167 protein-coding genes, 2 tRNA genes, 1 rRNA gene, 1 pseudogene and 1 riboswitch are annotated in these 179,131 nt (G+C 51.8%); of the genes and pseudogenes, 122 read left to right on the top strand and 49 right to left on the bottom strand.

Features of this window, described 5'->3' with window-relative positions:
• From rrf to ACO0LK_RS18965, 3 genes are all read left to right on the top strand, one after another.
• Positions 1-102, top strand: a 5S ribosomal RNA gene (gene rrf, locus ACO0LK_RS18975); the annotation flags it as partial.
• 200 nt (positions 103-302) lie between these two features.
• A tRNA-Val gene (locus tag ACO0LK_RS18970) sits at positions 303-378 on the top strand.
• A gap of 32 nt (positions 379-410) precedes the next feature.
• Positions 411-487, top strand: a tRNA-Asp gene (locus tag ACO0LK_RS18965).
• A 611-nt stretch (positions 488-1,098) separates the two neighbouring features.
• Here the strand turns inward: ACO0LK_RS18965 and ACO0LK_RS18960 are convergent.
• Entirely contained in the window at positions 1,099-2,007 is a 909-nt protein-coding gene (locus ACO0LK_RS18960) for a recombination-associated protein RdgC (RefSeq protein ID WP_422977769.1), read from the bottom strand.
• Between ACO0LK_RS18960 and ACO0LK_RS18955 the strand changes: the two genes are divergently transcribed.
• The 8 genes from ACO0LK_RS18955 (at position 1,955) to ACO0LK_RS18920 (ending at position 11,229) form a co-directional block, all read left to right on the top strand.
• A complete protein-coding gene (locus tag ACO0LK_RS18955; protein WP_422977767.1) occupies positions 1,955-2,734 on the top strand; it encodes a DUF6622 family protein in 780 nt (259 codons plus the stop codon). The two genes, ACO0LK_RS18960 and ACO0LK_RS18955, sit on opposite strands and share 53 nt — an antisense overlap.
• A gap of 153 nt (positions 2,735-2,887) precedes the next feature.
• A complete protein-coding gene (gene argS, locus ACO0LK_RS18950) occupies positions 2,888-4,600 on the top strand; it encodes an arginine--tRNA ligase (RefSeq protein WP_422977765.1) in 1,713 nt (570 codons plus the stop codon).
• A gap of 168 nt (positions 4,601-4,768) precedes the next feature.
• On the top strand, positions 4,769-5,395 hold the full coding sequence (locus ACO0LK_RS18945) for an SPOR domain-containing protein (RefSeq protein WP_422977763.1): 627 nt from the start codon (positions 4,769-4,771) through the stop codon (positions 5,393-5,395).
• Between the two features lie 18 nt (positions 5,396-5,413).
• Entirely contained in the window at positions 5,414-6,169 is a 756-nt protein-coding gene (locus ACO0LK_RS18940) for a thiol:disulfide interchange protein DsbA/DsbL (RefSeq protein WP_422977761.1), read from the top strand.
• A gap of 43 nt (positions 6,170-6,212) precedes the next feature.
• On the top strand, positions 6,213-6,992 hold the full coding sequence (locus tag ACO0LK_RS18935) for an SDR family oxidoreductase (RefSeq protein ID WP_422977759.1): 780 nt from the start codon (positions 6,213-6,215) through the stop codon (positions 6,990-6,992).
• A 58-nt stretch (positions 6,993-7,050) separates the two neighbouring features.
• Positions 7,051-7,803, top strand: a complete 753-nt coding sequence (locus ACO0LK_RS18930) for a helical backbone metal receptor (RefSeq protein WP_422977775.1) — start codon at positions 7,051-7,053, stop codon at positions 7,801-7,803.
• Between the two features lie 180 nt (positions 7,804-7,983).
• Positions 7,984-10,419 (top strand): TonB-dependent receptor plug domain-containing protein, encoded by a 2,436-nt coding sequence (locus ACO0LK_RS18925; protein ID WP_422977757.1) that lies wholly within the window; start codon positions 7,984-7,986, stop codon positions 10,417-10,419.
• A gap of 270 nt (positions 10,420-10,689) precedes the next feature.
• Positions 10,690-11,229 (top strand): carboxymuconolactone decarboxylase family protein, encoded by a 540-nt coding sequence (locus tag ACO0LK_RS18920; protein WP_422977755.1) that lies wholly within the window; start codon positions 10,690-10,692, stop codon positions 11,227-11,229.
• Position 11,230: 1 nt separating this feature from the next.
• On the opposite strand, the gene ACO0LK_RS18915 is transcribed toward ACO0LK_RS18920, so the two are convergent.
• Positions 11,231-12,124, bottom strand: coding sequence for a DMT family transporter (locus ACO0LK_RS18915; RefSeq protein WP_422977753.1), 894 nt, complete (start codon positions 12,122-12,124; stop codon positions 11,231-11,233).
• Positions 12,125-12,190: 66 nt separating this feature from the next.
• The gene (locus tag ACO0LK_RS18910) at positions 12,191-14,071 is read right to left on the bottom strand and encodes a glycoside hydrolase family 13 protein (RefSeq protein ID WP_422977751.1); all 1,881 of its coding nucleotides are present in this window, start codon (positions 14,069-14,071) and stop codon (positions 12,191-12,193) included.
• Between the two features lie 307 nt (positions 14,072-14,378).
• Here ACO0LK_RS18910 and ACO0LK_RS18905 point away from each other — a divergent pair, with 307 nt between their 5' ends.
• Positions 14,379-15,332, top strand: a complete 954-nt coding sequence (locus ACO0LK_RS18905) for a hypothetical protein (RefSeq protein ID WP_422977749.1) — start codon at positions 14,379-14,381, stop codon at positions 15,330-15,332.
• Between the two features lie 397 nt (positions 15,333-15,729).
• Here the strand turns inward: ACO0LK_RS18905 and ACO0LK_RS18900 are convergent, their stop codons facing one another.
• Positions 15,730-15,936, bottom strand: coding sequence for a DUF2188 domain-containing protein (locus ACO0LK_RS18900; RefSeq protein WP_422977747.1), 207 nt, complete (start codon positions 15,934-15,936; stop codon positions 15,730-15,732).
• Between the two features lie 320 nt (positions 15,937-16,256).
• Here ACO0LK_RS18900 and ACO0LK_RS18895 point away from each other — a divergent pair, with 320 nt between their 5' ends.
• The 8 genes from ACO0LK_RS18895 (at position 16,257) to ACO0LK_RS18860 (ending at position 21,547) form a co-directional block, all read left to right on the top strand.
• Positions 16,257-16,637 carry a hypothetical protein gene (locus ACO0LK_RS18895; RefSeq protein WP_186949445.1) on the top strand — a complete coding sequence of 127 codons (381 nt, stop codon included), beginning with the start codon at positions 16,257-16,259 and terminating at the stop codon, positions 16,635-16,637.
• A 46-nt stretch (positions 16,638-16,683) separates the two neighbouring features.
• Positions 16,684-17,199 (top strand): RNA polymerase sigma factor, encoded by a 516-nt coding sequence (locus ACO0LK_RS18890; protein WP_422977745.1) that lies wholly within the window; start codon positions 16,684-16,686, stop codon positions 17,197-17,199.
• A gap of 13 nt (positions 17,200-17,212) precedes the next feature.
• Positions 17,213-18,043 (top strand): anti-sigma factor family protein, encoded by an 831-nt coding sequence (locus tag ACO0LK_RS18885; protein ID WP_422977743.1) that lies wholly within the window; start codon positions 17,213-17,215, stop codon positions 18,041-18,043.
• Between the two features lie 172 nt (positions 18,044-18,215).
• The gene (locus ACO0LK_RS18880) at positions 18,216-19,049 is read left to right on the top strand and encodes a glutaminyl-peptide cyclotransferase (protein ID WP_422977741.1); all 834 of its coding nucleotides are present in this window, start codon (positions 18,216-18,218) and stop codon (positions 19,047-19,049) included.
• A gap of 30 nt (positions 19,050-19,079) precedes the next feature.
• On the top strand, positions 19,080-19,622 hold the full coding sequence (locus ACO0LK_RS18875; RefSeq protein ID WP_422977739.1) for a 2OG-Fe(II) oxygenase: 543 nt from the start codon (positions 19,080-19,082) through the stop codon (positions 19,620-19,622).
• A 602-nt stretch (positions 19,623-20,224) separates the two neighbouring features.
• Complete coding sequence (locus ACO0LK_RS18870; RefSeq protein ID WP_422977737.1) at positions 20,225-20,656, top strand: VOC family protein; 432 nt, start codon at positions 20,225-20,227, stop codon at positions 20,654-20,656.
• A 59-nt stretch (positions 20,657-20,715) separates the two neighbouring features.
• A complete protein-coding gene (locus tag ACO0LK_RS18865) occupies positions 20,716-21,060 on the top strand; it encodes a GFA family protein (RefSeq protein WP_422977735.1) in 345 nt (114 codons plus the stop codon).
• Positions 21,061-21,073: 13 nt separating this feature from the next.
• The gene (locus tag ACO0LK_RS18860; RefSeq protein WP_422977733.1) at positions 21,074-21,547 is read left to right on the top strand and encodes a nuclear transport factor 2 family protein; all 474 of its coding nucleotides are present in this window, start codon (positions 21,074-21,076) and stop codon (positions 21,545-21,547) included.
• Positions 21,548-21,587: 40 nt separating this feature from the next.
• Here the strand turns inward: ACO0LK_RS18860 and ACO0LK_RS18855 are convergent, their stop codons facing one another.
• Complete coding sequence (locus ACO0LK_RS18855; RefSeq protein WP_422977731.1) at positions 21,588-22,661, bottom strand: MBL fold metallo-hydrolase; 1,074 nt, start codon at positions 22,659-22,661, stop codon at positions 21,588-21,590.
• Between the two features lie 195 nt (positions 22,662-22,856).
• Here ACO0LK_RS18855 and ACO0LK_RS18850 point away from each other — a divergent pair, with 195 nt between their 5' ends.
• The 30 genes from ACO0LK_RS18850 to ACO0LK_RS18705 all read left to right on the top strand — a co-directional run bounded on the left by ACO0LK_RS18850 (position 22,857) and on the right by ACO0LK_RS18705 (position 54,689).
• Entirely contained in the window at positions 22,857-23,252 is a 396-nt protein-coding gene (locus ACO0LK_RS18850; RefSeq protein ID WP_186949461.1) for a MerR family transcriptional regulator, read from the top strand.
• 71 nt (positions 23,253-23,323) lie between these two features.
• Positions 23,324-23,650: a hypothetical protein gene (locus ACO0LK_RS18845; protein WP_422977729.1), complete on the top strand. Its 327-nt coding sequence runs from the start codon at positions 23,324-23,326 to the stop codon at positions 23,648-23,650.
• 120 nt (positions 23,651-23,770) lie between these two features.
• A complete protein-coding gene (locus tag ACO0LK_RS18840; protein WP_422977727.1) occupies positions 23,771-24,241 on the top strand; it encodes a PaaI family thioesterase in 471 nt (156 codons plus the stop codon).
• A 110-nt stretch (positions 24,242-24,351) separates the two neighbouring features.
• Positions 24,352-25,536, top strand: a complete 1,185-nt coding sequence (locus tag ACO0LK_RS18835; protein WP_422977725.1) for an isovaleryl-CoA dehydrogenase — start codon at positions 24,352-24,354, stop codon at positions 25,534-25,536.
• Between the two features lie 26 nt (positions 25,537-25,562).
• Entirely contained in the window at positions 25,563-26,498 is a 936-nt protein-coding gene (locus ACO0LK_RS18830; protein ID WP_422977723.1) for a pyridoxal-phosphate dependent enzyme, read from the top strand.
• Positions 26,499-26,512: 14 nt separating this feature from the next.
• A complete protein-coding gene (gene aceK / locus ACO0LK_RS18825; protein WP_186949471.1) occupies positions 26,513-28,294 on the top strand; it encodes a bifunctional isocitrate dehydrogenase kinase/phosphatase in 1,782 nt (593 codons plus the stop codon).
• 81 nt (positions 28,295-28,375) lie between these two features.
• On the top strand, positions 28,376-29,557 hold the full coding sequence (locus tag ACO0LK_RS18820; protein WP_422977721.1) for an acetyl-CoA C-acetyltransferase: 1,182 nt from the start codon (positions 28,376-28,378) through the stop codon (positions 29,555-29,557).
• 127 nt (positions 29,558-29,684) lie between these two features.
• Positions 29,685-30,353: an SDR family oxidoreductase gene (locus tag ACO0LK_RS18815; RefSeq protein ID WP_422977719.1), complete on the top strand. Its 669-nt coding sequence runs from the start codon at positions 29,685-29,687 to the stop codon at positions 30,351-30,353.
• 73 nt (positions 30,354-30,426) lie between these two features.
• Positions 30,427-31,560, top strand: coding sequence for an acyl-CoA dehydrogenase family protein (locus ACO0LK_RS18810; protein WP_422977717.1), 1,134 nt, complete (start codon positions 30,427-30,429; stop codon positions 31,558-31,560).
• 32 nt (positions 31,561-31,592) lie between these two features.
• Complete coding sequence (locus ACO0LK_RS18805; RefSeq protein ID WP_422977715.1) at positions 31,593-31,988, top strand: rhodanese-like domain-containing protein; 396 nt, start codon at positions 31,593-31,595, stop codon at positions 31,986-31,988.
• 2 nt (positions 31,989-31,990) lie between these two features.
• The gene (locus ACO0LK_RS18800; RefSeq protein WP_422977713.1) at positions 31,991-32,374 is read left to right on the top strand and encodes a YchJ family protein; all 384 of its coding nucleotides are present in this window, start codon (positions 31,991-31,993) and stop codon (positions 32,372-32,374) included.
• A gap of 8 nt (positions 32,375-32,382) precedes the next feature.
• Positions 32,383-34,005 (top strand): carboxyl transferase domain-containing protein, encoded by a 1,623-nt coding sequence (locus tag ACO0LK_RS18795; protein WP_422977711.1) that lies wholly within the window; start codon positions 32,383-32,385, stop codon positions 34,003-34,005.
• Positions 34,006-34,027: 22 nt separating this feature from the next.
• Positions 34,028-34,501 (top strand): hypothetical protein, encoded by a 474-nt coding sequence (locus ACO0LK_RS18790; protein WP_422977709.1) that lies wholly within the window; start codon positions 34,028-34,030, stop codon positions 34,499-34,501.
• Positions 34,502-34,529: 28 nt separating this feature from the next.
• The gene (locus ACO0LK_RS18785; protein ID WP_422977707.1) at positions 34,530-35,465 is read left to right on the top strand and encodes an alpha/beta hydrolase family protein; all 936 of its coding nucleotides are present in this window, start codon (positions 34,530-34,532) and stop codon (positions 35,463-35,465) included.
• Between the two features lie 40 nt (positions 35,466-35,505).
• Positions 35,506-36,012 carry a hypothetical protein gene (locus ACO0LK_RS18780; protein WP_422977705.1) on the top strand — a complete coding sequence of 169 codons (507 nt, stop codon included), beginning with the start codon at positions 35,506-35,508 and terminating at the stop codon, positions 36,010-36,012.
• A 35-nt stretch (positions 36,013-36,047) separates the two neighbouring features.
• Positions 36,048-36,827 carry an enoyl-CoA hydratase/isomerase family protein gene (locus ACO0LK_RS18775; RefSeq protein ID WP_422977703.1) on the top strand — a complete coding sequence of 260 codons (780 nt, stop codon included), beginning with the start codon at positions 36,048-36,050 and terminating at the stop codon, positions 36,825-36,827.
• Between the two features lie 39 nt (positions 36,828-36,866).
• Positions 36,867-37,394 (top strand): DUF1569 domain-containing protein, encoded by a 528-nt coding sequence (locus ACO0LK_RS18770; protein ID WP_422977701.1) that lies wholly within the window; start codon positions 36,867-36,869, stop codon positions 37,392-37,394.
• A gap of 141 nt (positions 37,395-37,535) precedes the next feature.
• A complete protein-coding gene (gene bioA / locus ACO0LK_RS18765) occupies positions 37,536-38,873 on the top strand; it encodes an adenosylmethionine--8-amino-7-oxononanoate transaminase (protein WP_422977773.1) in 1,338 nt (445 codons plus the stop codon).
• Positions 38,870-40,156 carry an 8-amino-7-oxononanoate synthase gene (bioF, locus tag ACO0LK_RS18760; RefSeq protein WP_422977699.1) on the top strand — a complete coding sequence of 429 codons (1,287 nt, stop codon included), beginning with the start codon at positions 38,870-38,872 and terminating at the stop codon, positions 40,154-40,156. The genes bioA and bioF overlap by 4 nt, the downstream gene beginning before the upstream one ends.
• Entirely contained in the window at positions 40,156-40,887 is a 732-nt protein-coding gene (gene bioD, locus ACO0LK_RS18755; protein WP_422977697.1) for a dethiobiotin synthase, read from the top strand. The genes bioF and bioD overlap by 1 nt, the downstream gene beginning before the upstream one ends.
• Before the next feature lie 12 nt (positions 40,888-40,899).
• A complete protein-coding gene (gene bioB / locus ACO0LK_RS18750) occupies positions 40,900-41,928 on the top strand; it encodes a biotin synthase BioB (RefSeq protein ID WP_422977695.1) in 1,029 nt (342 codons plus the stop codon).
• Positions 41,929-42,092: 164 nt separating this feature from the next.
• A complete protein-coding gene (locus ACO0LK_RS18745; RefSeq protein WP_422977693.1) occupies positions 42,093-44,096 on the top strand; it encodes an acetyl/propionyl/methylcrotonyl-CoA carboxylase subunit alpha in 2,004 nt (667 codons plus the stop codon).
• Between the two features lie 374 nt (positions 44,097-44,470).
• Positions 44,471-45,199 (top strand): pyridoxine 5'-phosphate synthase, encoded by a 729-nt coding sequence (locus tag ACO0LK_RS18740; protein WP_422977691.1) that lies wholly within the window; start codon positions 44,471-44,473, stop codon positions 45,197-45,199.
• Between the two features lie 455 nt (positions 45,200-45,654).
• Positions 45,655-45,739: riboswitch (cyclic di-GMP riboswitch) on the top strand.
• A 39-nt stretch (positions 45,740-45,778) separates the two neighbouring features.
• Positions 45,779-46,675, top strand: a complete 897-nt coding sequence (locus tag ACO0LK_RS18735; RefSeq protein ID WP_422977689.1) for a response regulator — start codon at positions 45,779-45,781, stop codon at positions 46,673-46,675.
• 86 nt (positions 46,676-46,761) lie between these two features.
• Positions 46,762-47,121 (top strand): response regulator, encoded by a 360-nt coding sequence (locus ACO0LK_RS18730; protein WP_422977687.1) that lies wholly within the window; start codon positions 46,762-46,764, stop codon positions 47,119-47,121.
• Between the two features lie 20 nt (positions 47,122-47,141).
• Positions 47,142-47,687, top strand: coding sequence for a chemotaxis protein CheW (locus ACO0LK_RS18725; protein WP_186949506.1), 546 nt, complete (start codon positions 47,142-47,144; stop codon positions 47,685-47,687).
• Positions 47,688-47,777: 90 nt separating this feature from the next.
• Positions 47,778-49,583: a methyl-accepting chemotaxis protein gene (locus tag ACO0LK_RS18720; protein WP_422977684.1), complete on the top strand. Its 1,806-nt coding sequence runs from the start codon at positions 47,778-47,780 to the stop codon at positions 49,581-49,583.
• Positions 49,584-49,732: 149 nt separating this feature from the next.
• Positions 49,733-53,764, top strand: a complete 4,032-nt coding sequence (locus tag ACO0LK_RS18715; protein ID WP_422977682.1) for a hybrid sensor histidine kinase/response regulator — start codon at positions 49,733-49,735, stop codon at positions 53,762-53,764.
• A 23-nt stretch (positions 53,765-53,787) separates the two neighbouring features.
• Positions 53,788-54,249 carry a chemotaxis protein CheW gene (locus ACO0LK_RS18710; protein WP_422977680.1) on the top strand — a complete coding sequence of 154 codons (462 nt, stop codon included), beginning with the start codon at positions 53,788-53,790 and terminating at the stop codon, positions 54,247-54,249.
• Positions 54,250-54,251: 2 nt separating this feature from the next.
• Positions 54,252-54,689, top strand: a complete 438-nt coding sequence (locus ACO0LK_RS18705) for a chemotaxis protein CheW (RefSeq protein ID WP_422977678.1) — start codon at positions 54,252-54,254, stop codon at positions 54,687-54,689.
• A 6-nt stretch (positions 54,690-54,695) separates the two neighbouring features.
• Here the strand turns inward: ACO0LK_RS18705 and ACO0LK_RS18700 are convergent, their stop codons facing one another.
• Positions 54,696-56,039, bottom strand: a complete 1,344-nt coding sequence (locus ACO0LK_RS18700; protein ID WP_422977676.1) for a sigma-54-dependent transcriptional regulator — start codon at positions 56,037-56,039, stop codon at positions 54,696-54,698.
• A complete protein-coding gene (locus ACO0LK_RS18695; protein WP_422977674.1) occupies positions 56,036-57,925 on the bottom strand; it encodes an ATP-binding protein in 1,890 nt (629 codons plus the stop codon). Before ACO0LK_RS18695 ends, ACO0LK_RS18700 begins: the two co-directional genes overlap by 4 nt.
• Positions 57,926-58,150: 225 nt before the next feature.
• On the opposite strand from ACO0LK_RS18695, the gene ACO0LK_RS18690 reads away from it, so the two are divergent.
• The 3 genes from ACO0LK_RS18690 to ACO0LK_RS18680 all read left to right on the top strand — a co-directional run bounded on the left by ACO0LK_RS18690 (position 58,151) and on the right by ACO0LK_RS18680 (position 60,680).
• Positions 58,151-58,690 carry a hypothetical protein gene (locus tag ACO0LK_RS18690; protein ID WP_422977672.1) on the top strand — a complete coding sequence of 180 codons (540 nt, stop codon included), beginning with the start codon at positions 58,151-58,153 and terminating at the stop codon, positions 58,688-58,690.
• Positions 58,691-58,704: 14 nt separating this feature from the next.
• Positions 58,705-59,625, top strand: a complete 921-nt coding sequence (locus ACO0LK_RS18685; protein WP_422977670.1) for a fatty acid desaturase family protein — start codon at positions 58,705-58,707, stop codon at positions 59,623-59,625.
• Positions 59,626-59,765: 140 nt separating this feature from the next.
• Positions 59,766-60,680, top strand: coding sequence for a hydroxymethylglutaryl-CoA lyase (locus tag ACO0LK_RS18680; protein ID WP_422977668.1), 915 nt, complete (start codon positions 59,766-59,768; stop codon positions 60,678-60,680).
• A 99-nt stretch (positions 60,681-60,779) separates the two neighbouring features.
• Here the strand turns inward: ACO0LK_RS18680 and ACO0LK_RS18675 are convergent, their stop codons facing one another.
• Genes ACO0LK_RS18675 through egtD form a run of 3 tightly spaced genes read right to left on the bottom strand, consistent with a single transcriptional unit; the run spans position 60,780 to position 63,278 of the window.
• Positions 60,780-61,070, bottom strand: coding sequence for a DUF427 domain-containing protein (locus ACO0LK_RS18675; protein ID WP_422977666.1), 291 nt, complete (start codon positions 61,068-61,070; stop codon positions 60,780-60,782).
• A gap of 5 nt (positions 61,071-61,075) precedes the next feature.
• Positions 61,076-62,287: an ergothioneine biosynthesis protein EgtB gene (gene egtB, locus ACO0LK_RS18670; RefSeq protein WP_422977664.1), complete on the bottom strand. Its 1,212-nt coding sequence runs from the start codon at positions 62,285-62,287 to the stop codon at positions 61,076-61,078.
• 22 nt (positions 62,288-62,309) lie between these two features.
• Positions 62,310-63,278: an L-histidine N(alpha)-methyltransferase gene (egtD, locus tag ACO0LK_RS18665; RefSeq protein WP_422977662.1), complete on the bottom strand. Its 969-nt coding sequence runs from the start codon at positions 63,276-63,278 to the stop codon at positions 62,310-62,312.
• A 766-nt stretch (positions 63,279-64,044) separates the two neighbouring features.
• On the opposite strand from egtD, the gene ACO0LK_RS18660 reads away from it, so the two are divergent.
• Both ACO0LK_RS18660 and ACO0LK_RS18655 read left to right on the top strand, forming a co-directional pair.
• The gene (locus ACO0LK_RS18660) at positions 64,045-64,341 is read left to right on the top strand and encodes a hypothetical protein (protein WP_422977660.1); all 297 of its coding nucleotides are present in this window, start codon (positions 64,045-64,047) and stop codon (positions 64,339-64,341) included.
• A 134-nt stretch (positions 64,342-64,475) separates the two neighbouring features.
• On the top strand, positions 64,476-66,665 hold the full coding sequence (locus tag ACO0LK_RS18655; protein WP_422977658.1) for a TonB-dependent receptor plug domain-containing protein: 2,190 nt from the start codon (positions 64,476-64,478) through the stop codon (positions 66,663-66,665).
• Positions 66,666-66,829: 164 nt separating this feature from the next.
• Here the strand turns inward: ACO0LK_RS18655 and gstA are convergent, their stop codons facing one another.
• Positions 66,830-67,435, bottom strand: a complete 606-nt coding sequence (gene gstA / locus ACO0LK_RS18650; protein ID WP_422977656.1) for a glutathione transferase GstA — start codon at positions 67,433-67,435, stop codon at positions 66,830-66,832.
• Positions 67,436-67,562: 127 nt separating this feature from the next.
• Here gstA and ACO0LK_RS18645 point away from each other — a divergent pair, with 127 nt between their 5' ends.
• Positions 67,563-68,477, top strand: a complete 915-nt coding sequence (locus tag ACO0LK_RS18645; RefSeq protein ID WP_422977654.1) for a LysR family transcriptional regulator — start codon at positions 67,563-67,565, stop codon at positions 68,475-68,477.
• Here the strand turns inward: ACO0LK_RS18645 and ACO0LK_RS18640 are convergent.
• Together ACO0LK_RS18640 and ACO0LK_RS18635 are read right to left on the bottom strand one after the other, a co-directional pair.
• Positions 68,455-69,228 carry an alpha/beta fold hydrolase gene (locus ACO0LK_RS18640; RefSeq protein WP_422977652.1) on the bottom strand — a complete coding sequence of 258 codons (774 nt, stop codon included), beginning with the start codon at positions 69,226-69,228 and terminating at the stop codon, positions 68,455-68,457. The two genes, ACO0LK_RS18645 and ACO0LK_RS18640, sit on opposite strands and share 23 nt — an antisense overlap.
• Positions 69,225-70,235 carry a M14 family zinc carboxypeptidase gene (locus ACO0LK_RS18635; protein ID WP_422977650.1) on the bottom strand — a complete coding sequence of 337 codons (1,011 nt, stop codon included), beginning with the start codon at positions 70,233-70,235 and terminating at the stop codon, positions 69,225-69,227. The genes ACO0LK_RS18640 and ACO0LK_RS18635 overlap by 4 nt, the downstream gene beginning before the upstream one ends.
• 233 nt (positions 70,236-70,468) lie before the next feature.
• On the opposite strand from ACO0LK_RS18635, the gene ACO0LK_RS18630 reads away from it, so the two are divergent.
• The 8 genes from ACO0LK_RS18630 to ACO0LK_RS18595 all read left to right on the top strand — a co-directional run bounded on the left by ACO0LK_RS18630 (position 70,469) and on the right by ACO0LK_RS18595 (position 77,633).
• The gene (locus ACO0LK_RS18630; protein ID WP_422977648.1) at positions 70,469-71,644 is read left to right on the top strand and encodes an aminotransferase class V-fold PLP-dependent enzyme; all 1,176 of its coding nucleotides are present in this window, start codon (positions 70,469-70,471) and stop codon (positions 71,642-71,644) included.
• Positions 71,645-71,724: 80 nt separating this feature from the next.
• On the top strand, positions 71,725-72,282 hold the full coding sequence (locus ACO0LK_RS18625) for a helix-turn-helix domain-containing protein (RefSeq protein WP_422977646.1): 558 nt from the start codon (positions 71,725-71,727) through the stop codon (positions 72,280-72,282).
• Positions 72,283-72,316: 34 nt separating this feature from the next.
• Entirely contained in the window at positions 72,317-72,844 is a 528-nt protein-coding gene (locus tag ACO0LK_RS18620; RefSeq protein WP_422977644.1) for a GNAT family N-acetyltransferase, read from the top strand.
• 67 nt (positions 72,845-72,911) lie between these two features.
• A complete protein-coding gene (locus ACO0LK_RS18615; protein WP_422977642.1) occupies positions 72,912-73,661 on the top strand; it encodes a metallophosphoesterase family protein in 750 nt (249 codons plus the stop codon).
• Positions 73,662-73,692: 31 nt separating this feature from the next.
• Positions 73,693-74,241, top strand: coding sequence for a cysteine hydrolase family protein (locus tag ACO0LK_RS18610; RefSeq protein ID WP_422977640.1), 549 nt, complete (start codon positions 73,693-73,695; stop codon positions 74,239-74,241).
• A gap of 511 nt (positions 74,242-74,752) precedes the next feature.
• The gene (locus tag ACO0LK_RS18605; protein ID WP_186949550.1) at positions 74,753-75,544 is read left to right on the top strand and encodes a TIGR00266 family protein; all 792 of its coding nucleotides are present in this window, start codon (positions 74,753-74,755) and stop codon (positions 75,542-75,544) included.
• Between the two features lie 477 nt (positions 75,545-76,021).
• Positions 76,022-76,204 (top strand): CsbD family protein, encoded by a 183-nt coding sequence (locus tag ACO0LK_RS18600; RefSeq protein ID WP_422977638.1) that lies wholly within the window; start codon positions 76,022-76,024, stop codon positions 76,202-76,204.
• A gap of 226 nt (positions 76,205-76,430) precedes the next feature.
• Positions 76,431-77,633, top strand: a complete 1,203-nt coding sequence (locus tag ACO0LK_RS18595) for an AI-2E family transporter (RefSeq protein ID WP_422977636.1) — start codon at positions 76,431-76,433, stop codon at positions 77,631-77,633.
• 121 nt (positions 77,634-77,754) lie between these two features.
• On the opposite strand, the gene ACO0LK_RS18590 is transcribed toward ACO0LK_RS18595, so the two are convergent.
• Positions 77,755-78,216, bottom strand: coding sequence for a glycine zipper 2TM domain-containing protein (locus tag ACO0LK_RS18590; RefSeq protein ID WP_422977634.1), 462 nt, complete (start codon positions 78,214-78,216; stop codon positions 77,755-77,757).
• 307 nt (positions 78,217-78,523) lie between these two features.
• On the opposite strand from ACO0LK_RS18590, the gene ACO0LK_RS18585 reads away from it, so the two are divergent.
• Positions 78,524-79,351 (top strand): Crp/Fnr family transcriptional regulator, encoded by an 828-nt coding sequence (locus ACO0LK_RS18585; RefSeq protein ID WP_422977632.1) that lies wholly within the window; start codon positions 78,524-78,526, stop codon positions 79,349-79,351.
• 63 nt (positions 79,352-79,414) lie between these two features.
• Here ACO0LK_RS18585 and ACO0LK_RS18580 read toward each other — a convergent pair whose 3' ends face one another.
• A complete protein-coding gene (locus ACO0LK_RS18580) occupies positions 79,415-80,782 on the bottom strand; it encodes a CHASE3 domain-containing protein (RefSeq protein ID WP_422977630.1) in 1,368 nt (455 codons plus the stop codon).
• A gap of 355 nt (positions 80,783-81,137) precedes the next feature.
• Between ACO0LK_RS18580 and ACO0LK_RS18575 the strand changes: the two genes are divergently transcribed.
• The gene (locus tag ACO0LK_RS18575) at positions 81,138-81,518 is read left to right on the top strand and encodes a response regulator (RefSeq protein ID WP_422977628.1); all 381 of its coding nucleotides are present in this window, start codon (positions 81,138-81,140) and stop codon (positions 81,516-81,518) included.
• A 42-nt stretch (positions 81,519-81,560) separates the two neighbouring features.
• On the opposite strand, the gene ACO0LK_RS18570 is transcribed toward ACO0LK_RS18575, so the two are convergent.
• The 3 genes from ACO0LK_RS18570 to ACO0LK_RS18560 all read right to left on the bottom strand — a co-directional run bounded on the left by ACO0LK_RS18570 (position 81,561) and on the right by ACO0LK_RS18560 (position 83,174).
• The gene (locus ACO0LK_RS18570) at positions 81,561-82,193 is read right to left on the bottom strand and encodes a response regulator (RefSeq protein WP_422977626.1); all 633 of its coding nucleotides are present in this window, start codon (positions 82,191-82,193) and stop codon (positions 81,561-81,563) included.
• Between the two features lie 410 nt (positions 82,194-82,603).
• A complete protein-coding gene (locus ACO0LK_RS18565) occupies positions 82,604-82,807 on the bottom strand; it encodes a hypothetical protein (protein ID WP_422977624.1) in 204 nt (67 codons plus the stop codon).
• Between the two features lie 67 nt (positions 82,808-82,874).
• Positions 82,875-83,174, bottom strand: coding sequence for a hypothetical protein (locus ACO0LK_RS18560; RefSeq protein WP_422977623.1), 300 nt, complete (start codon positions 83,172-83,174; stop codon positions 82,875-82,877).
• Between the two features lie 299 nt (positions 83,175-83,473).
• On the opposite strand from ACO0LK_RS18560, the gene ACO0LK_RS18555 reads away from it, so the two are divergent.
• Positions 83,474-83,698, top strand: coding sequence for a hypothetical protein (locus tag ACO0LK_RS18555; protein WP_422977621.1), 225 nt, complete (start codon positions 83,474-83,476; stop codon positions 83,696-83,698).
• An 83-nt stretch (positions 83,699-83,781) separates the two neighbouring features.
• On the opposite strand, the gene gshA (ACO0LK_RS18550) is transcribed toward ACO0LK_RS18555, so the two are convergent.
• The gene (gene gshA / locus ACO0LK_RS18550; protein WP_422977619.1) at positions 83,782-85,428 is read right to left on the bottom strand and encodes a glutamate--cysteine ligase; all 1,647 of its coding nucleotides are present in this window, start codon (positions 85,426-85,428) and stop codon (positions 83,782-83,784) included.
• Positions 85,429-85,684: 256 nt separating this feature from the next.
• Between gshA (ACO0LK_RS18550) and ACO0LK_RS18545 the strand changes: the two genes are divergently transcribed.
• Together ACO0LK_RS18545 and ACO0LK_RS18540 are read left to right on the top strand one after the other, a co-directional pair.
• Complete coding sequence (locus ACO0LK_RS18545) at positions 85,685-87,841, top strand: S9 family peptidase (protein ID WP_422977617.1); 2,157 nt, start codon at positions 85,685-85,687, stop codon at positions 87,839-87,841.
• 54 nt (positions 87,842-87,895) lie between these two features.
• The gene (locus tag ACO0LK_RS18540) at positions 87,896-88,288 is read left to right on the top strand and encodes a VOC family protein (protein WP_422977615.1); all 393 of its coding nucleotides are present in this window, start codon (positions 87,896-87,898) and stop codon (positions 88,286-88,288) included.
• A gap of 51 nt (positions 88,289-88,339) precedes the next feature.
• On the opposite strand, the gene ACO0LK_RS18535 is transcribed toward ACO0LK_RS18540, so the two are convergent.
• Positions 88,340-89,092, bottom strand: a complete 753-nt coding sequence (locus tag ACO0LK_RS18535; protein ID WP_422977613.1) for a substrate-binding periplasmic protein — start codon at positions 89,090-89,092, stop codon at positions 88,340-88,342.
• Between the two features lie 360 nt (positions 89,093-89,452).
• Here ACO0LK_RS18535 and ACO0LK_RS18530 point away from each other — a divergent pair, with 360 nt between their 5' ends.
• The 7 genes from ACO0LK_RS18530 to ACO0LK_RS18500 all read left to right on the top strand — a co-directional run bounded on the left by ACO0LK_RS18530 (position 89,453) and on the right by ACO0LK_RS18500 (position 96,079).
• The gene (locus tag ACO0LK_RS18530; RefSeq protein WP_230412363.1) at positions 89,453-89,965 is read left to right on the top strand and encodes a DUF1269 domain-containing protein; all 513 of its coding nucleotides are present in this window, start codon (positions 89,453-89,455) and stop codon (positions 89,963-89,965) included.
• A 128-nt stretch (positions 89,966-90,093) separates the two neighbouring features.
• Entirely contained in the window at positions 90,094-90,828 is a 735-nt protein-coding gene (locus ACO0LK_RS18525; RefSeq protein ID WP_186949575.1) for an ABC transporter ATP-binding protein, read from the top strand.
• A complete protein-coding gene (locus ACO0LK_RS18520; protein WP_422977611.1) occupies positions 90,828-92,381 on the top strand; it encodes a putative ABC transporter permease subunit in 1,554 nt (517 codons plus the stop codon). The genes ACO0LK_RS18525 and ACO0LK_RS18520 overlap by 1 nt, the downstream gene beginning before the upstream one ends.
• Positions 92,382-92,425: 44 nt before the next feature.
• Positions 92,426-93,673, top strand: coding sequence for an efflux RND transporter periplasmic adaptor subunit (locus tag ACO0LK_RS18515; protein WP_422977609.1), 1,248 nt, complete (start codon positions 92,426-92,428; stop codon positions 93,671-93,673).
• Entirely contained in the window at positions 93,673-94,428 is a 756-nt protein-coding gene (locus tag ACO0LK_RS18510; RefSeq protein ID WP_186949580.1) for an ABC transporter ATP-binding protein, read from the top strand. Before ACO0LK_RS18515 ends, ACO0LK_RS18510 begins: the two co-directional genes overlap by 1 nt.
• Positions 94,425-95,648 (top strand): ABC transporter permease, encoded by a 1,224-nt coding sequence (locus tag ACO0LK_RS18505; RefSeq protein WP_422977607.1) that lies wholly within the window; start codon positions 94,425-94,427, stop codon positions 95,646-95,648. The genes ACO0LK_RS18510 and ACO0LK_RS18505 overlap by 4 nt, the downstream gene beginning before the upstream one ends.
• A 35-nt stretch (positions 95,649-95,683) precedes the next feature.
• Positions 95,684-96,079: a YccF domain-containing protein gene (locus ACO0LK_RS18500; RefSeq protein WP_422977605.1), complete on the top strand. Its 396-nt coding sequence runs from the start codon at positions 95,684-95,686 to the stop codon at positions 96,077-96,079.
• A 111-nt stretch (positions 96,080-96,190) separates the two neighbouring features.
• Here ACO0LK_RS18500 and ACO0LK_RS18495 read toward each other — a convergent pair whose 3' ends face one another.
• Positions 96,191-96,847 carry a thiol:disulfide interchange protein DsbA/DsbL gene (locus ACO0LK_RS18495; RefSeq protein ID WP_422977603.1) on the bottom strand — a complete coding sequence of 219 codons (657 nt, stop codon included), beginning with the start codon at positions 96,845-96,847 and terminating at the stop codon, positions 96,191-96,193.
• A 323-nt stretch (positions 96,848-97,170) separates the two neighbouring features.
• Between ACO0LK_RS18495 and ACO0LK_RS18490 the strand changes: the two genes are divergently transcribed.
• The 6 genes from ACO0LK_RS18490 (at position 97,171) to ACO0LK_RS18465 (ending at position 103,915) form a co-directional block, all read left to right on the top strand.
• Positions 97,171-97,674, top strand: coding sequence for a hypothetical protein (locus ACO0LK_RS18490; protein ID WP_422977601.1), 504 nt, complete (start codon positions 97,171-97,173; stop codon positions 97,672-97,674).
• A gap of 222 nt (positions 97,675-97,896) precedes the next feature.
• Positions 97,897-99,027 carry an SMP-30/gluconolactonase/LRE family protein gene (locus ACO0LK_RS18485; protein ID WP_422977599.1) on the top strand — a complete coding sequence of 377 codons (1,131 nt, stop codon included), beginning with the start codon at positions 97,897-97,899 and terminating at the stop codon, positions 99,025-99,027.
• Between the two features lie 14 nt (positions 99,028-99,041).
• Complete coding sequence (glpD, locus tag ACO0LK_RS18480) at positions 99,042-100,625, top strand: glycerol-3-phosphate dehydrogenase (protein WP_422977597.1); 1,584 nt, start codon at positions 99,042-99,044, stop codon at positions 100,623-100,625.
• Between the two features lie 215 nt (positions 100,626-100,840).
• Positions 100,841-101,659: a DUF1700 domain-containing protein gene (locus ACO0LK_RS18475; protein WP_422977595.1), complete on the top strand. Its 819-nt coding sequence runs from the start codon at positions 100,841-100,843 to the stop codon at positions 101,657-101,659.
• Positions 101,660-101,713: 54 nt separating this feature from the next.
• Positions 101,714-102,523 carry a head GIN domain-containing protein gene (locus tag ACO0LK_RS18470; RefSeq protein WP_422977594.1) on the top strand — a complete coding sequence of 270 codons (810 nt, stop codon included), beginning with the start codon at positions 101,714-101,716 and terminating at the stop codon, positions 102,521-102,523.
• A gap of 366 nt (positions 102,524-102,889) precedes the next feature.
• A complete protein-coding gene (locus tag ACO0LK_RS18465; RefSeq protein WP_422977592.1) occupies positions 102,890-103,915 on the top strand; it encodes a substrate-binding domain-containing protein in 1,026 nt (341 codons plus the stop codon).
• A 139-nt stretch (positions 103,916-104,054) separates the two neighbouring features.
• Here the strand turns inward: ACO0LK_RS18465 and ACO0LK_RS18460 are convergent, their stop codons facing one another.
• Positions 104,055-105,311, bottom strand: coding sequence for a diguanylate cyclase domain-containing protein (locus ACO0LK_RS18460; protein WP_422977590.1), 1,257 nt, complete (start codon positions 105,309-105,311; stop codon positions 104,055-104,057).
• A 66-nt stretch (positions 105,312-105,377) separates the two neighbouring features.
• Between ACO0LK_RS18460 and ACO0LK_RS18455 the strand changes: the two genes are divergently transcribed.
• From ACO0LK_RS18455 to ACO0LK_RS18420, 8 genes are all read left to right on the top strand, one after another.
• Positions 105,378-106,634: a TIGR03862 family flavoprotein gene (locus ACO0LK_RS18455; protein WP_422977588.1), complete on the top strand. Its 1,257-nt coding sequence runs from the start codon at positions 105,378-105,380 to the stop codon at positions 106,632-106,634.
• A 112-nt stretch (positions 106,635-106,746) separates the two neighbouring features.
• Positions 106,747-107,073, top strand: coding sequence for a hypothetical protein (locus tag ACO0LK_RS18450; protein ID WP_422977586.1), 327 nt, complete (start codon positions 106,747-106,749; stop codon positions 107,071-107,073).
• A gap of 154 nt (positions 107,074-107,227) precedes the next feature.
• Positions 107,228-107,719: a YbaK/EbsC family protein gene (locus ACO0LK_RS18445; RefSeq protein ID WP_422977584.1), complete on the top strand. Its 492-nt coding sequence runs from the start codon at positions 107,228-107,230 to the stop codon at positions 107,717-107,719.
• Positions 107,716-107,931 carry a DUF1289 domain-containing protein gene (locus ACO0LK_RS18440; protein WP_230412366.1) on the top strand — a complete coding sequence of 72 codons (216 nt, stop codon included), beginning with the start codon at positions 107,716-107,718 and terminating at the stop codon, positions 107,929-107,931. The genes ACO0LK_RS18445 and ACO0LK_RS18440 overlap by 4 nt, the downstream gene beginning before the upstream one ends.
• A 48-nt stretch (positions 107,932-107,979) precedes the next feature.
• Positions 107,980-108,618, top strand: a complete 639-nt coding sequence (locus ACO0LK_RS18435; protein ID WP_422977582.1) for a 2-hydroxychromene-2-carboxylate isomerase — start codon at positions 107,980-107,982, stop codon at positions 108,616-108,618.
• Positions 108,615-109,523, top strand: a complete 909-nt coding sequence (locus tag ACO0LK_RS18430) for an MBL fold metallo-hydrolase (protein WP_422977580.1) — start codon at positions 108,615-108,617, stop codon at positions 109,521-109,523. The genes ACO0LK_RS18435 and ACO0LK_RS18430 overlap by 4 nt, the downstream gene beginning before the upstream one ends.
• 91 nt (positions 109,524-109,614) lie before the next feature.
• Complete coding sequence (locus tag ACO0LK_RS18425; protein ID WP_422977578.1) at positions 109,615-109,992, top strand: VOC family protein; 378 nt, start codon at positions 109,615-109,617, stop codon at positions 109,990-109,992.
• Positions 109,993-110,001: 9 nt separating this feature from the next.
• Positions 110,002-110,523 carry a GNAT family N-acetyltransferase gene (locus tag ACO0LK_RS18420; protein WP_422977576.1) on the top strand — a complete coding sequence of 174 codons (522 nt, stop codon included), beginning with the start codon at positions 110,002-110,004 and terminating at the stop codon, positions 110,521-110,523.
• Positions 110,524-110,576: 53 nt separating this feature from the next.
• On the opposite strand, the gene ACO0LK_RS18415 is transcribed toward ACO0LK_RS18420, so the two are convergent.
• On the bottom strand, positions 110,577-111,239 hold the full coding sequence (locus tag ACO0LK_RS18415; RefSeq protein ID WP_422977574.1) for a hypothetical protein: 663 nt from the start codon (positions 111,237-111,239) through the stop codon (positions 110,577-110,579).
• Positions 111,240-111,264: 25 nt separating this feature from the next.
• The gene (locus tag ACO0LK_RS18410; protein WP_422977572.1) at positions 111,265-112,119 is read right to left on the bottom strand and encodes an enoyl-CoA hydratase-related protein; all 855 of its coding nucleotides are present in this window, start codon (positions 112,117-112,119) and stop codon (positions 111,265-111,267) included.
• Positions 112,120-112,213: 94 nt separating this feature from the next.
• On the opposite strand from ACO0LK_RS18410, the gene ACO0LK_RS18405 reads away from it, so the two are divergent.
• The 3 genes from ACO0LK_RS18405 (at position 112,214) to ACO0LK_RS18395 (ending at position 114,823) form a co-directional block, all read left to right on the top strand.
• Positions 112,214-113,236: an NAD(P)H-dependent flavin oxidoreductase gene (locus tag ACO0LK_RS18405; RefSeq protein WP_422977570.1), complete on the top strand. Its 1,023-nt coding sequence runs from the start codon at positions 112,214-112,216 to the stop codon at positions 113,234-113,236.
• 31 nt (positions 113,237-113,267) lie between these two features.
• Entirely contained in the window at positions 113,268-113,570 is a 303-nt protein-coding gene (locus tag ACO0LK_RS18400; RefSeq protein WP_422977569.1) for a DUF1330 domain-containing protein, read from the top strand.
• 122 nt (positions 113,571-113,692) lie between these two features.
• Positions 113,693-114,823, top strand: coding sequence for a carbonic anhydrase (locus ACO0LK_RS18395; RefSeq protein ID WP_422977567.1), 1,131 nt, complete (start codon positions 113,693-113,695; stop codon positions 114,821-114,823).
• A 75-nt stretch (positions 114,824-114,898) separates the two neighbouring features.
• Here the strand turns inward: ACO0LK_RS18395 and ACO0LK_RS18390 are convergent, their stop codons facing one another.
• From ACO0LK_RS18390 to ACO0LK_RS18380, 3 genes are all read right to left on the bottom strand, one after another.
• Positions 114,899-115,333, bottom strand: a complete 435-nt coding sequence (locus ACO0LK_RS18390; RefSeq protein WP_422977565.1) for a DUF3052 domain-containing protein — start codon at positions 115,331-115,333, stop codon at positions 114,899-114,901.
• 62 nt (positions 115,334-115,395) lie between these two features.
• A complete protein-coding gene (locus ACO0LK_RS18385) occupies positions 115,396-117,648 on the bottom strand; it encodes a molybdopterin cofactor-binding domain-containing protein (protein ID WP_422977563.1) in 2,253 nt (750 codons plus the stop codon).
• A gap of 14 nt (positions 117,649-117,662) precedes the next feature.
• Positions 117,663-118,121 carry a (2Fe-2S)-binding protein gene (locus ACO0LK_RS18380; RefSeq protein WP_422977561.1) on the bottom strand — a complete coding sequence of 153 codons (459 nt, stop codon included), beginning with the start codon at positions 118,119-118,121 and terminating at the stop codon, positions 117,663-117,665.
• A 242-nt stretch (positions 118,122-118,363) separates the two neighbouring features.
• Here ACO0LK_RS18380 and ACO0LK_RS18375 point away from each other — a divergent pair, with 242 nt between their 5' ends.
• Positions 118,364-119,767, top strand: coding sequence for an MBOAT family O-acyltransferase (locus ACO0LK_RS18375; protein ID WP_422977559.1), 1,404 nt, complete (start codon positions 118,364-118,366; stop codon positions 119,765-119,767).
• 7 nt (positions 119,768-119,774) lie between these two features.
• Positions 119,775-120,827 carry a hypothetical protein gene (locus ACO0LK_RS18370; protein ID WP_422977557.1) on the top strand — a complete coding sequence of 351 codons (1,053 nt, stop codon included), beginning with the start codon at positions 119,775-119,777 and terminating at the stop codon, positions 120,825-120,827.
• 18 nt (positions 120,828-120,845) lie between these two features.
• Here the strand turns inward: ACO0LK_RS18370 and ACO0LK_RS18365 are convergent, their stop codons facing one another.
• From ACO0LK_RS18365 to ACO0LK_RS18335, 7 genes are all read right to left on the bottom strand, one after another.
• Positions 120,846-122,093: a phenylacetate--CoA ligase family protein gene (locus tag ACO0LK_RS18365; protein WP_422977555.1), complete on the bottom strand. Its 1,248-nt coding sequence runs from the start codon at positions 122,091-122,093 to the stop codon at positions 120,846-120,848.
• Between the two features lie 193 nt (positions 122,094-122,286).
• On the bottom strand, positions 122,287-123,138 hold the full coding sequence (locus ACO0LK_RS18360; RefSeq protein WP_422977553.1) for an ABC transporter ATP-binding protein: 852 nt from the start codon (positions 123,136-123,138) through the stop codon (positions 122,287-122,289).
• An 86-nt stretch (positions 123,139-123,224) separates the two neighbouring features.
• Positions 123,225-124,526, bottom strand: coding sequence for an ABC transporter substrate-binding protein (locus ACO0LK_RS18355; RefSeq protein WP_422977551.1), 1,302 nt, complete (start codon positions 124,524-124,526; stop codon positions 123,225-123,227).
• A gap of 138 nt (positions 124,527-124,664) precedes the next feature.
• Positions 124,665-125,723: a branched-chain amino acid ABC transporter permease gene (locus ACO0LK_RS18350; protein ID WP_422977549.1), complete on the bottom strand. Its 1,059-nt coding sequence runs from the start codon at positions 125,721-125,723 to the stop codon at positions 124,665-124,667.
• A gap of 48 nt (positions 125,724-125,771) precedes the next feature.
• Positions 125,772-126,668: a branched-chain amino acid ABC transporter permease gene (locus ACO0LK_RS18345; RefSeq protein WP_186949727.1), complete on the bottom strand. Its 897-nt coding sequence runs from the start codon at positions 126,666-126,668 to the stop codon at positions 125,772-125,774.
• Positions 126,669-126,832: 164 nt separating this feature from the next.
• On the bottom strand, positions 126,833-127,621 hold the full coding sequence (locus tag ACO0LK_RS18340) for an ABC transporter ATP-binding protein (RefSeq protein ID WP_422977547.1): 789 nt from the start codon (positions 127,619-127,621) through the stop codon (positions 126,833-126,835).
• Positions 127,622-127,630: 9 nt separating this feature from the next.
• Positions 127,631-129,583, bottom strand: a complete 1,953-nt coding sequence (locus ACO0LK_RS18335; protein WP_422977545.1) for an AMP-dependent synthetase/ligase — start codon at positions 129,581-129,583, stop codon at positions 127,631-127,633.
• 378 nt (positions 129,584-129,961) lie between these two features.
• Here ACO0LK_RS18335 and ACO0LK_RS18330 point away from each other — a divergent pair, with 378 nt between their 5' ends.
• Both ACO0LK_RS18330 and ACO0LK_RS18325 read left to right on the top strand, forming a co-directional pair.
• Complete coding sequence (locus ACO0LK_RS18330) at positions 129,962-130,684, top strand: Crp/Fnr family transcriptional regulator (protein ID WP_422977543.1); 723 nt, start codon at positions 129,962-129,964, stop codon at positions 130,682-130,684.
• Positions 130,681-131,511: a Rossmann-like and DUF2520 domain-containing protein gene (locus tag ACO0LK_RS18325; RefSeq protein WP_422977541.1), complete on the top strand. Its 831-nt coding sequence runs from the start codon at positions 130,681-130,683 to the stop codon at positions 131,509-131,511. The genes ACO0LK_RS18330 and ACO0LK_RS18325 overlap by 4 nt, the downstream gene beginning before the upstream one ends.
• On the opposite strand, the gene ACO0LK_RS18320 is transcribed toward ACO0LK_RS18325, so the two are convergent.
• Both ACO0LK_RS18320 and ACO0LK_RS18315 read right to left on the bottom strand, forming a co-directional pair.
• Positions 131,496-132,965 carry a sensor domain-containing diguanylate cyclase gene (locus ACO0LK_RS18320; RefSeq protein ID WP_422977539.1) on the bottom strand — a complete coding sequence of 490 codons (1,470 nt, stop codon included), beginning with the start codon at positions 132,963-132,965 and terminating at the stop codon, positions 131,496-131,498. The two genes, ACO0LK_RS18325 and ACO0LK_RS18320, sit on opposite strands and share 16 nt — an antisense overlap.
• Before the next feature lie 306 nt (positions 132,966-133,271).
• A complete protein-coding gene (locus ACO0LK_RS18315) occupies positions 133,272-133,823 on the bottom strand; it encodes a glycine zipper 2TM domain-containing protein (protein ID WP_422977537.1) in 552 nt (183 codons plus the stop codon).
• A gap of 269 nt (positions 133,824-134,092) precedes the next feature.
• Between ACO0LK_RS18315 and ACO0LK_RS18310 the strand changes: the two genes are divergently transcribed.
• The 4 genes from ACO0LK_RS18310 (at position 134,093) to gshA (ACO0LK_RS18295) (ending at position 137,353) form a co-directional block, all read left to right on the top strand.
• Positions 134,093-134,482: an MAPEG family protein gene (locus ACO0LK_RS18310; RefSeq protein ID WP_422977535.1), complete on the top strand. Its 390-nt coding sequence runs from the start codon at positions 134,093-134,095 to the stop codon at positions 134,480-134,482.
• Positions 134,479-135,507: an AI-2E family transporter gene (locus ACO0LK_RS18305; protein ID WP_422977533.1), complete on the top strand. Its 1,029-nt coding sequence runs from the start codon at positions 134,479-134,481 to the stop codon at positions 135,505-135,507. Before ACO0LK_RS18310 ends, ACO0LK_RS18305 begins: the two co-directional genes overlap by 4 nt.
• Before the next feature lie 43 nt (positions 135,508-135,550).
• Entirely contained in the window at positions 135,551-135,853 is a 303-nt protein-coding gene (locus ACO0LK_RS18300; protein WP_422977531.1) for an antibiotic biosynthesis monooxygenase family protein, read from the top strand.
• 201 nt (positions 135,854-136,054) lie between these two features.
• The gene (gene gshA, locus ACO0LK_RS18295; protein WP_422977529.1) at positions 136,055-137,353 is read left to right on the top strand and encodes a glutamate--cysteine ligase; all 1,299 of its coding nucleotides are present in this window, start codon (positions 136,055-136,057) and stop codon (positions 137,351-137,353) included.
• Here the strand turns inward: gshA (ACO0LK_RS18295) and ACO0LK_RS18290 are convergent.
• Entirely contained in the window at positions 137,334-137,576 is a 243-nt protein-coding gene (locus tag ACO0LK_RS18290; RefSeq protein ID WP_422977527.1) for a hypothetical protein, read from the bottom strand. The two genes, gshA (ACO0LK_RS18295) and ACO0LK_RS18290, sit on opposite strands and share 20 nt — an antisense overlap.
• A gap of 110 nt (positions 137,577-137,686) precedes the next feature.
• Between ACO0LK_RS18290 and gshB the strand changes: the two genes are divergently transcribed.
• From gshB to ACO0LK_RS18240, 10 genes are all read left to right on the top strand, one after another.
• Positions 137,687-138,634: a glutathione synthase gene (gene gshB / locus ACO0LK_RS18285; protein ID WP_422977525.1), complete on the top strand. Its 948-nt coding sequence runs from the start codon at positions 137,687-137,689 to the stop codon at positions 138,632-138,634.
• Between the two features lie 110 nt (positions 138,635-138,744).
• Complete coding sequence (locus ACO0LK_RS18280; RefSeq protein WP_422977523.1) at positions 138,745-139,152, top strand: PTS sugar transporter subunit IIA; 408 nt, start codon at positions 138,745-138,747, stop codon at positions 139,150-139,152.
• Between the two features lie 17 nt (positions 139,153-139,169).
• The gene (locus ACO0LK_RS18275) at positions 139,170-139,439 is read left to right on the top strand and encodes an HPr family phosphocarrier protein (RefSeq protein ID WP_422977521.1); all 270 of its coding nucleotides are present in this window, start codon (positions 139,170-139,172) and stop codon (positions 139,437-139,439) included.
• A 319-nt stretch (positions 139,440-139,758) separates the two neighbouring features.
• Positions 139,759-141,534 (top strand): phosphoenolpyruvate--protein phosphotransferase, encoded by a 1,776-nt coding sequence (ptsP, locus tag ACO0LK_RS18270; RefSeq protein ID WP_422977519.1) that lies wholly within the window; start codon positions 139,759-139,761, stop codon positions 141,532-141,534.
• 8 nt (positions 141,535-141,542) lie between these two features.
• Positions 141,543-141,755: a hypothetical protein gene (locus tag ACO0LK_RS18265; RefSeq protein WP_422977517.1), complete on the top strand. Its 213-nt coding sequence runs from the start codon at positions 141,543-141,545 to the stop codon at positions 141,753-141,755.
• Between the two features lie 26 nt (positions 141,756-141,781).
• Positions 141,782-142,933: a homoserine O-succinyltransferase MetX gene (gene metX, locus ACO0LK_RS18260; RefSeq protein WP_422977515.1), complete on the top strand. Its 1,152-nt coding sequence runs from the start codon at positions 141,782-141,784 to the stop codon at positions 142,931-142,933.
• On the top strand, positions 142,930-143,532 hold the full coding sequence (gene metW / locus ACO0LK_RS18255; protein WP_422977513.1) for a methionine biosynthesis protein MetW: 603 nt from the start codon (positions 142,930-142,932) through the stop codon (positions 143,530-143,532). Before metX ends, metW begins: the two co-directional genes overlap by 4 nt.
• Positions 143,533-143,651: 119 nt before the next feature.
• Positions 143,652-144,554 (top strand): M48 family metallopeptidase, encoded by a 903-nt coding sequence (locus ACO0LK_RS18250; protein ID WP_422977511.1) that lies wholly within the window; start codon positions 143,652-143,654, stop codon positions 144,552-144,554.
• 612 nt (positions 144,555-145,166) lie between these two features.
• A complete protein-coding gene (locus ACO0LK_RS18245) occupies positions 145,167-147,491 on the top strand; it encodes a TonB-dependent receptor (RefSeq protein ID WP_422977509.1) in 2,325 nt (774 codons plus the stop codon).
• A gap of 111 nt (positions 147,492-147,602) precedes the next feature.
• Entirely contained in the window at positions 147,603-149,306 is a 1,704-nt protein-coding gene (locus tag ACO0LK_RS18240; protein WP_422977507.1) for a bifunctional metallophosphatase/5'-nucleotidase, read from the top strand.
• A gap of 65 nt (positions 149,307-149,371) precedes the next feature.
• On the opposite strand, the gene ACO0LK_RS18235 is transcribed toward ACO0LK_RS18240, so the two are convergent.
• Together ACO0LK_RS18235 and ACO0LK_RS18230 are read right to left on the bottom strand one after the other, a co-directional pair.
• Positions 149,372-150,550 carry a hypothetical protein gene (locus ACO0LK_RS18235; RefSeq protein WP_422977505.1) on the bottom strand — a complete coding sequence of 393 codons (1,179 nt, stop codon included), beginning with the start codon at positions 150,548-150,550 and terminating at the stop codon, positions 149,372-149,374.
• Between the two features lie 223 nt (positions 150,551-150,773).
• The gene (locus ACO0LK_RS18230; RefSeq protein ID WP_422977503.1) at positions 150,774-151,547 is read right to left on the bottom strand and encodes an exodeoxyribonuclease III; all 774 of its coding nucleotides are present in this window, start codon (positions 151,545-151,547) and stop codon (positions 150,774-150,776) included.
• Between the two features lie 141 nt (positions 151,548-151,688).
• Here ACO0LK_RS18230 and ACO0LK_RS18225 point away from each other — a divergent pair, with 141 nt between their 5' ends.
• The 7 genes from ACO0LK_RS18225 to ACO0LK_RS18195 all read left to right on the top strand — a co-directional run bounded on the left by ACO0LK_RS18225 (position 151,689) and on the right by ACO0LK_RS18195 (position 160,356).
• A complete protein-coding gene (locus tag ACO0LK_RS18225) occupies positions 151,689-152,072 on the top strand; it encodes a hypothetical protein (RefSeq protein ID WP_422977501.1) in 384 nt (127 codons plus the stop codon).
• 12 nt (positions 152,073-152,084) lie between these two features.
• Positions 152,085-155,096, top strand: coding sequence for a glycosyltransferase (locus ACO0LK_RS18220; protein WP_422977499.1), 3,012 nt, complete (start codon positions 152,085-152,087; stop codon positions 155,094-155,096).
• 71 nt (positions 155,097-155,167) lie between these two features.
• Entirely contained in the window at positions 155,168-155,836 is a 669-nt protein-coding gene (gene pyrE, locus ACO0LK_RS18215; protein ID WP_422977497.1) for an orotate phosphoribosyltransferase, read from the top strand.
• A gap of 253 nt (positions 155,837-156,089) precedes the next feature.
• Positions 156,090-157,127 carry a GDP-mannose 4,6-dehydratase gene (gene gmd / locus ACO0LK_RS18210; protein ID WP_422977495.1) on the top strand — a complete coding sequence of 346 codons (1,038 nt, stop codon included), beginning with the start codon at positions 156,090-156,092 and terminating at the stop codon, positions 157,125-157,127.
• A gap of 8 nt (positions 157,128-157,135) precedes the next feature.
• Positions 157,136-158,032 carry a GDP-mannose 4,6-dehydratase gene (locus tag ACO0LK_RS18205; protein WP_422977771.1) on the top strand — a complete coding sequence of 299 codons (897 nt, stop codon included), beginning with the start codon at positions 157,136-157,138 and terminating at the stop codon, positions 158,030-158,032.
• On the top strand, positions 158,029-159,219 hold the full coding sequence (locus ACO0LK_RS18200) for a glycosyltransferase family 4 protein (protein WP_422977493.1): 1,191 nt from the start codon (positions 158,029-158,031) through the stop codon (positions 159,217-159,219). The genes ACO0LK_RS18205 and ACO0LK_RS18200 overlap by 4 nt, the downstream gene beginning before the upstream one ends.
• 12 nt (positions 159,220-159,231) lie before the next feature.
• Positions 159,232-160,356, top strand: coding sequence for a glycosyltransferase family 4 protein (locus ACO0LK_RS18195; RefSeq protein ID WP_422977491.1), 1,125 nt, complete (start codon positions 159,232-159,234; stop codon positions 160,354-160,356).
• Between the two features lie 34 nt (positions 160,357-160,390).
• On the opposite strand, the gene ACO0LK_RS18190 is transcribed toward ACO0LK_RS18195, so the two are convergent.
• From ACO0LK_RS18190 to ACO0LK_RS18180, 3 genes are read right to left on the bottom strand one after another with little or no spacing between them, the layout of a single operon-like run.
• The gene (locus ACO0LK_RS18190; RefSeq protein WP_422977489.1) at positions 160,391-161,635 is read right to left on the bottom strand and encodes an ABC transporter ATP-binding protein; all 1,245 of its coding nucleotides are present in this window, start codon (positions 161,633-161,635) and stop codon (positions 160,391-160,393) included.
• Positions 161,632-162,426, bottom strand: a complete 795-nt coding sequence (locus ACO0LK_RS18185) for an ABC transporter permease (protein ID WP_422977487.1) — start codon at positions 162,424-162,426, stop codon at positions 161,632-161,634. Before ACO0LK_RS18185 ends, ACO0LK_RS18190 begins: the two co-directional genes overlap by 4 nt.
• 23 nt (positions 162,427-162,449) lie before the next feature.
• Positions 162,450-163,904, bottom strand: a complete 1,455-nt coding sequence (locus ACO0LK_RS18180) for a mannose-1-phosphate guanylyltransferase/mannose-6-phosphate isomerase (RefSeq protein ID WP_422977485.1) — start codon at positions 163,902-163,904, stop codon at positions 162,450-162,452.
• 319 nt (positions 163,905-164,223) lie between these two features.
• On the opposite strand from ACO0LK_RS18180, the gene ACO0LK_RS18175 reads away from it, so the two are divergent.
• On the top strand, positions 164,224-165,666 hold the full coding sequence (locus ACO0LK_RS18175; RefSeq protein ID WP_422977483.1) for a class I SAM-dependent methyltransferase: 1,443 nt from the start codon (positions 164,224-164,226) through the stop codon (positions 165,664-165,666).
• 1 nt (position 165,667) lies between these two features.
• The gene (locus ACO0LK_RS18170) at positions 165,668-169,027 is read left to right on the top strand and encodes a glycosyltransferase (RefSeq protein WP_422977481.1); all 3,360 of its coding nucleotides are present in this window, start codon (positions 165,668-165,670) and stop codon (positions 169,025-169,027) included.
• A gap of 30 nt (positions 169,028-169,057) precedes the next feature.
• Here the strand turns inward: ACO0LK_RS18170 and ACO0LK_RS18165 are convergent, their stop codons facing one another.
• The 7 genes from ACO0LK_RS18165 to ACO0LK_RS18135 form a co-directional block, all read right to left on the bottom strand.
• Positions 169,058-170,032: a hypothetical protein gene (locus ACO0LK_RS18165; RefSeq protein WP_422977479.1), complete on the bottom strand. Its 975-nt coding sequence runs from the start codon at positions 170,030-170,032 to the stop codon at positions 169,058-169,060.
• A 12-nt stretch (positions 170,033-170,044) separates the two neighbouring features.
• Complete coding sequence (locus ACO0LK_RS18160) at positions 170,045-171,568, bottom strand: MBOAT family O-acyltransferase (RefSeq protein ID WP_422977477.1); 1,524 nt, start codon at positions 171,566-171,568, stop codon at positions 170,045-170,047.
• 48 nt (positions 171,569-171,616) lie between these two features.
• The gene (locus tag ACO0LK_RS18155; RefSeq protein ID WP_422977475.1) at positions 171,617-172,426 is read right to left on the bottom strand and encodes a Crp/Fnr family transcriptional regulator; all 810 of its coding nucleotides are present in this window, start codon (positions 172,424-172,426) and stop codon (positions 171,617-171,619) included.
• Positions 172,407-172,577 carry a hypothetical protein gene (locus ACO0LK_RS18150; RefSeq protein WP_422977473.1) on the bottom strand — a complete coding sequence of 57 codons (171 nt, stop codon included), beginning with the start codon at positions 172,575-172,577 and terminating at the stop codon, positions 172,407-172,409. The genes ACO0LK_RS18155 and ACO0LK_RS18150 overlap by 20 nt, the downstream gene beginning before the upstream one ends.
• A 257-nt stretch (positions 172,578-172,834) precedes the next feature.
• Entirely contained in the window at positions 172,835-173,194 is a 360-nt protein-coding gene (locus ACO0LK_RS18145; protein ID WP_422977471.1) for a VanZ family protein, read from the bottom strand.
• A 16-nt stretch (positions 173,195-173,210) separates the two neighbouring features.
• A complete protein-coding gene (locus ACO0LK_RS18140) occupies positions 173,211-174,449 on the bottom strand; it encodes a tetratricopeptide repeat protein (RefSeq protein WP_422977469.1) in 1,239 nt (412 codons plus the stop codon).
• Complete coding sequence (locus tag ACO0LK_RS18135) at positions 174,446-176,335, bottom strand: CHASE2 domain-containing protein (protein ID WP_422977467.1); 1,890 nt, start codon at positions 176,333-176,335, stop codon at positions 174,446-174,448. The genes ACO0LK_RS18140 and ACO0LK_RS18135 overlap by 4 nt, the downstream gene beginning before the upstream one ends.
• A 438-nt stretch (positions 176,336-176,773) precedes the next feature.
• On the opposite strand from ACO0LK_RS18135, the gene ACO0LK_RS18130 reads away from it, so the two are divergent.
• Positions 176,774-178,201, top strand: coding sequence for a FecR family protein (locus ACO0LK_RS18130; protein ID WP_422977466.1), 1,428 nt, complete (start codon positions 176,774-176,776; stop codon positions 178,199-178,201).
• A gap of 713 nt (positions 178,202-178,914) precedes the next feature.
• Positions 178,915-179,131, top strand: a pseudogene (locus tag ACO0LK_RS18125) (hypothetical protein); the annotation flags it as partial.

Raw genomic sequence — 179,131 nt, 5'->3', positions numbered from 1 at the left:
TAGCTAATCGGTACCACCCCTTCCCATCCCGAACAGGACCGTGAAACGATTACGCGCCAATGATAGTGCTGCAACCAGTGTGAAAGTAGGTTATCGTCAGGCTTTTATTCCGCAGACCCCCGCTCAGTTAATGAGTGGGGGTTTTGCTTTTAAGTGAGAATAGTCGATTTTATAGGTGGTTTCGCAGATTTTAGTGAAATGGCCAGGAAAAAGACTAGACAAGAAGCCAGATTGTGCAGTATAATTTTGCTTCTGTTGATGTGGTGACACACATTAATGTTTGTCTGACTAAGCAAGAATATGGGTGCTTAGCTCAGTTGGTAGAGCGGCGCCCTTACAAGGCGTAGGTCGGGAGTTCGAGCCTCTCAGCACCCACCACAGATAAACAGCAGCAACGGTTAAGTAGTTTCGGAGTGGTAGTTCAGTTGGTTAGAATACCGGCCTGTCACGCCGGGGGTCGCGGGTTCGAGCCCCGTCCGCTCCGCCAGTTATAAAGAAAAAAGACAAGCGATGCTTGTCTTTTTTTTCGTCCGCATTTTCCTGCAACCCAGGCAAACATTTACGCGGATCCACGAATGTTGCTGGAGTGCCAGCCCGGTAGTCTGCTGCCTGCCCAAACGCGACGATATTGGTTTTCACGGTGAATACGGCATACCAATACAAGGGCTTGAACTGCTCCAACACTTCATCGACAGCACTGAGAATGCCAGTAGCCAGCCATCGAGCTTATAAAAGAAATAGCCGAAGCCCCGTCGCTCCAGCGCAGGCTGGAGCCTTGAGTCGTTGCTTGATGCGCTGTGCGACGTGATTAAGAGAGCGATTGAGCGATAGGACAGCGGTGCGCGCAGCACACCCTACTATGGCGAGGAAGCGCTGCGACCTGGAAATAAGATAAGAAACCCAAGCAACAGAGTAAGAGCAGAGGGCGCATATCGTTCTATTTCAGTTCGCCGGCGTAACGAAGTCTGCTTGCAAGCCGCCTTTCCTGCCTCGGTACCTCTGTGTTGATAGGTCTTCGGTTTATCGTAAATGTTCCGCATAAAACAAAAAACCCGCCCAATTACTTGAGCGGGGATCGGGATAAAACGCCTCAGTTCATCACGCAGCCTGTGCGCTGTCCATCTCGCCATCCAGTGCAAACACCACGTCATCCAGCAAGCGGGCCAGTTCTGCAGTCATCAGCACAAAGTCGGCATCAAAGCGTTCTTCTTCATTGCTGCCCTTGTCTTTGCTTTCATCCAGTACATCCAGCGGTTTGATGCGCTTGATTGTCAATGTATCGGTCAGGACGAAACTGATCTTGTCATCCCAGGTCAATGCCAGTTTGGTGCATTGCTTGCCGGCGCTGATGTGTTTCTGGATATCGTCCGGTTCCAGCGTGTAGCGCACGTAGCGTACGGTGGCCTTGTCTTCGGTGGATGACTTCAGTTCGGTATCCTGGTCTATGGTGAAACCTTTGGGGGCTTCATTGCCGGCCAGCCAGCCTGTCATGGCTGCTTGCGGCGAGGCTTTGGTGCGCAAGCCTTCCAAGGGCAGCTTGTCACAGCATTTCAACAAGAGTTTGATGACTTCATCGGCCTTGGATGGGCTGGAGGCATCAATCACCAGCCAGCGGTTCACCGGATCTATCCATACATTGGTATTGCGCTTGACGCCAAAGGCGCGTGGCAATAATTCTTCAGTAATGCGCTCTTTCAGGTCTTTCATGGCTTTGCGGCCAGGCGCGAAACCCTGTTCTTCCTCGATTTCCAGCGCACGTGCCTTGGTAACCTGATTGATAACGCTGGAAGGCAGCAATTTCTTTTCAGTTGCCAGCGAAATCAGGAATTGCTGATTGACGCAGTGCACCAGCTGATCATTATTGCGTGGCGACGCCCAGCCCTGGCTCTGCATCTCGTTCGATGGACATTGCGAAAAGGCAATACGTGACAATTGGGTATGTAACTCCTCGGCAGTGATCTTCCAGGGAGCAGTAAGACGAAAAACTTGCAAATTCTTGAACCACATAGCGTATCCAGACGAAGAAAACCTAGCATTCTACACGCCTGAGACCACACGCTCACGACCAAAAACACCCCTTTTGCGGCAAGAACCAGCGCTTCGTCGCTTTCTTGCATACAGGCTGGATCAGCTTTGCAATACTTCTTCCATCGCAGCAAAACAAATACCCGAAACGATACTGACCGCACTAAAGGAGATCATCATGTTGAACCAAATCATCAGCAACACACCAATTTATGTATGGGCAATTCTGGGCTTCCTGGCTTATCGCGGCATCAAGTCCAGCGTGGACAGGGAATTGAAAGTCAGGACTATCGTCATCATCCCTGTTGTCATGCTGGCATTGTCGATACAGGGTATCTTGTCCGGTTTCGGTGCTGATCCAGTGGTACTGGCAGCGTGGTTGGCAACGATGGTGCTTGGTTCTGCAATCTCCTGGAGTCTGGTCAATGACAAGAATGTACGCGTCCTGGCAGACAAGGGTACGGTGTTTTATCGCGGTAGCTGGGCGCCGCTGATCATGATGATGGCCATTTTTGTAATGAAATACATAGTCAACGTGGCTTTGCATGTGAATCCGGCTTTGCACACGAATATGCTGTTCGCTGTCATCAGCACTGCTTTGTTTGGCCTGTTCAACGGTCTGTTCCTCGGCAAAATGCTGCGTGTCCTGATCATGTACAAACAAGCAATGTCTACCAATTCCATATTTGCAAGCTCTGCTACAGTATAAAAATCAATCTGGCAGCTGGCGGAGTAGTAGTAATTCGTAACAAGAAGATGCAAGATTCGCTTGCCGCATCTCAGACAGGGGACAGGGGGAGACAGTATAATGTCCCCTGTCCTTATTTTATTTATTGTCAAAATACAATAAAACTTCTGTGCCATGCTAGCTGAACAAAAACAAGAATTACTGAAATTATTCCAGAATGCGGTTGAACCCCTGTTGGTGGGGTCCGAGCTCAAGCCGACGATAGCGCTGGAGCGTCCGCGCGATCCTTCCCACGGTGATGCAGCCTGCAATATCGCCATGCAAATTGCGAAGCCTTTGCGCAAGAACCCGCGTGAACTGGCACAGGCGATTGTTGCAGCAGTAGAAGCACAAAATAGCCCGCTGGTTGCCGGCGTGGAAATCGCCGGTCCTGGCTTTATCAATATCCGTCTTGCAGCAGCAGCCAAACAGGCTGTGGCCGCGACCGTTTTGCAAAAGGGCGCGGAATTTGGCAAAAGCCAGCGCGGTGCCGGTGAAAAAGTCATCGTGGAATTTGTGTCTGCCAATCCTACGGGGCCATTGCATGTAGGTCATGGCCGTCAGGGGGCGCTGGGCGATGCTTTGTCTGCCTTGCTGGATGCCCAGGGTTATGCCGTCAGCCGCGAGTTTTACTATAACGATGCAGGTGTACAGATAGCTAATCTGGCCCTGTCGGTGCAAGCGCGCGCCAAAGGCTTTGCGCCTGGTGACGCTGGCTGGCCAGAGTCTGCCTATAACGGTGACTATATTGCCGATATCGCAAAAGACTTCCTGGCAAAGAACACCGTTTCTGCCGGTGACTGCGCGCCAGTCACGGCCAGTGGTGATGTGGATGATATGGAGTCCATACGTCACTTCAGCGTCACTTACCTGCGTCGTGAGCAGGATGCAGATTTGCTGGCCTTTGGCGTCAAGTTCGATAATTACTATCTTGAAACTTCGCTCTACAAGGAAAACAAGGTCGAGACGACAGTGGCTGCCCTGACGGCGGCTGGCAAGACCTATGAGCAGGATGGGGCACTGTGGTTGCGTACGACGGAATATGGTGACGACAAAGACCGCGTCATGAAAAAGTCGGATGGGACTTATACCTATTTCGTACCGGACGTGGCTTACCATGTTACAAAGTGGGAACGGGGTTACCGCAAGGCCATCAATATCATGGGCAGTGACCATCACGGCACTACTGCCCGCGTGCGTGGCGGCTTGCAGGCTTTGAATGTCGGCATACCGCAAGGCTACCCTGACTACATCCTGCACAAGATGGTGACCGTCATGAAGGATGGTGCCGAGGTCAAGATTTCCAAACGGGCTGGTTCTTATGTCACAGTGCGTGACCTGATTGAATGGTCGGGTGGCGGTGATGAGCAGCGTGGCCGTGATGCCGTGCGTTTCTTCCTGATCTCGCGCAAGGCTGATACTGAATTTGTGTTTGATGTCGACGTTGCCCTGGCCCGTTCGGATGAAAACCCGGTGTATTACGTCCAGTATGCGCATGCGCGTATCTGCTCCGTACTGGCGCAATATGCGACAGAAGAAGCGGCTTTTGCGCCGCTGGCCAATGTTGACCTGTCACCATTGACTGCACCGCGCGAAGCCAGCCTGCTGGCCAAGCTGGCAGAATATCCGGAAGCGCTGGAAAAGGCGCTGGATGAACTTGGCCCGCACCAGGTCGCGTTTTATCTGCGTGATCTGGCAGGTGAGTTGCATAGCTATTACAATGCTGAGCGGGTTCTGGTGGATGACGAAGCGACCAAACTTGCCAGGTTGGCGTTGATGCTGGCAACACGCCAGGTATTGCGCAACGGCCTTGCCCTGATTGGCGTTTCAGCACCAAACAAGATGTAATCACCCAGCTATACTAAGAGGTTGTTGCAAAATTAAGATGGCTCGGCGCCCCCGGCGAGGCGCGTTGCCGCAGACAGTACTTTAGTACAAAGTTATACGCTGGGGCAACGCAACAACACCAGATTAATTTTGAAATAGGCTCTAAGCTAACAAACACGTCGGAGACGCATGAAAGCATATCGTAACGCCTCAGTTCTGAAGCATGGCCAGCGCGGTAATACCCTGACTGGCATCATCGTAGGATTGGTCATCGGCCTGGCTATTGCCGTCGGTGTGGCAATGGTGATTACCAAGTCATCCACGCCGTTTACCAACAAAGGTGGCAAATCCGACAAGGCGGACCTGCCTCTGGCACAGTTGCAGGATCCGAACAAGCCTTTGTATGGCAACAAGGATGCCGTGAAAGAAGCCGCCAAGGATGTCGTCAAAGACCCGAACGCACCGGCCAAGCCTGCCGAAACACCGGTGCCACCACCAGTCAAGCCTGCTGAACCCAAGCCAGAAGTAAAAACAGCGGCTGAAAAAGCGGCAGACAAGGCCGCTGATGCTGCCGATGAAAAATATATTTACTTTTTGCAGGTTGGCGCGTTTAAGGAACAGACGGCTGCTGAAAACAGCCGGGCCAAACTGGCTTTGATCGGCTTTGAAGCACGCATAGTAGAAAAGACATCGGATAGCGGCACCATGTATCACGTACGCATAGGACCATTTTCTCAGCAAGAAACAATGAACCGTATGCGCGCCCGCCTGTCTGAGAATAGTGTGGATGTTGCCGTGGTGCGTACGGTCAAATAAACCTGTAAAGGAACTGAGATGTCATTGTTGAACCGAATTTTTCGTTGTGTGTTGCTGCTTGCCGGTATGAGCCTGATGGCAACTGCGGGTGCTTCGCCTACCATGCCGCAGGCCGGGGTGGAATATCAGGTACTTAAACGTCCGCAGCCTGCTGATGGTGGCAAGAAAATCGAAGTGATTGAATTTTTCGGTTATTTTTGCCCGCACTGCAATGCACTGGAACCCCTGATCGCCGAATGGGTGAAAAAACAGGGTGACAATATTGTCTTCAAGCGTGTGCATGTGAATTTTCACGGCCTGGTGCCGCAACAAAAATTGTATTTCACCATGGAAGCCATGGGTAAGGCGGACGAATACCATATGAAGGCTTTCAATGCTTTTCATATAGACCGTAACCGCCTGCAAAGTGATGCCGAAGTCATGGAGTTCGTGAACAAATCCGGTCTCGACAAGCAAAAATTTTCCGATATCTATAACTCGTTTTCCATCCAGAGCAAGCTGAACCGTGCAGCGCAACTGTCGGACGCTTATCAGGTCGATGGCGTACCCTTCATTGCGGTTGATGGTCGCTTTACGACGTCGCCAGTGATGTCGGTGACCACGATAGCGCGGGTAACGGAAGAGGAACAAAATCGTTCTGTTTTGCAGGTATTGGATTTTCTGATTACGAAAATTCAGAAAGAAAGAAATGCGCCGGCAGCTCCGGCTGCTGCGTCATCAGCTGCCCCGGCATCAGCAGCAGCTCCGGCAAAAGCCCCGGTCAAGAAAAAATAAATAATAGAATCCGCCGTGCTGGCGGATTTTTTCATTGGACGCCATGAAAACTGTCTTCATTACCGGTGCTTCATCCGGCATAGGTGCCGCCCTGGCCCATGCGTATGCGCAACAAGGGGCAACCCTGGCCCTGGTCGCCAGGCGCAGTGATGTGCTGGAAGAGTTGCGCCAGAGTCTGCCTGACCCGGGCCGGCACCATATCTATGCTGTCGACGTGACTGATCATGCCGCACTGGCACAAGCTGCGAACAGCTTCATGCAGGCGGTGGGGCAGGTGAATGTGGTGATTGCCAATGCGGGCATATCGGTAGGTACGCTCAGTGAATTTGCTGAAGACACACAGGTATTCGACCGCGTCTTGCAAACCAATCTGATGGCGACAGTGGCGACCTTCTCCCCCTTCATCGGTGCCATGAAAAGCTATGCCAGGCAGACTGACTGTCGCCTGGTCGGCATAGGCAGTGTTGCCGGCATACGCGGCTTGCCTGGAGCGGGTGCTTACTGCGCTTCCAAGGCCGCTGTTATAAGTTATTGCGAATCCTTGCGGGTGGAGTTGCGTGACAGCGGCATACGTGTGGTCACCATTGCACCTGGTTATATTGATACGCCTATGACACGCGACAATCCCTATCCCATGCCTTTCCTGATGCCGGTGCAGGCATTTTCGAATGCTGCAGTAGCGGCAATCGACAGCGGCGATTCTTACCGCATCATCCCCTGGCAGATGGGGGTTGTTGCCAAGCTGATGCGCATCCTGCCCAACTGGCTGTATGACGCTGTTTTTGCCAGGGCACGCCGCAAACCGCGTGCAGCCGGTGACTGACAGCGTGCAACAGCCTGCTTTGCTGGTGGATGCCATAGGCACCATCCATACTCCTTGTATGACGCCGCCACGCATCGTCAGCCTGGTGCCATCGATTACCGAATTACTGTGTGACCTGGGCTTGTCATCCAGTCTGGTTGGACGCACCGGTTTTTGTATTCATCCTAAAGAAGTGGTTGCCTCCATACCCAAGGTCGGCGGTACCAAGGATGTGAATATCGATAAGATACGCAAACTGGCGCCCACGCACCTGATCGTCAATATCGATGAAAACGAAAAGCCGGCCGTGGATGCCCTGGCGGAATTCATTCCGCATATCGTCGTCACCCATCCGCTGGTTCCACGTGACAATCTGGCGTTATATCAGTTGCTGGGCAATATTTTTGGCGCGCAGGCAAAGGCCTTGCAGCTATGCCAGCGCTTTGAAGAGGCTTATGCGTTGCTGCCTGCATTACCTGAACTGTCCGACCAGACTGTCAGACGCAAGCTGGTGTATTGCATCTGGCAAGACCCGTGGATGACAGTCAGTTCTGCTACCTATATCTCAGCCATGCTGGCCCTGATAGGCTGGCAAACCTGGTCGCCACCAGACAGTACAGCGCGTTACCCGGTTTTCCGCTGGAATGATGAAATGTTGCGCGAGATTGATGGTGTACTCTTGTCCAGTGAACCCTATCGTTTTACCGAAACCCATGTAGATGCGCTGGAAAAACAGCTGGGCCTGCCAGTGCAACTGGTGGATGGTGAAATGCTGTCCTGGTACGGTAGCCGTGCAATAGCCGGTCTGCATTATCTGAAGCAACTGGTCTGAGGCGCTGATACAACAAGGTAATGCAATTCAGCGCATTAGCACCTTTTCCGCAATAGATACATATCATTTAAGCAAAAATGCCACACTGATCAGCGCTTTGATTGACACTCCATTGTCGTGACAACCATACTTCTGGACATACCAGTTAAGGTTTTTTGACAATTCTTGGAGAAGTTCGTTATGAGTAAGATGCTTAAGATGCATAAGGCAGTGTTGCTTGCCCTGTATGGTGCAAGTGCCGCAGCGGTTTTTATACCGGGCATGGCAACAGCACAAACCACGACTGCTCCCGCAGCGACGCCCGCAACATCAGTAACACCAGTAACTGAGCCTGGCATGCAGACGGCAACCATCATCGGTTCGCGTCGTGTCAATTCCAGTGCTACCGAAACGCCTTTGCCTATCGATTTTATTTCCATTTCCAAATCAGCCGAGCAGGGCGGGCAATTTGACCTGGCGCAGACACTGGCAAATATTTCCCCTTCCTTCAATTCCACGCGCCAGACCGGTGCCGATGGTGCCGACCTGGTTGATTCTGCCGCCCTGCGTGGCCTGGGTTCTGACCAGACGCTGGTGCTGGTGAATGGCAAGCGCCGTCATACGGTCGCGCTGGTGAATCTGTTTGGTGCCCGCAATCGCGGCAATACCGGCACGGACCTGAATGCCATCCCGGTGATGGCGATCAGCAATGTCCAGGTCTTGCGTGACGGTGCTGCTGCTCAATATGGTTCCGACGCGATTGCCGGTGTCATGGATATCACCCTCAAGAAGAGCCTTGGTTGTGAAGCCAGTTTTGGTTACAGCCAGTATTCTGCCGGTGACGGTAAAAACTATCTGCCATCCGCATATTGCGGCATCGCCCTGGGTGAAAAAGGGGTGTTGGGCATTACGGTTGAATATACCGACCGTGGCCGTTCCAACCGGGCTGATCCGGGTAATCCGCGCACCATTGGTGACACCAAGATGACCGGTCCTACCGTCTATCTGAACGGTGAAGTGCCTAACGGCGGCAGTGACAAACTGTATTTCACCCTGGGTACGCAACAGCGCAAGGCGTCTTCTGCCGCCTTTGCTCGCGGTGGCATAGGTTCTGACGACATCCCTTCGCGCAATTCTGCCGCCATGTATCCAAATGGTTTTGTGCCTTACATCAATGGTGACATCAATGATATCTACGGCACCATAGGTTATAAGTGGGATATCGGCGAATGGCGGGCTGACCTGTCGCAGACCTATGGTTTCAATGAACTCAAGTACACCACCAGCAATACCCTGAATGCTTCCATTGCCAACAAGGATCTGCTGGCCGGCGGCAAGGGTATCAGCCCGAATCGTTTTGATGCCGGTGGTTTCTCGTTTTCACAAGCGACCACCAACCTCGATTTCAGCCGTTTCTTTGATGGTTTCATGAATGGTGTCAACGTCGCCTTTGGTGCCGAATACCGCCGTGAAAATTACAAGATTTTTGCCGGTGAACCAGGCTCATACAATGACGTCGATGGCGTAGGGTTTGGCGGCAATGCCGGTAGCCAGGGCTTCCCCGGCTTCCAGCCTGGTGACCGTACCGACAAGAACAGGAACAGCGTTGCTGCCTATGTCGATGTAGAAACCGATGTGACCAAGCGCTTTAAAGTGCAGACCGCCATGCGTGGTGAGCGTTATAGCGATTTCGGTTCCACCCTGACCGGCAAACTGGCGGCCAGTTACAAGGTATCTGACGAAATGCTGGTGCGCGGTTCCGTAAGTACCGGTTTCCGTGCCCCGTCCTTGCAGCAAGTGTATTTCTCATCCACCTTCACCGACTTTATTAGCGGCAAGCCCATGGACGTAGTACTGGCACCAAACGGTGGTGCCATCGCCAATGCTGCCGGCATACCTAAACTGAAGGATGAAACCTCCAAGAACTACACCTTTGGTCTGACCTACAAGCCAACCAATGCCTTCTCGATGACAGCGGATCTGTATCGTATCGATATCGCCGACCGTATCGTGTTGTCAGGCCGTTTTGATGCCGATAACTATCCGGCACTGGGGGCAGCGTTGTCCGCTCTGGGCGTGGGCCAGGCGCAGTTCTTCGTGAATTCTGTCAATACCAAGACGCAGGGCCTGGATCTGACGGCATCGCATAAAACCAGTCTGGGCAGCGGTAAACTGTCTACCTATCTGGGCTTTAATTACAGCAAGACAGAAGTCACCAAGGTACAGGCGCCGCCATCCCTGCGTGGCTATGAAGATGTCCTGCTGTCCGAACGTGAACGTCTGTTCATCGAACAGGGTGGCCCAAGGATGAAAGCCACACTGGCCTTCAATTATGACCAGGGTCCATGGGCAAGCGAATTCAAGATCATCCATTATGGTTCACAAACCCTGGGCACTTTCTCGGGCACGGCTGCGGGTGTACCAAATGCCTACTACGAACCCAAAACCTCGGCAGACGTGGCTTTGACCTATGCCTTCAATGACACCACCAAACTGACAGTCGGTGGCAATAATGTGTTCAACGTCAAACCTACACGCCAGGATCCGAACGAAACCGACAATGGTTTTTACTATGACAGCGTGCAGTTTGGCCTGGGTGGTGCGTCATACTTCATCAAGCTGTGGAAGAAGTTCTAATCTGTAAAACCTGTTCTGTAAAAAATCATCTGTACCGCAAGAGCCCTGGCTCCTGCATTCTGAGAATCGGCCTGGATGTGCATCAGGCCGATTTTTTCTATTGATAATTCCTAAAAACGGAATAATTAATTTACAAATACGGATATTCTTTTGTTTTGTGGAATAAGGCAAAGTTACGTCATTCGCGGTGCTGACAGATGCCGACAGATGCCGACAGATGCTGAAAGGAAGCGCGCGAATCCCTTAAACCCGATTTGAATGGAATCTCACATGTCCCGTCTTGCCATCCCTGCCGTAGAACAATCCCCTGCCGCTTCCCAGCCTTTACTCGCTGCCGTCAACCAGCAACTAGGCATGGTACCTAACCTGATGAAGCTGGTGGGCAATAGCCCGGCTGCCCTTGAAGGCTATCTGTCACTCAGTGGTGCACTGGCCAAAGGCAGCCTGAGCGCACAACTGCGTGAACGTATCGCCCTGACTATTGCTGAATACAATGGCTGCGATTATTGCCTGGCAGCCCACGCTTATCTGGGTAAAAATCTGGCGAAACTCAGTGATGCAGAGATTGACGCGGCACGCGATGCGCATGCGACAGATGCTAAAACCCATGCAGCCCTGCAATTTGCGCTTCAAGTCGCCCAACAGCGTGGCCGTGTCAGTGACGCAGAGCTGAGCAATTTGCGTGCTGCCGGGTTTGATGACGCGGCGGTCATAGAAATCGTCTTGAATGTGGCCGTGAATGTATTGACCAACTACGTCAATAACGTGGCCCATACGGACGTGGATTTTCCGAAAGTGAATCCGCGTTAATTCAGGTCTTGTTGGTCAATGTCACCCCGGCGATGACCAGCAAGCCACCTATGATCATGGATGTCAGTATGGGCTCACCCAGTATCAGTGCGCCCAGGCTGATGCCAAATACCGGCACCAGGTTATTGAAGACAGCAGTACGGGCCGGCCCTATGCTTTTGACGCCTTCGTAATACCAGACAAAGCCGATGACAGTACCAAAGGCTCCCAGATAGACCAGCGCGGCGATGACCTGCAGGCTCATGTGAGCCGGTTCAAAACGAGGTATTTCCAACGCTGCACCTATACCCAGCAAGAGCAGGCCCCAGAGTGAAGCATAGGTCGTGGCGGCAATCGGCGACAAACCTTTCAGCGCATGTCTGCCTATGATGGTGTAGGCCGCCCAGCCACAAATCGCAGCCAGCATGAAGAGCTCGCCCTTGCCGACCGATTGCGATAAATCGTGTACGGCCCCCAGCAAATCACCACGGGTGATGACGACCGCCGCACCGGCAAAGGCAATCAGGATGCCCAGCCAGCGTAGCTTGCTCAGTCGTTCTCCAAACAGCATGGCCAGCGCCAGCGCGGTGACGATAGGGTTCAAGGCCACAAACAGCGCCGTACGGCCGGCGGGCATGCGCTCCAGTGCGGCAAAAAAACACAGGTTATATAAAAAGATACCGGTTGCCCCAAGCGAAAACGTCGCGTGCATCTGTTGTCGCGTCAGTTTCGGCAAGCCACCTTCCAGTCGCCATGCCAGCAGCAATAAAAGAATGCTGGCCACAGAAAAGCGGATAAACGCCGCAATCATATGCGGGATTTCCTTGGCGACCAGACGCCCGGCAATGAAAGTGCCACCCCAGAACAGAGCGACACAGACAAGTTTCAGGTAAGTGATGACAGGAGTTTTGTTCACGGTGGTGTAGGCAATGCAAAAGCTTGTTAGCCTACACCAAAACCATGAATCAAGTCTTTCGCAACGCTAGTGAATCTCCAATAGCAAAACACTACGCGCAGGCACGTTCAATGTTGGCGCAAGTGCAAATTCCTGCCCTGTGAACACGTCTTTTCCGGTGGCCCTGGCGGGCAGGATTTCGTCAAAGCGCTGCGTTTTAAGTTCTGTAGCAACAGTATTCTTGTTCATCACCACCATGAACTTGTGTTTCTGGTCGTAGCGGAAATACACATAAATACCATCCTGCGGCGCGAAATGCATGAGTTTGCCGCTGTGGATGGCGGTCTGGGTCTTGCGCCAGTTCAGCAGTTTTTTGATAAAGGCCTGTGCTTCCAGTTGTCTGGGGTTAAGCCCTGCACCGGTGAAGGCATTCACCGTATCGCCTGCCCAGCCACCGGGAAAGTCTTTTCTGAAAGCGCCGTCATCCCTGTGTTTGGTACTGGTCATCAGGATTTCCGTGCCATAGTAAAACTGTGGTGTGCGCGGCATCGTAGCGACGTAGGTGACGGCCATCCGGAATAAATCCAGGTCTTCATCCAGGGCGCTGTACAGGCGGCTGACATCATGATTGCCTTCAAACAGCACCATTGCCGATGGTTGTGGATAAAGCTGGTCATTGACCAGGCTTTCATACAATGTGGCAAAGCCGGAATGCAGGTTTTCTGGTGCGACCAGGGCTTTGCGCAGGGTATCGTGCAAAGGGTAATCCATCATGCTGGGCATGTGGGATACATAGCCATTCGCATTCTTGTGCCCGCGCAGCCAGTGGGCGACCAGATTCGGATTGTCTGACCATTCTTCACCGACCAGTGTCAGGTGCGGATATTCCTGCATGACACGGCGCGACCATTGCGTCAGAAATGCGGGGTCGGAATAGCCGTAAGTGTCAGCGCGTATCCCTGCCAGCCCGGCATACTCTATCCACCAGATAGTGTTTTGTATTTGGTAGTTGGTTACCAGGGGATTGTTCTGGTTCATGTCTGGCATGTGTACTTCAAACCAGCCCTGGGTGTAATTCTTTTTATCGATGGCGGAGGCATACGGGTCACTGACTGTGGTGCGCGCATGGTAGGTGGGTACAAATTCACTGCCATAGCTGAGCCAGTCTTTGCTGGGCAAGTCTTTCATCCACCAGTGACCATCGCCGATATGGTTGAGCACGATATCCTGTATCACGCCTATACCCTGCTTTTTGGCCTCGGCCACCAGTTGCCGGTATTCTTCGTTATTGCCTAGGCGCGCATCGACCTTGTAATAATCGCTTGTCGCATAGCCATGGTAAGAATAGCTTTGCTGATTGTTTTCCATGACCGGCGTCGGCCACAGCATGGTGTAGCCCATGCCGGCAATGTAATTCAGATGGTCACGTATGCCTTTCAGGTCGCCCCCATGCCGACTGGCACTGGCATCCGCACGGTCGAGCTTGTCGGTAAAGCCTGGCAGGCTGTCATTGCTGGTATCGCCATTGGCAAAACGGTCTGGCATGAGATTGAGGATGACATCTGCCGGACCAAAGCCAGGTCTTTGCGCCGAGTTTTTTTCGCGCGCTTTCAATTCATAGGGGATGACAATTTCTTTATTACCCTGACGCAGGATGATGTTGAATTTGCCTGCCCTGGCAACGGGCGAAATCCGCAGATTGAGAAACAGGTAATTCGGATTGCTGACTTTGCTGGTGCCATCAAGTTTGACACCTGGATAATTGATGGATGGCGCATAGGTCGCAATCTGCGGGCCATGCAGCATCAGTTGCAACTGCGGGTTTTTCATGCCTGCCCACCAGAAGCTGGGTTCCACATGGTCCAGGCTATTGGGTTGTGCTAATGCGGGTGTCGTGATCAGTCCGGCCAGCATTGGTATCAGCACCATTTTCGCCATCAACCGGATAGGCAGGTCAGGGAATTGCATAGGGTCTCCTTCTTTTTATATTATGTAATTAAACTACATTTGTAATTAATTATAGGATTTAAATCATTATTTAAGGGTATTTTTAATATTTTATGTGTATCAAAGATACATGATCGAAGATGTTGTTTATGCCAGTCGCTACATTAGTCTTGATGCCAACCGTGTTTTAAAGCTGGAAATGAGGGGAAGATCTGCCTCTTTTATACGCATCCTGTGGCAGTTTTCTTTGTTATTTTTAGACTCGTGGCAATTGGAAGAGAAAAGCAGCGAAACCGCTGCGCTCAGACTGGAATCCCAAGGGGGGTATATGAATGATATTACGAGTTTAAAAGCGTTTTTCGGTGATGTACAGGAACTGCAAAGCAAGCTGAAAACCAGGATGACCGATGTAGAAAGCACTGCCGACAAATTCAAGGCGGCTTTTCAGGCTGCTGCCAAACCGGGTACCAAAGACACGATCGTAGCGGCACTGAAAGATGCAGTGTCTGGCGATAGTAGTAATAACAGCACCAATAGCACCAGCAGCACCAGCAGCACCAGCAGCGCTGCTTCCGACCTGGCAGGCCAGATACAGGCAACACTGGCGGCCTTGCAGCAGCAATTGCAAAACAAGATCACCCCGGCACCAACGCCAGCCGCTTCGGCGACCAGTGATGCGGTCAGCAGTGTGGCTGCCAGCACGGTCACCGCTGCCACGGCTGCCACCGCCACTACCGCCGCTGCTGCGACCACTACAAGCACTACAAACACGACCAACGCTGCAAACGCTACTACGGCGGCAACTGCGGTAGCTGCTGCGACCAGTGCGGCATCTGAGTCTACCACTGCAACGGCAGCAACGCCGCCCGCGCCGGCACCAGCCATCGCCGCCGTCAATGCCACGCATACGCCATACCGTGTCTACGATCCGACTAATCCTTCCGCTTTTGTGGAGCCAACCAACCCAGGTGGCGGCCCCAACCTGCTGGCATCTGACCTGGTATTCAATCCGGACCCGCGACCTAATTCACCCCTGTCGGTCGCCTTGCCTACCGCAGCCTATGGTTCGGCAGAATGGAAAGATCAGATCCAGACCTATAAGGCTACCTATGAAAAACTGGGTGCCGACAATGCTGCCTGGAACCAGAAAAATATGGAATTGCGCAAGCAGACCTTGCTTGCTTCGCCTTACGCAGCCTTCGCCGGCCACCAGGGGCAGAACGCCGCTGCTGCGGCTGATCCATACACTCTGGCGTCTGCTGCCAGCAGAGCTGCCATCTGATTTCATGGTATCGGGTTTGCCTGCGCTGATGCCAGCCTGGGCATTACTTCAACATGGACAGTCTGAGAATGTTTTAGTACCGTCTAATGGATGTGTTTTTAAAAAACCTCTCCCAGTACTGGACCTCACGCATCGGAAAAATGACACTTGCGGTGATCGTAGTAAATCTTTTAGCGGTTGCTGATATTATTTTAACGATCGAATGATCGTCGCACGATGTTGCTAAGAGCAATTAATTGGTAAGTCAATATGTTATTTCGAATGGCGGTAAGTAAAGCTTAGGCAGATTTTGTCTGAGTTCACAAGCACTATCTAAGTGCATGGAAGTCAGGGCCATCAATTTAATGACATGGACGTCAGCTCAATGCTGCTGGACCCTGATCTACTGCGACTCCATTTAAGGTTTTCTCCATTGATCAGGCCTCCCCTTTGATGTATGGCGCACGCGCTCAACGTGTGGTGCAACTCCATTGTTCAGTTCTAGAGCACGTTGGATAGCCTCAGCTTGAGTTGGCTTTACAGCACTTGCCCTTTCGGCGTTTGGTCGCCTGACGGCGAAGTCACCTTGTGGGCGCTGTTCTACATAAATTCTTTTATCAGTCATACCATTTCCTTTCAAATAGATTGATACTGCATGTAGTGCTAACTGCACCATTTACTACTATAGGTGGATTTTTCTGAATCACAAGGAGTTTTTAGCACTCTCCTCATGAGAGTGCTAAAAGACCAAGCATGTCATTTTTGAGGTAGTGCCCGCTATGAGGATTTGAAATCATTTCATTTATTTTCAGCGGTATGGAATAAAACGGCGCTGCCTGACGTTTATCCCTTTGTAAGATCGTGAACAGGTTCTAAGCCGCATGAGTCTGTATGGCTTGTTCAAGGTCTTGCATCGACTATATCTATACAACCAGGAGTTCCTTGATGAAAATTCGCCAAATTTGCCTTAGCCTGTCTTGTGCCGCCATGTTGCTGGGTGGTTATTCCGTGGCCCAGGCCCAATCCATGCCCAAAGCCGCCGATGGTGTGCTGGTCAGCGCCAGTGGCATGACACTGTATAGTTTTGACAAAGATGTTGCAGGCAGCGGCAAAAGTGCCTGCAATGGCCCTTGCGCAACCAACTGGCCGCCGGTTCCGGCACCAGCCCAGCTGCCAGCCGGCAAGTATTCTGTAGTGACGCGTGACGATGGTAGCAGCCAGCTGGCGTATGACGGCAAGCCTTTGTATCTGTATGCGGCTGACAAGCAGGCTGGTGAGCGCAATGGCGATAATTTCAAAAATGTCTGGCACATCGTCAAACCATAATTGATGCCCATGTTGATGACAGTCACGAACCGCAGCGCCCCTGCCTATGCTGGATAAACAGTCCAGCCATACGCAATTGCTGGCCTGTATCCCTCGCCTGCGTCGCTATGCGCGTGCGCTGGTCGGGGACAGGGCGGGTGCCGACGACCTGGTGCAGGACACCATGGAGCGCGGCTGGAGCCGCTTGGCCGGATTTTTACCCGGCAGCGATATGCGGGCCTGGCTGTTCAGCATCATGCACAATTTACGGATTGACCATTTGCGCAGACCGGTGCTGCCTACCGAAGCCTTCGAAGACGAAGCGCAGTTGCCGCCGGTACCGGCAGAACAGAGCCAGGGCCTGGAATTGCGTGATTTGCAGGCGGCACTGATGCAATTGCCCCTGGAGCAGCGCGAAGTCTTGCTGCTGGTGGCGCTGGAAGAAATGCCCTATGAAGCCGTAGCGCAGGCCCTGAATATACCCGTGGGGACGGTAATGTCGCGCCTGTCACGCGGGCGTGAGAAGTTGCGTGCCATCATGGAAGGCCGGTCACAGCCAACTGTGCTGAAGGTCGTCAAATGAAGAAAGTACCAGCATGAAACAGGCCCCCATCAGCGAAGCAGATCTGCATGCCTATGTCGATGCGCAGTTGTCGCCTGCGCGCCAGGCAGAGGTGGAAGCCCATTTGCAGGCATATCCGGATGACGCCCGGAAGGTAGAGGCCTGGCGCCAGCAAAATGCCAGCCTGCATCTGTTGTTTGACTCTGTCATGCAAGAAGCCTTGCCCGACAGACTGGTGCAGGTGCCAGTGGACCGTTTGCCGGTGCGCCGGACAGGGTGGGGCTGGCAGCCTCTGGCTGCCGGGGTGGCCATTGCTTTTGTCAGTGCTGGCATGGGCTGGTTTGCAAATGACTTGCATGGCAAATCGGGTGAGGCGGGTTTGCTGGCTTTAGGGCCGGGTCAGGTACCAAGGGTGGGCGTGCAAAATGCTGCAGCCTTTGCCCACCAGGCTGCCGTTGCGCATCTGGTGTACAGCCCGGATGCCCGGCGTCCGGTAGAAATCGGTGCCGAACAGGAAACCCAACTGGTCGCGTGGCTGTCAAAGCGCATAGGCAGCCCCATGCATGCGCCCAAGCTGGGCAAGCTGTCGTATGAACTGGTGGGCGGCCGATTATTGCCAGGCGGCAGTGGTCCAGTGGCCCAGTTCATGTATCAGGACGCCAGTGGCCAGCGCCTGACCCTGTATGTAAGTACAGACCAGGTGCATAACAAGGACACAGGTTTCAAATTCATGCAGGAAGACAAGGTCAATGTGTTTTACTGGATAGACGGCAAATTTGGCTATGCCTTGTCTGGCAATATCAGCAAAACTGAGTTGGCGCGTATTGCCAGTGCCGTCTACGAGCAACTTGATAAACCGTCCTAGTCTGGCACATGAAGTACGGCTCGGAGCTGCAACGCAGCTGGGGCGGTTCTGTGTAAGTCCTATTTATTTGTCACGTTAAGTAAAACTGGGTGACAGTTGCCCGGAAAATATCTATTCTTTCCCGTCTGATGCCGGACAATATGATTCCCGGCCTTACATCCAGGATAGACGCATGACAGATAGGAAGGAAATCGCCAGCTTGCCCCGCCGCACATTCAGCAGCCTGCTGGCCGGGTTGATGGTGTGCTGCCTGGCAGCCAGCCAGCCAGCCAGTGCAGCCACAGCGGTGTCGACTACCACATCCGCCTTGCCCACCTATGGTTATCAGGTGGTGAACAGTTATCCGCATGATGCAAATGCCTTCACCCAGGGGCTATTTTACAAGGATGGTTTTTTGTATGAGAGCACTGGCTTGCAGGGACATTCATCGGTACGCAAGGTGAAACTGGAAACCGGTGAAGTGATACAAAAGATCGACTTGCCCAGGCAAATTTTTGGTGAAGGCATTACTTACTGGGATAACCGCCTGATAGGCATTACCTGGACATCGCAGGCAGGGTATGTGCTGGATCTGAACAGCTTTGCCTTCCAGAAAGAATTTGCCTACAAGGGCGAAGGCTGGGGTCTGGCGCGCAACGACAGTGAAATCATCATGAGCGACGGCACCGCAGAATTACGTTTCCTGAATCCGGAAACACTGGCCGAAGTACGCCGGATCAAGGTAACAGCACGTGGCAAACCGGTAGATCAGTTGAATGAGCTGGAATGGGTCAAGGGTGAAGTGTTCGCCAATATCTGGCAAACCGACAAAATTGCCCGCATTGATCCCAAATCCGGCAATGTAACTGCCTGGATAGACCTCAGCGGCTTGCTGCCGATACGTGAACGCATGATGAGCAATCCTGATGTGCTCAATGGCATTGCCTATGATGCCGCACACGACCGCTTGTTCGTGACTGGTAAATTATGGCCGCGGATTTATGAAATCCGCCTGGTCAAGCGCTAATCAGGTGTCAGTGATTTCGACATGGCAGGCATGAATATCGTCAGACATAACGACAGAGTTTTTTCTGTTGATCAATTTCTTGCAGCAGACGAATGCGCACAACTGATTGCGCTTGCTGAAAAACAAGGTTTTGTTGCCGCAGGCGTCCGTACCAGTGAAGGACAAAAATCCATGCCCATGATCAGGAACAATGAACGCGTTATGGTGAGATCTCCCGAATGGGTCGCGCTGCTGTGGCAACGCTTGGCAAACATTAACTTACCAATACTGGATGGACAGCAAGCTTGTGGCTTGCCCAGGGATTTGCGCTTTTATAAATATGTTGTTGGTCAGCGTTTTAAAATGCATAAGGACGGACCGTGGACAGAAGACGGGTTAAGCAGCAAGCTGACCATGCTGGTTTACCTGAATCAGGAATTCAGCGGTGGCAGCACAGATTTTCGTGATGTCTGCATACAGCCAAAAACCGGGTCTGCCTTATTCTTTATTCACGATACCTGGCATGAAGGCCGGGCGATTGAGGATGCTTGTAAATATGTACTTCGTTCAGATATTCTCTATGATGATATTTAAGAAACCTTGGGTGCGACTGGCTTATTTGCTTGCACCGTCTTTAATCGCGATGCCGTCAATGGTTTTTGCTGCCAGCGATGCTAGCCTTGAAGCCGGTCTGGTGCAGGCGCTGAGTATCAAAAAAAATGGACCGGACAGGCTGGCCAAATCCAGCCCCGTGATTACCGCCTACAAGCAGGCTGGCATCTTGGCCCGACAGGCGGACGCGCGCGCTGATTATGTTGATTTCTATCTTTTGCGCAAACCAGCCAGTTTCATGGGGCATAAACTGGTGTTGCTGGAAGAAGAATACATGGATACTTATGTCGGCTGTTGTGTCAGCCCAGGCATGGGTCTGGTGGTGCAGGTGAGTGGCAGTACAAAAAGCATGCAGGATTTTGCGGAAAAAAATGCCTGCACTTTTAAACCGAATGCGGATGTATTTGATACCTTGAAAACTTACGGTATCAAAAATAAGTTACCCAAAGTTGATTATGCCTCACTCAGCTGCCGCGAGAGGGATGCGCAGAAGTAAGATGAACTTGCATAAGCCTGCTTTGTTGTATATAAAGTAAGTCCTTGTACTTATCAGCGTCCAGGCAAGTCTTCTTCAGGAGCTAAGCATGTCCCAGTCTTATCGCACGCCGTCCGATATCCATCCCAGCCTGATCTATGATGACGCACCCGCGGCAGTAGACTGGCTGGTACGTGCCTTTGGCTTTACCTGCCGTTTTGTCGTACCCGGGGAAGGCAATCGCATAGAGCATTCTGAACTGAGCCTGGGTACAGGTGTGGTCATGGTCAGTTCGCCCAAGGCAGAAACCCACCATGTCAGTCCCAGATCTTTGACCGGGATTTCACAGGCGCTGAGTGTCTACGTGGCTGACCCGGATGCGCATCATGCGGTGGCCATCGCTGCTGGTGCCAAACTGGTACGTCCCTTGCAAACGGAAGAGTACGGCGCACGCGGTTATATGGTGCTCGACCCCGAAGGCCATCTCTGGTATTTCGGCAATTATCGTCCTGGTGAATACTGGCAGGATGCAGCGTCTTAAGCCGGCGCACTGTCGGTCAGACTGACATCACCTTTTTCATTTTCAGGAGCTTGAATACCATGCATAAAGGCAGTTGTCATTGCGGCAAAATCGCATTTGAAGTAGAAGGTGAGATAGGAACTGCACTCGCCTGTAATTGTTCCATCTGTCAGCGCAAGGGCTCACTGCTGTGGTTTGTGCCGCGTGATCACTTTCACTTGACGACACCTGAAGATGCAGCCAGTACTTATGACTTCAATAAGCATGTGATACATCATAAATTTTGCCCTGCTTGCGGTATCCATCCTTATGCTGAAGGTGTAGATCCAAAAGGCAATCGTGTAGCAGCAGTCAATATCCGCTGCCTGGAAGACATAGACCTGGACGCCATACCCGTGCATCACTATGATGGCCGTGCGCTGTAGAAGTATGGCTGACATGCTGAACAAGTGCCTGGGTAAGTTTTGGATATTGCTGACTTTGGTAAGTCTGTGTTCACTGTCTGTGCATGCGGCTGATTTTCCAGATCAAAAGCGCGCAGCAGCGGTAGCCGAACTGAAGCGCCTGTCCGATGCCTGGGACCAGGCAATAATACGCAAGGACAGGGCCGCAATTGAATCCAATATGACAGAAGATTTCCGTCAGATAGATGGCAGCGGTGATATCGAAACCAAGACCAGTTTCGTCGATGGATTAGTATCAGACAAACTGGTGCTTGATCCCTACACAGTGGAAGATTTTGAAGTGCGTCTGTATGACAATATCGCCCTGCTCAGTGGCCGTACCCAGATGACAGGGCGTTACGATGGCAAGCCTTTCAAATCACATTACCGCTATATCGACATCTATATCAAGCGCAATGGCAGATGGAAAATAGTTAGCGTGCAGATCAGCAAAATACCTCAGCAATAAGCATACTGGTCCCTGTGACAGGGACTGTATGCATCAAAAATTATTTCTCCACAAAACGCATGATGCCGTCACTGCCCAGTTCCCTGCGCAGAATGTTGTCAAACCACAGCTTGTGCAAATGTGCCAGGGCTTCACCGATGGCAAATGTCAGTTGATGTGCATCCAGCGGGCGGCGGAACATGATGGGGACGATGTCTGCCGCTGACTGCGGTGTGCTGCAGGCTTCTTTGACTTCTGCCAGGCGCTCTGCATGATGGTCCTGCAATTGCTGAACGCGGGTATGCAGGCCCTTGAAGGGTTTGCCATGTGACGGCAGGATCAGCACGTCTTCTGGCAGTGGCAGGTATTTTTGCAGCGAATCCAGATATTGCTGTACCGGATTGGCTTCAGGCTCTATCGCAAATACCGATACATTGGTGGAAATGCGCGGCAGCAGCATGTCGCCCGAGATCAGGATATTCAGTCCGGCGCAATACAGCGACGCATGCTCGGGGGAATGACCAAAGCCGCAGATGACTTGCCAGTGGCGCTGATTGATGACGACATCTATGCCTTCTTGCAGGCGACGATAGGCAGTCGGCACGGTTGGCACCAGGCGGGTGTAATGGTTCTTTCTTTCCTGTATCTGGTCTTGCATGGCGGTATCTACCAGGCCATGTTTGCGGAAATGCGGGAACATGGCCGTGCCATCCGCGCCGGGCAGGCTGGCCGACATCATGCGGGCAAACGCATATTCGCCTGCTGTCATCCACAGTTGACAATTCCAGCGGCTGCACAGCCAGTCGGCCAGGCCTATGTGGTCAGGATGGCAGTGGGTAGCAATGACGCGGATGATGGGCAGGCCGCGCAGATGATTGTTGAGGTCCCCAAACAGAATTTCCCAGGCGTCGCGCGTGGCATCGCTGGCAATGCCGCAATCGATAGCGGTCCAGCCGTGTACCTGCCCCTGTTCGGTTTCAATCTCATCTTCCAGCAGCCACAGATTGATATGGTTCAGTGCGAATGGCAGACCCATGCGTATCCACAGCACACCCGGGGCAATTTCCATGGTTTTGGCGGTGTCCGGCAGGGTTTCGCCAAAAGGGTAGTGCAGTTGTTGTTCCAGTAAGTTCATGGCCTGACCTGTCTCTGTTGTTATTGTGAAGGCGCAGGCATCTCTGTGCCTGCTCTTTTTCGCATTATGGTTGATTCCATAAGCGCTGGAATAGCCTACAATGCGATTTAAAACTATTTGACGTTAACGTAAACTGCAATTAACGCAAATTGTAATCAGAAAATCGTTTCTGTGTTTTTTCAACAGACTTTGACCATGGCCACTTACACCATTACCGACCTTGCCCGTGAATTTGACATTACGCCGCGTGCGATACGATTTTATGAAGACCAGGGTTTGCTTAGCCCCAGCCGCGAAGGACCAGGCGGACGTAACCGCATCTACACAGCGCGCGAGCGTACGCATTTAAAACTGACCCTGCGTGGCAAACGCTTGGGCCTGAGCCTGTCGGATATCAAGAGTCTGGTCGACATGTACCGGTCTCCTAAAGATACCGAGGTGCAGTTGCAGAGTTTTCTGGTGGTGTTGGCCAGGCACAGGGCAGCGCTGGAACAGCAGCGCGAAGACATAGAAATCATGCTGGCCGAAATCAGCGCGCATGAAGAAAAAAGCCGCAGCCTGTTGGCACAGGCAAGTACCAAGCCGGAATAAACAAGCTGGGATAATCAGGTCGTAATAATCAGGTTGGAAATCGGCGTTCAGTTTTTAAAAAGGAGACAAAGATGCTTAGTTTATTACCTAAGTTATTGCTCAATCTGCAATTTTTCTCGGTCGGTTTTGTCTTTTATGCAGCACGCTATCCTGAAAAAATCACCGTTAAAAATGCCATACGGTTGATATTGACGGGTGTCTGCCTGCTATTGCTGACCTTGTGTTTCGGCGTTTTTATGTCAGACAAGACCATCGCTGCCACTTTGTTCGGTATCAACAGCGGTGATGACCATCACATGGGCGTTATTTACGGCGTCAGTGTGCTTTACCTGGCTTTTTTATGTGGCGTATGGAATGTATCCCGCTATTTTTTCCGTCCTCAGGTCAAGGCCAAATAATTGGCGGGGCAGGGATAGTCAAACTGAAAAGCGTCAAATTGTTGAATTGACGTTTACGTAAACGTCAATTAGTCGTATTATTTTTGCCTGAGCTGGTTTTTCCGTTGTTATGGAGGTTTCATGAGTAATCAGGCAACACATCAGACAGCCGCCGCACTGGATCATAAACTGGCCCTGAGCTTGCTGGAAAGCTTCAACGCACAGGGCGCATTGATGGCCTGGAATGCCCGGCTGACCAGCATCACCCCCGGTGCCTGCGAAATCAGCCTGCCTTTCAGTGATGTAGTCAGCCAGCAGCATGGTTATTTTCATGGCGGCGTGATAGGCACGATCGCCGATGCAGCGGGTGGCTATGCCGCTAATACGCAATTGATGCCGGTGAGTGAGTGCTTAACTGCCGAATACAAGATCAATATCGTCGCACCAGGCAAGGGCGATACCCTGATTGCCCGTAGCAAGGTATTGAAGGCAGGTAAAACCCTGGTGGTATCCAGCGCCGAAGTGTTCGTGGTGCATGAAGGCAAGGAAAAACTCTGCGCCATCATGCAGCAGACATTGTTCGTGATACCCAAGGCAGATGCAAAAATCTAAATCAGTCGCTGGTTCTGGCCAGTAGCTGAAAGCAGTACTATGGCTGGCATGCTTGAATATAAGCTCGCATACGCCAGCGAATTTTAATTTTATAAAAGTGTGAGGACGACATGCTCCATTTACCAGGTTTAACTTTTGATCATGGCGAAGATATCGCCGCTTTGCGCGAAGCCGTGCAGCAATTTGCCCAGGCAGAAATTGCCCCGCGTGCTGTCGAGATAGACCGTAGCGACCAGTTCCCCATGGATCTGTGGCGCAAGATGGGTGACCTGGGCATTCTGGGTGTGACCGTCAGTGAAGAATACGGTGGCGCCAATATGGGCTATCTGGCACATATTATCGCCATGGAAGAAATTTCCCGCGCCTCTGCCTCTGTCGGCCTGTCGTATGGCGCCCACTCCAACCTGTGCGTGAACCAGATCAAGCGCAATGGCACAGAAGAACAAAAAGCCAAATACCTGCCTAAGCTGATCAGCGGCGAACACATAGGCGCGCTCGCCATGTCCGAACCAAATGCCGGTTCCGACGTCGTCAGCATGAAGTTACGTGCCGACTGGAAGGGTGACCGCTGGGTCTTGAACGGCACCAAGATGTGGATCACCAATGGCCCGGACGCCGATACCCTCGTCGTATACGCCAAGAATGACCTGGAAGCTGGCCCGCGTGGCATGACGGCCTTCCTCATAGAAAAAGGCTTTAAAGGTTTCAGCATCGCGCAAAAGCTCGACAAACTCGGTATGCGCGGCTCCCACACAGGTGAGCTGGTGTTCCAGGATTGCGAAGTCCCGGCAGAAAACGTACTCGGTGGTTTGGGCAAGGGCGTCAATGTTTTGATGTCTGGCCTGGATTTTGAACGCACTGTCCTGTCCGGCGGCCCGCTGGGCATCATGCAGGCCTGTATGGATGCAGTGGTTCCCTATGTGCATGACCGCAAGCAATTTGGCCAGCCTATCGGTGAATTCCAGTTGATGCAGGGCAAGCTGGCGGATATGTATTCCACCATGATGGCGTGCAAGGCATATGTTTATGCGGTTGGCCAGGCCTGTGACCGCGCCAAAACGCCAGAGGCAGTACGCGCCCTGCGCAAGGATGCGGCCGGGGCGATTTTGTATTCCGCAGAAAAAGCCACCTGGATGGCGGGCGAAGCCATCCAGACCCTCGGTGGCAATGGCTATATCAATGAATACCCGGTTGGCCGTCTGTGGCGCGATGCCAAGCTGTATGAAATCGGCGCCGGTACCAGCGAGATACGCCGCATGTTGATAGGCCGTGAATTGTTTGCAGAAACCAAATAAGCCATTTGCGCTACACTGGTCAATTTATGACGCAATTACATATCGCTACACCCTTGCTGGAGCATAGGCGTCTGTCCGCCAGCCTGGCTAGGTCAGTCTGGCTGAAGATGGAAAACACCCAGCCTTCAGGCTCGTTCAAGTTACGTGGCATAGGCGTAATGTGTCAGCGTGCTGCTGCCAACGGGGCGAAACATTTTGTTTGTCCCTCTGGTGGCAATGCCGGTTTTGCGGCTGCCGTGGCAGGCGTGGCCCTGGGTGTACAAACCACTATCCTGGTGCCACAAACCACGCATGAAAGCGTGCGTGCAGCGATACGGGCCATCGGTGCCACTGTCATCGTTGAAGGTGGCGTCTGGGATGAAACCAATCAGGCTGCCCTGCGCCTGTGTGAGCAGCCTGGTGCAGTTTATATTCCTCCATTTGATCATGCCGATATCTGGGACGGCAATGCGACCCTGATCGATGAAGTGGCTGGCAAGCTCGATTTCGATGTCGTCATCTGTTCGGTCGGTGGTGGTGGCTTGCTGAGTGGTATTGCCTTGGGGCTGGAACGCAATGGCCTTGCTCACATCCCCATTATTGCCTCGGAAACGGAAGGCGCAGCATCCCTGCATGCAGCCGTGCAGGCGGGGGAACTGGTGACCTTACCTGCAATAACGTCTATTGCCAGCACGCTGGGTGCACGCAAGGTGGCACAGCAGGCATTTGACTGGACGCGCAAGCGTACTATTCATACCGTTACCGTCAGCGATGCCCAGGCTGTGCAGGCTTGCCTCGACTTTGCTGATGATATGCTGGCCCTGGTAGAACCTGCTTGCGGCGCCGCACTGGCAGTTGCTTACCAGAACCTGCCAGTACTGACTGAGTTTAAAAAACCACTGATTGTGGTTTGTGGTGGTATTGCCGTGGATTTGGGTAAACTACAGGCTTGGAAAAACCAGTTCCAGCCGACAGTTGACTGATGTGAGCGCCGACCATGCCCAATACCCATTTCCCCAAGTTGTTATCTTCACAAATTGCCTTTGATATCGCCAGGACGATACTCGATGGCTTTGACAAGCATTACCACTTGTTCAGGGCCAGTAGCCAAAGAGCAAAGCAGCAATTTGAAACGGGGGACTGGAAAGCGGCGCAAATCGCCGCCCGCGAACGTATAGGCTATTACGATACCCGCGTGCGTGAATGCGTGCAGGCACTGGAAGATGAATATGCAGAAGAAGACCTCAGCGACGAAGTCTGGCGCGAAGTCAAACTGCATTACATGGGCATGCTGATCGATCATCTGCGCCCTGAACTGGCAGAGACTTTTTTTAATACGGTCTGTACCAAACTGCTGCACAGAAACTATTATCACAATGATTTTATCTTTGTGCGCCCGGCTACCTCGACCGAATATCTGGAAAGTGAAGATACGCCACCGAGTTATCGCGTGTATTACCCGGCGACGGATGGCCTGAACTTCACCATCAAGCGCATCGTCACCAATTTCCAGTTGAACGCCAGGTTTGAAGATCTGGACCGCGATGTGGCGCTGGTGGAAGCGCGCCTGCGTGAAAACTTTGGCCCCGCCAAGCTGGAACCGAATCATCAGATACAGGTATTGGCCAGTCTGTTCTACCGCAACAAATCTGCCTACATTATAGGCAAAGGCATTAACGGCAATCGTGAATACCCGTTTGTGGTGCCCGTCATGCACAAACGCAAGGGCGAACTGGTGCTCGATACGGTGATCTTTGACACCATGCTGATTACCGTCCTGTTTTCTTTCACGCGTGCCTATTTCATGGTGGACATGGAAGTGCCATCGGCCTATGTACAATTCATACGCAGCATCCTGCCGAAGAAGCCGCGTAGTGAAATCTACACCATGATAGGTCTGCAAAAACATGGCAAGAATCTGTTTTACCGTGATTTTTTGCATCACCTCAAATATTCATCTGACCGCATAGAAGCTGCACCCGGTATACGTGGTCTGGTGATGCTGGTGTTTGCACTGCCGTCTTTTCCGTATGTATTCAAACTGATCAAGGACAGCTTCCCGCCACCCAAGGAAACCACCAAGGCCTTGATCAAGGAAAAATACCTGCTGGTGAAGAACCACGACCGCGTAGGCCGCATGGCGGATACGCTGGAATATTCAGATGTGGCTTTTCCACGTGCGCGCTTTTCAGAAGAACTGCTGGCAGAGATCAGGCAATATGCACCGTCGCTGCTGGAAGTTAATGATGATGAAGTCGTCATCAAGCATCTGTACATAGAACGCCGCATGACACCTTTGAATATCTGGCTGACTGAAGCCGAACAAAGTGGTGACATGGCAGCCATGGAACATGGTTTGAAAGAATATGGCAGTGCCATCAAGGACCTGGTGGCAGCGAATATCTTCCCCGGTGACATGTTGTACAAGAATTTTGGCGTCACCCGTCATGGCCGTGTCGTCTTTTATGACTATGATGAAATCGAATACATCACTGACTGCAATTTCCGCACCATACCTTTGCCGCGCAATGAAGAAGATGAAATGTCTGCCGAGCCCTGGTATCCGATTGCCAGAAATGATGTTTTCCCTGAGCAATTTGGTACTTTCCTGCTGGGGAACAAAAACGTCAAACAATATTTTATGAAGCATCACGCTGATTTGCTGACCGCCGAATACTGGCAGGCACGCAAGAAGCGTATTGTCGATGGCAAGGTGGATGACGTGTTTCCATATCCGCAGGAAATCCGCTTTTGCAATCAGATCAGCAGTACAACTTAGAAGCTTTGTGCTTGCCCGTTTTATGACGGACAAGCCATCATCAGTCAGGCAGTCAATCTGCTTTTATTTTTGGAGAACAAGATGAATGATCCTATCGTAATCGTTGGCGCAGCCCGTACCCCCATGGGTGCTTTTCAGGGTGATTTTTCTTCACTGACAGCCAGTCAGTTGGGCGCTGTCGCCATCAGGGCTGCGGTTGAACGCGCCGGTGTCAAACCAGAACTGGTAGAAGAAGTCTTGTTCGGCAACTGCCTGATGGCAGGCCAGGGCCAGGCTCCTGCACGTCAGGCTTTGCTGGCTGCGGGTTTGCCGGTTTCTACTGGTGCCGTTACCCTGTCAAAGATGTGCGGCTCAGCCATGAAGGCGACCATGATGGCCTTTGACTCCATCAATGCAGGCAGCAATGAAGTCATCGTTTCTGGCGGTATGGAATCCATGACCAATGCTCCTTACCTGATTCCCAAGGCGCGTGGTGGCTACCGTATCGGTCATGGCATGATGTATGACCACATGATGCTTGATGGTCTGGAAGATGCGTATGACAAGGGCCGCTCCATGGGTACTTTTGCTGAAGACTGTTCAGCCAAATATAACTTCAGCCGTGAAGACCAGGACGCATTTGCGATTGCATCTGTCAAACGTGCGCAGGCGGCAACCGCCGATGGCTCCTTCGCATGGGAAATCGCGCCAGTGACCGTATCTGGCCGCAGCGGCGATGTCGTCATCGACAAGGATGAAGGCCCCTTGAAAGCCAAGCTGGATAAAATCCCTGCGCTGAAACCAGCCTTTAAAAAAGATGGCACGATTACCGCTGCTTCCTCTTCATCCATCAATGATGGTGCTGCTGCTCTGGTCTTGATGCGTGAATCGAAAGCCAAAGAACTGGGCCTGACGCCACTGGCAAAAATCCTCGGCCATGCCAGCAATGCGCAGGAACCAGGCTGGTTCACTACCGCGCCGGTTGGTGCGATCCAGAAGCTGTATAAAAAACTGGGCTGGACAACGACGGATGTTGATCTGTTTGAAATCAATGAAGCTTTTGCGACTGTGCCTATGGCAGCCATGAAGGAGCTGGATATTCCGCATGACAAGGTCAATGTGCATGGTGGTGCATGTGCTTTGGGCCATCCTATTGGTGCTTCTGGTGCGCGCATCATCATCACGCTGATGGGCGCCCTGAAGAAGCAGGGTAAGAAGCGTGGTGTGGCTGCGCTTTGTATTGGTGGTGGTGAAGGAACAGCTTTGGCGATTGAATTACTGTAATTCTTGAATACGTCATTCCCGCGCAGGCGGGAATCCAGTGGCGTTCAGAGTCGCTGGATCCCTGCCTGCGCAGGGATGACGGTCATTTTCCCCTTCTGCATTAGCAAATATTTGTAACAGGAAAACCATGCCAGTCGCTTTAATCATCGGTGCATCACGCGGTATCGGCCAGGAGCTGGCCATGCAATACAAGGCTGCAGGCTGGCGTGTTATCGCTACTGCGCGCAAGGAAGAAGATCTGGCTGCTTTGCAGTCGGCGGGGTGCGAAGCCTTGCCGCTGGATGTGACGAACCTGAATGACTGCGCCGGTCTGGGCTGGCGTCTGGACGATGAAAAACTGGATGTGGCAATCCTGAATGCCGGCATGTTTGGCCCAAGAACGTCGGGTTTGACCACACCGGATCAGCAGCAGTTTGATGCCGTCATGCATACGAATGTATTGGCTGCGATGCGCATATTGCCGATAGTACTGCCGCTGGTAGAACATGCCCGGGGCAGGCTGGCTGTGCTTTCTTCCGGCATGGCATCGATAGGTGAACGCAGCAATCCCGCTGGCTGGTTATACCGCGCCAGCAAGACGGCATTGAATTCTGTGCTCAAGGATGTATCGCTGAGTACAGAAAAAGCGATCTGTGTCGCCATGGACCCGGGCTGGGTACAAACCGATATGGGCGGCAGCGGCGCAGAAATTACTGTGGATGTCAGCGTGGCTGGCATACGCCAGACTCTGGCGGCACTCAAACCAGCCGACAATGGCAAATATTTGCAATATACGGGTGCTGAACACGGCTGGTAAAGCAGTCATAGGTACTGAATCAATCGCACTGCATCAATAGCACCACATCAATAAAATAGAAGACAGAACCACTATGCTACTCACACCAGAACACGAAATGATACGCGACGCCGTGCGCAGCTTTGCCCAGGAACGTCTGGTGCCCAATGCGGCGCGCTGGGACAGGGAACATCACTTCCCCGCAGAAGAATTGAAAGAACTGGCACAAATGGGGGCCTATGGTGTGGCCGTGCCGGAAGAACTTGGTGGTGCAGGCATGGATTATCTGTCGCTGGCCCTGGTGCTGGAAGAAATCGCTGCCGGTGATGGCGGTACCTCTACCGTGGTATCCGTCAATAATTGCCCGGTTTGCAGCATTGCCATGATGTATGCGAATGACGCGCAAAAAAAACAATGGCTGACGCCATTGGCACAGGGCGAGATGCTAGGTGCTTTTTGTCTGACTGAACCACACGCAGGCAGTGATGCGTCGGAATTACGCACGACTGCAAAACGCGACGGCGACCAGTATGTCATCAATGGCGTCAAGCAATTCATCACCAGCGGCAAGTATGCTGATGTCGCCATCGTCATGGCTGTCACGGATAAAGAAGCAGGCAAGAAAGGCATCAGCGCCTTCTGGGTGCCCACCAGCACTCCTGGCTATATCGTCGCCAGCCTGGAGCAGAAAATGGGCCAGCATTCTTCCGACACGGCACAAATCCTGTTCGAGAATTGCCGCATTCCTGCTGAAAACCTGATCGGTGAAGAAGGCATGGGTTACAAGATTGCCCTGTCTGGCCTGGAAGGTGGACGCATAGGCATCGCCTCGCAATCAGTAGGTATGGCCCGCGCAGCCTTTGAAGCAGCACTCGCCTATGCCAAGGACAGGACCAGTTTTGGCAAACCGATTTTTGAGCACCAGTCCGTGCAATTCAAACTGGCAGACATGGCGACACAGCTGGAAGCCGCACGTCAGTTGATATGGCATGCTGCCAGCATGAAAGATGCAGGCAAGCCGTGTTTGAAAGAAGCAGCAATGGCAAAATTGTTTGCTTCAGAAATGGCAGAAAAAGTTTGCTCGGATGCGATACAAATCCACGGCGGTTATGGCTACGTCAGCGACTTCCCGGTAGAGCGGATTTACCGTGATGTACGAGTTTGCCAGATATATGAAGGTACTTCGGATATACAAAAGATTTTGATTGGGCGAGCATTGGCTGGTTGAGTGGTTTCAGTTTTAAAAATAACGGAGACAGCATGAAAAAAGGTTACAAGCAACTGGTCGACGAAGCCAATGCCGAAATCAAAACCTATAGCGTGGCTGAAGCCCTGGCCAAACTGACAGATGCCAATGTGCAGTTTGTTGATGTACGTGATATCCGCGAACTGGAACGTGAGGGCGTCATCCCCGGTGCCTATCATGCGCCACGTGGCATGATAGAGTTTTGGGTTGACCCGGATTCACCGTATTTCAAACCTGTATTCGGCGAGAAAAAAGAATTCGTTCTGTTTTGCGCCGCTGGCTGGCGCAGTGCCTTGACCACAAAGACCGTGCAAGACATGGGCCTGGAAAATGTCGCCCATATTGATGGTGGCTTTACCGCATGGAAGGCAGCAGGCGCGCCAGTCGCCATCAAGGAAAGTAAAAAGTAATAATGAGCAGTAAAGCATGCCCCTGTGGCTCGAATAAAAATTTTGAACAATGTTGCGGCCCTTACATCAGTGGTGCAGCGGTGGCACCAACGGCAGAAGCGCTGATGCGTTCGCGTTATAGCGCCTATACCTTGAATGACGAGGCCTATTTGCGTAGCACCTGGGATGAAAGAACCTGCCCCAAAGAACGTATCACGCATGACGACCCGACCAGATGGCTGGGCCTGGAAGTAAAGAAATTCAAGCCTGATGGTGATGCGGCGACAGTTGAATTTGTTGCCCGTTACAAGATAGGCGGCAAGGCGCACAGGCTGCATGAAGTCAGTCGCTTTGTGCGGTATGACGGCAAATGGTATTACGTGGATGGCAGTTTTCCAGAAAAGTGAAAAAGATAATGACAACTTTAGATTCCAAACTCAATCCCCGCTCTGAAGAATTCAAGGCCAATGCAGCAGCCATGCAGGCCGTGGTGGATGACCTGAAAGAAAAAATCGCCAAAATCGCTCTGGGTGGTGGCGACGAAGCACGCAAGAAACATCTGGCGCGTGGCAAACTGCTGCCGCGTGACCGCGTGCAGATGCTGCTTGATGCAGGCACGCCTTTCCTGGAGTTTTCACAGCTTGCCGCCTTCGACATGTATAAAGAAAAGAACGATGTCGATGCCGCTCCATCTGCCGGTGTGATCACCGGCATCGGTCGCGTGGCCGGGCAGGAATGCATCATCGTCTGTAACGACGCCACCGTTAAAGGCGGTACCTATTACCCCCTGACGGTCAAGAAGCATCTGCGTGCGCAAGAGATTGCTGAACAGAATAACCTGCCCTGTATTTACCTGGTCGATAGCGGCGGCGCGAATCTGCCGAATCAGGATGATGTCTTCCCTGACCGCGATCATTTTGGCCGCATTTTCTTCAATCAGGCCAATATGTCCGCCAAGGGCATACCGCAAATTGCGGTTGTCATGGGGTCGTGTACTGCCGGTGGTGCCTATGTGCCAGCGATGAGTGATGAATCCATCATCGTCAAGAACCAGGGCACGATTTTCCTTGGCGGCCCACCACTGGTGAAAGCCGCTACCGGTGAAGTCGTCAGTGCCGAAGACCTCGGTGGTGGTGACGTGCATACGCGCTTGTCTGGTGTGGTGGATCATCTGGCGCAAAATGATACACATGCGCTGTCGCTGGCGCGCACTATCGTCTCGCATCTGAATCGCCAGAAGCCACAAACCGTGGTCATGAAAGAAGTCGAAGAACCGAAGTTCCCGGCGGCTGAACTGTATGGCGTGATACCGGTCGATACCCGCAAGCCTTTTGACGTGCGTGAAGTGATTGCCCGCATTGTCGATGGCAGCCATTTCGATGAATTCAAGGCGCGCTATGGCACCACCCTGGTCTGCGGTTTTGCGCATATCCACGGCATGCCGGTTGGCATCATCGCCAACAACGGCATCCTGTTTTCTGAATCGGCCTTGAAGGGGGCGCATTTCATTGAGCTGTGCTGCCAGCGCAAGATACCTCTGGTCTTCCTGCAAAACATCACCGGTTTCATGGTGGGGCGCAAATATGAAAACGAAGGCATTGCCCGCAACGGCGCCAAGATGGTGACCGCAGTAGCGACGGCGAATGTACCCAAGTTCACCGTCATCATCGGTGGCAGTTTTGGTGCAGGCAACTATGGCATGTGTGGCCGCGCTTATTCGCCACGCTTCATGTGGATGTGGCCTAATGCCCGTATCAGTGTCATGGGTGGTGAACAGGCTGCCAGTGTGCTCGCCACAGTCAAGCGTGACGGCATAGAAAGCAAGGGCGGTACATGGTCAGCCGAAGAAGAAGCAGCCTTCAAGCAACCTATCAAAGACCAGTATGAACACCAGGGCCATCCTTATTATGCGTCAGCACGCCTGTGGGATGATGGTGTCATCGATCCGGCAGATACGCGCATGGTGCTGGGCCTGGGCTTGTCGGCAGCTTTGAACGCGCCGATACCGGATGTTAAGTTTGGCGTGTTCCGCATGTAGCATGTAAATGGCGATAGCATTTATGAATAAAAATACTCTTACGTCCCTGTCTGTTTTGGCCATCACCTTGATCCTGGGTGCTTGTACCACGCCGCCCTATGTAGAACCGCAAAGTGGAAACACTGCTGAAATGGTGGTGAGAATCCAGCCTGCACGTGGAACCCTGTTTTACCTGAATACCTACGACAATGCTGAATCATGTTCAGGTGAGAAGACCATCGTCAGTGATACGAACCGGATTAGCGTATCCAAGTTTAAATTTGCAACTGAGAAACTGACTACCCTGCAATATATGGAAATGCTGGGTGGTGCAAATTGCCTTATGAAGTTCAGTTTTTTTGGGAAGGCTAATCACGTCTATGTTCTTGATAGCCAGACCACGCCAGGTAAATGCAGCATTAAATTGCGGGATGCAACGGATATGAAAACCCTGGTGCCTGTTCCCACGATCGACCGCTACAACGGCGATAATGTTTGCCCTAACTTCAAGGGCTAAATGCACGAATTTACATGTGAGCCAAGCCATGTCCATCATCTTTAAAAAATCCGTTTTTTATACCGTTTGTTTGCTGTGCCTGGCAGGTGTGGATACCATGGCATTTGCCATGCCGCAAGAAGAGGCAGAACCAGCGAAAGCTGCGATCAAATGGGCAACGGATATCAATGAAACGGTCAGCACCTTGCCGGTTGCGGTGAAGGATATGTATGGACGTGATATTTCCGGCGAAGTGGTGATTACGGCATTCAAACCGGCGGGACCTGGCCCTTTTCCTGTAGTGATCCTGAACCATGGTCGTAGCGCGACAAATCGTGCTGAGCCGCCACGTTTTCGCTATACCCAGCAGGCCAGATATTTCGTCCGGCGTGGTTTTGCTGTGTTTGAGCCTACCCGTATAGGTTATGGCGAAAAGGGAACCACGCCCGATCCGGAAGACAGCGGAACCTGCAATAACAAAAGCTATGCCCCCATGGCAGAAGCAGCCAGTACCGAAATACTGGCCGTACTTGAGTATGCAAAAAAGCAAAGCCATGTTGATGCCAGCAGAGTGCTGATCGTCGGCCAATCGGTTGGTGGCTATAGCACAGTGGCGACAGCGGCGAAAAATCCGGCAGGCTTGGTGGCTGCCATCAATTTTGCTGGTGGTTCGGGTGGTAATCCGGCGGAGCGTCCAGGCGAGCCCTGTCAGCCAAACAGGCTGGAAAAAATGTATGAAACTTTTGGTGCCAGTGCCAAGGCACCCATGCTATGGATTTATACCGAAAATGATCAATATTTCGGCCCCAGGTATAGTCAGGCCTGGCATGCCACCTTTGTGAAGGCCGGCGGCAAAGCTGAGTATGCCTTGCTGCCAGCCTTTGCCAAGGATGGCCATACCCTGTTTGCATCCGGGATGAAGATATGGGAACCTGTGGTCAGCCGTTTTCTGGATGAAAACGGGTTTCCCGCTGCTGGCAGATAAGCTGTTGGCAATGAAATTTAAAAATAAACAATAATTCAATATGATCAATCTTTCCCGTTTTGCCAGCTTTCAGAAGTCTCAGATAAAAAACATCCTCTCGTTATTGGCAGTGACTTTGTTGTCTGCTGCCTGTGTAACAACGGGACCTTATGTAGCGCCGCAAAGTGGTGCAGTAGCTGATCTGGCGGTCAGGATTACTGCCGCCAAAGGAAGCAGTTTTATTTTAAATATTTATGATGACGCAGAGTCTTGTTCCGGTGCAAAGTCGTTGGTGGATGATGCCGGGAAGGTGAGTATTACTGCCACCAAGTTGGCCGCAAATAAATGGACGACGTTTGCTTACTATGAAGTTCAAGGCAATTCCTCATGTAAAGTCAATTTCAGTTTTTTCCCAAGGGCTGATCACACCTATGTGCTGGATAGTGAAACGGGCAGGAGTAGTTGCCATTTACGTATGGTTGATGCAACGGATTTGAAAAGAATGATGGTTGTCCCTATGACCAACCGTACAGTGAATGGTGCTGCGTGCGTACCTTTAAAGAAATAAGCAAGCCGCCAGCTTTTACTGAAAAACAGGCAAAAATGGAAACTTTACATATCGAAATTGCAAATCGGGTGGCAACGGTGACACTGAACCGCCCTGACGTACGCAATGCTTTTAATGAAACTACCATTGCAGAAATCACCCGGGTTTTTCGCGATTTGGATAAGGACGACAGCATTCGTGCTATTGTGCTGGCCGCGAATGGTCCTGCTTTTTGTGCGGGGGCAGACCTGAACTGGATGAAAAAGATGGCCGATTACACCCATGAGGAAAACCTCGCGGATGCCGGTCAACTGGCAGACATGTTGCACACCATTTATCGCTGTAGCAAGCCGGTTGTTGCCAAAGTGCAAGGTGATTGTTATGCCGGTGGCATGGGTCTGGTGGCTGCCTGCGATGTGGCTGTCAGTGTGGATACGGCCCATTTTTGCCTTAGTGAAGTCAAGTTGGGCCTTATACCGGCGACGATTTCGCCGTATGTCATCAAGGCCATGGGTGAAAGTGCGGCGCGCCGGTATTTCATCACTGCCGAGCGGTTTACGGCGACAGAAGCGCATCGCACCGGTTTTGTACATGAACTGGCGACGGCAGAGTCGCTGGATGCCAAAGTGGCCGAGATCGTCAAGGCCCTGGTCAGCAATAGCCCGAATGCGGTCAGACAGGCCAAACGCCTGGTGCAGGATGTTGCCAGTCGGGAATTGACACCGGTACTGATTGCGGCAACGGTAGAAGGTATCGCGCAGATACGGGCTTCAGATGAAGGCCGTGAAGGTGTACGCTCCTTCTTGGAGAAGCGTAAGCCGGACTGGCTGATATAGTTTTTGAAACGTGGGCAGGAAAGTGGAGACAAAGCAAACATGAAAAAAAGAAGAGTCTTGTTGACCGGTCTTGCCACGTCCCTGCTTGCTGTTGCCGGTGTGGCCAGTTATCGCAAATCGACTGTGGTGATTACCACTGTGGCTAAGATGCAGGCGCGTTTGACTGCCTTGAAATCGGGCACGCTGGTCAGCGTCAGCGGCTGGTCGCCACATAAGGTGTTTGTGCATCTGGCTCAAAGCATAGAGTATTCGATGACCGGTTACCCGGAAATGAAATCGCCAACTTTCCAGCACACCGCCGGTGCGGTGGCGTTCTATGCTTTTTCAGTCGCTGGTGCGATGACGCATAATTTGAGTGAACCCATACCAGGTGCACCAGCCATCGCCGAGAGTGGCGATACCAATGCAGCCATCGACATGGTGATCACTGCATTACAAAAATTTGAACAGTATGCAGGCGAAATCAAGCCGCATTTTGCTTATGGTAGTTTGAGCAAGACAGAATTTGCCAAAGCCCATGTCATGCATATAGAAAATCATTTGAAACTTATACAGTCCCAGGCTTGAGACCGTATGTAGTAGTTGGTAGTCAGTAGTCAGTAGTCAGTAGTCAGTAGTCAGTAGTCAGTAGTCAGTAGTCAGTAGTCATTAGTCATTAGTCCGTAGTCATTAGTCAGTAGTTTGCTTAGTAGAATAAATGTGTCGGGAATAAATTTGAATCAACAAAATGACTGGGTAGCACGCAGCCTGCAACATGTATGGCATCCGTGCACCCAGATGCAGCATCATGAAACCGTGCCGCTGATACCCGTCAGCCATGGTCGTGGTGCATGGCTGTTTGATATGGAAGGCAAGCGTTACCTGGATGCCATCAGCTCCTGGTGGGTGAATCTGTTTGGTCATGCCAATCCGCGTATCAATGCCGAACTGAAAGACCAGCTCGACAAGCTCGAACATGCAATGCTGGCCGGGTTCACCCATGCGCCTGTCATTGAGCTATCAGAAAAGCTGGCCGCGCTGAGCAATCATGCGCTCGGCCATTGTTTTTATGCGTCTGACGGTGCATCGGCAGTCGAGATTGCACTGAAGATGAGCTTCCATGCATGGCGCAATGGCGGCCAGACAGACAAGCAGGAATTCATTTGCATACAGGGCAGCTATCATGGTGAAACCGTGGGCGCGCTGGCGGTGACGGATGTCAGTCTGTTCCGCGAAGCTTATGGCCCCATGTTGCAGCGTGCCCATGTGGTGGCATCGCCCGATGCGCGCCTGGCCGAAGCGGGTGAAACCGCGGCTGATGTCGCCTTGCGCGCTGCCGCCGCACTGGAAGCAAAATTGCAGGAAAGAGCAGGCAAAATTGCTGCCGTCATCATCGAACCGCTGGTGCAATGCGCCACCGGCATGGCCATGCATGACCCGGTGTACCTGAAGCGTTTGCGCGAGCTGTGTGACCAGTATCAGGTACATCTGATCGCGGATGAAATAGCGGTAGGCTGTGGCCGTACCGGCACCTTCTTCGCCTGTGAATCGGCACAGATATGGCCAGACTTTTTGTGCCTGTCCAAAGGCATCAGCGGTGGTTATCTACCCTTGTCGCTGGTAATGACGACGGATACTGTGTACCAGGCTTTTTATGATGCCGATGTGCGGCGCGGCTTTTTGCATTCGCACTCTTACACCGGTAATCCGCTGGCATGTCGTGCGGCGCTGGCGACCCTGGCGATTTTTGAAGATGACAAGGTTTTGCAAAAGAACCGTGCCAAGGCTGAATTTCTGAATGCGGCTTTTGCTGATATAAAAAATGATGCCCGTGTGCGTCACTTCCGCCAGCAAGGCATGATCATTGCCTTTGATGCGGTAGTGGATGATGCAGAACGCGCAGCGACATTTTCACGCCGGTTTTTTACGACGGCATTGAAACATGAATTATTAATGCGACCCATAGGTCGCACGGTCTATATGATGCCGCCCTACATCCTTGAACAGGATGAAATGAGTTTGCTGGCACGCAAGACCAGACAAGTATTTGAAGAGGTAATGGCATGACAGATGTCATCAAGAATGGAACTACAGTTGGTAATGCTTCCAACAATATACGTATCGCCAGTCAGCGCCGGTCGCTGGTGCAGGGCCTCCAGCAAGAACTCGACGTACTGGATCAAAAGCATTTATTGCGTCAGCGTCGTACGGTAGAAACACCGTCCGCCCCCAGCCTGCGTGCTGATGGTCGTGATTTGCTGGCGTTTTGCAGCAATGATTACCTGGGCCTGGCCGCCCATCCCAAGCTGGCAGAGGCCTTGCAGGAAGGTGCATCCCTGTATGGCGTGGGTAGTGGTGCCTCGCACCTGATCAGCGGCCATAGCCGTGCCCATGCCGTGCTGGAAGAACGCCTGGCAGAATTTGTGTCACCGTATATTGAGAACGCACGCGCCCTGTATTTCTGTACCGGCTATATGGCCAACCTGGCTGTCATCACGGCGCTGGCCATCAACAAGGATACGACGGTATTTTCTGAAGCACTGAATCATGCATCCCTGATCGATGGTGCGCGTTTATCACGTGCTGCGGTGCAGGTATTCCCGCATCGTGATTACACCGCGCTGGAACGCATGCTGCAACAATGCAAGACCAAGCACAGGGTGGTGGTTACCGACAGTGTTTTCAGCATGGATGGCAATATTGCTGAACTGGCACCGCTGCTGGCAATCTGCGAACAGTATGATGCCTGGCTTATCGTTGATGATGCACATGGCTTTGGGGTATTGGGTGAACATGGTCGTGGCGTGCTCGAACATTTGCAGATCAGCTCACCCAATCTGGTGTACATGGGTACGCTGGGCAAGGCTGCCGGTGTGGGGGGGGCTTTTGTTGCCGCACACTCCACCGTCATTGAATGGCTGGTGCAGCGGGCCCGTGCCTATATCTATACCACGGCGGCGGCGCCGGCTCTGGCGCATGCGCTGCTGACCAGCATCGACATCATTTCGGGTGAAGAAGGCCAGCAGAGACGTGCCCATTTACAAAAACTGATAGCCCTGTTCCGCAACGGCCTGCACCTGCAAGTCTGGCAGGGCATGCCTTCTGATACCGCGATACAGCCGGTCGTCATTGGTGACAATGCCGACATGTTAAGGGTTGCCGGCAATCTGATGGACCAGGGCCTGTGGGTAGGCGCAATACGCCCGCCTACCGTACCGGTAGGAACAGCGCGTTTGCGTGTGACCCTGTCGGCCGCGCATACGGAAGTACAGGTATTGCAACTGGTGCAGGCGATCAATCGCCTTGATCAGATGAGTTATGTTGCCCAATGCTTTGCAGAGGTCGCCTGATGTCTGGCCAACTGCATCATCATCATGTGCCTCAGCCTCAGCCTCAGCATCGTTGTCTGTTCGTGACCGGCACAGATACAGAAATCGGCAAGACCCTGGTCAGCGCTGCCCTGTTGCATGCGATGCAGGCACAGGGTTTGCGCGCCGTCGGTATGAAGCCGGTTGCTGCCGGTGCCAGCTTGCAGGATGGTGTGTGGCATAACGAAGATGTAGATAGCCTGATGGTGGCAAGCAATGTCCTTGCGCCGCAGGAACTGGTTTGCCCTTACCTGATGCAGGCACCTGCTGCGCCGCATATCGTGGCTGAACTGGAAAAAGTGGATATTACCCTGCCACATATACTGGATTGCTATCAGCAATTGTGTGCGCAGGCAGATGCTGTTGTGGTCGAAGGAGTAGGTGGTTTTTGTGTGCCGCTGAATGATGACGTAACGACCGCCGACCTGGCACAGGCGCTGGATCTGCCTGTCATCATGGTGGTTGGCATGCGCCTGGGCTGTATCAACCATGCCCTGCTTACCGCAGAGGCCATCAGGGCACGCGGCCTGACGCTATGCGGCTGGGTTGCCAATACCGTTGATCCATCCATGCTGTACCTCGATGAAAATATTCATGCCCTGCGTACGCGCCTTAATGCGCCTTTGCTTGGGCAGATTCCCCGTTTGAACGTTCCGGACCACGAGAAAGCGCAAAGCGCCGCCTCATATCTGGATTTGAGTGTATTGAAGTAAAAGGAAACAAAGATGCAAGCTACTGATACGACTTTGCAAGCCGTGCAATTCCAGCCTCCGGTCAAGAAAATCGAAGCTGAAACCTGGCCCGTGGATGAAGTGCTGGCCCTGTTTGATTTGCCCTTCAATGACCTGATGTTCAAGGCACAGACTGCACACCGCGCCAACTTCCCGGATGGCGATGTGGAGCTGGCGACATTGTTGTCCATCAAGACTGGTGGCTGCGAAGAAGATTGCAGTTATTGCCCGCAGGCGGCACGCTATGACACCGGTGTCGAAGCCAAAAAAATGCTGGATGTGCGTGAAGTGCTGGACGCTGCCAAAGCCGCCCGTGAAAACGGCGCAACCCGTTTCTGTATGGGTGCTGCCTGGCGTTCACCCAAAGACCGCGACATGGAAAAAGTCGAAACCATGGTGCGTGAAGTCAAGGCCATGGGCCTGGAAACCTGTGCGACACTGGGCATGCTGAAAGAAGAGCAGGCACAGCGTTTGAAAGATGCCGGTCTCGATTATTACAACCACAATCTTGACACAGCGCCCGAGTTTTACAGCAACGTCATTTCTACCCGCGATTATCAGGACAGGCTCGATACCCTGGGCCATGTACGCAGCGCCGGTTTGAAAGTCTGTTGTGGCGGCATCGTTGGCATGGGTGAATCACGTCGCCAGCGCGCTGGCCTGATCGCACAACTGGCGAACCTGAATCCCTATCCTGAATCGGTACCGGTCAATCATCTGGTCCAGGTGGAAGGCACACCTTTACACGGACTTGATCCACTTGACCCGCTGGAATTTGTGCGCACCATCGCCGTCGCCCGCATCACCATGCCAAAGGCACGGGTACGTTTGTCTGCCGGTCGTCGTCAGATGGGTGAAGCCGTGCAGGCCATGTGCTTCCTGGCGGGTGCGAATTCGATTTTTTACGGTGATAAATTGCTGACTACGGCCAACCCGGAAGCGCAGGATGACCGTGTCTTGCTGGATAAACTGGGCTTGAAAACGCGCGGCAAGGTCGAGGCGAAGGCTGGTAGTTGTTCTTGAGGAAGACCTTACTTCTTCAGCACAGAGCTTATTTGAGCACAAAGAGAAAAATGAGACACAGAGGAAGGCAAGTACTTGTTTAATTCTTTTACTTGCATTTCTTTAATGGCTACATATCGTAAAAAATTATCGTAACCAATACATCCGCCCAAAAGGTTAGAGACATGTTTACTAAAATTCTTATCGCCAACCGTGGTGAAATTGCTTGCCGTGTTGCTGCTACCGCACGCCGCATGGGCATTAAAACTGTCGCTGTGTATTCCGAGGCTGACGCCAATGCCAAGCATGTGGCTGTCTGCGATGAAGCCGTGCTGATCGGCCCTGCCGCTGCCAAGGAAAGTTATCTGCGTGCTGACAAGATCATCGCAGTTGCCCTGGCGACTGGTGCACAGGCTATACATCCTGGCTATGGCTTCCTGTCGGAAAACAGTGAATTTGCCGAAGCCTGCGCCAAAAATGGCATAGCTTTTATTGGCCCGCCCGCATCAGCCATCGAAGCCATGGGCAGCAAATCGGCAGCCAAATCATTGATGGAAAAAGCCAATGTACCACTGGTGCCTGGCTACCATGGTGATAATCAGGATGCTGATTTTTTACATACCGAAGCTGATCGTATCGGTTATCCGGTGCTGCTGAAAGCCAGTGCCGGCGGCGGTGGCAAGGGTATGCGCGTGATTGAAAAATCAGCTGATTTCAAGGACGCCCTGGCATCCTGCAAGCGCGAAGCCATCAATTCTTTCGGTGACGATAAAGTGCTGGCAGAAAAATATCTGCAAAGACCGCGCCATATAGAAATCCAGGTGTTTGCGGATACCCATGGCAATTGCGTGTATCTGTTTGAACGCGATTGTTCGGTACAGCGCCGCCACCAAAAAGTGCTGGAAGAAGCACCAGCACCCGGCATGACAGCAGAACGCCGCGCTGCCATGGGCGATGCTGCCGTGGCTGCCGCAAAAGCGGTGGGTTATGTGGGTGCCGGTACAGTGGAATTCATCGCCAACCAGGACGGGTCTTTCTATTTCATGGAAATGAATACCCGCCTGCAAGTTGAACATCCTGTGACAGAAATGATCACCGGTACTGATTTGGTGGAATGGCAATTGCGTGTTGCTGCCGGCGAAAAACTGCCTCTGCAACAAAGCGAATTAAAGATCCATGGTCACGCCATAGAAGCGCGCGTGTATGCAGAAAATCCGGAAAAAGGTTTCCTGCCATCGATAGGGACATTGCGTCATGCACGCACCCCTGTTGCGGTAAATTTTGAACTCGGTGGTGCGACTGATCCTGCGGCTTTCCGTATCGATAGCGGTGTGCGTGAAGGCGACACGATTTCGCCTTTCTATGACCCCATGATCGCCAAGATGATCGTCTGGGGCAAGGACAGGAAAGAAGCACTGGCACGCATGGCGCAGGCGCTGGCGCAATACCAGATCGTCGGCCTGAACAGTAATATCGCCTTCCTGTCACGTCTGGTCACCAGCACGGCTTTTTCTGGCGCTGACCTCGATACGGGTTTGATAGAACGCAATCAGGCAGAACTGTTTCCTGCACCGGTAGCAGCGAGTCTGACGACACTGGCGCTGGCGGCCGTGTCCCTGCTGAATTCAGAAAAATCCTCAAGTAACAACAGCAATGACCCTTGGCAATCCAGCCATGGCTGGCGCATGAATAGCCTGCTGCAACGTAGTCTGCAATTCACCGAAGAAGAACAGGCGCATCAGGTGCAGGTGACGTATCTGGCTGATGGCTGGCAAGTGCAGCTTGGTGATGCCGTCGCACATGTTAGCCTGGCACTGGCCGATGAGAATGATATTGTCATCAAGATTGCAGACCAGACTGTCGCTGCCACCGTGGTGCGTGACGGCGAACACTTCCATGTGTTCAGCCAGGGCAGACATACAGACCTGCATTACATTGATGCACTGGCACATGCAGGCGAAGCCGAGGCCGAAACTGGTCGCCTGACTGCTCCCATGCCGGGCAAAATCGTTGCCGTACTGGTCAACAAGGCGCAGGAAGTGAAGAAGGGCGATGCCCTGCTGATCATGGAAGCCATGAAAATGGAACACACCATTTCTGCACCGCATGACGGTGTGATTGATGAAGTCTTGTATGCGATTGGTGATCAGGTAACGGAAGGGGCGCAGTTGCTGGCGTTTCAGCAGTAAGCTTGCCTGAAGCTTGAACCGTAAAGCCAGCACTGTTGTGCTGGCTTTATTCTTTAAATATACGGTTTTTGCCTTACCCTTCAAGGGGAAGGCAGGGATGGGGGATGGATTTCAGTCGCTAATCCAATAAGTGTTTGATTGTCGGAAACCCATCCCCACCCCAACCCTCCCCTTGAAGGGGAGGGAGCAAAAAAAACGATATTTTTGCGAATAAAACAGATGTAGCAAGAAATGGGCGGGCTGTGTTACTTGTGTAAAGTGATTGGCGAGACATAATGTCTGGTCCAGGATGCATATGTAAATGAATTAGCGCAAGGGAGTAAAATCTGTCCTCAGGATCTTCCTCAAATTTTGACTAACCAGTTGACCTCAACATGACCGCACTCTCCATCAACATCAACAAAATCGCCCTGCTGCGCAATTCGCGTGGTCGTAATTATCCGGACGTACAGGCTTTTGCCGCCCGTTGCCTGGATCTGGGGGCGCAGGGCATTACCCTGCACCCGCGCCAGGACCAGAGACATGCGCGCTATTCGGATGTGGAAACTCTGGGTGCGCTGTGTCAGGCGCGAGGTGTGGAATTGAATGTCGAGGGCTATCCTGCACCGGAATTTCTGGATGTCGTCAAACGCTACCGTCCTGCACAATGCACGCTGGTACCGGATGCGCCAGATCAGCTGACCTCAGACCATGGCTGGGATTTGCGCAAGGATGCAGATTTTTTGCGCCCGGTGCTGGCCGAGCTCAAGGCCCTGGGCATACGCAGCAGCCTGTTTGTTGATTATGACAACATGGACCTGAACCTGGCCAAAGAACTGGGTGCGGATCGTGTCGAGTTATATACCGAACCGTATGCAGAACATTTTGGCACGGCACATGGTGAAGCAATTTTCCAGGGCTTTGTGGCTGCCGCCAAACGCGCGCAGGATGCTGGCCTGGGCGTGAATGCCGGGCATGACCTGAACCTTGATAACCTGGCCAGATTCCTGTACATACCAGGCATACTGGAAGTATCTATAGGCCATGCGGTCATCGTCGAATGCATAGAATCAGGTATGCAAGAGGTATTGAGTCGTTACGCAAAAATCTGTCGCCCGTACTAGAACTCATTTCATAAATAGGGGTGAGATGCGTTTGCCTCATAACGTGGGCTGGCAAGGCGGACGAGGCAGTCAATAGTAGGCCTATTGACAACGAGTCCAACGCAGTCCAGCACGCGTTATGAGGTAAACCCTTCGGGAACTGACGATTTGGGCGTATTGCAGCGTTGTGCCGCTTGCTAAGGCACCAGCCTTAGCTGCGCGTCACGCCTTGCACTACATCCCAAATCGTCTTGTTCGCACTCGCTCCTATTTATGAAATGAGTTCTAATTATTATGTATTTTGCATGGAAGAATGAAAAGCAAAAAAATGTGAAATTTTTCCTTGAATGCTGCAAATAATTGATCTACATTGAAATCGCAGCGGCCACAACGTGGCTGTTGGTGATGTGTCCCTTGATGCTTTTGTTGTTGGCAACATAGACCATCTTGCAGTAAAAACCGTACAAACAGCAATGTTTGTACAAAGGCAAACCATTCGAAAGGATGGGACGCAAAACTAGAGGGCCCTCGCAAAATACCGCAGGGCAGCCAGATGCCGTAATCCGCACATGCGGTTTTTCGTTAAGAGGCAGGTCGCTCATGAACAGTCATTCTATGGCGCTTTCCGGCGCTTCCAAAAAAGTCCTTATTGGTGTTTTTGGATTGTCAGATTACGAACTGCGTCTGGTTCGTAGTGTACTCAGTTTAACCATGGCAAGCGGCCGCAGGCATTCATATGCCCTGTTTGATGCGACGCATACTGCTGATCCGGATATCGTCATTCTTGATCCTGACAATATGCAGGCCAGAGCTGCTTTGCAGACCTTGATAGAGTCTCGCAATATCCCTGAACCTGCTACCGTATTTATCTCTAATGCCGGGCAGACCACGCCTGGCAAACACCATTTGCTGCATCCACTGGTTCCGACCAAAATGCTGGCACTGCTGGATCAGGTCGCTGATGAGCTGGACCGCGTCATGCCAGGCGCAGCGGCAGTAGCGACCGATGCAGCTAACACTTCCTCTTCTGTGGTACAGACACTGGTGCAAAAAACTGCACCGGCTTCAGTATTACAGACCGGTCACCGGGCTTTGATCATCGATGACAGCCCGACAGCCAGAATCAAAATTGATCTCGAACTGCGTGCCATGAAGATCGCTTCTGATTGCGCAGAGACGGGTGAACAGGCTTTGCAGATGCTGGAGAAAAAGGCTTACGACATCATTTTCCTGGATATCGTCATGCCGGGTGCAGATGGCTATGAAATCTGCAAAATCATCCGTCGTCATCCTCAAACCAAACGTACGCCGGTCGTCATGCTGACCAGCAAATCTTCTCCTTTTGACCGCATACGCGGTTCATTGTCGGGTTGCAGCAGCTACCTGACCAAGCCTGTGGAACACCTGAAGTTTCGCGCCGTGGTGGAGAAGAGTTTAACTGCTGGCGACCTTCCCTTTGCGATGGAAAAAGCCTCTGGCCTGGCCATGGGTACCTGAAGCAATTCCTGTTCAAGAATTTTGTTTAAAAGTACCGTTCATCCGAACGGTACTGGCAATGTGACCACCTATCTCAGGAGCAAATCATGAAAAAAGCCCTAGTCGTCGACGATTCCATGGCTGAACTGGCCAATATCAAAACCATACTGTCCGATGCCGGTTATCTGGTCGTGACCGCATCCAGCGGCAAGGAAACGCTGGAAAAAGCCAAGGCAGAAAAACCATCCATTATTTTCCTCGACATCGTCATGCCGGAAATGGATGGCTACGAAGCCTGTCGCAGCCTGAGCCAGGACCCGTCCACCAAAGACATACCGATTGTTTTTGTCAGCAGCAAATCGCAAAAAGCTGACCGCATCTGGGGCCAGTTGCAAGGCGCAAAAGGCTATGTTGCCAAACCCTATACCGCTGACCAGATCATCGATCAGCTCAAGATCGCTGCCTGAACTTTTTGAAGAGACGCATCATGAGCGCACTTTCCACCAGCAGCAACGGACCAGTCAAAGAATGGCTGCCACCCAGTATGGCCTTACAGCGTTTTGCCCCACCGGGTGACTTGCTGTGGAACGATGCTGCACCGGTGGTGGAAAGAAAGCGCTACGGCTATCGTCTGGCATCCCTGAACCTGCTGGTCAGGGCCGAGGTTGGCAGTGAAGTGATACGGGCGCAGGCCCTGGCTCCCTTGCCTGGTGCAGCGACCTATTTGCTGGGCCTGATCAATCTTCGTGGCAATCTGGTGCCTGTCTTTGATCTGGGTCTGGTATTGGGCGGCCGCAGGTCAGACATTACGCCGAATAAATTGTTCCTCATACTGGACAAAGGTGACAACGCCGTCGGTATGGTGATCGATAGCTATCCGCAGCCTTTGGTGGGCTTGCGCAGCATCGCGCAGTTGCCGCAACTGCCAGCCACGCTGGAGGCACATGTGCCTGCAGCCTACATGCTGGATGAGCGGGTCTGGCTGGATTTTAATCACGAAAGTTTTTTCGACAAACTCAGCCGCAGCAAGTAAGAACAAGTAAGAACAAGTAAGCACAGATCAGAACAGCAATACAGGCAAGCCCGCCTGTTCTTTGTTGATGTATTTTTCGTGGAGAGCAAAATGAAATTACGTACTCCGAATATCGGTATCCGGCTTGGTCTGGGTTTTACTGCCGTGTTGTTATTGCTGGCAGTCACCGCCTGGCTGGCGACATCCAATCTGAAAACCATCAATGACGGTACCCACCGCATTGTGGACGGCAGCTACCCGAAAGTGGTGCTGGCTTATAAGATGCTGGGCAATGTCAATGCCAATGCGCGTTCCATGCGTAATATGCTGTTACTGAATGATCAGGCAATGGTCGAGAAAGAACAGCAACTGATTTTGTCACGCAGGCAGAATCAGGAAGCAAATATCGCAGGCTTTGAAAAACTGATCGCCAGCGAAGAAGAAAAAGGCATCTTCCAGACCGCGACCGATGCACGTAACAAGTATGGTGCTTCACAAAAAGAATTTTTGCGCCTGGCGACGGAAGGCAAGAAGGCCGAAGCCACTTCCTGGCTGTTGGGCAATCTGCAAGCTGATCAGGAAAAATGGTTTTCTTCCATGGATAACCTGATCGATTACCAAACCAAATTGGTGAATTCCGATGGTGCGGCGGCGGATACCACTTACCTGAACGCCAAGAACGTATTGTTCATGGTTGCCGCCCTGTCCATCTTGTTGGCTGCTGGCGTGGCGTACTGGATGACGCGCAGTATTACCCGCCCGGTATCACATCTGGTAGCGGTTATGCAGAAATTGACACAGGGTGATGCCACCGTCAGGGCCCGCAGTAATCATCCGGATGAAATCGGCAAGCTCTCACGCCAGTTCGACAAGATGGTGGATGAACGCGAAGCCAGCCGCAAGACAATTGAAGAAGAAAATGAAAAACTCAATGAATCCGTTCTGGTGCTGTTGCAGGCGGTGGCGCAACTGGCTAGTAAAGATCTGACTGTAAAAGTGCCGGTATCTGCCGATGTGACAGGCGCGGTATCTGACGCCCTGAACATGCTGACCAGTGAAACCGCGAAAGTGCTGCGCGACGTAAGTAATATTTCTGCCGACGTGACGGAAGCGACGATGAAAGTGAAGGCTCAGTCCGATAACGTGATGGCGGCGGCGGCAGAAGAAAGGCTGGAAGTGGAACACACTACTCTGTCCCTGTCGACCGCTTCTGAAGAAATGCGCAATATTGCTGATCTGGCACAGACCTGCAACCGTGCAGCGGACAATGCGATACGCTCCACCCAATTGGCGATGGATACGGTAACCAGCACCGTGGGTGGTATTAACAGCACACGTGAAATCATACGCGAAACAGAAAAACGGATTAAACGCCTGGGTGAACGTTCGCAAGAAATTTCCGGTGTGGTCGGCCTGATCAATGCGATTGCAGAACGTACCCACATCCTGGCCCTGAATGCGAGTATGCATGCGGCGTCTGCAGGTGAAGCAGGTCGCGGTTTTGCGGTGGTTGCGGATGAAGTGCAAAGGCTGGCAGAAAATGCGCGTCAGGCAACGCTACAGATTTCTGGCCTGGTCAACAATATTCAGCTGGAAACATCCGACACGGTCAACACCATGAACTCTGCCATTGCCCAGGTGGTGGAAGGTAGCCGTCTGGCAGAACAGGCCGGTCTGCAAATGCAGGCAACCCAAAACGCCACTACCGAACTGGTGCAGTCGGTACAGCAGATTGCGGTCAAATCTCATGGCCAGGCCAAGGCCAGCCAGGATTTGCTTGATCGTGCGATACAGATCAAGAAAACCAATCAGGAAACCAGTCTGCAACTCGATGAACAGTCAGCCCAAACCACCAATCTTGTGGAATACGCAAGGATGCTGTTGTCTACGGTGCGCGTGTTCAAACTGGCTGCCTGATATAGCGTTGCAAAGGGTACAAAGGGTAAAAAGGGTACAAAGGGTACAAAGAGGGTCGGCTTGCCGGCGGCATGGTTTGCTGCCGGATTTTTTCTTCCCTTCCTCTTCTTCTATTTTCGTCATTTCCACCATTACTCGTCTGAGGCATCATGGAACAGCTAGAAACCCATTCGGCAGATTTCAGTCATGTCGTCCTCGGTGCGCTGGACGAGGTATTCAAGCTTATGGAGACTGATGCTACCCATTCGGTTAACGTGGCCGATGTCAGCAATGTGCTGGCTTGCTATATCGAACAGTTACGGCGCATACGTGCCGCAGCCAGTGCTGCCGATATGCCGGGCCTGCATTGGGTCTGCGCGCTGATAGAACGTAATCTGATCAATCTGCATAACCAGAACCGCCTGCTCAGTGATGAAGAATATTTTTTGCTGAGTGAATGGCCAGACCTGCTGGCCAGCCATGCATTGAATCATGGCGACCGCAATATAGAAACCCTGATCGCCCATCTGTCCACTGCCAGCTGGCCCCTGCCATTGAATCAGGTTGATTCCTGCGAATTGCGCCAGTTGCTTTGCACGGATCCGCTCACCTCTGATGAGGAAATTGATGAACCTCCACCTCTGTTCCTGGTTGCTACAGGCGACCTGCTGATGGATTCCACCCTCGATGGTGCCTCTTATACGAGCGCCAGCTATAGCATGTCGTTGCCTGTGCCACTGTCTGTTCCCCACAATGAGCAGGATTTCAGTCTGGCGGAAGCCGTACTGCAATCACTGCAGGGCGAGCCATTAGCTGATCCGCTCCCAATCTCCAGCCTGCATGATGCGCTGGATGCACTCATCATGAGCCTGACAGCCGATGAACAATTTGCCCAGGGCGGCGAGCATGATGCCCTTACCCTGCAAGCCTATGCAGCACAGTTGCTGGTATTTTCCAGTTGCGCATCCGCTCCGGCGATGGAAGCGATTGCCGACGCCTGTCATGCATTTGCCGCCGTAGTGACACAAAGATCAGCAGTAGCACGTCCCGTGAATGAATCCGAACTGGGATTGCTGAACCGCTTTCCGCTATTGCTGATGGATGGCATTACCGACCCGGCCAATCCTGATCTGACCGCGAACATGCTGGATGTTATCTATGATGCGGCATGGATGGGCGAGCATGAATCAGTCGCAGGGTCTGACACTGACGCATCCCGGGTAGCAGCGGAAATACAGGTGCAGGCAGACGTAACAATGTCTTCGGACGCACCCGCGCCTGTTTCTATACTTGTTTCTGCTGCTGAACAGGAAATCAGTAGCGACATGCTGACATTGTTTGCCAAAGAATTCAGCCTCATGGCCGACATGCTGACGGAAGACCTGAATGCCGTGCAGGCATTGGATGCCTCCAGCGCAGAAACAATGCAAGCCCTGCAAAATTACGGCGATGCCCTGTCGCGCATAGGTGCCACTGCAGAATCCGTGGGTCTGATCGCGTTACAACAGGTATTGAATATCCTGGCACAGCAATTGTCTGCACTGAATGCAAAACCCGATGAACACCAGCATGTGCTGCTGACGACTTTGCCAGCAAGGCTGCTCGCTTACCTCGAAAATCCGCTAGCAGAAGTGCCCGCACTGGAATTGATGGAACTGGTCATGGACCCATCCTGGCCAGCGGATGCCGTGCAATGGGATGACAGCCTGTTTGCCCGCCTCATCGATGTCAGGGTGCTGGAAGCGAGTCAGCAGGAAGACAGTGCGCCAAGCATCATCAGTGCGGCTGATGTATCCGTACAATTGCCGAATGATCTGAACACGGAACTATTCGACGGCCTCTTGCAGGAACTGCCTGTCCAGGTTGCCAGTTTCACCTCGGCCATTGAGAAACTGGCCAGTGGCACAGGCAAAATGCAGGACGTGGAACAGGCCAAGCGGGCTGCCCACACACTGAAAGGTGCGGCCAATACGGTAGGCATTGCCGGTATCGCCAATCTGACTCATCATCTGGAAGATTTGCTGATCGTACTGAGCAATCAGCAAAGCTTGCCTGACAGGGCCTTGTCCGAAGTACTGACCGAAGCGGGCGATTGCCTGGAAGCCATGGGCGAAGCAGTTATGGATGCAGGCCCGGCACCGGCCCAGGCACAGGAAGTCTTGCAGCAAGTCTGTGATTGTGTGCGCATGATGCAGAGTGGTGAGCATATTGTCCAGCGTGTTGCAGAACATACCATGCCGGAAGAAAGCCAGGACATATCTGCTGTTGTATCGGTTGCGCAATCCGAAGGCGTGGTGCTGGATCTGGTTGAGCCTGGCTCGCATGCTTCCGAACCGATGTTGCGTGTACCGGCCAAAGTCGTCGATGAATTATTGCGCCTGGCTGGTGAAAACGTGATTTCGAATGCGCAAATCCAGGAACAGCTGAAACAGACACAGAAACAATCAAAAGCCATACAGAAGCAGGACATCCTGTTCCAGAAACTGATCGCCGATCTGGAAAACCTGGTCGACGTGCGCGGCATGAGCAGCCCGCAGAAAATCGCCAGCTCCAACACCAGCATGACAGATGGTGACTTTGATCCGCTGGAGTTCGAACGCTATAGCGAATTGCACACCATCACTGCCCAGCTGGTAGAGGCGCGCACCGATGCCTTCGAAATGTCGAATCACATCGATGAACAATTGCATTCACTGGCCGAATTGCTGGAAGTGCAGCGTCGCCTGCAAATGGAAAACCAGCATGCCGTGATACGTACGCGCCTGGTGCCGGTGACGACCGTGGTGTCACGCCTGCAACGCAGCGTGCGTCAGACCTGCCGTCTGCTGGACAAACAGGTCAACCTGACGATACTCGGCGCGAATACCAATATCGACAGCAATATGCTGAATGACCTGACTGATCCGCTCATGCACATCTTGCGCAATGCGGTGGATCACGGCATGGAAGCAATTTCTGCCAGGCTGGAGCAAAAGAAAGCGGTCGCCGGACTGATAGAACTGAGCTTTGCCCGTGAAGGTAATTCCATCGTCGTGCGCTGCCGTGACGATGGTGCCGGACTGGATTATGCCGCCATACGTCGTACTGCCCTGAAGAGAAAACTCATCAGTGCTGACCGTGTCCTTTCGGATGAAGAACTGGCAAGGCTGATCCTGATGCCCGGTTTTTCTACCAGGGATGCCAGCACGCAAACATCTGGTCGTGGCATAGGCATGGACATGGTGCATTCCCGCATACTGGAAATGAAAGGCTCCCTGAACCTGCGTTCCGTCGCCGGTCAGGGTCTGGTGGTGGAATTGCGTCTGCCAGCCAGTCTGTTGTCGGAACATACCCTGATGGCCAGGGTGGGTGGCAACATGATGGCAATTTCCAGCCGCCGCATCCTCGACATCCATTACATCACTGACGCGCAAATCGACATGATTGCAGATCAACCCGTGTATCGGGTTGATGACACCGTGCATCAATTGCTGAAGCTCGACAAGTTGCTGGGCATGCAGGGCAAGAGCCGTGATGTGCAGGCGCATGGCTATCCGGTTTTGCTGATTAGTACCGATACCGGTGCCACCTGTGCCATACAGGTACAGGAACTGGTTGATGGCCGTGAAGTCGTGGTCAAAAAATTTGGTCGCTATGTACCTAAAATTCAGGGCACTATCGGTGCCGTTATTCTGGGTGACGGCAGTGTCGCACCAGTGATTGATTTGCCTGAATTGCTGCGTGCCACCATGCAGCAAGACATGCGCACAGACGATGAACGGACAGATTTGCCGGTACATGGCGAAGCACAGGCCATGCATGTTAGGACTGCACTGGTGGTCGATGATTCCCTTTCCGCCCGTCGTGCCAGCGCACAGATCATGCGTGATGCCGGTTATGAAGTGCGTACCGCGATTGATGGCCTGGAAGCCGTTGCCCTGATCGATGAAGCCTTGCCTGATGTGATACTGGTGGACATGGAAATGCCACGCATGAATGGGCTGGAACTGACCAGCCATGTGCGTGCCCGCAAATTGAAAAAACATATCCCCATCATCATGATCACTTCACGTTCCACCCAAAAACACCGCCAGCAGGGCGATGCCGCCGGTGTCGATGCCTATCTGGTCAAACCCTTCAGCGAAGATGCACTGCTCCAGCATATTAATCGCTTGACCAATCGTCTGACCAACCGTCTGACTGATCCTTCGACAGGGGTATGAACATGGGCGCGATGATGCCAGGCATGAGACAGGAAACCAGAAACCGTATCCTGCTGCGTATTGAAGGTTTGAAACTGATGCTGCCGCAAGGTGATATCTGCTCAGTGGAATCCGTGGTTGACATGGATATGCAGGACCCGCCAGCCCATGCACTGGGTCGCATTGCCTACCTTGGACAGCGCTGGCCGGTAGTTTGTATTGATGGCGAATTCCGCGTGCTGGACACACTACCGCCGGCACGTCGTGCCTGTGTCATGCTGGCCACCGGCAGTGGCTTTTTGGGGCTACTGTGTGATGACGTGCGGGTTTTGAACCAGCTTGATATCGCGGATTATTCCCTGCCCATGGCGATGCGCTGCAATGACACGCCGGTACAGGCATTGATGCCATTTGAATCAGGTCTGGCCTGTGTTACCGATGCCGGACGTTTATTGCAGTTCGGTGCGCTGGCTTTGGCACTGGCTCAACAGAAGCAGGAGAGGTAATCATGTCAATCGCTACTGCCTGGCTGCTGGATGTGGGGGATGGCAAACGCGTCGCCATCGGTCAGCGTGAGTTGATACAGATTATTGATGCCCCTGACAGTTTTGAAGTACCGCTAGCGCCCAGCCATATGCGCGAGGTAATCTTCTGGAAAAAACGGGTGGTGCCGGTCATGCAACTGCCGTTGCGCCTGGGTGGCCAGGCTTGCACAGGTAACATCCTGGCGCTGGTTGCTTATCATGATCAGCTCAGCAATAGCGCCGGTCTGGGGGCGATCCACCTGTCGGCACCGCCGGTGCGTGTACTGGTTGATGACAGTCAGGCCAGTGATCTCGAAGACGAACATCCAGCCTGGCAGGAAATGGCGATTTCCTGCTTTGACCAGCAGGGCAGCCGCATACCGGTATTACACCTGAGCCGTATATTTGCAGGAACGGCCTAGATTTATTCAGCGCAAGCCATGCCTGCGCATTTTATTCAGCAAGCCTACGCGTGAGATACCCAGTTGCCTGGCGGCATGCGTGTGATTGTGTTTATTGTCTTCCAGCGCAGTTACGATCAGGCGTTTCTCCAGACTGGCCACTTGCTCTTCCAGCAAACCTGCGACTTCATTTTGTGCTGGTGGCGACACTTCACCGCAGGCCAGTGCCAGATCATCTACGGCAATATCCGGTTGTTCACCTGCCAATGCGGCTGCCGTTTGCAGGCAGTGCTGTAATTCCCTGACATTACCTGGCCACGGACGCGAGCTTAACCATTCCAGTGCCGTGGCGGTAAGGCGTTTCGGCGGTGAATACCTTGCACTGATGGCTTGCGCGATGAGGGCAATGTCCTCTGCCCGGTCAGTCAATGCCGTGGTGCGCATTTGTATGCCTTTGAGACGGTAGTACAGATCATCACGGAAGCTTTTTTCTTCCACCATACTGGCAAGATCACGGTTAGTCGCTGCGACGATGCGTACATCGACATGCTGCTCTTCGCGTGCACCAACGGCAAAGAAACTGCCGGACTGCAAAAAGCGTAATAGTTTGACTTGCATGGCAAGCGGCATTTCGCCTACTTCATCCAGGAACAGGGTGCCGCCATCGGCAGCGGCAATCAGGCCTATGCGGTCGCGGTCTGCGCCGGTAAAGCTGCCCTTGCGATGGCCAAATAATTCACTCTCAAATAATTCGGCAGGTATGGCACCGCAGTGCACGGCGATAAATGATTTCGCCGCCCGTTTACCATGTGCATGCAGGGCACGTGCCACCAGTTCCTTGCCGGTACCGCTGGGGCCTGTCACCATGACGGGCACATCAGTAGGTGCAATCCGTCGTACCAGTGAACGCAATTCGTCCAGTTCCTTACTGATGCCTATGAGACCCATGGTATTGTCATCTGGTAAGGCTTTGCCGCGCCACTCTGCCAGCTCACGTTCCAGCCGGCGTTTGGTCATGGCTCTTTCCACCACTACACGCAGGATGTCGGGGTCGAGCGGCTTGGGCAAGAAATCCCAGGCCCCCAGACTGATGGCGCGCAAGGCCAGTTCCCGGTCGGCATGACCTGTCATCACCACCACCGGCACCGGGGTCAGCAGCGGCAACAGGCCCAAGCCTTCATCAGGTGTGAATGTCGGTGGCAGTGCCAGATCCAGCAAGACCAGATCAAAGCTGTTGCAGGCCAGCAGTGCGTGTACCTGTTCTGCCGTGGCGGCAAGTTTGACGGTGTAGCCCAGCCCCGCCAGCCAGTTGCCGCACAGACGTTGAAAGGCTGGTTCATCATCCACCAGCAAGATACTTTGTGTGCTCATGATGCAAGAGGTAAGTAAAGTTCAAAACAGCAGTTCCAGCCGGGGTAAGCGACCAGGCTTACTGTGCCGCCATGGGCTTCGGTCAGGCGGCGTACTATCGCCAGCCCCAGGCCGGTACCACCTGGCCTGCGTGTCTTGAAGGGTTGAAATAAATCGGCCACCAGGTCGGGCGCTACGCCTGGCCCGTTATCACATACCCGCAGCCTTGCCATGCCGATCGCAGGAATGGCTTCTGCTTCTATGCGTATGCATGGATCTGGCCGTCCACGCAACATGGCCAGGGCATTGTTCAGCAGGTTCCCCAGGATTTGTTCAGCGCGGTTGCGGTCTATGCAGACCAGCAGGCTGGTATCTACCGCCTGTTCTATCTGCACGCCAGCAGCCATGGCGGTTTTTGACTGGTTGCTCACCAGGCTGTTGAGTAATTCGGCCATGCTCACATCCTGACAATTCAGCCGGACCTCGCCAGAATAACTGAGCAGATCCTGAATCAGGTGATCGGCCCTTTCTATTTGCGTGCGAATTTCTGCGCGTGCGTCTGATGGGCTGGATACGGCTGCCATGCTGATGATATTCAGGGGATTGCGTAACTCGTGTGCTACCGTCGCTGCCAGTCCGCCCAGTTCCAGCAGATGTGCTTGTTGCAGGCGCTGTTTTTCCTGTTCTGCATAGCGCAGCAACTGATCCAGCCGTCCTGCTGCTGCCACCAGCAGTTCGGCAAAAACGGCACCGACTTTTTGCACGCTGGGGGTGGCACCTTCCCAGCCGGGTAAAGCATAATTCCAGGTCGCTTGTCCTGTCTTACGTTCAGAGATACGGTAACAATGCACACAGGGCTGTCCTGGCAAGGCGCTTGCCATCTGATCGCCGGGTGCGATCAGAACCGGCATGGGTTGCTGTAAATGGGTTTCCAGCAGCCTGGTGGCGATGCTGGCGAGTTGCTCCCAACTGGCAGCGGCTTCCAGTTGCTGACGCCATTGTGCGAGTACCTCGGCTTCCAGGTGTGCACCGGGGAAGATCAGTTTTTCCATGATGCGGCGAGTCGGTCTTTCCATTGTCACCATACTTAACAGCATGACGGTACCCAGCAGCCACAATTGCCACAACGGAATCGCTGCCAGTGCCGTAATACCGGTACGGGCCACCAGACTCAGCAACAGGCTGACGATGGCAACTGTGATGACACCCAGAGCCAACCAGGCGAGCAGACGATTGGCCCACAGATTGACTGCCATCAAGTCGTAACGCAGTATGCCGAACACCAGCAATACGGCATAAAACGGCAGCAAGATCACACTGTAAGGAAAAATCGGAATATTGAATGAGGCATTCAAAAACATCAACGTCGATGCCGATCCCCATACGCCAGACAGGCACAGTGCCAGGATTTGCCGGCGTTTTTTAAGTGCTGCCGCTGGCCAGGCCAACAACAGCACGATATATGCCCATATGCTCAGGCCACTGACGAACAGGCCAGGTATCCAGCCCCAGACTGGAAATACGTAATAGCGTTTGAATTCCAGCCAGGGCAACAACTGTCCCATATCAAATATCGCCAGACCAATTACGATCGCGGCTGCGATGGCATACCAGATCAGTAACTGCCGCGTCCGCAGGTAGCCCAGAAAGCTGTACACGAAATGCAGAAAGAAGACTGCATTCAGCGGGCCGGTATTGACCAGCATTTTTCCAAACTGGCCCAGATCATGATCACCAAGATTGATCGCCAGTTGTCCACAAGCCCAAATGCCTATCCAGAGACAAAATAGGGCAAGGGCCTTCATGCCGGGTTGCCGTCCTGCTTTTACCCATAGCCAGATAGCCAGCAAGGGGCTGACACAGCCTTGTAGCGCGAGCGAGAAAAAATAAAGTCTATAGGCATCCATGGCTGATAGTTGTCAACAATCTTGATAGTAATTTGGGGCCAACTATATAGCAAACTTACAGCTGGTGTTGGGTCTTTACATTAATTTCTTTAAGAAACAATGACTTAGAAAAAATCTTCAGATGGCATGTCGCTTGCGAATACGGTATCAGGCAGCTTCTGCATTTCACATACCAGGTCTGCCGCACAAATGAACCGTTTTTACTTATTGCGCCAGAAAGCCATCATGAATATTCCTACTAATTCCATCGTTCATTTTCCCATCCTGTCGCGTGCCAATCTGATCAAGCTGAACCGTCTGCTGGCGTGGACCATGCTGGTGACACCACTTATACAATTTTTTGTTCACGCACCTATCGCCAATTGTCTGTTGCTGGATGTTGGCTTGCTGATTGCACATGCAATATTGTCGCTGTATCTGTTTGGTGTCCCCAAAGTCAAAGGCGAAAAATTTAATTTTGCCATGCATGTAATGGGTTTTCGTATGTCAGGTTTGAGTCCGCGCAATGTGTTCTTGTTGACTGGTTATCGGATTGTCCTGGGTATTGCCGCATTGTTGTCATTTTTTGTGCCAGGTGGCTGGGTCATAGCGTTGTTGCTTGTTTATCCTCTGGTCCGGATGTCGATTTCGGTTATGCAACATCTGTATGCTGCAATTGTGTATGCATTTCAACGTTGGGGGATCAGAAAAGCGGGGACGGAATGGACGTTCATCATCATTATCTTTTACGTCTATTTATTCATATTTAATTTGTTGCGTGCTTAAGCGGGAGAGCACGTATGACTACCATTCAATTATTGCATCCGGCCGTTTCTATTAACACCCGCGCTGCCGCTTCACCTATATTTATCCCGATAGCACAACCAGCACATGGGAATGGGCACGGCCATCTTAATCGTCGTGAAGCTGGCTTACCCAGCCTGAGCAAACTGGGTGGTGATTTGCTGGTGGCAAGCAGAATGCAGCGAGTGATATGGCCCTTATTACCCTTGTTGACACTCGCAGGGTTTGTGGTGATCTACATCAGACATCTGTATCTGCTGTTGCCGCTGATCTTTCTGGTTCATTTCCTGATATCGGTCACCTTCACCCATGATGTACTGCATGGTGCCGCCGGATTCAAACCACGTACCACTGAGTGGGTATTGTTTGGCATGAGCCTGTTATTGCTGGAAAGCGGTCATGCTTTCCGCCAGGCGCATTTGCACCACCATAGCCACTGTCTGGAAGAGAACGATTTTGAAGGTAGTCCTGCACGCATGCGTTTTTTGCAGGCCCTGGCAATCGGCCCACTATATCTCGTAAAACACTGGCGGCATGCGTATGGACTGGCCAAAAGCCAGCAGCAAAAACGCTGGATGCTGGTCGAGCTGTTTATTCCTGTCCTGTTCCTGATCATGGCCATCATGCTGTCCTCAATAACCATGGCACCGCTGATTTATTTTATTTTTATGTGGCTAGGCAGTTGCCTGTACCCTATCACAACGGCCTGGCTGCCTCATTTCAGGCCCAGCAATGCCTTATTGGGGCAAGCCAGAAGCTTGCGTGGCAAGATTATTCCTGCCCTGTTATGCAACCTGTCTTATCACCTTGAACACCATCTGTACCCTCAGGTGCCCAGCTATAATTTACCGCGGCTGGCAGAAAAGCTTGATCCTTATTTTGAGAAGTTGGGCGTGTCGTTGTTGCATGTCGTGTAATTATTTCCACCTTGCGGGGCAAATCACTGGTCTGCGGGTAAAATGTAGTTATAGAACTTATTTCAGCTCATTTGAGCAAGGTGAGTGAGAGGCGCAAACTTGTCAGCCGGAATCGTTGCTGGCATATAAAGGAAAAACAGATGAACACCTCATTGCCGCAGCAAGTCAAAATCGTTGAAGTCGGACCACGTGATGGTTTGCAAAATGAAAAAGAAAGCATTCCTGCCGACGTCAAGATCGAACTGGTCAATCGTCTGACCGCAGCCGGTTTTGTGAATATAGAAGCAGCCTCTTTTGTATCGCCAAAATGGGTCCCACAAATGGCGACTTCAGCAGAAGTCATGGCTGGTATTACACGCAAGCCTGGCATTATTTATTCTGTGCTGACACCGAATATGAAGGGCTTTGAAGCGGCGCTGGCAGCCGGTGCCGATGAAGTGGTGATTTTCAGTTCGGCTTCTGAAGCCTTTGCGCAAAAAAATATCAATTGCTCGATTGCCGAATCGATAGAACGTTTTCGTGATGTGGCGCAGGCAGCAAAACAGCACAAGCTGCGCCTGCGTGGCAGCATTAGTTGTTCTTTCGGTTGCCCATATCAGGGAGAAGTTGCCGTGGACAGCGTGTCTGATGTGGTCAAACGCATGCGCGATCTGGGTTGCGATGAAATCGATATTGCCGATACCATCGGTGTGGGCACGGCCTGGCAGGTTCAGACTGTCATGCAGCGCGTGGCCGAAGATTTTCCTATTGCAGCCTTGTCCGGCCATTTCCATGATACCTATGGCCAGGCACTGGCAAATATCTATGCCAGCCTGGAAGTCGGTATCTCGATTTTCCATTCATCTGTCGCTGGCCTGGGTGGTTGCCCTTATGCCAAAGGGGCGACCGGCAATGTGTCCACCGAAGATGTCCTGTTCCTGATGCAGGGTCTGGGTATACATACCGGCATAGACCTGGATGCCGTGGTTGATGCCGGGCAATTTATTTCCGCGCATCTGGGTCGCAAAGCGGTCAGCCGCGCCGGCAATGCACTGGCGGCAAAACGTCTGGGCTGACAAGTGCTAAGCAATACATGGCAAGTTCGAGGCGAGATGCACTGAGCTTCTCGCCCGATTTTTTGATGGCACAAACAAGACCTGAAGCCATACGCGTGTTCAGGATGACACTTCTACCCCACGCCAGAAGGCGATGAAACCGGCTATTTCTTTGGCCGCATCCTTGGGGGTGGGATATGTCCAGGCGGCGTCGGTGTTGACCTGTTCATTGACGACGATGTCGTAGTAACTGGCGGTACCTTTCCAGCCGCAAACCGTGTGTTTTTCGCTTTCACGCAAATATTCCTGATGCACGCTTCTCATCGGGAAATAGATATTGCCTTCCACCTTGACGATTTCAGCATCCGTGGCCTGGGCGATGACGGTATTTTTCCATTTTGCTGTGGGCATAAAAATTACTCCTCAGGGTCTTGCTGTGAACGGGCCAGGCGCAGGCCAGTGAGTTGCCAGCGCGCCGTCGCCGGGAAGAAATTGCGATAACTGTTGCGGCTATGTCCTGCCGGAGTGAAGGCAGACGCGCCGCGCAAGACATATTGATTGACCATGAATTTGCCATTGTATTCGCCGACGGCACCGGTGGCTGGCACAAAGCCGGGGTAGGGGCTGTAACTGCTGCTGGTCCATTGCCAGCAAGAATCAAATAGCTGACTCAGCTGGCCTTCTGTTTCGTGCTGGCTGGCAGCGTATTCCCATTCGGCTTCGGTCGGCAAGCGCGCATCGGCCCAGACTGCATAGGCACTGGCTTCAAAATAAGACAGATGGCTGACAGGATGTTGCAATTTCAGGGCTTGCAGGCCATACAGGGTAAATTCCTGCCAGCCTTGCGGATCAGTATGCCAGTACAGCGGATGTTGCAAGTCATGCTGGCGCACCCAATCCCAGCCTTCGGCCAGCCACAATGCGGGCTTGCGGTAACCGCCATCATTCACGAAGGCCAGGTATTCAGCATTGCTGATAAGACGTGTGGCAAGCTGGAAGGGCTCCAGAAACTGGCGGTGGCGCGGGCTTTCATTATCAAAGCTAAAGCCTGTGCCTTGATGACCTATTTCACAAAGACAGGCATCATAATTTTGCCAGGCCAGCGTCGTACATGTTGCCACTGATGGCAGCAGGTCGGCGGGGCTTGCATACAGTGCCGGGTTAAGCGGATTGCAGGACAGCAGGTGCTTGACATCTGTTAACATCAGTTCCTGGTGCTGCTGTTCATGTTGCAGACCCAGTTCCAATAATTGGAAAAAATATGGGTCATGGATGCTGTCACAACATCGCAGTATGCGTACATCGACCTGTTGCCGGTAAGCCAGCACCATGTCTAAAGGAGGACGGGTTAGCAGGCCGCGCTGCGGGCGTGGATGTTTTTCGCCTATGCCGTTGTAATACGAATTGAAAAGAACACGAAAGTCATGGTGAAATGGCTGGAAATGCTCTTCAAACTGTTCCAGGATGAAGGTTTCAAAAAACCAGGTAGTATGTGCCAGATGCCATTTGATGGGGCTGGCATCGGGCATGGATTGGGCCATGCAATCTTCTGCTGACAGGGGGGCTGCAATCGCAAGCGAGCGTTGACGTACCTGCTGCCAGCGATCAATGATGTCTGCGTGCTGCATGCGATGGTTCTCCTGGTGTGGCTCAGGCTGCTTTGGCATAAATTACGGCAAACCATGCGTTGGCATCGGTCCAGTGGCTGACATGTGAAAAGCCTGCTTCTGTCAGCAAGTTCACAAAACTGTCTATGCTGTATTTATAACTGTTTTCGGTATGGATGTGTTCATCCCTGATGAAATTCCGGTACCCGCCTGGCCAACTGACGCGGATATTTTCCCTGGCGCGTAAATGCATTTCTATGCGTGATTTGGCGGTATTGAAATACGCCTCATGCTGCCATTGGCGCACATCAAAGTCGCTGTGTAATAAGTGATTGATGTGTCGCAGCAAATTGAGGTTGAATGCTGCCGTCACACCCAGGGTATCGGCATAGGCATCATCCAGCAGTGCCTTGTCCTTGATCAGGTCGACCCCGATCAAAATGCCACCATTAGCATCACAGGCCGCGCGCAAATGCCGCAGGAAAGTCAGCGCCTGATGCGGTTCAAAATTACCGATGGAAGAACCGGGATAAAAAAACAGGCGCTTTTCATTGCGTACTTCGGCGGGCAGTTGCCAGTCTTGCGACAAATCCAGCCCTAGCGCCGTCATTTCTATGTGCGGGAAACGCTGTTGCAGACGCCGTACGGCATCCTGCAAATGATGGACAGAAATATCGATGGGTACATACTGATCAGGATGCAGGACTGGGAACAGGCGCGCTGCCTTGGCGCAATTGCCAGCGCCAAGATCAATCAGGCTGCCGCCAGAACCGATGACATGCGCCATGTCGGCCATGTGACGGGTGAAAATTTCTGCTTCGGTGCGGGTTGGATAATATTCTGGCAGTACGCAAATGGCTTCAAACAATACTGAACCGACCGCATCATAAAAATACTTGGGCGATGTGTGGGCAGCATCGGCCAGCAGGCCGGTTTCCAGTTCATGGATGATGTGTGCCGGTGTCGTGCGTTCTGCGGTGGTGGCGCTGTTCAAACGGTTTGATTCGGGCATGGTCGTCAGGTCAAGAAATTCAATCGGCAAACCGCATGGGCCTGTTTTTGATACTTGGTAATGCCTTTCCAATTCAGCGCCGTCTGTGCGGGGCTTGCGGTGAAGTATTGTTACTGAATCAAGGTGGGGCTTAGTGTACAACTTATCGGATAAAAAATCCTGAGGGGGCTTATTTGGCTCAATATACGTAAATTTACAGCATTGATCATGACGTCATTCCAGCGTGTTTTTGGCTGGAATCCAGTGGCGTTTGTTGCAGGTTGCAAACTGCTTCCAATCAGATTTGCATAGGTCCGGTTTTTTCAGTGCAAAAATTGGAAATGTCTACAACTGGCTCTCCATGCAGTGTGCGAATTTTTGCCTCCCATTCAGGTCAGACCAGGTTGAACGCAGGCGTCCTATCAGGAGTCCTTGCAGGTTAATGGCGGCTAAAAGTACTGTTATTTAAGCCCGAAGGTACTGGAATTTGCGTAATAAAACATTGCAAAAAATAATTCTTTAAACATATTTTTTGATGCAAAAAATGCTTTATATTCGGGTTTAGTCCATTGAAGCTAGTTCAATAGATAACTTTCTGTCGCAAATCAGTTCTTCTGTTTGTGTTTTGTCTGGCCCGCATTGGAATCTATGAACGGAGGAAACACTGATTGTTGGTTAGTACCTGCGCGGGATATTGCAAGTGATAGTCGGCTCAACCAGGAAAGTCATCTCGTGATGAGATTACTTTTTTGAATTTCCCATAAAAATACCAAGAGAAATTTCAAACGTGAAAATTAAAAAAATTCAATTATTGATTCTGGCTTGCGCTTTGATCCTGTCTACATCTGCCTGGACACAAATGAGGGCATCTACCCGTAGTGACTGTAAAAATAAATGTAATTCTACTTTACTAAAATTCCCAAAATTTAGTGGTGAACTCACCAAAATACGGGAAGCCATTGCAAAAGAAACAGACCCTGAGAAACTTCAAGAATTGCGTCAAAAAGAAAAAGAAGAATTTGAACGGGCAACACAAAAAGTAGAAGACGCCTGCGAGGAGATTTGTCAGCATAACCCAGAGTGAAAGTACTTCACCTCGTCTTGTATCGTTTTAGACAATACATAATTTTTTCTGCTACACCTTTAACATTTCAATGTGGAGATGAAATGGTCGGGTTCTTTGTGGGGCCCCGACCATATTTTTTTATGAATAAAAAAATGAATGCAGCATGTAGCCTGCTACTGATCAGCGGATCGGTTTGGGCAGCAGATAACAAGCAACCACCAGCACCACCAGCACCACCAGCACAGCAAGCACAACAGGTTATAGTCAGTGGTGCGCAAACCGACATCGAAGCTGCACGTGATTTTGTCGCAGGCAAGCTGATTATCGGCCGCAAACAGATCGAACAGAGTGGCTTACAAAATGTCTCAGAAATCCTCAAGCGCGAACCTGCCATTACGGTAGGCAAGGATGGTCGCCTCAGTTTGCTGGGCTTGCCTGGTTATACCCAGATTTTGCTCGACGGACTCCCTCCTGCTGGTAAGTCACCTTTAGAGCTGGATTTGATACAGGTCGATAAAATCGAGATTATCAAATCGGCGACGGCAGAGACCGGCCCTTTCGGGATCGCAGGGACGATTAATGTGATCAGCCGCAAGATCGAACGTAAAAGCGTGCAGCAAGTTCGTCTTGGTGTGACTGGGGTGGCTGGTGAGTACGGCGGCAATGCATCGTGGATGATGAACCAGTTCAGTCCAGATAGCCCCTGGAGTCTGAATCTGAGTGTCAGCGCCAGGAACAGTCGCAGCCCGCGTTCAGGTAGCGATCAACAAATACTGATCAGCCAGGCAGGTTTTCAGCCGCAATTTAATGCCCAGCGCAACTCGATAAGAACGGATGAATTTTTAACTCTGACAAGTGAACTCGCGTATACATTCGGTACCGGAAATAATCTCAGCTTCAAGCCGGATTACGGCCAGATAAAACAGGACCAAACCAGAGCAGAACAAAGAAACTGGAGCGACGGACGATTACAGCAGACCAATCAACGCGGAACCAGCAGCCTGAACGGATATGCATTGCCATTTAGCTGGACCTACGATGCAGGAGATGCAGGTCAACTGGATGCCAGTTTGCGTTACAACCAGATGCAACTCAGCGGTGACACCTTGCGTATCGATCAGGGTACTGCGATAGCTTATGCCGTTCGTCGTCAGTTGCAAATTGATGATCAAACCAGTTATATCCTGTTATTGAATTACCGTAACAGTTTTAGTGGCGGGCATACTGTCAAATCTGGCTTGCAATGGATACATGGCAGCCACGACATCAATCGCGCTTATTGGCTCAATGACCAGCCGGATACCAGTCTTTCTGCATTGAGCAAGCAAAGTCTGGCCCGGGACGATAAATTGCGCATCTTTGTCCAGGATGACTGGCGCTTGAATAAAACACTTGCACTCAACGGTGGGGTTTCAGTCGAAGACCAGGTATTGAAATTTAATGAAGGGGGCATCCGGAGTCAGTCGAATTTCCGGGTCTGGTCACCGTCTTTTCATTTGGCAAAAAAACTGGAGGGCGATCAGAAGCGTCAGTTCCGCCTCTCGGTAGCACGCAGCTTCAAGGCACCCAGCTACGACCAATTGCTATTGCAGCCGGTCATAGATCCTTTCGCGCCTTGTATTACTCCGGCGGGCTGTGGCAGCAACACGATCGATACTGCCGATAGCATGGGGAATCCGAATTTGCAGCCAGAAAGGGCACTGGCTTTCAATCTGAGTTATGAACATGGTCTGAGTAGTGATAGCCAAATCAGTATTGAGGCCTACTCACGCCAGATTGAAAAGAAAATTGGCAACGAAATATTGTTGACCACGGTGCCTTGGGCGACCGTGCCACGCTATGTGCAAAGACCGGCGAATCTTGGTAGTGCATCTATTTACGGCATAAGTTTCGACTGGCGTGTCGCCTTGACCGATATTGCGAAAGCCGCGCCCAAAGTGGATCTGCGCGGCAGCTTTGGATTCGCGCATTCGGTGTTGAGCGATGTACCGGGGCCAGATAATCATCTGGATGGTCAGTTGCCGTGGCGAGCCAAAATAGGCATGTCGTACAAGCTTGAAAACCTGCCGGTCAAAGTTGATGTCGATGCGAACTGGCTGCCCGCAGATTGGACACGGAATAATCTGACGCAGAGAACCTATGAATCACGACAAAGAACGCTGACAGCGAACGCAGCCTGGACAGTGAACCCTGATCTGCGGGTGATTATGAATCTCGACAATATGTTTGCACCACAGTCAGAGACGATACGCGAATACATACTGCCTGGTGCCACTGTACAGACGCGTTCACAGAACTCATCATTTACACGTGTCGGTCTGCGTTTGGAATTAAAACTTTAAGCTTGCAGGCAAAGGCATGTCAGCTATTCGTCTGAGGCAAGGCAATTCGCAAGCGTCTGAGAATAATGATGTCGTGGCGCGCAATTCTTATTTTTATCCATTGAATGTAACAACGAAAGCCGGCTGTTGGTAGCCGGCTTTTTGTTGCCGACGAGCTGTCGGTATCAGACCGGCAAGCCTTCAGCTCTTAATGCTGCCTGCACATGGGGTCTGGCTTTGACATTGGCGATGAAGCCTTGCAAATGTGCAAAGTCGCTGATATCCAGGTTCACGTGCCTGGCCCAGCCGCTTACCGTGAACAGGTAGGCATCGGCTACGGTAAAGGTGTCGCCGGTCAGGTAGCTACGGCCTTCCAGGCGGCTGTTGACCCAGGCGAATTTCTTGCGCAGCAAGCCTGCGATCAGGGTTTTACCTTCGGCGTTCATGGCCGGGTCAAACAGCGGGGCGAAGGATTTGTGCAATTCTGATGTGATGTAGTTCTGCCATTCAAGTACACGGTACCGTGCCATGCCAGAGGCTGGCAGTAAATCACGGTTTTCTGCACGTTCGACGACGTATTGGGCAATGATGGAACCTTCTGTCAGTATCTGGCCATCGTCCAGTTCCATGGTTGGTACCTGGCCTTTGGGATTGATGCTGTAAAAATCCACGCCATCCGCAGTTTTATGGGTAGAGGTATCGATTTTTTGCAGGCTGAAATCGAGGCCGGCTTCACGCAGGATGATGTGTGGGGACAGGGAGCAGGCACCGGGAGAGAAATAGAGTTTCATGGTTTTGGTCTTTCGGTAAGTGGGTAAGGACTGCGCTGTCATGGTGACAGGGCATGGCTGCATACTATGCCAAACCAAATAGTTGATAAACTAGGTAAAAGTTACTTTATAAATTACATGGTGTAATGTGAATCGACATTTTGCGGATGTATTGCTGGGCAGCATAGAATTGTTTTGCCTGGCGGCCGAGCTGGAAAGCTTCAAGGATGCGGCCAATGCGGCAGGGCTGACCCCGGCAGCGGTCAGCCGTTCCATAGCCAGGCTGGAAGAGCGCATAGGCGTGCGCCTGTTTGTCCGCACCACACGGCAATTGCGCCTGACCGAAGCCGGGCGCGCCTATTTTGTGCAGTGCCGTCAGGCCTTGAATCAACTGGTGGAAGCCGAGCGTGAAGTCTCTGGCCAACAAATGCAGCCTGCCGGTCTGGTGCGTATCAGCATGCCTACGCCGTATGGGCATTATCGGGTATTGCCCTTGCTGGCAAAGTTTCGTCAGATTTACCCATTGGTCAAACTGGATTTGCAACTGAGCAACCGCAATGTTGACTTTACTGCGGATGGTTTTGATCTGGTGATACGTGGCCGTATCCCGCCAGATTCAGGCATGATTGCACGTCGCCTGGAAGACACGAAGGTCGTGGTCTGTGCCACGCCAGAATATTTACAGCGTGCCGGTGTACCAACAAAGCTTGAAGACCTGGACCAGCATGAATGTCTGCAATTTGTCTTGCCCAGTGCGGGGCAAAACATTGTCTGGATATTCAAACGTGATGGTGAGGATATAGACTGGCCAACCAAGGGTGGCCTCACCTGTTCGGAAGACTTGCTGGGCATCATTACCCTGGCAAAGCATGGTGCGGGCTTGTTGCAGGCATCGCGCTTCATGGTGGAAGACGATTTACGCGCCGGGCGGCTGGTGGAGGTGTTGCAGGAATTTAGCGGGCGAACACGGCCGTTTTCACTCCTGTACCCGCGTGACCGTCATCTACCTTTGCGGGTCAGGGTATTCATTGATTTTCTGATTACAGAACTGGCGGGGAACTAAAATCGGCCTGCCACGCCAGCACCTGCTGTATCACCCACGTCGCATCATCCAGCGGTAAATCATGACCGGCTGTGGGGTGCAGATGCAGGGAGCAGTGCCACTGCCGGGCCAGCCTGCGTGAACAAGTGACATTGACCAGCCTGTCATGTTCACCCGCGAGTAACAGTAGCGGAACTTTGCCCGAGTAGGGTGGCGCACGAAAACGCATAGCAGCCAGCAACTGCCGCAGGATATTGCCAACGCTGATAGGGTTTTTCTGCGCATAAGCAGTCCAGCGTGCCACGATGTCTTTACTCTGTTCTTCCGTATGCAGATTGCTTGTGATACGCAAGATCAATTGTTCACGCTGACTGCGTGATCCAAATAACATGGTGGCAATCAGGGCTGGGTAATTGGCTGGCCTCAGCCTGTGGTAAAAGGGATTATGCGGTGCCACGCTGGTATTGATCAGCACCATACGTTGCAAGTCTTCTGGATATCTGTTTGCCCAGGCCAGGGCCACCATAGCCCCTAGTGAAACTGCCAGTATTTGTACAGGTTCTGACACCCCTTGTGCCTGTAATTGCTGGTGGCAGTAATCAGCCATCGCATCTACGCTGCTGAGACTATGCTCTGCATGCAATTGCCCATTGCCAGGAAAATCCAGGCATAACACGCGTCCGGCACCTGCTGCCTGCTGAAAGCGCGCAGGAAAATCGCCCCAATGCCTGCTCTCGCGCATCAGCCCACGCAATAACACCCAGGTCGTCATGGCCTGTACCAGCGCGCCACAGCACGCTCTTGCAGGCGCAGACGGGTTGGCCCCTTGGCCAGCCATTGCGCGTGGCCGCAAGTTGCCCGCATCAGGAAATCCAGCCAGGAATTATGCCGGCGCAAGACGCGGCTTAATCTGTGCTGTGCCACCGGGTTGAACATGCCATGCCGCGAAAATAACTGACGCGGATTTTTCTTCACCCATAACCATGATCCCATTTCCAGCGTCAGCGGCAAAAAGGTCTTGCTGCTGTCCTGTTGCGCCTGCAAATATAAATAATCCCAGACATCACCATGGGTGCGGTATTGTAGGCTCTGTGGCTCGAACAGGTAAGAATGATTGGGGTGGGTTTGCTCGAATAATTCTTCCAGTGCCAGGATGTCTGCCAGATGGTCAATAGGATGAACGCTGTGCGCATGCGGGAACCAGACACGGTCACGCAAGCCAAAGCCAGAATGGCAATCTATCGCCATGCTGAAAGGGCGTGACAGCAATTCTTGCTGCACGGTGCGGCATAGCGCCAGGTTTTCTGCTTCCATGTCCGCACCAGCAGCACCGCGATACCAGGGCAGGTGCGGGCTATAGCGATGGCCACCCAGCAGGAAGGGTACCTTGTCCAGAGCTTCCACCGGCGCATTGCGCATCAGGTCAACGCCACTGGGATTGCAGCGGGTAGATTGCCACATGCCACCGGGATTGATCAGCGGCATGAACACCAAGCGCACATCCTGCAACATATGTTGCAGACTTTTATCCCACGACAGGCGTGTCAGCAGACCGCGCAAAAAAGACAGCAAGACTTGCGTGCCTATACGTTCCAGCCCGTGTATGCCACCAAAAAAACCAATGGCTGGAGCGCTGGCATCGGGATTGCCAAGCGCCAGTTTATACACGGGGAATTGCTTGTGCCTGACCGCTACCTCACACAAGACCTCCACCTCCAGCTGTCCGCGGCCAAGGGCGATAATGCGTTCCAGTTCATTCAGTTCAGGCAGGGCAGACATGTGCAAGTGCTTAAAAGTTAACCACGCCATGCTAGAGGAGCTATACGCAGAATGCAAGGAGGAAGCGGCCTTGACGTCAAACTGGGCAATTATGACCAACACATTACGGTATTCGGGTGTATAGGGAACTTTTCGTCCACCCGGCTCTCTGCATATAGAATGACTGTTGAAGTCAGGTTTTTACTGACACTGAAGACTTATACAAATGACGTACACAAATTAAGGAGTTGCTTTTGTCCAGTCAATTGAAGAACATCGCTGCCGACGATGAGGCCTATTGGTCCGACATTCGTTCGCAGTACACCGTATCCTCTGATTTCATCAATCTGGAAAACGGCTATTTCGGCGTGCAGGCGCGGCCGGTGTTTGAAGCTTTCCAGCGCTATCAGGCGCAGGTGAATGCCGAGACGTCGTATTTCTTGCGGGTACGTTACGCGCCCCTGTTCGTGCAAGTCATGCAGGCGCTGAAGGATTTTTGCGGGGTGGATGACGGTGAACTGGTGCTGACCCGCAATCTGATCGAGGGCATGAATATCCTGCTACAGGGTTACCCTTTGCAGGCTGGTGATGAAGTCATACTCGCCACGCATGATTACGATCTTGTCATTGATACTCTGCTGATGCTGGAAAAGCGCAAGCAGATACATCTGCGGCATTTGCAGTTGCCGTTTGACCCTGCCAGTGATGAAGCGATTGTCGCCCAATATGAGCAGGCGATTACGCCCAGGACCAAACTCATCCTAGTTACCCATATGGTACACAGGACAGGGCAGATCATGCCGGTGGCCAAGATTACTGCGATGGCCAGACGGCATGGGGTGGATGTCATGGTCGATGCAGCGCATTCTTTTGCGCATCTGAATTACCGCATGACTGAGCTGGGCGCTGACTTTGTTGCGGTGAATCTGCATAAATGGCTGGGCGTGCCGCTGGGTGTGGGCATGCTGTATATACGCAAGCACAGGGTGGCAGACATTGCGCCGCTGTTCGGCAATGCCAAATTTGCCGATGATGAAATTTTCAAATTCACACAAGTGGGCACGGTGCCGCCAGCAAATATTTTGACGGTGGTCGACGCGCTGAAATTTCATGACTCCATCGGTTCAGCCAATAAGGAAGAGCGCCTGCGTTACCTGACGCAATACTGGGTGAGCCAGGTGCGTGGCCTGCCTGATGTGCGCATCATGACGCCGACCGATCCACAACGATCCTGCGCCATTGCCGGTTTTGGTATCGCCGGTAATTCCGGCCATGCCATCGTTGATTATCTGATGCGCGAGCACAAGATATTCACCGTCACGCGTGACCTGGATGGGCATGACATCGTCAGGGTGACGCCGCATCTGTACACCAGCCTGGAAGATCTCGACAAGCTGGTGGCAGCGATCAGGCAACTGACGCAAGCCTGATCTGGGTGCTTGATGTAGAGATCGGGCAATAGAAATAATTTCCATTTTACAGGATTTATTTATCCTATATAATGGAAATTATGGATATCAACACGATTATTGCCCGCAGGGTGCGCGACTTGCGCGATCAACAAAAGCTGTCGCTCGATGCGCTGGCGAAGCGCAGCGGCGTCAGCCGTTCGAATATCTCCCTCATAGAGAGAGGCGAGAGCAGCCCCACTGCTGCTGCGCTCGACAAGCTGGCCGTGGGCCTGGGGGTGACGCTGGCTTCTCTGTTTGAAGACAGCGCGCCTGCTGCTGCGACTGCACCAGTCTCGCGTCTGGCCGAACAGGTATGCTGGACTGATCCTGCCTCTGGCTATATGCGCCGCAATCTTTCCCCTGGCCTGCCTTCGCCCCTGCAACTGGTTGAGGTTGAATTTCCGGCAGGACAAACCGTGCGCTATGACAGTTTCCATCGCGATGTCGATATACAGCAGCAAGTCTGGATAATAGCGGGCCAGATGCGCCTCTCCGTTGGGGAGCAAACCTGGGATTTGCAGACTGGCGATTGTCTTTCCATGGCGCTGGATAAGCCGATTACTTTCCATAATCCTGGAAAAATCGCGGCACGCTATCTGGTGGCGCTGTGCAAGTAGCGAGTTTTTCAGTTTTCAAACCATGGAGTAAATCATGTCTGAGCAAGTCCACATCCAGATTCTTGATGCCGCAGCAGCGCAAGCCAGTGTAGCTGCATTGGCCGAGGTATTGACGGACTGCGTTGCCGGAGGTGCATCCGTCAGCTTTATGTGGCTTTTGCCGCGCGAACGTGCGCTGCAATTCTGGCAGGGCGTGGCTGACGGCGTAGCGCGCAAGGAGCGCATCTTGCTGGTTGCCAGGGATGACAGCGGCGATATCACAGGCACGGTACAATTGATCACGGCCATGCCAGACAACCAGCCGCACCGCGCCGATGTGGCCAAGATGCTGGTACACAGAAAGGCGCGTCGCAAAGGCGTCGCTCAAGCCCTCATGGCTGCGGTTGAACAAGCTGCCAAAACCGAAGGCAAGACTGTGCTGGTACTGGATACCGTCACCGGTGGAGATGCCGAACGTTTATATGAACGTGCAGGCTGGCAAAAAGTGGGCGTGGTACCCAATTATGCCCTGATGCCGGATGGCGAATTTTGCGGGACGACTTTCTTTCATAAGCAGATTTAGCAAATTCAGCAAATTCAGCAAATTCAGCAAATTCAGCAAATTCAGCATATAGAGCGGAGTAAACCAAATGCGTATCGCGGTGATTTCAGATATACACGGTAATCTGGCTGCACTGGAAGCAGTAACTGCCGATCTGCGCTTGCGTGCTGTTGATCAGGTTGTCAATCTGGGCGACAGCCTGTCTGGCCCCTTGCTGCCGAAAGAGACGGCAGATTTCTTGATGGCGCAAGCTGGCTGGATACATCTGGCAGGCAATCATGAACGCCAGATACTGGAGTTGAATGAGCGCTCAGGCCATGGCGATACGTATGCACATCAGCAAACCACGGCAGAGCAAAAAGCATGGATGGCGGGTTTGAAACCAGTGCTGCAACTGAATGCCGAGGTCTTGCTCTGTCATGGCACGCCAGCCAGTGACACCACGACTTTGCTGCAAGTGGCAGACCGGAATGCCACCGCACAGGAAATTAATGACAGGCTTGGACAACAAACTGCCGCCGTCATCGCCTGTGGCCACAGTCACGTAGCCCGCAGTGTGCGTACAGCAGCAGGGCAACTCATCGTCAATCCTGGCAGCGTTGGTCACCCGGCCTACGAATATGATTACCCTTACCCGCACAAGATAGAGTCAGGTTCACCCGATGCGCGTTATGCCATCCTGGAAAAGATGCAACATGGCTGGACAGCCAGCCTGGTCAATGTCCCGTATGCCTGGCAACACATGGCAGAACTTGCGGCCTTGCGCGGGCGTGAAGAATGGGTCAGTGCCTTGCAAAGTGGTTACGTGAATCAAGCCAGTCACGACGTCAGTCACTAAGTTAGACACTAAGTTAGACACTAAAATACTTATGAAAAATCAAAACACGGCACTCATCATTATCGACATGCAGCGTGGCATGGCTACACCTGAAGCTGGCCGTAGAAATAACCCCGGCGCTGAAGAAAATATACGCCAGTTGCTGCTAGCCTGGCGTGCGGCTGGCAGGCCAGTGATATTTGTCAGGCACATGTCGCGCTCGCCAGCTTCCTTGTTCTGGCCAGGCCAGCCAGGCAATGAATTTCAAGAAAATTTGCTGCCACTGACCAGTGAACATGTGGTCGAAAAAAATGTGACGGATGCCTTCGTCAATACCGGTCTGGAACGCTGGCTGCATGTACGTTCCATCAAAGACCTGGTGATCGTCGGCGTCAGCACCAATAATTCAGTCGAGGCAACAGCCCGCAGTGCTGGTAACCTGGGTTTTAACACCTCGGTCGTGGACGATGCCTGCTTCAGTTTTGACAGGTTGGATTTGCATGGCAAGCCGCAGACAGCAGAAGAAGTGCACATCAATGCACTCACCAATCTGCAAGGTGAATATGCCACCGTGCTTGATACTGCTGCGTTGCTGCACTAAAAACGCAACAAACCGTACAGCGCAACAATCCTGAAAGAGCAAGAAATAATCTTGCTATCTTTAGAACTCATTTCATAAATAGGGGTGAGACGCGTTTGCCTCATAACGTGGGCTGGCAATGGTAAAACTATGGACGAGGCAGTCAATAGCGGGTCTATTGACAACGAGTCGAATTGTTCACACCTTGCAGTCCAGCACGCGTTATGAGGCAAACCCTCCGGGAGCGGGCCGCATTGACACTTCGCGGGCGCATTGCTGTGCAAGGTTGTTACATTGCGCTTGCCAAGGCACCAGCCTTGGCTACAAGTGTCACCCTTGAAGCCTTGCACTGCATCCCGAATCGCCTTGCTCGCACTCATCCCTATTTATGAAATGAGTTCTAGTATTTGCAGCGGTAATTTCCATTAAAGATTACCGCCGCCAGCATCTACCCCTGTAAGCAAAAATTTCATAAAATGCCCAGCATTGCCGCATGGGTTTGCGGATTACTTTTACTGTATGGGAAATCATCATGGCCATGGATGTCATAGACTACGAAATTTTTGGCGACGATATGCAATTCGTCGAAGTCGAACTTGACCCCGGTGAAGCAGCCATAGGTGAAGCCGGTACCATGTTTTACATGGAAGATGACATACAGATGGAAACCATCTTTGGCGATGGTTCCGCAGGCCAGACCGGCATCTTCGGCAAATTGCTGGGCGCCGGCAAGCGTCTGGTGACCGGCGAATCCCTGTTCACTACGGTGTTCATGAATGCTGGTGCAGGCAAAAGAAAAGTTGCCTTTGGCGCTGCCTATCCCGGCAAAATCATTCCCATGCACCTGGATCAACTGGGCGGCACCTTGTTGTGCCAGAAAGACGCTTTCCTGTGCGCTGCCAAGGGCGTATCGCTGGGCATTGCCTTTCAAAAGCGGCTGGGCGCTGGCTTCTTTGGTGGCGAAGGCTTCATCCTGCAAAAACTTGAAGGTGATGGCCTGGCCTTTATCCATGCTGGCGGCGCCATTATAGAAAAGACCTTGCATCCCGGTCAGACCTTGCGCGTGGATACCGGCTGTGTAGTAGCTTTTACCCAGGAAGTGGATTTTGACATCAAATTTGTTGGCGGCGTCAAAACCGCACTGTTCGGTGGTGAAGGCATATTCTTTGCGCATTTGCGTGGCCCCGGCAAGGTCTGGCTGCAATCGCTGCCTTTGGCGCGTCTGGCAAACCGCATAGTGGGCGCATCGCAAATCGGCGGAGGCAAGGGTGGCGAACAAGGTTCGGTACTTGGTGGCCTGGGTAATCTTTTTGAAGATAAATAAATTGGTGTGCTTACTGGCGTAACTACCTTCCAGTTTCGCTATCAAGTTACGGGAAGTGTTGGCAGCGCTGTTTTGTCAACGCTTCAGCCGGCACTTTCCTCTATTTCTTCGCCAATATTCCATCACATCTGGGGATGCGGTTTTCCCCTGTCAATGTTGAATCGCCAGATAGTGCGATTCCCATCTTTTTTTTCGAAAATCCGTATCAGGACTTACGCAAAATTGTCCTGACAATGGATCTACTTACGTTGCCTTCTCTGATCAATACGATACAGTGGAGCGAGACTCCAGTTCATTCTGAGGATGGGCTTGTATGCAGATGCCTATGTTAGTCAGCGTACAGAAGAATTTCCATCCCCTGTATAAATTACTCTTACTTTAATCAATTGATCTATATCGTTTGCAACAGCATCGATGTCCACATTGAAAGAAGTGCAGAAATCTTTTCGACAGAAACAATTAAACAGGAGTTTCATGATGAATTCAGATCAGATCAAAGGCGCAGCAAAAAAAGTGGTCGGTAAAGTCCAGCAGGAAGGCGGCAAACTTGTTGGCAGCAAGGAACAGCAAGTCAAGGGCGCAGCCAAACAGGTAGAGGGCAGCATGCAAGAGGCGCTGGGCAACATCAAGGAAGTGTTCAAGAGTGACCAGAAGCATTAAGAGCCATTAGAACTCATCCCTATTTATGAAATGAGTTCTATTAACTTATAAAGCCTCGCGCTTACCGGGCTTGTGCAACAGCGATGATGCAAAAGCCCTACAGTTTTCTGGCGGTATTACCCAAGTCGCTTATTCAAGTCACTTATTCAGCAAATACTACCCAAGTCGCTTATTCAGCATATTCACAATAACTCAAAAAAGGTGGACCAGAGCGATGGACATGCCTATGCCAGATACTCCCTCTGAAACGGACGGCAACGCCAACAGGCAAGCTGCCGATGCCGTGATTTCAGATATAAATACAGCAACTCCTGCTGACGTGCAGTCACAATTACTCCCCGGCATTCATGTCAATGCCCGTGGCCTTGCCTTGACCATACTGGCAACCGTGGCCTTCTTTTTCGCGCTGAGTGCCGCGCAGCGATTTTTCATTCCCCTTGTCTTTGGTATTCTGGTGGCCTATACCTTGTCTCCGCTGGTCGATACCCTGCAACGGTTTCGTATGCCACGTGTGATTGCTACCACGGTGGTTATGATTAGCATGTTGACTATCCTCGTTACGCAGATCAGCTCATTGCACACTGAATTTGACGCCATTCTTGACCAGTTGCCCGTCGCGACGCGAAAATTTTCCGGTGAAATGAGCAAGTTGCAAATCGGCCAGGGCGGTCTGATGCAAAAAATGCAGACGGCAGCTACTGAAATAGAAAAGGCAACCAACCAGGCGACAACAGGTGGTCAGCCCAACGTAAAGAAAACGGTAGTCAGTGAAACGCCTGTACTGAAATTGCGTGAACTGTTGCTGGCCGGATCATTGGGTATTATGGACTTGCTGGGGCAGGCTATCATGACCCTGTTTCTGATTTTTTTCCTGCTGTTGTCCGGTGACAAGTTCAAGCGCAAGCTGGTCAAGATTACCGGCCCCTCGCTGACACAGAAGCGTATCACCGTACAAATACTGAGCAAGATCAATACCTCAGTGCAGCAATATATGTTCATGTTATTGATTACCAACGGCTTGCTGGCACTGCTGAGCTGGATCGCCTTTCATTTCATGGGGCTGGAAAATGCAGGCGCCTGGGCGGTGACCAGTGGTTTGCTGCATATCATTCCCTATTTTGGGTCGCTATTGATGGCCCTGGCAGTCTGCCTGGTTGCCTATGTACAGTTTGGTACCATCTCCATGGCCTTGCTGGTGGCGGGTATTTCTATCGCAATTGCGGCACTGGTGGGCACGGTGGTCACTACCTGGATGACAGGACGCATCACCCGTATGAATACTGCCGCCGTCTTTATCTCACTTTTGTTCTGGGGCTGGTTGTGGGGTGCCTGGGGCCTGTTGCTGGGTGTGCCGATTATTGTTATCGTGAAAGTCATATCCGAGCATATCGATGGCATGCAAACCGTTGCCGAGTTATTGAGCGAATAGGTGGGTGAAGTTCGCAAAAAAAAGTCATTCCCCTCAGGGAATGACTATCTGGTTTCGGGGGTATGCATTAAATCACGGGCATTACATTACAGGCATTACTTCGCGGGCATTACGTCATGGCTCAGTTGCGGTAGACATAATTGTTTTTCACATACACACGATTGCCGACACGCAGGTCGACAATATTGTCTTGAACCACTGTTTGATAGACACCGTTATCCAGACGCACGCTGATTTGATAGGCTTCGCGCACTTGCTGGTTACGGTTGTTCTTTTCTATATTATTGCCGACGACGGCACCACCAACAACGCCGGCGGCAGTAGCAAGCGTATTACCTGTACCACCACCAACCTGATTGCCCAGAATACCGCCCACAATTCCGCCTACTATGGCACCGGCACCCGGTCCCTTATTCTCGTCCGACACCTGCACGACCTGTATCGATTCAATCACACCGTAGTTGCTGTAACTTCCCTGTGAGGCCGGGTACGCTGTTGCCGTCGATGGGGAACTACTGCAAGCGCCCAGCATGACGGACGCAGCAATGCTTACTGCGATGGTAGTTTGTCTACAGATATTCATGATCATTCTCCACTGTTGTTAACGTGAAAAAATATAGCTTTTGCCGGTGTGCTTATCGGTGCGATAGCGCACGTTTGCATTCATGAAGGATATTTTTATATAGGGAACTACAGGGAACTTCGCTCTGTTGTAGGACTACTCTCACATGGTACGGCGCTGTCAGCGTACAAGCGCTTGCCGGACTGTCTGATGCCTGTTCCAGGGATAAAAAACTATAGTGTAATCAAGCTGATGCACATCGGAAATGAGCTGATGTCAATGTCAGGAAAATAATGCTGTGTAAATGTCTTTGAAAACAGGAGCAATAATGAATACTACGCAAACACGGGTTTCAATGGTCGCACATCCAGCGCTGACTTCTGGTACTACGCTGCATCGCAGATATTCAGTAGACTATACACCGGCAGCGAGGACAGACCTTGGTTTGCTGGATGACGGCATACAAAACGATATCCTGGCCGCTTTGCCTGAAGATGAACTGGCATTCCTCATGCCGCATCTGGAATTGGTTCAGTTACCTTTTGATAAAGAACTCTATGAGTACGGTGAAAAATTATCCCACGTGTATTTTCCGGTTACAGCCGTGGTTGCCTTGCTGTATGTACTGGCAGATGGGGATGTCACTGAAATTGGCGTGACCGGACATGAAGGCTTGCTCGGAATCTCTGCGGTGATGGGTGAACGTGCCCTGGGTACAGCGATGGTGCAATGTGCTGGCAGTGCCTACAAACTGAAGGCTTCGGTATTGAAGGAAGCCTATGCAAGGGGCGGGAAACTGCAGCAAATTCTGATGCGCTATACCCAGGCCCTGTTTGCCCAGATGGCACAAAACTCGGTATGTGGGCGTCACTATTCGATAGACCAGCAATTGTCGCGCTGGTTGCTTGACAGGCTGGATCGTCTGCATGGCAACGAATTAAAAGTCACGCAGGAAATGATCGCCAACATGCTGGGGGTACGTCGTGAAAGCGTGACGGAAGCCGCCGGGAAGTTACAGCTTGAAGGCTTGATTCAATACAAGCGCGGCAATATCACCGTGCTCGATCGCGAAGGTCTGGAAATGCATGCCGGTGAATGTTATCGCGTGTCCAAACAGGAATTTGATCAGATACTGTCTACCGGCATGCTGCGTTAATCATGCAGCTTGGCTAGTCCATGCAAGGCAAAACCCCACTGGCGAAGTGGGGGTTTTTATGCTTTATTGTTCTTTAAAAGGGATGAAGGTTTCCGTTACCGTACCGCGATTGTTGGGGCCGGACTTGACCGAAAAACTACCACCTAACAGCAGGGCACGTTCACGCATGCCCAATATGCCATGGGTTTTGGGTTTACTGATGGCATCAGTTGGTATGCCTATACCATTATCAAGCACTTGCAGCCGCAGGCCCTGTTCTGTGCGTTTCAGGCTGATTCTGACTTCGGTAGCTTGCGCATATTTGATGACATTATTCAGCGATTCCTGGGTAATACGAAACAGGGCAATCGACCAGGCAGGGTCGATGGTATCGAAATCTTCCGTAATGTCAGCGACATAAGATATACCGGCAATCGCCGTGACCTCTTCGCAATAATGTTGTATCGAGGCAGACAGGCCAAGATTATCCAGCATGCTGGGACGCAGATCTTCGATAATACGGCGCTTCAGATCGACGGTGTCCAGCAGGGCGCGCTTGGTTCTTTGCAACTGTTTCGCCAGCTCAGGTTCCTTGTCCTTGAGTTTTTCAGTAACGACTGAAATATCCATGCTGATTGCCGTCAGGTTCGACCCCATTTCATCATGCAGTTCGCGCGCCAGTTTGGCTTTCTCTTTTTCCGAGACATTTAACAGGTGGTGCGACAGAACTGATAATTGCTCGGTGCGTTTCAATACCGTGGATTCCAGATTGTCGTTGGCGATCTTCAGCGCATCTTCTATTCCACGTTGTTTGTAGAAACTGCGATAGATCAGGCGGTAGAATAAAATCAGGACCAGAAGTGCAATGGCATTGGTTGCCGTACCAAAGAAGATCGCATCCTTGTATTCGGTATAGAACACCTGTCGTCTGGCGGCCAGCACCTCATTTTCTTCTTTTTCCATGATGATATCGAGCAGCCGGATTTCATCCATGACCTCGCGGCCTTCGCCAGCCTTGGCCAGTTCTATGATGCCTGTCAGGCCAAATTCTTTGTACGTTGCAATGCCATGTTCAAACACTCTGGCTTTGCTGGCATAGAGCCGGCGCAATTCCGCCAGGTTTTTGACTTGCGAAGGATTGTCCTGCAAGAGTTTATCAAGTTCCTTGAAATCACTTTCCAGTTTGCTCCTGGCGATTTCCCAGGGCCGTGTATAGACTTCATTGCCGGACATAAAATAACCGCGCAGGCTGCTTTCAGAATCCATGATCAGCAGATTGATGTTCTTGAGCTTGTCCTTGACGCTCCAGTTATGTTCCACCCAGTCATTATTAGCCTTGAGTTTTTCCAGATTCTGGTAAGACGTGTAAGCATTACCAATCAAAATGAAGAGGCAGATCATGAACAGAAATGTGATGTACAGCGGTATCGATGTGGAGGTGCTTTTTTTCAAGAGAATTTCCTCAGGGAGCGGTTGATATCTACATTCAGATCGTCATCCAATGGCGACTTAAAATTAAAATCAGCCGTGCAGGTTTCCGTACGTTTTTTTGTTCCAGACCGGCAAATTGCACCGGTTTTTCAACTATGAAAAACAATACCTCAATTGATAAATAATGTGTCGTAAATTCTAAGAGTTTTTTCCTGCCCCTGAAAAATTATGACGTAGGTTTTTTCCTACAAACTATTCCGCGAAAGCTTATTGCCAATCAACTTCAGTATCCTTAAAATGAATTGTATCAACGCCTCATGACCGATGCGTGTGGTTTTATTACTTTGTGTTTCAGTTCCCAATAGTTTGGAACAAAATGGACGAGAAGAAAAAATTGAAGGTATTTTTAATCGAAGATGCGCAAAGAATTCGTTCAGTGCTGATTGAGGTTTTGCAGCAGGCTGAAAATGTGGAAGTCATCGGTTTTGCAGAAAGCGAAGCAGAGGCTTTGAGCCAGTTGCGCTCTATCGAATGGGATGTCGCCATCGTGGACATAGGCTTGCGTGAAGGCAGTGGCCTGGCTGTATTGTCTGGACTGAAAAATGATGGTCGTCCCTACGGATCACGCCTGGTGTTCACCAGCAACCCCAGCAATGCCTTGAAAACCCGTACCATGTCTTTGGGCGCGGAGGGCTTTTTTGACAAATCCCGCGAAATGGACAACCTGGTCGACCATATCCAGGCCCTGTCTCACTGAATTCCGCGGCAATAGCTCCTCCGGTAACATGTTTCGGATTGCTTATTCAAGCAAATTATTCTTCATTGCGTAATACGTCAGATCACTGTTGGATTGCAGGTTCATTTTTTCCATCACGCGGGTACGATAGGTGCTGATGGTCTTCACGCTAAGCGACAGGGTCACGGCAATGTCGGACACACATTCACCCTTGGCCAGTCTCAGGAATACCTGGAATTCGCGATCAGACAGTTCTGTATGCATCGCAGTGTCCGCATTGCGGTCAAAACCCTGCGCCAGTATTTCCCCTACATCTGCACTGACATAACGACGGCCGGTTGAAACCGTACGCACAGCCTTGATCAGCTCATCTGCATCACATTCCTTGTTCAGATAACCATTTGCTCCCATACGCAAGAGATTCACGGCATACTGCTGCGCAGGGTATCCACTCATTATCAGGATAGGTAACTCTGGCTGCCCCTGTTTGATGGTCCGCAAGGTATCAATACCGCTTTGATCAGGCATGCTGATATCCAGCAGCATGACGTCACAGGCTTCTTTCCTGGCGATTTCAAGGGCTTCACGCCCGGTCGAGGCTTCTGCAACCACTTCGAAATCACTGACTTCTGAAAATATCTGCCTGAATCCGGCCCGCACAATTTGATGGTCGTCACAGACTGCGATACGTATCATTTTTTTCCTAGAAAGGTAAGAGTGCACAAAATTATGCCCGCCTGTCGGCTCTAAGGGCTAAAACAGAAGCGAAAGACGATTTCCCGCCTGCCAGGGCAAGCTACGTGTAAGGCACGCTGTTTTTAACTGTAACATGCTATTAGTTTCAATAAGGCATCAGAACTGTGCTACACGTCATGGGTTTATGTTGACAGCATAGCACCTGAACAAAATATATGGGGGGAAGTGAGCATATCAAGGCCATGTTGCTCATGGAAACTGGCAGGATAGGTGAAGTGCCTGGGGTATGCATTCGTGGCATCCGTGGCCTCCGTGCGCTGTAGCCTCTGTTAATACCTAAGGATACAGCGGCGTGCTGGAGACGGGTGCAGAGTGATTGAGCAGAGTAAGCTGGCAAGCGTTACGCAAGGCTATGCAGCACCTGCATCTTTATTCTCAGCCTTAGTGCTGGTTTTTGGCGGCAGATTGCCACCCTCGCCTTCCCAGGTGCTTAACTCGGTTTTGTGTAATTTCTTGGCGACATGTTTTTCGCGATGCAATGTCTTGCTGACAGCAGTCAGCAGCGCCAGACTGGCAAGACCGGCCGCAAGGAAAAGGTGTTTGGTAGCGATCATGTTTTTCTCCAAAAAGAAGTGGTAGGTTAAGAGGTACGTTAAAAAGTACGTTCAAAATGATCCGGAATCAGGACCCTGAGACCGAAGTAAGATTATTTTGCTGGCGTTTGATGCACTGCCTGATCACCTTTTGTACATCACTGATGACGAGCTGGCATCTGGCATTGGTCAGCATCTGGTAGCCGCTGGCGCGAAGTTGTTGTTTGCCAAGCAGATTGCCCATACCCAGGCGCAATGCGCCATGCATAAAAAATATTCCACTTTTAAATAGACATGTATTCATTGCGATTTCTCCAGAAGATCGGTGAATCCTGATATGCGCGGTAAGCCCGCCGTAAGTTGCCAGTAAGTCTCTATCTGCCAGCATGCAGCTGTATCTGTTTTCGACTTGGAATCCATACTAGCATCGGCCCTGGGCGCTCCCATATAGGACGCGGGCGTCCGCATTTGTAGGATTAGATGAAGTTATGCAGACCCGGCCCATGGTAAAGAGTGGGCTATGCAGCGTGCTGCATAGATATATTCTGGTTCAAGGATCTGCTATCCACGGTTGTTGATGGGTATGAATATTGGAACTAAATTCGCTTAACATGGGTCTATCTTGCTTGGTATGCTTTTTTACTACTCGCAATTTCGCAATTGATCACTATTTTTCGAATGAATTACATGTTAAGAAAATCCCTCTTGCCAACTCTGATACTCTGTAGCCAGTTGGGCTTGAGTGGCTGTGCTTTCGTCTATGACGTACAACAAGATGCCGCCCAGCGCCAATGTGAAAAACTCATGGACTGGAATGAGCGCAAGACTTGTCTGCAACAAAACAAGACGACTTACGAGCAATATGAAAAACAGCGCGAAGACTTGCGGACCAAGGGGACGGAAAAGAAATAGCCACCGGGAGCGGTGGCTAATGGATCGTGGATAGTGGATAAGGTGTAAAGCGGCCGACCTTCAGCTCGCTCTCTGCACAGGCATCAGCTTGCCGAAGCGATCTGTACTTTCACGCTTTGCGTCAGTGCTGCTGCATTAAAGGTATCACAGCAAATTTCGCTCGACGTGCGTGAGCGGTAATCGTGGATGAACTGATCAAAACTGCCGGTTTGTGAACTCTCCATGGCAGCCTGTTCTGCCAGTGATTGTTCAGCCATTTTGGTGTACAGGGCCAGTTGATCGGCAGCAGGAGGATGGGCGCGGAATCCATCGGCCAGCACCTTGCTTTGTTGCAAGGCAAACTGAGTGAAGGAATTATTCGCTGCACGTATGGCGGCCAGCACTTTGGCAGATGGTGTCAGTTCAGGGTTGAGCAATTTTTCACGCTGGACCTGCAGGGTTTGGGCGTGGCTGTCATCACCACGCTGGGCATCCAGCAGGGCGGCTACCGGTGTAATTTTCTCCAGCAATTCCCTGCTCCAGTCTTGCAGCGAGATAGCCTGACCCCGACGTGACAACATCAGGCCAGGACGACGCCCCTGTTTCACGGTGAGTGCAAAATTGTCGACATTTTCATCGCCTTCGGTCTGATTTGTGAGTGGACTGTCATCCAGGGCACAGAACAGCAGGAAGGCATCGAGGAAACGTGAAGTTTCCAGGCTAATGCCCAGCGGGTCGAAGGGATTCACGTCCATGCAGCGTACTTCTATGTACTGCACGCCACGTGCACACAGGGCTTCGATCGGGCGTTCGCCAGTTTTGATGACGCGTTTTGGCCGTATGGTGGCGTAAAACTCGTTTTCAATTTGCAGCACATTGGTGTTGATCTGTACCCATTCCCCGTTTTGCTGCGTCCCTATTTTTTCATAATCGGGGTAAGGCTGGCGTACCGCCAGCGAAAGGCTGCGCATGTATTCCAGCAAGGTGTTATAGGGCGGCACCAGGCCAGCCTGGGCGTTATTCTGGTAGCCCAGGTCACTCATGCGCAGACTGGTGGCATAGGGCAGGTACAGTGTATCGTCTGACAAGGTGTCCAACTGGTGTGGGCGGCCACGCAGGAAAGGCGTGGACAGTGCTGGCGATGCACCAAACAGATACATCAGCAGCCAGCTATAGCGATGGAAATTGCGTATCAGGGCGATATAGTTTTCCGACTGCACGTAGGTGGACGTGCCAGGCGTCTGTTCGGCCTGCTGCAAGACCTTCCACAAATCTTCCGACAGCGAATAGTTGTAATGGATACCGGCGATGCACTGCATGCTTTTTCCATAGCGTAATGCCAGCCCGCGCCGGTACACATGCTTGATCATGCCTATGTGTGAATTGCCATACCAGGCAATCGGGATGTCTTTTTCTTCCGGCAGGGCGCAGGGCATGGACTGGTGCCACAGCATCTCATTGCCCATGACGGTGTAGGCAAAGCGGTGGATATTGTCCAGCTCTTCCAGCGCCGTGGCGATGTCAGGCTCTGCCGGGGTAATGAATTCCAGCAGGGATTCCGAATAATCGGTTGTAATTTGCGGATTGGTCAGCGCGGAACCCAGTGCCGGCGGATGCGGCGTCAGCGCCAGTTTGCCATCGGCATGCACACGCAGGGTTTCCCGCTCTATACCGCGTAATCCCCGGGCAAGCAGAGGACGATTTGCTTCACTGTCAAGTAGTGCCAGACGTTGGTTTAGCAGAGTGCTCACGGTGTGTTCCTTCAAGATTCAGTTGTCTTTGCAATCACATTTGCAAAAAATATCGAGCAAGCATATCCGAAAAATGAAAATGACATACGAGGCTGCTCAAATTTCAGATGGAAACTTTCTGAATAGTAAAACAGTCATATGAAGGCATGATTTCATACACGGGAAATCCCGCGTTGCAGCAATATGCAAAAAGATTTCTTGTTTTGTTTGCATCGCATTTAGAATGTCTTATTCAGTCATCCCTACAGGAGTTGATGTGCCCTTCAAAAAAATCTCTGTACTCATGTCTGCCAGCGTACTCGGTCTGGCGACTTCCGGGCTGGTGCTGGCTGCCGATGCGGTTTCCAGTGCGCTGCTGGTTCCACCCGTTCCACCCATTGCCAAAAAAGTGCCATGGCAGGAAACCCGTCATGGCGAAGTGGTTACGGATGACTACCGCTGGCTACAGAAAAAAGAAAATCCTGATGTGATTTCTTACCTGAATGCCGAGAATGCCTATACCGAGGCCATGAGCGCGGATGTCAAGCCACTTGCAGAAAAGCTGTATGGCGAAATCAAGGGACGCATGAAGGAGGCCGACCTGTCCGTACCTGTCCGTCGCGGCAATTATTATTACTATTCGCGCACTGAGGCAGGCAAGCAATATCCACTGTCTTGCCGCCGTCATGCAGATGCCGCCATGGCCTATGATGACAAGGCCGCCGAAGAAATCCTGCTGGATCAGAACGAGATGGCCAAGGGATTGAAGTTCTTTGCCGTCGGCGGCAGCCTGGTCAGCCCCGACGAACAATTGATGGCCTACGTGACAGATACCGTTGGCTATCGTCAATACCAGTTGCGTATCAAGGATCTGAAAACCGGCCAGTTGCTGGCTGATACGGTAGAACGTGTGACCTCGCTGGCCTGGGCTGCCGATAACAAGACTCTGTTTTTCGTGCAGGAAGACCCGGTCACCAAACGGTCTGACCGCCTGTTCCGCATGGAACTGGGCAAGGCACCGGTAGAAATCATGCATGAAGCGGTGGAGCAGTTTTCCCTGATGGTGGGGACCACACGTGACCGGCAATTCATTGTGCTGACCAGCCAGGCAACTGATAGTGCCGAAGTCAGTCTGCTGCCAGCCGGCACACCGGGTGGCACGTTCCGTTCTGTGCTGGGGCGTGAAAAAGGCCATCGCTACAGCGTGGAACACCGCAATGGCGAGCTGTACATCACCACCAACAAGAACGCCAAGAATTTCCGCGTAGTGCGCGCACCGCTGGCAACGCCGGACAGCACGCACTGGCAGGAAGTGGTGAAGCATGATCCCGATGTACTGGTGTTTGCCGCTGATCTCTTTAAGGATTTCATGGTCGTCACTGAAAAGACCCAGGCCCTGAATCGTGCCCGCATCTATGATTTCAACAGCAAGCAGTGGAAAACCGTGAAGTTTGATGATCCCGTATATCTGGCAACAGGTGCAGGGACGCCGGAATTTTCTTCCACCCGCTTCCGCATGTCTTACCAGTCGCCGGTGACGCCGCCGACTGTGCTGGATGTGGACATGGCGACGGGTCAGCGTTATGTACTCAAGCAGCAGGAAATTGTCGGTGGTTACGATGCCAGCAAATATGAAAGTCGCCGGTTGTGGATGACAGCCAGGGATGGTGTCAAGGTACCGCTGTGGGTTGTATATAAAAAAGGTGTGAAACTGGATGGCAGTGCGCCTTTGCTGTTGTATTCGTATGGCAGTTATGGCTATTCTACCGAAGCGACCTTTGCCATCAGCCGCCTGAGCCTGCTGGACCGTGGCGTCATCTATGTGCAGGCGCATATCCGTGGTGGCCGTGACATGGGCGAGCACTGGCATGAAGACGGCATGCTGATGAAAAAGAAAAATACCTTTTATGATTTCATCGATAGCGCCGATTACCTCGTCAAACAAAAATGGACCAGTCCGGACAGGCTCATCATCCAGGGTGGCAGTGCTGGTGGCTTGCTGATGGGGGCAGTGGTGAACATGCGTCCTGACCTGTTCCACGCCGTACATGCGGCCGTGCCCTTTGTCGATGTGATGAACACCATGATGGATGCCAGCCTGCCTTTGACCACGGGTGAATACCTGGAATGGGGTAATCCAAATGAAAAGCCGGCCTATGACTATATGCGCAGCTATTCGCCGTATGACAATATCGCCCGCAAGGCTTACCCTGCCATGCTGGTCACCACCAGCCTGAACGACAGCCAGGTCATGTACTGGGAACCAGCCAAGTACGTCGCCAAGCTGCGTGACTACAAGACCGATAAAAATCCTCTGCTGCTGAAAATTAATATGGCAGCAGGCCATGGCGGTGCTTCTGGCCGTTATGATGCGATACGTGAAGGCGCTTTCAATTCAGCCTGGATGTTGTCGCAATGGGGTATCAAAGAGTAAAGACACTCCCAGGCTGAGTGCCTGGGAGATTTTTGAAAATCAGGAATCGATTATATGAACTTTGCTTACACCATTATCTATGTGCCCGATGTGGCAGCATCACTGGCTTTTTTTGAAAAAGCCTTTGGCTTTGCCACCCGTTTTTTGCATGAATCCGGCATGTATGGCGAATTGGATACGGGTGCCACGACGCTGGCTTTTGCCGCCCATGCCATGGGCGAAATGAATTATGCCAGCGGTCATGTGGAAGCCCACAGTTCTGCCCAGCCGCTGGGGATGGAAGTCGCCTTTACCACGGCTGATGTGGCGCAGGCCCATGCACAGGCAATCGCTGCCGGAGCCACCGAACTTGCTGCACCTGCGCAAAAACCCTGGGGACAGGTGGTGTCTTACCTGCGTTGCCCGGACGGCAGCCTGGTCGAGCTGTGTACGCCTATGGGGGGATAATGCGCGGGGCCTGTTTTCGGCTATAGACAGAAACGAGCAACGGGCCCGCATTTAATCCCATGAAAAATACTTGTTTTTCAGCTTCATGACCGTGCCATCCTTTTGCAGGGTTTCGTAGGCAATTTTCCAGGCTTTTTCTTCTTTCTCATGCAGGCCCAGTGAGCTTGCCAGGTACAGGTCGGCCGAACCAAGGTTGATGCCGGTCTGGAAATCGTCCAGACGGAATCCATATTCTTCTATTGCCGAGGTCAGCATTGGGTAGCCCGCATAAATCGCATCGATGCCGCCCAGCGACAGCATTTTCAACAAATCCTGATAATTTTTTTCGTACACAATATGTCGGAAGTTTTTCGCCTGTAGATTCCTCTCCAGCGATGAACCGCGCATGATGCCGATACGCATGCCGCGCAATTGTTCGACACTGGCTTTTTCTATACTGATTTTCCCGGTACGGTGGCCAAAGAAAGTGTAGTTGACCTTGCTCAGTGGTACCAGCCATTTGAAACTGGTTTCGCGTTCCGGGGTTCTGGCCAGTGGAAACAGGCCATAGGATTTGCCTTCCCTGCCCATCTTGATTACCCGTGACCAGGGGTAGAACGTCAGATCTGGCTGCCGGCCCATCTGGCTGGACATGGCGGCGATCAGTTCATAGGCATAACCCTGTGGTACATCTTTTTGCAACCAGATGAAGGGAGGGAATTCAGCCGTGACCCATCTTATCGGTTCAACGACGACTGTTTGAGCCTGGCCAGTAGGACTGAACAGGGCAAGGCACGTCGCGAACAGGCATATTATTTTTTTCATTGCAGTCTCATAAAAGAGAAGATCATGCTCAAAGGTCTTTATGTATCTACCAAAGCCAGCATGCCTGTAGCCCATGCCTGTATAGCGAAACACAGTATTGAGCCGGACGACAGACAGGTCAAGTGAATTTTTTTGTTAATCTGACCAGAACTGGAATGCGTAAAAATGTTTATCCATACTGCCTGATTTGCCATTTGAATTTTGTCTGGAATTGACTATAAAGATAGATAAGGCAGTTGCGCATCCTGTCGTTTTTCCCGCTACGGAATGACGATGCTTGCTGTCTTATCCCCTGGCCAATTCTGGTCACCGTGTAGCCACCGCAACTGCCTCTTTGGATATTTACTTCAGGAGGTTCTTATGAGACGCAGACTGTACTTCATGTTACCCGACGCAGGCAGTGCCAGGGCGATGCTGGATGAACTGTTGCTGGCCCGTGTGGATGAGCGACACATGCATTTTCATGCTAGAGAAGGCATGCTGCCCGCCGATATGCCAGAAGCGAATTCCTTCCAGAAGACGGATTTGATACATGGCGCGGAAGTCGGCATGCTGATAGGTGGTATAGCGGGTTTGCTGGCAGGCGGCTTGTGGCTGATCTTTCCACCTGAAGGCATGGAAATGCGTATTCTTGCTGTGGTGATTTCGGCGCTGGGTGGTGCCATGTTCGGGTCATGGGTATCCGGCAGGGCAGCAACGGCCATCCCCAGCTCGCGCCTGAAACCTTTTCAGGCCGAGATAGAAAATGGTCGTGTCTTGCTGATGGTGGATGTACCTTTCAAACGGGTGGCAGAAATCAAGGAACTGGTCAGCAAGCGACATCCTGAAATCCGTTTTGGTGGCGTTGATCCGCATGTGCCGGTTTTCAGTTGATTTCATAAGCTGACCCAGGATAGAAGTCTTTTTATGCACAACATGCCTGCGTGTTGTTTGCGTGCACGGTGCTAATTTTTGTTGATTTAGGAATACAATGGCTAAATTTTTAGACAACATTTCCCAAAATGACAGATATAGCCTTGGAGTTGCGTGACCTGAGCAAGAACTTTGGTCGTCCTGCCGTAGAAAATCTGAATCTGCAGGTACGTCGGGGTGAACTGTATGCCTTGTTGGGCCCTAACGGTGCCGGCAAGACCACCACCCTGCGTATGGTGGCTGGCCTGATACTGCCGGACAGTGGCAGCATCCATATCCTGGGTAATGATCTGGCAAGCAATGCGGCGCTGGCCAAGAGCAAGCTGGCTTACCTGCCGGATGACCCCATGTTGTATAACAAGCTCAAGCCATTCGAATATCTGGCGTTTGTGGCAGGCTTGTGGGGCGTGTCTGCCGATGTCGCCGAAACCCGGGCGCGTGAATTGCTGGAATGGCTGGATCTGTTACAGCATACCGATGAGCTCACCGAAGGTTTTTCGCGTGGCATGAAGCAAAAACTGGCACTGGCGGGTGCCCTCATCCACCAGCCGGAACTGATCATCCTCGACGAACCGCTGACCGGTCTGGATGCGGCCGCAGCGCGCCAGGTCAAGGATGTCCTGCTGGCGCACGTGAAGCAGGGTGGCACCGTGATACTGACCACGCATATCCTGGATGTGGCTGAACGGCTGGCCGAACGCATAGGCATCATTCAGAACGGCAAACTGATCGCCGAAGGCACACTGGACGAATTGCGCACCCGGACCAGCCATAGTGCTGGCACACTTGAAGAAGTTTTCCTGCAATTGACGGAGCCGGCATAATGGCTCGCGGCTTGAATTTCCAGCCAGGCAGTGCTGTCTGGCTGCTCTGGCATGAAATCCGTCTGGCGTTTTATGACATGGGGCAAAGCCGCCCTGGCCGCAGCGCCGCCCGTGGCATGTCGGTGTTTGGCATCTGTCTGATCGCCTTCCTGGCTGTGATGGCGCATGTCGGGGTCTGGTTTTTGATGCGCAAAATACCGCCATTTGGCAAGGATATTCCGCCGCTCATCCTGATTGCGACCGGCTTGCTGATGATGGTGATCTTCAGCATGATGCTGTCAATGGGGCTGACGCGCAGCGTCAGGGCTTTGTTTGAACGCGGTGACCTGGACCTGTTGCTGTCTTCACCTTTATCGTCGCGCACCATTTTCAGCGTCAGGCTGGCAGGCGTCACATTTGGCGTGGTGGTCTGGTTTCTGGTGCTGCTGGCCCCGGTGGCCAATATAGGTGCGGTGACCGGTCAATGGGCCTGGCTGGGAATTTATCCCGGCATTGTTGGCATGGCCATGATTGCTGCCTCGCTATCCATGTTGCTGACCCTGGGGCTGGTGAAAACCATAGGCGTGCGCCGTACCCGCACCGTTGGCCAGATACTGGGTGCGCTGACTGGTGCTTCAATTTTCATCCTGTCACAACTGTTCGGTAATCTGGGCAAAGAAGTCCGCCAGAACGTACAGGATTTCCTGACGCCCCTATTTACTCCCGGTGGCTTGCTGGATGCGCAAAGCCCGGTATGGACACCGGCGCGCGCCATGCTGGGGTCGCCACCTGCGATTCTGGTGTTCAGCCTGGTCAGCCTGGCCTGTTTTTGGTTGACTGCCCGGTTTACCCACCAGTTCTTTGTGCGTGGCGTACAGCAATCCGTGGGTAACCAGCGTAAGCCGCTGAAAGCCAGTACCGGCGGTAAAGCAGGGCAGGCCGGGTTTGGACGTAGTCTGCGCGTGACCATTATCCAGAAAGAATGGCGTTTGATCGCCCGTGATCCGCAACTGATTTCCCAGGTATTGCTGCAATTGTTGTACATGGCACCACTGTTTTTTGTGGTGTTCAGGAGCAAGTCGATTTTGCCCGGTGTCGCCGCCGGCATGGTGTTCCTGGGGGCTTCGCTGGCGGGTTCACTGATCTGGATCATCGTGTCTGGCGAAGATGCGCCAGACCTGTTACGCGCCGCCCCGGTTAAACCGCTGACCATAGTCATCAGCAAGTTGATTGCGGCTATGTTACCCGTCATGGTATTGATGACACCAGCCCTGATCTGGCTCAGTGCGCAACAAGTGTTGCTGGGCCTGGCGGTGACTTTGTGTGCTTTGCTGGCCATGCTTGGTTCTGCCCTGATCAATCTGTGGCAATCCAAGCCTGCACCACGGGCGCAGTTTAACCGGCGTGGCCATGCCCAATGGATAGCCGGTTTGCTCGAAGCCCTGAGCTCTTTTGGTTGGGCTGGCTGCATTTATGCAGGCATACAATTTCCCAACTGGTTGTGGATACCGGCCGCTGCTGCATTGCTGGCACCGGTGCTGGCCTGGTTTTTCCGTATTGAACGAAATCTTTGATAGCTGGTCTATTGCTTACCTGATAACCTGGGGTTGATCTTACTATGCCTGTTTTCACAAAAAAACGCGTTTTTTTGGCCGTTGCCCTGTTGCTTGTCGGTGGTGCTGCTGCCATGTATTACCAAAAGGAAAAAGGCAAGCCTAAGGAAGAAGAACCCAAATACAGGACGGCGGTCGTTGACAAAGGCAATATCACCCAGACCGTGACTGCCAGCGGCACACTCAATCCGGTGGCCCTGATCAATGTTGGTTCCCAGGTATCTGGTACCGTAGTTGAACTGAAGGCAGATTTTAATGACAGAGTGAAGCAGGGCCAGGTCCTGCTGAAGCTGGACCCGACCATTTTCAATGCCCAGATCAAGCAGAGCGAAGCCAGTCTGGCATCGGCCGAAGCGTCGAAACGTCTGGCCCAGGCGACGCTGGAACGCAACCAGAAACTGGTCACGCAAAACTATATTTCAGCTACTGCCATGGATCAGGCCAAGCGTGAAGTCGAAGTGGCGGATGCCAATATCAAACTAGCCAGGGCGCAGCTGGACCGTGTCAAGGCTGACCTGAACAATAGTGTCATTCGTTCACCCATTGATGGCGTCATCATCAAGCGCACCATCGACATGGGGCAGACCGTGGCTGCGTCTTTCCAGACACCTAACCTGTTCCAGATTGCACGTGACCTGACCAAGATGCAGATTGATACCAGCGTCTCGGAAGCTGACGTAGGCTCTTTGAAAGATGGCTTGCCTGCGCGTTTCGTTGTTGATGCCTACCCGGATCGTGAATTCGAAGCCAAGCTGCGCCAGTTCCGCCTGGCAGCAAACGTGCAGCAAAACGTGGTCACGTATAACGTGGTGCTGGACGTGGATAACAAGGATGAATTGCTGAAACCCGGTATGACAGCGCAAGTACGTCTGGTAGTTGGCAGCCGTGAAAATGTGATACGTATCCCGACCGCCGCCCTGCGCTATAAGCCGACAGAAGAAGAGCAGGCCAAAGAAGCCAAGGCGCTCAAGGACAAGGAAAAAAATAATAATGGATCAGCTTCAAGCTCGGCCTCAACCTCTGCCGGTAGTAATCTGCCGGCACCTGACGTCGATGATGACGTGGCTTTCCGTACCAAAAAAGACCTGACCCGCACTTTTAAACTATACAAACTCGATGATAAAAACCAGGCGAAGACCGTGGATGTCAAAATTGGTTTGTCCAACTTCAAATATACTGAAGTCATTTCCGGTGATCTGAAGCCCGGTGAAAAAGTCATTACCCGTGCGCTGGACAAGGCCGGAGCACGCTGATGAGCGATACCCTGATAGCCATACGCCAGGTTACCAAGAGTTATTTCTCTGGTGGCGTGGAGACCAAGGTCTTGCATGGCATTGATGTACAGGTGCCACGTGGCGACTTCCTGGCCGTGATGGGGCAGTCCGGTTCCGGCAAATCCACGTTGATGAATATTCTTGGTTGCCTGGACCAGGCCACCAGCGGCTCTTATCTGCTGAACGGTGTTGATACCCTAAGCCTGTCGCGTGCCGAACTGGCAACCATACGCAACCGCACTATCGGTTTTGTATTCCAGAGCTTTAACCTGATCAAACGCATGAGCGTGGCTGAAAACGTCGCTCTGCCTTTGATTTATGCCGGCGTCGGGCGTGACAAGGCGCACAAAAAGGCAGTGGTGGAACTGGAAAGGGTGGGGCTGAAAGACTATGCTAAACGCCTGCCCAATCAACTCTCAGGCGGACAGCAGCAGCGCGTTGCCATCGCCCGCGCCCTGGTCGCTGATCCGCCACTGATTTTGGCGGATGAACCTACCGGCAACCTGGATACACAAACCAGTGAAGACATCATGCGGTCGTTACAGCAATTGAATGCCGAGCGTGGCATCACCATCCTGCTGGTCACGCATGAACCGGATATTGCGGCCTATAGCAAGCGCCTGGTGCGTCTCAAGGATGGACATGTCCTGTACGATGGCCCGGCGGCAGAAGGCTTGCGTCAATTGGCGGCTTCGCATGCCGAATATTCAGACGCACAGGGGGATGCAAAATGAATTTCCTCCAGGTTTTTATAGAAGCATTCCGTTCCATGAATGCCAACCGTCTGCGCACGGCACTGACCATGCTGGGCATTATCATCGGCATTACCTCGGTAGTGATGATGCTGGCCGTTGGTGAAAGCGCCAAGAAATTTATCGCCAAAGAGCTGGAAGTACTGGGTAGTAATCTGATGATCATTTCGCCCGGTGCCAATCGCACTCAGGGTGTGCGCGCACGTACCGGCACGGCACCTTCACTGTCTGTAGAAGACGCAGTGGCACTCAATGAACTGCCTACCCTGAATGGCGCTGCTCCGGCCTTGCAGGGCTTCTTCCAGCTCACGGTGGGAAATGACAATTCGAATAATGCCGTGCTCGGCGTTACGCCGGAAATGTTCAAGGTACGTAACTGGAAAGTGGATCAGGGAAATGAATTCAGTGATTCCGATATCCGTGGTGCAGCACGCATGGTCATCATAGGCAAGAAACTGGCGGACCAGTTCTTTTACAAGGACAACCCGATAGGCCAGTTTGTTCGCATAGACAATGTACCCTTCCAGGTGGTCGGTGTCTTGCAGGGCGAGGGCCGCATGTTTGATGGCGGTGATCTGGGTGAGATGGTCCTGATCCCGATCACGTCGGCACGCGCCACCTTGATGCGCAGCCCTTTCCCGCGCAATGTGCATTACGTCGTGGTGCAGGGCAAAACTGAAAAGCAGTTGAAGGATGCGGAAGAAGACATCAAGGACATGCTGCGTGACCGGCATCATATCAAGGCTGGGCAGGAAGATGATTTTCGTATCGATAACCTGGCCTCGATTGCCGAGACCGGAGCCAAGATCAGTGCCGGCCTGGCAGCCATGCTGGGTGCGATTGGTGCCATCTCTCTGATCGTGGGTGGCATAGGCATCATGAATATCATGCTGGTATCGGTGACTGAGCGCACCCGCGAGATAGGCATACGCATGGCGATTGGTGCCAAGCCACGCGACGTGCTGTTGCAGTTTCTGACCGAGGCCGTGGTGATCTGCCTGGTCGGCGGCATCATAGGCATCATGCTGGCCATGGCTGGCGCTGCGGCGATTACGTCTACCGGCAAGCTGGAAGTCGTCATTGGCCTACAGGCGATGGTGGTGGCCTGCGGGTTCGCCAGCTTTGTGGGTATCTTCTTTGGCTTTTATCCGGCCCGCCGCGCCTCGCGTTTATTGCCGGTGGATTGTCTGCGCTATGAATAATCATGAATAATCATGAATAAACCGGAAGGCAAGCGATGAGTCTGATTGGAAATATTCTGTGGTTGGTATTCGGTGGTTTTATCACCGGTTTGGCATGGTGGCTGGTGGGCGCTTTGGCCTTTATCAGCATCATAGGCATACCCTGGGGCCGAGCCTGCTTCGTGATCGGGCAACTGACTTTCATGCCATTTGGCAAGGAAGTGGTCAACCGGCAGGCGGTGACGGGTCAGGAGGATATAGGTACCGGTGTGCTGGGAACAATAGGCAATATCATCTGGTTCATTTTCGCCGGTGTCTGGCTGGCGATAGCACACTTGTTTTCAGCTTTGTTCTGTTTTGTCACCATCATCGGTATTCCATTCGGCATCCAGCATCTGAAACTGGCTGCAATTGCGTTGGCACCGATAGGTAAAACCGTGGTGGACAAGTAACAGACGAGCAGACTGCTGCTTGCTGGCGGGGATGTAGTAGGGGGAAAGTGGGGAAATAAGCGGAGAAATAAGGCAGGCTACACTCGATGGTAACCTGCCTCAATCAATGACTTATTTCTTTGATTTTGCTATCAGCGCTTCCAGCACCTGCATGGTGGCCTGATACAGCTGCTCGCGTGGAATATTGCTGTTGGCACCGGCGATCATGGACGGATTGGTCAGGTAACGGCCATCCACAACAAAGGTCGGTGTACTGTCCACTTTATACGTAGCGACCAGCTTCGACAGGTTGGTCAATTTGGTGATGACAGCGAAAGAGTTGTAGAAACTCAGGAATTTGGCTTTATCGATGCCATTCTTGACAGCCCAGTCTATATTTTCTGCATCACTGGTCAGGCGGCTGCGTTCGACATGCCAGGTAGCCAGGACCTTGGCATGCAGTGCCGTTTCCAGATTCATCGCTTCCAGCGTCAGAAACAGATGTGCTTCAGGATCTTTTTCACCCGTCAGCGGCAAATGCATGCGGCGGAACAGGATATTGTCGCCCTGCTTTTTGACCCATTCATTCAGGCTGGGTTCGAGCGCATTACAGGCCGGGCAGTGGTACATGAAAAATTCGATGACTTCGACTTTCTTCCCGCTGGATAGCACCGGCTGTGGTGCCGGCAGGGTGATAAATTCTGCCCCATTTTTGGGCGCGGCAGGCGTTGCCTGGGCCGCGCTGGCAATAAAACCGAGGGTAATAAGCAAAACGCGTAAGAGGCGCATGGATTTCCTTTAACATGAAGCGAAACAAGCTGCTGAGCTTACCAGTATTTGCGTAATTTGGCATGCGCCTTCCAATCAGGGCAGTGTTGGCCAGCATGACTGTCCGCAATTAGCCGCTGATTCGTCAAACATCTTTAAAAATCCCCGGATTTCTCAGCAAAGTCTTGCACCCTGTATTGATTCGTAGAAAAATAAACTCAAGGTAGCGCAAAAGCCAGATCGTTCCTGTATCCACGCGAGCCCTGGCAGCCTCCGATGTTGCATGTGTCCTGTTTTGCAAGTAAGAACCTGCATCAACTTTCCCAGACTGTGGAGCACCTGCAATGATAACCGTGCCTATCGTGATTGATTTTGAAGCGTCCGGCTTCGGTAAAGGCAGCTACCCTATCGAGGTTGGCTTTTCGCGTCGTCATGGCGAAGGCTGGTGTAGCCTCATTCGTCCCGAATCAGACTGGGACCACTGGGATGTGCATGCGGCATGTGTACACCGCATTCCGCGTGAATTGCTGGTCGCAAGAGGCAAATCCCCCAGTCAGGTGACAGAACAACTGAATCTGAAACTGACAGGACAAACTGTCTATACCGATGGCTGGGCCCAGGATTACATATGGATGGCACGCCTGTATGATGCCGCTGACCGGGTACCCAGTTTTCGTCTGGCGGATTTGCGTGAAATCATCTCCCCCCAGCAGGAAGGCTTGTGGCATGCCACCAAAAATCAGGTACAGGAAGACCTGAATATTTCCCGCCACCGCGCCAGCAATGATGCCCGCATCCTGCAAATGACCTGGTTGCGTACCTACGACGCCGCCCGCTGCCTGAACTGACGTGGGTAGTCAGATAAGGTAGATAGGGCCGATAGCCCTTTGTTTTACCTCACTATTCCCGATTCTCTCGCTGATTACGCCCACATTTGCAAAAATAAATGTCAAATGCATATTCAGACAGTGCAAAATACGTGCTGTGTTCATGTAGTGCTGGCCGTGCCTGTGTGTTTGCTGTCTGTGTTTCGGTGTTTCTTGCAGCGCTGCATCTATGAGGAGATAAAGTTGAAGAAGTGGATAATCCGTCTCGTCCTGACTCTGTTGGCCTTGCTGGCTGCTGTGCTGGCCTATCTGCTGCTGGCCCCCGTGCCTATCAATCCGGTTGCCTGGCAAGCCACGCCATTTACTGGGTATTCGCCGCCACATGCACGCAATGAAAAACTGGCAGCCCTGAAAACCATAGCCATCGGTGATGAAACCGGGCCGGAACATATCGCCATGGGGCCGGACGGGCGTCTGTATGCCGCCGTCACCTCTGGCGCGATTTTGCGCATGCAGCCCGATGGCAGCCAGCGTGAAGTCTGGGTAAATACCGGTGGCCGGGTGTTGGGATTCATGTTTGATGCGGCCGGTAACATGATTGCTGCAGATGCCTTCCGTGGTCTGTTGTCGATTGCGCCTGACCGGCAGATAACGGTGCTGGCTGACAAGGTCGGCGACAGCCCTATCCTGTATGCGGATGCCGTGGTGGTCGCCAAATCCGGCAAGATGTATTTTACCGATGCCTCACAACGTTTTGGTGCGCGTGAATCGGGTGGCACCTTTCACGCCAGCGTGCTTGATATTCTCGAGCATTCCTCTACCGGACGCGTGCTGGAATATGACCCCGCCAGCAAACAGACACGCGTCGTGGCGGAAGGAATGTGTTTTGCCAATGGCCTGGTGCTGAGTGAAGATGAACAGCAGCTTATCGTTGCCGAAACCGGTGAATACCGCATCTGGAAAATATCCATCCAGGCCAGCCAGTTGAACCTGAAACGCAAGCCGGATAAAAAACTGGCAAGCATTTTGTTACGTGACTTGCCCGGTTATCCCGATAATCTCATGCGCGGGCGTGATGGCCGTATCTGGTTGGGTCTGGCCAAGCCGCGTGGTGCGGCGATAGACAGCATGGCTGAAAAACCCTGGCTACGCAGCATTACCCTGCGACTGCCGCGCGCCTTGTGGCCGGTGCCGCCTGCCTATGGCCATGTACTGGCCTTCAATGAAGGCGGCAAGATCCTGGTGGATTTGCAAGACCCGTCCGGCCAGTATCCTGAAACCACAGGCGTCACCGAAACCGCAGACCGGCTCTACATACAAAGCCTGCATGCAAATGGCATAGGCTGGTTGCCAAATCAACTGGTCAGGAAATGAATGGCATACCGTAGATGACAGTGCAGACGACAGAGAAGTTGACAGTGCAGATGACAGTGCCGATGGCCGAAGTGGATGTGCTGGTGATAGGTGGCGGTATCAATGGCACCGGCATTGCCCGCGATGCAGCCGGACGAAAACTGAGCGTACTCTTGTGTGAAAAAGATGACCTGGCTGCCCATACCTCGTCAGCCTCCACCAAGCTGATACACGGCGGCCTGCGCTATCTTGAATACTATGAATTTGGCCTGGTGCGCAAGGCCCTGCTGGAACGCGAAGTGTTGATGCGGTCTGCGCCGCATATCATCAGCCCCCTGCGTTTTGTCATGCCGCATGCGCGTGGCCAAAGACCAGCCTGGATGATACGGGCTGGCCTGTTTTTATATGATCACCTGGCCAGGCGAGAATTATTACCCGGGGCTGAAAGCCTGAATTTGCGTACGCATATTACCGGCAAGCCCCTGCAGGCAGACTTCAGACGCGGGTTTGCCTATTCCGATGCCTGGGTGAATGATGCACGACTGGTAGTCTTGAATGCCATGGATGCGGCAGAAAAAGGTGCGCGCATCATGACCCGTACCACTTGTCTATCAGCAAAAAGAGAAGACCAGCATTGGCTGGTGCAATTGCAGAAAGCCGATGGTAGCCAGTTGACTGTCAAAAGCCGTAGTCTGGTGAATGCCAGCGGACCATGGGCGGTGAATGTACTGCATAAATTGCTGCATCAGGGGACAACAAAAACCCTGAGGCTGATCAAGGGCAGCCATATCGTGGTGCGTCGCCTGTTCCATCATCCGTATGCCTATATCTTCCAGCATCCGGATGGTCGCATCGTGTTTGCGATTCCTTATGAACAAAACTTTACCCTGATAGGGACGACCGACCTCGATTACACCGGTTCCCTGGATCAGGTTGCCATTACCGAACAGGAAATCGCATATCTGTGCGAGCTGGCCGGGCAGTATTTCACCCAACTGATTACGCCTGCCGACGTGGTGTGGTCGTATTCCGGCGTGCGGCCGCTGGTGGAAGAGCCACATATCGGTGGCAAGGAAAAAGCAGCGGCACTGACCCGTGATTACCGGCTGGAACTGGATACCGATGGACCACCGCTATTGAATGTCTACGGTGGCAAAATCACCACCTACCGCAAGCTGGCAGAAGAAGCGCTGGAGCAACTGGTGCCCTTGCTCAACAATGCCAATGCAGACTGGACGGAACATGCCTGTTTGCCTGGCGGCGACATTCTGGGTGCCTTGCCGCAAAATCAGGCGGTGCTTGAGTTTCCTGTTTTTATTCAGCATTGCCAGCAGCAATATGCGTGGCTGCCCCCGCATCTGACAGAAAGATTTGCGCATGCCTACGGCACCCGTATCCATGTCCTGCTCAAGAACCGGCAATCCTTGTCAGACATGGGTGACATGTTGCTGCCTGGACTGTATGTTGCCGAAGTGGAATATCTGATACGCCATGAATGGGCGCGCACGACCGAAGATATCTTATGGCGTCGCAGTCGTCTGGGCTTGCATATGCTGGGTGAAAATACCGAAAGGCTGACAAGATGGCTGAGCCATCATCTTGCAAAACACATAGACTGACGAAACAAACAAGTCTTGCTGAAAATATAAAACCCGCCCCATTCATGGGGTGTTTCAGTCCAACATACTGTATAAAGCGCACGACAGCCGCTGCGGCCTGTCCCTGACTTTTGCATTTCATCCCCCCGAATGCACGCACTGTCGCATGGCGATGGTTTTGCTCTCTGGCATTGCTTATTCTTACCCTACGCAATCAAAAAAACAGGGAGAAATCCATGAACAAGACTGAATACCTACAGGTCCTGCGCCAGGCACTCGATGGTTTGCCAGCAACATTGATACAGGAAACCATCCGGGAAACTGAAGCCAGCTTGGCCGATGCCATCGCATCCGGCAAGTCGGAAGAAGAAGCCGTTGCCAGCCTGCCCAAACCGGAACTGGTTGCCGCCCGCAAAAAAGCCAGTAACCACTACCAGGCACTGAAACATAATTTCACTATCGGCAATATCGCCAGCTGGCTGGTGGCCTTGATCGGTCTGATGGTGTTCAATCTTTTCATGTTCATACCGGCGGTCGCGTATTTCAGCCTGTTGTGTTCCAGCTATGTCGTCGCCCTGAGCCTGTATGTGGCTGGCATAGGCGTGACTGCTGCCAGCCTGTCCGGTGTTGATCACTTCAGCATTGATGTGCCTTACCAAAGCCATCATGCGATCAGGCACGGTCATCACAAAGTCATGAGTAATCTGCAACATGAGAACGTGCGCGTGGATATTACTGAATCAGGCATTTTGATTGATGGAGAAAAAGCCAGTCCTGACACCGAAGTTGCCGAAGCCGCCGGTTTCATCAAGGTCGATAGCAACACTGCTGCTGGCAGTCTGCCCGCTAGCGCGGTGGAAGCTGGCAAAAAAGAATTGCATATTGAAGTGGGTAATCATTTTCATGTCAGCAAGGCCCTGATGGGAATCGGCATGATCATAGGTTCTGTACTGTTATTGATGTTGAGCATGTTCATGACCAAATACACCTTCATCGGTGTCCGGAATTACCTGCGCTGGAATCTGTTGCAACTGCATTTGGTCCGTCCGGCCTGAGTGTCTATCAAGAATTATTATCAATAAATATCGCTTCAACATCAGGAGAACAAGATGAAAAACATTATTCGTACCGGTGCAGGCATGCTGGCCTTGTCCGTCATATTGACAGGCGCATCGGTTGTATTCATCAAAGCCCATGCTGCCAATGTGGCCATGGCCAGTGGTGGATCAGCCGCCAGTGAAGTGCGCCCTGTGAATGCCGCAGTGGTAAACGTCGTCTTGCATGGTCCAGTAGATTTGATACTGAAACAGGCCAACACACCAGAGATGCTGATCAGGGGCGATGCCAAGCTGGTATCCCGCATTACCACCACCATCGAAGGCAATACCTTGCACATCGGTACCCGTGGCATTTATATTTCCATAGGCAAGACCGAACAGACCAAGGTGGAACTGAGTTTGCCCAATCTGGAAAAACTACAACTATCGGGCAGTGGCGATGCCAGTATTAAAGGCTTTCGTGGCAATAAAATGGAAATCTCCTTGAATGGTTCTGGCGATGTCAACTTTGATGGCGATTTCCAGCAAGTCAATGCCGGCCTGCACGGCAGTGGCAACCTGAATTTAAACCTGGGCAATAGCGACACGATTGACCTCAGCATTAATGGCTCGGGTGACAGTGTCATCAAGGGGCAGTCCAGATTACTGAATGCCAGACTAAACGGTTCAGGCGATTTGAATGCTGTTGCACTGAAAAGCACTCAGGTATTTGTCAATGCCGTGGGATCGTCCAGCGCCAAGGTATTTGCCAGCCAGGAAGCCCGCTTGAAGTTGACGGGCAGCGGTGACGTGCACGTTTTTGGCAATCCTGGCAAGCGTAATGTTGATCGTATGGGCTCCGGCGAGGTGCGTTGGGACTGAAAAAGTGAGGTATTAGTGTTGTTTATTGGCGTAGGGCAAATATCATTGCTTGATGGAATGATATTTTCTTTTGGAAATATTTTTAATTGGAAAATTATATTTTGAAAATAAATAATTAATGTAATAAAAATTCGTCGCTGGTAGGTTGGTACCGAAACTCTATTTACTTGATGCATTTTTCTGCAATAATCATCGCAGATATGTAAGAATTTGTTTCAAAACCAAAAATAAGTTCTGTATTTGTACATACAGGCCCATTTCTAACCTGACCAGCCGAGAATCATGACTGCTACTCAAAGTAAGTGCTTGACCGCGTTGTTTGTTATGTTCAGCTTTATTTCTGGTGCTTTTGCCCAGGATAATCCCATGCAATTTCTTAGCAAGGCAAATGCCAAAGTGGCACGCGCTGCTTCCCTGAAGAATCATTGGGAAGGTCCGACCGACGGGCCCCGACTACAAAAGAAAAAGAAGATTATTTTCATTGCCGCCGATCTTAGCGATCCGGGTACGGCTGCCGTATTTGCCAGTGTGCGTGAAGCCAGTGCCAGCGGTGGCTGGGAAACCCTGCCTATCGACTGCCGTGGCCGTTGCAACCAGGGTTCAGCCATCGTTGCCCAGGCACTGGACATGAAGGCTGATGGTATCATCATGGCAGGCGTGGACGTCAGTACTCAGGCCAAGGGCATGGCGGCTGCGGCCAAGGCCAAGATACCAGTGGTCGGCTGGCACGCTTCCACCAAGAGTGGTCCGACGGATGGTCTGTTCACGAATATCGCTACCAATCCAAAAGAGGTAGCACAGGTTGCTGCACTGTATACCGTGGTTGATTCCAACAACAAGGCTGGCATCGTGGTGTTCACCGATTCCAGCAATCCTTACCTGCATGCCAAGTCTGCTGCCATTGTGGAAACCATCAAGCAATGTGAAGGTTGCAAATTGCTGAGTGTGGAAGATGTGCCGCTGATTGATGCCCATATCAAAATGAAAGGCGTGGTTGAAAACCTCGTCAAACGCCATGGCAGCAAGTGGACGCACGCGATTGGTGCCATCGATTTCTATTTTGACCTGCTTGAAGTGCCGGCTACGGCAGCATTGATCGCCAGTAACAAACTGGTCGGTGTAGCCGCCGGTGACGGTTCACCTACTGCTTACAAACGCATTCGTGCCAACAGTTTGCAGACCGCTACCGTACCTGAGCCATTGTCCATGCATGCCTGGCAGTTAGTGGATGAACTCAACCGTGCGTTTTCTGGTGCGGAACCAAGTGGCTTCGTCAGCTCATCCGTCCATCTGGTGACGGCACAGAATATTTCCTATGACGGTGGACAGAAAAATACCTTTGAACCGGGTAATGATTTTCGCAATCATTACCTGCGCTACTGGTCAAAATAAGTGACCAAAATAAGTGGCTCAAAATGAGCTGGTTTGAAAGTTGCTGCACATAGACAGGAAGAGCAGGCCGGAATTATTCTGGCCTGTTTTTTTATGCCTTCGGTGACAGGCCGAATCACAAGCCGAATCACAAAACGAATCACAAGCCTGCTCTTTGCGTGACTGCCGCCAGGACATTGTCTGGTACTGACTTGTCCAGATACATGCGCTGATCTGCGGCTTGCATCAGCCGGTCGGCAGTACGCCCATCCGTTGGAAACATGGCCGAACCCAGCGCTGCTTCAATATTTATCGTATGGCCTTGTATGGTGCAGGGGCCGACCAGCATTTTTTTCAGGCGCAGCAAAGTGCGGTCCAGCTGGGATTCCTGGTTTATGCCAAAAGTGATGGCTACAAATTCATCACCACCAATGCGGCCAACAAAGTCGGCATGGCGGCAGAAACTTTTGAGCCGTTTTGCTACTTCCTTCAACAACAGATCCCCGGCTTGATGGCCATAACGGTCGTTGACTGCCTTGAAGTGGTTCAGGTCGATCAGAATAAAACCAAAGCCTTGCTGGTTGCGGGCGCTCATGGCGATGGCACGTTCAAGTATTTCATCCACGTGCCTGCGGTTGGGCAGACCAGTAAGCACATCTTCGCGTGCCATTTGCAGTATGCTGTTTTGCGCCCGCAAATTACAGCAGACACTGACGCCATAGGTCCAGCTCAGCACACACAAAACCAGCATCAGGTACACCACATTCAGCAGTGGCTGGCTGGCAAGTTGTGCATTGTCGGTAGCACTAAATGCCAGAGTCCAGCGCAGCATGAAGGCTGCCGCCATGCCAGACATGGATAATGCGCCTATGCCTGCTGCGAGCAATTCGAGATCGCGGGTTTTTCTGATGAGTATGTAGGCATTGGCCAGCATTAATGTCGCTGCAATTGCATCATGAAACAGGTAACGGCGTATCATGTCGTCCCGGTTGATGAAAGCCAGCAGGACGAAGAGCGGTATCAGTATCAGACCCAGACGCCAGCGTCGGGGCGATGTATAGCCGCGAAAGCGCAAGGTGCCTTCCAGCATCAGCAGGACGGTAGTGAGTGCCAGGGAATTATTAACGGCAATAATCAGCGCTTTGGGAACATCCGTCACACCTATGAGCCGCATTACCAGAAAGGCGGGCGCAGTGATCGATGCTGCAAGTGCCCATACCCCCGTGCCGGGTATGCCGCGATTGATGCGCCAGACAGCCAGCATGACCAGCATGGAAATCACACTGATGCAGACAACGACCAAATCAAGCGTAGTACGATCCAGATTAACCATAGACAGGTATGGGTGCATGGGTGGCACGGCAGTCATATCAGACAGGTACTTCAGGAACTGGCGATCAATGCGACAATTCCGCATTCACGTCATTCGGCCATGAACAAAAATTGGCACAAATGACATGAAATCATATTATGAACCAAACTTATGCAAAAGCACTTAAATAATTCACAAAATGACAACGCGGATGAAGTGGTCGTCATTGGTGGCGGGCCTGCTGGCCTGATGGCTGCCGAGACCCTGGCCAGCCAGGGATTGGCCGTCAGTCTGTACGATGCCATGCCCTCGGTAGGGCGCAAGTTTTTGATGGCCGGCAAGGGTGGAATGAACCTGACCCATTCGGAGGATTCTGTCTCTTTCATGACACGGTATGCCGGGCGCGAAGCCGTCCTCTCGCCCATCATCAGCCAGTTTGACGCCAGTGCCTTGCGTAACTGGGCTGCCGGTTTGGGCATAGAGACTTATGTAGGTAGCTCGGGCCGGGTCTTCCCTGTTGACATGAAGGCCGCGCCGCTATTACGTGCATGGCTGCATCGCCTGCGTACGCAGGGTGTGCGGTTTCATATGCGTCATCGCTGGCTGGGATGGCGTGATGCACAGACTCTGGTGTTCGCCACGCCGGAAGGCGAAACCCAGCGGTCTGCGCGTGCCGTTGTGCTGGCCCTCGGTGGTGGTAGCTGGGCCCGTCTCGGTTCGGACGGTGCCTGGGTTGAAACCCTGCGTCAGCGCGGTATTGCCGTTGCTGATTTGCTGGCGGCGAATTGTGGTTTCGATGTGGGCTGGACCACATTTTTCCAGGAGCGCTTTGCCGGCCATCCCTTACTGACGGTTGCCGCCAGGGTAAAGGACAGTGGCTTGCCCATGCGCAAAGGCCAGTTCGTGATGACTGCCACTGGCGTCGAAGGTAGCCTGGTGTATGCCCTGTCTGCGGCGTTGCGTGATCAGTTGCATGCCAACGGGCAGGCCGTGCTGGAACTGGATTTGTTGCCGGATACGCCTTTACAAAAAGTTATCAGCGAGATACAGCACCCGCGTGGTTCACGTTCTTTATCCAGCCATTTAAAAAGCAGACTCAGGCTGGATGCATTAAAAATGAGCCTGTTGCATGAATGCCTGCAAAAGTTCGATTTTGAACAGCCGCAGCTACTGGCACAGGCGATCAAATGCCTGCCGCTTAAACTGACCGCCGTGCGCCCCATTGATGAAGTCATCAGCAGCGCTGGCGGTGTCTGTTTTGAAGGACTGTCTGCCAGCCTGATGGCACAACAACATCCTGGCCTGTTTTTTGCTGGCGAAATGCTGGATTGGGAGGCACCGACCGGTGGCTATTTGCTAACAGCATGCATGGCCAGCGGCAAGCAGGCGGGGCAGGGCGTCATTGACTGGCTGGCGAGCAATAAATAGTTTTGTGGCGTCGTGTTGCAAGTCGGCAAAGCCCGGCAGAAGTCGGTACAATGGACGTTTCTTGATATCAATTTTTGGACTACATGTCTTTGCACTTCTTTTTCGTTTTTGTATGAGTGAATCCCGTACCAATCCGCGCTCCAATGTGACCTGGCGCGGTGCCATCCAGGTGGTCCCCGGTAAAATCGTACCGGCCAAAATTGTCAATTTTTCCGTCAGTGGCATACAGATGCAGTGCAGCGCACTGTTGAAGGAGAAACAAATATACCAGATGATGATGGAAGTCCCCAGCCCACGTGATGCTTCCCAGCGTACCCAGGTGGTCTGTAAGGCTACCTGCATCTACTCCATACTCAGTGGTAGCGAATACCGCGCCGGAATGAAATATTTTGACGTGCCGCTCGAATACATAGACCTGCTGTCTGCATGGTATGTCTGAGCCGACAGGCAACCTGACCTGGGTCTATCTTGGCCCGCTCTAAGTATTCTCTAAGCATCCTCCATAAGCCTGACCCTGGCTTTGTCACCAGACTGACAGCATGGGTTCAAGGCTTGTGATATAAACAGTTTTTAGCTTCTTTTTTTTTTGCATCATGTCCAAGCATCCCGAATTGCCTGAAACCGCCCTGCGTGTTGCCCGTCTGCTGGAAAGCCTGGGCCATGACCAGGCCATCGTCATGTTGCCGGAAACCGGCAAGACCTCGGCTGAAGCCGCCGCCGGTCTGGGTTGCGAAGTTGCCGAGATTGCCAAATCCATCGTCTTCCGCCGTCTACAGGATAATGCTGCCGTCATGGTCGTGGCCAGCGGCATCAATCGCGTGGATGAAAACAAGGTCGCTGCTCTGGTAGGCCCGCTGGGCAAAGCCGATGCCCGTTTTGTCAAAGAAAAAATCGGTTATGCCATCGGCGGTGTCTGCCCGATCGGCCACCTGGAAAAAACTGTGATGCTGATCGATCAGGACCTGCTGCAATATTCCCATGTCTGGGCGGCGGCTGGACATCCGCATGCCGTGTTCAGGCTCACGCCCGAACAATTGAAAAACATGACAGGCGCCCCTGTTGTTGACGTGGCCTTGCGCGCATGACTATTTTGCATGAATTTGACCCGGCCCAGTTTGTCATGGCACCCGGCGCGACCGTTCCTTCACCTTGCGTGAATATCTGCCGCATGGATGAAAAAACTGCGCTATGCAGTGGCTGTTATCGCAGCATTGACGAAATCATTTGCTGGAGCAAGGCGGATAATCATAAGAAGCTGGAAATCTGGGATTTGATACAGCAAAGAATGTTGCCCTGATTAGCGCTTTCAGTATCGTGGGCTGAATCAGCAGGCAGAGGAGACATCATGAAACAGCTGGACTGGTATTTTGATTTTATTTCTCCCTTCGCCTACCTGCAGCATGAACTGCTGATGCGCGCGCAGATGACAGACAGGCTGCATTACCATCCTGTCCTGTTTGCCAGCCTGCTCAATCACTGGGATAACAAGGGCCCGGCAGAAATCCCGCCCAAACGACAATGGACTTTTGAACATTGCGTCTGGCTGGCCCGCAAGCATGGCATCAGCCTGCGCATGTTGCCCGAGCACCCATTCAACCCCCTGCCTGTATTGCGCCTTTGTCTGGTGCTGGGGTCTACAGCGCCGGTGGTACGTCGCCTGTTCAGCTTCGTCTGGCAAGAGGGCCATCTGCCTACCCAGACCGGGCACTGGCAAGCCCTGCTGGATGAATTGCAGGTGATGCCAGCGATGCTGGACACGCCCGACATCAAACAGATGCTCAGGATCAACGGTGAAAAAGCAATTGCTGCTGATGTATTTGGCGTGCCAACGACAGTCGTGGATGGACGCTGTTTCTGGGGCCTGGATAGCACCGACATGTTGCAGGCCTACCTGAATGGCGATGACTTCTTTAATTCACCCGACATGCTGGCAGCCCGCAAGATGCCGTATGGCTTGCAGCGCAAGATAACGGAGAAAACATGATAGCTCTGCCCACCGGCATGCAAGTCTTTGAACGTGGCTGGTTATCCTCGAACAACATCCTGTTCATGGATGAACAGCAAACTGCACTGGTGGACAGTGGCTACCTGATCCACGCGCCGCAGACACTGGCGCTGGTGCAGCAAGCCCTGGGTGAACGCAAGCTGGATTTGTTGGTGAATACCCATCTGCATTCCGACCATTGCGGCGGCAATGCCCTGTTACAGCGCCATTATGGCTGTCGCACCCTGATACCCATCGCCGAGACAGCCGCAGTCGCCACATGGGATGAAGATGCCCTCAGCTATGCCGCCACCGGCCAGCAATGCGAGCGCTTCGGTTTCGATGCCGCCATACAGCATGGCGACCGCCTGCAACTGGGCGGCATGGACTGGCAGGTACTGGCCGCGCCCGGGCATGATCCGCATTCCATGATCCTGTATTGCCCGCAGGAAGGCATACTGATTTCTGCCGACGCCTTGTGGGAAAACGGCTTTGGCGTGATCTTCCCTGAACTGGAGGGTGAATCAGGTTTTGCCGAACAGGCTGCCATACTGCAAGTCATACGTGAATTGCATCCGCGTATCGTCATTCCCGGTCACGGTGCCGCCTTTGGTGATGTGGATGCCGCGCTGCAAAGGGCAGAATCAAGGCTGGATTATCTACGTGCAGATCCCCGGCGCAATGCCCGCAACGCAGCCAAAGTCATGCTGGCTTTCATCTTGCTGGAAGCCCGTCAAATCAGCATCGCTGGCGCATTAGCGCAATTGGGCAGCACACGGCTGATTACTTCTTCTGCCAGGTTGCTGGAGCAGGAAGCAAGCAGCCTGATACCGCAATTAGCCAATGAACTGGTGAGTGCCGGTGCAGCAAGGATGGATGGGGACATGCTGATCAGCACCCGCTGATAGTAAAAAACAGCAACAAGCAGCAACAAACAGCAACAAGTCGCAATCAGTATTTTTCCCGTATTTTCACTCATCATTCAGGGCTTTCAGCATGTTGCATCATATTTCTCTTGGCGTACGCGACCTCGCGTTGGCTGGCGCATTTTACGATGCCGCTCTTGGTGCGCTGGCCTACCGCCGCGTGTTTGAAGACGACACCGCCATAGGCTATGGTGTGAACGACGATGAAGATATTTTGTGTCTGAAACTCAGGTCGGATGCCAGTCCACCTGGCTCCGGTTTCCACCTGGCTTTTACCGCAACATCACGCGTTGCAGTCGATCAGTTTCATGCTGCTGCGCTGGCTATAGGTGGCAGTGATAACGGCGCCCCGGGTTTGCGGCCGGACTATGGCGACAATTATTACGCCGCATTTCTAATTGATCCTGATGGTCATCACATCGAGGCTGTCACCAAGACTGCTGCATAAAATTTGCCCATGAATACAGATATTCAATTTCGGCCTGCCACGCAAGATGATGCGCTGTGCCTGAGTGTGTTGGCGATGCAGGTTTTTTTAGATACCTATGCGACGACAGGCATACGGCCAGCTATCGCAAAAGAAGTGCTGCATGCATTTTCTGTATCTGCTTTTACAGATTTGCTGGCCCGGGATGGTACCTTCACTCATGTCGCTGAACGTGACGGGAATTTATTGGCTTTTTCTCAAATCGGTCTGGAGACCAGGCAGGAATTGGTCGGTGCCACGCATCCTGCCGAACTCGACAGACTGTATGTGCAAGAACCTTTTACTCACATGGGGTTGGGTAGCCAGCTTTTGCGGGTTGCAGAAGCTACAGCTGTGCAACATGGTGCGGATGTGATGTGGTTGACGCCGTGGGTGCATAACGTCAGAGCTTTGCAGTTTTATGCCAGGTTGGGGTATGTGGATGTTGGTGGTACCAGTTTTTTCATGGAGGGGGAAGCGCATGAAAATCGGGTATTGTGCAAGCGCTTGTAATCATTTTTTGGGGGCGGTGAGAATGATTGGGCTTATGGACTTCGTTTACGAGCTTATTCGAACTTATGGTACTTTGATACACGAATAATCTTCTTGACGTCATTCCACCGGGCTGGCGCTCCAGCATGCTTTGGGCTGGAATCCAGTGGCGTCCGTAGCATGTCGTCAAGTGATTTACTCATTGTTAATTTCAATACCAGCATACGTCGATTGACGATTGCAGGCCAGTGGTTTTGGGGACGGTGAGAATGATTGGGCTTATGGATTTCGTTTTCGAGCTTAATCGAGCTTAGGATACTTTGATATACGAATAATTTTCTTGACGTCATTCCAGCATGCTTTTGGCTGGAATCTAGTGGCGTTTTTGGTAAATTATTGTGTGAGTTAATTTCAGATTGTTGGTGTTTTGAATAATTCGATTTTCGACACCAACATACGTCGATTGACGATTGCTGGCCGGTGGTAGACCGGCGGCTACATCCCTTTTTGCTTCGCCAAAAAGGGATGCCAAAAAGGCGACCCAGGCGTCGCCGCCCCTGCGGGGTTCCCGTTTGTGCAGTACAAAAAATGGGAAGATCCGAAACTCGCCTGCGGCTCAAACATCGGCTCTTCTTTTTCCATTTTCTGTACTGCACAAACGGCGTCGACACATGGGAACTGCAAAAGTCAAAAGCAACCGCAACTTCAAAAGCAACGTCAATACGACCTATAGTCATATTGCCTGCGTTGTATTTGATACACCTACTTCAAACTATACGCAGCCTCAGAAAACGAACTGACTGGTGCCAGGTCCGCATACTCAGTCGGTCTGCCCTGCTGTTTCGCCATAAAGGCTTCCATCAGGTTGCTGTTTTGCCAGATGCCGGATTGTAGCCAGCCCATTTGTTGCAGGGCGTCGTGGGTGCTGTGGTCGCGGGCGTAGTGGATGGCCTGTTTGCTGCCCCAGATAGCGACTGGGGGTTTTTCGGCGATTTCTGTGGCCATTTGCAGGGCGGCTTCCAGCATGGTGTCCTGGGTATCAAATACTTCGTTGAGCAGGCCAACGGCAAGGGCGCGCTGGGCGGGCAGGCGGCGGCCGGTGTAGGCCATTTCGTGGACTATGCCTTCGGGGATCAGCTTGGGCAGGCGTTGCAGGGTGCCGAGGTCGGCGGTCATGCCTATGTTGATTTCCTGTATGCAGAAAAAGGCATCGCTGCTGGCCAGGCGGATGTCGCTGGCACAGATCATGTCCACCCCACCGCCTATGCAGCCACCGTGGATGGCGGTGATGACTGGCATGCGTAGCGATTCGATCAGGTTGAAGACGTGATGCATGTCCTTCAGCGCCAGGACGATATTGGCACGGCCAACGGCACTGGCGTCATCCAGCGTGACACCGCCACCAGCGAATACATCCAGTGCCATGCCGGCAGTGAAATGCTTGCCGGTGGAAGAAATGATGAGCACGCGGGCAGTTGCCTGGTTGTGCAGGTTCTGCAAGATTTCTGTCAGTTCACGAAAAAATACCGGGTGCATGGTATTCAGTGTGGCTGGCCGGTTCAGGCGCAGATGCGCGATTTTATTGCTGATACTGAAGTCAAAACATTGATAAGTCATGGTGTCTCCACAGGATTTTTATTAGCACGGTAAAATCATACTGGATATATGCAAGAAATCTGTTGTCTGTGCTTCAGCTTAGAGGATATCAACTATGACTCAAGATTCACCTGTACTGCATTCAGTATCACAATCTGTCTCAAAATCTGCCTCACGTCTGCCATCCGCTTTGCAACATCTGACCCTGCCCGTCATCGGTTCACCGCTGTTTATTGCCAGCGGCCCCAAACTGGTGGCGGCGCAATGCAAGGCGGGCATAGTCGGTTCTTTCCCGGCGCTGAACGCCAGGCCGGCGGAAATGCTGGATGTGTGGCTGACAGAATTGCAGGCCGATCTGGCGGCCCATCAGGAAGCCCATCCGGATGCGCTGATTGGGCCTATCGCCGTCAATCAGATTGTCCATCAATCGAATGACAGGCTGGCGCATGATGTTGAAGTCTGCGTCAAACATCAAATCCCCATCATCATTTCTTCGCTGCGTGCCCCGCCACCTGAAATGCTGGATGCGATACACAGTTATGGCGGCATCGTCCTGCATGATGTCATTTCGATACGTCATGCGCAAAAAGCGCTGGAAGCCGGGGTCGATGGCCTGATCCTGGTGGCTGCTGGTGCCGGCGGCCATGCGGGTGGCCTGTCACCCTTTGCCCTGGTCGGCGAAGTGCGGCGCTTCTTTGATGGCCCCATCGCCCTGTCCGGTTCGATCGCAACGGGTGATGCGGTGCTGGCGGCGCAGGCAATGGGGGCCGATTTTGCCTATATAGGATCGCGCTGGCTGGCCACGGTTGAATCGAATGTGGATGAAGCCTATCGTCAAGCCATCCTTGATTCAGCAGCGGCAGACATTGTTTATACCAATTTGTTTACCGGCGTGCATGGCAATTACCTCAAGAAATCCATCATTGCTGCGGGACTGGACCCGGATAATTTACCGGTAGCCGACAAGAGTCAGATGAATTTTGGTTCCGGTGGTGGCAGCAAGGCCAAGGCCTGGCGCGATATCTGGGGCGCTGGCCAGGGTGTGGGCCTGATGGATGATGTTCTGACCGTGGCAGAAGTTGTGGCACGTCTGAAATCTGAATACCTGGCAGCAAAAGCCCGCATCCAGACGCTCTAATAATTTCTTAACCACATTTATCAGGATTAATATGAGTAAAGCTTATGTCGTTGCCGAAATTCAGGTGACTAACCCGGAACCCTATGCAGAGTATCGCGTACTGTCTACCGCCAGCGTAGACCAGTACGGCGGCAAGTTTCTGGTACGTGGCGGAACACGTCTGCAAAAAGAAGGCGGGGATGATCAGCATCATGAAGGCTGGCGCACCGTGATTGTCGAATTTCCATCGCTGGGCGAGGCCCAGATCTGGTATGACTCGGTTGAGTATGACAAGGCCAGGGCAATTCGACAGGCCAATTCTATCGGTCGTCTGTTTATCATGGAAGGCGTGTAAGTGGGGGGTAAGTGGAGATAGTGGCAGTCTGAGGGGGTGAAAACCACAAATTGCCAGCAGGAATTCAAGTTTGCAAAGAGACTTGCCGTAACTAAGGTATCTGCCAGTTACTTATTCTAATTATGCGCCGCTATCTTGCTCTGCTTGTTACCATGCTGATGGCTGCGGCCGTTCACGCGAACGACCCGCCGCCATCCAAGCCTATCAAACCGGCATCGGCAAAAGAAGAGGCGTCTGGTTCAGCTTCCGCCTCTGCGTCGGCATCCGCATCTGCCAAGGAAGAACGCAAACCTAGTGCCAAGGAAAGCAAGGAATCTGCCAAAGAAGCCGCTGCCCGTGCCAAGGAAGCCCTGGCGGCTGACGAACTGGCGGCGCGCATTGCTGACCGCCTGAGCGTCATCCGCAAGGAAAAGGATGATTCTGCGTCCCGCACCGCACCCAGAGCCGCTGTACGCTCCCCCTATGCGCCGCCGATACGCAGACCGGAACCAGCAAAACCAAAAATTGACCATGGTACGAATGGTGGCAGCGGCACCAATTCTGCGGCTGCAGCTGGCGGCATGGCTGCCAGCCATGCAGATATACACTGGAGCTACCAGGGCGAAGGCGGCCCACTTAACTGGGGTAAGCTGAACGCTGCCAATGCCAAATGTGATGTGGGTGAAAGACAGTCCCCCATTGATATCCGTGATGGTATCAAGGTCAATCTCGACCCGATTGCCTTTGATTACAAGCCCAGCCGTTTTTCGGTGCTGGATAATGGCCACACCATACAGGTGAATGTGGGAGCAGGTAACTACATCAATGTGCTGGGCCACAATTATGAGCTGGTGCAATTCCATTTTCACAAGCCTTCCGAAGAACGCGTGAATGGCAAGAGCTTTGAAATGGTTGCCCATCTGGTACATAAGGATGCCGATGGCAAACTGGCAGTCGTCGCGGTATTGATAGAACGTGGCAAGGCGCATAGCCTGGTACAACAGGTGTGGAATAATCTGCCGCTGGAAAAGAATGATCCGGTGCAGGCTTTGACTACCATGGACCTGAACGACATCCTGCCAGTCAAGCGTGATTACTTTACCTACATGGGTTCATTGACGACACCGCCTTGCAGCGAAGGTGTACTGTGGCTGGTCATGAAAGAGCCGGTAGAAATCTCACCCGACCAGTTGCTGATATTCAGCCGTCTGTATCCCATGAATGCACGACCCATACAGAAAAATTCCGGACGCCTGATCAAGGAATCGAATTGAGCTGACGTGATGGAAATTTGATGGAATGCGATGGAATACGATGAGAAACGCATAAGGCCTGCAAATTTGCAGGCCTTATGCATTTGGCCATGCGGCCCGCAGTTCTTTACGCACCACGATCTTCAATCCTGACCATATGTCGCTGACGGCGCAGACCTTGATGTCGACGTAACCAAGCGGCAGGGCAACTTCCCTGATGCTGTCTTCGGTAATGTCGGTGGGTACTTTGGATGATTTTTTCGGCCAGGATACCCAGATGGCGGCATCACTGCGCAACTTTGATTTATAGGCATTCAACTCTTTGGTCAACACTGCTTTCTGGTCAGTAAACAGGTGAACGATATTAGTTGTTGCGCTCAATTTTTTCTCAAAGACGACATCGGCTGGCAAGTCTGCCAGCAAGTCCAGATAATTGTCAGGCGCGTGTCTGACGTAGACCTGGCTACCCTTCTGGATACCCAGTTTCTTTGCCAATGGTGTGCCGGAATAACCGCTGGTTATTGAAGTCATCGCAGGATGGAGAAATAAAAAAAGCGGTATCTATAAATTAGATACCGCTTTTCATTGGAGGATTAAGCTGTCTTGAACGGCAATTCACGCCAGCGCTTGCCGCCCGCTCTGGCGATGGCATTGGCAAATGCCGGTGCCAAAGCTGGTAGCCCAGGTTCACCCATACCGGTAGGTGCATCTGCATTTGGCACGATGTGTACAGCGACTTGTGGCATGTCGGTAATGCGTGGCACCACAAAATCACTGAAATTGCTTTGCTCAACCACACCATCCTTGAGTGTGATGGCTGCGCCCGGCAGACACATCGACAAGCCCATCAGGGCGGCACCCTGCACCTGTGCTTCCACGGTTTTGGGATTGACAGCCAGGTTGCAATGCACGCCAGCCGTCACCTTGTGCAGTTTGGGCTGACCATTTTTCATGGATGCTTCCACTACATAGGCGACGATGGAAGAGAAGGATTCATGCACGGCGACCCCATAGGCACGGCCTGCGGGCAGTTTTTTCTTGCCATAGCCGGATTTTTCCACCGCCAGTTGCAAGGCTGCTTTGTGTCGCGGATGCTTGTCACCCATCAGCTTCAGGCGATAGGCCACCGGGTCTTGCTTGGTGGTTGCGGCAATTTCATCGAGCAGGGTTTCCATGACGAAGGCGGTATGGGTAGAGCCCACACTGCGCCACCACAAGACCGGCACGTTGATTTTCGGGTGATGGACAGACAGGCGCATTGGTATTTCATACGGCTCTTTCATACCCTCCACTGCGGTCGCATCAACGCCATTTTTGACCATCATGCCTTCGAATGGTGTGCCGCTGACGATGGACTGGCCGACGATGACATGATCCCAGCCCAGGATATTGCCCTGCGCATCAAAACCGATATCTGCCCTGTGTACATGCATGGGACGATAGTAACCACCCTTGACGTCGTCTTCCCGGCTCCACAAGGTACGCACTGGTGCATCCAGGCCAACTGCTACCGCTGCCTTGGCAACGACACAGGCTTCCACCACATAATCGCTGGTAGGAATGGCACGACGACCAAAGCCGCCACCCGCCATCTGGGTATGGACGGCGATATTTTCAGGTTTCAGACCAAGTGCGGCTGATGCGGCGAAACCGTCGAGGCCAGGCATTTGCGTGCCCATCCACAATTCTGCCTTGTCCCCTTTAATGGCTACCGTGCAGTTCAATGGTTCCATCGGCGTATGCGCCAGGTAAGGGAAACTGAATTCTGCATTCAGTTTGTGTGGCGCCGTTGCGATTTTTGATACATCGTCGTTATATTTCAATGCGCCTTGCTGTTTGGCCATTTCTTTATAACTGGCCAGCTGTTTCACGCTATCGACTTTTTCAACGCTAGCCAGATCCCATTCCAGCTTCAGGGCATCACGCCCTTGCTTGGCTGGCCAATAGCCGGTGGCAATAATGGCAACACCTTCACCACCGCGATCAACCGGCACGCGTATCACGGCCTTGACGCCCTTGATGGCTTTGGCTGCCGTGTCATCCAAAGACTTGAGTTTGGCACCAAATACCGGTGGCCGGGCAACCACGGCCGTCAGCATGCCGGGCAGGTGGGTATCAATACCAAAATCCTGGGTACCGGTCGATTTGGCTTTGGCATCCAGGCGACCTGTGGGTTTGCCTATCAGGCGAAAGCTTTTTGGATCTTTCAGGACGACTTTTTCTGGTACCGGCAATTTCATGGCCGCTTCAGCCAGGTCACCATAGCCCAGTTTTTTGCCACCAGGCCCAATGACGAAGCCGTTTTCTGTACGCAGAGATGCCGCATCAACATTCCATTGCGTGGCTGCTGCCTGTACCAGCATGGCACGGGTGCGTGCGCCCAGCTCACGGTACTGGGTGTAGGAATGGGCGATGGAATTCGAGCCACCCGTCAAATGCATGCCAAATGCCGGATCGACATAGGCAGGGTGATTATTGCCATTGGCGTATTTGACTTTCGACCAGTCGGCATCCAGTTCTTCTGCCAGTATCAGGGGCAGCGAAGTTTGCACACCCTGACCAAATTCCAGGCGATTGATGGTGACGGTGACTGTGCCATCTTTGGCAATCTGTACGAAAGCGCCTGGCTGTTCTGTCGGTTTCAAACCCGCGGGGGCCTTGGCTGCACTGTCCTGGCCTATCGCCAGCATGGGGTAGCAACCAAGGGCAAAGCCGCTGGCGGTCGCCATCTTCAGGAAACTGCGGCGACTGAGGCTACTTGCCTCAGGTTTGTCTTCTGCCGACGCCTGTTGCATCAGGGATTGCAAATGCTTTGGCATCTCAGCCAAACGGGAATCAAAATGCATGGTGTTCTCCTGATTTAAGCCAAGGTGGATGCGGCATCATGAATTGCAGCGCGTATCCGCACATAGGTACCGCAGCGACAGATATTGCCTGCCATGGCGTTGTCTATGTCGCTGTCGCTGGGCTTCTTGTTGGTTTTTAGCAAGGCGGTCGCGCTCATGATCTGACCACTTTGACAGTAGCCGCACTGCGCCACGTCGTGTTTGACCCAGGCCGCCTGTACGGCTTTGCCGACCTTGTCCTGGCTCATTGCTTCTATGGTGGTGATTTTTTGGCCGGAAACAGCAGATATGGGGGTAACGCAGGAACGTATGGCCTGGCCGTTCAAATGCACGGTACAGGCACCACAAAGGGCTGCGCCACAGCCGAACTTGGTGCCAGTCAGACCAAGGGAATCGCGCAGGGCCCATAATACAGGGGTGGAAGGGTCAGCATCGAGCTGATGATCTTTGCTGTTGATGTTCAACGAAGTCATTGTGCAGGTCTCCATCAGGTAGGGGGTAATCAGGGATGTAGGAAACAAGGCCTGATCATGCTTGTTTACCTAACTACTATAGAATAAATTTGCATATTGCGTGCGGGCAGCTGTCAGTTGCGTAAATTTTATGCAGTTTTCACCTACGCCGTGTGACTGCCGCTAAAGTATTCGTCAGTACTTGCGCAGCAGTAATTTATACTGTCCAGCTTCTGGATAAACCATGATCGCTCTGGCCGCTGATGCTGTTTAACTCATTTACCTTCCTGTTGTTTTTTATTCCGGTATATGGCCTGTTCTGGCTATTGCCCGGATGGGCAGCCAGGAAGAGCATGTTGCTGGTGGCAAGTTATGTGTTTTATGCCGCATGGAACCCGCCGTATGTCATCCTGCTGATGTTGTCCACGCTGGTGGACTGGCTGCTGGCAAACCGCATTGCGGCATCGGCCTCGCTGGTGCGTCGTCGGCTGTTCTTGCTGATCAGCCTGGTCTGCAACCTGGGTATGCTCAGTTATTTTAAGTACGGCAATTTTTTGCTGGATACCTATGCCGATCTGTGTGCCGCCCTGGGCTGGCAATTTGTGCATGCCGACCATTCCATCATCCTGCCCATAGGGATATCGTTTTATACCTTTGCTTCATTGTCGTATACCGTCGATGTGTATCGCGGAGTGCTGACTTCGCGCTATAGCCTCAAGGACTATGCCCTGTTCGTCAGTTTTTTCCCGCATCTGGTGGCTGGCCCCATCGTCAAGGCAAACATCCTCATGCCGCAACTGGAAAAGCCGGTAATGCCAGACCAGCATCAGGCCGGTTGGGGCTTTTGCCTGTTCTTGCTGGGTCTGTTCTGCAAGCTGGTGCTGGCGGACACCCTGTTTGCACCGCTGGTGAATGAAGTCTATGCGCACCCTGAACAATATGGCGTGCTGGAAACCTGGTGTGCCATCTTCAGTTTTTCAGGGCAGATTTATTTCGATTTCTGCGGCTATTCGCTGTGCGCCATCGGCCTGGCGAAAAGCATGGGGTTTTATTTCCCCGAAAATTTCAATTATCCCTACACCGCTACCAGTTTTTCCGATTTCTGGCGGCGCTGGCATATTTCCCTGTCCAGCTGGTTGCGGGATTATCTGTATATTCCACTCGGCGGCAACCGCCATGGCTGGGGCCGGACTTATCTGGCCCTGTTCGCCACCATGCTGATCGGTGGCCTGTGGCATGGTGCCTCCTGGATGTTTGTGCTGTGGGGTGCCCTGCATGGCAGTTTCCTCATCATCGAACGTGCCTGCACAGGCCGTGCGATTGCTGCTTACCTTACCCCGTCCGTGCGCCGGGGCCTGGTCTTTGTGCTGGTGACACTGGCATGGATACCTTTCCGGGCAGGTTCGCTGGGGCAAGCACAAGCCATAGGTGCAGGTTTGCTGGGGCAGCACCATGCCGGTGAATACCTGGACTGGTCACATGCCCTGGCACTGGCCGTGATGGCAATGGTGGTGGTTGGCGTCACTTATTTGCGGGATATGAGCCTGGATAAACTATTTGCAAGGTTGGCTATGCCCTTGCAGATTACCGTGCTGTGTCTATGCCTGCTGTCCCTGTTTGTGTTTTCCGGGACAGGGCAAAACGCCTTTCTCTATTTTCAATTCTAGCGATCTCATGCCTGCCTATCCCTGGAAGCGTATTTTTGCATTCATCCTGCTGCTGACACTGGCGGCTATCATCGCCATGGAACTAAGTCTGCGCAGCCTGGGTTACCTGCCCACCGCACTGGATTCCAAAGAACGCTGGAGCCATGAACGTGCGCGTGCCAGTCAATTGGGGCCACAGGCACTGACCCTGATAGGGACATCCCGTTTTCAACTTGGCATGGACCTGGATACCTTGCGCCAGGGAACAGGCCTGGAAGCTATACAACTGGCCATCGATGGCAGCTCGTTTGTGCCGGTATTGAAAAACCTGGCCGATGACCCGCGTGTCACCGGCACCATACTAATCGATTACACCTCCGGTGCGCTGGCCAATGCGCGGCAGGGCAGTTTTGGTTCGGCCAGCGTATTTGTCGATGAATATGAAAAACAGCAGTTGCGCTCCCAGAATTTTTCGGCAGATACGCTGGAGAAAAAACTGACGACTGCCATCCATGAAAACCTGAGCATCTTTTCTGATGGCAGCAATCCCTGGTTTGCCTTGCGTTACCGTATTCTGCCGTGGAAGCGTTCTTCCCAATACATCACCACCCGGCCCGACCGTTCCCGACTCGCTGATTACAGCCGTTTGCCGTGGCCCGATGTGTATTATTCGCGCGTCGCCAAACAGCTGGGTATGGAATGGAATCCGCGTGCAGGGAAGGGCAGGGCAGAGACGCGCTTCCGTGACAAAATCAAATCCATGCCCATCGCCAGCGAGGAAGAGTTTCAGTATGGCGGCCAGTTGATACGCGGCTATATCGACACCATACAAAAGCGCGGTGGCAAGGTCCTGTTTGTCAAGATGCCGACCACCGGTCTGGTGAAGGAGGCAGATGACCAGTTGTATCCTGAAGACCGTTTCCTGGAAGTCTTCTTTGCCAACAGCCACCTGCCCATCCTGTATGACAAGAACCATCCGGCCATCAAGGATTTCAAATGCCCCGATGGTTCACATCTTGATCAGAAGGACAGGGCCAGTTTCAGCGCCATCGTTGCCAAATTTGTAGCTGGCAAGGGCTGAGTTTTACATTTCTGAACTTTACTCGTATTTGCGGGCGTCGTCGATCACCTTGCCATCATTCGGCAAGCTGGCTTCCGCAACAAATAAGGCATCCGCGCGCAACTTGGTGATGTCGCGCAGGCTGTCGATAATCGCCGCCTTCAATGCAGGGCTGTGGTCGCGGCTTTCGCAGTGCAGGGTCATGACGTCATTGGCCATTTCGCCCGTGACTACCAAGCGCGCCTTGCTGATTTCCGGATGTCGTTTGACCACCTCTGCCACTTGCGAAGGGTGCACGAACATGCCCTTGACCTTTGTCGTCTGGTCTGCACGCCCCAGCCAGCCCCTGATTCGCTGATTGCTGCGACCACAGGGTGAAATGCCCGGCAAGATTGCCGACATGTCGCCAGTGCCAAAGCGTATCAGCGGGTAATCCGGGTTGAATGAAGTAATGACGATTTCACCGACTTCGCCTTCGGCCACCGGATCACCAGTACCTGGTCGCACGATTTCCAGTATCAGGTCTTCATCCAGTATCATGCCCGGATTGACCTGGCCTCCGGTCATGCTTTCGTAGGCGATATTGCCGATGTCTGCGGTGGCATAGATTTGCAGTACCTGCGCTACACCATGGTCTTGCAGCCATTTGCGCAGCGAAGGCGGCAAGGCTTCAGCACCGACGATGGCACGCTGTACGCTGGAAATATCTGCACCCATGTCCAGGGCTTTTTCGATAATGATTTTCAGGAAGCTGGGTGTTCCGATATACGCATCGGGGCGCAGTTCTGCCATTGCCTGTACCTGCATTTCAGTCTGGCCTATGCCAGCGGGAATGACAGTGCAACCCAGACGGGCAGCGGCGCTTTCCACCATGAAAGCTGCTGGTGTGAAATGGTAAGAAAAACAGTTTTGCAGCACATGGCCGCTGCGCAAGCCCACCGCATGCAAGGGGCGGGCAAAGCGCCACCAGTCAGGGCCGCGTCCTTCCGGATCAAATATCGGGCCAGGCGACATGAAGATACGCCCCAGTTGTCGTGACGGCGTCGTGTTCAGCCCGCCGAAGGGCAATGCCTTTCTCTGTAAATCCTTGAGATCTGATTTGCGCGTAACCGGCAATTGCGCCAGACTGCTGCGGCTGTGGATATCGGCGGCATCAATACCAGCCAGTATGCTTGCCCACCCGCCAGCCGTTTGCGCATGCGCAATCAGTTGCGGCAACCTGTTCATCAGTGCTTGTTCCCGGCTTTGCGGATTACGGGTTTCCAGTGCGTCCAGATAATCACTCATGAGCGTGCTCTATAGTGGTTGATTTGTCTTGTTTTGCTTTGTTCTTAAGCTGTTTATGATCTGTAGCGAGCGGGCGTCAGCGGGGTCAGGGTAAGCAAGCGCAGCGCAAAAAGCGGAATGTACTCTAAGTACATGAGCATTTTGAGCAGCGCATGAGTCCCGCGTCGAATCCGATTGTGCCCGCGCAGTAAGATCATGCCAGCCAGCGCTTGCGCCTGCGATAAAACTTCATGTCCTTGAAACTCTTGCGACCGGCACCCGATACCCCAAGATAAAATTCCTTGACGTCTTCATTTGTACTGAGGTCTTTGGCGTCGCCTTCCATAACGACACGGCCGTTTTCCAGGATGTAGCCAAAATCGGCATAGCGCAGTGCGATATTGGTGTTTTGTTCGGCCAGCAGGAAAGATACGTTTTCCTGGCTGTTCAGGCTCTTGACGATTTCAAAAATCTCTTCCACCAGTTGCGGGGCAATACCCATAGAAGGTTCATCCAGCAAAATCATCGAGGGTTTGGCCATCAGTGCGCGACCGATGGCACACATCTGTTGCTCACCGCCGGAAGTGTAGCCAGCCTGGGAATTACGACGTTCGCGCAGGCGTGGAAAATAGTGATACACCTTGTCCAGCGCTTCTTTCAGTTCGGCGCGTGACAGACTGCGGGTGTAGGCCCCGGTAAGCAGATTTTCTTCCACCGTCAGATGGCCAAAGCAGTGACGTCCTTCCATGACCTGCGACAGGCCACGTTTCACCAGTTCATTGGGTGTCAGGTGATCGACGCGCTGCCCGCGAAAGCTGATATCGCCCTTGGTGATGTCGCCGCGCTCATTTTTTAACAGGGTCGATATGGCTTTCAGGGTAGTCGATTTACCCGCCCCATTGGCACCCAGCAGGGCCACGATCTTGCCTTGTGGTACCTGTAAGGAAATACCCTTCAACACCAGAATCACATGATCGTAAATGACTTCAATATTATTGACGCTGAGATAGGCCACATCGGCTATCGCCGCATCTGCCCTGGCACTCTGAATACTCTGGATACTCATGATCTGAATTGGCTATGAGGTTGGTATGATCAAACGGATGTTGTCAAAATGGTGGAGGCAAAAGGCGGCCTCCACCAGTTCTTTGCTTATTTCAAACAGGCAGGCGTGATTTTTTTCTCTGCCGCATATTTGTTGGACGACTCTTCCAGCATGGCCCGTGTCAAGGCCTTGTCACCGGTAACCCAGTTGGGTGTGATGGCTTTCCATTTGTCGCCTGTCCATTGCTGTACTTTGACGGCGCCGGAACCTTCATGGTCTTCGCAAGAAGTTTTGACCGGTGGGAACATGCTCATGGCACCCAAAGCTTTTTGACGGGCTTCATCCACGTTCAGGTTTTCAAAACCCCAGCGTATCTGCTCAGATGTCATGAGCTTGCCCTTGCCGAATTTCTCCTGCGCTTTCAGGATGGCTTCTGTCCACAGGATAGCGGCCGTCACACCACGCATGTGATACACAGTACCGATGCGGGATTTGTCACCCAGATTGCCTTTGCCGGCGGCATATACCTTGCTGCGGATTTCATCCAGTACCGGATAATTGCCTGGTGTATTGAAAGTCATCGCGGTATAGCCTTTTGCAGCATCACCAGCCGGGATAGCATCTTCTTCTGAACCTGCCCACCAGACACCCAGCATTTTTTCGCGTGAATAGCCATTGCGCTGCGCTGTTTTGATCGCCACTGCATTCATGACCCCCCAGCCCCACAGGATCACATAATCAGGATTGGCCTGACGGATTTGCAGCCATTGTGATTGTTGTTCATTGCCTGGATGGGCGACCGGGATCTTGATCAGTTCAAAACCATATTGCTTGGCCTGGGCTTCCAGTACCGGGATAGGCTCCTTGCCGAAAGCCGAATCATGGTACAGATGCACAATCTTCTTGCCCTTGAGTTTATCCATGCCACCGGATTTGTCACCCAGGTATTTGGTCATGGCTGCTGCCTGATTCCAGTAACTGGTAATCAGTGGGAAGACATACGGGAATACCTTGCCGTTGGCAGCATCAGAACGGCCATAGCCCAGCGTGGTCAATGGAATCTTGTCTTCCGCAACGCGATCAAGTATGCCATAGGCGATACCCGTAGACAGCGGTTCTACCAGTGACGCACCGCCCTGGCTTTTTTTCAGACGTTCATAGCACTCGATACCGCGTGATGCATTGTATTCAGTTTCACATTCTTCCCATGAAATCTTGACGCCATTCAAGCCGCCTTTGGCATTCACCAGATTGAAATAATCGATGGCCCCACCGTAAAAACCGGAGCCACCAGCCGCATACGGGCCGACACGATAAGACAGGATGGGAATGAATTGATCATTCGCCTGGGCTGCGCTGACTGCACCGAATATTGCCGATGCCAGTAGCAGGGATTGAAGCAGTTTCATGGTGTCTCCTTGTGGTTGGATGGGTATTGCCTGACGCTTGTCTACCCTTACTTGGATGCCGCGCCTTTTTTAATGAACTCTGTTTTTACTGTTCTTTACTGTTTTTTTCTGCTTATCTATGTCGTATGCTGCTCATCATTAATGCGGGAAAGGCCAGAGTCGCAATTTCTCTTTGGTGATTTGCCACAGCCTTGCCAGACCATGCGGTTCAACGATCAGGAAGAAAATGATTAGGGCACCAAACACCATCAACTCCAGATTTGATGCCACATTGGTCGGTAACGACAGGCCATGGGCCAGCAGGTTTAATACGATGGGCAGCAGGATAATGAAGGCCGACCCAAGGAAGGAACCAAGAATGGAACCGACACCACCGATGATGATCATGAACAGGATGCGGAAAGACAGATCCAGGTTATACGCTTCCGGCTCTACCGTGCCCAGGTAGGCATAGGCATACAGGGCGCCGGCAATACCACAATAGAATGAGGACACGGCAAAGGCTAGCAACTTGGTACGCATCAGGCGAAAGCCTATCACCTCTGCCGCCACATCCATGTCCCGTACTGCCATCCATGAGCGGCCAACGTTGGATCGCACCATGTTTTTCGCCAGCAGGGCCAGTACAGAAACGACTGTCAGCGTCAGCAGGTATTTTTTGACCGGGGTATTGAAGCTCATGCCCATGATCACCATTTCTTGCGCGGTAATGACACCGGAAGAACTGTAGTTGGTGAACCACTGTATCTTGGTCAGGCACCAGACTACAAAGAACTGGGTCGCCAGGGTCGCCGCTGCCAGATAAAAACCGCGTATGCGCAGTGATGGCAAACCAAAGGCAATGCCCACCATGGCAGCCGACAGGCCGCCCAGCACAAAGGCCAGCAGCACCGGGATGCCCGGTATCCTGAGTACGAAATTATATGAAGCAAAAGCGCCCACCGCCATGAAGGCAGCAGAACCCAGCGACAACTGTCCCGCATAGCCCGTCAGGATATTCAGTCCCAGTGCCGCCAGCGAAAAAATCAGAAAAGGAATGAAGATGGCAGAAAAAGCATAATCGGATGCCAGCCAGGGCACGCCGAAAAATGCCGCCGCCAGGATAATCACAATGGCGATGCGGTCCTGTCTTATCGGGAAGATCTGATTATCCGCCTGATAACTTGTTTTAAACTGACCTGCTTCACGGTAGAACATGCTTGACCTCTGATCTTGAAATGCGTTTTGGTATTGGCCGCTATTTTTTTAAATCCTGCGTATTATTTTTTCGCCAAACAAGCCTTCTGGCCGTACCAGCAAAAACAGCAGCGCCAGTACATACGGGAACCAGCCCTCTATGCCGCCACCTACCAGTGGACCGATGTATACTTCCGCCAGTTTTTCTGATGCGCCGATGATCAGGCCACCGACAATCGCTCCCGGTACCGATGTAAATCCACCCAGTATCAAGACCGGCAAAGCTTTCAGCGCTACAAAGGTCAGCGCAAACTGCACGCCATTACGGGCACCCCACAGCAAGCCGGCTACCAGTGCCACAAAACCAGCCACCGCCCAGACTATGCCCCAGATTTGTTGCAGGGGAATGCCGACTGCCAGTGCCGCCTGATGGTCATCCGCCACGGCGCGCAGGGCCCGGCCTATCTTGGTTTTGGAAAACAGCAGGGCCAGGCCGGTTACCAGCATGGCGCAGATCAGGGCAGCGATGACATCAAATTGTGATACCAGGATATTGAATTTCTCCATCAGGAATTCGATGGGTACGTCTTCAATCGGCAAGGTCAGTTTGTGCGGTTGCGAACCCCACAACAATTGCGCCAGGCCCTCGATAAAAAAGGTCAGGCCTATGGTAGCCATGAACAGAGTAATTTCAGGCTGATTGACCAAGGGCCGCAAGACGATGCGTTCTATCGCCAGGCCCAGTGCCACCATCACCAGCATGGTCAGCGGTATCGCCAGCCACAGTGGCAGTTCAAATTTTTCGGTCAGGCCAACACAGGTCAGGGCCGCAAAAAACACCATGGCCCCCTGGGCAAAATTGAATACGCCAGACGCCTTGTAGATCAACACAAAACCCAGCGCAACCAGTGCATACATCACACCGGACAACAGGCCGCCAATAAACACTTCAAAGAAAAAACTGATATTCATTTCTAGCTTTCAGCTTACGTTAAGCAAACATGAATTTTTAACCAAGACCCATCACCACAGAGGCACAGAGACACAGAGTACAAACATGAGAAAATCTTTAGTCTTTCTTCTGCCTTTCTCTGTGCCTCTGTGGTTAATGCTCTTAAGTTTTTCCATATTTAATGCGCCACACCCAGATAGGCATTGATCACTTCCTGATTCGCCAGCACTTCGGCAGGGGTGCCATCGCCGATTTTTTTGCCGTAATCAAGCACCACCACACGGTCAGAAATGTCCATCACCACGCCCATGTCATGTTCTATCAGCACAATGGTGGTGCCGAGCTGATCATTGACGTCCAGGATAAAGCGGCTCATGTCCTGTTTTTCTTCCACGTTCATGCCGGCCATGGGTTCATCCAGCAATAAAATTTCCGGCTCGGCTGCCAGCGCCCGTCCCAGTTCCACCCGTTTTTGCAAACCGTAGGAAAGGCGGCCTACCGGTATCTTGCGTATGTGCTGTATTTCCAGGAAGTCGATGATTTCCTCGACCTTCTGGCGGTGGGCAATTTCTTCCTTGCGCGCCGGTCCCAGGTACAAAGCCTGCATGAGGAAATTGCATTTCATCTTCAGGTTGCGCCCGGTCATGATGTTGTCGAGCACACTCATGCCTTTGAACAGCGCGATGTTCTGGAAGGTACGGGCGATACCACTCTTGGCTGCCGCATAAGTATTCATGTCCTTGCGATGCTTGCCGCGATAGGTGATGTCACCCTGCTGTGGCCGGTAGACGCCATTGATGACGTTCAGCATCGAGCTTTTGCCAGCACCATTGGGGCCGATGATGGCGCGTATTTCATGTTCCTTCACATTGAAGGAGATATTGGTCAATGCCTTGACGCCGCCAAAAGACAGCGAGATGCCTTGCATGTCCAGAATCACGTCGCCGATTTTCCTGTTATCTGCCATTGCTTTTCCTTACGCCGCCAGCTTTTGGGCAGAAAATGTTTTGACATCGCTGATATGCAAATCGGCACTCACCTTGCCCTGGCGGCCATCTTCAAATTTGACCAGGGTTTCTATGAACTGTGAACGCTTCCCGGAATACAGGGCATCAATCAGCACGGCATATTTTTGTGAAATGAAACTACGCCTGACTTTGCGGGTACGCGTCAATTCATCATCATCCGGGTCGAGTTCCTTGTGCAGTACCAGGAAACGGTGGATTTGTGTACCGGCCATCAAGTCTTCGCTGGCCAGGTCGGCATTCACTTTTTCCACGCAAGACATGATCAACTGATAGGTCTCGGCCTTGGCCGCCAGGTCGGTATAGCCCGAATAGGCGATGCCGCGTCGTTCTGACCAGTTGCCAACGGCTTCCATATCAATGTTGATGAAAGCGCATACCATGTCACGCTCATTGCCAAAGGCGACAGCTTCCTTGATGAAGGGAAAAAACTTGAGTTTGTTTTCGATATAGTTGGGGGCGAAGATGTCACCCTGAAGAAGCTTGCCGACATCGGCTGCGCGATCTATGATTTTCAGGTGACCGTCCTGGTCAAAAATGCCGGCATCACCGGTATGAAAATAACCTTCTGCATCCATCACTTCTGCGGTGGCATCTGGTCGTTTGTAATAGCCGCTCAGCATGGCGTCTGACTTCACCAGTACTTCTCCATTTGCGGCCAGCTTGACTTCGACACCGGGGGCTGCCGAACCGACGCTGTCAAACTTGATTTTTCCATCGGGTTGCAGACAGACATAGGCGCAGGTTTCGGTGGAGCCATACAGCTGTTTTAAATTGACGCCGATAGAACGGTAGAAACGAAACAGATCAGGGCCGATGGCGGCACCAGCAGTATAGGCAACCCTGACGCGGGATAAACCCAATACATTTTTAAGTGGCCCGTACACCAATAATTTGCCCAGGCCATAACGGATTTTATCGATGAGAGCGACCGGTTTTTTATCCAGGATATCAGCACCGACACGACGTGCCACTTCCATGAAGTGGGCAAACAGATGACGCTTGATGGTGCCGGCATCTTCCATGCGTATCATGACCGTGGTCAGCATGTTTTCAAACACGCGCGGTGGCGCAAAATAATACGTGGGACCGACTTCGCGCAAATCTGTCAATACGGTTTCGCTGGATTCCGGGCAGTTCACAGTGAAACCTGCAGCCATGGCCTGTGCGAATGAAAACAGGTGATCACCAACCCATGCCATAGGCAGGTAGGAAAGAATATCTTCGTTTTCCGTCAACTGGTCAAACTGCATGCCGCCAACGGCAGCGGTCATGAAAGAACGGTGCGACTGGCATACACCTTTCGGTTTGCCGGTGGTGCCTGATGTATACAGCATGACGGCGGTGTCATCGGGTTGCCCCATTTCCACTTGCTGCATGAAGAAATCAGGATGTGCCTGATCATAAGCGCGTCCCAGCTCTTGCAGCGCGGCATAGGAAGTCAATTCAGGCTGATGATAGTGGCGCATGCCACGGTCATCATCAAAGGCAATGTGCTGTATGCCTGCATAATGCTGTTTGATTTCCAGCAGCTTGTCGACCTGTTCCTGGTCTTCGACTACGGCGAAGACAATTTCTGCATTTTCCAGCACATAGGCCATGTCAGCAGCGGGGGCATCCTGATACAGCGGTACCGGTATGCCGCCCAGGCATTGGGCGGCTGCCATGGCCCAGTACAGGCGTGGGCGATTGTCACCGATGATGGCCAGGTTCATGCCACGTTTGAAACCCTGCGCAGCCAGGCCACAGGCAAGCGCGCGTACTTCGGCATTCACCTGTTGCCAGCTCCAGGTCTGCCAGATACCCAGATCCTTTTCGCGGAAAGCCGGATGGGCTGGCCGTGTTTTCCCGTGCTGTAACAACAGTCGCGGGAAGGTTGAATTTGCTGCTTCTTTTTGAATCATGTCTCCACCACTAGCCTTCATTCATATTTGGGGCTTACATAAAACGGAACCGTTTTGTGCAAGTCCTATTTGCTTGATTTTTATGGGCTTGTTGTCCTGTGAGTTTCCTCACCTCCCCTTACGACATACTTACGCATCCGCTTTACGCATCAACGATAGTTTGTCTGGAGAAATTATTACGGAGCGCCTGTTGTGGCGAGATTGAATGATTTGGACGTGAACCTTCCCACAGTGTTAGCTGTAGGAGGAAAACCTCGCTTACAATGACTCCGTATTTCTTTTTGTTGATGGGATAGTAGTCTCTTCACGAATGCAGGGTTGTCATTCGACGGACAATCTCGAAGAATGAACCAATTATCGGTGGTGCGTTGCACAAATATGACTAAACAGATCGGCGACCCAAAAGAGCGTTTTAGCAAAACCATGTGGGCCAGCATGCTGGCACCAGAGCATATGCAAAAGGTGGAAGACGAAGTGGTGGAACGCTTCATTCCTGCCGGTGGTTATGTCTGCCGCAAAGGGGATGCGGTGGAATACTGGATGGGCGTCGTAGAAGGCTTCCTGAAAATGAGCAGCATCTCGCCGGATGGCAAGACCGTCACCTTCAGTTGCATGCTTGCCGGCGGCTGGTTTGGCGAAGGCTCGTTACTGAAGACCGAGCCGCGCCGCTATGATGTCGTGGCCTTGCGCGATACCCGTGTGGTCTATATGCCGCGTTCCACTTTCACGTATCTGCTGGATAACAGCATTCCCTTTAATCGCTTTCTCTTGCATCAGTTGAATGAAAGACTGGGGATGTTTATTTCCCTGGTTGAATACGACCGCATGCTTGATCCGGATACCCGCGTGGCGCGTTGTCTGGCGGCGATGTTTAATTCTTACCTGAACCCTGGCAGCAGCATGCAGGTACAGATTTCTCAGGAAGAGATAGGCTACATCTCCAGCGTGTCGCGCCAGCGCGCCAATCAGGCACTGCAATTGCTGGAAAAGAAAAAATTATTGAGTGTCGATTATGGCGGCATCACCATACTTGATCTGGATGGCCTGCGCCGCTTTCCGGAAGAGTCTGCGGATGTGCCTGCGAAAGCGCCGTCAGTATGAAGACCCTGAATGTGATCGGTGCCGGCAAGGTCGGTACCGTACTGGCAAAAATTTTTATTGAGCGGCAGGTTTTCAGTGTTCAGCAAGTCATGAACCGCTCCCTGCACAGCAGCCAGGCGGCAGTGGACTGGCTGGGTGCAGGGGCTGCTGTGGATGATCTGCATCGCATGCAGCCTGCCGATGTCACCATGCTGACGGTGACGGATGACCAGATCGTCCTGCTGTGTGCCGCAATGGCAGAGGCCGGCCTGCTACATGCCGGCAGTATTGTGTTTCATTGCAGCGGTGCCAAGGCATCGACTGAATTGCAGGCTGCCATGGCAGCCGGGGCGGCTGTTGCCAGTGTGCATCCGGTGCGCAGTTTTGCCGATGGCAAAGCCATTGCCTCGCAGTTTGCCGGCACCATCTGTAGTGTGGAAGGTGATGCCCGCGCCTTGACTGTGCTGTTGCCTGCCTTGCGGGCGATAGGTGCGCAAACGGTAGAGATCAGCGCTGACAGCAAATTGCTGTATCACGCCGGTTCGGTGTTCGCCAGCAATTATCTGGTTACTCTGATGGAAACTGCCTTGCGCAGCTATCAGGCGGCTGGCATACCCGCTGCTGTGGCACAGCAGATGGCTGCACCGCTGGCGAGGCAAACACTGGACAATGTATTTGCCATGGGAACCGCGAAGGCGCTGACCGGGCCGATTGCCCGTGGTGACATGCAGACCGTAGCACTGCAACAAAAAATGGTGGCTGCCTGGGACCAGGCAGCGGGAGATTTATATCAGGCTTTCACACCACTGACTCAGGCGGTGGCGGCCCGCCGTCATTCAGAAAAATAAACGCTGTTGCGGCCATTTTCCTTGGCCTGGTACAGGGCCTGATCAGCGCGTTCAAACACGCTGTCTTCGGTATCCTTGTCGCGGCATTCTGCCACCCCCATGCTGACCGTGATGGACAGGCGGGTGCGGGTCAGGTCGGTGGTGCGCGAAAAATCATTGTTGGCGATGGTATTGCGCAGGTTTTCGGCGATCGACGTGGCTTTTTCCAGCGTACAGTTTTTCAACAGAATCAGGAATTCTTCACCACCCCAGCGGCAGATGATGTCGCTTTCACGCAGCGAGCGCTTGGCGATCAGTGAAATTTCCTTGAGTACATGGTCGCCCACCAGATGTCCCTGCTTGTCATTGATTTTTTTGAAAAAATCGATATCCAGCAAGACCACGCACATCGGCTGGCGTGAGCGTTCACCATCCAGCAGAGCCTGCTGAAAGACGAAGTCAAAAGCCTGGCGGTTCAACAGATTGGTCAGGGTATCGGTAGAGGCTGATTTTTCCAGACGTTTTTGATAGCGTCTTACCGTCACCAGCAAAATGATCAGCACCAGGATCGTGATCCCTGCACTGACGCCGATGTTGATGAGGAAGACATTTTGCAGCGGTTTGATTTCATTGCTGGTTTCCTGCTCTACCAGCAAATGCCAGCCCAGTTCCGGAATGAAGCGGGAATTAACCAGAATGGTTTCATTGTCCGTCTTGTATTCCAGGTGCTGGGATTCGCTTTTGCGGTTGCCCAGTATCTGTTGCGCCAGGCCACTGATGCCGGGCATGTTGCTCAGATTGCTGCGTATCTTTTTCATGTTGTTGCCAGCCAGGGCGATATTGCCTTTCTGGTCGACGAAAAAGATATTCCTGCGAAAACGGGCCTGATAACTGTCGATCAGGGTCTTCATGGTATCCAGCGTCATGCCTATGCCGGTGGCACCAATGAACTTGCCGGAATAATCGACGATCCTGTAATTGATGAATATGGTCATGGTGTCACGATTGGCCATGTCGGCATCGACATTGGTTTCGTAGTCTGCTTTTTGATTACGAATGCGAAAAAACCATTGATCGCGCGGCTCGGTTTCGCTGACAGCTTTCAGCACCCCATCTGCGGTGTAGTACTGGTGACTTTGTTCGGATACCAAAAAGCTGGAAATGGCGTGATTCTTGAGTTTGATTTCTTTCAGGTATTTGGCGATCAGGTCTTTGTCCTCTTCGCCATTGATGATCCAGTCACGCAAAAAAGTGTCATGCGCCATTTGTGATGAAACAAATACGGGACGCAAGATATCTTTTTGAATTTCGGAATAGACATTGTCACCGGTGATAGGCAAGGTCTGTTCGGATATACCCTGCTGTATGGCATCACGGGATACGATAAACGACGCCACGGTGGTGGAGACAAACCCTGCAATCAGGATCAGGGATAGCCATACCAGCAGACCGTATTTTTTTAACATTGTTTGCATGAATGATAGACGGAGCGTAAGCGCGAGGTTTGCCGCAAGATAATACTATAAACCCATGCATTTTCAGGGGTATTTGCTCATCCATCATTGCCTTAAATCATCACTTTGATGTCAGATCCAAGCAAATTTAAGCTGATTGTGGTGGTTTTTTCCGATTTTTGGTGTTGGTGGCCATTCGCATGCTTTTTCTTGCGGGTGAAATTTCTGTTTATTAAGAAGCAATTGTGAAAGACGAAAAAAATGCCGCAGATCGCGGCATTTTCTCGTTCAAACCTGGCAAACTCATGGGGAAGTGCAGGGATAAGCTTAAGGGCGTGGTGTCAGTGAAACGTGCAGACGCAGACGTGAACCGGGGTCATACGGCATGACAGATGTGTAGGTACGGTTTTGGTATTCATAGGTGACGGCATAACCATTGGTGCGTGATTCCCAGTGGTCTATGTTGCGGCATTGACGTACCGGACGGCTTTCATACACCGGCTGGCTATTGTTGTAATTATTGTTATTGTCATTATTGTCAACGCGATCGCCAACAATTGCACCCGTCAATGCACCGGCCGCAGCTGCGGCGATACGGCCATTGCCGCCGCCGACCTGGCTACCCAGCAAGCCACCGGCGATACCGCCGATGATGGCACCACCATTGCTGCGTTCAGCCTGTCTTTGTGGAACCTGGCGTTGGCTTGTTTCGTATTCGGTACGGCATTCCTGACGCGGTACATTGACTTGTTCAATTTGCGGCGTGACGCTGACGACACGCGCAAAATCATCAAAGTCAGCAGCATGGGCAACAGGAAGTGCAATGCCCAATGCTACTACGGAAGCCATTTTGGACAGAGTATTGAAGGATATAGTCATGTTTTACCTCTTTTGACGTGGATTGTACGCAAAATCGCTGTATTTTGCCCTGGTTCAGGCTGATCACATGGGCAGCCGGGGCCGATCAACAGTCATGGCGATTTTGCTTTGGTCCTGTGATAGTCTCTATTTAACGTCTGAACTCAAAAAAAGAAGACATAAAAGTGTAAGTGTGTGTTTCAAGGGCTTCTTGTACTTTAATTAATTGTCCTCATATTCAGCGCTCGTGCCTCGTATGCTCATCGGTATTATTCCACATTGGAGATTGTATGCAATTGCTTTGGACTTCCTGGCTGACTGTCGCAGTACTGGGGTTTTATATCTGGATTATCTACAAGGTCGGCAAGGCCCGTGCCCAGTTTCAAGTCAAGGCACCTGCCGTCGATGGCCCGCCAGAATTTTTGCGTGTTTTGCGCGTGCATGCCAATACCGTTGAACAAATGGTCCTGTTCTTTCCGGCGCTATGGTTATGCGCGCTCTGGACGGGCGATAAACTGGCGGCAGCCCTGGGTCTGGTCTGGCTGGTGGGCCGTTTCATGTATGCCGTTGCGTATTACAGCGATGCCAGCAAACGGTCCATGGGCTTCATGATTTCCCTTTTGGCGGCCCTGGGCCTGTTGCTGGCGGCGATGACTGGAATGAGCGGGGTGCTGAAATGAAAGCCAAGTCTTTGCTGGAATCCAGCCAGTTATCTGCCTCGGTATGGGCATCTTATATGTTGGCGGCCATTGCTTTGTTGCTGATATTGAAAGCAGGCCTGGTGGTGGCGCTGTTTTCCGGCTTGCTGGTTTTTTCTCTGATACATGTCATGGCACCTGCCATAGAACGGCGCTTCAAACACCGTCAGCCGCGCATGATCGCCGTGGCCCTATTATCATTTGTCATGATTATGGCCGTCATTGTGGTGATCTGGGCGGTGCATGTCTTTTTGCGCAGTGACGCCGGAAATTTGCATAATTTACTACAAAAGCTTGCCGACATCATCGAGGCCTCGCGCAGTCAGTTGCCAGAGTGGGTAAGTACCAACTTGCCGGAAGATGTCGACGATTTAAGAAGCATCATGACAGACTGGTTGCGCGAACATGCCGGTGAAGCCAAGCAATTGGTGCCGGAAGCAGGTCACCTGATCGTGCACTTGTTGCTGGGCATGATCATAGGCAGCATGGTTGCCCTGCGTGATGCCAGTGGTGACCGCAATAACAAGCCTTTTGCTGCTGCCATGCTGCAAAGAGTCAGCAATCTGGGCCAGATTTTCCATAAAATCGTGTTTGCTCAGGTGCAGATATCCCTGATTAATACGGTAATGACGGCAATCTACCTGCTCGCAATCTTGCCGATGGCAGGTATACATCTGCCGCTGACCAAAACCATGATCGCCATCACCTTTGTGGCTGGACTGATACCGGTGGCTGGTAACATCATTTCAAATACCGTGATCGTGATTGTCGCCTTGTCACATTCTTTGAATGTGGCTATTGCCTCCCTGGTATTCATGATCGTAATACATAAAGCCGAATACTTCTTGAACGCACGTATTATCGGTGCCCAGGTAAATGCCCGGGCCTGGGAATTACTGACAGCTATTCTGGTCATGGAAACCCTGTTTGGTGTGCCAGGCGTGGTGGCGGCCCCCGTGTTTTATGCCTACATCAAGAAAGAACTCAGTGATCGCGGACTGGTTTGATGTTGGCAGAATTTTATTAATTTTAATGACTAAAAGGTAAATGATGATCTTGGAAATCGCCGATATTCGTATCCACCCCGGACAACAGGCTGAGTTTGATGCCGCCATACAGCGTGGTCTGACAGAAGTGATACAGCATGCAAAGGGTTTTCTTGGTTTTAAAGTCAATAAAAGCATAGAGTCACCGGAACGTTATGTCCTGATGATCCATTGGGCAACACTGGAAAACCATACGATAGATTTTCGTGGTTCTGAAGCCTTCCAGCAATGGCGTGCCATAGTCGGCCCGTACTTTGCTGCGGCACCTGTAGTCGAGCATTTTGATCTGCTGGCAGAGTCAAGCTGAATCTGAGAGTTTTTTCTAGTAGTATGTGACGAGCCTGACTTGATTCTGGGCATTTCATCCCAAGCTTAGGCAACGATACCGTGCGGCGTTAGCCTGGCGCGGTGTCGTAGGCTTTTGTTGTCATCTGTGCGTGTTGTGCGGGATACATGACCATGGAAGCAAGTCAATTTGGCAAAAAACCTGCATTACAAAAAGGTCATTATGGTTCCGCATCTCGTCACCGCTCTCAACGGCCCCCTGCTCGATCTCGAAAAAAAGATACTCGAAGCTACCCCCGCGATTGAACGCTGGTTTCGCCTTGAATGGCAGGAACATACACCGCCTTTCTATTGTTCCGTCGATTTGCGCAATGCCGGTTTCAAACTGGCACCGGTAGACACGAATTTATTCCCTGGTGGTTTTAATAACCTGGCATCAGAAATGTTGCCGCTGGCGGTACAGGCTGCCATGGCAGCGATAGAAAAATATTGTCCTGACGCCAAGAATCTCTTGCTGATTCCCGAAAGCCATACCCGCAACGTGTTCTATTTGCAAAACATCGCGCGCATGATGCAGATTTTCCGCCAGACTGGTCTGAACGTACGCCTGGGTTCCCTGTCGGCAGATATTACCGAACCAACGCCGATTGATTTGCCAGACGGCAGCCAACTGGTGCTGGAACCGCTGGAGCGTTCTGCCAATGGCCGTCGCCTGGGTCTGAAAAATTTTGACCCCTGTACGATCTTGCTCAACAATGATCTGTCGGCAGGCATACCGGCAATTCTGGAAGATCTCAACGAACAAACCTTGCTGCCGCCTCTGCATGCAGGCTGGGCTTTGCGTCGCAAGAGCAATCATTTCCATGCCTACGACGAAGTGGTCAAGAAATTCGCCAAGATGGTGGATATCGACCCGTGGATGCTGAACCCCTATTTTGCCAAGTGCAAGGATGTGAATTTCCAGGAACGCACCGGTGAAGATGCGCTGGTGGCGACGGTGGATACCATCCTGGCCAAGATACGCAAGAAATACAAGGAATACGGCATCAAGGAAAAACCGTTCGTCATCGTCAAGGCTGATGCCGGCACCTATGGCATGGGCATCATGACGGTGCATGATTCCAGCGAAGTGCGTGATCTCAATCGCAAACAGCGTAACAAGATGTCGGTCGTCAAGGACGGTATGGAAGTCCGTGATGTCATTGTGCAGGAAGGTGTCTACACCTTTGAACAGATCAATGAATCGGTAGCCGAACCGGTGGTCTATATGATAGACCGTTACGTGGTCGGTGGCTTTTACCGCGTGCATGAAGACCGTGGTGTAGATGAAAACCTGAATGCGCCAGGCATGCACTTTGTGCCGCTGGCTTTCGCCCAGCAACATGCTGTGCCGGACATGAAGGCCAAGCCGGGCACGGCAGCACCAAATCGTTTTTACATGTATGGTGTCGTTGCGCGCCTGGCATTGCTGGCTGCGTCACTGGAGTTGGAAAAGACTGATCCTAATCCAGAAGTGTATTGATCTTTGTATCCATGAAAAGCACCAGACGACCGGAGATAGATAAGGATGTACTGGCCAGGTTGATCTGGGGAGTTTTGATTGGCGCTATTTTGGGTGTGTTTGTGTCAGTTAGCCTTACTTTTTCTCCGCTTTTCTTGTCTTTCTTTGGATCTGAATTGCCACCGTTTAGCTTGTTTTTCGCTGGAATTGTCATGTCTGCGCTCGTTTGCGGGATTTTTGGCATGATATACGGTGACAAGTTCTGGCGAAGTGTGACGGAACTATGGGATTAGATATAGAAAAGTTGTCGCGCAAAACTGAAGATCAATAAAGATTGATAATGGACAAAATGAAATGAAAATCGCTTTCCTGACTGATCCGCTGTCGCAGTTCAAGACGTATAAAGATTCCACTTACGCCATGATGGTAGAGGCGGGCAAGCGCGGCTATGCAGTGTATGCATTTGGCCCGGATGATATGGCGCTGGAGAGTGGCAATGTGGTGGCGAATATAAGCCGCGTTATCCTGACTGGTGACAGCGATGACTGGTACCGTCTGGAAGCGGCAGAATCCTTGCCGCTGAGTGCCTTCGATGCGATCCTGCAACGCAAGGATCCGCCTTTCGACATGGAATACATCTACGCGACGTATTTGCTGGAAATGGCCGAGCAGCAGGGTGCCAGGGTTTTCAACAAGCCGGCAGCGATACGCAATCATAATGAAAAACTCAGCATCGCCCAGTTCAGTCAGTTCACTGCACCAACGCTGGTAACACGCGACGAGCAAAGAATCCGGGCCTTTCATCGTGAACATCTGGACATCATCCTGAAACCGCTGGATGGCATGGGTGGCACAGGTATTTTCCGTATCCGTGAAGATGGCATGAATCTGGGTTCTGTCATCGAGACGCTGACCGTAAACGGCAGCCGTACCATCATGGTGCAGCGGTATATTCCGGAAATTGTTCATGGTGACAAAAGGATATTGCTGATCGGTGGCAAAGTGGTACCGTTTTCACTTGCACGTATTCCGCAAAATGGCGAGGTGCGTGGCAATCTGGCCGCTGGTGGCCTGGGTGTGGCGCAGGAGTTGTCAGCACGTGACCTTGAGATTGCACAGACTTTGGCACCCGAACTTTATCAAAGAGGCTTGTTGCTGGTAGGATTAGATGTAATTGGCAGTAATCTGACCGAAGTCAACGTAACCAGTCCGACCTGTTTCCAGGAAATCACCCAGCAAAAAGGATTCAATGTTGCTGCAATGTTCATCGATGCGCTGGAAGCAGCCGTTGGCGACTATTAGTGACCAACCGTGACCATTAGTGGCAGGTGATGCCGCTTTGCTGAATACCGTCTGAGTAGACAAGGTTTCCCGATAAACGTGATCGCAACCCCCGTAAGAACTGAATAGATATGGTTGGCATACTTTTGATGACACATGCACCGCTGGGCACTGCTTTTATGCAGGCCGCAGCCCATGTTTTTCGCGGCATGCCCGAGCGCTTTGAAGCGATTGATGTGATAGCCGACCAGAATATTGATGAAGTCAACCGCCTGGCGCGTGAAGCCGTGCAGCGTCTGGATGATGGTTCAGGTGTGCTGGTGATTACGGATGTCATGGGGGGAACTCCGTCGAATTGTTGTCGTCAACTGGGTGACCCTGACCGGGTCGCCATCATTGCCGGCATCAGCCTGCCCATGTTGCTGCGGGCGATTACTTACCGTAGTGATGCGCTGGACGTAGTAGTGGAGATGGCACTGGCCGGTGGTCAGAATGGTGCTATCCGTCTGGATAACCGCGTTCGCCTTTCACCGAATTAATTGAAAGAAAGTAAAGCATGATTCAACAGGAAATTGAAATTGTGAACAAACTGGGCCTGCATGCGCGTGCTTCAGCCAAGTTCACACAAACTGCCAGCAAGTTCAAAGCCGAAGTCTGGCTGACCCGTAATAATCGTCGGGTTAACGGCAAATCCATCATGGGTGTGATGATGCTGGCGGCAGGCAAGGGTAGCAAAGTATTGCTGGAAACCGATGGGGCCGATGAGCAGGCATGTTTCGATGCCATAGTCAGCCTGGTGAATGACAAGTTTGGTGAAGGTGAATAAAGCGGTGATACCGCAGATGTTCTGCCAGATTTGAAACAAAGCATGTCAGCATCAAGCTGCAATTTTGATTTGTAGTTGGTGCTCATACGGGCACCTGGCTTTTGCAGCAATCAGGCCTGGCTGAACGATGAAAAAAACTGCTGTAAATGAAACAAATGGCAACATATTCTGCATTGTTGCTTTGGCTATATTCTGTTAAGTTGTTCTTTCTTGAATAGACCTATAAGTGGATGCCTCATCCTTTGAGGCACACAAGAAATGACAACAGGGTTGCGTGATGTAAGGCACCCTGGACTATTGCAATTTTGGGGGACAAGGCATGGCATCTTTTACATTGCAAGGCATCCCCGTTTCACGCGGTATTGCTATCGGGCGCGCGCATTTACTGCGGCCAGCTGCCCTTGATGTACAACATTATCTGGTCGGACAAGAGCAGGTCGAAGCCGAAGTGCAGAGACTGCAGGCAGCCATTGTCCAGGTTCACAAGGAATTACAGGCCATCTGGTCAGATTTGCCACTAGATGCGCCTACTGAGCTCGGTGCCTTTATCGACGTTCATGTGTTGATCCTGTCTGATCCCATGATTTCCGAAGCACCGCTGGATATTATCCGTACCCGTCATTACAACGCCGAATGGGCACTGGTAAGCCAGATCGACGAACTGTCAGCGCAGTTTGATGAAATCGAAGACGACTATCTGCGTGAACGCAAGGCCGATATCCAGCAGGTAGCAGAACGGGTACTCAAGGTATTGACTGGCACGGCCGGCAGTGCCACACGTTCTGATGGTATTGATGAACGCAGTGCCAACATGATCGTGGTCGCCAGGGATATCTCACCGGCAGACATGATGCAATTCCGTGATGTGGCGTTCACCGGTTTTGTTACCGACGAAGGTGGACAGAACTCGCACACAGCCATCGTCTCGCGCAGCCTGGGGATACCGGCAGTGGTGGGTATGGGCAATGCGTCACACCTGATCGAACAGGATGACTGGCTGATTATCGACAGCGATGCCGGCGTGGTCATCGTCGCTCCCAGTACCCTGGTGCTGGAACAATACCGTGAGCGTCAGACCGTATTGATGAAAGCCCGGAAAAAACTGGGCAAGCTGAAAAAGACGCCAGCCATTACACAGGACGGTGTAGAAATTACCCTGCTGGCGAATATCGAATTACCGCAGGATGCAGCACCAGCGCTGGAAGCCGGGGCCAGCGGTGTTGGCCTGTTCCGTTCAGAATTCCTGTTCATGGAAAGCAGTGGCCAGGAACATAAACTGCCGACCGAAGAAGAACAGTTCGAAGCCTATCGCACGGCAGTCACAGCCATGAAAGGCCGCCCCGTGACTATCCGTACGCTGGATGTCGGGGCCGACAAACCGCTCGATACTACCGAACACAATATTCTCAACCCGGCACTGGGTTTGCGTGCCATACGTTATTGTCTGGCAGAGCCGCAGTTATTTCTGACGCAATTGCGGGCGATCTTGCGTGCTTCTGCCTTTGGATCGGTCAAGATACTGATACCGATGATGGCGCATGGTTTTGAAATTGACCAGTCACTGGCCATGATAGAACAGGCAAAAACTGAGCTGCGCAAGGAAGGTAAGGACTTTGATGCCAATATTGCCGTCGGTGCCATGATAGAAATTCCGGCGGCGGCCTTGTCGCTGCCGATGTTTGTAAAGAAACTGGATTTCCTGTCGGTGGGAACGAATGACCTGATTCAATACACACTGGCGATAGACCGGGCTGACCATGAAGTTGCCCACTTGTATGACGACCTGCATCCGGCCATTCTGCAATTGTTGCAGATGATTATCACGGCTGGTGAACGTGCCGGCATCCCGGTATCCATTTGCGGTGGTATGGCGGGGGATATACGGCTGACGCGTTTGCTGACCGGCATGGGATTCCGCGAATTATCCATGCCAGCCGCCTTGTTGCCAGAAATTAAGCAAGAGATTCTGAATACCCGGCTGGATGCCTTGCAAGGGCATGTGAAGAAGATATTGCGTAGCTATGATTCTGCCACTATCCGTGAAACCCTGGCAGTAATGGGCAGCATTACTGCAAGCTTGCCAACCTTGCATTAAGCTTTGCCATGACTGTAGACAAGTCCGGTGCTGAAGGTTTGACGTCAGCGCCGGACTTGGTTATCCTTGATGTATTGCGCCGATTTGAAAATCAGCTTGCGGGCGCGTTTCGGGAAGTTTCCCGAATGATAAATACGGCTAAAGCGAGCTTGAATGCAGCTCTCCCCTTCTCTCATTCAGCCCTTCTTTTAGCCTTCCTGAGTTTTTTGATAACGTCATAACGAGTTGATTCTCGATGGAAGAGTGTATGTCATCCTCACCCGGATCCGTTGGAATTGTGACGCCACAAGCGTTCCAGTTCGACGAGCCTTTAGCCTTACAAAACGGTACCTCGATTGCCGGCTACACCCTGATGGTGGAAACCTATGGCAGCCTGAATGCCGACAAGTCAAATGCCGTCCTGATTTGCCATGCCTTGAATGCCTCACACCATGTGGCCGGCGTGTATGCCGACCAGCCCAAGAATATAGGCTGGTGGGACAATATGGTGGGGCCCGGCAAGCCGGTCGATACCAACCGGTTTTTTGTCATCGGCGTCAATAACCTGGGTTCATGTTTTGGTTCTACTGGCCCCATGCATGCCAACCCGGCGACTGGCAAACCGTATGGTGCAGATTTTCCGGTGGTGACGGTGGAAGACTGGGTGCAGGCGCAGGCCAGACTGGCAGATCGTATGGGCATACAACAATTCGCGGCTGTTATGGGCGGTTCGCTGGGCGGCATGCAGGCGCTGGCCTGGAGCATCCTGTTTCCGGATCGTTTGCGCCATTGTGTGGTGATTGCATCCACACCCAAATTGTCAGCACAGAATATCGCCTTTAATGATGTTGCCCGCCAGGCCATACTGACCGACCCGGATTTTCACGGCGGTGATTTTTATGCCCACGGTGTGGTCCCCCGACGCGGTCTGCGCGTGGCCCGCATGATAGGACATATCACCTATTTGTCCGACGATGACATGGCAGAGAAATTTGGTCGTGATCTGAAGGGCGGTGATTACCAGTTCGGTTACGGCGTGGATTTTGAAATTGAATCTTACCTGCGCTATCAGGGGGATAAGTTCTCCGATTATTTCGATGCGAATACCTATTTGCTGATCACCAAGGCGCTCGATTATTTTGATCCTGCCCGGCATACCGGCGGTGATCTGGGCAAGGCGCTGGCTAATACCAAGGCCAAGTTTCTGCTCGCTTCTTTCACGACGGACTGGCGTTTTTCACCCGAGCGCAGCCGCGAAATCGTCAAAGCCCTGGTCAGTAACAAAAGAACCGTCAGCTATGCAGAAATTGATGCGCCGCATGGCCATGATGCCTTCTTGCTGGATGACCCGCGTTACCTGAATCTGGTGGCTGCCTATTACCAACGGATTGATGCAGAATTGCAGGGAGTGGCAGCATGAATTTTTCCGAACTGAGTCAGTTGCGTCCCGACCTGGCCTTTATTGCTCACTGGATCAACAAACAGGCACAAGTGCTGGATGTTGGTTGTGGCGATGGCGTCATGCTTGATTATCTGCAAACCGACAAGCAATGCACAGGCTATGGCATAGAAATCGCCGATGACAAGGTACTCGCCTGTGCCACGCGTGGCGTGAATGTAATCCAGCAGGATATGGAAAACGGTCTCGACATGTTTGGCGACAATGCTTTTGATACCGTGTTGTGCCTGTCTTCGCTGCAAATGATGAAGCATGTGGAACCATTGCTCAGGGATATTGCCAGGGTAGGGCGTGAAGCAATCGTTTCTTTCCCCAATTTTGGTTACTGGCCACATCGCACCGCGCTGTTGCAGGGCAAGATGCCAGTGTCGAAATCCTTGCCATACCAGTGGTATGACACGCCCAATGTGCGCTGTGCAACGATTTATGACTTTTATGACCTGGCCAATGAAGTCGGACTGGAAGTGCTGGAATGTGTTGCCCTGCACGAAGGCAAGCTAGTGACATGGTTACCCAACTGGCGTGGCAGCCTGGCAGTCTTCCGCTTGCGTAAAAAGTGACAGCAAAAGTGTCGGGGATGTGATGAAAGAATCTTTTTTCAAACTTTACCCCTTTAAATGGATGCAACTGCTACCATTTCGGCCATGAGATTGTGTACCTTCAACGACTGCCTGCTGCCATGAAACTGACTTGCCTTGCCCTTGTATTTTCCAGCCTGTTCGGGTTTGCCAGCCTTGGGTATGCGCAAAACAATGCCAATCAGGATGGTGTCAAGGTGGGCGACATGTCCATCATGCGCAAGTTTGCGCCGACCGGTGCGCTGGAAAGCCAGGCCGCTGCACAGTATGCGCAGACCATGCAACAGGCACAAAAGCAGCGTGCCCTTGGACCGGATGACAATCCCCAGGTGATGCGCCTGCGCGCCATTGCCAAGAAATTGATCCCTTATGCGCTGAAATGGAATGAACGTTCCCAGCAATGGAAATGGGAAGTCAATCTGATCGGCTCAAAGCAAATCAACGCATATTGCATGCCGGGCGGGAAGATTGCGTTTTACACAGGCATCCTCGATACCCTGAAACTCACCGATGATGAAGTTGCCATCGTCATGGGGCATGAAATCGCCCATGCACTGCGTGAACATGGTGCCGAAAGAGCTGGTAAGGCCAATGTGGCCAATGTTGGCGTACGCCTGTTTGAAATGTGGGCCGGTGCCAAAGGCTACGACCCCAACCTTGCGGGTGGGGTTGCCGGTGGGGTTGCCAAGTTTAGCATGCTGGCATTTTCGCGCGCGGATGAAACCGAGGCGGACGTCGTCGGGCTCGATATTGCGGCACGCGCCGGCTATGACCCGCGCGCTGGAGTCGCCTTATGGCAAAAAATGGGTATGGTCAGTAAAGGTGCACCGCCGCCATGGCTATCCACTCATCCAGCTGGCAAAGACAGGATAGCTGAAATCCAGCGTCATTTCCCCGAAGTCATGCCCTTGTATGCGCATGCCAAAGGCGTCAGCATCAGTTCGCTGCCACCGTATCAAACCAATGTGAAGGGCATCGCGCCCGTTCTATATTCGGCAAAATAAGCGCAAAATGAGTAAATAGTATTGCCTTAAAGATAATTTGTGGCGCAATTGTGACAGTTTATTGTCGCTAAAATCACTTTGTCATCATCCTTTCATAATTGGATGTGACACTCTCCAAGTTCAAATTTTTATGTGATAGACTATTTTCACATATCAAAATTATCTGACTAACCGAACATTTGCCAAGGCATTTGCTTAAGTTTAAAAGATGTCATTAGGAGATAGGCGCACTGTAATAAGTCCGTCTGTTTTTTGTTTGGAAATAGCAATCGTTTGCGCCGTTCAGAATTTTTATTTTTTCAGAATAGCAATCGTTTGCGCGCTCAAATGCAGCGGTACGATATTTCTAATGTGACATGTAATGGCAGATGTTTGTTGTGGAATTACAACCAGTTACAAAAAAAAGCCAAAAATTTGGCATAAAAACGAGCTGTGTAGGGGATGTCATCAGGCAGTTGTGATGGCTTGAGATGATGAACGGGGTTTTGCACTAATTTTAATTTCCATTTGTAAAATGATTCGGGAGCTTCAATGAAACAATCTAACAAATCGTCCGCATTCCCATCGCGCTTGTCGGTGGTAGCGATCGCATGCCAATTGGCAATGCTTGGGATGTCCTCCGCCTACGCACAAACTGAAGAAGTCAAACAAACTGCTGAAACGACAGAAAGTGCTGACGCCAAGCGCGTTACTATTACTGGCCGTAAGGTCGGTACCGGTTTGATGGTGGACGAAGATGCACCAAAAGCACGCAGTACTGTTACCCGTGAGGAACTGATCAAACAGCGTCCTACCGGCAATGCTTATCAGGCACTGGATCTGTTGCCTGCTGTAAACTCATATAACTATGATGGTACAGGCCTGTTTGGTGGTGGTTTGACATTGCGTGGCTTTAACAGTGACCAGATCGGTTTCACTGTTAACGGCGTACCGGTCAATGACTCTGGTAGCTTCTCTGTTTTCCCACAAGAATTCGTGGATCAGGAAAACACCTGTACCAACTTCGTTACCCAGGGTTCTACCGACGTTGACTCTCCTCACGTAGGCGCGACAGGCGGTAACATTGGTATTACTACTTGCGAACCAGAAAAAGAGCGCCGCATCCGCGCCATGCAAACATTTGGCTCCCTGAAAATGTACAAATCTTTCCTGCGTTACGACACAGGCCTGATTGGCGATAGTAAAACCCGTTTCTTCATCTCTGCATCCCACGCCCGTTCCGACAAATGGAAAGGCGAAGGCCAGGCGCAACGTAATCACGTTGATCTGGGCGGCCGTATAGATTTTGACCGTTTCAATTACATCAACGGTAACATCCTGGTCAATAGCGCTGTTAACAACAACATCAATTCCATCAGCCTGGCGCAGATGAACCAGTTCGGTTACAACTACGACTTCAGCTCTTCCTTCACACCTGGCCACGTTACGCCAGTAAAAGGTACAGCCCAGGTTGAAGTTGGTCCAAGCCCACAATATTACAAACTGGCTGCCAATCCGTTCCAGAACGTGATTGCATCTGTAACTGGTCAGTTCCGTCTGGCTGAAAATACAGACCTGAAAGTATTGCCTTATTTCTGGTACGGCTACGGTACAGGTGGTGTACAGCAAAAAGTCGTCGCTGAAAATGGTTTCCTGAGCGGTGGTAAATTGACTGGTACTGTCGATCTGAATGGTGACGGCGATACACTGGACCGCATCATCATGGCCGGCAGCAGCGTCACACGTACACAGCGTCCTGGTATCACTGCATCCATCAGCCACACAATGAACAACCACACACTGTTGGGTGGTTTCTGGTATGAACAGGCAACACATCGTCAAACTGGTCCTATCGTACCGGTTGATGCTTCCGGCAATTCTGCGGATGTCTGGCTGCGTGATGGCATTATCTTCCGTCCAGATGGCACACCATACGAGTCTCGCGACTGGAAAACCATCAGTACAGCATGGCAGTTCTTCCTGCAAGACACGATCAGCCTGATGGACAATAAACTGTCTATCAATATCGGTGTCCGTTCACCACACGTCAAACGTGACTTCACTAACTATGCGAATGAAGGCGGCACACTGGCCACCTACACGACAACATACAATGTGCAGCAGACTTACAGCGATTTGTTGCCGCAACTGGGTATCAAATACCAGATCGACAATACCAATCAGTTGTATGCAAGTTTGGCTAAAAACATGAAGGCTCCTCCTAACTTTGCGTTTGCGCCTACCAGCAATAACGTACAGTTTGTGAATGGCGTTGCAACGATTACCGGCAATCTTAAAGAAGAAACTGCATGGAATCTGGACGTTGGTTACCGTCATCAAAGCGATAAATTGACAGCACAAGTTGATATTTTCAACGTGGACTTCAAAAATCGTCAGGGTAATGCTTACGATCCTATCGCCGACAAGAGTATCTATACCAACGTAGGTGCAGTTTCCATGCGCGGTATGGAAATCGAAATGGGTAACAAGCCTATCAATGGTTTGTCTTTCTACGGTTCGGTCAGCTACACACAAAGTAAAGTCAAAGACAATATCGTTTTCAGCAAGACAGCTTTCTTGCCGACATCCGGTAATGAATTCTCTCTGACACCAAACTGGAAATACGGTTTGAGCGCGCAATATGAAACAGGCGCATTTTATGGCCGCTTCAAGTTCAAGCACACTAGCGCACAGTACGCAAGTTTGATGAATGATGAACTGGTACCTTCCTACCATGTGCTGGACTTTGATGCTGGTTATCAATTCCCAAATTGGGGCATGATGAAGAAACCTACCGTTCGCTTGAACGTAAGTAACATCCTGAACGAGCAATATCGCAATCCAAGTTCCGCTACTATCCTGAACACCAAGGCAGTCAACGGTGTTAATGCCAGTACAGCGTTCTACTACCTGGGTGCACCGCGCTTTACATCCATCACACTGTCCGCCGATTTCTAATCGATGGGCATGACGCCGTGAACCTGCAATCTCACGGCAGCTAGATGGTTCCGGGCCTGTAACAACCTAGTTGTTACAGGCCTTTTTCTTTGGTTTTAGAGATAAGTATGTATGCAAAAAAGTAAAATTATCGCCTCCTTGCTGACGGTATCACTTCTCGCAGCCTGCGCCAGCAACCAGGTCGCCGACAAACCTGCGACTACCGATATCACTATCTTCAGCATCAATGATTTTCACGGTAATCTGCAGGCCAGCCAGCCGGTGCCGTATATGGCGACGAAGACGGACCCGGCACGCCCCGGTGAAAAAATTTCCGTACCGGCGGGTGGTTATGCCTATCTCGCCAGCAAGCTGAGTGAGCGACGCAAGGCCGTTGCCAACAGCATCCTGGTTGGCGGCGGTGATCTGATCGGTGCATCGCCCATGGGGTCAGCACTGATGAAGGATGAACCAGTGATCGAGGCCATGAACCGGCTGGATTTGTCCGCCACTGCCGTAGGTAATCATGAATTTGATAATGGCACTGCCGACCTGATGCGCAGGATCAGTGGTAACTGCCCAACTGCAGGCTGTGCTTACCAGGGATTCAGCGGTGCCCGCTTCACCTATCTGGGCGCGAATGTGTATGAGCAGGGTAGCAGCAAGCCCTGGCTGACACCGTATGTGATCCGTCAGGTAGGCGATGTCAAAGTCGGTTTCATCGGTGCCGTGACTTCAGATGTGCCTAACCTGGTGGCAGGTGACGCCGTAAAGCACCTGCGCTTTGAAGATGAAGCCACTGCCATTAACCGCTACGTGCCCGAACTGCAAAAACAGGGCGTCGCCGCGATTGTGGTACTGATACATGAAGGTGCCACTTATAAAGGGGCCGAAAATGATCCGACCTATCGTTGCGAGGGTTTGCAAGGTCCTATCATAGACATCAGCAAAAAACTGGACAGGGCCATCAGTCTGGTCGTGTCTGGGCATTCGCATCAGGGCTATACCTGCAAGATCGACGGGCGACTCGTGGTACAGGGGCGCAGTTATGGATCGTTTTTGACAGAATCGACGCTGACCATCGATCGCAACAGCAATACGGTGATCAAGGCTGTGGCGGTGAATCATCTTATTGATCAGCAAGTCCTGAAACCGGATCCGGCAGCACAGGTGCTGGTGGATCTGGTAGCAAACCAGACTGCCGGCCTGCGCCAGCGCCCGATCGTCAACCTGAATGCACCTTTGCTGCGTGCTGCTGAAGGCGGCGCATTTGACAGCAGCCTGGGTAACATCATCGCTGATGCCCAGTTACACCATGCACAACACATGGGGGGAGGCGATATCGCATTCATGAATGCCGGCGGCATACGCAGTGACCTGCCATCCGGCAAACCGCAAGGTGCGGTCGCCATCAATTACGGCGATCTGTACGCTGCCCAGCCATTTGGGAATAATCTGGTACGCATGCGTCTCAGTGGCTCCCAGGTGCTGGGTTTGTTGCAGCAGCAGTGGGAAGGCCGCAGCATTGATGACCCCAAAAAACTGTTTGTATCCCATACCATCACCTATAGCTGGGATCCGCAGACGACCGCAGAAAAGCGTGTCAGCAGTGTGTTGATCAAGGGCAAGCCACTGGATATGAATCAGCAATACCTAGTCGTCGTCAACAGTTTCCTTGCAGATGGTGGTGATGGATTCAGCATACTGAAGCAGGGCAAGGATCGCCAAATCGTTGGCCGCGACCTGGAAGCTTTTGAATCGTATGTGCGCGAGCAGGGGAGCAAGCTGGGTGAAGTCAGGCGTGATCGTGTCAAGCGCGTGGTAACACCTCAGTAAATTTATCTGGCAGGGCTTCCCATCATCAATACTTGGTCGTATTGATGATGGGAATGAAAAGCGACTTATCTGACAGTCACTTTATCTTGCTTAATATAAGAACCACCTATCCACCTGGTTCTGAATTCCAGTGTATGTCCCGCAGGGCTTACAAACGGGACGCTGAAATCGTTATAGGTGAACGCCGCTGTGAATTCGCCGCGTCGCACTTGTCTGCTGGCCAATACTGTGCCAGTAGTTGCATCGTTGACTTCGAGTACGATCAGCGCATTATTGTCTGCACTGACATTGTCTGCCATGACAGTGAAGGTGGCACTATGATTCCCCGCGCTGACTGCAGTGGTGTACGGGCCATAATTCAGGTACTGTCCCGCTGCATCACTGGCCACATTGACGCTCCAGCCATCGCCATCCTGGCGCCCGATCTGATGATAAGTAGATTCTTCAGTTTGGAACGTCAACGCAGGCAATATGGATGGATCTGTTTTTGTCACTTGAATATAGCCGGTGACATTGGCTTGATAACCAATATTCACTCCCCCGAATGAGAATTCCACATTCCGGGTATCAGGGTGGTTGACGAAAAACAGATTCATAGGCTTGGTAGTACCAGTCAACGTCACACGTATTGTGTAATCAGGAGAAATGATTTCTCCCCAAACCTGGCCTCCGCCTGCATTTGCTACATAAACTGGCTTGTTGGTACCTGGAACATAGTAGGCAAATGGAATATCAGTGTATTTATACAACGGGGAGCCAGCGAAGCGGTAATACTGGAACACGTCCTTCTGGGCATCCATGGGCATGCTTACAGTGGCAAAGTTGTAAGCTGATGGGCCAATTTCTCCACCAAACAACAGCTTGCTTGGGTCAAGACCATCCTGAACAAATTGCAGCTTGAACGGAAGGTTTGGTGTTTGTGCCTGAGTGAACGGGAACATGATCCCGCCATTATTATGGTTGCAGGTGGTGATATTGTTGAAATTGTCTTCGCCGGTTGCACTTCCTATGAAGCCCAAACCGCAGCCCGTAAGCAGCGCTTTGCCGTCTGCGTAGATCTGGCTTACACCATAGTTGGTTTCGGTAATAAACTGAACAGTGATGGCAGCTGCGTGACCACTCTCTATCACCAATAACGAGGCGATGAAAATTCTGGATAGTTGCTTTAGCATAATGACCTTAGAAAATAGATGAAAAGTGTCGGCCCATGATTCAAAAGGTGGCAATTTGAAGAGAAGAAGCATCTCATGTTCATATTGTTCCTTTAAAACAATGGACGCAACGTCAATTATTATTTAATAATGTCAATGAGTCAATTTTTCTTTTTGGAAATATATTTAATATTGAGGGTGCTCACTGCAAGCGCAAAGTAAGTTCATGCTTTGCGCCAGGCTAAGAGGCAGAGGTAGGTGAGGCAGTGACTGAATTTGCTTGACCCGTTCAGGTCACTGATGCTCGTGGGCAGTTTTATTTATATTCAATAATCAAAGGTGCATGATCCGAGAAACGCTGCTCTTTATAAATCGATGCAGAATGCGCTTTTTTACCTATGCCGCTGGTGGCGACGTGGTAATCGATACGCCAACCCACATTGTTTGCCCAGGCCTGGCCCCTATTGCTCCACCAGGTGTAGGCATCACCAGTGGTTTCGGGATGCAGGTGGCGATACACGTCCAGCCAGCCTTGCTCATCAAACAGACGTGTCATCCAGGCACGCTCCTCTGGCAGGAAGCCAGAATTCTTTTGATTGCTCTTCCAGTTCTTTAAGTCGATTTCCTTGTGGGCGATATTCCAGTCACCACAGATGATGATTTCCCTGCCTTCGGCGATCAATGCCTGTAGGTGAGGGAAGAATGCATCCATAAAGCGGAATTTTGCCTCTTGCCTCTCAGGTGACGAAGAGCCGGACGGGCAATACACGGAAATAACAGATAAATTACCAAAATCACAACGAACATAACGTCCTTCGTCGTCGAATTCCTGACAACCGAAACCGATCATGACTGCATCCGGCTGTTTTTTGCTGTAGACGCCTACGCCTGAATAGCCTTTTTTCTCCGCATAGTGAAAATGGCCATGATAAGCATGCGGGTTCAAAAAATCGGGCGTCATGTCTGCTTCCTGGGCTTTCAGCTCTTGCACGCAGACGACATCCGGCTTTTCTTTGTCCATCCATTCAAAAAAACCTTTTTTGGCGGCTGAACGGATGCCATTCAGATTGGCAGAGATGATTTTGGTCATGATTTTTTGAGGAAAGAGTCAAAATTTGGCTTATCAGCATATCAGATATGCGCCAGCTTGATTAACTTACACAAGGTCAGGCAAGCGCCTTGGTTTATACTTGCGTTCTTTTTATCGGCCAAATTATTTTCCAGATACATCATGAATGAAAAGCAATTGCGTGCAGAGCTTGATGCAGTATATGCCAGTACGTCCTGGAAAATAACTGCTCCGCTGAGATACATAACAAGAAAAATAATATCCGTAAAAAACGCAAAATTCAGTCTGCGAGGCTTGATCAGGCGAACGATTCGTTACCTGGCGTCGATCCCGGGCATTAAAAATATGGCATTGAAAGTGCTTCAATATTTTCCCGCCATTGAACGCAGGATCAGAAAAGGCCTTCAGCCCAGGAGTGCGCCACTGGTTGTTTCAGCCAGCACGCCAACGCAAACCGTTGTCAAGAGTTTGAATGATTCACGTCTTTCAACAAAAGCACAGATCATATTCAACAAGCTGCAAACGGACATCATTCGTCAGGAATAAACAGGTTATCAGATGCGTATTCTCATTGATTTACAGGCATGCCAGTCGACGGGTAGTCGTCATCGTGGTATCGGCAGATATTCATTGGCTTTGGCGCAGGCAATGGCAAATAATGCAGGAAACCATGAGGTGCACCTGCTGTTAAATAGCCTTTTTGCGGATAGCCTGGAGCCGGTAAGGCAAGCTTTTGATCAATTGATTCCGCATCAGCATATTCATTATTGGAAAAGCCCCGGCCCGGTCAGCGAATTGGATCATCGCAATCGTTGGCGTACCCGTGCCGGTGAACTTGTGCGTGAACAGGCGCTGGCCGAGTGGCGTCCGGATATTGTTCATGTCAGTAGCCTGTTTGAAGGCCTTACTGACGACGCATTGACCAGTGTTGGACAAAACGCAGAGTATCTGCCAACGGCAGTGACCTTGTATGATTTGATTCCCTTGATTAACGCCAAACCGTATCTTGAAAATGAGCAGGTGAAGGCATGGTATCTGAGAAAAATCCAGGCACTCAAGCGTGCGGATCTTTTATTGGCCATTTCTTCGTCGTCAAGACGAGAGGGCCTGGAATGTTTGCATCTGCCGCCTGAGCGCATAGTAAATATTTCATCGGCGGTTGATAACAGGTTTTACTTGCAAGACCCGGCGCCCGGGATTTTGCAGGAAATTAAATCCCGGTTCGGTCTGAAACGCCCATTTGTGATGTACACCGGCGGCATCGACTTGCGCAAAAATGTAGAGGCTCTGATACGGTCTTTTGCCAAAATCCCGGTCGAAGTCCGGCAGCAATATCAGTTGGCCATCGTATGCAGCGTACAAGATGCAGACAGGGTGCGCTTGCAAAAGCTGGCTACCCAGTCTGGCCTGGCAAGTGACGATGTGATTCTCACTGGTTATGTCGCTGATGAGGATTTGCCGCTGCTATATCATGCGTGCAAATTATTTGTCTTTCCTTCCTGGCATGAGGGATTTGGCTTGCCCGCACTGGAAGCCATGTCCTGTGGTGCACCGGTCATTGCGTCCAATACCAGCAGCTTGCCCGAAGTGATAGGGCGCGCCGATGCCTTGTTCGATCCATACGACGAGCAAGCTATCAGCGAGAAGATACATGCGACCCTGATCAACGAAAACTTCCTTCAAAGTTTGCGTGAACATGGTATCGAACAAGCCAGGAAATTTTCCTGGGATGCATCGGCGAAAACAGCCATCGCTGCATTTGAGGCACAACATGCGTATCAGCAAAGCAGGAAGGCAGTTTTTGTCAGTCAGTTGCAAGATCAAATAAAGCCGCGCCTTGCGTATTTCTCGCCGCTTCCACCAGAGCGTTCAGGTATTGCTGACTTTAGCGCAGAACTTTTACCGGAACTTGCGGTTTACTACGATATTGAATTGATCGTCGACCAAAAAGACATCGGCGATCCGTGGCTCGCAGCCAATTTTCCTGTCCGTTCATGGCAATGGTTTGAGCAGCATGCCGATCGCTACCAGAGAGTAATGTATAACCTTGGCAACTCCACCTACCATACGTACATGCTGGATATGCTGGCCCGTCATCCGGGTATTGTGGTATTGCATGATTTCTTCTTGAGTGGTTTGTTGGCGCATCTCGACATGACAGGTGAACGCCCTCACATCTGGTCCCAGGCTTTATATGAGTCGCATGGGTTACAGGCCTTGCTGGAAGCAAGAGATACCGAGGATCTGAATCAGATTATCTGGAAGTATCCCTGTAATTACCAGATGCTGGATGCTGCTCAGGGCCTGATTGTGCATTCCGATTTTTCCATGAAGCTGGCACGACAATGGTATGGCGACAAAGCCACCGAAAACTGGACGCGTATTCCTCATATGCGCAAGTTGCCTTACCGGTCGGAAAGACAAACAGCACGAAACAGCCTGAGCCTGACTGAGGATGATTTCCTGATCTGCTCTTTTGGCTTGATGGGCCCCACAAAACTGAATCATGTCCTGCTGGACGCCTGGTTGAAATCTCCCTTGGCACAGGACCGGCGGTGCCATCTGGTCTTTGTAGGAAAAAATGACGGTGGCAAATATGGCTTGCAATTACTACAGGATATCAAACAGCATGGCCTGTCTGACCGCATAACAATTACTGGTTTTGCTGATCCGGAATTATTCCAGACCTATTTGCATGCCGCAGATGCCGGCGTGCAGTTGCGCGGTCTTTCTCGCGGCGAATCGTCTTATACCGTGCTGGATTGCATGGCTTACGGCATTCCCACGATAGTCAATAGTAACGGGGCCATGGCAGAGTTGCCTGATCATGCGTTAATAAAGCTGGAAGAAAATTTTGACGTCAGCACCTTGTCAGAGAAGATGACGGAACTCCGGTATTCTTCTGATCTCCGGCAAGATCTTGGGGCGCGGGCGGTTCAGTATATGCACCAGCATCATGTGCCCAACAAGGTTGGTCGGCAGTACTTTGAGTTTGTGGAACTTGCTTATCACAATGAACCGGCCAGCCGTTTTGAAAGAACCTTGGGCAGCATTGCCAAGCTGGATGGCCCTGCTTCAGAATCAGACTTGATGACGCTCGCACGCGACCTGGTATCCAATCAGTCCAAAGCTGCTTGTTCCCGTGCTTTTTTTGATCTGGGCGCTCTGCAAGCAGCCTTGCCTGATCAGCTAGTGAAGCTTATCCTTGCTCGATTGATAGTAAATACGCCACAATTCTGGCGTCTTGAATTTGTTCAACTCGATAATTCATTGCTGCGCTATGCCAATGCATTGGCATGCCAAATTCTGGAATTATCGCCCTTGCTTTGTCCGGATGAGGCAATTGATTTGCGTCATGGCGACGTATTTGTCGATCTGGCAACTGCATCTGAAAAGGGTACGGATACCAAAGAGAAAACTGGTAAACAACTCGCACAATGGATGCAAGAGAATGGGGTGCCGTTAAGGGAGCTCTGTCCTGATTTTTCAGAAATGAAGAATCTTGTTGCCGGAACCAGGCAGGTTGACGAACTGATAAGTTCGTGGTGGCAGAAAATTCAGCAACAATAAGCAATTTGTAGCGTGCTATGCTTTGACAGGCACAGTGCGACATTATTTACTATTCGTTATCAGGGCAAATTATGGCAGGCAGTTTGAGGCAGGAATTCATTCATTTCGCAGTAGGTGCTGGTGTACTCAAATTTGGCAGTTTTGTGACCAAAGCCGGGCGTACTTCCCCCTATTTTTTTAACGCCGGTTTGTTCAATGACGGCGCCAATCTGGGGCGCATCGCTGATTTTTATGCGCAGACCTTGCTGGATTCCGGCCTGGAATTTGACATGCTGTTTGGCCCGGCTTACAAGGGCATTACCCTGGCTTCGGCAACCGCAGTCGCGCTGGCCCGCAAAGGCAGAAATGTGCCATTTGCCTATAACCGCAAGGAAGCCAAAGACCATGGTGAGGGCGGTAACATTGTCGGTGCGAGGCTCGAAGGCAAAGTCGTCATTATTGATGACGTCATTTCTGCCGGTACCTCAGTGCGTGAATCGGTAGAAATTATTCGTCAGGCTGGTGCTACCCCGTGTGCTGTGCTGATTGCGCTTGATCGTATGGAGCGTTCCGGCAAAGATGAAGCCCTGTCAGCACATTCTGCTGCTCAGGAAGTCAGCCAGGCCTATGGCATGCCGGTCGCCGCGATCGCGAATTTAAATGATTTATTTGATTATTTATCGACAGTTAGTGCTGACGAGCAACTATCTGACTATAAGGATGCTGTCGAAAATTATCGAAAACGCTATGGCTCAGTCTGAACTGACAAGCTTGGCACCAGTTACAAGAAAGTTTTCAATGATAAACACATGCATGTTTTTGTGAAAATGGCAATAAAATAACATTGCTTACAAGCGCTTGCATTAAATTTCCGCAGTGCGGCGAACACTCATTGTATACTGGGCAACTGTGGGTAAATTGTGACCGCTGTCACAGATGGTTTAATACGGGCGGTCCATTATCTGGTTAGAAAAAGAATTTTGAATGTTCGCAACTGCGAAGAGGTTTTTTGTAATGAGTAAAAAAGCGTTAATCACTGGTATTACTGGTCAGGATGGAGCCTATCTGGCGCAATTGCTGCTGGAAAAGGGCTACACCGTTTATGGTACATACCGGCGCACCAGTTCGGTCAATTTCTGGCGCATAGAAGAATTGGGTATTTCCACCCATCCGTCATTGCATCTGGTCGAATATGATCTGACAGATTTGTCGGCCAGCATACGTTTGTTGCAAACCACCGGGGTTACCGAAGTATATAACCTGGCAGCGCAAAGTTTTGTCGGTGTGTCTTTTGAACAGCCGCTGACAACAACAGAAATTACCGGTATTGGCGCTCTGAATTTGCTGGAAGCGATCCGTATAGTAAATACCGAGATCCGCTTTTATCAGGCATCGACATCCGAGATGTTTGGCAAGGTACAGGCGGTACCGCAAGTGGAATCTACCCCATTTTATCCGCGCAGCCCTTATGGCGTCGCCAAGTTGTATGCGCACTGGATGTCGATCAATTATCGCGAATCGTATGGCATTTTTGCCTGTAGCGGTATTTTGTTCAATCACGAATCACCATTGCGTGGACGTGAATTTGTGACGCGCAAAATTACTGACTCCGTTGCCAAGATTAAACTTGGCAAATTGGATGTACTGGAACTGGGCAATATGGATGCCAAGCGTGACTGGGGTTTTGCCAAGGAATATGTAGAAGGCATGTGGCGCATGTTGCAGGCTGACAAGCCGGACACCTTTGTGCTGGCAACCAATCGCACCGAAACCGTACGTGATTTCGTGACCATGGCTTTCAAGGCCGCAGATATCCAGTTGAACTGGGCAGGTGAAGGCGAAAATGAAACCGCCAGCTGTGCCCGGACCGGCAAGGTGCTGGTGCGCGTCAATCCAAAATTCTATCGCCCAGCCGAAGTGGAATTGTTGATCGGCGACCCGGCCAAAGCCAGACAGGTATTGGGTTGGGAACCAAAAACGACACTGGAAGAATTGTGCCAGATGATGGTGGAGGCTGATGTACGTCGTAACCAGAATGGCGCGTCGTTCTGATGAACGCGATGCCGCGCGCCCTGATTACAGGCATTAAAGGTTTTACCGGGCGGTATCTCGCACAGGAGTTGCAGGCAGCAGGTTATCGCGTATTTGGCACTACGCATGGTGCCGAAACGCAAGGGGAAGATAATTTCCCTGTTGATCTGAATGACAAGCAACGCTTGCGTGAGGTGATTGAAGAAATACAGCCCGATGTCGTGGCGCATCTTGCTGCGATTTCTTTTGTAGCACATGGAAATGTCGAAGAAATTTATCGCGTCAACGTAGTTGGCACGCGTAATCTGCTGGAGGCACTTGCTGGTCTTAGCAAGAAACCGCGTGCCGTGCTTGTGGCCAGCAGTGCGAATATTTATGGTAATAGCCATGTTGAAGTCCTGGCCGAAACCGAGCCCGCCCTGCCTGCCAATGATTATGCCATCAGCAAACTGGCAGTAGAGCATGTGGCCCGTCTGTGGATGGACAAGCTGCCCATTATTCTAACCCGGCCATTCAATTATACCGGCGTAGGACAAACCGAGAATTTCCTGCTGCCGAAAATTATCAGTCATTATCGTCGGCAGGCCACGGATATCGAATTGGGTAATCTGGATGTCGCCAGAGATTTTTCTGATGTGCGTACAGTAGCTAAAGCCTATGCCCGTTTGCTGGAACTGGCACCGGCTGGCGAAACTTTTAACATCTGTTCTGGTACCGCGTATAGCTTGCGGTCAGTGTTGCAGATGGCAAGTGAACTGGCTGGTTATGAAATCAAGGTTCATGTCAATCCGCTGTTTGTGCGTCCGAACGAAGTGCATAAACTGATGGGTGATACAAACCGCTTGCGTCAGTGTATTGGAGAGTTGCCAGTCATTCCTTTGCGTGACACGCTGGCCTGGATGCTGCAACATAAGGACGTGGCATGAATATCGTGCTGTCAATTGAAGCGATCAATCCGCCCCTGGCTGGCATTGGACGCTATGCCTGGGAGTTGGCAACGCGTTTGCCAGTGCAGGCGAATATTGATTCAGTACGATACTTATCCGATGGATTCTGGCGCGCCTTGCCAAATTATGATCTCTCCGGTGCCAGTGATCACACTGCCTTGAGTGTGAAGGCGTTTGCGCCTCTTCGTCTTGGCTACAAGGCAAAGATACGGCAACAGCTTGGCCGCATGCGTTTTTTTTCAGAATGGTATGGAAAGCTGATGCCGGTCCTGGCCGGGCAGCGATTGAACCGTTTATCAAACACCATTTTCCATAGTCCTAATTATTTTGTTCCCAAGTGCGATTTGCCCAGCCTTGTGACTTTGCACGACCTGTCCATTTATCGTTTCCCGCAATGGCATCCCAAGACCAGAATCGCACGTGCAAGGGCTTCAATTCCAGAATCGGTGGACCGCGCCAGCCTGGTGTTGACAGATTCGCTGGCGACACGGCTGGAGGTCATTGAACAGTTCAGCCTTGCGCCAGAGCGGGTAGTGGCCATTCCCTTGGGCGTGGACGAACAGTTTCATCCCTATACCGCTGAAGAAACGGCACCGATCCTGCAACAGATAGGCTTGCGGCCAAACGGCTATAGTTTTTTTGTCTCGACCATAGAGCCGCGTAAGAACCTGACTAATTTACTGGCTGCTTACCGCGCACTGCCAATGGATGTCCGTCAACGCTGGCCTTTGGTGCTGGCAGGTGGGCAAGGCTGGCAGAGTAGCGAAATACATGACGATATTGCCAGCGCCCAGCGGGAAGGCTGGTTGAAGTATTTGGGTTTTATTGATCAGCATTGGCTACCGGTTTTATACGCAGGTTGTCGCCTGTTTACTTACCCGTCATGGTATGAAGGATTTGGTTTGCCAATTGCCGAAGCCATGGCCAGTGGCGTACCGGTGCTGACTTCTAATTGTTCATCCATGCCGGAAGTGGCTGGCGGTGCAGCCATGCTGGTTGAGCCTGGAGATGTTGATGCAATCCGTGACAGGCTACAGCAGGCACTTGAAGATGAGGAGTGGCGTGCAACAGCCATCGCACGTGGCAGGCAAAGGGCAGCAGAGTTGACTTGGGACGCCTGTGTACGCAACACGGTCGCAGCTTATCAACTGGTTCAATCCAGATAAGGGCGGCGCACAGTGAAAGTTCTGCACTTCTACCGTACCTACTACCCCGACACTTTTGGCGGCGTGGAGCAAGTCATACGCCAGATGGCGGTAGGGACGACGCGACTTGGTGTCGAAAACGAAGTGCTGACACTGACACGTGAACCAGGCAATCCCCTGATCGAATTTGAAGGGCATAAGGTACATAGAGCGCATCTGAATTTTGAAATCGCTTCTACCGGCTTCTCATGGTCTGCTCTGTCCCGTTTTGTTGAGCTGGCTGCTCAGGCGGATGTGGTGCATTATCATTTTCCCTGGCCCTTCATGGACATTGCCCATTTTCTCGGGCGTATCAAAAAACCCAGTGTTGTGACCTACCACTCGGATATCGTCCGCCAAAAATATCTGCTGAAACTGTACGCGCCACTCAAGCATCAATTCTTGCGTGATGTCGACCGCATCGTTGCCACTTCCCCCAATTACCTTGCCACCAGCCCGACACTGGAGTTGTACAAGGATAAAACAGAAGTCATTACCTATGGACTGGACAAGGATATCTATCCAGTTCCTTCACCTGACTTGTTAGCCCACTGGCGTCAAAAAGTAGGTGAAAAATTCTTCCTGTTTGTGGGAATGCTGCGCTATTACAAGGGTTTGCATATTTTGCTGGAAGCGGCGGCGGGCACCGGCATTCCCATTGTCATCGTTGGTGACGGGCCAGAAGAAATTGAACTGAAGCGTCAGGCCGAAAGCCTGAATCTGAAAAATGTACATTTCCTGGGCGCGTTGCCAGAACCGGACAAGGTCGCCTTGCTGACATTGTGCTATGCCCTGGCTTTTCCATCCCACCTGCGTTCAGAAGCATTTGGTATTTCTCTGCTGGAAGGGGCAATGTTCGGCAAGCCTATGATTTCCAGCGAAATCGGCACCGGCACGACCTATATCAACGTGGCAGGCCAGACCGGGTTGGTGGTGCCGCCCAGTGATCCAGCGGCATTTCGTCAGGCCATGGAATACTTGCTCGATCACCCGCAGGAAGCGGCGCAAATGGGACGATGTGCCCAACAGCGCTATGCCGAGTTGTTTACTGCCGACAAAATGGCGAGCAATTATGCTCGCCTTTATCAACAGGTGATTGACCAGCATCGCCACCGATAAAAATAGCTTGGATGCTAGCAGTTGATAAGCGATCTCAGACCGCTTCTTGCTTATTGATCTGGAATTCACCGCGCAGCCAGGTACTGCCTATGAATTGCGTATGCTCAACATTGATAACATCAAACACCAGCAGATTATCTGACCATTCATAGTTTTCATCCAGATGGGTTTCTGCCTTGGTCAGTGCCGTGGTGACTGAGTAAGACCCTGGCCCCAAAGTACATTCAAATGGCAGCACGAATTCTACGGTATCTCCGGCCAGCAAGCCCTGTTGTACCTGGCCGGTATGCCAGGTATTAGTACCCCAGATAACACTACCCTGTTTGTCGCGCAGCATCAGCCCGAGAACCAGTTCAGGGATATCTTTACGCAGCTGGACTTCCGCCACCAGTTTCACATTTTGGCCGACCTGTGCTGCGGCCAGAACCTGATCGCTAGCCTGGTCACGCAAACTCAATTTGGTCACTGACGCCTGGCCTGTGCCTGAACGGGTTTGCAGCCAACCTTGTTCATTGCGCTGTTGTTCAATTTCCAGTTTTTCATTTTCCTTGCGTGCAATCATGGCATTGTAGAAATCCACGACTTCATCTGGTGCACCCTGTTTGATGACGCAGCCTTTGTCGATCAGGATGACGTGATCACATAAGCTGCGCACGTCGCTCATGCCATGCGTGACCAGGATGATGGAGGTACCCTGTTCCTTGAACTGGCGTATGCGGTCAAAACTGCGGTGCTGGAAATAACTGTCGCCTACTGACAGTATCTCATCGACGATCAGGACATCCGGGCGTACCGCAGTGGCTACCGCAAAAGCCAGACGTGCCTGCATACCGCTCGAATAGACGCGCAGGGGCTGGTCAAAGAAAGCGCCGATTTCAGCAAAGCTTTCTATGCCTGGCATCAGTTGATCCAGTTGCTCGCCACTAAGACCCATGAGGCCGCCTGCCATATACGCATTTTGCCGGCCCGAAAATTCAGGGTTGAAGCCCAGACCCAGTTCCAGCATGGCGCTGATGCGCCCGCTGACGGCGATATGACCTGTGGTAGGCCGTACGGTTCCGGTGATCATCTTCAGCAGTGTGCTCTTACCTGCACCATTCTGACCAATGATGGCTACTGCCTGTCCAGCGGGTACATTGAAGCTGATATCGCTATTGGCCCAGTATTCATAGACCGGCTGGACCGGCATTCCGGCCCAGTGCATCAGGCGCGAGAGCAGGCCACCGAATTTTGCATAGCGTTTACCTACGCCGTTGACACTCAATACAATTTGACTCATAGCGCATCCACCAGATCTGCGCTGGCACGCCGGAAAATCCAGAAAGAAAATATAAATAAACCTGTAGACAGCAGGAAAGGTGTAAGCAGATCAGCCAGGGCGGGGTGCGTGCCATACAGCATCGCATTCTGGTAAATCTTGACCAGTGGTGTCATGGGGTTCAGATTCAACATGGCTGCATAACGTTTTGGCAGAGTGTCGCTCAAATAGACCACAGGCGTGAACCAGAACCATAGTTGCAGGATGATACCCATCACCTGTCCGACATCGCGCGAGAATACATTCAGCAGTCCCAGCAAGATTCCCAGGCCAAATGCAAACATGACGATCAGCAGCATGCCAATAGGCAAGGCTAACCAGGCCAGGGTAGGCATATGGCCAAAGAACAGAAATACCACAGCAATCGCTGCCAGCAACAAGAGGTGATTCAGCAAGGCGCTGCCACCAACGATCAGTGGCAGGCAGAGGCGGGGAAACGCGATCTTTTTCAGCGTATTGGAATAATCGATAAAGACCGTGGTGCAACGTGTGATGATTTCCGAAAACAGGCCCCAGGCCGACATGCCTGCCATCAGATAAATGGCGTAGGCAGACTTGTTGTCGATGTTGGGCATCTTGGCTGCCAGCACCTCGGATAACACGATGGCGAAGATCGTTGCCTGTGCCAGTGGATTAAGTATCATCCACATGGCCCCCAGTTTGCTGCGTGCAAACCGACCTGAAAATTCAGCCTTGATGGACGACAGAATAAAGTGGCGGTAATGCCACAGTGAGATAAGTACAGCTTTCAAAGCGTTTTTTTCCTTAGCGGGAATTAACCCGCGACACGACCATAAATATCATCAAAACGGACGATGTCGTCTTCGCCAAGATAGGCACCAGATTGCACTTCAATCAATTCCAGATCAGTGTCGCCCGGGTTTTCCAGGCGGTGTTTGACGCCCAGAGGGATATATGTAGACTGATTGGCCACCAGCGTCATGACATCCTCACCACGCGTTACCAGAGCAGTGCCGCTGACCACGATCCAGTGTTCGGCACGGTGATTGTGCATTTGCATGGACAGACGCCCTCCCGGTTTCACCACGATGCGTTTTACCTGGAAGTGTTCACCGCTGTCTACTGAGTCATAGTGACCCCAGGGGCGATAGACTTTGCGGTGATTGTCAGTTTGTGTGTAGTTTTCTTCTTTCAGTCTTGTCACCACACGCTTGATATTCTGGGTATTGGCCTTGTTGGTGACCAGTACTGCATCCGGTGTTTCTATCACGATCACATCTTCCAGACCCAGGCAGGCTACCAGACGGCTGTCCGAGATCACCAGGCAATTGCGCGAATCTTCAAGCAAGACATCTCCATGCACGGTATTGCCGTTGCCATCTTTGTCAGACACTTGCCATACAGCATCCCACGCACCTACATCCGACCATCCGGCATCAAATGGCACGACGTAGCCGGGGATATTCAGACTCTTGTCGCTGCCGAGTTTTTCCATGACCGCATAGTCGATGGAGTCGGCAGGGCAGGACAGGAAGGCTTCTTTGTCCACACGGACGAAATCGCAATCCAGACTGGCCTTCTGCATGGATGCCTGACAGGCATCATACATGGCAGGGTTGAAGTGCTGTATGGCTTTCAGCCAGGTGCTGGCGCGCATCATGAAGATGCCGCTGTTCCATAAATGACGCCCGCCTTCCAGGTATTGCTGGGCGACTTCGAGCACAGGTTTTTCGACAAAGGCCTGCAACGCGCGAACCTGTGTATCTGCCATCAGGTCGCCAGTCTGGATATAACCGTAACCAGTCTCTGGACGGTCAGGAACTATCCCGAACGTCACCATGGCACCATCCAGCGCTTGCTGCAAGCCGTTTTGTATCGCCTGATGAAAGCCAGGTTTGTCATTGATGACATGGTCTGCGGGCATGACCAGCAATACGGCGTCGCTATCGCTGGCAACGGCAGAAAAAGCAGCCAGTGTCAGTGCTGGTGCTGTGTTACGACCTGCCGGTTCCAGTAACAGTGTGCAGTCGTTAAAGCCAGCGACCCGCAGTTGTTCTGCTGTGATAAAGCGGTATTCCTCGTTGCAGACCACGATCATTCTTTGGGCAACACCTATGCTGCCACCAAAGTCGCGTACTCGCGTTGCGGTGGCTTGCAACATGGTTTCTTCGCCTATCAGGGCGAGCAATTGTTTTGGGTGCTTTTCACGAGATAGCGGCCATAACCGGGTTCCGGAACCCCCGGAGAGAATGACAGGCTGTAATAACATGTTAACTTTCTTGTGTTCTTTGCCGTTTGGCAGATAATTATAAAATATAAATCTTTTGCAATAGGTAGCGCGCGCCTGTCGTCCAGGATACTGCGTATGTGAGCCGGCGCTGAATAAGCTAAACTGGCGGCATCCGGGTGGCTAAATGATAGCTGCACCAGCACGACAGGATTTCTTGCAGCACGACAGACATTTCGTAGAAACAAAACTGGCGTCGATAAATTCGTCGCAGTTTACATCATCATTTATACTTCTACCCCTTTTTGCGGTTCAAAAACTGATCATTTGCCGCCAATTATGAATAAAATACTCTGATTATATGGCGATACAGAACAAATCCGAATCCGAAACCCAGCAACTGGCTGAAAAGGCAAGTGTCATCCAGCATCGTAGAAGACATCGTACGCCATTGGAAAATTTTACTGAACAAGTGGCACCGAAACCGCCAAAAGCAAGGGACGACGGCATGAATGCAGACGCCGACCCAGAAATCCAGAATTCGCAGCCAGAGGCAGAACCCCCTCCTGCTATTGCTGCTCCCGTCTCCGCCCCTGTGGCCCCCGCAACCGGATTCAGGCAAAAGATTCGTCGCATACCGGTACTTGGCTATGCTCTGGCCTGGTTCAATGCTGTATTGCTACTTCCCCGTACCCGTTTTCAGACTGAGGTGGCGATATCACAATTGCATGGTCGAGTAGACCGTTTGCAAAAAGAATTCCAGGAGCAATTGGATATCCGAATGGATAATTTGCATCAGCAAATCCAGGAACAATTACAACGCTATTTTGACCTGCAGCAGCAATTGCATGCGCAAAGCCAGCGCATTGCAGAACTCGAGGCTCCCAAACTTGCGATACGCATGGATCAGTATGATGCGCTGGATGTGGGCAGCCGGCTGATGCAGCTTGATCGCTTGCAGATTGCGCGACAGTTACGTTCAGTCAATCTGATGATGCGCACCAGTTTGCAAAATGAGCGAAATCAGGTCGGCAAGATCAGCAATATAAGCAATACGGCGCCTGACCTGACAGTTGTTCCTGCAAATACGCCACAGCCCAAACCAGTTATACAGAGTCCGGTCGTTGCCAGTGATTTTGATCAGGATCAGTTCTATCTGGAATTTGAAGCCCTGTTCCGCGGTTCACGCGCAGATATCAAGGACAGGCTGAAGGTGTATTTACCCTATTTGTCGCATATCAGCGCTGAACCCAAAGACCAGCGCAAAATGGTGATTGATGTAGGTTGTGGTCGTGGTGAATGGCTGGAGCTGCTGGACGAACAAGGCATCCCGGCAATGGGCGTCGACATGAATCAGTCTATGGTCAATGCCTGTCTGGATCGTGGCTTCCTGGTGCGTCATGCCGATGCCATCGCTTACTTGCGCGAACAGGAGGCAGGCAGTATCGGTGCCGTGACCGGTTTCCAGATTATTGAGCACCTGCCATTTGAGCAATTGATTGCCTTGTTTGATGCGGCCCGGCATGCGCTGTGTCCTGGTGGCATCATTATTTTTGAAACGCCGAATCCGGAAAATCTGAAAGTCGGCGCCTGCAATTTCTATTTTGATCCTACGCATTTGCATCCGATTGTCCCGCAGGTGGCTGAATTCATGGCGCGTCAACGTGGTTTTTCTCATGCAGAGATTTTGCGTTTGCACCCCTACCCGGATGATCACTTGTTGCACGGTGGAACAGCAGTAGAAGCAGTGATCAACAAAGAGTTGTTCGGTGCTCAGGATTATGCAGTCATAGGTCGCAAATAAGATGCAGATACATCAATTCAGTCCTTCCTGCGGGAAAGGTGACGGCGTCAGCAATGGTATGTTTTTTACCCGTAGTCTGTTGCGGGAAATGGGTTTTGAATCGGATATTTTTTGCGATCTGGTGCAGGACGAAGTGCGGGACGAAGTCCGGCACATGAGTGAGCTGAATCTGGGCAGCAGCGATATCTTGCTGGTGCATCACAGCCTGGGATATGAAAACTGCGCATGGCTGACAGAAACAAAAGCCCGCAAGGTGCTGGTTTATCACAATATTACCCCGCCACAATTCCTGCCAGAAAACGGTTTGCCTGAACTGAGTATTTTGGGACGGGAGCAATTGAAATTATGGATGCCTGATTTTCAGGCAGCAATTGGTGATTCCGATATAAATTGCGCTGAACTGCGTGACGCCAATTACCCGAATATTGCGACCATACCTTTGCTGGTGGATGTGACGCGGTGGCAGGGACATAGTTATCATGTTGAACGGATCAACAGTTTGCGCGGTGCCCACAATATCCTGTTTGTCGGACGTTTTTGTGAGCACAAGCACCAACTGCAATTGGTCGAGATGTTGCAGGAGTTGCGCTACTTTTCACGTCAGCCAGTACGTCTGATTCTGGCTGGCGGCATCACCAGCCTGCCCTATGAACAGCAGGTGCGCGAGCGTATCCAGCAACTGGATCTGAATGCACAGGTATTGATTACCGGAAAAGTGGATGAGGCTGATTTGCTGGCCTTGTACCGCAGTGCCGATGTGTATGTGAGCCTGAGCGAGCACGAAGGTTTTGGCATGCCTTTGATTGAAGCCATGCTGCATGACGTGCCTGTGATTGCCCGCACTACGGACGGTGTCAGCGCCACTATGGGTGCCGCAGGCATACTGCTGGATGCTGATGTCAGCCCGACTAGCTGTGCTGCACATGTGCACATGGTGTTGAGTGAACCAGCACTGCGTCGCCATATCATTGCCGCCCAAAGACAGAATATAGAGCGTTTTTCCAGGCAGCAGATAAAGCAGGCTTTACAGACATTCTTGCAGCGACTGGATGTATCTATTCCTGAATTGAATGCAGTTTCAACGGTGAGCTCCGTTGCCAGATGGCAGATGGAAGGGCCGTTTGATTCCAGTTATAGCCTGGCGATTGTGAATGCGGAACTGGCTCGCGCATTGTCGCCGCAAATGGAAAAACCGATTCTTCTGGGCCTGCGTAGTCGTGAGGGGCATGGTGATTTCGCTGCATCTGCTGATTTTCTTGCGGCTAACCCTGATCTGGCTGCCATGCAACTGGTGACCCAGAACGCCAAGGATATGCCTGATCTGGTTCTGCGGAATTGTTATCCGCCGACACTGGATGACATGCAGGCCAGGGTGCGGCTAGTACATTCTTATGGATGGGAAGAAACCGGTTTCCCGGCCGAATTTGTGAATGAATTCAATCGCAAGCTGGATCTGATTACGGTGGTCTCACGCTTTGTCGGCAAAGTGTTGCGTGACAGCGGGGTACGGGTGCCGATTGCTGCGGTTGGCAATGGTGTCGATCATTTGCTGCACATCGTCGCAGAGCCGCTGGCGCAGGGTCTGCTATCCGGTTTGAAAACCTATCGTTTCTTGCATGTTTCTTCTGCTTTCCCGCGCAAGGGCGTAGATGCTTTATTGGTAGCTTATGGTCGGATCTTCCGCGATACGGATGACGTCAGTCTGGTCATCAAGACCTTTCCCAATCCGCATAATGATGTAGCTGAACAACTGCTTAAGATGCAGCAAGATGATGCCCACTACCCGCATGTGTGCATCATCATGGATGACTATTCTCAAGGTCAGATACGGGCCCTGTATGAGGCATGTGATGCCGTCGTCTCACCTAGCCGTGGTGAGGGTTTCGGCTTGCCGGTGGCAGAAGCCATGCTGATGAAATTACCCGTCATCACCACAGCCTGGAGCGGGCAGATGGATTTCTGCAATGATGACCGTGCGTGGCTATGCGACTATCGTTTCGCCAAGTCGACCTCACACTTCAGTTCCTCGCATTCATCCTGGGTTGATCCGGATATTGATCATCTGGCCGCACTGATGAAAGAAGTGCATGCCAGCCCGCCCGACCTGATCTCGATCAGGACAGAAGCTGCCTATGATTACATTTCTCAAAACTATGCATGGGCGAATGTTGCCGAGCGTACCCGGCAGGCGATTGCCGCACTTGAACAGCAGCCACTGTTACGTAAGGAGCCTCGCATAGGCTGGATCAGTAGCTGGAATGCACGCTGCGGCATTGCCTCCTATTCCTCATTCCTGTCTTCGGGTATGCCGGCAGACAGGCTGGTATTTTTGAGCAGCCATATCCCGGAAAGAACGGCTCGTGATGCAGAAAACGTTATTCGTTGCTGGGATGCCAGCATGGAAGAAACGATGGATTATGCCTACCTGAATATTCAGGAACAAAAGCTCGAAGCCATAGTGATTCAATATAATTTCGGTTTCTTTCCTTTATCGGCGCTGGCCAACCTGATCGTGCGGCTGAAAGCAGACCATATTCCGGTCTATGTTTTCTTTCATTCTACGGCGGACATCAAAACTGAACAGGAAGTGATTTCTTTACAGAATATCGTCTCCGAATTGAAAATGGCAGAACGTCTGTTCGTGCATGGCATTGATGATTTGAACAGACTCAAGGATTTCGGAATAACAGACAATCTGGTTTTCTTCCCACAGGGACTGATGCCTACACAGGTGCGCGCATCTTCCTTGATAGATGCACGCCATCTGGAAAGTAAAACCGTCATTGCCGCGTATGGCTTCCTGTTGCCGCATAAAGGTATATTGTCCTTGATCAAGGCGTTTGCCATGCTGGCAAAGGACAATGAGGATTACCATTTGTTGCTGGTGACTTCCCTGTATCCTGCCGGAGTATCGCAACATGAATATCATCAATGCCGCCATCTGATGCATGAGCTGAACATACAGGACCGCGTTACTTTCCTGACAGATTACCTGACTGATGAAGTCAGCCAATCCTGGTTGCAGCAGGCCGACCTGATTGTCTACCCTTACCAGCAAACGCAAGAGTCTTCCAGTGCTGCGGTGCGCATGGGCCTGGCATCAGGGCGTGCTGTTGCGGTCACACCGCTGTCAATTTTTGATGACGTGAAAGAGGCAGTGCATATCCTGCCAGGCACGGAACCGGAAGATATTGCCCGTGGCATTGCAAGGATTCTGGATGATCAGCAGGCCCTGTGTGATAAAGCGACTCAGGCGCAGGCATGGACCGCAACGCGGCAATGGCCAGCCTTGTCGCAGCGCTTGCTGAACATGATCGATGGTGTCGCAAATACGCTGGATATTGAAATCGGCAGGTTGTAAGTCGCTTGATACTGGCGACAATGCCTGCGGTCAATGGCCGCAGGCAGTTGGTGGCCTGGTATGCAAAAGCTGTATCAGGCGTGCAGTATGTTTGGCCCTGGCCCAGTCCTGCAAGTGATGGTCGGTATCGAAGAACCACTCGGGTGGATACATGAAATCCTGTGGTTTGCCCAGAAACTCAAGACCCAGTTGTTTCAGCCGGTTTGGGAATTGCGTGTAAAACACCTGGTCTTCAGGATCGGTATCATATTTCGCATGATGCAGCAGCACGGTCGGTACGGCAATCAGGCAGATGTGCTGATTTTTCGCCCATAGTGCATAGTCTGCAATGTTATTCCAGCCACCGGTTTCGGTATGGGCTCTGTGGCCATAATTCCAGGCCTTGACTGCCTTGACGGCGGCGATGTCACCGGGTGAGCGTTCAGCCGGGCTGGTATGGGTTTGATCGCCACGCGCGTCCAGATGATGGGCGCCGTAAGTGCCACTGGTGACGGGCAGGTCTGGCAGGTGACGCAAGCCATTCAACAAACGTTCTGCACTCAGGCCTGCTGCAAATTTCAATTGTCCGCCACGACCCAGGCTACGCCAGTAATCGAGGTCGCGCGCCATCACATAGTCAATGATCTGGGAATTGGCCTTGCCGTCATCCAGATACAAAGCATATTCCATCGGCATCAGAATAATGTCACCCGGGCGGGCTACCCGTTTTGACATATCCAGTATATACGGCAGGCCAAGTCCTGCATTGACACCAAGATTGATGACCGGGCGGTGCCAGTCTTGTTCCAGCATGCCAGAATCGATACCAAACAAGGCGTTTGAACCGGCCACGATCAAGACACGCGGTCCGCTGACTTGCTGTGCAGCTTGTATTTTGTGCTGGTAGGCATCAAATACCCAGCGAGAGCTGGCGGTGCCTGAACCTAGCTGGTATTTAATGCCTATGATCCATAAAACTGACCATATGAGAAAGATGCTTGCGACGCTGATCCAGAATTTTTTCATACTCTGACTTCCTCAAAAATTGAAGTAGAGAAATTCTGTTGCGGGTCGCACGGCCATCCATTTCAGTGCCAGCCATAAACAGGTGCCGCAGCCTATGCCCAGTGTAATCTGCATTCTTGTTGAGATGGTTTTGAGGCGGACATTGGCATCCGCTTCATAAGAAAGCACTTGCACCGAATTCGGCAGGCACCAGACGGTCAGTAACCCTATGCCTATCCAGGCCCATGCGAGGTCCGGGGAGGCACTTAGCAAGCCTTCTGCCAGCTGTATCGGGGCATGCCAGGGCAGTGCAGGCATGGTGTTACCAGAAAATGGGTGCAACAGGGCGGTATACATGCGCAATGCACTGCTCATGTCGGTGGCCCTGAACAGTACCCAGGCAAATGCGACCAGTAAAAATGTCAGGGCCATCATGACGACATCCGGCAGGGTTTGCCACGCGTTTGCCAGTGCCGGCCTGCTCTTCAGCAAGTGATGCCAGAAATGATTGACGAGTAACATGCTGCCATGCAATGCACCCCACAACATGAAGTTCCAGCCAGCACCATGCCAGATGCCTGCCAGCAGCATTGTCAGCCACAGATTGCGATACCGCTTGAATTCACCATGGCGATTACCGCCCAGGGGGATATACAGATAGTCACGCAAAAAACTCGATAAGGTCATGTGCCAGCGGCGCCAGAAATCGATGATGGATGTCGCTTTATAGGGTGAAAAGAAATTGACCGGCAATTTGAAGCCAAACATCAGGGCCAGACCAATGGCCATGTCCGAGTAGGCTGAAAAATCAAAATACAATTGCAGTGTATAGGCCAGCATGGCTTGCCAGGCTGCTTCGCCACCAGGAACAGTCTGTTTTGCCATTTCAAATACCGGGCTGGCATAGCGTGCCAGACTATCGGCCAGGATGGTTTTTTTGAACAAGCCTAGCGCCAGGAAAGCAAAGCCGCTTACCAGTGCTTCTTTTTGTGAAAACAGGGGATTGCTGTCGGTATTGGCTTGTGCAATCAGTGGCTTGTGGTGCACGATGGGGCCAGCAATCAATTGCGGGAAAAAGGAAACAAAGAACAGATAATCAAGTGCGTCATGCCTTTGCACTTGTCCACGCCGGCAATCGACCAGATAGGCGATCTTCTGGAAAGTCACAAATGAAATGGCCAGCGGCAGGACGATAGTGTCAAAGGGTGGTGCCGCCTGGAACAGGCCAAACAGGTTTGCCGCAAGAAAATACGTGTATTTGAAGCCGCCCAGCACCAGCAAATTGAATGCTACGCCAAGCTTTAACCATAGACTTGCGCGGTCATCGCTACCTTGCTGGCGGGCCTGTAAAATGCGTCCCCCCAACCAGAAATTGATGCTGATGGAAGTCAGCAGTACTGCTAAATAACGCACATCCCATACGGCATAAAAAAACAGGGAAGCAATCACCAGCCAGCTCAGGGCGATGCGCAGGCCAGCCTTTTGTCGCAGGAATAGCCAGACGGCCAGTGTGACTGGCAAAAAAGCAAACAAAAAACCAAATGAGTTAAATAGCATCGTCAGCCAGGCGTTAAGCGTAACTGTTAGTGCAACTGATGCACGGTTTCAAAGACCTGCGCCCAGCGCCAGTTTCTGTAGTTCATCAGGCTTGCGAATGATGAGGCGGTGCAGGTCTTTTTCGACGATGCCTTGCTGGGCCAGGTGCAATAGCGCGCGCGTCACGGTTTCGCGGCTGGTATTGATCATCATCGCGATGTCCTGATGGGTAGGCAGGTTTTCGATGACTTCGAGATTGCCTGGCATAATCTTTTTGAACAGGGCAATGAAGGCATAAATCCGGCGAGAGGTATTGCTGATACTCAGCAGGGCCCGGAATTCTGAATCACGCTGAATTTTTTCTGCCAGATGTCGCAACATCATATTGGCCATGGCGGGCGAATGGGAAAACAGGTGCAGTGCCGTGACACTGGGCAAAAAACCGACCAGTACATTACTCAAGGCGACCACAGAGGCTGACCTGGGAGTGCCATTGATGATGGCAATTTCACCGAAGAAATCGCCTTCCTTGAGCATGCGCAGACCGATGGCGCGGCCATCTTCAGTGACATCCACGACTTGCAATTGCCCGGACAGCAAAAACAGCAGGCTGTCACCGATGCCCCCTTTTTGCAATACCACGTCACGCTTGTTGAAGTGACGGACACGCATATCGGCTTTGACCTTGCCCATGTCTTCATCGTTCAGGCCCATCAACAGGGGAATATTCCGCAGGTTAACGGTGATTTGATTAACTTTGACCTGGACCTTGGTCTGAATCGGAATCTTGATCTGCAATTGCCCTGGCAATGCACTAGCCTGCTCCGTAGCCGGGGCCTTGCTATTGATTACAGCGACTTCATTGTTTGATACTGTCATTGCTTAATCCAATTACTGCGCCAATCACTGCCCCAATCACCACCCCAATCACCGCACCGGTTACAGCGCCAATATCCATGCTGATCATTGCACCCCGCGCGGTCTGGCTTGATGATGTATTTGTCACTCGCTTCATGAAACTGTCTGCCATCCAAGCACCAGATGATGATCTTGGTGTTAGATGGTGACGACTGTCTACAATATCAAATCATGTCTGCAAAGTCTGTAAGGACACCATCATTTCCTGTAGTTACCGATTACTTTTCAATGCAATTTCTTTTTATTTTGTCTATTTTCGCCGATTTTTTGTGATTTTTGCTGACGTCCGGATATATGCACGGTCTTTATTCACGAATTTTGGCGACCTGCATTACCCATCAATATGTCCGTTTTACAAGCTTGTGCTGCTTAATTGGCTGCCAGAGTATATTCCAGCAACAGGCAAAACAGCATCCCTGAACCGATGCCGGCTGCATTGGCAAGCAGGTCTTTCCAGCAAAAATTACGGCCTGGTACAAAGCCTTGCAACAACTCTATGCAAAATCCTGCGATCAGCAAGCCGGCGGACCAGACCGCCAGCTCATTCAGATTTGCCGCGAGTACGCGCGCAATCAAAACCATGCCGCCAAATGCGACAAAATGGGCAAATTTGTCGTGTTTGATCGGCGGCATCCATTTGGCTGGCAATAAACTACCTACACACACCAGCGTTGCCGACAGGGCAAAAAGCCAAAGCACTGCCTGGCTGGTAAAAACTGATAACTCCATCTACGCCGCATCCTTGCTAAAAATTCTGCCACTGCCAGCTCAATTGCAGGGTTTTGCCATTGTATTGAAGGATGGAGATATTTTCCTTGTTATTTGTGGCCCGGAATTCCAGTTGCAGCGTTTGCCTGTCTGCCATCACCCAGCTCAGTGCAGCTTTCAGGGTTTGCGTATCCTGGCTTCGCGCGACTTCGATCAGATTCGGGGAGTAGATGGACTGGCTTTGCCATAATTGGCGGTTCCATCCCAACTCCAGTTCATAGCGTTGCGATAACTGCCGCCTGAGGTTCAGGAAGCTGTAATAGCCCTGACGATGACCGCCCTGGCGATCAGCATGAGCACGATCAGCCAGAAAGGCCAGTCCACCTTGCAGCAGGAATTTTTCTGTCTCGTAAGATAGCAGGCCGCGTAGTTCCCAGGTATGCGCGTCAAAATTGGACAAGGTTGGATATTGGACATTGCTGTAGCTGACAATCGTGCCGAAACGCCATGGACTGGATTCGCGCACCGGCGGTGTCAGGCGCAGTTGCACAATTTCCTGTTTTTGATATAACTGGCCACCCAGTGTCAGCAGGCTGAACAGACCAGTAGCACGGAAATTATAGTCTTGCCAATTCCAGGGTTGTTCCAGCCCAACCGCAAGGGCTGCGGTATTGAATGCCGACAGGGATTCATAATTGCGCAAGCGCACCTGCGTATAGCCCAGTGTGCCGGTTTTACCGAATTCTTGCGAAGCATTGGCTGATACCGTCGCAAAGCGGTCTGCTTTGGGCTGGTATTCCGGCAAGAGTTGCAATTCAATTTGTTGTGCGCCACTGCCCAGAATGAAGTTGGGGTTGCTGGCACCCTGGTTCACATTGCTGTCATAGCCGGCTTCCAGTGTTACCGCGAATTTTCTGTCAGGATTGCGTGGGATGCAATTTTTCGGCTGCAATAACTCCAGCTTGTGCAATTGCTCTCCGGACAGTGGCAGACTTGCCTTCATGGTCTGGAACAGTCTGTCTGCTTCTTCCTTGTTGCCAAGTTCGCATTGCAGCATGGCCAGATCGAGCAGTGCACCGCCATGCTGCGGCATTTTTTCTATCAGTTTGCCGAGCATGATTTTAGCGTCATCATGACGTTTTTCACTAATGGCTTTCAATGCATCAATGTAGAGCGCGTCATTTTCTGTGCCATCGTCGGCACGTGCTACTTGCTGTGTCAGCAGGGCGATCAACATGCATAGTGGTAGCTGGCGCAACAGTTTGAAACCCCTCATGCAGAAACCTCTACCGTATAAATGGCAGTAGGTTTTTCCTTGCCTTTTAGCAGGCGCTCCCCCAACGACTGGAAATGGTGCCTGGTTGAACCATCAACCGTGCCTTTGCCGATGATGATGTCGTAAGGGTAATGGCGTGCAGCATCTTCCAGCCGGGACGCGGTATTCACGCTGTCCCCGACTGCCGTGTAGATGCTGCGGAATGAACTTCCAAAATCTCCTGCGATGGCGATGCCGCTCTCTATGCCAATTCGTACTCTAATCTTTTTTCTCCCTTGTTGCTCATATTGGGTACTTAATTTTCTGACATTTCTGACAATCTCGATCGCTGCATCGACTGCCAGGTCGGCATGGTTTTCAACCGGCAGGGGAGCTCCCCAAAAGGCGACCAGGCCATCACCTGTGTACTTGTCCAGGGTACCGCCCTTGGCCAATACCGGCGCTGTCAGGCACTCCAGAAATTCACGGGTCAGACTGGCAGCCTGTTCCATCGGTAAGTTTTCTACCTGACTGGTATAGCCTTCCATATCAGCAATAAGTGTCGTGACGTGAAGCTGGCGCGGTGCCAGAGGGTCTTTCAAGTCACTACGTAATAACTCTTGCACTACCGCCTTGGCCACATATTGCTGTAATGTCCCTAGCAAGCGGCGCGATTTACGTTGCGCTGTCTGCCAGCCAAAAGGCACTGCTACCGCCAGTAAAAAAAAGTTTGCCATCAGCGGGCCAACAGGTGAAAACCACATGTCATGCTCAACTACCTTGCATGCCAGCGCTATCCACAGCGCGGATGCTGCCGCCAGCATCAAGGTATTCGATAACGCTGAAAAACGCGGAAACATGAATACCGCGATTCCCGCAGTCAGCATACTGAACAGCAGGGCAATCAGGCCACCTGGCCATTTCACATACTCGCGTCCTTCCTGTTCATCCAGCAGCGTAGTGAGAGCTTGTGCATGCACCAAAAAGCCGCTGGTCAAATGATACAGCGGCGTTGGTACACGATCTGCCAGACTCAGTGATGACGAGCCGATAATAATGTATTTGCCACGTAAAGTTTCGAGTGGCACGGTATCCTGTAAAACGCTTAAAGCAGGCACCACATCATATGATGACAGGGTTCGGCTGTACTCTACTCGCGAAAAGCCATTTTCATCGACATCCGAAAAACGGCTTGTCGTCTTGAATAACTGATCAGGGCGTATTTTTGAACAACATTCAAGCAAGACACGCGACAACCCGTCATACACTTTGTCACCGAAGCGAGTCTGAACCGGAATTCGGCGTAAAGTTCCATCCTTGTCCGGGACAAAGCCGATATTGCCGATGAATCGCGCCTTGTTCAGTCCTTCATGGTTGGCTATATAACCTGTTGCATGCGCCATTCTGGGGGGATCACCAGGTTTGGCCGTAGCCAGCGATTTTCCACCTATTAACTGACCGTTGCGTGCAGGTGTGAATTTATCTTTGCTGAAATCGAAGGCCTGTGCCAGCACCACTGGTCCGTGGGTTGCCAGCATGGCGAGTCTCTGGTCGCCGACGGTATCCTTCTGCTCTTCAAAATAAATATCCAGCGCAACACCACGCACATCAAATTCAACAATCAGTTTTTCTATCAGGTCCGCGATACGGGTACGCGGCCACGGCGCAGCGCCCAGGACATCGATACTGTGGTCGTCAATGTCGATCAGGGCCAGTCGCTCTTCCGGTAACTCTTTTGCGCTAAAGCGGACATAGTGATCGCGCAGCCATTCGTCACCGGAAAACAGTCTTTGACTTTCCGGTAGCCATTGATTGACAGCGCATAGCCCAACAGCCATTGCCGCGATCATCAGCCATAGATAAGTTTTTGCCGGGATACGCAAAAAAAAATTAAGCGCATGCCTCATGATAGTGTAACAATGGTCGTTGAATTATTCACTGTGCAAGAGGCATTTGATTGTTGTGCCGATCAAAATTAATTCGGCTGCATGATAATCTGAAATGTTTAAATTGTGTCAATTTTGCGCATCATATTTGTGCAAGGCAATAAATTTGGTGTGAAAATAAACCACAGAAAAGCCAATCATAAATCGGCTATTTTCCATTTTCACCCGCAATCCCCGCCATTTGAAACGGTCATGATGCTATTTTTTACAATATTCCTTCTATTTTCAATGGCTTAGCTGAAAAATGATATAGTAGCTGGAAATCGTAAATTGTGACCGTCGTCACAATAATATTTGAATATCAGTGGATAATAACAAAATAAGTGCTGATATTGACTGGAACATTGGGTGTCCGGTGAGAAAGAACTTTGCCAGAACACGGGCAAGTGAGGAATAAATATGAAAAGCAACATGGTAAACGCAATACGCCTGTTGGCGAAATGCAGCCTGGCAGCATTGCTGGCGATACCTGCAATAGCGTTCGCCGGCGAAGCCGCGAAGGTGACTGCCATATGGGGCAAGGTTGAAATCAACGGCAAAGCTGCCGTGATGGATGGTGCTGTGCAAGAAGGTTCCAGTATCAAGACGGGGGCTGACAGTTACATCTATATGAAAACCATTGATGATGGTCTGTTGATCGTGCGCCCGAATAGTGAGGCGCGCATTGTGACTTATCACGTGGATAAAAAAGATCCGGCAAATACCAGCATCAAACTGGAATTGTTGAATGGCGTCGCGCGTAGCGTTTCGGGCAGCGCAGTTAAATTAGCAAGGCAGAATTTCCGGTTTAACACGCCTGTGGCTGCCATCGGAGTGCGTGGTACCGACTTTACGGTATTTACGACCGCTGATACGACCCGTATTGCCGTGGTTGAAGGCGGTGTAGTGGTCAGTGGTTTTGATGGGGCTTGTTCTCCGCAGGGGCGTGGTCCGTGTGAAGGTGGTGCTGCAACGGAGTTGTTTGCACGCCAACAGGGTTTGCTGCTGCAAATCAATAAAGGCCAGAATAAGCCGCAACTGCTTCAGGCTGCAGCGGGCCTTGCGCCTGATGCTGTAGCGCCACCACGCCCAGATGAACCCGGCGTAAAGGCAGTTGTTGGCGGTTCTTCGGCAGCGGTTGCACCTGCCGTCATTGATCCCAACCTTGATCCAACCAAGGTTGGTGGGGTCAAACAGACTGTGGCGATCGGAACTACGCCGGGTACAAATGCTGGAACTGGTAACAGCACAGGTAACGGCACTGGCGCAGGTACAGGCAGCGGCACTGGTACGGGAAGCGGCACCGGTACTGGAGGCGCAGGCGTTGCACTGACCAACACTATAATTTGGGGGCGCTGGATTGATGTGCTTGGTCAAAGCGCACAGTTTGATGTGATCAAGCTTGAAAAAGATGGCGCAACCAATGTTGGTCTTAATAACCGGTACCAGGTATCTGTCAGCAAGGGCGCTGAATGGCAGGTGCCGACTACGGGAACCATGGGATTTTCCTTGACGGATAGTCAGGCTGTCGTCGTGGATCAAAAAGGACTGGAAGCTGCCGCCAAACTTGAAAATGGTAAACTGCAACTTGATTTCGCAAAATCCAGTTTTGCCACAAGCTTTGATTTGTTGACCGGGAATGAGCGTTTTGCACTACAGGCGCAGGGAGTCGTTGGCGCCAATGGGACTTTAGCAGGCGGTAATCAGAATACTTACCCTAATAATATGCAGGTGAATGGTGCGGTCACTGCAGAAAAAGGCGGTACTGCTGCCTATGTGTTCTCTTCCAGGCTAGACAATGCAGGTAATCGTTACGCGTATGGTGTGACTTACTGGAATAAAAAATAAGCTCTGTTGGTGGTTAGTAGTTGGTACTTAGCTATGAAAGGCTCCGGTAAAACGGAGCCTTTTTGTTTTAGTCAACAATTTCCGTTGATATGACTTACTTTTTTTGTTGTTTTTTCACATCGCGACATGCCGCTCATCGTAAATATTCACTTTATGAGATTGCAAGCATGATTTTATTTTGAGGCGCTCCGGCCGCCTAAATGAATGAATTGTCGTCAATTAATTTTGTGAGCAAACGTAACTTTAGATCTGATGAAATATAGTACCAACGACATCTGATAGCACGTTGATACCAGTTTCGTATCCTCTATATAGAAGTGAGTATCCCCATGTTTGCTCTATATAAGTGTCTCTGTATTGCTGAAAATGCAGGTATTTCCTGATTTACTCATTGTCTTGGCATTGCAAATGGATAAATGATTTCTGCATTTCCTGTAACGTAATATTCATTTGGGTTTACCGGGGGGCTCCCCTTATAATAATAGGTTGGCAAAGTCACATCCGGATTTTCCATTTGAAAGCTGTTTCTGCAGAACAAATCGAAAACCCGGGAAAGATGAGCGCCAAATGTTGTGTTGTCTTGCTTTTTTTGAGAATGTGATTTGCGTCACATCCTTGACAAGGTGCATCTGCGACTATCTGCTTGCCATAACGCGAGTAGGTGCCTAAAAAGCAAGCTTCGCACTTTTTAAATCATAAATTAGGAGTTCTAAATGGCTAATGCAGCTAGTGATATCCAAAAGCTTTACATCGCTTATTTCAACCGTCCAGCGGACCCATTGGGCCTGGCATACTGGACAGCCTCCAACCTGTCCCTCAAAGACATCGCGCAAAGCTTCTCCGTTCAGAAAGAATACGCAGACACGTATGCCAACCTGACCACAGCGCAAACCGTCAACACCATCTACAAAAACCTGTTCGGCCACGAAG

Source organism: Undibacterium sp. Ji49W (genome assembly GCF_049340205.1).
Lineage (GTDB): Bacteria > Pseudomonadota > Gammaproteobacteria > Burkholderiales > Burkholderiaceae_D > Undibacterium.
The sequence above is the reverse complement of the archived record's forward strand: the minus strand, read 5'-3'. Positions and strand labels throughout refer to the sequence as shown.

Bases quoted from the DNA above. Each gene is read 5' to 3' on its own strand.
- ACO0LK_RS18960 (WP_422977769.1), bottom strand. From the start codon at position 2,007: ATGTGGTTCAAGAATTTGCAAGTTTTTCGTCTTACTGCTCCCTGGAAG.
- argS (WP_422977765.1), top strand. From the start codon at position 2,888: ATGCTAGCTGAACAAAAACAAGAATTACTGAAATTATTCCAGAATGCG.
- ACO0LK_RS18945 (WP_422977763.1), top strand. From the start codon at position 4,769: ATGAAAGCATATCGTAACGCCTCAGTTCTGAAGCATGGCCAGCGCGGT.
- ACO0LK_RS18940 (WP_422977761.1), top strand. From the start codon at position 5,414: ATGTCATTGTTGAACCGAATTTTTCGTTGTGTGTTGCTGCTTGCCGGT.
- ACO0LK_RS18935 (WP_422977759.1), top strand. From the start codon at position 6,213: ATGAAAACTGTCTTCATTACCGGTGCTTCATCCGGCATAGGTGCCGCC.
- ACO0LK_RS18930 (WP_422977775.1), top strand. From the start codon at position 7,051: ATGACGCCGCCACGCATCGTCAGCCTGGTGCCATCGATTACCGAATTA.
- ACO0LK_RS18925 (WP_422977757.1), top strand. From the start codon at position 7,984: ATGAGTAAGATGCTTAAGATGCATAAGGCAGTGTTGCTTGCCCTGTAT.
- ACO0LK_RS18920 (WP_422977755.1), top strand. From the start codon at position 10,690: ATGTCCCGTCTTGCCATCCCTGCCGTAGAACAATCCCCTGCCGCTTCC.
- ACO0LK_RS18910 (WP_422977751.1), bottom strand. From the start codon at position 14,071: ATGCAATTCCCTGACCTGCCTATCCGGTTGATGGCGAAAATGGTGCTG.
- ACO0LK_RS18905 (WP_422977749.1), top strand. From the start codon at position 14,379: ATGAATGATATTACGAGTTTAAAAGCGTTTTTCGGTGATGTACAGGAA.
- ACO0LK_RS18900 (WP_422977747.1), bottom strand. From the start codon at position 15,936: ATGACTGATAAAAGAATTTATGTAGAACAGCGCCCACAAGGTGACTTC.
- ACO0LK_RS18895 (WP_186949445.1), top strand. From the start codon at position 16,257: ATGAAAATTCGCCAAATTTGCCTTAGCCTGTCTTGTGCCGCCATGTTG.
- ACO0LK_RS18890 (WP_422977745.1), top strand. From the start codon at position 16,684: ATGCTGGATAAACAGTCCAGCCATACGCAATTGCTGGCCTGTATCCCT.
- ACO0LK_RS18885 (WP_422977743.1), top strand. From the start codon at position 17,213: ATGAAACAGGCCCCCATCAGCGAAGCAGATCTGCATGCCTATGTCGAT.
- ACO0LK_RS18880 (WP_422977741.1), top strand. From the start codon at position 18,216: ATGACAGATAGGAAGGAAATCGCCAGCTTGCCCCGCCGCACATTCAGC.
- ACO0LK_RS18875 (WP_422977739.1), top strand. From the start codon at position 19,080: ATGAATATCGTCAGACATAACGACAGAGTTTTTTCTGTTGATCAATTT.
- ACO0LK_RS18870 (WP_422977737.1), top strand. From the start codon at position 20,225: ATGTCCCAGTCTTATCGCACGCCGTCCGATATCCATCCCAGCCTGATC.
- ACO0LK_RS18865 (WP_422977735.1), top strand. From the start codon at position 20,716: ATGCATAAAGGCAGTTGTCATTGCGGCAAAATCGCATTTGAAGTAGAA.
- ACO0LK_RS18860 (WP_422977733.1), top strand. From the start codon at position 21,074: ATGCTGAACAAGTGCCTGGGTAAGTTTTGGATATTGCTGACTTTGGTA.
- ACO0LK_RS18855 (WP_422977731.1), bottom strand. From the start codon at position 22,661: ATGAACTTACTGGAACAACAACTGCACTACCCTTTTGGCGAAACCCTG.
- ACO0LK_RS18850 (WP_186949461.1), top strand. From the start codon at position 22,857: ATGGCCACTTACACCATTACCGACCTTGCCCGTGAATTTGACATTACG.
- ACO0LK_RS18845 (WP_422977729.1), top strand. From the start codon at position 23,324: ATGCTTAGTTTATTACCTAAGTTATTGCTCAATCTGCAATTTTTCTCG.
- ACO0LK_RS18840 (WP_422977727.1), top strand. From the start codon at position 23,771: ATGAGTAATCAGGCAACACATCAGACAGCCGCCGCACTGGATCATAAA.
- ACO0LK_RS18835 (WP_422977725.1), top strand. From the start codon at position 24,352: ATGCTCCATTTACCAGGTTTAACTTTTGATCATGGCGAAGATATCGCC.
- ACO0LK_RS18830 (WP_422977723.1), top strand. From the start codon at position 25,563: ATGACGCAATTACATATCGCTACACCCTTGCTGGAGCATAGGCGTCTG.
- aceK (WP_186949471.1), top strand. From the start codon at position 26,513: ATGCCCAATACCCATTTCCCCAAGTTGTTATCTTCACAAATTGCCTTT.
- ACO0LK_RS18820 (WP_422977721.1), top strand. From the start codon at position 28,376: ATGAATGATCCTATCGTAATCGTTGGCGCAGCCCGTACCCCCATGGGT.
- ACO0LK_RS18815 (WP_422977719.1), top strand. From the start codon at position 29,685: ATGCCAGTCGCTTTAATCATCGGTGCATCACGCGGTATCGGCCAGGAG.
- ACO0LK_RS18810 (WP_422977717.1), top strand. From the start codon at position 30,427: ATGCTACTCACACCAGAACACGAAATGATACGCGACGCCGTGCGCAGC.
- ACO0LK_RS18805 (WP_422977715.1), top strand. From the start codon at position 31,593: ATGAAAAAAGGTTACAAGCAACTGGTCGACGAAGCCAATGCCGAAATC.
- ACO0LK_RS18800 (WP_422977713.1), top strand. From the start codon at position 31,991: ATGAGCAGTAAAGCATGCCCCTGTGGCTCGAATAAAAATTTTGAACAA.
- ACO0LK_RS18795 (WP_422977711.1), top strand. From the start codon at position 32,383: ATGACAACTTTAGATTCCAAACTCAATCCCCGCTCTGAAGAATTCAAG.
- ACO0LK_RS18790 (WP_422977709.1), top strand. From the start codon at position 34,028: ATGAATAAAAATACTCTTACGTCCCTGTCTGTTTTGGCCATCACCTTG.
- ACO0LK_RS18785 (WP_422977707.1), top strand. From the start codon at position 34,530: ATGTCCATCATCTTTAAAAAATCCGTTTTTTATACCGTTTGTTTGCTG.
- ACO0LK_RS18780 (WP_422977705.1), top strand. From the start codon at position 35,506: ATGATCAATCTTTCCCGTTTTGCCAGCTTTCAGAAGTCTCAGATAAAA.
- ACO0LK_RS18775 (WP_422977703.1), top strand. From the start codon at position 36,048: ATGGAAACTTTACATATCGAAATTGCAAATCGGGTGGCAACGGTGACA.
- ACO0LK_RS18770 (WP_422977701.1), top strand. From the start codon at position 36,867: ATGAAAAAAAGAAGAGTCTTGTTGACCGGTCTTGCCACGTCCCTGCTT.
- bioF (WP_422977699.1), top strand. From the start codon at position 38,870: ATGACAGATGTCATCAAGAATGGAACTACAGTTGGTAATGCTTCCAAC.
- bioD (WP_422977697.1), top strand. From the start codon at position 40,156: ATGTCTGGCCAACTGCATCATCATCATGTGCCTCAGCCTCAGCCTCAG.
- bioB (WP_422977695.1), top strand. From the start codon at position 40,900: ATGCAAGCTACTGATACGACTTTGCAAGCCGTGCAATTCCAGCCTCCG.
- ACO0LK_RS18745 (WP_422977693.1), top strand. From the start codon at position 42,093: ATGTTTACTAAAATTCTTATCGCCAACCGTGGTGAAATTGCTTGCCGT.
- ACO0LK_RS18740 (WP_422977691.1), top strand. From the start codon at position 44,471: ATGACCGCACTCTCCATCAACATCAACAAAATCGCCCTGCTGCGCAAT.
- ACO0LK_RS18735 (WP_422977689.1), top strand. From the start codon at position 45,779: ATGAACAGTCATTCTATGGCGCTTTCCGGCGCTTCCAAAAAAGTCCTT.
- ACO0LK_RS18730 (WP_422977687.1), top strand. From the start codon at position 46,762: ATGAAAAAAGCCCTAGTCGTCGACGATTCCATGGCTGAACTGGCCAAT.
- ACO0LK_RS18725 (WP_186949506.1), top strand. From the start codon at position 47,142: ATGAGCGCACTTTCCACCAGCAGCAACGGACCAGTCAAAGAATGGCTG.
- ACO0LK_RS18720 (WP_422977684.1), top strand. From the start codon at position 47,778: ATGAAATTACGTACTCCGAATATCGGTATCCGGCTTGGTCTGGGTTTT.
- ACO0LK_RS18715 (WP_422977682.1), top strand. From the start codon at position 49,733: ATGGAACAGCTAGAAACCCATTCGGCAGATTTCAGTCATGTCGTCCTC.
- ACO0LK_RS18710 (WP_422977680.1), top strand. From the start codon at position 53,788: ATGAGACAGGAAACCAGAAACCGTATCCTGCTGCGTATTGAAGGTTTG.
- ACO0LK_RS18705 (WP_422977678.1), top strand. From the start codon at position 54,252: ATGTCAATCGCTACTGCCTGGCTGCTGGATGTGGGGGATGGCAAACGC.
- ACO0LK_RS18700 (WP_422977676.1), bottom strand. From the start codon at position 56,039: ATGAGCACACAAAGTATCTTGCTGGTGGATGATGAACCAGCCTTTCAA.
- ACO0LK_RS18695 (WP_422977674.1), bottom strand. From the start codon at position 57,925: ATGGATGCCTATAGACTTTATTTTTTCTCGCTCGCGCTACAAGGCTGT.
- ACO0LK_RS18690 (WP_422977672.1), top strand. From the start codon at position 58,151: ATGAATATTCCTACTAATTCCATCGTTCATTTTCCCATCCTGTCGCGT.
- ACO0LK_RS18685 (WP_422977670.1), top strand. From the start codon at position 58,705: ATGACTACCATTCAATTATTGCATCCGGCCGTTTCTATTAACACCCGC.
- ACO0LK_RS18680 (WP_422977668.1), top strand. From the start codon at position 59,766: ATGAACACCTCATTGCCGCAGCAAGTCAAAATCGTTGAAGTCGGACCA.
- ACO0LK_RS18675 (WP_422977666.1), bottom strand. From the start codon at position 61,070: ATGCCCACAGCAAAATGGAAAAATACCGTCATCGCCCAGGCCACGGAT.
- egtB (WP_422977664.1), bottom strand. From the start codon at position 62,287: ATGCAGCACGCAGACATCATTGATCGCTGGCAGCAGGTACGTCAACGC.
- egtD (WP_422977662.1), bottom strand. From the start codon at position 63,278: ATGCCCGAATCAAACCGTTTGAACAGCGCCACCACCGCAGAACGCACG.
- ACO0LK_RS18655 (WP_422977658.1), top strand. From the start codon at position 64,476: ATGAATGCAGCATGTAGCCTGCTACTGATCAGCGGATCGGTTTGGGCA.
- gstA (WP_422977656.1), bottom strand. From the start codon at position 67,435: ATGAAACTCTATTTCTCTCCCGGTGCCTGCTCCCTGTCCCCACACATC.
- ACO0LK_RS18640 (WP_422977652.1), bottom strand. From the start codon at position 69,228: ATGACGACCTGGGTGTTATTGCGTGGGCTGATGCGCGAGAGCAGGCAT.
- ACO0LK_RS18635 (WP_422977650.1), bottom strand. From the start codon at position 70,235: ATGTCTGCCCTGCCTGAACTGAATGAACTGGAACGCATTATCGCCCTT.
- ACO0LK_RS18625 (WP_422977646.1), top strand. From the start codon at position 71,725: ATGGATATCAACACGATTATTGCCCGCAGGGTGCGCGACTTGCGCGAT.
- ACO0LK_RS18620 (WP_422977644.1), top strand. From the start codon at position 72,317: ATGTCTGAGCAAGTCCACATCCAGATTCTTGATGCCGCAGCAGCGCAA.
- ACO0LK_RS18615 (WP_422977642.1), top strand. From the start codon at position 72,912: ATGCGTATCGCGGTGATTTCAGATATACACGGTAATCTGGCTGCACTG.
- ACO0LK_RS18610 (WP_422977640.1), top strand. From the start codon at position 73,693: ATGAAAAATCAAAACACGGCACTCATCATTATCGACATGCAGCGTGGC.
- ACO0LK_RS18605 (WP_186949550.1), top strand. From the start codon at position 74,753: ATGGCCATGGATGTCATAGACTACGAAATTTTTGGCGACGATATGCAA.
- ACO0LK_RS18600 (WP_422977638.1), top strand. From the start codon at position 76,022: ATGAATTCAGATCAGATCAAAGGCGCAGCAAAAAAAGTGGTCGGTAAA.
- ACO0LK_RS18595 (WP_422977636.1), top strand. From the start codon at position 76,431: ATGCCAGATACTCCCTCTGAAACGGACGGCAACGCCAACAGGCAAGCT.
- ACO0LK_RS18590 (WP_422977634.1), bottom strand. From the start codon at position 78,216: ATGAATATCTGTAGACAAACTACCATCGCAGTAAGCATTGCTGCGTCC.
- ACO0LK_RS18585 (WP_422977632.1), top strand. From the start codon at position 78,524: ATGAATACTACGCAAACACGGGTTTCAATGGTCGCACATCCAGCGCTG.
- ACO0LK_RS18575 (WP_422977628.1), top strand. From the start codon at position 81,138: ATGGACGAGAAGAAAAAATTGAAGGTATTTTTAATCGAAGATGCGCAA.
- ACO0LK_RS18570 (WP_422977626.1), bottom strand. From the start codon at position 82,193: ATGATACGTATCGCAGTCTGTGACGACCATCAAATTGTGCGGGCCGGA.
- ACO0LK_RS18565 (WP_422977624.1), bottom strand. From the start codon at position 82,807: ATGATCGCTACCAAACACCTTTTCCTTGCGGCCGGTCTTGCCAGTCTG.
- ACO0LK_RS18560 (WP_422977623.1), bottom strand. From the start codon at position 83,174: ATGCTGGCAGATAGAGACTTACTGGCAACTTACGGCGGGCTTACCGCG.
- ACO0LK_RS18555 (WP_422977621.1), top strand. From the start codon at position 83,474: ATGTTAAGAAAATCCCTCTTGCCAACTCTGATACTCTGTAGCCAGTTG.
- ACO0LK_RS18540 (WP_422977615.1), top strand. From the start codon at position 87,896: ATGAACTTTGCTTACACCATTATCTATGTGCCCGATGTGGCAGCATCA.
- ACO0LK_RS18535 (WP_422977613.1), bottom strand. From the start codon at position 89,092: ATGAAAAAAATAATATGCCTGTTCGCGACGTGCCTTGCCCTGTTCAGT.
- ACO0LK_RS18530 (WP_230412363.1), top strand. From the start codon at position 89,453: ATGAGACGCAGACTGTACTTCATGTTACCCGACGCAGGCAGTGCCAGG.
- ACO0LK_RS18525 (WP_186949575.1), top strand. From the start codon at position 90,094: ATGACAGATATAGCCTTGGAGTTGCGTGACCTGAGCAAGAACTTTGGT.
- ACO0LK_RS18520 (WP_422977611.1), top strand. From the start codon at position 90,828: ATGGCTCGCGGCTTGAATTTCCAGCCAGGCAGTGCTGTCTGGCTGCTC.
- ACO0LK_RS18515 (WP_422977609.1), top strand. From the start codon at position 92,426: ATGCCTGTTTTCACAAAAAAACGCGTTTTTTTGGCCGTTGCCCTGTTG.
- ACO0LK_RS18510 (WP_186949580.1), top strand. From the start codon at position 93,673: ATGAGCGATACCCTGATAGCCATACGCCAGGTTACCAAGAGTTATTTC.
- ACO0LK_RS18505 (WP_422977607.1), top strand. From the start codon at position 94,425: ATGAATTTCCTCCAGGTTTTTATAGAAGCATTCCGTTCCATGAATGCC.
- ACO0LK_RS18500 (WP_422977605.1), top strand. From the start codon at position 95,684: ATGAGTCTGATTGGAAATATTCTGTGGTTGGTATTCGGTGGTTTTATC.
- ACO0LK_RS18495 (WP_422977603.1), bottom strand. From the start codon at position 96,847: ATGCGCCTCTTACGCGTTTTGCTTATTACCCTCGGTTTTATTGCCAGC.
- ACO0LK_RS18490 (WP_422977601.1), top strand. From the start codon at position 97,171: ATGATAACCGTGCCTATCGTGATTGATTTTGAAGCGTCCGGCTTCGGT.
- glpD (WP_422977597.1), top strand. From the start codon at position 99,042: ATGACAGTGCAGACGACAGAGAAGTTGACAGTGCAGATGACAGTGCCG.
- ACO0LK_RS18475 (WP_422977595.1), top strand. From the start codon at position 100,841: ATGAACAAGACTGAATACCTACAGGTCCTGCGCCAGGCACTCGATGGT.
- ACO0LK_RS18470 (WP_422977594.1), top strand. From the start codon at position 101,714: ATGAAAAACATTATTCGTACCGGTGCAGGCATGCTGGCCTTGTCCGTC.
- ACO0LK_RS18465 (WP_422977592.1), top strand. From the start codon at position 102,890: ATGCAATTTCTTAGCAAGGCAAATGCCAAAGTGGCACGCGCTGCTTCC.
- ACO0LK_RS18460 (WP_422977590.1), bottom strand. From the start codon at position 105,311: ATGCGGAATTGTCGCATTGATCGCCAGTTCCTGAAGTACCTGTCTGAT.
- ACO0LK_RS18455 (WP_422977588.1), top strand. From the start codon at position 105,378: ATGCAAAAGCACTTAAATAATTCACAAAATGACAACGCGGATGAAGTG.
- ACO0LK_RS18450 (WP_422977586.1), top strand. From the start codon at position 106,747: ATGAGTGAATCCCGTACCAATCCGCGCTCCAATGTGACCTGGCGCGGT.
- ACO0LK_RS18445 (WP_422977584.1), top strand. From the start codon at position 107,228: ATGTCCAAGCATCCCGAATTGCCTGAAACCGCCCTGCGTGTTGCCCGT.
- ACO0LK_RS18440 (WP_230412366.1), top strand. From the start codon at position 107,716: ATGACTATTTTGCATGAATTTGACCCGGCCCAGTTTGTCATGGCACCC.
- ACO0LK_RS18435 (WP_422977582.1), top strand. From the start codon at position 107,980: ATGAAACAGCTGGACTGGTATTTTGATTTTATTTCTCCCTTCGCCTAC.
- ACO0LK_RS18430 (WP_422977580.1), top strand. From the start codon at position 108,615: ATGATAGCTCTGCCCACCGGCATGCAAGTCTTTGAACGTGGCTGGTTA.
- ACO0LK_RS18425 (WP_422977578.1), top strand. From the start codon at position 109,615: ATGTTGCATCATATTTCTCTTGGCGTACGCGACCTCGCGTTGGCTGGC.
- ACO0LK_RS18420 (WP_422977576.1), top strand. From the start codon at position 110,002: ATGAATACAGATATTCAATTTCGGCCTGCCACGCAAGATGATGCGCTG.
- ACO0LK_RS18415 (WP_422977574.1), bottom strand. From the start codon at position 111,239: ATGACTATAGGTCGTATTGACGTTGCTTTTGAAGTTGCGGTTGCTTTT.
- ACO0LK_RS18410 (WP_422977572.1), bottom strand. From the start codon at position 112,119: ATGACTTATCAATGTTTTGACTTCAGTATCAGCAATAAAATCGCGCAT.
- ACO0LK_RS18405 (WP_422977570.1), top strand. From the start codon at position 112,214: ATGACTCAAGATTCACCTGTACTGCATTCAGTATCACAATCTGTCTCA.
- ACO0LK_RS18400 (WP_422977569.1), top strand. From the start codon at position 113,268: ATGAGTAAAGCTTATGTCGTTGCCGAAATTCAGGTGACTAACCCGGAA.
- ACO0LK_RS18395 (WP_422977567.1), top strand. From the start codon at position 113,693: ATGCGCCGCTATCTTGCTCTGCTTGTTACCATGCTGATGGCTGCGGCC.
- ACO0LK_RS18390 (WP_422977565.1), bottom strand. From the start codon at position 115,333: ATGACTTCAATAACCAGCGGTTATTCCGGCACACCATTGGCAAAGAAA.
- ACO0LK_RS18385 (WP_422977563.1), bottom strand. From the start codon at position 117,648: ATGCATTTTGATTCCCGTTTGGCTGAGATGCCAAAGCATTTGCAATCC.
- ACO0LK_RS18380 (WP_422977561.1), bottom strand. From the start codon at position 118,121: ATGACTTCGTTGAACATCAACAGCAAAGATCATCAGCTCGATGCTGAC.
- ACO0LK_RS18375 (WP_422977559.1), top strand. From the start codon at position 118,364: ATGCTGTTTAACTCATTTACCTTCCTGTTGTTTTTTATTCCGGTATAT.
- ACO0LK_RS18370 (WP_422977557.1), top strand. From the start codon at position 119,775: ATGCCTGCCTATCCCTGGAAGCGTATTTTTGCATTCATCCTGCTGCTG.
- ACO0LK_RS18365 (WP_422977555.1), bottom strand. From the start codon at position 122,093: ATGAGTGATTATCTGGACGCACTGGAAACCCGTAATCCGCAAAGCCGG.
- ACO0LK_RS18360 (WP_422977553.1), bottom strand. From the start codon at position 123,138: ATGAGTATCCAGAGTATTCAGAGTGCCAGGGCAGATGCGGCGATAGCC.
- ACO0LK_RS18355 (WP_422977551.1), bottom strand. From the start codon at position 124,526: ATGAAACTGCTTCAATCCCTGCTACTGGCATCGGCAATATTCGGTGCA.
- ACO0LK_RS18350 (WP_422977549.1), bottom strand. From the start codon at position 125,723: ATGTTCTACCGTGAAGCAGGTCAGTTTAAAACAAGTTATCAGGCGGAT.
- ACO0LK_RS18340 (WP_422977547.1), bottom strand. From the start codon at position 127,621: ATGGCAGATAACAGGAAAATCGGCGACGTGATTCTGGACATGCAAGGC.
- ACO0LK_RS18335 (WP_422977545.1), bottom strand. From the start codon at position 129,583: ATGATTCAAAAAGAAGCAGCAAATTCAACCTTCCCGCGACTGTTGTTA.
- ACO0LK_RS18330 (WP_422977543.1), top strand. From the start codon at position 129,962: ATGACTAAACAGATCGGCGACCCAAAAGAGCGTTTTAGCAAAACCATG.
- ACO0LK_RS18325 (WP_422977541.1), top strand. From the start codon at position 130,681: ATGAAGACCCTGAATGTGATCGGTGCCGGCAAGGTCGGTACCGTACTG.
- ACO0LK_RS18320 (WP_422977539.1), bottom strand. From the start codon at position 132,965: ATGCAAACAATGTTAAAAAAATACGGTCTGCTGGTATGGCTATCCCTG.
- ACO0LK_RS18315 (WP_422977537.1), bottom strand. From the start codon at position 133,823: ATGACTATATCCTTCAATACTCTGTCCAAAATGGCTTCCGTAGTAGCA.
- ACO0LK_RS18310 (WP_422977535.1), top strand. From the start codon at position 134,093: ATGCAATTGCTTTGGACTTCCTGGCTGACTGTCGCAGTACTGGGGTTT.
- ACO0LK_RS18305 (WP_422977533.1), top strand. From the start codon at position 134,479: ATGAAAGCCAAGTCTTTGCTGGAATCCAGCCAGTTATCTGCCTCGGTA.
- ACO0LK_RS18300 (WP_422977531.1), top strand. From the start codon at position 135,551: ATGATCTTGGAAATCGCCGATATTCGTATCCACCCCGGACAACAGGCT.
- gshA (WP_422977529.1), top strand. From the start codon at position 136,055: ATGGTTCCGCATCTCGTCACCGCTCTCAACGGCCCCCTGCTCGATCTC.
- ACO0LK_RS18290 (WP_422977527.1), bottom strand. From the start codon at position 137,576: ATGCCAAAAATCCCGCAAACGAGCGCAGACATGACAATTCCAGCGAAA.
- gshB (WP_422977525.1), top strand. From the start codon at position 137,687: ATGAAAATCGCTTTCCTGACTGATCCGCTGTCGCAGTTCAAGACGTAT.
- ACO0LK_RS18280 (WP_422977523.1), top strand. From the start codon at position 138,745: ATGGTTGGCATACTTTTGATGACACATGCACCGCTGGGCACTGCTTTT.
- ACO0LK_RS18275 (WP_422977521.1), top strand. From the start codon at position 139,170: ATGATTCAACAGGAAATTGAAATTGTGAACAAACTGGGCCTGCATGCG.
- ptsP (WP_422977519.1), top strand. From the start codon at position 139,759: ATGGCATCTTTTACATTGCAAGGCATCCCCGTTTCACGCGGTATTGCT.
- ACO0LK_RS18265 (WP_422977517.1), top strand. From the start codon at position 141,543: ATGACTGTAGACAAGTCCGGTGCTGAAGGTTTGACGTCAGCGCCGGAC.
- metX (WP_422977515.1), top strand. From the start codon at position 141,782: ATGTCATCCTCACCCGGATCCGTTGGAATTGTGACGCCACAAGCGTTC.
- metW (WP_422977513.1), top strand. From the start codon at position 142,930: ATGAATTTTTCCGAACTGAGTCAGTTGCGTCCCGACCTGGCCTTTATT.
- ACO0LK_RS18250 (WP_422977511.1), top strand. From the start codon at position 143,652: ATGAAACTGACTTGCCTTGCCCTTGTATTTTCCAGCCTGTTCGGGTTT.
- ACO0LK_RS18245 (WP_422977509.1), top strand. From the start codon at position 145,167: ATGTCCTCCGCCTACGCACAAACTGAAGAAGTCAAACAAACTGCTGAA.
- ACO0LK_RS18240 (WP_422977507.1), top strand. From the start codon at position 147,603: ATGCAAAAAAGTAAAATTATCGCCTCCTTGCTGACGGTATCACTTCTC.
- ACO0LK_RS18235 (WP_422977505.1), bottom strand. From the start codon at position 150,550: ATGCTTCTTCTCTTCAAATTGCCACCTTTTGAATCATGGGCCGACACT.
- ACO0LK_RS18230 (WP_422977503.1), bottom strand. From the start codon at position 151,547: ATGACCAAAATCATCTCTGCCAATCTGAATGGCATCCGTTCAGCCGCC.
- ACO0LK_RS18225 (WP_422977501.1), top strand. From the start codon at position 151,689: ATGAATGAAAAGCAATTGCGTGCAGAGCTTGATGCAGTATATGCCAGT.
- ACO0LK_RS18220 (WP_422977499.1), top strand. From the start codon at position 152,085: ATGCGTATTCTCATTGATTTACAGGCATGCCAGTCGACGGGTAGTCGT.
- pyrE (WP_422977497.1), top strand. From the start codon at position 155,168: ATGGCAGGCAGTTTGAGGCAGGAATTCATTCATTTCGCAGTAGGTGCT.
- gmd (WP_422977495.1), top strand. From the start codon at position 156,090: ATGAGTAAAAAAGCGTTAATCACTGGTATTACTGGTCAGGATGGAGCC.
- ACO0LK_RS18205 (WP_422977771.1), top strand. From the start codon at position 157,136: ATGCCGCGCGCCCTGATTACAGGCATTAAAGGTTTTACCGGGCGGTAT.
- ACO0LK_RS18200 (WP_422977493.1), top strand. From the start codon at position 158,029: ATGAATATCGTGCTGTCAATTGAAGCGATCAATCCGCCCCTGGCTGGC.
- ACO0LK_RS18190 (WP_422977489.1), bottom strand. From the start codon at position 161,635: ATGAGTCAAATTGTATTGAGTGTCAACGGCGTAGGTAAACGCTATGCA.
- ACO0LK_RS18180 (WP_422977485.1), bottom strand. From the start codon at position 163,904: ATGTTATTACAGCCTGTCATTCTCTCCGGGGGTTCCGGAACCCGGTTA.
- ACO0LK_RS18175 (WP_422977483.1), top strand. From the start codon at position 164,224: ATGGCGATACAGAACAAATCCGAATCCGAAACCCAGCAACTGGCTGAA.
- ACO0LK_RS18170 (WP_422977481.1), top strand. From the start codon at position 165,668: ATGCAGATACATCAATTCAGTCCTTCCTGCGGGAAAGGTGACGGCGTC.
- ACO0LK_RS18165 (WP_422977479.1), bottom strand. From the start codon at position 170,032: ATGAAAAAATTCTGGATCAGCGTCGCAAGCATCTTTCTCATATGGTCA.
- ACO0LK_RS18160 (WP_422977477.1), bottom strand. From the start codon at position 171,568: ATGCTATTTAACTCATTTGGTTTTTTGTTTGCTTTTTTGCCAGTCACA.
- ACO0LK_RS18155 (WP_422977475.1), bottom strand. From the start codon at position 172,426: ATGACAGTATCAAACAATGAAGTCGCTGTAATCAATAGCAAGGCCCCG.
- ACO0LK_RS18150 (WP_422977473.1), bottom strand. From the start codon at position 172,577: ATGGCAGACAGTTTCATGAAGCGAGTGACAAATACATCATCAAGCCAG.
- ACO0LK_RS18145 (WP_422977471.1), bottom strand. From the start codon at position 173,194: ATGGAGTTATCAGTTTTTACCAGCCAGGCAGTGCTTTGGCTTTTTGCC.
- ACO0LK_RS18140 (WP_422977469.1), bottom strand. From the start codon at position 174,449: ATGAGGGGTTTCAAACTGTTGCGCCAGCTACCACTATGCATGTTGATC.
- ACO0LK_RS18135 (WP_422977467.1), bottom strand. From the start codon at position 176,335: ATGAGGCATGCGCTTAATTTTTTTTTGCGTATCCCGGCAAAAACTTAT.
- ACO0LK_RS18130 (WP_422977466.1), top strand. From the start codon at position 176,774: ATGAAAAGCAACATGGTAAACGCAATACGCCTGTTGGCGAAATGCAGC.